This is a genomic window from Streptococcus sp. SS4 (assembly GCF_030440125.1).
GTDB lineage: Bacteria > Bacillota > Bacilli > Lactobacillales > Streptococcaceae > Streptococcus.
The window spans coordinates 1-230,686 of the sequence record NZ_JAQFJM010000002.1; the positions used below are offsets into that span (position 1 = coordinate 1).

A 230,686-nucleotide genomic window follows, 5' to 3' on the forward strand; every position below is an offset into this window, starting at 1 on the left:
CGGTTTTAAAAATTTTATCAACTTTAGGAAGCGTGTTTTCATCACTCTGAATATACAAAAAGAGAAGACCTATCTGGTCCTCTCTAGATGTTAGCTTTTCGTCACCCACTACAGTTGACAAAGAGCCGAAAAAAATCACCCTAAAACAAGAAAAACCACTCCTGCTTCTAGCTGAGCTAGATAGCCACGAGGTGGTTTTACTTGTTTTATTCTTGTTAAGCAAGATTTCCCCTTAGAGAGGAATTAGCCTTATTTCACTTCGCCACCTTCAACCACGAGGTCATCAGCTTTAGCTGCATCACCGTAAGTTGGGTGAAGTGTTTTTTCATAATCTTTGTGGAAGAAATTCTCTTCGCCAAGTTTCTTAATGTCTTTATTGATAAAGTCAAGGAGTTCTTTGTTACCTTTTTGAACGGCTGGGGCAATAGTATCTGGGTTACCAAGCGATGTGATTCCAACTTCGTAACCTTTATTTTCTAGAGCCCAAGCAAGAACTTCTGTATTATCTGTTGAGAAGGCATCGCCACGACCATCAAGGAGGGCTTGGTAAGCGTCGCTATATTGGTCATACTTTTGCAATTTGATATTTGGGTAGTTCTTTTCAAAGTAAGTTTCAGCAGTTGTCCCCTTAGTAACAATCAAAGTCTTACCTTCAAGCTCTTTAACGTCCTTAATGACCTTATCTTTAGGTGATACCACACCGATTGAGACTTTCATATAAGGAAGAGCGAAGTCCACTTGTTTCTTACGTTCATCAGTTACTGTGAAGTTGGCAAGCGTAATATCTACCTTGTTTGAAATCAAGAATTCTGCACGGTTGGCCGCATCTACTGAGACGTATTTAGGTTTAACACCCAAGTCTTTAGCCAAACGGTTACCAAGTTCAATATCGTAACCTTGGTAAGCACCCTTGTTATCTACATAACCGAAAGGTTTCTTGTCCGCAAAAACGGCGATACGGAGTTCACCACTCTTCTTAATTTCTTCAATAGTACGTGCTTTGGCTGTTGATTTACCAGAGCTACTGTTACTTGAGCAAGCAGTCACTGCCACCAAGGCAAAGACGAGGGCTAATAGGGCAAAAATTTTCTTTGTTAATTTCATAAATATCTCCTAAAATATTATATTTTTTATTAAAAACAATGGGTTACAAATAGGCACCAAACTGGCTGAAGTCAAAGACATTGAGAAACTCTTGAGCTCGCTGTGTCTTTGGATGATTGAAGAATTCTTCAGCAGTACCTTCCTCAGCGATGACACCCTTATCCATAAAGATAATACGGTCAGCGATGGCACGCGCAAACTGAAGCTCATGGGTTACAATCAACATGGTACGCCCTTCTTGAGCGAGGTCATTGATCAATTCCAAAACTTCACGAACCATCTCAGGGTCAAGCGACGCCGTCACTTCGTCGAAGAGAATAACTTCAGGATGCATGAGCAGTGAACGGACAATGGCTACACGTTGCTTTTGACCACCCGACAGTTGTCGCGCAAAGCTATGCTTCTTGTCCAAAAGTCCCACACGGTCCAAAAGTTTCTCAGCCTCCGCAATAACCTCTTCCTTGTTACGCCCTTGAGCTTTGACCGGTCCCAAAATCAGATTTTGCAGGATGTCCAAATGCGGGAAGAGGTCATAACTTTGAAAGACCATTCCGATTTTCTGACGAATCAAGTGAAAATCCTTCTTGCTACTAGTGATAGACTTGCCATCCAGGAGAATATCCCCTCCTTGAATAGTCTCCAAGCCATTGATACAACGTAGCAAGGTCGATTTCCCACAACCTGAGGAACCCAGGATAACAACGACTTCACCTTGTTTAACATCCAAGGAGATGCCTTTGAGAATCTGATTGTCCCCAAAGGACTTTTTCAAATCCTTGATTTGTAAAATGCTTTCTGTCATCTTAATTCCTCCAACGATTTTCAAGATAAGTAGACAGCTTAGATACTGGGTAACAAATGGCAAAATAAAGAATCAAAATCGTGCCATAAATCCAGAAAGAAGCTGTTGGAATAGTCAGGCGGTTACTATCAATAATCTGCTGACCAACCTTGGTCACCTCTACTACGCCAATCAAAACCACCAAGGATGTGGTCTTAATCATACGTGTCACCAGGTTAATAGCCTGAGGCAACAAGCGACGCAAGACTTGTGGGATAATCACATAGGTATAGAGTTGGCCATTGGTCAAGCCAAGGGCCCTTCCGCTCTCAAACTGGTGTCTAGGTAGTGACGTGATTGACCCACGCACCAAATCACCCATCTCAGCCGTTCCCCATAGGGTAAAGACGATAATAGCCGATAGCTCGCCTGAGATATTGATGTTAAAATTCCTAGCCAGACCAAAATAAACAATGAAGAGCAAGACTAACTGGGGCATGATACGAATAAATTCCAGATAAATACGTGACAAAAAACGTACAATCTTAGATTTAGAAGTCATGACAATTCCAAAAAGGGTTCCTAATAAAAGGGACAGAAGCACCGAAACGATGGAAATCCCAATAGTTACGCCTAAACCTTGTAAGATACGTAGGAAATTATTCCCCTGAAGAAGAACCTGAAAGCCCGAATCCTGCATAGCGTAACCTCCTTTCAATCCAACTAAAGACTAGAGAAATCGGCAGCAACATCAAGAGATAAGCCACCACCAACATGCCTAGAGCCACATCGGTTTCGTAGTAAAGACCAATCAAATCCTTAGCCACATACATCAAATCCGCCAAGGCTACCGCTGAGAATACTGACGTTTCCTTGATAAGGAAAATAACGTTAGCACTAAATGACGGCAACGCCACAGCTACTGCCTGAGGAAGGACCACATAGCGAAAGACTTGGAACGGCGTCAAACCAATAGACAAGCCCACTTCATGTTGGGTCTGACTAACAGCCTCTAGACCACTTCGGAAGGACTCCGCCATATAGGAACCACCCAAGAAAATCAAACCTACCACAGCACAAGCCTCTGAGGATAGAACCAAACCTATACGAGGCAAGCCAAAGTAGAGAAAGAAGAGCTGAATTAAGAGCGGCGTATTACGAGATAGCTCAATATAAGCCGTCGAAAGCTGACTCAAAACCGGCACTCGATAATGACGAATAACACTCACCACCAAGCCCAAAAGGAAGGAACCAAAAATCCCCAGAACGGCAATATGTAAGGTTAAAAAGAATGCCTTCTGATAAAAGGGCAAATACTGTTGAACAATGGACCAGTCCAAAACTTACCTCCTCATTTAAGATACAAAGGGCGTAGAAAATTCCGTAAGACAAATAGGAAACTGACGACGTGTGCTGGCACACTAGGAAGTTTATCTTTTGCTCTAGGAATTTAGCCTGTGTTCAATTCTACAAGATACAAAAGGCGTGTAAAATTCCGTAAGCACTCACTGACATCTACTTCTAGCCCTTTGACCCTTCTCTCGCATTTGAAAAGCACAGCTTCACAAAACACGAATGAATTGCTCTATTTCATTTGAAACGTTAGATTTATTCTACCACCTGTTAGATTATTTGGATAATATGTATTTTTTATCAGCGTGATAAAGAAAAGATATAAATAAAATCTAGATTTCTGTAAAGAAAAAAACACCTCAGTCTCAGAGATTTCTCCAAGACTAAGATGTCTGTCTCCTAAATCATAGTGCTTAAATCAAATGGCTTTCACGTTTTTCGAACATCTCTTGTCCCAAGGCTACCAATTCCTTGATAAGGTCTGAGTATGAAAGTCCCATATTTTCCCAAAGTAGTGGGTACATTGACCATTGAGTGAAACCTGGCATGGTATTGAGCTCGTTAAGGTAGATAGCTCCATCCTCTGTCAGGAAGAAATCACAGCGAGCAAGACCACAACCACCAAGAGCACGGAAGGCCTTGGCCGCATAGGCACGCATTTGCGTCATGACTTCTGCAGGCACGTGAGCTGGAATATCCATGGTAATCTTATTGTCAATGTATTTAGCTTGGTAATCATAGAAAGCCACGTCTTTGACCACTTCACCTGGATCTGTCGTTTTGACAGTTGTATTTCCAAGGATACCAACCTCGATTTCTCGGGCAACCACACCTTGCTCAATCAAGATACGGCTATCATATTTGAGAGCCAGATCAATCGCTGCACGAAGCTCCGCTTCGTTTTCAGCTTTCGAAATCCCAACAGATGACCCCATGTTAGCAGGTTTTACGAAAACTGGGAAGGTCAATTTTTCAAGCGTCTCTGCTACTGCTGCTTCCAAATCTTCACCCTCGATGTAGACTGTGTAGGCAACCTGAGGGACACCTGCAACTTCAAGAATATGCTTGGTCATAATCTTGTCCATAGCCACACTTGATGACAAGACATTAGTACCCACGTATGGCAACTTGAGGGTTTCGAGGAAACCTTGGATAGATCCATCCTCACCCATAGGTCCATGGAGCACAGGGAATACCACAGCGCCTTCCTCATAAATATCGCTTGGTTTGATAGCCTGACTAGCCACAACTGTGTCATTAGTCATGAGCTTCTCGTCATCACCTGGTGTTTCTGTAAATTCTTGTGTTTTGATAAAATCACCAGACTGAGTGATAAAGTAGGTTTTAACCTCAAATGCGCTGTAATCCACCGCACGCATAACACTCTCAGCTGAGAGCACAGACACTTCACGTTCTGCTGAACGTCCACCGTAGAGAAGGATAAGGGTTTGTTTAGACATAGGTATACCGTTTTCTTTTCTTGATTTTCTAGTCTCAGTTTTGAGAACATAATTACTTTAATCATATCACAAAAGGAAGGGATTTTCAAAAAGATTATAGGCAGAAAAAAACAGCCTAAGAGCTGTTTCAATCCTGTCTTAAATTTCGTCACCAAGCTCGAACTTAGTACCTTTAAGGGCACGTTTGAGAGACCACTTCCATGGTTTACCTTCAATAGTGACTTGTTTGTTTTCGAGATCAACTTGAACCTTGTCTACGCCTTTAACAGCGGAGAGTTTTTCAGTAACGGTGTTGACACAGCCTTGGCATTTCATTCCTGTAATCTTATATGTTTTTGTCATTTTTCTTTCTTCCTTTTCTTTAATTGTTTTTTGATACACACCTTAAGTGATGGAGGACATTAGCAATCGACACTTAGACTTTGCGACGTTTGAGGCGCAGAGCATTAAGGACGACCGAAACAGAGCTAAAGCTCATGGCAAGTCCTGCTATCATTGGGTCAAGAAGGGGACCTCCAAAGAGGTGGAGGACACCCATAGCTACTGGGATAGACAAGATATTGTAGATAAAGGCCCAAAAGAGGTTCTCTTTTATCGTTGTGATAGTCGACTGACTAATTTTCAGAGCCTTAACGACATCCATGAGGTTGGGTTTCATAAGGACCATATCGGCACTTTCCATAGCAATATCTGTCCCTGAACCCATGGCAATACCGATATCGGCAGTCGCAAGGGCTGGGGCATCATTGATACCATCACCAACCATGATGACTGATTTTCCTTCTGCCTGAAGGTCGCTAATCACCCTAGATTTCTCTTGTGGAAGGACTTGACTGATAACCCGCTTGATACCAACCTTTTGGGCAATGGCTTGAGCTGTTTGGTCATTATCCCCAGTCAACATGATGACTTCCTTGCCCATTTGATGAAGGGCTGCCACCATATCAGCACTATCTGCTTTAACCTGATCAGCTACACCAAAGAGTCCGATTAACTTACCATCTTCAGCCAAGAAAATAGGTGTCTGACCATCCGCTGTCAAGCTTTGGAAATCAGCCTGTGCTGAAGTCAAGTCGACTTTTTCCTCAGCCATAAGAGTTTGATTCCCAGCTAGATAAGTTTTGCCTGCATAGCTTGCAGTAAGTCCTCGTCCAGTCAAACTTGAGAAATTGTCCATCTCCAACAAGTCCAAGTTAGCATTTTCTGCTGCCACAAGGATGGCTTGACCCAAGGGGTGTTCAGACTTGGCTTCCAAGGATGCCAAAAGCTGCAAAGCTGCTCCGCTATCTCCATAAGTATAGCTAGAAACGAGCTGAGGTTTACCCTGAGTAATGGTTCCTGTCTTGTCAAAAACGAGGACATCAGCCTTATGAGCTAACTCGAGCACATCTCCACGCTTATAGAGAATACCATGCTCAGCACCAAGCCCTGTACCAACCATGATGGCTGTCGGTGTCGCAAGACCCAAAGCACATGGGCAAGCAATGACTAAGACGCTAACTACTACTATCATAGCGAAGGTAAAGGTTTGTCCCATGACAAAGTACCAAAAGAGACCTGAAATAAGTGCGATAGCCATGACAACAGGAACAAAGACCGCTGACACTTGATCGGCAATCTTGGCAATCGGTGCCTTGGTTTGTTGGGCATCCTCAACCAATTTAATGATTTGGGAAAGCAAGGTGTCCTTACCAATCTTTTCAGCCTCATAAATCAAGCTACCTTGACCATTAATAGAACCTGCAAACACTGGCTTACCAGCGGATTTTTCAATAGGGAGTGACTCACCTGTAAGCATGCTCTCATCAATCGCGGAGCTACCAGAAATCACCTGACCATCCACGGCTATCTTTTCCCCAGGTTTGACCACAATATGGTCACCAAGAACAACCTTATCCACAGGAAGCTTGACTTCCTTACCATCCCGAAGGACGGTTGCCTCCTTGGCTGACAAGTGCATAAGTTTCTTGATAGCCTCTGAAGTTCGACCTTTAGAGAGGATTTCAAAGTACTTACCTAGAGTAATCAAGGTCAAAATAACAGCTACCGACTCAAAATAAAGTTGGTGGACGTGATGGGCATGCCCCAAAGAAATGTGATAAGTACCATAGAGACTATAAAGGAAGGCCGCCGATGTTGCCAAGGCTACCAAGGCATCCATGTTAGGATGACCCTTGGCCAAAGTGCGAAAACCATTACTATAGAAGGAACGACCCAACCACATGACTGGAACTGTCAAAACTAGCAGCACCAAGGCATAAGTCAAGGCTGCATGGTGAGGAGACAAGAAGTTTGGCACAGGTAGACCAACCATTGGGCCCATAGCAAGATAAAAGAGAGGAATGGTGAAGACAGATGACCAAATGAGGCGCTCACGTACCTTGTGAATCTTGTCTTCTTCACGCTCTTCTTGGCTTTTGGCTGTGTCTGGATTGTAGACTTCAGCCTCATAACCAGCGTCAGCCACAGCTTTTTCAATAGCTTCTGGACTAACCTTATCCCCAGCGTAATCCACAGACATTTTTTCAGTGGTTAGGTTAACCACAGCCTTGTCCACACCATCCAACTTATTAACAGCATTTTCTACATTGGCTACACAGGATGCACAGGTCATCCCATTAACCACAAAGGTTTCTTTTGCCATTTCCTATATCACCTCCATATGATGCCCACAAGCACATTGGCCAGGCACACAGTCACAAACCACCTGATCCACAGGTTCTTTTGCTGCAAGCAAGGCCTGTAACTTATCCACATCGGTTTGGGTCATCGGCGTCTTTGCCATGAGTTGACCCAACAAATCGCTATGTTTGGTCAAACAAATCTTGTCAAAAACAGCTTCTAAAGCCTGAAAATTCGCCTCATCTTCCCCCAAGCTAGCTTGATAGATAAACCCTCGTCCTTGACGCTGACTGGTTAGATAACCCTTGTCCGCCAAACGTCCAATCAAGGTCTTTACTGTCGAAGCCGACCAGTCTAGCTTCTTAGATAGAATCGCTATAATCTCTGAAGAAGTCGCCTGCCCCTTAGCCCAGAGCACTCGCATGACTTCCCATTCCGCAGATGAAATTGTCAGCATAATTTTTCCTTTCTGAATGTCGTTATTTGTTTACGTTTGTAGATTTATTTTAACGCTGCCATGAGGATATGTCAAGGGTTTTATTTACATTTGTAGATTTATCGCGAAAAAATAAGCACCTCCTAAGAGGTGCTACACTTTACTAAGATAAGATTGAGTTGACGAGGCTACGTCCAAAATCCCTGCCTTCAACATACAAAAATTTAAACATGCCTGGGTAAATAACAGCCAAACAAATAATCATAAAGATTATTGCTAGAGCTTTTTTATTTGATACAAAGAATGAAAAAATATGATCAATCATGTTCTGTGATGCCTTCTCTCCCTTTCTTTTTAGTTATAAAATCATTCTATAGTTTCCAAAAAGAAAAAAATAGTGACATAGATGTCACTAAAAAGGCTTATTCATTCAATACGAGATTTAACCCTCAGCTTAATCCCTTGTAGAGGTACAAGGCACCAACCAGAAGGAAAATCAGTGCATAGTGATTCTCTCCACGATAGAAAAATAGTAAGGCTCCTATTAAGAAACTGACACCTAGTATTACCCTCAATGATACTTTCATTTGTCTACCTTCTTTTTATAAGTGAGATGAAAATAAAAACCAGAGATAAATTTAATTCGCCACTATTCACCCATAGTATAATACTGGAAAATAAGAAAATCAAATCATCCCCAAGAATGATTTTGATAAAAAAACACTCCCCATTTCTGGAGAGCATCGTCTTCTATTTTTCAAAATGTGAACCGAATGTAACAAATTCAGCGACGTCTTCTTCCTTACCGTCGTGGAGGTCACGGACGATTTTTGATCCTACGATAACACCGTCTGATACAGCGTTAAAGCGTTTGATGTCGTCCTCTGTTGACACACCAAAACCTGTGAGAACTGGAATGTCTGCATGGGCAGTCAAGTTAGCCAAGTGTTTGTCAAGGTCATCACGGTAATTACCAGTCTTACCTGTAACACCATTGATGGCAACGGCGTAGATAAAGCCTTCTGCACCATCAATCAACTGTTTCTGACGGTCAATACCTGTAGTCAAGCTCACCAGAGGCACGAGAGCAATATCACTGTCTTTCAAATAAGGAGTGATAAAGTTAGCGTGTTCATCTGGCAAATCAGGAATAATGAGCCCCTTGACAGATGTCTCAGCTAGATCCTTAACAAAGGCCTCAATACCATATTGATAAACTGGGTTGATGTAGGTCATGATAACCAAAGGCACCTGTGTTTTTTGTTCTTGAAGCTTCTTGATAATAGCTGTCAAAGTCACATCTTTAGCCAAACTACGTTGTCCTGCTAGTTCAATAACGGGGCCGTCAGCCACTGGGTCAGACCATGGAATACCCACCTCAATAGCTGAGACACCACTATTTTCCAAGAGAGCAATAGTCTCAAAGAGTCCGTCTAGGCCTTTAGCGTGGTCACCCGCCATGATATAAGGTACGAAAATACCGCGTTTACTGTCTTTGATAGCTTGTAGGTGTTTTGTTAGTGTTTTTGTCATGGTTTATTTCCCTTCTGCTTCAGCTTCGAAACGTTCTTTAACCTGCATAACGTCCTTGTCCCCACGACCTGAGAGGCAGACGATGAGACTTTGGTCTGGCGACATCTTAGCTGCCACTTTTTGCGCAAGGGCAATGGCATGGCTAGACTCAAGAGCTGGGATAATACCTTCTAAACGTGACAGAAGTTTGAAACCTTCGAGAGCTTCTTCATCTGTAATAGAGTCGTAAGTCGCACGGCCAATTTCGTTGAAATAACAGTGCTCAGGACCAACCCCTGGATAGTCCAGACCAGCTGAGATAGAGAAGGCTTCCATGATTTGACCATGAGCATCTTGGAGGACATCCATAAGCGCTCCATGAAGAATACCTGGACGACCTTTGGCAAAGGTTGCGGCATGTTTTTCAGTATCAAGCCCCAAACCAGAAGCCTCAGCACCATACATAGCTACTGATTTATCATTAACAAATGGGTAGAACATACCGATAGCATTTGAACCACCACCGATACAAGCCATGACGGCATCAGGTAATTTACCACCAGAAATCTCTGCGTATTGACGTTTGGCTTCACGACCGATGACAGATTGGAAGTCACGGACAATTTCTGGGAATGGTGCAGGACCAAGGGCAGATCCCATGATGTAGTGAGTATCCTCGATACCTGCAACCCAAGCACGAAGGGCAGCATTTACAGCGTCCTTAAGCACGCGCGAACCATCTGTAACGCTAAATACCTTGGCACCAAGCAACTCCATACGGAAAACGTTAAGCGCCTGACGTTTAACATCTTCCTCACCCATATAGATCGTACAGTCCATGTCGAATAGGGCTGCGGCTGTCGCTGTTGCAACACCGTGTTGACCTGCACCAGTTTCGGCAATGATTTTCTTCTTGCCCATACGTTTGGCAAGCAAGACTTGACCAAGGGCATTGTTAATCTTGTGGGCACCTGTGTGGTTAAGGTCCTCACGTTTAAGATAAATTTGCGCTCCACCAATATGATCAGTCAAACGTTTGGCGTGGTAAAGAGGCGTCTCACGTCCCACATAGTTTTTGAGGAGATCATCCAATTCCGCTTGGAAACTTGGATCTTCCTTGGCCTCACGATAGGCCTTGTCCAATTCAATAACGGCTGTCATCAGCGTTTCAGGAACGAACTGACCACCGAATTTTCCGTAAAATCCTTTTGCATCAGGTTGTTGATATGTCATGCTTTCACTCTTTCTATAAATGCTTTAATCTTGTCTAAATCTTTGTGACCATCTGTCTCGACACCTGAGGACACATCTAAGGCATAGGGCTGGAAAGTTTCCTTGGCCTCTGCCACATTATCCACAGTCAAGCCACCAGCGATGAAATAGTCCTGTTCAATCTGTTTGTTCGCCAAAAGTTGCCAGTCAAAGGTCTGACCACTACCAGCAATAGGAGCATCAAAAAGAAGATAATCCGCCTGGCTCTTGACTTGAGAATCACTATCTGCAATCTGAATAGCTCGAATAACTGGTACTGATATCTTTGGAATCAGAGCTTCATCAAAAGTTCCATGAATCTGAACGATATCTAAGGGGACCTGATTAATCGCTTCTTCCAGTTCCTCAAGACCTGGTGAAACAAAGACACCGACGATTTTTGTCTGGCCTGTCACCCCTTTAGCCAGCTCGTGAGCTTGTTCAAGACTCACTTGACGCTTACTTTTGGCGAACACAAAGCCAATGTAGTCAGCACCTGCTTCAACTGCAGTGGCTACTGCTTCTGGTGTCGACAATCCACAAATTTTAACCTTTGTCAATTTGCAACTCCTTGACCTTTTCAGCTACATTGTCAGCCGTCATAAGAGCAGTTCCTACCAGAATCCCATTAAAATATGGGGCAACTAGGGCAGCATCCTGACCTGTAAAAATAGCCGATTCAGAAATATAAACAGGTTTATCCTTGAAATGCGTTGATAACTCAAGACTGGTATTGATATCTGTCTCAAAGGTAACCAAATTACGGTTGTTAACGCCAATAATCTCAGCACCAATACGATGAGCCACTTCCAATTCTGGTAGATTATGCGTTTCAACCAAGACTTCCAAGCCAAGGCTAGTCGCAAAATCATAGAGCTCCTTGAGACGAGCTTCTGGCAAAGCCGCTACAATCAAGAGAATGACTGTCGCTCCCGCATTACGGCTACGCACAATCTGTTTCTCATCAATAATGAAGTCCTTAGCCAAGGTTGGAATAGCCACCTGTGACGAAATTTCTTTCAAATAGGAAATATCACCCTTGAAGAAAACCTCGTCCGTCAAAACAGAAATCATGGCTGCTCCATTTTCCTCATAGGTTTTGGCCTGAGCCACAATATCCACATCTAGGTTAATATCACCCATACTTGGACTAGCTTTTTTCACTTCAGAAATAATTTGCAGCTTGTTTTGATTTGACTTGAGAAACTCATAAAGACGATAGGTCTGACGCAAGGGCTGCAAGTCTTCCATGACCAACTGAGCCACTTCTTTTTCTTTTTGTTCTAAGATTGTTGGGAGAAAGGCTTTACTCATACTTGTACCTCTTGGAGTTGGTGAAGTTTCTCTAGGGCTGATCCGTCCGCAATCAATTGGCGAGCAAGCTCAACTCCTTCTTTAATGGTCGCAACTTTACCATTGGCAAAGAATCCAAGACCAGCATTAAGCACTGTTGTTTCAAGATAAGGACTAGCTTCATTTTTCAAGACACTAAGGAGAATCTCTGCATTTTCCTTGGCATCGCCACCTGTGATATCAGACAAGTCAACCTTCTCCATACCCAAATCTTCATAAGTGAAAGTGTGCTGGCTGATGTGACCATCTTCCAAAAGGGTGTAGGTGTTAGTGCCATAGAGAGCAGCTTCGTCCATATTGTCAGGACCTGTGATAATAACCGCACGTTTACGTCCCAACTGTTGGATAGCATTAGCAACAATCTCTTGCAATTCCACACGATAGAGCCCCATAAGTTGTGTCTCAAGGTCAAGCGGATTAGCCAGTGGTCCGACCAAGTTCATAATCGTTGGAATCCCAAGAGCTTGGCGAGCTGGACCGATAAAACGCATAGCTGGGTGCATGGTTTGGGCAAAGATAAAAGCCAAACCAACCTCATCAAGTGCTTTAGATAGGGTTTCTGGTGACGCCGAAACGTTGATTCCAAGGGCTTCAAGGACATCTGCCGAACCAGATTTAGAGGAAATCGAACGGTTACCAGCCTTGGCCATACGAATACCACCTGCTGCTAAGACAAAGCAAACCGTTGTTGAAATGTTAAAGCTATAAGACTGGTCCCCACCAGTTCCACAGTTACACATAGCATCTGTGAAGGTCTCAGGCAAGACCGTCGCATGTGATTTGAGGGCACGCACGATACCTGTGATTTCATCTGCTGTTTCTCCCTTAGTTTTGAGCCCCATAAGGAAGGCAGCGATTTGGCTTTCTGAGACTTCATTTTTGAGAATGCGGTCAAAGACTGCTTGGACTTGGTCTTGAGACAAGTCTTGTCGGTTTGAGATTTGTAGGAATATTTCTTTCATATCTGTTTTCCTTTTAAAAACGGTTCAAAGTTTTCTGATGCACGAGGAGATGTTTTGAGCGTAGACCAATCTAGTCAAAAGACTGTCTAACTAGTCTGCAACAATTTTCACGAAATTTTCAACCATCTTGAGCCCATCTGGACTTCCGATGCTCTCAGGGTGATATTGCAAACCATAAATTGGTAGCTCCTTATGTTGAATGGCCATGATTTCTTGATCATCAGTTGTGATAGCTGTCACATCAAAGCCCTCTGGCATTTGGTCAACAACGATGGAATGGTAACGCATGATTGGGACATCATTGTCAATATCCTTGAAAATTAGCGATGGCGTTTCAAAAGTAATATTGCTTTGTTTGCCATGCATGACATTCTTAGCCAAGCCAAGTTTACCACCAAAAGTTTCCGCAATAGCCTGGTGCCCCAAGCAAATTCCCATCATCGGTTTTTTACCAGCGAAATCCTTAATCAAGGCTTCCATTTTACCCGCATCAGCTGGCCAACCTGGACCCGGTGAAAAGACTAGCCCGTCAGCTTTTTCTGCCTCTTCATAGAGTGTCTCATCATCGTTACGTAAGACCTTTACCTCTGTAAATGTCCCTAGGTATTGTGCCAAATTATAGGTAAAAGAATCATAGTTATCAACTAATAAAATCATTGGGCATCTCCTATTCTTGTCATAGCTTTCGCCTTGTTAATCGTTTCGTAAAATTCATTTTCAGGAACACTGTCATAGACAACACCTGCACCTGCCTGAACATAGGCTTTTTGATTTTTGAGAATCATAGTACGGATAGCAATGGCAAAGTCCATATCTCCTGTCGCAGACAGATAACCAATAGCTCCCGCATAAATACCACGTTTTTCCTGTTCAAGCTCATAGATACGACGCATAGCACGAATCTTAGGCGCTCCTGACACGGTTCCAGCTGGTAGGGTTGATTTAAGAGCATCAAGGGCTGTCAACTCAGGCAAGAGTTGCCCTTTAACCACACTGGTAAGGTGCATCACATAGCGGAAATACTCAACCTCCATATACTTAGTCACCTTGACCGTACCATTTTTGGCAATCTTACCAATATCATTACGTCCCAAGTCAACCAACATACGGTGTTCCGCAGTTTCTTTAACATCATGTGAGAGTTCATCCGCCAAGGCAGCATCTTCAGCCTCATTGGCACCACGAGGACGAGTCCCAGCAATCGGATTGGTGACCACCTCTCCATTTTTCACTGAAACCAAGCTCTCTGGGCTGGCACCAATCACCTGATAATCTCCAAAATCATAGAAATAAAGGTAGTTTGATGGGTTGGTCACGCGCAAGTTACGGTAGTAATCCAAAGGATCTCCCTCAAAGTCCGCTGAAAAGCGTTGACTAAGCACACATTGGAACATATCTCCCTCACGAATGAGTTTCTTAGCCTTAGCCACCATGTCCATGAAGACCTCTTTTTCGATATGATTTGAAAATTGCAAGGCTTGCAAGGCCTGAGGTGTAAACTCATTTGGCGCCTGAGTCTGTAGGCTAGTTACCACCTTCCCCAGAGCTTGACGCACCGCATCGTTATCACGACCTGAGTAGATATTATCCTCAACCACATAAACCTTTTCCTTCTTGTGGTCAAAAATCAAATAAGATTCGTAGATGAAGAAATGCATATCAGGTGTTCCAATCGTATCTTCAGGAATCTCACCGATATTTTCATAGAGACCAATCATGTCATAACCTGCAAACCCGATAGCACCACCTGCGAAAGGTAGGTCAGACTTTATGCCCTTGACTGTTACTTGGTCCAAGTATTCGAAAGGATCCTGATCAATCGCCTTACCATTTTCATAAAGCACACCATCCTTGAAGGTTACTTCAAAGACTGGATTGTAGGCAACAATGGAAAAACGCGCATTTTCTTTCTCACGAGGAATGGATTCAAGGATAACCTTGTGTTCCCCCTGAACACGCATATAAGCCAAGATTGGTGTTAAGGTATCGGCTGGTAAAATTTTTCTCATAGTATTTCCTTTCAAACTGGTTTATCGAGAGTAATAAGACTGATACAAGACTCCTTTATAGGATGTATCGGCACCGTTATTGTTCTTTATTCACTTTCTCTTCCAAAGCAATAAATGCTTGAATCATGCTTCGCCAAACACATTCAGCCACATCTGGCGATAAGCCAAGCTCTAGTGCCTCCTTGCGACGGTTAGATATGACTTGAGCCACACGATCACTAGCCTGGACAGCAACCTTGTCTCCCTTGGGCTTAAGCCGTCCTGCCTTTTCCACAAGTATTTGACGTTGGGCCAGGAGTCGAATTAACTGACTATCAATATTATCAATATCACTTCGAATATCGTTTAATGCATCCATAATACCCAACCTTTCATTGAATAATGAAATAATACTTCTTTAAGGTAAATAGACCTTTAAAGATAAAAGTAAACAAAAAACCTCACAGAGAAAAACTCTGTGAGGGCATTAAATCTAGTTTAACACGGTACCACCTCAGTTAATGGTCTCAAAAAAACGACCATCATCTCTATCTCCTCTAACAAGGAGTTGCACGGTAAGGGGTGCCAACCGAGAAGAATATGTGTTACCTTCTCATTATCATCCAATCAGCCCAATGTTCGCTCATCTCGATTACCTACTCACAATCACCGCAGGCTCCCTGAAAATCTAAGACCAGTTACTTTCTGATTTACTAACTATTGTACTCCTTTTTAAAAAGATGTCAAGAATTTTCTGTTAATTTTGACAATTTCTATTATTTACAATAGAAATAAAATATCTATTTCAACTTTTTTCTATTAGAAAGAATACGTTTCCTTTCCTCATCAATAATACTAATCGCTTCATCAATTTCATTCTGAGAAAATTCTGGTGACAGGATATTATCATCAATAGCTTTATACATTATATTAGCCTTAGCTTCCAGTTTCTTATAAATCTGCTGGTCAATATAACCTGGATCACCACTATCCTCTGGTTCACATATGGTCTGTAGATAATAATATCTTGTATATTGGTTATCTTCTAATCCTAATCTATGAATTCTATCTCGAGATTGAAGCATAAAAGTTAGATTAAAATTGTATTCAAAATACAAAGCATCATGAACTTCTTTATGCAAAGATACCGATTCACCTAGAGTTTGAGGATTAGAAATCATAACCATAGTATTACCAAATCGAAAATCATCAATCAGATTCTGTCTATCAGAAACATCCGTACCACCATACACTAAATTAGCTTTCACTCCAACTTGGTCTAACCTATTTTGTATTTTTTTCATGGTATCAACAAATATTGCCCAGACTATGACTTTTTTCCCCTCAGATATAAGCTCTTGAGTTTTTTCAATACCTTTCTCAAATTTAGGGGAAATCATACTAGAAAAGTCAAACTCATCATATCCTTTGGCTTCTTTGATTACCGAGTCAGAAGTATTCTGTAGTCGATTATTAAATATTTCTTCCGATACTTCAAAGGTGTCATCTTGATCATTATCGCCTGCAAACCACATATCTTTATATTCAATCTTTTTGTTAAGTAATTCAGGATTTGTGGACGCTTGTATCAATCGAATCAATCTGGCTAAACTCGACGATTCGTTATAGTATATGGACTGTGCTAATTGTTTCTGTTCTTCGCTAGGTTCTACATCCAAAAATTTATCTGGATCTGGTTTAGGTACTCCTAAGTCATCTTTGTTTAAGCGCCAGAAGAATGGAACTAAAGCTTTATTAATTTCTTCAATTTTCCTAACACTAGGTTTTTTTAATTCATCTAAACTCCATCTAAAAAATGAATTGTACTCATTTGCATAAAGTAAATGAAGAAAGTTATAGATATCCTGATAAGAATTAGGTATAGGTGTTCCAGTTAAAACAAACTTAAACCTTGAATCTTTAACTAGTTCTAAAGCAGCTTGAGCACGGACTCCGAAAGGATTTTTTATTCTATGAACCTCATCAAAAACAATCATTGTCTTAATTGACAGCAATCCTCGCAACTTGTCTTTGTATTTTGTCAACGATTCATAATTCACTAATACAAGATTTGATGTTTTCCAGTTCAAAGATAAATCGAAAGAAAAATCTTTAGAATTTTGACAATCAATTACTTCTAACTGTTTCTTATTTCCAAAAACTTGTTTAAATTCTTCTTTCCAACTGTTGAAAGCATTAATAGGACAAATAACCAATAAATTATCTACGTGCTCACTTTCAACTTTCTTGGAATTCAAAAATGCAAAAACAGCCAAAATCATAGCAGTTTTACCAGAACCTGGCACAGAGAAGTTCGCAGCTCTAGCCATCCTGTATTCGTAGAAGGCTGCCTCAAGTTGCAATTTTTTAAACGGACGTACAACCTCTGAACTAACAACAGAAACAAACTCTTCAAACTTTTCTTGCTCCCCATGAATTGTATATTGTTCAGGTGATTTTAAATAAATTCCTAACTTACTATATTGTTCAATAGAGTACTGTTTTAACTTTAGGTAGTCTTGTACTTCCTCTGATACTTCAACTATAATATTTTTTCTATTACATCTCTTCCTTGTTTCTTCAATAATGTAGTTTATATCCATATAAGAAAATTCTGACTTGATAGTTGAGTTATCATCTTCAAAATATTTATTGGACAAATCTGATTCAGGCTTTAGTTTTCTATCTGAGTTAGTAATTTGTATAGAAGAGTTATCTTGACGTACAATTATATTTCCACTTTTTAAATAAAAATAGATATTATTATCTGACTGATTTTCTTTAACTTTATTTATTGTGGAATATTGCTGGTATTTTTTTATTTCATCATAAACAATTTTTGTAGCATCGATTGTCAGAATATCTTTCTCTTCATTTTTCCATAATCGGTCAAATCTATTTTTGTTAGCTAATATTCGCGTTTGAACATTCTTACTTGAATCCCAAGAAACGTCTACGGAAATACTCTCATAATTATATTCTAAACCATTTCTAGTTTCATTAACAGATCCATTAAAAAAGACAGTTTCATCATCTGAATCAATAAGACCAAATTTATCATGAAAAATCCCTCGTCCTCTTGGAATAACTGCAAACTTTACCTCTGCATGGTTACTTGCAATCATGAATGCCAGATTACCTAACGATTCTTTTGTTTGATTATTTAGAATAGTTTTCCTTAACTGAGCAGGCAAATCTACTAAACTATTTTTAAGAACATATCCTTCTTGAATTTTTTTAAAATCTTCTTCAGAGATATCAGTAGAAATGATAAATTGAGCAAATCCATTATTTCCAAATAATTTATCCAACCCCTTCGAATATAATCCCAGTCCCTCACTAGAAAAATAGGCTGAAACTCTTCTATAAATAGTAGCTTCAGATAATACCGGTTCATAGAATTCTTTAACTAAATTTTCACTTTGATATGTAGGTTGTATTAGGTTTTTAAGTTTTAGAGAAAATACCATTCCTTTTCCCCTTTTCTCTATTTGGATAATTTAAATGCTAAATCTCTAATTTCTTGAAGAATTTCTTTTGCCTCAAAAAATTCTTCTTCATGCAGTTCTTTTAAATCTTCAGAAGATAAATCTTCTAATGTATCTCTGATTTCCTGCAATTTTACCAAGGATTGTCTGCGATTTGCTGTTATTTGGCCTTTGTTTGATAATCTGTTAGTTGTTTGTAATAATTTACTTGAAACTTCTGCTATCTCAAGATTATTATTTAGATTATTTTTTAAATCACTTGCCTTATCTATTGGATTAGACTCAAAAAAGTCAATAATATTATCTACATGCTCATCAGTAGCACTTATGAAATGTTCTTTCATTTCAGGATTATCTAAAATATTATATTTGACATCTCGGATTTTTCTAGTGATATCTCTATCACCAACTTCAGACTTTGCAATCTGGACTGCTAAAATAGTTAGTACATTTTGAGTTATCGTCTCTTTATCTTTTTTTAATTTATTAATTGTTCTTTCAATATCTTCCAGAGGTCCATCTAACTTCAATTCTCTAGCAAGATAAAATTTATCAATAGGATTTTCGTTGGGAGCGACTATAGATAAGAACTTGATAATCAATTTAGCAAGTCGTAAGTCTTTGTTAATTCCCTTAGTGTTACCAGCACCACTTGCTTTTTTATATTCCTCAGGAGTCATTAGTTTTTGAACTTCAATTGTATTGTATACATCAAAAATACGATCAATTGGATCATAACTAACTCTTTCTTCACGACCAAGCTGCAAATCTAATTCTAACTCTTTTATTTTCTTTTCATCAATTTTTTTACTGATATCAAATGAAAGTATAACAGCTTCGAAGTATTGTTGGATTTTTGTTTCTTTTTGTATTCTACGGAGAGCTGTAAATCTACGATTTCCATCAATAACTCTTCCATCTGAAAGAATTACACCAGGTTCTTGTTGTCCTTTCTCAGAAATAGAAAATTGAGTGTTCTTTAGAGCCTGCTTCTTAGATTCATAAATAAATCTTTCAAATATTTCATTATATTTTGAATCTCCAATTTCTGGTGTTAATTTACCATGATTTGATATGTACTGATGGTAAACTGTATTAATACGACCATTTTGATCATTATAGTATAAATATTCTAACGGGAATTTGTATACTGGATAGTCTTTTGGTTCTCCCCCAATAGTCAAACGTTTTTTTAAAGTTGTCTTTTCAATATCTCCATTTTTTATTAATTCATTCAAATCTTGATTCATATTCATTCTCCATCAGTCTATTTCCCATAAATTATTACGGGTACTAAGTAAAGTGACATTATCTGACTTAAAGGTATTTTATCCTTAAGCTGTGAAAGATTCGTATGACAAACATCTATTTCTGAATCTCCCCCATAATTAATAAGATACTTTTCGATTAGCTGTCTAATATAATTAATAACATAATATGGATGTGAAACATCATCCTTATGAAATCCATACCTTTTGTTTTCTTGATTTAATTGATCTATGGAGTATCGCTTAATAACTCTGTCATTTTCTAATTCAATGATTAAGTTTGGTACTAAATTTTTAAGAAGGGATTTAGCTTCCATTTGATTAAATCGTGAAACAATAATTTTTTTAAATCCTTTCCCTGTACCCGCATGTGCAACAACACCCCAATTTCCACTTTCTCCATTAACTTTATTAGTTAAATCAACGGTCATGTTTCCTGATTTAATAGGAAATTGTCTAAACAATGCTTTTTCACTTCGCGTAGGAGGATTATCAAATTCCTTTAATTTTTTACTATCTAAATATTTAAATTGGTTAATATCTTTATCAATAATCTTAGCTGGTAATTTTGGAAATTTTATTAGTTCCAGAATTTTTATAGCTAGAGCAAAAGATAGTTGAACACATACTGCATTTCCTATCTGTCTCCACTTTGTAGACTCATCACCAAAAAATTGGTAATCTAAAGGATAGCCCATAATGCAAGCAGCCTCTCTAACAGTCGGCAAACGGTACTCGCCATCTCCTACTCGACTGTTACTAGATTTATACAGTATAGCTTCTCTAGTGCTAGCTGATTGTGTTGCCATGATAGTACGACTTGGCTTGTCCATGTTTTCTGGAAACGACATCTTTCCCATATAAGGATGTCTCTGTTTTAAATCTCTAGCTTTTTGCCACTGCACTTGATAGACACCTGTATCATAAAAATGATCTTTAAAATCTTTAATACTCACCTTTTCGATGGGATAGTTGGGATCCACAATAAAATCGCAAGATGAATGATCTAAAGGGGAGGGAAAGTTCTTAAATAATTTATTTAGAGTTACTTTTTCTTGTTCTAATTTATCAGGGAAAGGGAAAGTTCCTGTTTTTGTTATTTCTCCACTGACAAAACGTCTCCTTGATTGAGCAGCACCATAATCGTCTGCGTGTAAAATACCTCCATTATACTTGGATCTTATTGCAATAGATTTGGGATTTAAGTTTTGAGACAGAGCCCATTCTGCTAAATCTAAATCTTCAAATGTGTATTCTTCCTGGACATAGTTTTGTGAATTTGGGACATTCTCCATTAACCATGCTTTTAACTTGGAATTCTTTTGAAATTTCTTTACGGCAATTACTTTATAAAAAGTTTTAATTAAATTAATACCTGAATCTTTATTAGCATTTCCTCCTTGATTAGAAAGAGAAAACAACTGACATGGTGGACTGCCAATGATGATATCTGTATTGGGCAACTTATTTATTTCTTCTATATTCTCAAAATCAAGTACACTTTTTACATTATCATTTAGTCCGTGATTAAAATTATGTGTGGTAATTGCAGGTTGCCAGTTATCAATTCCCATTAGTACATCATAACCCGCTCTTCGAAAACCTTCTGAAAAACCACCTGCCCCACAAAAAAAATCTATTACAGTTAGCCTTCTAATATCTTTCTCATTTTTCAAAATTACACCATACTTACTTTCTACTTGAAGTCTTTATACCATCTATTAAAAAAGCCCCCAAAGGGACTTCTTGGTTTGATAAACAACGGCAGGGTGACAGTCCTGCATCTCTTTCAGACCCGAAGGTGCGGCGGCTGCCTCTTCCGCCCTCGTTGTTACTTCTTAACTATATTATATCACATTTTCTTAGCTCTACCAGCATTTAGATAGTTTTTCAGCTTAGAATCTTTAATCACAAACATGGTACGGACACTAAGTTTATCACATAACCTGACCGCTACCAAAACATTACCATCAATACGTTTGATGTATTCCAAGGACTGGCCATTAGGATGGTGCCCAATATAGTCCGGATGAGCAATAATCTCTGGAATCCGTTCATAGGTAGCATCAAAATCACTGAATTCCTGGCGATGTTTTCCCATATGCTTCTTACGTTGTGCAGACAGCGTGATTTCTTCACCAGGCTTGTAGTCCAAATCAAAAGCTTTAATGACTTTTGGCGTCAAGTGACCTACTATTTTCATGCTTCTATTGTACCACACCTCATACACATCAAGGCTTTTCCTACTGTTCAGCTATCAAAAAACTCAAGCCTGTTACCAAGCTCGAGTTTTGATTTATGCTTTTTGAAAAGCACCTTGTTTGTAGCTAATCCAGAAGAAAAGCGGTGTACAGATAGCCATTGCTACTAGATAGATTGGCAAGGTATAGCTATTAAGTGTCGAAATCTCAATCACATCTCGAAGATAGTAGGAGCTGATTAAGAAGCCAAAGACTGAGTAGATAATCAAGGCCACACGCCCCTTATTCAACGGGATACAAGCACGAATAACAGCAAGGACACCCGTTGATCCCATCATATAGTAAGACAGCGTCAGCATATCCGTATTGCTCATGCCAAGATAGACCTGAGACAAATGGAAAATAAGAACACTGATAACCAGCATCAAGGCATTAGGAATAGACAACTGGAGCGAACGTCTGAGGAAATGTTTCTCAACAGGACGAATATTACGTTCGAAGGTTAGAATAAATGGTGGAAAACCTTCGATAAATTGACCTGCCAAAGTCATCTGAACTTGAATAAAAGGGAAGACCAAGAGGTACTCTGCCTTACCAAAAACAATACTGGCAATACAGATAAGCCCCAAAAGGAAGGAATAAACAGTTTTAATGAGGAAAATCGGTGCAATGTGGGCAATATTATTAACCACACGGCGTCCCTCAAATAGAATTTCAGGAATGTCCTTAAACTCAGAATCCATAAGCACCAAGTTGGCAATCTGACGTGTTGCAGGATCTCCCTCTGCCATAACAATCGAACAATCCGCTTCACGAAGTGCCAAGATATCATTGACACCATCTCCAGTCATAGCTGTCGTATGCCCATTGGCATTAAGGGTTTGGATTAACAACTTTTTCTGGTGCGGAGATACACGACCAAAAATCGCAGTATCCTCAGCCAAAGCCTCCAACTCCTCATCGCTGACCTTAGAACAGTCAATATAGCTTTGATAGTCGGCAAAACCAGCTTGATGAGCAATATGAGAAACCGTCACTGGATTGTCACCAGAAATAATCTTAAGCGTCACATCTTCTGAACGCAGGTATTCCAGAGTTTCTGCAGCATCCTCACGAATAGGATCGGCAATTTCAAGTAAAGTCAAAGCCTCGACGTCATTCGGCAAAATCATAGTCTCTGTATCAACACCTGACTGACTCCAAGCCAAAATCAAAACACGAGACCCTCGTGCCTGAGCCTGATCGACTGCTTTGGGATTTTCCTTAAGAAGCATCTCAGGTGCTCCCAAAAAGAGAGTTCCAAACCCATTAACGCTCACAGCACCCCATTTACGATCGCTTGAAAATGGAATAACATCACCTACCTGATAATGATGTTCCAGACCCTCATAAGCATTTCGAATAGCCTGAGCTGTTGCATTTTTATCCTTGCTATGTTGCATATAAGCCGCAAGCAAACGCTCCAACTCCTCTTTCGTAAAACGCTCTGACAGTAGTTCCAGACCTTTAACTGTCATCTTTCCTTGTGTAATCGTCCCTGTCTTATCTAAACAAAGCACGTCTACACGGGCCAAGGTTTCAACAGAGTACATCTCTTGCACCAGGATATGTTTCATCCCAAGTTTAATGACAGCCGTCAAAAGAGATGTAATAGTCAAAAGGGCAATTCCCTTAGGCAACATTCCCAGAAGGGCTGTCGAACTGGTAACTACCGACTCTTGAAGGGAGAGCTGTTTAATCAAGTAAGCCTCAAAAAAGAGCGCAAGCCCAAACGGTATGACAATCTTTCCCGTAAACTTAGCAATCTTGTCCATATTATAAAGAATACGGGACACGATTGGCTTATGAGTCTTAGCCTCTAGCATGAGCTTGTTGGCGTAATTGTCCTCGGCTACATGAATGACTCTGGCATAGACCTGACCACTCACAAGATAAGAACCAGAGAGCAACTCCTTCCCATCTTTCTTTAGAATGTGATCACTCTCACCAGTCAGCATGGCCTCGTTAAGCTCGGCTATCCCATCAACAACCACGGCATCACTAGGAACCTGTTCACCCGCAGACAAGAGCATGACATCATCCAAGACAATGTCCTTAGGATCAATAGAAACAAGCTGTCCATCACGCACCACACGAATCTGATCCTTATTCATGAGATTGAGCTTATCAATCATGCGACGGGCACGCAACTCCGTCATCATCCCCGTAAAGGCATTAAGCACAATAATCCCAAAGAAAAAAAGATTAGACCAAGCCTGAACAGCAATCAAGGCCACAAAGATTGCAAAATTGAGCACATTAAAGGAGTTGAAGACATTACGCCTAAAAATCTCCCAATTGCTGGAGCCAGTTTTTGCTTTAAAATGATTTGTTTTACCGGCATCTATCCGCCGCTTGACCTCCACCTGCGTCAAGCCTTGTAACTGTTTTTTCATAACTTTCATAGTAGCATAAAAATGAGGTGTTTTCAAAGGTTAGCCGTCAGAGTTGAGCACTCCATAACTCATTTATCTTTTTCTTCAAAGTATACAAAAAAACTTCTGAGTACCTAACTCAGAAAGTCTTTTAAATTAGCACCTAAGGTACGGAGACTTCACCTTAGGAACCTTTACTTAAGCTATCACAATGTCATGCTTCTCAATAGTAACTTTTGCTTCGCCAAGACTATTAAATCGAATACCATTTGAAGCTAGGGGTGTTTGAATTTCAGTTGTCATTGTCTTCTCCCCATCATTAACAAAGAGTTCAATGGAGAATTTATCAAGAACAAAATGCAATTCAAGTTCATCAGAGGAGCCAACAAACATTTTACGCTGACAATTTAAATCAGAAGTCAGACCTGAATAGGTTCTATCCACTTCAAGTGTTCCTTGTTTTTTATTATAAAGGAAACGTGTATAAGTAGAATCAGAGACACCAAAGTCTATGACAAATGATTCAAAGTCACCACCTAATAATTTAATATCTAAATCGATTTGACGACCTTCGATCCCTTTAATTGTAACTGACTCACCTTTAATAACACCATTATAATTCACCTTATTAGCAAAATAATTTCGAAGCTCTGAAATCGGACGTTAATATAATTTACCATTTTTAGATGAACATGCAAAACTTGTTCCAAGAATTTTTTAGTCTTGTTATCATCATAAATACTGATTTTAAGGGATTTAACTACTAGTAAACTTAACAACTTTTATATATTTTACACAATATAGGACAGTAAATGGACAGTGACAACATAATTGAAGAGTGAACAAAAAGAGGTATAAAAATACCTCTTTCAGATTGAAGACAAAGTCCTCAGAAGTTATACTTCTGGGGACTTTTCTTGCTTCGAAGGAGTATAATAAAAGAAAAGGTATTTGATGAGGTACTCCTATGTTTCACAAAGATAATCCTGAATATAATCGTCGTCAAATAGGTTTCTATACACCTGATGAACTTGTGCCTAAAGACCATTTTCTAAGAAAAGTTGAAGAAACGATTGATTTTTCTTTTATTTATGATGTTGTTGAGGATAGTTATTCTTCAGATAATGGTCGCCCTAGTCTAGACCCTGTTTTGTTAGTTAAGATTCCTTTGATTCAATGTTTTTATGGCATTCGTTCTATGCGCCAAACCATCAAGGATATCGAGGTGAATACGGCTTATCGTTGGTTTCTTGGCTTATCTCTGGATGATAAGGTACCACATTTTACAACTTACGGTAAGAACTATAGCCGACGCTTTCAAAATAAAGAATTGTTAGCACACATTTTTAGTCATGTGCTTCATCACGTTTTGGAGGCGGGGCTCATTGATCCCTCAGAAATCTTCATCGATGGGACACATATCAAGGCAGCTGCTAATAATCATAAGTACAAAAATGTTGTTGTTGATCAAAAAGCTAAATTCATGAGTGAACAACTGGATGTTGAGATTAATTTAGACAAGAAGAAGCATGCAAAAAAGTTCTTAAAGCCCGCCAAAAAAGGCGAGGCTAAATCTAAGAAACAATCAACGACTGATCCAGATAGTGGTTGGTTTCACAAGGGAGAACACAAGGAAGTCTTCGCTTATAATGCTCAGGTAGCTTGTGATAAACATGGTTGGGCCTTGGCTTATACAGTTGAAGCAGGTAACATCCATGATAGTCAGGCCTTTCCTGCTCTTTTCGCCAAGTTAGAACCCTTCTCCCCTGAATTCATTATTGCGGATTCAGGCTACAAAACACCTAGTATTGCCAAGTTTCTTTTAGAAAAAGGTATTACGCCAGTATTTCCTTACACTAGGCCAAGAGGTAAGAGAGGCTTTCTACGTCCTAGAGACTTTGTCTATGACGAGCATTTTGATTGCTATCTTTGTCCAGAGAACCAGGTATTAACTTACCGTACAACGACACGTGAAGGTTATAGAGAATATAAAAGTAATCCCAAAATTTGTAAGAACCTGTCCCTTGTTAGCGATTTGTACTGAAAATCGCCAGCACCAAAAAGTTGTTGTGCGTCATATTTGGAAAGATGCCTTAGACATCTGTGAAGATATCCGTCATCAAAGTGGGATGAAGGAACGGTACCAACACCGGAAAGAAACGATAGAACGTTTATTCGGAACAGCTAAAGAATATCATAACTTGCGTTATACCAGAGAAAAAGGAAAGTCCAAAATGGAAGATAAGGTTGGGCTTACTTTGGCATGTCTAAATATCAAAAAATTGGTAAAAATGATGGTAGGGAAGACCTGTTATTTTATCCAAATACCTCAATATTATTGGATTATGGGAGAATTAAGTGTGAATATAAAAAAAGACAAACATCAAAAACGATGTTTGTCTTCATTCTGAATCAGAATTTTAATAGGAATTCTGATTTTTTTTATGCAAATCCATTTAAAAGCCAAAGGGTGTTTAATTATTATTTATTAAAATATAGATAAATATCATTTGATTAGTATTTGTTAAGTAGGAGTGTTTAATTCAAACGACTTCATTATAATGGTTGTCACATACATTAAAATAATAAAAAAATTAAAAAAGTTTGAAAAATAAAAATAACATGTTATAATTATAGCGTCTATATGAATAGGGAATATTGGTAGTAGTAACTTGAAGCCAACTTGATTGTAATCTTTCAACTCTTTTGGGGAGAGTTTTATACGATTACGTGTTGGTGCTTGGTACTATATGATATGGTATTGGGATAGGGTTATCATACCGATATTTTGATTTGTAAGATAGGGATAGAGCGTAAGTAAAGGGGACGCTCTTTAAAATGGGGAGAAGTTTTTATGAAATATATGTAAATTAGCAATACTGCTGGATTCAAAAACACTTTTATTAGCAAAGCGTTTTTTCTCCTGCAGTTTTTTTATTTATTAAATAGTGTATTTTTAAATTCGGGGGAGAAGACTAGAAAATCTCAAAACAATTGATATCCTTGGATGATATGACTTAGTTTTCTTGTCTTACTTCTTGAATTTTATACGTAATGATAGTCTTTTTATTGAGACCTTTTTCTTTATCTACTTTACATCATTTGCAAAACAAGACCAATAGCGAGGGCATTCCCTTTAATGCTTTTGGAGAAAGGATAACTCATTTTCCTTTTTATTGGGGATAATAAAGTGATAATGTAGAGTCTTATTTGTCAATATTATATTGATTTCGTATAGGTCATAGGGGGGATCTTATGGGAAAATTAAATATTATGGTTGTCTTTGGGACAAGACCAGAGGCAATTAAGATGGCGCCGTTAATTCTTGAGTTGAAAAAACATCAAGAAACCATTAATACTATTACAGGACGTTTTGTTACAGACAGTTTGGATGCTGAAGGTATTAAAACTACTTAGAATGGTGAGGCTGTAATGGTATTAGGAAAAGTAAGTGATTTTTTAATCAAGTATCAAAGATTGTTAACGTACTTAAGTATTTTTGCTGCGTTAATGTTATTAATGCGCTTAGTGTATGATGATGTTTTGATTGACCGTGATAATCCCATCGTTTTAGCAATCTATATAGGAATACTAGTTCTTTGGACCCTAGCATCTTACCTTAATCGAGGACAGCATATGCTATCCCACTTTATCTTACAGAGTTCGAAACTTATTAACGTCTATGCTGTAGACTTAGATTATCGTTTTATTGCGGTTAATAAGAATGATATTCGGCTCATGGAAGAAATCTTTTATTTCACTCCCAAAATTGGTGACTTTCCAATGAATTATCTTAATAGTGAAGATGCTGCGCGTTTAAAAGCAAATGTTGATCGTGCGAAAAAGGGTGAAACATTTATATTTATGGATACTATTAAGACAGGCGACAAAACGCTTTACTGGCAAAATATGTATTCTCCCATTTATAACAATCGCCAAAAAGTGATTGGTGTTTCTTGTTTTGTTCTTGATGTTACAGAGCAGAGACTTCATGAACTTGAAATACAGAGGATGGCATACGAAGATGTTTTAACACGGGTTCATAATCGACGATATATTGAGCTTGCTTTTGAGGAATGTCTGACACGTAAAGAAGAACAAATTACGGTTATTATATCTGATTTGGATAAATTCAAGAAAGCAAATGATACCTTTGGACATGCTACGGGAGATAAGATTCTAATTGAATTTGGTGATATTTTAACGAAGATAATGCCTGAAAGTGCTGTAATAGCAAGGTTAGGTGGAGATGAATTTGCGGTTTTACTCCCTGGAGTTTCTGAAAATCAAGCTGAATTTTTAATAAAACTTGTTCAAGCAGAAATGACTCTCAAAGATATGGGGATTACAGCATCTTTAGGTGCTTATACGAACTCTTATCAATCACATAAAAACTTCGTTGATTTTTTTGCAATAGCTGATAAGAAAATGTACGAAATTAAAAGTCAGAAAGGAGAACATCAATGATGTTTCAAGATGTTGTTATTGTCATTCCTGCCTATGAACCTGATGACCGTTTGTTGGAACTTTTGAAAAATATTCGGGATAAGGAAAATCAAATGTTTGACATTATTCTAGTCGATGACGGTAGTGGAGCTAATTTTGCACCGTTATTTGCAATAGCGCAGAGTAACTATGCTTGTCATTTGCAAAGACATGCTGATAATAAAGGAAAAGGTCGTGCTTTAAAAACGGCTATTTCATATATTTTGGACAATTTTCCTAATGCCAAAGGAATTGTGACGATTGATTCTGATGGTCAACACACCTACGAAGACATGATGAAATGTTTGGCTGAATTTTTGCAACATCCTGATCGTTTGGTGCTGGGTGTTAGAACATTTGAAAAATCTGTTCCTTTACGTAGTAAATTTGGAAATTTATTGACAAGAGACGTCTTGGGGGCTATGACAGGTGTGAACGTTTCTGATACGCAAACGGGACTTCGTGTGATTCCTATGTCATGGTTGCCAAAACTCTTAACCGTGGAGGGTGAACGGTATGATTTTGAGATGAATATGTTACTTGAGGCAAAAGAGGACAATATTCTGATTTGTGAAGTTGGCATTGCAACGATTTATTTGGATGAAAATCAGTCGTCGCATTTTGATGTGATTCGTGACTCGATTAGAATTTACAAGGTTTTCTTCAAGTACATTTTTTCATCATTGTTTTCCTTCTTGGTTGATATTGTTGCTTTTACGATTTTAATTTCTTTGTTTAATGGATTGAGTTTTAGTGCGGTGACGTTAGCTTCGATTTTAGCGCGTGTGATATCATCTGTTGTTAATTTCACCTTGAATCATAAGGTGGTCTTTAAACAAGGTCAATCAAATAGTGCGATAAAATACTTCACTTTGGTGGTAGTACAGATTGTTTTGTCAAGTTTATTGGTAACAGTTCTAGGAAATGCCTTGACGACGCTGTCAATTTCATTGGTGAAGATTTTAGTTGACGCTACACTTTTCATTGTCAGTTATTTTGTGCAAAAACATTTGATTTTTAGTGGAGGTGAGAATGAAGACTAGTAAGAGGATACTCTATTTCGTTGCATTTGTAACGACTGCCTTTTATTTAACTTGGCGTTTGGTGGCGACTATTCCGTGGCATGATTCATGGTTTGCGCTGATCTTTGGGATTTTATTGTGGGGAAGTGAGGTAGTTTCAGCCATTACAGGCTACATTCTCATTTGGAATAAGCAAAAGGACTTTGAGCTTGAAAAGCCTGAGATTGCTAAGGAGCGTTACCCAGATGTGGATGTTTTGATTGCAACGCATAATGAGGATCCAGAGTTGCTTTATAAGACGATTAATGCCTGCACTTTTATGGAATATCCTGATAAGTCTAAGGTGCATATCTACGTCTGTGATGATACCAATCGTCTAGAAGTTGCCAAATTGGCTGATGAGCTTGGTGTTGGTTATTTTGGTTTGGCGGATAATAAAGATGCCAAATCAGGAAACTACAATAATGCTTTACGTCAGACGTCATCACCTTTGGTGGCGACATTTGATGCGGATATGATTCCTTATCGTGAATTCCTGTTGGAAACTGTGCCTTATTTTGTTGAACAAGTTGAGGCTTATGAAAATGGTGACGATTATGATAAGTCAAAAGTTGGTTTGATTCAAACGCCACAAAGTTTTTACAATGCTGATATTTTCCAATTTAACTTGTTTTCAGAATCAACCTTACCAAACGAACAAGATTTCTTTTCCAAAGAAATTAATGTTTTCAATAATTCGCACGGTGCAGCGCTTTATACGGGGTCTAATACGCTTATTTTCCGCAAGGCGATTGAAGATGTTGGTGGTTTTCCGACAGATACCATTACGGAGGATTTCGAGCTAGGTGTTCGGATAAATGCGGCTGGTTATGTAAATTATTCGACGAAAAGTCCAATGGCTAGCGGGTTAACGCCAACAGATTTGAAGAGTGTCATCAAACAGCGCGTGCGCTGGGGACGTGGCGTTATTCGCAGTAGCTACAATATGAATATCTTCTTTAATCCCAAATTGACAATGGGGCAAAGAATTGTTTATATTAATGGCTATCTTTATTGGTGGTCTTTCTTTAGACGGTTATTGTATATCTTGGCACCGATTTTATTTACGGTTTTCCATGTGCGTGTGGTGGTGTCAAATATCTGGCTACTGTTCCTATTCTGGTTGCCAAGTTTCGCCTTGACACGCTTGTCAATGCGAGAAGTCTCAAAAAAATACCAAACACAGGTTTGGGGAGAAATTGTGGAAACGATTTTTGCTCCGTATTTGTTTATTCCCATGATGCTGGAGTCCTTTGGCATTAGCAATAAAAAATTTAAGGTGACACGTAAGGGAAATTATACGTCGTGGACGTTGTACCTTTATGCGCTTCCTTATCTTGTTTTATGGGGATTAGCCGTTTATGGTTTGGTGACTTTTAACTATGGAAAATTTGGTTCAGAGCTTTTTTATGGAAGTATCATCAGTTTTTGGTTGATTTATCATATCATCAATTTGACCTTTGCGATTTTCTGTGCGCTTGGTCGTCCGATTTATCGCTCAAGTGAGCGTTTTACTGTTGATGAAGCTATGGTTATTGAGGTTGATGATGATTCTTACCAAGTGAGAGTCTGTGATATTTCAGAAACGGGGATTTCATTCTATACGGATTTACCATTGTATTTGCCGAAAGAAAAAGAACTGACGCTTAATTTGCAATCACGTAATTACCATGCGAGGGTAAAAGGTCATGTTGTTCGTGTTTTTGCGATTGATAATGGTTGGCGCTACGGCGTTCAATTTTCAGAAGTTCCTGAAGCTGATAAGCGCGAATTTTATCAGTACATTTATGACCGCATTAATCACAATCTTCCGAAGAAAAAAGACCCTTGGATGACAACATGGGATGATTTATTTGAGAACTTTAGTCAACGTTTCCAAAATAATGAACGTCCTGTTTCAGCCTATGACCAAGTAGCTTTTCCGAAAGTTCGTGTCAATGAAGAGGTTCAGGTTGCTGGAAAAAAATGCCAGCTTAGAAAGACAGATTATTATTACATGACATTTTCTGGAGAATTGACAAATCCTAAAAAAGAACCGAATGTCGCATTTACCTACAAAGATTTGCCAATTCAGTTGACTTTTGTGTCCTATGATACTGATAGAGACGAATCGCTTTATCGAGTTACCAATTTAGCGGATTTGGATAGCTTACCTGCTTTTAAAGCCTTAGCAAATGAATGGAGAGGGAGAGTATGATTAGTATTGCTAGATTACTGTTGTTCTTTGTGATTACCATGGGGTACAATGCCTTTTTCCGTAATACTGTGAAGATGAATCGCCGTCTGACATGGGTGTTTACATTTTCAGTCATTACATTGGTATTGTACCTTGGTAGTTTGTTAGGCTTTATGTTGCAGACCGTGTATGCCATTTCTGTTTTGGGCTGTCTTTTGAGTCTTTATTATCTTTGGGCGGTATGGAAAAAGAAATATCGCTTTAGGAGACTTGATTATATTTCGCTTGGAATGATGGCTTATTTGCTTTTGTTTGGAATAACGCTCTGGCATTCACCGCTTTTACATTATGATAATTTTACGCATTGGGCAACGATTGTAAAATTTTTCCATATCAATAATGCTTTGCCAACACAGCAGGATACGATTATTAGTTATTATACCTATCCTGTTGGAAGTTCACTTTTCATTTATTTTTTCACGACTATCGTAGGCTTTTCAGAAGGTAGTATGTTGGTCGGGCAATTCTTCTTGATTGCTTCCAGTCTTTATGCCATGTTTGCGGCACTTCGTGATGATCGACGTGTCTTAATGGTTAGCATGATTTTTGCTTCGTTTGCTGTTTTTAATACGTTCAACGTTGCTATTCGATTAAATAATTTGCTAGTTGATTTTCTGCTTCCGGCCTTGGCCTTGGCAGCCATAGCAGGTTGTTTTGTCTATCGTAATCGTTTCTGGTTTTTGTCGCTAAATACGGCGGTAATTCTTGGATTATTAAGTATCGTCAAAGTAAGTGGATTTTTCTTTGTCGCTCTCGTTTTAGTAGTTTATGTGGTTTGTATTGTGCGTTTACTTGTTCGTAAAAGAGCACGTTTAAAAGCACTAGTGCTGCTCATAATGACCTTGCTAGTCAGCTGTCTTCCTTTTGTTATTTGGCAAAAGCATGTGACGGATAATTTCCCAAATGCCTCAAGTGCCAAGCATGCGGTGTCCATGTCAGAACTTGGTCAGGTATTGACTGGAAATCTGTCAGGCGTCCCACAAAAAATTATCACTCTTTTTGTCAAATCGGTGTTTACTTTTGACAGTTTGGCAAGCAATGGAATTTTGATAATCAATCTGATTATGATGATTGCCTTTATTGTGATTGGCATTCGTTTGAAATATAAGAAATTTGTCTTGTTGACTTGGGGATTTGTTGATATTTCGATTGTGACTTACTATATTGGCATTTTACTCATGTATCTGACAGCAATGCCGACTGATGAAGCGTTAGAATTAGCAGGATTTGAGCGCTATGCTTCGAGCATCGTTATCTTTGCTTTTGGTTGTTTGACCATGGCTTTAGCATGGGTAATGGACAAGTGTCTGTATGAAAAAATCATTAGTAAACGTAATGCTAGGTCTTACAAGAGCTTATTTAATAAACACTTGTACCAATACGCGAGCCTTGTTTTGACAGTTTATGCCATTGGAATGTTCTTGTCAGAAAATAATAGCATTGTTTACAATAACAATCAGGAAACAAACGAGGTCGCAAAAGAAATTCGTCAGTTTACTGGAAGTCAGAGTAATTCGTCAACGGATAGAATTTTGGTTGTAACAGCAGATAAGGAGAATGTAGATAATTATTTTGCCCAATATGCTAGTCGTTATTATCTGTGGGATGTCAATGTTGATGCCAGAGAAAATTTTGTGTCGGTTGACCAAAAATTTTTAGATTTAATGGCATCATACAGCGACAGCGCAACAAGTTATTACCTCAGCAATGAAAATATCGATACTAGAGATGGTTCCAATTTAACAGACGATGACTTTATTGCACTCTTAAAAACGTATGACGAAGTCTTGATTTTAGATGACCATTATACGTTTAATGCCTTGACGAAAAAACTATTTGGTCGGACATATTCCCCAGGATTGTATAAAGTATCAGATATTCTTGCTGGAAAAGGGTAAGTTTTCTAGCTTTATCAAGCACAAGTCTTGATATTTCAAATAAAATATGCTATTACAACAAAAAATATGTAGAAGGAGGCGGAGTTTGTGACTTCGCCTCTTGTGGTGCTCAAAAGACTTTCTTGAACATTGGAGAGGAGGTTAAGATAAGTCCGTTTAAATTATCTAATCTACTCATCATACAAATCGAGCTCCTTAAAGGATGCAATCCACGTTCCACACACTCAACACTAGTATAGAAAGATCTCATATCCACAAAAGCAATATCAGATTTTGGTTCCCGTGAACAATCAAAATAGCCCATTATCTATATCTTTTATAGTTGTTTTCCCAATATTCCCTTTCACCTTTTCCTATGCCTTCTGGTAATTGCTTCAAACATTGTCCCATACTTTGATATTTAACAATTTCAGTTATTTCAGCCAAAGAAAGTCGATGAGATGCTCTGCTAAAGTCCGTATCGAAGTAATCAACCTCTTCTATTTCAACTAAAATCTCATAATTTTGATCAAGATAATATTTAATTTCAGATGGTACTAACTTCTCTGATTCTTTAAAAAACAAATGAATATGGCCGATTGAAGACAACAATCGTTCTCTGATATTAGTTGATTTTCCAATATAAAAACAGACTTTTTCATCTTCTAAAATGGCAAAAAACTTATATATGCCCACAATATCTTTTCCCAAAATTTCTGAGGGGATAGTGATATTCCTCATTTTAGCTTTTTCTAATTTTGCTTTATACGTCATTCCCATGGTATTCTCCTAACTTACACCTCTAATGGCATAAAGTCTCCTACAATTTTACCCACAATACGAGGGTTTTCATCATAAGAAATATAGATGTCCTTATAAGCCTTGTTAATAGAAACTAGGCGTAGCCCCTCTTCTTCACGGTAGACTTTCTTGATAAAGGTCTGAGAGTTCCACACTACCGCATAGACTGCCCCATCATAATCAAAACCTGTTTCACGAATAAGAGCTACTGAATCGTTATGATATTTGGGTTCCATTGAATCTCCTGAAACCCATGAGGCAAAATCATGAGCTAGTTCTTCATTGAAATAAACAGTATCGTAGTTGCGATTGTCATAAACGGATGCACCAATACCAGCAGACATTTTTTCGTATACATGGTACTCATAGAGATTTTCTGAAACCGTAACAATTTTTCTAGACTCTTCTTGAACTAACCTACGAGTGTATTCTAAAACCTGATTTTGACCTTTATTTGATAATACATTGTACAAACGAGCTATCTCAATTTCTGTAAAATAGCCTTTTGGTACTCTTAGTATTTGTTCTAGTCGGTTTACTTTCTCTTTGGATGGTTCTTTTACTCCTCGCTCCCATGCTGAATAGGCTTGATAGCTGATTCCTAATTGATCTGCTATATCCTTTTGAGTCATTTTTAGCTCTTTTCTACGAGCTTTTAGTTTTTCTGGTTGATACATAGTTCACCTCACATCAATAGTAACTGTAATTCTGCTTTCTTCTTAGCTTCTTCATCTGAGAATTTTTCTTTATCCCAAACATAAGCAATTGATTTTCCCTTGTTATAAATAAGCCATACCTTTAAATTGGTACTCCTTGCTTTGATAGCTTTCCAATTTTCTTGATTCAATAAATCTGGGTATTCTAGACTTGTTGTAAAACCTATTTTACTAACACTCTACTTAATCTGATTGATAAGAGAAGGTTGAAATTTCTGGAATTCACCAATAATTTGTTCTCTAATATCATGAAATAAACAAAAAATCGAAGCATTCTCCCCTTCGATATAGCCCTCAACTGCTTGTTTGATTTCACTATCTTTATCAGGATAATATTCCCGTAGTAAGTCCAAAAGACGAAAAAATAAAGCCTGTTTTGAAACTTCGAGACTCTTTTGCACTTGATTGAAAGTATCACGATTATAGTAGATTTTTGATAAAAGGACAATATCTGGCATCAAGACCACAGCAGAAAAGATATTCGCCTCTCGCTCTAATAAGTTATCTTGATTATCAATTGATTTTGCAAAATAATTACCTTCATGATTGAGAATAAAATGTCCTAACTCATGACATAAGGTAAAATTTTGTTTTACTTTTGGATTTTCTCGTTCATAAGAAAAACTAATCCTTGATTCATCAGCTACTGTCAAACCTTCTATCTTATGGTTAGAAAAGTGGTGACTAATCACTTGAATTTGGTACTTTTGGATACAATATTGAAAAAAATAATTGAAACTATAATTCAATAATGAGATATTATTATCCTTCATGTACTGGTATAATATATGTTTTGTAGACTTACTTATTCTTGCATATAACTTATCCAAAGAACAATACCTCCTTTAAATATGACTCACAGATAACTAAATCTTTTTGGTTGAGTTTGTTTTATAAAAAAAGTGGACAATTGTCCACATGCAAAACTTGTTCCAAGAATTTTTTAGGCTTGTTATCATCATAAATACTGATTTTAAGGGATTTAACTACTAGTAAACTTAACAACTTCTATATATTTTACAATATATAGGACAGTAAATGGACAGTGACAGCATAATTGAAGAGTGAACAAAAAGAGGTATAAAAATACCTCTTTTTTGTATAACTAACTATTTTTAGAACTTAGTTGAAACAATATTGTCTCCCCTTCCATAAATAAAATAGAAAATCTACTTAAAGGTAAGACTTTTATCACTTACGAAAACTTTAAAATATTTGAACTGTGTATCTGAATCTGGAATCGAAAATTCGAAGCTTTTTTTTGTTCTATTTTTCCATGTATCTTCTGGTTCAAAGGATCTACCAAGATAAGGCCTATTATCTTCATCATAATATAAAATTTCAATATATATGTGTGTAATGTCATGACCTGTAGTATTTTCAAAATTCCCTATGTAGCGCTTCTCTTTTTCCGATACACCTGTGACCTCTTCAACTACGAAGTTTTTGGGGTCAAAAGTATCTACTAATATTCCGTAAACTCTATTAAATTCTTTCACAGATTTACCAGATCTCAATATACTATCTAGAGAGTTTTTATCTTGAACAGGAATTCCGACTATTGAGTTAATATCTAGAAGCAATTCATAACGTTTCCTTTGGTATTTATTCCATTCTCTTACAAAAGTACTGTCCACTAAATCTTGATTTTCTATAGCTTCTCTTTCATTCCTTTGGATGTTAATATATGTGTTAGCTAGTCTCTTTAACTTAGGATTTTTAAATTTCCTATTTTTATACTGTTCAATTTCAATTAATTCATAATCTATATAGGATTTATAGTCTTCAATTTCCTGTTCATCATCATCCTTTTGGGCAGTAACTTTCCAACGTTCATCTAATCCTGTTGCCAATGAAGTTATGAATTCACTATCATAAGTCTTATTCCTGTTATCGATTGATTTAAATATAGATATTAACAAAAGTATTAGTAATACAGGTATTAAGGATACCCTTAGTAGTTTTTTTAGCAAAGTCCATCCTCCATTTCTATCATTCCATTTATTGTATTGATCCCCTGATTACTATCACGATTGGAAATACCTTTTAAGTGACTACGCAAATATAGATACTTTTTTATACCAAATTTCATTTAGGTGTATTTTTTGTTTTTAGTTCATTTTATCTTCTTCAAAGTGACCAACACCGTCTTCAACAACAAATATACAAGTCACATCAATACTTTCCCCTTCTTCACTATAATAATTACCTCGTATTTCATATATTCCATCAAAAAATGAGCCTTTGGGCAAAGATAAGAGTTTCATTTTAAAATAATCGATATGCTCTCTCGAAGATGACTTGCTACCGTTAGGATCAAGAGAAGCAAAAATACAATCCAAATGAAGACTCACTGCTTTATTCTTCATTAAATTTTTAGGTCTAATATTATAAAAGCCAGCCGCTTCAAAGTCTCCATTATCACGATTCCTGACTGCTTGTGAAAGAATAGTAGCGTAGATTTTTTCTCTAGATACTGGCTCAAATTTATAACTATAATCAAACGTCACTTGTCTATCAAATAGTTTATTAATTTTATTGGCAACATCTTTTTTGATTTCATCTTCTTCTCGTTGAAAACCTGGTCTCATTTTATAAACATCTAACAAGAAACTAAACTCGTTGAATTTAACAGTATCAAACAAGTCTTTTTCTTTGTCATTGAGCAATGCTTCGATCTTTGTAGATAACGGAGGATAAAAATCTGAAATATGCTCCCCATTATATTCTCGTATATCTGCTCTCAGATTCTCATCTAAAAAATATCCATCAGAAAATCTCTCAGTATAATTCACTTCAACAACAGTACCGTGAAATGCTTCAATTTCTTTATATGTTCTAATTACTTTTACATTACCTTTAAGACCAAGCGATTTAAATCCTTGTACGACATTATTATTCCACTGATGTCCTTTTCCACAAAAAGTCACTACTACAAAGAAAATTAAACTCACAATGGCAACTATTCCAATAACTGTATATCTTTTCGACTTCATGTCACTGTTGTCTCCCTCTGTATTAATTTATTTTTCAAGGTCCCCCATTCCATAACTCGAACTCTTCTAAAATCATTATACTATATACAGACATTTTTCACTCATCTTCTTCAAATGAAAAATGTCACCAGATTAATAGGAACTGACTATCAAAAGTGAGATTTAAGTAAAACATCCTAGTCCCACATCCTTATAATTTTCAATTTTACTACTTTTTTATTTCGGAAGAATTAGCACCTATCCTCTAACCGTAAAAAAACGCTTTGCAAACTGCAAAGCGTTTTCGTTTATACTTTTAACTAGCGTAACTATATAGACTTCACAAGCATAATCAATCTTACAAAATGCTTCTATGCTTCTTATTCTCTAATTAAACCTACTTTGATAAATTAGATTAAACAACCACTGAAGATTGATTAATGGTTTTGGTTGAGCATCAATCACAGGTTGAACAGTTTCTCTAATTTCTTTTTGGACTTTTCGTTGATTATATTTAATCTTGTGATAACGTTTGTCAAGAGCAGTTTTGATAGAAAAATCATGATTTAAAAGATAGCCATCACCCGATGCCGAACTAAAATATAGAGTATCACCTGAAAGACCTAATATAGACGTTTTCGTTCCTTTATTTCTAGTTATAGCGTACATTCCATCATCATCATAGCTAATACCATCTATTTCCGGTGTATAAGCCCAACCCATATTCTCCATCAGCATAATGACATCTGGTTCTGTCCCCTCCTTATGAGGGATGTGCTGACCATAATAAACAGAGTAAAATTTTAAATTAATAAAGATAAATAGGCTCATTCCTAAGACTGTAACCAACCCTATAAATAGTCCTACAAAAATCCCTAAAATATTGCTTTTTTGCATTGTCATCTTCTCTTTCTTTTTCTCTAATTAAACCTACTTTGATAAATTAAATTAAACAACCACTGAAGATTGATAAAGGGTTTTGTTTGAACCTTCATAATTGGGGAAAAATCTTTCCTAATCTCTCGTTTAATTTTCGATTCATTAACTTGAATTCTTTTTGCTTCTTCTGAAAAATAACTGACGTCCTCAAATCTAAACGTACTGTCAAAACCGATAATCATATTATCCTTATCATATAAAAAGCTTCCTGAGCTTTTTGTTAAAAAAGATTTGCTATTAGTATTTAAAATAGCATTTGTTCCATCATCGACGTATCGAATACCATCAATCTCCGGTGTATAAATCCATCCCATATTCTCTACCAACATAACGAGATCTGGCTCTGTCCCTTCCTTATGAGGAATATGCTGAGCATAATAAACAGAGTTAAATTTTAAATTAATAAAGGTAAATAGGCTCATTCCCAAGACTGTATATAGCCCTATAATTAGTCCTACAAAGAGCACCAAAACATTTCTTTTTTGCATTGTCATCTTCTCTTTCTTTTTCTATTTCCAATCGAATTTTTGACCGGATGAACAATAAACCATTGTACACTATTTTTAACAAGTCTTACAATTTAAGGATTGGTTACTTTGTGATTGCTCTAACATTTTTTATGAATAAGAAAAAATCAAGTCTTAACAAATTCCTCCAATGCTGCTCCCACTTTTTCAATCAAGCTAAACATGGTATAATAGTTAAGATTTTTATACTACTTATTTCTGGGCAGAAGTGGGCAGTAAAATTTAAGAAACAGGGGCTAAACCCTTGGTATGAAAGGAATCTAGAAAATATTATGATGAACATGCAAAACATGATGAAGCAAGCTCAAAAGCTTCAGAAACAAATGGAAAAAAGCCAAGCTGAGTTGGCTGCTACAACCTTCACTGGAAAATCAGCACAAGACTTGGTTGTTGCTGAATTAACTGGTGACAAAAAAGTAGTTAACATCACTTTCGCTGATGCTGTCGTAGATCCTGATGATGTGGAAACACTCCAAGATATGACTGTTCAAGCACTTAACAATGCTCTCGAACAAATCGATGAAGCTACTAAAAAATCAATGGGTGCCTTTGCAGGTAAATTGCCATTCTAAAAAATGAAAAGGAATCTCACGGTTCCTTTTTCTATATACTCATCTAGCAACTCAGTCATAACATACAAAAGACTTGGACAAGAAATCCAAGTCTTTTTGTGTTAGTCATATAAAAATTTTATTCTTCAACCAAAGCAAGACCTGACTGTGCGTCTTCTTCGTTTGCCAATTTATAGCGATTCTTTTGACCTAAGTAGATACTCGCTGAATCCAATGAACTTTCTAAAGTAGGGTAATTCACATCCTCATTCGCTGTTTGGGAAGGTACAGGTCCTGAGATTAATAGTTCATCATCATTCTTGACATAAATCTGGTATTCTCCAACCTCGCTAGTTTGAGCTAAAATCTCATTCAACAAGTCTGGGGCAAGCGTTTGAGCTACTCCATCAACCACTTGATTAGAGTCCTGCTTATGCTCCGACGAATCCACTACCTCGGTGATAACGATGTAGTCAGGAGTTTCCTCATCTGTAGTCTTAGATTCTTCAGTTTCTGGCTGTTTTTGTCCAGGTGTTTCTTGCTTCTTCGTATCCTGAGCTTGCCCATCATGATTCTTCAAGTCCTCATCACTAACGGTTTGAACCTTAGTCATATTGGCATCTAAATCAAGTTTAGGAGTTTCTTTGACGTCAGCCGAGGCCCCACTGGTCCCCATGAATAAAGTCAGAGTCCCCAAAGTAGCAATCAAGCTGATTATTGCTTTGCCGATAAAACCATTATCTTTGTTCTTAATCATAAATCCCTCACTATTTATTTGGTTAGCTCTAACTGGCTAACAAGGCGTTCTATTTACTGCTGTAGGAGGTAAAAGGTTGGTTGAGCTGTTTGACCAACCCTTCACCCAGATAACAATCTTAGCATGCAACCCCCTTGATTTCAAGCGTTTTTTTAATTTTTAAGCATTTTAAATAAATGACAACTTCATGTCTTAAAATTGATGATAATCTATTATCAGATTAGCTCTTTTACGTTATGCAAATGGTAATTTCTTTAAGTAGTACTTAGGGAAATAATAGTTGTTTTTTAGACAGATTCTTCAGAAAGCACTTTTTCTGACTTATCTCCAAAAAAATTTTATCGGATAAGAAAATTTTGTCAAAACACTTTAAATGTAACTATAAAAAAGAATTCTTGAGACAGGAAGTCGAATTCTCAACATCCTAAAATAAGATTAGGAACTACAATTCCTCTATTAGTCAAAAGAATGCCACAATAAAAGGATTTAAGGGTGACTTTATGGAATACCCCATAATAAATAACTAATCTTAAAGATGCACATCTCTCATTTAGATATATATTTTTAAGGTGTTTACAACTTCTTTAAAAATAACTAACACACAAAAAATCATTACAAAAAGCCCTCTATTTTCCCATAAATAACTTTCCCCATATAGAAAATGTATCCTCCAAATTCAAAAAAATGTCCGTATTCTGGATACTTCATTGCTAGAAACTATGAAAAAACTCTTTATCTATCATCAACTTTGACGGAAAACTAGATCCCCTTTGGCACCCCTATGATGAAGTAATTACCGACCTAAACTCTCCGATAATTATGGAAATTGAAAAAAATAGTATATCCACTCCGTAAAAGACTAAAAATAACCTAACTTTATAACTATTTCACCAAATCTTCACCTTACTCAAAGCTCATTTGAAATAGTATTTTCTCATATGTAAGCGCTTCGTCCACATTTCTGTCACATGTAAGAAGAACTTCTCTACTTTTAAACCTTTTTTTCCCTCAAAACCTAGATATTCCAAGGAAAATCCGTTACAATAGAGTACGGAAAGATAGGTAATTATCAGCATCATTATTTTCGTATGAAAGGGAAATTCATGGCTTATATTCAAATGAAGCATAGCTATAAACGCTATAAAACCGGTGATCTGGAAATTATCGCAAACAACGACGTAAGCTTTGATATCGAAAAAGGGGAGCTTGTCGTTATTCTTGGTGCCTCTGGCGCTGGGAAATCAACCGTTCTTAACATCTTGGGTGGTATGGACACCAATGACGAAGGCCGCGTCATTATTGATGGTAAGGATATCTCTGAATACACAGCTAAAGAACTTACAACCTATCGTCGTGAGGACGTTGGCTTTGTGTTCCAATTTTACAACTTAGTTTCAAACCTTACGGCCAGGGAAAACGTCGAACTAGCATCTGAAATCGTTCCAAACGCTAAAGATGCTACTCAAACACTCGTCGAAGTCGGTTTGGGAGACCGTTTAGACAACTTCCCATCACAACTATCTGGTGGGGAGCAACAGCGTGTTGCCATTGCACGCGCCGTTGCCAAAAATCCAAAGATTCTTCTTTGTGATGAACCAACAGGGGCTCTGGATTATCAAACAGGGAAACAAATCCTGACCCTTCTTCAAGAAATGGCTCGCAAACAGGGAACAACTGTTATTATCGTGACCCATAATGCTTCTCTAGCTCCAATTGCCGATCGTGTCATTCGAATGCACGATGCCAAGATTAAGAGTGTGGAACTTAATCCTAATCCACAAAAAATCGAGGACTTGGAATACTAGAAAGGAGCACCGTCATGAAAAAAACAACTTATTGGAAAGATGTTTGGCGAACCTTTGTAGCTTCTAAAGGGCGTATGCTCTCTATTGCCTTACTTATGGCACTGGGATCCTTTGCCTTGATTGGTCTTAAAGTAACTTCTCCTAATATGAAAAAAACTGGGGAACACTTCTTCAAGACGCATCAAACAGCTGACTTGAGCTTAATCAGCACTTACAGTATCAACCAAACCGATCAGGACCTTCTCAATTCGATTAAGAAAAAGAATGTAGACATCGAGTATGGTTATTTCAAAGATGCTGTCATCAAGGGGAAGAATACGGCATTTCGTATTTTCTCTAAACCTAAGAAAATCTCTACTTACGACCTTATTGAGGGGAAACTTCCTACTAAGGACGGGGAAATCGCTCTTTCCTCAACCTATAAAGAAGAATATAGCGTCGGAGATAAGATTAACTTTTCTGAGCCAGTAGATAGCTCAGGGCAAAAACAATTAAAGGAACAAACATATACCATTACTGGTTTTGTTAATTCCTCTGAACTTCTCTCTAGGAACCGCCTTGGTAATGCCAGTGCTGGTACGGGGAAACTGGATGGCTATGCCATTGTTCCAGAGACGGACTTCACCTCTAATGATTACATGATTGCCCGCATCCGCTACAAGGATTTAGAAAACGTTAGTCCTTTTAGTGAGGAATACGCAAATAAGATTTCTGAACGAAAGGCTGAACTCAAGGAACTCTTTAAAGACGAACCTGAGAAACGCCTCGCTGAAATCAAGTCACAGTCTAAAGCTCAAATTACTCAAGCTAAACAAGAACTTGAAACAGCACTCGCACAGACCCAGCAAATGGCTACAAGCAACGCTGCTGAAGCTGCTAGTGTCAAAGAAGCTACTACCAAGATTGAAGCCAAGCAAAAAGAACTCGAAGAAAGTCAAGCAATGGTTGATAATTTACCAGCGCCTAGCTATCAATTCTACTCACGTCGAGAGATTCCGGGTTCCGAGGGATATGTTGCTTATGAAAGTAATATTAACATCATTCACGATGTGAGTAACATCTTCCCTGTCGCTCTCTACTTTATGGCAGCTTTGGTTACCTTTGTAACCATGGGACGCTTTGTTGAAGAAGAGCGTGGTAAGGCTGGGATTTTCAACGCCCTAGGCTACAGTAATTCGCGAATTATCCATAAATTCGTCATTTATGGTTTGATAACGAGTATTACTGGTACAACCGCAGGTGTTATTACCGGTCACACACTACTTCCGATTCTAATTCACAACACTTATAAGAGCGATTTGCAGCTTCCTGCTTTTGAATTGCACTTCTACTTAGGACTTACCCTTGTGGCCTTCCTTTTAGGTCTCTTATCTGCTGTGCTACCTGCCTTTGTGGTTGCCAAGAAGGAGCTCTGGGAAAAACCTTCCCAACTCCTCCTTCCAAAACCACCTCGAGCAGGAGCTAAGATTGTCCTAGAGCGCATCACACCGCTTTGGAAACGTCTCAGCTTTACGGAAAAAGTTACCATGCGTAATATTTTCCGCTATAAGCAACGGATGTTTATGACCCTCTTTGGTGTCGCAGGTTCTATTGCACTTCTCTTCGCAGGTTTAGGAATTCGATCTTCTGTATCTAACCTTAACCAGCAACAGTTTGAAGACATCATTCACTATGATATGATTGTTGCCAAGCAACCAAATGCGTCAAGTGCTCTGGATGAGGAACTCACTAAACTCCTCGATAGCAAAGACGTCAAAGAATACTTGAATGTCCATTTTGAAACCTTGCAAAAAATTGCCGGTACCAATAAGGACACCCAAGAAATCTCAACTCTTGTCTTTAACGACCGTGACGAAAAACTCATTGACAGTTACGTTAGCTTACATGACCGAGACCGCAATAAGACTCTCAAGCTATCTAATGACGGAGCAATTATCTCTGAAAAAATGGCAAAACTTCTAAACCTCAAGGTCGGAGATACCATTAATGTGCAAAACAGTCAGGATGAATCTGTCAAGATTAAGATAGCTGGTATCACTGAAATGTACATGGGGCATTTCCTCTTTATGAATGCTAGCTACTACCAAAAAGCTTTTGGGACACCTTCAGTGAATAATGCCAACCTTGTTACTCTCGCTGAACCAACTAAGCAAAATGTTGAAAATATGGCAGCCAAATTCATCAACTTGCCAAATGTTTACGGTGTTGTTCAAAACAACAACCTTAAACTGCAAATCAGCACTATGGTCAATTCATTGACACAGGTTATTGGTATTTTGATTACGGTTTCCATTCTCCTTGCTGTGGTTGTTCTCTATAACCTAACTAACATCAACGTTTCAGAACGTATCCACGAACTTTCAACCGTTAAGGTTCTTGGTTTCTACAATAATGAAGTATCCCTCTACATCTATCGTGAAACTATTTACCTGTCTATCATCGGTATCTTCGTAGGGTTTGGTCTTGGACAAGCACTCCACCAATATATGGTAAGCATCATTCCGCCAGATCGTATCATGTTTGATCCATCTATCGGTTTGGCTACCTACCTTCTACCAGCTGTTCTTATCGGCTTCATTCTTATTATCCTTGGCTTCGTTGTTAATAACCGCCTAGCCAAGCTTAATATGCTCGAAGCTCTAAGTTCAGTTGAATAAGCTAAAAACGCCTGAGAAGTAATTCTCAAGCGTTTTTTTATATTCGATAAATTTATTTCGTTTTAGTCTTAGCCAACTCCAAACAGTAGGTCTTAACATGACAATGAGGACAAGTCAGTTTTCGAGTCCTTGGTGTATGTCCGGCAAGAGCAAACTCTTTAAAACTTGGATCAAAGGTCCTATGACAATTAGGACAGAGGTATTCGAACTGCTTTCTATAGTGAAACACCACTAAATTTGTGGCTATGATAAATGCGGGGCAGACAACAAACAAACCTCTCGGATCCTTAAAATAATAAATAACTATCAGTAGACCTATCAGATAAAGAAGGGAGATTAGAACGACACTCCCATACATTCTCAACTGCAAATTTCGCCATGATTTTTGATTTTCCATAAGACGTGAAATGTCTGACAAATCTTCTAGTGAAAGTTGACGCCACTTAGCAGTTGCTTTTTGCAAGTGACGGGCACGTTTTAGTTTGACCTCTATTTCCTCTGAAGACTTTTCCAAGCTCTCGATTTGATCTGTCAACAAAAGCTCTAAAACCTGTTCCCTATTCTCCTCTTGCAAGAGTTTCTTGATTTGTTTGATTGAGAAGTCCAAATCTCTTAAGAAACAAATGACTTGCAGGCGTTCCAAGTCTGAGTCGTGATAGATTCTCCGACCACCTTCTGTGACTTCAGATGGCGTCAAAATACCACGTTGATCATAGTACTGGACAGTCCTAACAGACACTTCTGCTGCTTTAGCCAACTCTCCTGTTGAAAACTGCGACATCTCAGTCACCTCCTTTTAAGATTTTCTATCAAAGGAGGTCCTCCACCACCTTTGATACCTAGATTCTACCTTATAACGCAAGGTAATATGCAAGCTATAACCCTAGAGGATTTTCTTTTCTTACAGAAAAAGTTAGCTATCATTCTTTACAGCCTTTACAACTCCTGTAAAGCTTTAGTCGAAAAGTCCACCCAAACCTAAGGCAGCAAAAGGATTGTTACTGACTTCTTCCTGTTGCTCCAAAAGTTTGGTATTCTCATCTAATTCGAGAAACTTCTCGTAAATCTGTGCGGTCATACGAGCATCCTCCAAGCTGTTATGACCGTGTCCCTTGATTCCAAAGAAATCTGCCACACTAGTCAACTTGAGGTTAACAATACCGTTCAAATCAGAAGCACGACGGTCAAAGGCCTCATCGAAAACATCTAAAGCATACTGCTCTTCCAAGTCTAAACCATTTTCAGCTAGAATAGGCAAATCTGATTTAAGAGCATTGTAGCCAATAAGTGGAGTGTCACCAACAAATGATTTAAAATCCGCCAGAACAGACTCTAGCTTTGGTGCCTTGGCAATCTTGTCCGCTGTAATCCCCGTCAAACCATTAATAAAGGACTGCAAAGGAACATCCGAATAGACAAAAGAGTCAAACTGATCCACTTCCTCATGCTGGTCCATCTTAACGGCCGATACTTGGATAATATGGCTAACCCCATCCACCGTGTTAAACTCCAAATCAAAGGCAATATAAGTTTCTAAATTTTCCATTTTATCTCCTATAATAGTTAAAGCTGAGACTGAGTCCCAGCTTCTTTTTTATTTTCCAAATAGACGTCCAAAGAAACCTTTTTTAGAAGCTTCTTCTTGTTTGGTCTGGATTTCTTCCACTTGGGCCTTGGCTTCGTCAACCTCAACCTTAGCCTCGTCAAGTTCTAGTTTAAGCTCTTCCTTGTCCTTCATAGCAGTCAAAGTCAATTGCTGCTGTTGATCGATTTGCTTGTCCTTTTCAGCGATTTGAACGTCTTTGACACGCAATTGGTCATCCATGTTAGACAACTGCTCATCCTTAGCCTTCAACTGAGCATAAAGACGGGCAATCTCAGAGTTTTTCTCGTCTACAAGAATCTCTAACAACTCACGTTGCTTTGTTTCTTCATCGATTGGCTCATCGTCAAAGATGGTTTTCTTGTAGATTTCCTCCAACTTAATCAAGCCACTGCGTTTAACAACAGTAACCCCTTTAGCATTTTTTTCTAGATCTTCTTCTGGAAGTTGTTTGACACGATTATTGACTGCTTGACGACTAACGCCAAGGATTTCAGCAATCTCGCTGACTGTCTTTTCAATACTCATAATAGCCTCATTTTCTCTTGAAATGTCTTACTATGAGAATATCACAATCACTCCTTTCTGTCAATTTGACTAGTTATTCTGGATATCTGAAGGACTCTTTTTAAGTCCCTTTTTCCTTTCACTCTTCAAACAATTTACTTGATAGGAAGCAAAGCTTTTGGTAAACTATGTGTGGGTATAAATGTATATAGAAGGAAAGTCTTTGACTTAAACAATCGGTACTTCCAATTGGGTTTGGTCGGTATCAGATCTGTTGTATCTAGGAATGGTGGGAACAATTCCACAAGGTTTGGGATTTTCATTCTTGCTCCAATTATGGGTGGCATTCGAGCAACCTCGGTTGCAAAACTGCTTAATATTGAAGCATAAATCACATTATCTTCAACGGTTTGACTGTTGGAGTTTTTTTATTGTCAATCCACTCGCTCACTATAGTCTCATATTGCCATCCGAGATTGAAAAAAGCCCTAAATTATGCCATAATAAACAAAAGCAAAATAGAAAGAATGAGTCCTATGAAAAACTTCCGTGATGATATTAAGGTCAATGATTTGGCCCAGCCCTTCTTAGAGCCAATCGTTGAACAAATGACCACTGTATTCGACCCTGAGATTGAGCTAGACATTTACAACCTTGGTTTGATTTATGAAATCACCATCGATGAAAATGGCCACTGCTACTTCCTTATGACCTTTACTGATACTGGGTGTGGCTGTGAAGAGACTATGCCTTATGAAATCGCTGAAAAGCTAAAATCCATTGACGGCATTAACTCTGTCAAGGTGGAGACCACTTATTCACCAGTCTGGAAGATGACACGTATCAGTCGTTATGGACGCATTGCCCTTGGTATCTCACCTCGAGGCGGAAAATAAAAGGAAAACCGATTGGACATTTCCAACCGGTTTTTTTGAGGCTAACAGCAGATAGACGATCACTTTTTCATGATGCTACCATCAACTGACTCAGGATTTAACACCAAAAAATCACACCGAACAAATGTCCGGTGTGATTTCTTTTATATTAGTAAATTAGGCTTTACCTGATTTATCCATGTTCCAGAAGTCGGTAACGGCACCACGAGATGCTGATGAAACGATGTGAGCATACTTACCGAGGACACCACGGCTATAAAGTGGTGGCAACTCAGTCTCAGCTTTACGTTTCGCCAACTCTTCGTCTGAAACGTGCATAGTAATTTCTTTAGTATCTTGGTCAACTGTAACCATATCACCTGTACGGAGGTAGGCAATAGGTCCACCAACCTGAGCTTCAGGAGCAATGTGACCAACAACGAGTCCGTAAGTACCACCTGAGAAACGTCCATCTGTCAAGAGGGCAACCTTGTCCCCTTGACCTTTACCAACGATCATTGATGACAATGACAACATTTCTGGCATACCAGGACCACCCTTAGGACCTACAAAACGTACAACAACTACGTCGCCATCAACGATTTCATCAGAAAGAACTGCTTCGATGGCATCTTCTTCTGAGTCAAATACTTTAGCAGGACCAGTGATGTTACGAACTTTAACCCCTGATACTTTGGCAACCGCACCTTCTGGAGCCAAGTTACCTTTCAAGATAATCAATGGACCATCAGCACGTTTAGGATTTTCAAGCGGCATGATGACTTTTTGACCTGGTGTCAAATCATCGAAGGCCTCCAAGTTTTCTGCAACAGTCTTACCAGTACATGTGATACGATCACCGTGAAGGAAACCATTCTTAAGAAGGTATTTCATAACGGCTGGTACACCACCGACGTTGTAAAGGTCTTGGAAGACATATTGACCTGAAGGTTTCAAGTCAGCCAAGTGAGGCACACGCTCTTGGAAATCGTTGAAATCTTCAAGTGTCAAATCAACATTAGCTGCGTGAGCAATAGCAAGCAAGTGAAGTGTCGCATTTGTTGAACCACCAAGTGCCATTGTGACAGTGATGGCATCTTCAAAGGCTTCACGTGTCAAGATATCTGATGGTTTAAGACCTAGTTCAAGCATCTTAACAACCGCACGACCTGCTTCTTCGATATCTGCTTTTTTCTCAGCTGATTCGGCAGGGTGAGATGATGATCCTGGAAGACTCATCCCCATTACTTCGATTGCTGTCGCCATTGTATTGGCAGTATACATACCACCACAACCACCAGGGCCAGGGCAGGCATTACATTCAAGCTCTTTAACCTCTTCAGCGGTCATATCACCGTGGTTCCATTTACCGATACCTTCGAAAACAGAAACCAAGTCGATATCCTTACCGTTAAGATTACCTGGTGCAATGGTACCACCATAGGCAAAAATCGCTGGAATATCCATGTTAGCAATGGCAATCATAGAACCAGGCATGTTCTTATCACAACCACCGATTGCAACAAAGGCATCGACGTTGTGACCACCCATAGCTGCTTCGATTGAGTCGGCAATGATATCACGAGATGTCAATGAGAAACGCATCCCTGGTGTCCCCATGGCAATACCATCAGCAACGGTAATCGTACCAAATTGAACTGGCCAAGCACCTGCGTCTTTAACACCCTCTTTGGCAATTTGACCAAAACCGTGCAAGTGGATATTACATGGTGTGTTCTCAGCCCAAGTTGAGATAACCCCAACAATAGGCTTTTCAAAACTATCATCCGTCATCCCAGTCGCACGAAGCATGGCACGGTTAGGTGATTTAACCATGCTATCGTAGACAGATGAACGGTGTTTCATGTTATTTTCAGACACGATATTTTCCTCCATAGTTAATAACTATTCTAATTTAAACTTCTACTCCTATTCTAACATAAATTGTCTAAAAAAACTGACCATTTACCAACTATTCTCCCTTTTTAAATTATGCTAAAATAAAGGCATGAAACATTTTGATACTATCGTTATTGGTGGAGGGCCTGCTGGCATGATGGCAACCATTGCCTCAGCCTTCTATGGCCAACAAACCCTCCTAATTGAAAAAAACAAACGTCTCGGGAAGAAGCTGGCTGGTACTGGTGGTGGACGTTGTAATGTTACTAACAACGGGACTTTAGACGACCTTCTAGCAGGCATTCCTGGTAATGGACGTTTCCTCTATAGCGTCTTTTCACAATTTGATAACCACGATATCATTGCTTTTTTCGAGGACAATGGTGTCAAACTCAAGGTTGAGGATCACGGACGTGTCTTCCCTAAGACAGATAAATCACGGACCATCATCCAAGCTCTGGAAAATAAAATTCAAGAACTGGGTGCTAGCATCCTCACCAATACAGAAGTTGTCTCCGTCAAAAGGGTTGATGAGCAATTCCAAGTTAAATCTTCAGACCAGACTTTTACCAGTGATAAACTCATCGTCACAACTGGAGGAAAATCTTATCCATCGACTGGTTCAACTGGTTTTGGACATGATATTGCCCGTCATTTTAAGCTCCAAGTCACTAATCTTGAAGCTGCGGAAAGTCCACTCCTAACCGACTTCCCCCACAAGGCCTTACAAGGAATTTCTCTTGATGATGTCACTCTGTCCTATGGCAAGCACAAGATTACTCATGATCTCCTTTTCACTCATTTTGGCCTATCTGGCCCAGCTGCCCTACGTCTTTCCAGTTTTGTCAAGGGTGGTGAGATAGCTCATCTGGACTTTCTTCCCAACCAAAGCCAAGAAAATCTCAAGACTTACTTTGAGGAAAACCGTGAGAAATCTGTCAAAAACACCCTCAAAGCTCTTGTGCCTGAGCGTGTCGCTGAATTCCTAGCAGAAGACAAGGCTGATAGCAAGGTTAAACAACTGCATCCCAAAGACTTGGAAAACATTATCAGTCAGCTTAAGGGCATGGAAATTCCAATCACAGGTAAAATGTCACTTGCCAAATCCTTTGTGACTAAAGGTGGCGTTGACCTTAAGGAAATTAATCCCAAGACTCTAGAAAGTAAAAAAGTCCCTCACCTACACTTTGCAGGAGAGGTCCTTGACATCAATGCCCATACTGGTGGCTTTAACATTACTAGCGCCCTCTGTACCGGTTGGGTAGCAGGGATTCAGAGCCCTTGGGACTAAGGATTGAGTCCTCCTATCATAAAAAGCTGTTAAAACCATCTTCTTTTTAATTACTATACCTAAAAAGTGTCCCTTCTAAAACGGAAGGGACACTTTGTCTATTTCTCAAAGGAGAGGAGGGGATTCGAACCCCCGAGCCCCGTTAAGGACTACACGCTTTCCAAGCGTGCGCACTCGGCCTCTATGCGACCTCTCCACATCAATCGATTAGCCATCAATAGGCTAATCGTTATTTTTAATCAAGTTTTCAATAATTAATCTTTAAACTGAGCCTCTACTCGGTAGATGACCTGACCTTTTTCTGAGAACTTACGCTCGTACTCAGTCATGACGTTGCCCTCATAATCACTTGCATGAAGGTCCAACCAAACTTTGTTGATAACCATTCCATACTGTGAAAAGCTCGCCAAACTGTATTCGAAAAGTCCACGGTTGTCTGTCTTAAAGTGAATCTCTCCGTTTTTAGGCAAAATTTGCTTATAAGTATCTAGGAAAGTCTTGTAAGTTAGACGACGTTTCTCATGACGGCTCTTAGGCCATGGATCTGAGAAATTCAGATACATCATATCCACTTCGCCATCTTCAAAATAATTGGTCAAAGCTGAACCATCCACGCGCAAGAGCTTGACATTTTCAGCACCAGAAGCCAAGACCTTATCCAAGGCATAGCTCAAAACAGACAACTGAATATCAATACCAATGTAGTTGATGTCAGGGTTTTGTTGGGCCATACCAGTAATGAAGGCCCCTTTACCAGATCCTACCTCGATATGGATAGGATTATCATTACCAAAAAGCTCATGCCACTTACCTTTAGCAGCTTCCGGCTCAAGAATAACGTACTGAGGATGGTTAGCTAGGTGTTCCTCTGCACCTTTACGTTTTCTAACTCGCATGTCTACTTTCTAATATCTGTGCAAGGTCTCTCTGAATTTACGAAGTTCATAAATCTCTCGGTTGGCATGTTCCATATCACGACTATCAAAGAATTTTGAAATCTGTGTCAAATATGAAAATTGCCCATACCAGTAAATCTTGTCCATCACAAGGTCATTATTCTTATAACCATAGTATGACAACCACTGGGGCCAATGTGCCAATGGAATGTAATGGCTGAGGATCTGTGCCACATCATACATACGATCTGTTAGACGTACAGAATCCCAATCAACCAAATAAATCAATCCTGAGGTTGTGATGACAAAGTTACTATGACGAGCATCTCCGTGAACAATTGTTGCAATCTCCGCACGAAACTCAGGAAGATGGCGTTTCAAATCTCTAACAACGTCTTGAAGGAAGCCATTTTCACGCAATTGATAAGCGGCATTTTCTTCCCACTCGTGTAGAAGATCAAAAGGATTTTCAATATGATAATCCAACTGCAAGAGTTGATTAACCAAGTGTTTAGAGCGGTGCAAATTACCAAGAATTTGGATAATCTGTTTACTGTTCATGTCATGTTTGGTCAAAATACGACCATCAAGCCACTCCTGTGCACTCATCATGTCACCATTTCCCAGACGCTTAGCCCACAAGAGCTGTGGTGCAATCTGTTCCTTGGCAAGAGCTGCCAAGATTGGTGTTGTATTCATCTTCACAAAGACGCGATCTCCGTTTGGATAAGTTCCCATATAGGCCTTACCACTATTTCCTTTGAGAGGAGTCAGGCTCAAATCTTTATCTGTTGATGTCACCTAGGCATCTCCTTTTTCTTTAGTCATTTGTTTCTATTTTAACTTATTTAATAGGTGTTAGTCAATCATCTTCTTAAGCTTGGCCGGTAGGTAAGCAAGGCTCAAAACCAGCATAATTCCAACCAAAATCAGGCTAAACTTAAGATCGAAGAGGCAAATAGCCTGGACCAGAGTCAGCACAAGTACAATCTGAGTAATCAAGCGCTTAAGATTGCTCACCTGCATGTCTTTTCCAACTGGCATAAGGTTAGCCATTCTCTGATAAGCAAAGTGCGATTTAAGCGCCGTGAGCTGGAAGAGCAAAAGGTAGTCAAAAACAGCCACAAGAACCATAGCCAGCCATTTTTCAGGAACCAAAAAGATAACTAAAAGCGTTAGGGCAAAAAGGCGTAGGCTAAGGGCAAAGTAATCTCCAGAATGCAAGAAGGCTCTTAGGTAAAGATTATACCAGGTATTTTCCTTGTCTTTCTTTGTACGTTTGAGAACACCATCCAAATAGGCACGACGTTTAACACTCGACGTAATCCCTTTAACATTGGTAAAGAGTGAAAAGAACTTCAAGATCGATTGTTGACGCTTATTTTCTCCTGCAATAGCTTCAGTCCAATTCAGTCCAGACTGCTTATAAAAAGGTTGAGCCTTTTTCTGGAAAATAACATACTTAAGAATAGCCATAGCCACAGCTACAAGGATAACTCCCCAAACTGGAAGTCCCAAGGCTAAAAAGAGAGGAATAACCAAAATAAAAATCAGGGTTTGTACTATTACCCAAAATCTAAAAGCACGCCCTGTTGCCTTCTTAACATGGTCTAGCACCTCTTCTTCCTTAACCAAAAGGTAGTGCTTGTCCGCAGGTTCTAGATAAGTCGCAATATTCCCCCAGAAAGGTAATAGCAGACACAGCACAAGCAAGCCAAGAATGATTGCCCACGGATTTTTTGGAAAATGCTTCAGCAATTGGCTATACTGAACCAAGACAAAGCCTAGCAGAAAGAGAAGAACCAAGATAAAATGATCATTAAAAACGTAGCGACTATACTTAGCACAGCGGGCATTGAATCGCTTGCTACGCTCCTTAAATAGCTTAGCTATCATGACAATTCTCCCTTAGTTAACTGCATGTAGATATCGTTAAGACTAGCACTATCGTCGCCAAAAGTCTGACGGAGCTCCTCGAGAGTCCCCTGTGCTAAGACCTGTCCATGGTGCAAAATCACAAAGCGATCACACATTTTCTCAGCTGAATCCAAAACGTGGGTAGACATGAGAATCGCCTTGCCCTTAGCTTTTTCCTCAGCTAAAAGCTCAATTAGGTCGGAGATTGCCAAGGGATCCAAACCCAAGAAGGGTTCATCAACAATGAAAAGACTGGGGTTAACAATAAAGGCACAGATAATCATGACCTTCTGCTTCATTCCCTTTGAAAACTGAGTCGGGAACCAATCTAACTTTTCATCTAAGCGAAAGAGTTTGAGGTACTTGTCCGCACGTGCCATCCCCTCAGTCACATCAAGACCATAGGCCATCAACACCGTTTCCAAATGTTCACGAAGCGTCAACTCTTCATAAAGGCTTGGCGTTTCAGGAATATAGCCAATCTTCTGACGATAGCTAGCTGGATCTTGTCGAATAGTTAACCCATCAATGGCAATCTGTCCCCCATAAGGTGTTAAGAGACCAATAATCTCGTTAATTGTTGTTGATTTCCCAGCACCATTAAGACCAATGAGACCAACCAATTCACCATCAGCCACCTCAAAAGTCACATCTTTTAGGACGGGAATATTAGCGTAACCACCCGTCACCTTTTCTAATTTAAGCATTATCTTTTCTCTCTTTGGTATGATATAATCTATTATAACAAAAACTCATGGAAAGGTCGTTATTATGGATAATTGTATTTTCTGTAAAATTATATCTGGAGAAATCCCTTCATCAAAAGTCTACGAGGACGACAAGGTTCTAGCCTTCCTCGATATCTCACAAGCTACAAAAGGACATACCCTGGTTATTCCTAAAGAGCACGTTCGTAACATCTTAGAAATGTCTGCTGAAACCGCAGAGACTGTCTTTAGCCGTGTTCCAAAAATTGCCCGTGCCGTCCAAAAAGCAACAAAAGCTATCGGCATGAATATCCTTAATAACAACGAAGAGGTTGCTGGACAAACCGTCTTCCACGCTCATATCCATCTCGTTCCTCGTTACGGTGCAGACGATGGTATCCACATGGGATTTGACGAACACGAACCAGACTTCGCTGCCCTGGCCGACCTTGCTGACAGCATCGCTAAAGAGGTAACAGAATGAAAATCGGACGCTTTCTAGCTCTTGGAACTCTTGCCTACGGTGCCTACTACGCCTATAAACGACGTGAAGACATCAAAGAGGAAATCCTAGACCTCAAACAATCACGAGAAAATATCTCTCACAATCTGGACAATATCAAACGCAACCTTGACATCATCAAGGAACAAAACCTTGTTCTCGCTGACATCAAACAAGACCTTAACTATAAAACACGCGTCTTCAAAAAAGACCTCGAACCCCGACTCAACTTCATCCAAGAACGCTTGAAAAAATATCAAAGTGACGATAAAGAATAAAGGTAAGTAGTTTGTGCTACTTACCTTTTTTATCAATGATGAAAACTTATAAAAAGTTTATGGATAGTGTAATAGTCACTCAATGTTCCTTTTTTTCACAACAGAAAGTACCATTCAATAATAAAAGGCACCACTAATCAGATTAAAGAGAACACTACTAAACCCATTTTCATATAATTACTATTTCTTTTTAAAGCATTATAATAGAACGTGTTGCTGATTTCGTTAAGCCTTGATTTTTAGGATGTGTCCTTAAATAGGAATGGACTTTGGTACCAGTATCTGAACATGTGCAACCATTTGTATTAACAATCTTATTACTTAACAGTTTATCCAATAAATCCATTCTGCATCTCCTCACAATTAGTAATTAAAATTTATACTAAATGAATTCATTGTATCATAGTTACCATTCTGTATATTAGCAGTCCACCCAATATTTTCACCGCTCTTCATTTTATGCTTATAGTAGTTTGCTTTTTTTTGCTTTTTCGTCTGATTCCTCAACTTTCTGTCCTGGATTAACGGCAACAAATTCTGATATAGATACTGACTGCTTTCCTTTCGGATCAATTCTAGATTGTGACGAACTAAATGGCTTTGCTTCAATACTATTGTTAATTACAAAAGTTGATTCAATATTAATTTCTTTATCCGTTAAGTTATCAATAATAATATTTCCACCAGTTCTTATTATTTTAATATTTTTATCACTATATAGTTCTTCCGTTTTTGCCACTGTTTTTTTCGAACCCATAATACTTTGTCCTACTTTTGACGTATTACTGCCATTAGTAGAATTTTCATTCGAAGAATCTCTAATAGCCAAAAAAATTATTAACAATGTAAATATAAATCCAAAAACTGCAAATACATAAACGCTAACATTAAAAATTTACTTTAACATATCTTTTCCTTACCTTTATTTTTGAGTTTCAATTGTCACTTTTGCCTCGTGGTCCAAAGATTTAATCATTGTAGAGTAGTACTTCTCGGCTGACTCCTTTAATAATTTTTTATTGTCCTTTATAAAACCTTGTTGTTCCTTATTTGAAAAACCTTCTGCAACAGCCTCACCAGTATCTATGTCTTTAGTCGAATAACTAAGAATCCCTCCACTAGTATCGTAGAGTGTATAAGGTTTGTCTTTATCTAATTCAACACCAATAACTTCAAATTTGGGTAATGTAACTTGATAATTATGATTACCATTATCTTTAATGGTTACATCATTCTTAATACCGAATTTTGCCGTATAATTTAGAATAATGAGTGCTTTCTTTTCTGAACCAGGTATTACAAAGTTACTACCAAATAACTTTGTATTATTTTCTATTGACTTAACTTTTTGAATAGATGCATTGAGTAAAACTAACTCACTGACCTTTTCCAAAGATTTTACATTTACTATGATTTCTGTCTTTGGTTTTTGATTACCAGATGACTCACTCCCTTTATATACGCTAAGAAAAATGAATCCTACGACAATCACTAATAAAATCGCTAAAATACCATATATTATCTTTTTCATACTTTTTTCCTATTAACTCATTTCTTCAAAAACAACTGGATTAACAATCCTGCAATCACAATACCAGCTGCAATTAGGGGGTTCAACATTGCTATTCCTACAAGAAGTAGAATAGCCAAAATCCATAAAACTACTTTTAACATTATTTCTCCTTATCAAATAACAAAAGATTGTAATATTAAACCCAAGAAATCACTAACTAAAATTTAATTTTACACAAAAATTATATAGCGATATGAATGCGTTGTCAACGCTTTCTTGAAAATAGAATATATTTTTAACTATTTATCATATTATCATAATTTAAACAATTTTATCTCATTTTATATTTAAGAATAAATATAAAAGTCACAGCTATACACAAAACAAGACTTTCCGCTGTGCTAAAAGTAAGAGAAGTCCTATTGCTTCTCTCACTCGGAAGATTTGAGACCCAGACTCAAATCTTAGGAATGGAATTCCGTTAGGAAGTCGCTTCCGTCCCTAGCACCCAAGGAAAGTCTTAAATAAAAAAGAAAAAAACAGAGATGTCTACTAACATCTCTGCTTCATAATAGGATTAGGAGGTTTTATGCTTTTTATTTAGCATCTTTTTCTTTGATAACCAAGACACCATCTTCCATATCAGCTTCTAGGTGTTTAGCATCAAGGTTATCCAAGTGGAAGTCTGTGACTTTGTCACGGATTTGTTGTTCCACCACACGACGGAGTGGACGAACACCCATGACTTCATCGTAGCCTTCTTCAGTCATGTATTCTTTAGCAGCTTCGCTAACTGCCAAGTCAATATCTTTCTTAGAAAGCGTCTTGTTAACTTCAACCAACATAAGGTCTACAATCTTAGAAAGATCTTCTTTGCTCAAGTGTGAGAATTCGATGACAGCATTGAAGCGGTTAAGGAATTCTGGACGGAAGTAAGGTTTCAAACGATCCATAAGTTCTGGTTTATCAGCATCTTCTGTCAAGTTAGCTTCGTAACCAAAGCCTGCGTTTGAAGTTGCAATAATCACAGTATTCTTGAAGTTTACAGTGTTACCTTGACCATCTGTCAAACGACCATCGTCCAAAACTTGGAGGAGAAGGGTGATGACTTGAGGGTCAGCCTTTTCAATTTCGTCGAGAAGAACGATTGAGTATGGGTTACGGCGAACACGTTCTGTCAAAGTATTGCTATTGTCATCATAACCAACATAACCAGCTGTTGTACCAATCAATTTAGAAACGGCTGTGCGGTCGCTGTATTCTGACATGTCCAAACGGATAATAGCATCTTTAGTTCCGAACATATCAAGAGCCAATTGTTTAGCCAACTCAGTTTTACCAACACCAGTAGGTCCTACAAAGAGGAAGCTACCAATTGGACGGTTACCTTCGTCAAATCCTGCACGGTTACGACGGATGGCACGTGCCACTGCTTCAACGGCCTTATCTTGACCGATAACTTTAGTTTGCAAACGGTGGCCCATATCTTTCAAACGTTCGATATCAGTTGCTCCCATTTGCGATACTGGGATACCAGTCATACGTTCTACAGATTCAGCCACATCGTTAACAGTTGCAGTGACTTTAAGGTCTGCTGTATGGTTAGCAATTTTCTTTTCAAGTTCTTCAATACGAACCTTAGCGTTTAGAGCTGCTTCGTAGTCTTCTTTGGCAGCTGCAGCTTCTTGTTTAGCTTTTTCTTCTTCAATTTCATGTTCAACAGCATTCACATCAGTCACTGGGTGTTGAGCAGCCAAGTGAGCAGCTGTTACATCGACAAGGTCGATAGCCTTATCTGGCAAGCTACGTTGTGGAATGTATTGTACAGAGAAATCTACCGCTGCCTTCAAAACATCATCTGGCAAGATAACATTGTGGTGTTTTTCATAAAGATCACGGATACCTTGGAGAATCTTGAAAGTATCTTCAGCAGAAGGAGCATTGACCTTAACTTCGTTGAAACGACGAGCTAGGGCAGCGTTCTTCAAGATAGTGTTACGGTATTCATCTTGAGTTGTTGCACCAATCACTGTCAATTCACCACGTGAAAGAGCTGGTTTCAAGATATCAGCAAGACCTTTAGATCCTTGACCATCACCAGTGCTTCCGGCACCAAGAATTTGGTGGATTTCATCGAAGAAGAGGATAATATTTCCAGCTTCTTTGACTTCGTTTACCAAGTTTTGAATGTTTTCTTCAAAGCTACCACGGTATTGAGTACCAGCTTCAAGTCCAGAAATATCAATTGAGATGATTTCTTTGTTCTTGATAGCAGCTGGGACATCACCATTGACGATGGCTTGAGCCAAACCTTCAACTACGGCTGTTTTACCAACCCCAGCGTCCCCGACAAGGACTGGGTTATTCTTGGTACGACGAGCTAAGATTTCGCAAGCTTCTTGGATTTCTTTGTTACGTCCGATAACTGGATCCAATTTACCTTCGCGAGCTTCTTCAGTCAAGTTACGACCAAGTTTAGCAAGAATACCATCTTGTTTAGGTCCTTTACCTTGTTGTTGAGTTGGGTTCACTGCTTCACCTTCATTGCCAGGCAATTGACCTGTTTGACGATAAATAGCAAATTCTTCAGGTGTCACTTCACGACCGTTAATCATGTAGCGACGGTTTTCTGAACGGTAACCACCCATGTTACCCATCAATTGATTGAAAAGATCGTCCATATTGTTAAAGTTGTTGTTCATATAATTACCTCATACTGTGTTTTCTTGTGAAATTTTTTAAGTGTTATTTTTATGTTAATGTGTTTTTTGACTTTTACTGACCAAAACCCTAAAAATTTTTAGTAGCTTCAACTACTCTTCTAATAATTTCAGGTTTTGCTCTTGGTAGGAGACTGAGAACTTTCACAGTCTTAAATAAATTGTCATTTAGCATAAGAGCCACCTTCTTTCTGTGAATCTCTCAAAATAGCTAACTTCCAAGCTTCTTTCAGAAAGAAACTTATACATTAAGGAATCCTTTTTCCTTATAGCTTTATCATATACCTTTCATCTGCTTGGGTCAAGAATTTAGTTTTGACTTTTACTGACCTTTTTAATGAAAATTTAAGCAGACAAGCTGCAATCTTTTCATATCGATATATGGACTGTTTTGACAGCCTTCATAAGGATTTCATTTCCTTATGTTTATATTGTACAACATTGGTCAGTATTAGTCAATATCTTTTTTGACTTTTTTTGACCTTTATTGTAAATATTTTTGCAGGCAAGCTATGATTACCTTTTTACAAGGATTTAGGCTAGTCCTGCAATCTCATAAGGAAGCTATTCCTTATGAGATTATAATACACCATTAGTCAGTAAAGGTCAATAGTTTTATTTGGTCTTTTTGACCTTTTTGAAAATAATTTACGGAAAGTAAAAAAGCCTACCAAAGGTAGACCTAATAATGATCTTTAAAAGAGAGAAAGGCGACACTCTTACCATCAATCATATAAATCAAACGATTTTCAGCATCAATTCGTCGAGACCAAGCTCCTTGAAAGTCATACTTCAAGGGTTCTGGTTTCCCAATACCTGAAAAAGGATCCCGTTGAATATCTTTAATTAGCTTATTAATTCGCTTAAGTGTCTTCCTATCCTGATTTTGCCAATAACAATAATCCATCCATGCATCTTCAGTGAAAGTGAGTAACATTTTCTACTCCTTTAGTGCATGCTCTTGAGTCTCTCCAGCACGTACCTGAGCCATTCCTCTTAAAACCTTGTCTGAAAGTTCTTTATTTTGAACAATACGCAATGTTTCTTGAATGCTATCCCACTCACTCTTTGAGACCACTACAATATCTTCATCAGGATTTTTATTGACTACAGCTAGAGGTTCAAATTCATCATTAACCTTTTTCATATAATCCTTCAAATGATTTCGAAACGTTGAATAGACGACTGCTTCCATTAGCATACCTCATTTTCCTCTTTTCTTTTATTATATACCAAAAGTATAAACTTGTCAGGAACTTGTACAAGTTTATACTTTCTATTACATTTATTCGAAAAAGAAGCAAAAAAGCCTACCAGAGGTAGACCTTCTATAAAACTATTTTACTCTAATAGGTACACGTCCAAAGTTTTGTTCGCAAAGCTCGGGGTTACCTAATTGATAAACATTATCCGCTTGTTGTGTAAGCATATCCCAAGGTTCCCTTCCAATCCGAGCCACTATATCCACAGTCTTTTTCACAGATTTGAGATGAGACTGCCCTTTTTGAGAAAATCCAAGGACATGAATGGATTCAGGCAGAGGGTTGTCCACAGCTCCGACAAGGATATAGGTCAAAATACGACGTACACGAGCCTTTGTATAGCGTTTAGTTGCTACCTTATCCACTAGTTCCTCCACAGAAGAAATCTCACGGATAGCAGCTTTTAAACGTCTAGCAATCTCTTCATTCACTTGGAAAATACTAGTCAAATCGGGGTTTGTAAGAATCTGATAAACCAGCAATTGGAAATAATTATCCCAAGAGACCTGTGGAGATGTCTGAAAAAGTTTACTATCGGGCATGAACTTATCCACAAAATCACTATCTTGCTTGTGGAGACGTAGGCTGGTCGCTGAGGCGAAAGATACTTCCTTATCTGAGGAATGATAGCCGGCTCCTTGTCTCTGGATAGGATTCAACTTAATACCCTTACCAGCACAAGCTTTGGCATAGGCTAAGCCTAGGATATGATTGGGTGTATTGCCAGTAAAGGCTACACCAGCAAACTTTTCCCACATTTTTTGTGTCTTCTGTGGATAAGATAGGTCACTCGGCAAGTTTTCCACAAAGGCTTCCATGTCCTCTGACTTTTCAGCATAGACATTTGCTATTGCCTGGTAATCTAGGACTTCTTCCGTGCCAAAAGTAAGGCTATCAATCCCCAGTCGGGACAAGATATGGACGGCCCCAGCAGCAAAATAATCGGCAGACTGGACTGACGTCAAGAAAGGCAACTCAACCACGAGGTCTGCCCCATTTTCCAAAGCCATCTGAGTCCTAATCCACTTATCCACAATAGCTGGCTCACCTCGCTGGACAAAATTCCCGGACATGGCAACGATTTTTACGCCTTCAGCCTGATCCAAGAGATACTTGTGGCCGTTATGAAAAGGATTGAACTCAGCAATAATACCTGTAACTGTCATAGGCTCTTATTTTTGGGCCACAAAGAACCAACGGGCACTAGTTTCAGTCGGTTCCTTGTCCTCGAAATCAGCGTAAAGTTTGAAGGATTTGAAGCCAGCCTGCTCCAGCAAGATATCATAAGTCAAGACCTCATAGGTGCGTTCCTCATGGACCTCATCATGACGGCTAAAGCTTCCATCTTCCTCTTGGACAAAGAAAGTTAATTCATGGACAATAGAATGCGGAGCCGCATCCTCATAGGTATCCCAGAGCATAGCAAAGTCTTCTGCATTTTCATGGTAGGAATAGCCAGGGAAAACCTCATCCGTCTGATAGGTTGAGTGCACATCAAAGATAAAGACGCCATCTTCATTCAGTGCATTATAAACCTCTTTGAAGACATCCCCAACCTCTACTTCGTCCTGCATATAGCAGATAGAATCTGAGTAACAAGTCACAAAGTCGTACTTACCAGCTTGCGATAAATTCAACATGTTGCCTTCAATAAAGTCAATTTTCTGTTTGGCGGAAGCCGCACGCTTCTCCGCAATCTTCAACATATCAGCACTCAAATCGAGTCCAGTTACATCAAAACCAGCTTGAGAAAAACGTACAGATTGAATCCCAGTTCCACAAGCCAATTCAAGCAATTTCTTTTTATCCTTAGTCTTTGGCAAATGACGAAGCGAAAAATCCGTCCACAAATCGTAAAGACTATCATCCATAACAGCGTCGTAGACCGCCGCAAAAGTTTCATAAGTAGCCATAATGATGATACCAAGTCCGTCCGTAATCGGAATGAAAATTAGGGGAGTGAGACAGAACGAGTTTTCTTAGAAAAATCGTTCGTTGTCTCACCCCCGCAAGGCTGATTAGGTACTCTTCCGAGCTTAAAAAGCGAATGAAGAGTCCAATCAGCTACTGCGCCAAATAATAAATTTTAATAATGATAATTTGACATAGAACTATCTATTTTCCGACGATTACAGGACGGGTTCAAATCCTTTCTAAGATACAAAGAGCGTTAAAAGCAAAGAAAAAATAGGAAACTTTCTGCCGTATCGCTAGATACAAAGAAAGTTTATCTTTTTCTCACAGCTTTTAGCTCGCGTTCAGTTAACAAACCAACCAAACACAAGGCTCTATCCTTCCTATTAAATCTTTAGTTTAAGCAACAAAACCCAGTTGTCGCCAACTGAGTTCAATTTTTATGCCAAATAAGCTGACACATCCACCATTGGTGCTTCATGCCAGAGTTTTTCAAGGTTATAGTGTGCACGTTCATCTTCTGTAAAGATGTGAACAACAACATCGTTAAGATCCAAAAGAATCCAACCACCCTTGTTGTCACCTTCCATGTGACTAGCGTCAAGGCCAGCTTCTTTCACTTTCTCACGGATGTTGTCGGCAATAGCTTCCAACTGACGACTGTTCATTGCACTCAAAATAACAAAATAATCTGTTAGACTTGTAAGGCCGTACAAATCAAGGGCAACAATGTCTTCAGCTCGCTTTTCATCAGCAGCTTTGACAACCAATTCAAGTAATTCTTCTTTCATTTAATCCTCTTTCATTAAAAAATCGTTTTGTAATCTAAGACATCTGCAAAACGTTCATCCCAAATGTTCTCGTAAAATTCATTAATCGTTTCTGCTGGAATGTCGTCTCCATCAAAGGTTGTAACAGTACCTTCGGGAACGACTAACTTGTAGCCATGTTCGAAAGCAACTTTAACGGATGTATCAACACAATACTCCGTCTGCATACCGCATAAGACTAGTTTCTCAATTCCTTGTTGATCCAAGTATTCCTTTAATCCAGTCTCTTTAAACATGCTATTGTATCGCTTCTGAAAAACCTTTTCATCAGACTGTCTCTTTAATAGTGGCGATAATTTCCAATCTTCCGAGGTTAGAGCCTCTTCCGTTTCAATATGCTGAATATAGATAATTTCAATCTGCTGTTTTCTAGCCTGATCTTGTAAATAAGAGATTTTCTCTAACAGCTTTTGTGTTTCAAAACCTGTTTCCACTAAGATATTTTGTACATCAATAATAATAAAAGCTGTTTTCACTTACTAATCCTCTTTTAAGTAATGCACAAAAGCATTATAGGTTTCCAAGGTTTGTGGGAAAATCGGTAGAGCTTGGTGGGCCAAGTGTTCTACCGTATGGACTGTTTCAAAAGCAACTGCCTTAGCCAAGGATTGCTCTGCTACTTGTCTAGCTTCCTCTACCAAAGGGAAATTACGATTATGCTCAATATAATCAGCCACATAGACAATCTTATCTAGGGTTGACATTTCATGGCTTCCGACGGTATGGATCTCAATACTGCGTAGAATCTCAGAATCAGTCAAACCCAAATCTTCTTGGATTTTGTAAATCCCAACCATGCCATGCCAGACATTGTTCCCCCATTTTTTCAATTCAGGATCGAGCTCATACTTATCGATTAACTCTAAGAATTCCTGATCCGGAAGTTCCTTGGCATAATCATGAAGGAGGCCAGCCAAACCAGCTTTTTCAGTGTCGTAACCATACTTTTCAGCAAGAGCAATAGCAGCTCGCTCAACACCCAAAACATGATTGAAGCGTTTAGGACTCATGACCGCTCGAACTTTTTCAAGGAGTTCTTCACGAGAATAGTCTAGATATTTTTCATAGGTCATTTATAGAGCCCCGCTTTCTTGATGTAGGCAAGTACAGACTGGGGCACCATAAAGTTAGGTGTACGGTCCTTCTTAATGTAGGCTCTGACTGCACTCGAACTAATATCCATAAGGGGCACATCCACCCAAATAACTGGGTAAGAGGTTCCAGCCTTATACTTAGGACGCTGAACACCAACAAATTGGACCATCTCGATTAGTTCATCAATACGATGCCATTTTGGTAGGTATTCGACCATATCCGCTCCAATAATAAAGTAATAATCCGTATCAGGATTAGCCTCTGTCAAAAGCTTCATGGTGTCATAAGTATAACTGATTCCCTTGCGGTCCAACTCGATGGTTTCAATATCCAAACCCTCGATACCGTTAATAGCCAACATAAGCATATTAAGGCGATGTTGTTCATCAATAGTCTCTTTTTTATCGACATGAGGTGGCTCAAACTCAGGCATGAGAAGAACTTCGTCAAGACCTAACTGCTGACGCACCTGGTCCGCAACAACCAAGTGAGCATTGTGAACAGGATTGAAATTTCCACCTAAAATTCCCACCTGCTTACGGCCAGTATCTTTGATTTCTTCTTCTAGTTGAACCTTTGTAAATGGGGTTACGAGATCCAGTGCCATGTACGCCTCCTCTTTTTCAAGCATTATACAACTGACTTAAGGCTAGCTGATGCTTCAAAAGTGTTCCTATACCTTAGTTTATCCTTCACCAAGCAAAGTCAGCAACTATTTTTGGATAGCTTTGACCTTTGGTGACAACTTACGATTTTCTTTTTTAGCTGACTCTTTATAGAGAATCAAGATACGTCCAATCTTAAGAACTGTATCACAGCCAATTTCTTCTTCCAAGATTTCAGCAACCTCATGAATATCTTCCATAGTGTTTTGGAGTAGGGTTACTTTGATCAATTCACGGGCATCAAGGGCGTTGCGAACGCTAGTTTTGATATGGTCGTTAAGACCGTTTTTTCCGATTTGTACAATAGGTTTAAGTGTGTGTGCTTCCGATTTGAGGAAGGCACGTTGTTTTGATGTTAATGACATGTTTATTCCTTTTAACTACTTAATTAAGTTTAAATAATCGCTTTTCGTACGGCAACGCCAACACCTTCTGGTGCCCAAGCAGCAACGATGGTTGGTTGGTCAGCTTTTCCTTGGACACGGATCCATCCTAATCCTGAGAAGACAATGTCTGTCTTATCTTTAACAGTAAATTCATGACGAACAAGTTTTGGAAAATCAGCCAATTCCTTTGGTCCAGGAGGCATGAGAAGACTTCCAACATGCTTATCATAGAAGGCATCTGCGCCTTCAAGTTTGGTACGATGTAGCTTCAAGTTATTATCAAAGAAGGCTGTAAAACCTTGCTTATTCCCATCAATAAAGTCAAAACGTCCAAGACCGCCTAGGAATAAGCTTTGTCCTGCATTTAACTGGTAAGTTTTTGGCTTAATTTCCTTCTTAGGACTAACGTACTTGAGATCCTTCGCTGACAGATAGTGTGCCATCTGGTGTCGGTGAATAATTCCTGGTGTATCAAAAATATAGCTACCGTCATCCAATGGGATTTCAATCTTATCAAGGGTCGTTCCTGGAAAACGAGAGGTTGTAATAACATCTTTATCACCAGTAATTTCTTTGATGATGGCATTGATTAAGGTTGATTTACCAACATTCGTAACACCAACAACATAGACATCACGACCCTTACGGAGTTTTTCAATACGTTGAATCAACTCTTTAATGGCATGGTGATTTTGGGCAGACGTCAACATGACATCCACCGGACGCATGCCTTCTTCGTGGGCACGTTCTGTCAACCATTGGGTTACCTTACCATCTTTAACAGATTTAGGCAGGATATCCTTTTTATTTCCAACCAAGAGCACATCATTACCCGAAACAAAGCGTGATAAGCCTGGTATGATTGATCCATTAAAATCAAAAATATCAACGACATTGACAACGAGGGCATCACTATCACCAACTTCATGAAGCAATTTTAAAAATTCATCATCTGTGATGTGGACATCCACAATCTCATTGTAATGACGAAGACGGAAACAGCGTTGGCAGTATAACTCACCTGTTTCTTCGGCCTTTTTAATAGAGCTAGCAGGTGTGAAACCTGCTTTTTCTTTATCTTCTGTTTGAATTTGGGCTCCACACCCAATACAAAATAATTCTTCCATTAAATTCCTTTGTTGAAGGTCATTGGACCATATGCTTTTTCAATCTTTTTCCACATGCGACGTTCACGCCAACGGTTAAACTTGGTTACCCAAGCATCTGATTTCACCAAAGGCTTGACCAAAATCGATCGAATCCCAGCTCTGTGGCTAGCTCTGATGTCAGTCATTAGCTGGTCTCCCACCATAACGACCTCGTCTCGATTAAAGTGGTAACGCTCAATCGCTTCATTAATGCCTTTAGTGAAAGGCTTCATGGCACGACTCACGAAATCCACATGGAAATTGGCAACCGCACGTTCAACACGTTCATATTTATTGTTAGAGACCACAACTACCGGAATATCAGCCTCTGTCATCTCATCCAACCAAGCACGTAGCTCAGGAGTCCCATCAGGGTTGTTCCAAGCAATCAAGGTATTGTCCAAATCGACCAAGACGGCACGAATACCGTGTTCACGTAGCTGGTCAGGTTTCAAATCATAAACAGCCTCCACCATAAAATGGGGCCTGTAATCGTCTATAGTCATTTTCTCTCCAAAATGTTAGTTTACCTCTTATTCTACCATAATTTTAAGGTTTATGTGTGGGACTTAAGTCCTATTTTTTAAGAACATCCTTTACAGAACAATAAAGAAAAGAGCCACAATCACTCAGGCTCCATTCTTATCTTTGAATTTTTTCTTGTTTTTTAAGGGCAACTAAATTCTTAAGCGATATGATGATAACAGCAAGAACAATTAAAAACATTCCAACCACATCAATGGCAAAGAAGCGGTCCCCCATAATTAATACGGTCAAAATGACCGACGCTATAGGTTCTACCGAAGCCAAAAGACTCCCTTTGACAGCTCCAACCATGGTTGTCCCCTTAAGGAAAACGGTGTAAGCAAAGACTGTCCCAATGAAGACTAAGCCAAAGAGTGCTAGAAGATTTCCACTAGTCAAGGGTAGCTCGTACTTCCAGGCTTGGATAACAATCGGAAAGATTAAACCACCAATCAACAGACCTAAACCAATGACAATCAAACTTCCCCATTTTTCAATAGCCTTAGCAGGCAGTAAGATATAAATTGCATAGGTCACCGCCGAAAAGAGACCCCAGAACAAGCCCAGAGGTGTAATCGCCAGCTCCCTTATCTGACCATGCGTTGCGATGGTAAAGGTTCCCACAATAGCCATGATAATCGCCACTAGCTCTGCTGCTGTTGGGAACCTACGATATTTTGCACATACAAAAGCCAGGATGATAACTGGGGTGACATACTGCAAGACCGTCGCTGTCCCAGCATTAGTGTATTGAATAGCACTAAGATAGGCGTACTGATTTAGTACCAGACCAAAGAGCGCAAATAAGGCGATACTTACTAAGGTTTTTCTATCTTTAATAGCTTGTACTAATTTGTCTCGCTGCCTAAAAAAGACCGAAGCCGTTAGTAAAATACCAGACAAAAGCAAACGTAAACTCGTCAAAAGATTGACATTAACACCATGAGCCATTAGGTATTGACCAGAAACTCCTGAAAATCCCCAGGCAATTCCTGCAGTTATGACCATCAGACTACCTTTTAGCGTCTTTGACATAGTCACCTCCCAAATCTATTTGTTTCTGTTATTGTAACACAAAAAGGTCGAAACAAAACGGTTTCGACCTTTATCTATTCATTCGACCTTTATAAGCTTATTCTGGTTGAACTAAGATCTTAATTTGAGATTTATCTTGTGTTAATTCAACAAATCCTTCTTCAACGATATTCTCCAATTTAATTTTCTTAGTAACCAATTTATCAGCAGGGAAGTAGCCTTGTTCCATCAATTCCAAAACTTTAGGGAAGATGTGACGGTAGGCAATAATTCCTTTGAGAGATTTTTCTTGGATGGCGAATTCATTTGGATTGATGCTGGCTTCACGTTCCCAGATAGATACGACCATACATTCCCCAGCTTTATGAACAGCTGCAAGGGCTTGGCCTAAAACAACCGGAACCCCAGTAACTTCGTAAGAAACATCTGCTCCACCGCCTGTCAAACGATGGATAGCCTCTACGACTGTTTCCCCTTCTTCTGGGCGAACAACAATTGCTCCCAATTCTTCTGCTTTCGCTTGACGTTCAGGAGACAATTCAACCGCATAGATTTTTGATGCTCCTGCTGCACGAAGGGCTTCAACGATCAAAAGACCAATTGGTCCCAAGCCAAAGATAACAGCTGTATCCCCAGCTTTCAAAGCAGATTGACGGACTGCATACACAGCTACAGCAGCAGGTTCTGTAAGAGCGGCTTGTTCATAGCTCAAGCTATCTGGAATCACATGGACAAGATCACCGTCAAGGACACAATATTTGGCAAAACCACCATCTGCAGCAAGGCCGACAAAGTTCAAGTTTGGATCAAGGTTATAATCACCAATCAAGTTGTGCTCTGCAAGAATTGGTTCGATGGTTACACGATCGCCAACTTTGACACGAGTCACATTACTTCCGACTTCTACAATCTCACCAGAGAATTCATGTCCCAAAGTAACCGGTGCTTTTTGACCAGAATACACATGTTCTTCTGTTGGAATGAAGATTGGTCCATCCAAATATTCATGCAAATCTGTACCACAGATTCCTGTGAACTTGACTGCCACTTTTACTTGATGAGGCTGTACTTCAGGTACTTCCACTTCTTCGATACGAACGTCTTTCGCTGCATGCCAGCGAGCTGCTTTCATAGTAGCCATATGATGATCTCCTTGTTTTCACAATTTTTGGTTTTCTTTTCAGGAAACATTATACATCAAATTGTAAACGTTTTCTTTTTACTTGTCAAGGAAAAAGAGACCAAAAAAATAAGGGAAGTATCCTATGAAGTACCTCCCTAATCTAAACAATAGTTACCTTATTTCTTTTTGATTCCAGACACCTCTAGCCACCAACCCACAATCCAGCCAAGGACTAAAAGATAATTTTCAAGTGCTCCAATAGCATTCACTGAGTGATGATGTTGAAGATAACTAAGGAAATGATTGGTCCCAATACCCAGGCCACCTAGAATCAAAGCAAGCAGAACGGCTCTCAGATAAAACCAATCGTATTTGAGATTAACGGCAAGGAGGATGACCAGAACCGCCACATTCCAGATACCAATCTCCCTCTGCCAACCAACTGAAATGCCGTACCCCGAGTGACTTCCCATATAGGTTGGGAAGAATAGCTGAAAAATAATGGCACCAGTCATAGCAAGTATGACTAGGATAAATAGGACTCTTAATAATTTGTTCATAGGGTTGCTCCTACTTAATAGATGTTTTATTGAATACCATTAGTATAACAAAAAAGACCTAAGTATAACCTAGGTCTTTGAAGTTGATTATAATCTGTCGAAAAAAACTTTACTTTAAATTTGTTCGTTAATTATTAGGACAATAGTTTCCAACATAATTCAATATTTTAGATTTCCATGGATCTTCAATTGCTTTTTCAACATCTTTTGTTTTCACTCCCATAGATTTTACAAAAAAATTATTATATACATTTTTAGGTGTAGTAGAATCCAATAAGTGTGGTTCAACTTCTCCATTAATAAATGGTTTAAAAATAAGACAATCCTTTAAGACATCTAATTTCTCCTCTTTCTTTATTCCATATAATTTGTTACAATAGACGACTCCTTGAAATTGGATACTATTGTCAGACTTATTTATCTTAAATATAAAGTCAAAATCTTTAAGATTTTTGTTCGTCTTGATTATATATTTGTTGATATTCTTGGTAACAAAAACATATTCATATAACATCTGCATTACGAAAAACAAAAATATTGATAGTCCAAATGCAATTAAAGAAGGAATAATAAAATCTAATAAATTATTTGGATGATCTAATTTAAACTCAAGATTCTTATTCAAAAGCTTGAATTTAAAAGGATCTTCCTTAGATAATAAAATATAATAGACTCTAATTGCTATTAGGTAGATAAACCATATTATTTTAAAACATGTTTCAAAATAATCATAAACTGGTGTTGTTTCTATTTTAGATCCATAAAGAAATTGGTTTTGAGTTACAACAAATTCTTTTAAATATGGTAAAAGTAATGGAAGAAACCAAACTAGGATAGTTATTGCACTTTCTGATATTTTTCCGGTAGTCGAATCAAGAGAAATATAAAAGACAAATAAATCAAAAACTAAGAAAATCGCTACAAAAAATATCAACCCTAAAATAAATCCATCTAACACAAATTTGGATAATAGATTATCCATTTTTTGGGAAATTGTTTTTCTCTTATAGAGAGAACTAAATCCAAACATAGTTCCTAAAAACAAAACTAACGATAGAATCCCACTGAAACTGCTTTTCCAAAAATAAAAGAGAACTAAAAAAATAGTAGCAAAAACTTCAAAGAAAAACAAAATCTCGATAAATATAAACAAGGTCCTAAATAAAACTATAAAACATTTTTCTGCTTTATTTTTATCAGCTAGAAACTGTGTTTTTTTATGACACTTCTGATAAAAGAATGAAACTATTTGTATCAAAAGACTTATAACAAACCACAGCAATAAAATTAAATTAAAGTTTAATCCAAAATAATAAACTCCAATACTTAAAAATAATAAGATAGTGACCAACCCAATTTCAGGGTCTAAATTTTCTACAAACTTTTTCATATATAAAACCTCCGTTCTTTAGTATACAAAAAAAGCTAGCCTATATTCTATGTTCAACAAAGAATGAGACTAGTTTTTATATTAGAAAAAATTTATCAATCTTCTTTCAACTTCGCCAATTCTTGGGCAAGTAGCTTGAGGGCTACTTGTGGGTTGGCTTGGCCTTTGGTTACTTTCATGAGGAAGCCTGTGAAGGCCTTGTCAGCGTTACGTTTACCTGACTTGAAGTCGGCTACGGCTGCTTCATTGTCTGCAAAGACTTGGTGGATGATTGGAATCAAGACTTCAGGGTCTGAAATCTGTACCAATCCAGCTTTTTCGACGTATTCACGCGCACCGCCACCGTTTTTTGCCAAGTGAACGAAGACTTTCTTGGCAATCTTAGAAGAGATGGTTCCATCTTCGATGATGGCAATCATTTCGACCAAGTTTTCTGGTGTCAACTCGATTTGTTCCAGCGTTTTACCTTCTGCGTTCAAGAATTGCGCGACTTCCCCTTGGAGCCAGTTAGACACTTGCTTGGCATCTCCACCAAGGGCTACCGCTGCTTCAAAGAAGTCAGAAGTGACTTTCGTCGCTGTCAATTGGTTGGCATCGTAGTCAGACAAGCCAAGCTCTGCCACATAGCGAGCTCGACGGTCTTTTGGAAACTCTGGCAACTCCGTGCGCATTTCCTCAATCCACTCATCTGAGATTTCAAACAAGGGAAGGTCTGGTTCTGGGAAGTAACGGTAATCTGCTGCCCCTTCTTTGACACGCATAAGGATCGTGCTCTTGTTGGCCTCATCATAACGGCGTGTTTCTTGACGAATGACACCACCCGAACGCAAGATTTTCGCTTGGCGCTCCACTTCGTATTCAAGACCTTTACGGACGTTGGAGAAGGAGTTCAAGTTTTTCAACTCCGTCTTGGTACCAAATTCCTCTTGGCCGTATGGGCGAAGGGAAATGTTGGCATCCACCCGCATTGATCCTTCTTCCATCTTGACGTCAGAAATACCTGTGTATTGGATGACTTCTTTCAAAGCTGTCAAATAAGCATAGGCTTCTTCTGGAGAACGCATATCTGCTTCAGACACGATTTCAATCAATGGAACCCCTTGACGGTTAAGGTCTACGTAAGAGAATCCATCTGTTCCGTGCGTGTTCTTACCAGCATCTTCTTCCAAGTGGGCCCGTTCAATCCCGATTTTCTTCGTTGAGCCGTCTTCCAATTGCACTTCAATCCAACCGTTGTAACCGATTGGCTCGTCAAATTGTGAAATTTGGTAAGCCTTTGGATTATCAGGGTAAAAATAGTTCTTACGGTCAAAGTGCATGTGCTGATGGATATCCATATTCAAGGCCAAAGCAGCCTTGATCCCAGCGTCCACAACACCCTTGTTCAAGACAGGAAGCACCCCTGGGAAAGACCAGTCAATCACATTAGTGTTGGCATTTTGCTCGTTCCCAAAGTGGGCAGAGGTTGGTGAGAAAATTTTTGAGTTTGTATTCAATTCAACGTGGACTTCAAGTCCGATGACTGTTTCAAAGTTCATTAATTGTCACCTCCGAAAATAAGGGGTTGTTGCTTGTGGTAATCCGTCGTAGCTTCAAAGGCAGCTGCAGCTTGGTAGATTGTTTCTTCAGAATACTTAGGACCAATCAACTGCAAACCAACTGGAAGACCTTGCGCAAAACCTGCAGGAATCGAAATTCCTGGAAGACCTGCCAAGTTGACTGGAATGGTCAAGAGGTCAGCCAAGTACATGGCAACCGGATCATGGTTGAGCGAATCCAAATCAAAGGCTACACTTGGAGCTGTTGGACCAAGGATAAGATCGTAATCCGCAAAGACTTTTTCGAAGTCTCGGATAATGAGGGTACGGACTTGACCAGCTTTCTTGTAGTAGGCATCGTAGTAACCAGATGACAAACTAAAGGTACCCAGCATAATCCGACGTTTGACTTCATCACCAAAGCCTTGGCTACGAGTGTTCACATAGATGTCATCCAAGTTCTTGGCATCTTCCGCACGGAAACCATAACGAATACCATCGAAACGTTGCAAGTTTGATGAAGCTTCAGATGAAGCAATGATGTAGTAAACGGCAACCCCGTATTTAGAATGAGGCAGGTTGACTTCTTCGACAGTTGCTCCCAATTTTTCAAAGTGCTTAGCTGCATTAAGGATAGTTTCTTTGACTTCTGGGTCAATTCCTTCCCCAAGGTATTCCTTAGGAAGGGCAATCTTCATGCCTTTGATGTCTTGACCAATTTTAGAAGTAAAATCGGCTACGCGTACTGGCGCTGAAGTTGAATCCTTGGCATCTTCACTGGCAATAACATTGAGCAATTGGGCATTTTCCTTAACCGTTGGTGAGAAGGTACCAATTTGGTCAAGTGAGCTACCAAAGGCAATAAGACCGAAACGTGACACAGTTCCATAAGTTGGTTTGAGACCAACAATCCCGTTGAAGGCAGCTGGTTGGCGGATAGAACCACCAGTATCAGAACCAAGAGACAAACGAACTTGCCCTGAAGCGACAGAAGCTGCTGAACCACTAGAAGATCCACCAGGCACCTTGCTGTGGTCCCAAGCATTTTTAGTCGCCCCATAGTAAGATGTTTCACCAGATCCACCCATAGCAAATTCATCCATGTTGGTCTTCCCGATGACAATCATATCTTTGGCTTTTGCATTGGCAACAGCTGTCGCATCAAAGATAGGCTCGTAGTTGTAGAGCATTTTTGATGCCGCAGTCGTCAAGATACCATCTGTTGAGATATTGTCTTTGACAGCGAGTGGAATCCCTGACAGGAGGTTATCTTTTTCGATTCCTTTTTCGTCAATAGCCTTAGCTTGGGCAAGTGCTGCTTCTTCAGCCACCGTCACAAAGGCATTGACAGCTTCTTCACGCGCCTTGATATCGTCAAGTGTCGCTTGTGTCAATTCGGTTGCTGAAATTTCCTTAGAGACAAGGAGATCGTGCAACTCTTCAATGGTTTTATTGTTGAATGACATTAGGCATCTCCTCCATCTTCTAGGATAGCTGGTACCTTAATGTAATAGTTATCTTTTTCAGGTACATTTTTAAACAAGCGGTCACGGTCTGTCCCTTTTTCAGCAACATCCGGACGCAATACGGTCTTACGATCAGCCATGGTCGTTATTGGGGCAACACCTGTTGTGTCCACTTCTTCCAACAATTCCACCATGTCGACAATTTTAGACAAGGTTGTCGCAAACTCAGCTGTCTCTTCTGGAGAGAATTTCAATTTTGAAAGATTGGCAACGTGGGTTACCTCTTCTTGCGTAATTTTCATCTTGCTTCCTTTCGTGAAATGATGATTTTTCAATACGTTCTATTTTACCATAATTAGGCCTATTTTGCTTGGAGGATAAAAAAACTGTAGTAACTTTTTTGTCACTACAGTTTACAGAGATAGAGCTTTTTCAAAACACTTATCGTATGGCTATCAAGAGCTTTCTCCAAGCCTCTAGGATTTCTGGTTTCAAATACTGTTTTGCCAGGTCATATGAGACTTGGTGCATAGACTCAAGATCACTTTCTAAGGCAAATACAATTTTGTCTGCCATCTGAGAAACAAGTAGGTTCTCATCCATAGTTTCGCTATAAGGAACCAGAAAGCCGTTTTTACCATCTTTGATGAAAGTTGGATTGCCATAACGGGCGTCAAAACCAACCAAGGCTAGACCTGCTCCCACAGCTTCCATCAGAGTCAAGCCAAAGGTCTCCCACTGAGAGGCGGTGACATAAAGTTCATACTGTGGGTAAACTTCACGCAAATCCGCATGTCCTCTAAGTTGGATGTAATCATTCGCCCCAAGAGTATCAATCAGATCTTGTAGATTCTCTTGCTCGCCACCTTTACCGTAGATGTCAAAGTGAAGATTTGGCTCTTTTTCATGAGCAAGGGCGACTGCTCTTATAGCTAAATCCAAGCGTTTACGTGGGTCCAATCGCGAAGCGGTCATCAAACTAAGAGGCTTCCTCTGCTCCTCTGGAAAACTAAGGTTATCCAAATGTCCCACTGCTAGGTCATGAATACTAGCATCTGTTACACCTTGCTTTTTCAAGGTATTCTCTAAAACAGCCTTTTGTGCCTCCGTAGCTGTAATGAAGAAATCAAAACGTTGGGCGTACTTAAAGATGTAATAATACTCATAGTAGAGGTCGCCATTTTCAAACTCATGCTCTGAATGAAAAACGAAGCCTAACTTTGCAGGTGTATCCAATTCATAAATCGGTCGCATAAACTCCATCAAGGAGGCCCTATCCAGCAACAAGGTATCCGCAGTTGTCAGTGGAAGTCTTGCTAGAAAACGACGCATGACCTCTGTTTTTGTTACTAAAATCTCAGTTCCCAACCTATATAACCAGCTGGTCCCTTGCTTGAGTTCTTCAAAGGCGATGCGACCATCTTTATTGTGATAACTTCTCCTGATGATAATGCCTTTTTCAAAGTATTCTGTGACTAATTTACTTGTTCCATACCACTCACGCTTTAAAAGCATACCATTGACGTGGTAATCCACATACCGCACACAACCTTTTTGGTAGGAATCCATCTTGAAGACTAAAGAAGTGCCATCAGAACAGACATAAACAGAGTCTGTTTCGCTTTGACTCTTCAAATCTAGACGTGTCAACTTAAATTTTTGCTGTAAGGCCCCCACTGTCAAGGATGGGATATGACTGTCTTGATCTGTAAAGCTAAGATAGGCATGGAGGAGTTCCTCGTAGCGATGCCCTAAAGCAAGATAATAGTCTAATTTATAGGGTTGTGGCCAGGTCGTAAAGACAAACTTAGCAGGCTCATTTAATTCACGTAGCATCAAAGCTCTCGACGCCTGGGCCACGTCCACACCATTAGGCTCAAAGCCCACCAATAGGTTAAAGGTGTAAATTGTCATCTTCTTCCCCCTTCAATCTAGTAAAGAAAGCTAAGATTTCTTCTCTCTCGGCGAGTTTCAAAACCTCTTTCTGACTTTCAAGAGCCTTAGGGTAAAACTCTGGTTGCTGTAAGAGTTGTCGGAAATCTTGCTCTAGTTCCTCTAAGGAAGTATAGACCGTTGGTAAGTCCTTATAGTAGTGACGATGAACCGTTGATTCTAAGCCATAAAGTAGCTGCCCATTTTCAATCGCATCCAATGTTGCATCAGATACTTCACTTCCATAATTCAAGTCTAAATAAATGAAACATTTCCTTAGTAGCTCTTGGTATTTCTCCTGACGAATCCCTGGGTAAAGATGGACATTTCCCTTATCTTCGAGACAAGTCAATTTAGGTCCCATACTAGTTTGGGCTCCAATGTGAAAGTCAATATCCGGAAAAGCATCAACCAAGTCAGCTAGTCCCTCAATATTTTCAGAAGCAGTCATCACCATAGCCTGAGGCACAAAAGTCTGGGAACCTTCTTGTTCAGCACCAGCTAAATAAATCATGCCTGAGCAACGTTCCTCTTGTGGATAATAATTAGTAATCAAAACATGATTCACTTGACTTTGAATAAACTCAAGACCATCATGACTGTCGGAGCAATAGACCAGACGATCAGCATTCAAGGTCTGCAAAATCGGGATTAGATTGGAATCCATACAGATGATAGCTTCGTCTGACTTTAGAATTTGATTTAAAACAACCTTAGTTAATTCTTCCCTACCCGAGAAAATCCTATCTCTTCCTTCAGATTCTTGATCAATCAAGTACCCATCTTGAATATAGTGAAGCAAGACCTCTTCTTGATTACGATTAAAGTAAATATCCATAATGCCTTGTCTCTGATCATCCAGAAGTCGCTGTTTGGTACGCCAACCATAGCGATTATAGTCGTCTATCGCAACAACTTTTTCCCCTTGTCCAAACCATTGGACTTGTTTGACCGTACGTTCCTTTAGATTGTCACGAAAAATGACACTAGCACGACGGTCTTGACCATCAAAAATATAGGTCGTAATCCCCAAAGTCCACAATTCCCAATATAGAGGAACTGACAAATCGTTAAAAAAGAGTGGTTCCCCTTGATAATCTTCCTCAGAGGAATAAATAAATGATGAAGCTAAACTAATAGTAGCTTTATCTACATCTGTTTCAAAATTAGTGTAAAACACACGGTACTGGATACCAAAGGAATCTAGTAATCTTCTCAGTTTTTCCGTTGCCTGACTGGGTTCTTGTGCAATAATGAGCATAGTTATCCTTTCTGACTAATCCAAGCTATAAATAGCTTAACCCTCGACCTTTATTGCTCCAAAAATCTCAAGTTAACCTGCGCCGTCTTATAGGTCTCAGTATCTTGAAGATTAGCTTCTTCCATTTTTTCAATCGCCCGTTTTAGACGCGTCTTATAAATATAACGATGCCAGGTCAAATCATAGCCCAACATACCTAGCAAAGCTAGTTTTTCATTCTTAGCTTCCATCTCATCTAAAACACGCTTCTCAGTCCAGACCTGTGACAGCGTATCCTTACGACCCACTCGGTACCAGTAGATACACTTCTCAGTATGAACCACACGATTGGCCTTTAACAAGAGTTTGTACATCAGGAAATTATCTTCAACATTTTTACCGACAGGAAAACGAAGATCCTCGAATAAGGAAATCTTGTAGAGTTTCATCATGGCACATGCCCAAGCCATATCTCGTGTCTCTTGAATGGCATCCTGATCTATGATGTCTCTTCCTTCATAGAGGGTTTCAGAAAAATCGTTCTCCGTCACCTTAATCAAAAACTTACTTGTACTCTCATTGAACAAGTTATAGTTGGCAATAGAAACATCTGATTCATACTTTTTAAGCTGAGTGTATAAGGTCTCCACATAATCCTCTGTTACCCAGTCATCTGGGTCTACAAAAGTGATGTAATCACCTGTGGCTAAGTCAATTCCTGTATTTCGGGCTGCAGATAAGCCCCCATTAACTTGTCGCACATAGCGAATACGCGAATCTCTCTTGAAAAATTCCTTGCAAATCTCCTCTGAATTGTCAGGAGAACCATCATTGACAAGAATGATTTCAAGTTTTGGATAAGTCTGATTCACTATCGTTTCCAAACACTGCTTCAGGTAAGCTTCCACATTATAAATGGGAATCACAATACTCACTACTTCTTTATTTTCCATGGTCTATCTCTCAATCGTATCTATATAGTCTCGAACTGCCTCTACCATTTGGTCTACTTGGTCATTCTTGAACACTTGATTTTTCCCAGTCTGGTCATGATTGGTCCCTTCAAAAGAGAAAATTGGAAGACCCAACTGATGAATCGTTTCTGTGATATGATCAACCTCGTCAAATGGGTTGATATCCAAATAAAAATCTATTTTTTCCAAAACCTTTCGACTGGTCAATGGATCAAAGGACGGATAGAGAATAAGGTTTGGATACTGCTCCAATTTCACCAAATTAAACCCAAAATGAGAATGAGCCAAAACATGAAAAGCTACATCTGGAAGAGCCTGCAGCAAATGTTCCAATTCAAAGATGTCTGCCGTATTAGTATAAATAGCCGTATGGTAAGGAAAATCACCTACCATATCACTAAAGCTAAGCTTTAAGGATGGCTTTCTCAATAAGATGTCTTCCCAAGATAGGGCATAATAAAACCACCAAATGTCTCTGAAACGATTGAAACGCTTAGAGGTCCAAGGTTTATTGTGAGAGGTGTAATGAATAACCGCTGGCACCCCTTTAAAAACATCATACCAATCCAAGTCCCCATATCTGTACTGATCCTTGTCAGAGCCTACTTGGAGATTATAAGTCCATGGAAGTTGGTGCCAGACGTCTTTAAAATAAAGATTCAAAATCCCTTGATCGCCATAAACATTTTGATGATGTTCTTTAGTTAAGTCAAAAAGAGACTCTGTCACCTTGTGTTGTCGCCACCAGTCGGTATCAATAACCATCAAACCAGCGTTAAAACCATCTGTCGTCGTTGGACGATCCACTACCGCTCCAATACCAAATCCGCCCAGATTTACTTCAAAAAGTGGTGACAAATCCTGCGTGAAGATCATGTCACAGTCTAAATAGAGAACACGATTTTCTTGAACAAACTCAGGTATCGCATAACGGAAAAAAGTCGCATAATGAATATGCGCACTTGGAAGCGAAAATTGTTTAAAGCTTTCTGCAGACACACGACAATTGAGAATTTCAGAATCAATAGCCTCTAAACGACGATTCATCAGCGTAAACCATTCTGTTGGTAAATTCTCATTTAGCACATAAATTTTCCACTGCCCTTGATGTGCACACAAAGATTTAAGAGCTACCTCTAACTTTTCCATATAGGATAGCTCAGCTACAAATACAACCGATTTTTTACCCATGTTTTCTTCCTCTCAAACTCTAACAAGAATATCATTTTTTAGAAAACATTACAATTTCTATCCCTTACAAAAAAAGCCAACCCTAAGGCTGACTTTAAATGGAGATCAATTTTCTCTTAGTGCTCGTTATATGAGTAAAACAGGATTCAGACTAGCACATGGCTTAGAACACCCAACACCTCTCAACTCATAGATGTCATTAGTCGAGAACTCACACCCTATTCTACAGAGGCACCGTTACTTGCGATAACTTCTTTGTACCAGTTAAATGATTTCTTCTTAGAGCGTTTAAGACTACCATTACCATCGTTATCTCGGTCCACATAGATGAAGCCATAACGTTTCTTCATTTCACCAGTTCCAGCAGAAACAAGGTCGATACAGCCCCAGGTTGTGTAACCCCAAAGCTCTACACCATCTTCATTGATAGCATCACGCATAGCCTTGATGTGGGCTGCCAAGTAGTCGATACGATAATCGTCTTCAACATAACCATTTTCATCTGGCGTATCCACAGCACCAAGCCCATTTTCAACGATAAACATTGGTTTTTGGTAACGATCCCAAATAGCATTGAGCGTAATACGAAGGCCTAGTGGGTCAATTTGCCAGCCCCACTCTGAAGCTTCCAAATAGGGATTTTTAATAGAGGCAAAGATATTTCCAGCAGTCTTTTCATTAACTTCTGGATCACCTGAAGCCACACGACTTGCATAGTAAGAGAAGGAAATAAAATCAACAGTATGCTCTTTAAGAAGGGCCAAATCTTCTTCAGTCATCTCAAGCTCAATGCCATCACGTTCCCACTGTTTCTTAGCATAATTTGGATACTCTCCACGAGCTTGAACATCAGTAAAGAAATAGCTACTACGGTCTTCTTGCATAGCTGCCCAGTAGTCACGTGGATGGGCTGTATTTGGATAATATTGACCTGCTGCCAACATACAACCGACCTTATTTTCAGGGTCAATCTCATGAGCCAATTTCGTCACCATAGCTGAGGCTACCAACTCATGGTGAGCAGCCTGATATTTAACCTGCTCCTCATTCTCACCCTCTTCAAAGCAGAGTCCTGCTCCCATAAATGGGGCATGGAGAATCATGTTGATTTCATTGAAAGTGAGCCAGTACTTAACCAAACCTTTAAAGCGTGTGAAAAGGGTACGGCAAAGATTTTCATAGAAGCCAAGCATCTTACGATTACGCCATCCTCCATACTCGGTAATCAAGTGCATTGGACAATCAAAGTGTGTAATCGTCACCAAAGGTTCAATGCCATGCTTGTGACATTCCTTGAAGAGGTCCTCGTAAAAGGCAAGCCCAGCTTCATTTGGCTCAGCCTCATCACCCTTAGGAAAAATACGTGACCAAGCAATAGAAAGACGATAGGTCTTAAAGCCCATTTCACCAAAGAGAGCAATATCTTCCTTGTAACGGTGGTACATATCGATACTTTCCTTGGCCGGATAAAAATAACCATCCTCAAAATCAAACATCTTGCGACGTCCAGTGATAATGGAAAGGCGATCCTCACCAATTGGTACCACGTCAACATTGGCTAAACCACGCCCATCAGCATCATAGGCACCTTCACATTGGTTGGCTGCTGTCGCTCCACCCCACAAAAATCCATCAGGAAAAGTTAATTTTTTAGTCATTATTCTACCTCCTATATCTTTCGACTTAATATGGTAATAGTATACAATAGCCTGTAATCGTTTTCTTATAGTAAACTACGGAAAACTGATACTATCCTATGATTTTAGACAAAAAATTGAGAGTAGGACAGATTCCCACTCTCAATCCTCTCTCCATTATGACAATGATAAAAAAGAGTAAGAACTAACTCTTACTCCACAATTGTTGCTCCAAGCACATTTTTAAAATGCCCGATAGCAAAGTCATGAGCTTCAGGCGTCAAGGAGGCTGTTGCACTCTCTACCACCTCGATATCATAGCCCAAATTATAAGCATCAATGGCCGTATGTAACACACAAATATCTGTTAAAACTCCCGTCAAAACAACTGTCGTCACACGACGCTCACGTAAACGAATATCTAAATCCGTTCCGGAAAAGGCTGAATAGTGTCGCTTGTCCATCCAAAAGACACGATGATCGTCCTTGATGGCATCATATACACCAGCTAACTTACCATAAAGTTCTCGCCCAGATGTCCCTGCAATATTGTGAGGTGGAAAGAGTTTAGTCTCAGGATGGAAGGTATCTCCTTCATCATGTCGATCCATGGCAACAAAGATATAATCCCCATTGTCATAGGCTTCTTGAGTTACCTGAGCAATACGATCTTCAATGGCTTGGGCAGGCTTACCAGCCGTCAACTTCCCATCATCTGCCACAAAATCATAAGAGTAATCAATTGATATCAATGCCTTTGTCATGCTACTTTCTCCTTTTAAAAAAGTGGGGCAGGTCCTCCTACCTCACTCTCTTTCAGTATTCTTCTTATTCGTATTCTTTCAATTTGTCGTAGATACCTTCGTTAAGGACTTTAAGATAAGTCCCTTTCATACCGAGTGAACGGCTCTCAATAATACCAGCTGATTCCAACTTACGAAGGGCATTAACGATAACTGAACGCGTAATTCCGATACGGTCAGCAATAACAGATGCTGTCAAGCGACCTTCCAAACCGTCCAACTCGTTCAAGATAGCTGAAACTGCCTTGATTTCTGAGTAAGACAAGGTATTAATAGCCATGTTAATAGCTGTTTGTTTACGAATCGTTTCTTCCAAGTTCTCTGTTTGAAGGTTTAACAACTGCAACCCAACTACCGTAGAGGCTATCTCAACCAAGATAAGATCTTCATCCACAAAATCATGATCGTTACGCCAAATGATGAAAGAACCAAGACGCATACCACCACCATAGATAGGGGCAATTGTAGTCAAACCATCTGGGAAGTCATCTTTTGACTCCACTGGGAAAATGGTCAAGTCACTATCAATACCAATGTTTTCTTGAGTATCATAAACACGGCTGATACCACGTGTGTATTCTTCTGGAAGTTGTTTAGCTTCAAAAAACTCTTCCACACGATCATTGTTGGTTTTGTACTTCATGGCAAAACCAAGGAGAGCACCACCACCATTAACGATAGCAGCGTTACAATCAATGATATCCGCCAATTGAGCAGCCATGTTGTTGTATGGAAGATCTCCTTCCAAGCTGTCTACTGAGCGTTGCAAGATAGATGTAATTTTACGTGTTTTAGCCAGCAAATTTGCCATATTTATTGTCTTCACTTTCTATTGTAGTCATAATAATATCAAGCCTTGTACTAATCTTCTGCGTCAAGACTCACTAGCCCTATCATTATAGCACACTTAACCCAGAAATTGCAAACAATTGTCTGAAAATTATTTATTATTCTACTATTCATTATATTAAGTATATTATGGCATTTTTAGGAAGAATATTCGGATTTTTCTCAAATATATCCCCCCTTTTAGAAAAAATAAAAACCGGACAAGCCTTATTGTCCAGTTTTTTTAAGGAATTAGCGCTTGTAATATGACAAGACTCGTTCGATTTTATTACCGAGATCAGCCAACTCTTCCACTCGAGGAAGATAGACAATACGGAAGTGATCTGGTTCATTCCAGTTAAAGCCTTTACCTGGAACTAGGAGAACCTTCTCCTTCTTCAAGAGACGAAGACAGAATTCTTCATCATCTTCAATATCATACATGTTACGGTCAATCCTAGGGAAGATGTAAAGCCCTGCATCTGGCTTAACAGCTGATAGCCCTGGAATAGCGTTTACGGTATTCGTGATAAACTCACGTTGTTCATAGATACGCCCACCAGGAATCAAGAGCTCATCAACGGATTGGTAGCCACCAAGTGAAGTCTGAATAACGTGTTGAGAGAGCACGTTGGCACAGAGACGCATGTTAGCCAACATATTAAGCCCTTCAATATAGCCTTTGACATTCTTTTTAGGTCCAGAGAGAACCATCCAACCCACACGGAAACCACAGATGCGGTGAGACTTAGAAAGACCATTCATAGACACGCAGAAGACATCTGGTGCAAGACTAGCGATTGCAGTATGTTTCTTACCATCCATAACCAAGCGGTCATAAATCTCATCCGCAAAGATAATCAAATCATTTTGTCGAGCAATATCCACAATCTGTTCAAGAACATCCTTAGGATAGAGCGAACCTGTAGGATTATTGGGATTGATGACTACAATTGCCTTAGTATTTGACGTAATCTTTGATTTGATATCATCAATATCTGGATACCAGTTAGATTTTTCATCACATACATAGTGTACGGCATTACCGCCTGCTAGACTGACACAGGCTGTCCAAAGAGGATAATCTGGCATTGGGACCAAGACCTCATCTCCATCATCAAGCAAGGCCTGCATAGATATGGAAATCATCTCTGAAACACCATTACCAATATAAATATCATCAATATCTACATTTGGGAATCCCTTTAACTGGCAATACTGCATAATCGCCTTACGAGCTGAGAAAATCCCTTTACTATCCGAATACCCTTCACTGTTACGAACATTCATAATTAAATCACGAATGACTTCATCCGGTGCTGTAAAGCCAAATTCCGCAGGATTTCCCGTATTAAGACGAAGAATCTTTTCACCGTTAGCAATCATACGGTTGGCTTCATCCAAAACTGGTCCACGAATATCATAGGCAACGTGTTCCAACTTTGATGATTTATCAAATGTTTTCATAAGTTAATCCTTTCAAAAGATACTAAAAGCAGATACATCTAGCAGAAAATAAGAAAATTCAACACCTGATGGGGATTTCCACTTTTATTGACACCAACTTTATTTAGGCTCAGCCATTTGGTATCATTTCTGAAGACTTGTCTTCCAATTGTTTAATTATCATGTTTCTTACGAAGCTAATAACAGATTGTATTATACCTCTTTTTCATGCAATCTTCAATTTTTAGATAATACTGAAATCTTCACATTACTACGGACATCCTAAAGTAAGCAGTCAAAAAAAGATTTCAGAAAATCCATAACAACGCTTTCATTTTTTAAATTAAAGGAGTATAATAAAGCTAAAGATAGGAGGTAGAGCTTATGTCTCAACAATATGAACGTATTATGGTAGCTGTCGACGGTTCTTACGAATCAGAACTGGCCTTTATTAAAGGTGTGCACGTTGCAAAACGTAATAATGCTCAGTTACTATTGGTACACGTTATCGATACACGCGCCCTTCAAAGCGTTGCGACTTTCGACTCTTATATCTATGAAAAACTAGAAGACGAAGCTAAAGCTGTTTTGGCTGACTTTGAACGCCAAGCCAGAGAAGCTGGTTTAACCAAGATTCGCAAAGTTATTGAGTTCGGTAATCCTAAGAGCCTCTTGGCTGTTGATATCCCTGATAAGGAAAATGTTGACCTTATTATGGTTGGTGCCACTGGTCTCAATACTTTTGAACGCTTGCTTATTGGTTCATCTTCTGAATACATTCTCCGTCACGCAAAAGTTGACTTGCTCATTGTTCGTGACTCTGAAAAAACACTTTAGTCACCTCTCACAAGCACCTCTGGTGCTTTTCTCATACAAAAAAGAACTGAGAGTTAAAATCTCAGTTCTTTTTTGTTCTATTTTTCAGACTTTGCTGATTCAGACATCACTTCTGACTCTGAAGTTGACTGACTTTCTTCGACCAAGTCTTCACTAGCAGATTGACTTGAGGCACCTGCTTGCTCCAAAGCAAGGCTAGTTGAAAGGCTCTCACGCTCTGCTTCCTGACTAAGGCTAGCTTCAACAATCATGAGTTCCTTTTGACGTTCTGTTTCACGAAGGTATTCACGTTCTTCTAGCTCTTCCTGGCGACGTCTTTCCTGCTCAAGTCTTTGAGCTTTTTGACGCTCACGCTTAGCATGACGTTTTTGCGTCTCATCAATCAAGACTTTAGTGTTGTCTTTAATATGCATCCACTTAATAAGACGAACTAAGAGTCTCCATAGGAAAACAATAATCGATTCTGCGAAAAGAAGAATCTCAACCAGAATAACACCTAGCAAGCTCCAAGCCATGAAGAGTGTAATCAATAATTGCGTGAAAATCTTCTTCAAGTCACCCAAATGATTGTTGTGAATATTAAGAGTCTCAAGGAAAAGATCTAAAATTCCTTGCAAGAGGTGTGATTTAACAGATTTGTCTCCCTCTAAGCTCAAGTCCGTTTGAACTTCTGCCAGAGTAACAACGGTCAAGTCCCCATCTTGGTAGACATCAATACGGTCTCCTAATTTTATATCAAAATCAAAAAGCGTGCGATCTATTTTCTTAAGTCGCCCGTCAGGATGACTGAGATAAACAAAGTCATCATCAAATTTTAAAATACGAAACATAATTTACCTGCTCTTTATTGCTCCCTAAATAATAACAAAGTTAAAAAGCCCTTGTCAAGAGCTTCTTTTTCAATCCAAGGTTTTAACACCGATACGATTTTTATACTCTTGATACGTTTCAGTGTGCATGAGAGCTTTGGCATTTTTGACCCGATCTGCTGTTGGTGGTTTGACCCCTTCCAAAGGATATGGAATACCGAGCTCACGCCATTTGAACTCACCCATTGTATGGTAGGGAAGGATTTCAAATTTATCAACATTTTTCAAGGTCTTTACAAACTCGCCGAGCTTAATCAAGTGTTCATCAAAGTCTGTCAAACCAGGTACCAAGACATGGCGAATCCAGACTGGAACTTGTTTATCAGACAGATATTGAGCAAATTCCAAGATATTCTTATTAGGTTGACGGGTCACAAACTTGTGTTGTTCAGGATCAATCTCTTTGATATCCAGTAGAACCAAGTCAGTTACAGCCAAAAGTTTGTCAACAACTTCATGATACTCAGGAGTATTGCGGTAAGCAAACCCACAAGTATCAAGCGTACAGTGAATTCCTAGCTTCTTAGCCTCTGTAAAGAGGGCAGTGACAAAATCAATCTGAAGCATGGCCTCACCACCTGAAACAGTGATACCACCATGCTCACCCCAGAAATGACGGAAACGAAGAGCCTCATCTAAGACATCTTCAACCGTACGTTCAACAGCCTTATTTGACTCCATAGCCCAAGTATCTGGATTATGACAATATTGGCAACGCATCTTACAGCCTTGCATGAAAACAATAAAACGGATACCCGGACCATCTACGGATCCAAAACTTTCGGTTGAATGAACAAGTCCAGTCACCTGACTGTAATCAATTTCTGCCATGGCAGCCTCCTTGTAAACGCTTTTTACATGTTTTTATTATACCTCTTTTATCGGAAACATGCTCCATATCTGCCTGAATTCAAGCAAAGGTTATACTATAATACATCTAAAATTAAATGATATCTATACTATACCAGAAGAAAAACAAAAAAACTGGAAAAATCCAGTCTTTTATCATCTATATTATTAGGCACGTTTCTTAAGCCCCAAAAAGGCTGCAGCAGCAAGGAAAAATGTTCCTGCCAATGTCAAGATTACTGTTGATGCTTCACCAGTCTTAGGAAGTGTAACTTCCTTACCTTTAGCATCTTTACCAGTCAATGTACCGTCAGCATTCACTTTGAATCCTACTGCTTCAGGAGCGACAACACTTGTTGTACCATCAGTGTTAGCGATGACAATTTGGCTGTTTTGTGTAGACACAATTGTTTGACCAGCTGCAGTGACAACTGGAGCTGTTGGTGTTACGGTAACAACAGGTTGTCCATTAATGTTCACTGCTGGAGTTTCAGGGGTTTGAGCTGCTTCACTTGTCCCTTTATCAGTTGGTGAGGCCGGTTCTTCTGGCTTATCGGCTGGTTTCTCAGTTGGTTTATCAGCTGGTGTTGTTGATGAATCAACTGTTGGAGCCGGTGTCGCAGGTGTTTCTGGAGTTGCTGGTGTTGTTGGTTCAGCTGGTACTTCAGGAACTGTAGGTGTTGTTGGCGTTGCCGCACCTGTGTTTGAATCATTGCTACGAGCCAAGTCACCATCACTTGGGGCTGTTGAAGGACCTGTTGCTACACGATCTGTCGTTGGTTGTGTAAGAACAGCATCATTTGTCGCAATACCGTCGTCCGCAAAAGAAGTTACTGGTACAAAAGCTCCTAGGGTAAGGGTGAGTAAAAGCAAGCTACTATATATAGATTTTTTAGAAGCCATTAAGATTCTCCTTTTTTCATTTATCAGTTAATTTATATTCTACCATAAAAAAGTAATAAAAGACTGTTTTAATTAAAATCTTATTTATTTTTATTCTAAATCTATCGATACGCTAAAATATGTTAGAGCATCTCCAAAATTATAGTTCTTTTTCTGACAAAGTCTGGCAGTTTTGATAGCTAAAAAAGGCTTTATGACGTATTTTATAGACGTTTTCTAATCTTATTATTTTGATAAGCGGATATTCCAAGATAGATAAGAAAAAGCACTTTCACTCATAATGAGAGAAAGTGCCTAATTAGTAAATAGTCGCTTTTAAGTTCCAATATTTTCTAATAAAAACATGTAGAAAACTATTCTTCTGCCTCTTCTGGAGCTGCCGTGATGATTACCTTAAGTTTGGTTACGCGACCATCCTTAACCTTATCATTGATAAATTCGAGGTGTTTGTCCTTGTTGATAACTGAATAGTGTTCCTTGACTTCTTGAGTTGGGATGGCCCCCACACCAGTCAAATAATAACCTGCGATAGTATCAACGTCATCACTCTCAAGTTCTGTATCAAAATGTTCATTGAAGTCGTTAAGAGTCATAGCTCCTTCGACAATATAAGTATTCTCACCAATTTCACGAACTTCCACACTAGTTTTATCTGTTTCGTCGTCAATCTCACCAACGATTTCTTCCAAAAGGTCCTCGAAGGTAACAAGACCAGCAACGCCACCGTATTCATCAAGCAAGATAGCCATCTGATTATTGGTGTTACGAAAGGCCGCCAAGAGATCATCTACGAAGATAGTCTCTGGAACAAAGAGAGGTTCGTTCATGATTCGACGAAGTTTGATATTTTCAAAACCAAGTTCAAAACCTGCTTTTAGAAGGTTTTTAGTATGAATGACACCGATAATCTTATCCTTGTCATCCTCGTAAACAGGGATACGAGAGAAACTTTCCTTGAGAATAGCTTGGATATTTTCTTGAGTATTGTCTTCAATATCAATCATGAAGGCATCTGTACGAGGGACCATAACCTCACGTGCCATCAATTCATCAAGAGAGAAAATCCCCTGGAGCATTTCAATTTCTTCAGCCTCAAGTGTATCTTCACTCTTGGCCAACATGTACTCAATCTCATCCCGAGTCATCTGCTCATCCGCATCATCAAAGGTCATAGGCGTCAAATGAGACACAAGATTTGTCGATGCTGAAAGAATCCAAACAAAGGGACTAACAATCTTACCCGTAACAATAATAACTGGTGCTGAGTAGATGGCTAGATTTTCCTTGAGGTTCATAGCAATACGTTTAGGATAAAGTTCCCCAAAAACAATCGAGATATAGGTCAAGACAACCAAAGAAATCATGCTACCTGCTGTCTTAGCCCAGGCTGCATGACCAAACCAAGTCGCTATCACTGCACCTAGTGAAGCGGAGAGACTAGCCCCTTGTAAGAGACTGATAAAGGTAATACCAACTTGAATGGTTGATAAGAAGTTATTTGGATTTTCAAGAACCTTGAGCAGGCGAATAAATTTCTTGTCGCCTTCTTCAGCCTTTTGTTCCACACGTGAACGGTTTAGTGATACTAAAGCCATCTCTGATGCTGAGAAAAAGGCCGTAAGCAAGGTTAATATTAGTAATAAAATAGATTGAAATAATAAGGACTGACCACTGGAGTCTTCCATTTTTTCTTCTCCTCTAAAAAAATTCTGACTTCCATTATATCACAATTTCCCAATATAGGTTCCTATTTTATGCTATAATTAGAGTAATTTATCATCGAAGGAGAGACTTATGTCACTTATACGCTTAGAAAATGTCAGCTTGGCCCGCCAAGGAAAAACACTTTTGTCTGATCTTAACTGGACAGTTGAAAAAGGACAAACCTGGGCTATCCTGGGACTTAACGGTGCTGGAAAATCAACCCTCCTACGTTTGTTGACAGCTGAATTCTTCCCTTCTGAGGGAAAGGCTGAGATACTAGGCTACACCTTTGGGAATGGAGACATCACAGGTCTTCGTCAACATATCGGTATCGTCAGCTCCTTCATCACTGAGCGTTTGCCTAAGCATATGACTGCTGAAAAAATCGTCCTTACTGGTAAATACAAGAGCTCAATCCTCTACAAGGCATATGGAGATAAGGAGTTGCAAAAAGCCAAGGACATGCTGACCTCACTTGGTGCTGGAGATTTGATAGGTCGTAAATACCATGGCCTGTCTCAAGGAGAAAAACAAATTTGTTTGATTGCTCGCAGTCTCATGGAAGATCCTGACATCATTATCCTTGACGAAGCGACTGTTGGCTTGGACCTCTTTGCCCGCGAAAAACTCTTACGTCAGATTGACCGTATCACCTCGCTTCCTCATGCACCACTGGTCCTTTACGTCACCCACCATGCTGAAGAGATTACTGAAAAGATGGACCACATTCTCCTACTCCGTCAGGGAAGAATCGTGGCACAAGGACCAAAAAACGATATTATCACACCGGAAGTTCTAGCTGACTTCTACCAAAATCCTGTTCAAATTATTCCAATTGACGACCATCGTTTTTACATTAACCCTCTTTTATAGAGACAAGTCATAAATTAACTTGATTTAGGGCCAATTCTAAAACAACATCAAAACAACAAGTCCCCCAGACTAGGTCTAGGGGACTTGTTGTTTTATGGCTACTCCTCTTTTATTTTCGATACGCCGTACAAAATTAAGGCTGGAACGATGAGCTGTTCTATAAAAATATATGAACAAGAAGCCAAATTTTTTCTTGGCTTCTTTTTGCGATAACATTCATTGCTTAAGCTCGACCTCGAGCCAGATTAATCATATCATAAGTTAACGTGTTGCTAGTTTCTTTGAGAGAGTAATCCTCCAAAGTATTGACTTCCTTACGAAGCTGCTTGGCATACCGGCTAGAGATAAGTTCAGCCTGCTCGTACTCGTTGATAACCTTACGTTCCAAATAGTAGCCTCGCAACATTTCATCAATATTGTCTGGATGAAGGTGGGTGATAACCCGTTCAACAAAGGCACCTGATTGGATAATCTCAGCTTCTTGAAGGCGACTGCGTTTCAGATAAGACAAGAGATCTGAGTGATAAACACCTTCCAGATTACTCAAGGCTTCTAAAATCTGCTCCGTATTTGTTAAATAAAGTTCAGCCATATGGTCACGGTTTTCTTCCGTCAACCTAGGTCCTCTCCTAGTTTCATCCTGATCAATACGAAACTTGAAAGTAAGAGCCAAGTGCAACAATCTACGAAGGCCACGCACAAAGACAGCTAGGGCGTAAGAAAGGCTAGAGACAAAACCACGGTTGATACGACGTTCCAAGCCCTTGATATAACGTTGGTAGAGATTGTATTCGAGTTCTGAAATCTTACCCTTCTTGTAGGCATATTCCAGGCCTTCACTCTCAATTTCCATAATCATTACTCGGATATTGGCCAACTCTTCTTTGATATCATTTGATTCCTGCTCCAAGATTAAATCTTCCAAGCGTTGATTGTAGTTATCAATCGTAGCATAGACAGCCCCTTGATTGGTAGACTGTTTTAGATCTTTTTCCAACTCACCGACCACATCATTGAGAATGGCAATCTGCATATAATGGTTGGTCGTATGCGCTGGACCAGTGGCTAGCTTAGGTAGGACTAAAATCCCCGTTAAGAAGCTCAGCAAGGTCACACCCGCTACCGTAAAGAGCAAGAGACTATGTTCCAGAGCGGTCATATTGGCAACTGGAAGCAAAAGGATGGTTGCAATGGAAACCGTTCCTTTAACACCTGAAAAGGTTAACAGAGTAGCACCCTTCCAGATTTTTTTTAGTGATCGTTTGGCCCTCCAAGCTCTTTGGGCAAATACCGCACTAATCATAACAAACCGAATGCCAAACATGGTCGCTGTTAAAAGGATGATAGCAAGAAGCATCCAGAGATTATCGTAAGTGCTGCTACGCAGTACTGGGGCTGCTAGGGTTGGAAGTTCTGTTCCCAAGAGGAAGAAGACCATACCATTAAGCATGAAGGTAATGGTTCCCCAAATCGTATGAGAAACACTATCCAACTTGGCATCAAAAACGGTGATTTTTTTAAAGCGACTGGCAAGCGAAATCCCTGCTACAACAACAGCAATAATTCCAGAAGCATGAATTTCCTCGGCTACAAAGTAAGAGGAAATTGGTAGTACCAACTCTAGTAAGAGAGCACCTGTGACATCTGCAGCATCCATATTGTCCAAAATGGTCAAAAAGAGGCGATTAAACAAGGCTGTAATTAAGCCAACTAAAAAACCACCAAGCACAGAAATAACCAAATTCCAACTAGCACCAAGGAGGGAGAAGGCACCTGTTGTCAATGCAGTCACTGCCACCTGGAAGGCAACCAAACCAGAGGCGTCGTTCAGAAGACCTTCACCCTGCAAAATATAGCTAATCCACTTTGGAAAACTGAAACGTTTGGAAATAGCCGAATAGGCCACTAAATCCGTTGGCCCAAGGGCAGCACCAATGGCTAGGCAGGCAGATAAGGGTACCGAAGCAGGCAAGACGGCCTTAGCAAGATAACCGATTCCCAGCGTAGACACAAAGATAACTGGAAAAATCAAAAATAGAATGAGTTTCCAGTTACGTAGAATACTGGTAATATCACTTTCTTCACCCTCACGAAACAGCAAGGGAGCAATAATGAAAGCTAGAAAAAGTTCCGTTTCAAGCTCGAAAGCACGTTCCTTAAAAAGAAAACCGATACCCACTCCAAAAATAATTTGGATCAAAGGTAAGGGAAGACGTGGAAAGACACGATTAATAACGTTCGATAAAATCAAGCTAAAAAGAAGAACAAGCAAAGCTAACGATAGATGCATAGCTCCTCCTACCCTTCCTTATGACAACAGTTTGAGAATAGTTCTTTTTGCTTACTAATTTTTTTATCAATGGCAGTGACATCTTCCTTGGCTAAAAGTTTATGGCAACGTTCGACCTCAAGACTAGCTAACTTTTTCTTGATCTTAGCCGTTTTACGATTATCAACCTTTTTCAAAGTACCCTCGGCACTCTGCCTATCAATATATTTGGCCTGCATATCTGCAAGTTTTTCTTTAATATCTGTAATCATTGTAATTTCTCCAACATCACCAAAAATGGTGGGGTATTAATTTGATTAAGGGGTTGGTAAAGCATAGCTGTGAAAACACGCTGGTCCAAACCGATAACGTACTCTAGCACAGCATCCTTCTCCATATCACCACCATCATGACCGTAGTAAATCATAATAGCCAAGCGCCCACCAACCTCTAAGCGATCAAGGATTTTCTCAATGGCCTCAAGAGTCGTATGGGGCTTAGTGATGACACTTTTGTCTGCAGATGGCAGGTAGCCCAGATTGAAAATAGCTGCTCGAATAGGTTCCGTGACATAATGGTCCAGATTTTCGTGACCATCTAAAATGAGTTCCGCATTTTCAATTCCCAGGTCTGACAAGCGTTGACTGGTCTTTTCAAGCGCCTGCTCCTGCACGTCAAAGGCATAAACCTTCTTGGCAAGACCAGCCAGAAAGGCTGTATCATTGCCGTTTCCCATGGTCGCATCGATAGCTACACTCTCATCATCCAGCACTTCTGCTAGAAAGTCATGAGATAGATGAATGGGTCGTTTAATCATGCTTTTTCCTCCTTCTCGCTAGCTACTTTGCACCCTTGCCATGAGTCACGACGTTCCATCTCTTTGTCAATGGCATTAAGGACTTCCCACTTGTTGAGACTCCACATAGGACCAATCAACATATCTCGCGGCGCATCACCAGTAATCCGATGAATGACGATATCCTTAGGGATGATTTCCAACTGGTCACAGATGATTGACACATACTCTTCCTGACTCAGCAATTTGAGACGCCCCTCGTGGTAATCTCTTTGCATACGCGTATTGGTCATCAGGTGGAGGAGGTGGAGTTTGATTCCCTGAATGTCATTGTCCGTCACACAACGGCGAACATTTTCCACCATCATCTCGTGGGTTTCCCCTGGTAATCCATTAATCAGGTGCGATACAATTTCAGCCTTGGGCGCACGCTCACGCACACGCTTAACCGTCTCCACATAGAGTTCATAGCTGTGTGCTCGGTTAATGAGTTCTGACGTTTCTTCATAAGTCGTCTGCAAACCAAGTTCAACAGTCACATGCATACGTTCTGTGAGTTCTGCCAGATAATCAATCACATCATCTGGCAAACAGTCTGGGCGGGTACCGATATTGATACCAACAACACCAGGCTCATTGATAGCCTGTTCGTAGCGTTCCTTGATAACTTCAAGCGGCGCGTGGGTATTGGTAAAGTTTTGAAAATAAACCAGATATTTCTGAACTTCTGGCCACTTGCGGTGCATAAAGTCAATCTCATGGTAAAACTGCTCACGAATCGGCGCCTCAGGAGCTACAATGGCGTCCCCAGACCCCGATACCGTACAAAAGGTACAGCCACCGTGGGCCACTGTGCCATCACGGTTGGGACAATCAAAGCCCGCATCTATAGGAAGTTTGAAAATCTTTTCGCCAAAAATTTCACGATAGTAATCATTGACTGTTCTATAACGTTTTTTCATAAAGACTATTATAACACTTTGACCTTAAAAAGAGAGTAAGACTAGGACAAAAATCATGGATTTCTGCCTGTCCTACTCTCTCTTCTTACTTAGTCTTTTTCAAATAATCAATGGCTTCTTGAGCTGTTTTAACAGGGACGATTTTCATCTTGGTCCCCAGTTTCTTGGCAGCTTCCTTGGCCTCTTGATAGTTAGTCTTGGCATCCGGATCAGCCTTTTTCATTTCCTTAGTTACTGGATTATTTGGCACGAAGAAAATATCTGCGCCACTATCAGCCGCTGATTTCACCTTGAGGTAGGCCCCACCGATATCACCGACAGCCCCATCCTTTTCAATAGTGCCTGTTCCAGCAATTTTACGGCCAGCCTTGAGGTCTTGACCAGACACCTGATCGTAAATAGCCAAAGTAAACATAAGCCCCGCACTTGGTCCACCAACACCATCAAGTTTAAACTTCACGTTTTCAGGACTCTTGACCTCAGTATGATCCGTCAAACCAATACCGATACCATTTTTACCATTAGCAATCTTAATGATCTTACCAGTGGCAGTCTTTTCTCTGTCCTCTGTCATATAAGTGACCTTGACTTTTGAACCCAACTTAAGTCCTTGGACGTATTTAATCAAGTCAGTAGAATTATCAAAGGTCTTGCCATTGACAGCTGTCACCGTATCCGCAATATTAAGGACACCCTTAAAACTAGAATCATCAGCCACCTGAAGCACATAAACACCCATATACTCCAAGCTAGCCTCCTTACCAGCCAGAGTCAAGCCCTGATAAATCGCCTGGTTTTGTGAAGTCTCCATGTAAAACTGGTTGATACGCATGAAATCTTCGTCAGAGTAATTTCCAGTCGCCTCTTCAGCTGTTTGAAGCTTTGCAAAATCATTAAGCTGAGCATAGAGCATAAGGGCCAAAGTTGCCTTGGTTTGAGCCACCGCCACAAAATTGTAGGATCCTTTTGAATCATCAGCTTTCTTATCTACAGTCAAAACTTCCTTAGTATCAAAAGCCCCACCCGGAAGCTCAACATAATAATTATTTAGCGGGAAAAAGAGGGAAAAGAGGAGGAAAAGTACCGTAAAAATACTTAATAACCACCACTTAATCCGCCAAATTTTCCCTAATAGTGATTTAGATTCGTTCTTGTTTGCCACGCTTGGCCTCCACTTCCTTAACAACTGCTTGCGGAACATAAGAACTAATGTCCCCCTCAAAATAAATCAACTCACGCACACGACTCGAGGACACTGGTGTCACCTCATGACTAGCAATCAAATAAACCGTTTCAAGCTCAGGCGCCAGCCCCTTATTGAAATAATCCATATTAGCCTCATAGTCAAAATCTGTCGCATTACGAAGGCCTCTAACCAGATAAGTCACCCCAAGATCTCTGGCGACATCTACAGCCAGACTATCGTGAGCCGTTATAACCTTGACATTGGGAAGATCTGCTACAACCTCTTCCAAGATACGCTTGCGAGTCTCAATGTCCCAGAAGCCCTGCTTATTTTTATTATAAAATAGTCCAATATAGAGCTCATCAAAGAGCTTGCTGGCTCTGGCAATAATATCCATATGCCCATTGGTAATCGGATCAAAAGACCCCGTAAACATAGCAATCTTTGTCATAGCATTCCTTTCTACAACTTCCCTATCAAAGGCTAACGCACGTAAACGGTCACCTTACTGATACCATAGGTTTTCTGCTTCCAAATCCCAAAGTTTGAAATTTCTTCAGGCAAGTCCACAGTCTTATCCGTCTCGCAAACCAACATAACTTCTTCAGCCAAGAGCCCTTGCTCCTCTAACTGAGTAATATTAGCCACAATCTGCTCTTTGGCATAAGGCGGATCTAAAAGCACCAAGTCAAATTGACCTGTCAATTGTGTCAATGCACGCGTTGCATCCATCTTCAAAAGCTGAAACTGCTTCTCACTCTTGGTCATCTTGATATTTTCCTGGATAATAGCCTGTGCCCGACGATCCTTTTCCACGAGGACAGCAGACGACATACCACGACTGATAGCCTCAATAGCCAGGCTACCGCTCCCAGAAAAAAGATCCAAAACACGCCCTCCATCAAAGAAAGGACCAATCATATTGAAAATGGCACCTTTGACCTTGTCCGTTGTTGGACGAGTCGTTTTGCCTTCTAACGTTTTAAGCGGACGCCCGCCAAAATCACCTGCTACAACACGCAAGTTGGTCACCTCGTTTTTACTGATTTTTAGTAAGACTTTTTTATTATAACAAAAAATTACACATAGATGTTGCCACAAAGAAATCTAGTCATGCTAAATACCTACAAGACCACACAAAAAACTCGAGAAGCTCCCGAGTTTCTATTCATTTTACTTATCACCAAGTGCAGTCACGTAGTTGTAAGCTTCGATACCAGCTGTGGCACCATCACCTACGGCTGTTGTAATTTGGCGAAGGTCTTTCTGGCGGACATCCCCAATGGCAAAGATACCAGGAATACGTGTCGCCATCTTATCATCTGTAATTACCCAACCATCTTGGTCAGTGATGTCGAGACCTGTCAAGTAATCTGAAACTGGATCAAGTCCCACATAAACAAAGACACCACCAAATTCGTGGTTAGTCACCTCACCAGTTTTGACATTCTTGATATCAACACTGCGAACCTTGATATCATCACCCTTGATTTCTTCAACGACTGAATCCCAGATAAACTTGACCTTTTCATTGGCGAAGGCACGGTCTTGAAGAACCTTTTGGGCACGCAATTCATCACGACGGTGAACAATGGTCACGCTATTGGCAAAGCGTGTCAAATAAATTCCTTCTTCAACGGCAGAGTCTCCACCACCAACAACCAAGAGGTCTTGATTACGGAAGAAGGCACCATCACACACCGCACAGTAAGAAACACCACGGCTGTTGTACTCTTCTTCACCAGCAACACCAATATGACGGTGTTTGGCACCAGTCGCAATGATAACTGTCTTGGTTTGGTACTCCTCATCACCAGTTTTGACAACTTTATAGTCACCCTTGTCTTCGATACCAGACACAATACCATAAAGATTTTCAACGCCCAATTTTTCCAAGGGTTCGAACATCTTCATTGACAATTCAGGACCAGAGATACTTTCAAAACCAGGGTAATTTTCAATATCAGACGTGTTATTCATCTGTCCACCAGGAGCACCTTGCTCCAAAGTTGCCACTTTAAGGTTGGCACGAGCTGCATAAAGTGCTGCAGTCATCCCCGCAGGACCAGCTCCAATAACAATTGTATCGTACATGAGTAACTCCTTATATGATTTTCTTGTAGAGATATCTTACACCTAATGTGCCAACAAAGCTAGAATTATGCATTCAGCACGATAAGAATCGCCATAAAAGCAAATGCCAAAACGGGAATCGAAACCATCGACATCATAATAGCATCATAGAGGGCACCTTGACGCTCCTTAACAGTTTTGTCTGCACGACGTAAGGCACGCCATCCAAGCCAAATGGCACCAATCACCAAGCACATAAAGAAAGCAATCACAAGGCCTAAGAGGTAAAATTTAAAAATATTTAATAACATAAAACATCCTAAAGTGAGAAATAGAAAAGGCTGAGATAACATTCTCCAACCTCTGAATTCGACTAGTAATAACTGCGCGATGCAGTATCTGACTTGACACTTAGTCACCTTTGAGGTTTTCAAAAGCTCCTAATCATCCTAGTGGGAGTTTAACTATGGACTAAAATGTAGCCCCATCCCATTACCTTTTCTATTGTAACAAAAATCCCATCTTAAAGATATTGTTTTGAATAAGAAGCGAAAAATTCTTTTGTTCGTTCTTCTTTCGGATGGTTAAAGATTTCATCAGGTGTTCCTTGTTCAAGGATATGCCCTTTTTCAAGGAAGAGTACCTTGTCAGCCACTTGATAAACAAAGTTCATGTCGTGACTGACCAAAATCATGGTTTGACCTGACTTAGCTGCATCAGCGATTGATTTTTCAACCTCACCAACCAACTCAGGGTCAAGGGCAGATGTTGGTTCGTCAAGCAAGAGCACATCTGGCTTCATAGCAAGGGCACGGGCCAAGGCCACACGTTGCTTTTGACCACCTGACAAGTGACGTGGGTAGTGATTTTCGCGATTTGAAAGTCCAACCTTAGCAAGCTCTTCTTTGGCAATCTTAGTAGCTTCTTCGTCAGAAAGTTTCTTAACAATCTTAAGACCTTCCTTAACATTATCCAAGGCTGTACGACGTTCAAAGAGGTTGAACTGTTGGAACACCATGGACAACTTACGACGAAGAGTAAGGATTTGCTCTTTGGTAATTGTTTCGAAATCTACCTTGAAATCATCAATGGTAATGGTACCAGAATCAGGTTGTTCCAAATAGTTCAAGCTACGAAGGATTGTTGACTTACCTGCACCAGAGGCACCAACAAGAGCTACAACTTCACCCTTTTCAATGTCAATATCAATGCCATCGAGAACCTTTTGTCCTGAAAATTCTTTGGTCAAATTTTTGATACTAATCATTAGCGGTCACCTCCAATGCCAGAAATGTTAGTCGCTTCAGGAGCCTTAATGGCCATATGATTTTCAACCGAACGACCAATGTACTCAATCAAGATTGAGATTGCCCAGTATACAAGGGCAACTGAGATATAACGTTCAAAGTAACGGTAGTCGGCACCACCCAAGATTTGAGCCTGTGCATACATTTCGACGATACCTGCACTAAAGGCAAGTGATGTTCCCTTAGTCAAACCGATCAAACTGTTAATCAAACTTGGTGTCGCAATAACCGCTGCATTTGGAATGATGACACGACGGTAAACTTGTGCTGATGTCATCCCAAGAGAACGGGCAGCTTCGATTTCCCCAGCGTCAACGGCCTGAATCGCTGCACGGATGGTCTCACTCATGTAAGCTGCTTCATTAAAGGCAAAGGCTGTAATAGCGAAGATAGCTGGTGGAATCTCATTAATGTTCCAATCTAAGCCGAACTCACCATTCAAGTAACGAAGGAAGAGTGGAATGCCATAGTAAGTCAACATGAGTTGTACAAGGATTGGTGTCCCACGCAAGAAGCTCACAAAAACGGCTTGAATTGGATAAAGGATACGTACTCGATTGATTTTAACAACCGCAAAGACAAGGGCCAAAATCAAACCGAAGAAGGCACCTGCAATAGTCAATCCCAAAGTTAAAGGCAAGCGTTCCACAATCTTAGGAACAGCATCGAAGACAGCCTTCCATGAGAAGAGCTTACCAGCTGGCATCCAAGATGAAATCCATTTGAAGACAACCGTAACCAGTTGCAAAACATAGCCCCAAAGGATTTCCACTAGCCATGATAAGGGAATGGCTAAAGCAACAGCTACTGCCAAACCAACCAAGCCAAGGATAACTTGGAGATACCAAGGTGACCGATTAAATGCTTCTATACTCTTTTTCACAATGTCGCCCTTTCTTTCTAAAAAAGTCGGTTAGCCTAGTGCTAACCGTTCAAATATCTTATCGTAAATTTTATAATATTCATTTTAGCACGACTCAGAAAGTCTGTGAAATAGTCTTTTCTTATCAAAGTGATAAGGAAATCATATCACTGATAATTCAGCTTTATTAACGTCAAAAAGCTGAGACAGCAGTCTCAACTTTTAACAGTCTTATTTCAAATCACTGACGTAATCGCCACCGAAGTATTCCTTGCTGAGTTTGGCAAGGGTTCCATCCTTCTTGAGCTCTTTGATACGTTTGTTGGTAAAGGTTTTGAGTTCCTTACCTTGCTTATCATTTGAGAATAGAAGATATTCAAGACCATCAGTCTTCATACCGATATCGTCTTTAATCTTATTTACAGCCAACTTATAGCCTTGATCTTTGACAATGTACTCAGACGAAATGGCATCGTAAAGGATAAAGTCAATTTTTCCTTCTTGAATGTGTTGAACACGTGTTGAAAGACCAGTTGAGCTAGAAGCGTAGTTGATTGTAATTGGTGTCTTGTCCGCATTGGCATGGTTCCAATTTTCAAGCAATTGAGCATAGTTAGAGCCAGGAAGTACTTCTGTCGTCTTACCAGACAAATCGTCTAGGCTGGTATACTTGGTTCCCTCAGCACTGGTGATGGCATAGTTAGAACGTGAAATCGGATCTGAGAAACCATATTTCTGCGCACGTTCTTCATTGTAGTTGAAGTCATTAGCCGCAATCTGATAACGTCCAGAGTCCACCCCTGTCAAGATGGAATCAAAAGGCGTCGTCACAAACTTGACCTCATACTTGTCTGAATCCTTGAAAATAGCCTTGACCAAATCAATATCATACCCCTTGAAGTCGTCACCTTTTTTGAAAGTGAAAGGCGCCGTATCAGAATCCGTCGCAACAGTAATCGTCTGCTTTTCACCAGATGCCTTACCGTCACTCTTATTTCCACAAGCAGCCAAAGTCAAAACTGACAAGCCAAGAATCCCTAAACCTGCAAGCCATTTTTTCATATCTATATTCCTCGAAACTTTCATTAATAGTTAGTGATAATAGTTTACCATCTTCATCCAAACTCGTCTAATAATAAAATCCTAAGTGGTGATAGATAAAGGTTATAGGGGTAAGGGTAGAAATAACAAGATAGAAAAGAGTTGCCACACCAGTGACAACTCTTTTCGTCCAAAACAGCTTTCCATACATGTTTAACATCAAATCCACTAAAACACTACTTATCCTTATCTGATGACTTACTGCTTGAGTCGCTACTATCTTCAGGTTGATAGTCTGACAAATTCTTATGGATGCGTTCGGCGTAAACGGCTCTGCTTCCTGATTCGTCATGGTCGACCAAGGCTTCGGCAAGCTCTTTATAATCTTCTACAGAAATAGTCCAGTTTCCACCATCATCTTTGGTAAGCTTGAAAGTCTTTTCCAGATTATCAGCACCTGTCAAAGGTGTATAGGATATTTCTTTATCAATGTCCTTAAATTGCGTCAAATCACCGTTAAAGTTTTCACCATAAAGGAATTTCGTTGTGAGATCTTTGGCCTTACCTTTTTCCACATCGTTGTTATCAGCTTGATTCCATTGCTTCAACTTGTCAATGTCGTTGTCATAGAGACTCATAAGGAGAGTACGAACAGCAGCTGCAGCTCCATAGGCACTAACAGAACGCGAAGTAAAGGTAACTGTCGCATCATTTCCCTTAACTTTGACATCCTTCAGCTTATAGTCCTGAATCTTACCAATCATATTACGACGAACCTTAAGGAACTTAGAAAGTACTTGAGTTGGTGTCTTGGCATCATAGCCTTCAATGTATTTAAACGTATACTTTTCTTCCGGTGTATACCCCTTCTCTTCAATAGTGTCTGCAACCTGTTTTTCAAAGACATTCGTTTCAGTCCAGGTTTCGTAATTTTCACCGTAGAGTTTTGAAAAACCGTTACTAGATTTTCCAAGCATGGTATCAATTAAAACTGTCGCATCAGCCTTGGCACGTTCTGTCGGAGTTGGTGTCGCTTTTTTCTTCTCAGCTGGCTTATTGGAAGCACAGGCTACAAGAACCAAGCAGGTTGCTAAAATCAAGCCCAGATAAGTAAAAACTTTTTTCATTAAGATTATTCCCTCATTTCTATTGGTTACTATTTAAGATAGCATAGGTCTGATGATTCTTCAAGGTCACTTTTCAGGGTATGAAGCAAAACTCTTCCTATTATATTGTTTTTAAATCATGACTCCAAATCATCCAAATCTAACTGCCTGCCCTCTTGATCCTCTAAACCTGTCAGGGTGACACCTAAGAGGCGAACACCACTGCTATTTTCCTCCAGTTGATCAAAAATGGTATGAGCAATCCTTTCGATGGTGTCGAAATCCTGGGTCGATTTGTCCAAGGTCATACGCTTGGTTAAGGTTGAGAAATCCGAATAACGGACCTTGATGACAATAATTCGACCGACTTTTTTAGTTTTCTGAGCACTTTCAGCTACTCGCCTAGCATTCTTAGTCAACTCAGCCTTGATGTCATCTTCATTATAAAGAAGCTTGCCGTAGGTTCGCTCACTTCCGATAGATTTACGAACACGATTGGGCCTAACAGGACTATTGGAAATCCCCCTAGCCTTTCGAAAGAGATCAAATCCAAAACGTCCAAAACGATCAATCAGAGTCATCTCAGGAACCTTCAGAAGATCGGCACCGGTGTAGATATCCATGTCATGAAGACGTTCAACTGACTTTTTACCTACCCCATGAAACTTTTCAATAGGGAGCTTTTCCAAAAATTCCTGAGCCTCCTCTGGAAGTACCACCGTCAAACCAGCAGGCTTTTGAAAATCAGAGGCTAGCTTGGCGATAAATTTATTATAGGAAACACCTGCTGAACAAGTCAGGTGAATTTCCTGCCAGATATCATACTGGATAAGCTTGGCTACCTTAACCGCCGATTTGACACCAAGCTTATTTATCGTCACATCAAGATAGGCTTCATCGATAGACATAGGCTCAACCAAGTCAGTATAGCGTTTAAAAATCTCACGAATTTGCATCCCTACCTCTCGGTAATGGCTATAATTTCCTGAGATAAAGACAGCATTAGGACAACGTTCATAGGCTTCCTTAGAAGACATGGCTGAATGGACACCATATTTTCTAGCCTCATAATTACAAGTTGATACCACACCACGTCCCCCTGTTTTTCTAGGATCATGACCGATAATAACCGGCTTGTCCTTAAGACTTGGGTCATCCCTCATCTCGACCTGAGCAAAAAAGGCGTCCATGTCAATATGGATGATTTTCCGACTGGTATCATTTATTAGAGGAAATTCTAACATGGCTCCCTGCCTCCTTTCTCAGACTTATCTCATTGTAAAGCTTTTCACATAAAACTTTGGGCCTACAAAGCATTCTCCCCTTATGATACCAAAATCTATCAAAAAACAGAAATTTATAATACAGATTTGTCGTTTTCAAAACTGTATTATAAAAGAATGTCTCTAAAAATGGAGTTTTAAAGTTGTGTAAGCGTTTACTGTGTGATAGAATACTTCTAGAGAATGTAACAGATGATTTTGTTACTAGAATTATAGGAGATCCAAACTATGGCAACGGTTAAAACCAACACAGATGTTTTTGAAAAAGCGTGGGAAGGCTTTAAAGGAACTGACTGGAAAGAAAAAGCTAGCGTTTCACGTTTCGTTCAAGCAAACTACACACCTTATGATGGTGACGAAAGCTTCCTTGCAGGACCAACTGAACGCTCTCTAAAAATTAAAAAAATCGTAGATGAAACTAAAGCAGGCTATGAAGCTGAAGGACGCTTCCCAATGGATACTCGTCCAACTTCAATTGCTGACATTGACGCAGGGTACATTTCAAAAGAAGATGAACTTATCTATGGTATCCAAAATGATGAGCTCTTCAAATTGAACTTCATGCCTAAAGGTGGTATCCGTATGGCGGAAACTGCTTTGAAAGAACACGGTTATGAACCAGACCCAGCTGTACACGAAATTTTCACAAAATACGTGACTACAGTTAACGATGGTATCTTCCGTGCTTACACTTCAAACATCCGTCGTGCACGTCACGCTCACACAGTTACTGGTCTTCCAGATGCTTACTCACGTGGACGTATCATCGGGGTTTACGCTCGTCTTGCCCTTTACGGTGCTGACTACTTGATGCAAGAAAAAGTTAACGACTGGAATGCTATTAAAGAAATCGACGAAGAAACTATCCGTCTTCGTGAAGAAGTTAACCTTCAATACCAAGCACTTCAAGATGTCGTTCGCCTTGGTGACCTTTACGGTGTAGATGTTCGTCGTCCTGCCTTCGATACTAAAGAAGCTATCCAATGGACAAACATCGCCTTCATGGCAGTATGTCGTGTAATCAATGGTGCCGCTACTTCACTTGGTCGTGTGCCAATCGTATTGGATATCTATGCAGAACGTGACCTTGCTCGTGGTACTTACACTGAATCAGAAATCCAAGAATTCGTCGACGATTTCGTTATGAAATTGCGTACAGTTAAGTTTGCTCGTACAAAAGCTTACGACCAATTGTACTCAGGTGACCCAACATTCATCACAACTTCTATGGCTGGTATGGGTGCTGACGGACGTCACCGTGTTACTAAGATGGACTACCGTTTCTTGAACACTCTTGACAACATCGGTAACTCTCCAGAACCAAACTTGACAGTTCTTTGGACTGACAAATTACCTTACTCATTCCGTCGCTACTGTATGCACATGAGCCACAAGCACTCTTCTATCCAATACGAAGGTGTGACTACTATGGCTAAAGACGGATACGGTGAAATGAGCTGTATCTCATGTTGTGTATCACCACTTGACCCAGAAAACGAAGAGCAACGCCACAACATCCAATACTTCGGTGCTCGTGTTAACGTGCTTAAAGCCCTTCTTACTGGTTTGAACGGTGGTTACGACGATGTTCATAAAGACTACAAAGTATTTGACATCGATCCAGTCCGTGATGAAGTTCTTGACTTTGACACTGTTAAAGCTAACTTCGAAAAATCTCTTGACTGGTTGACTGACACTTACGTAGATGCCCTTAACATCATCCACTACATGACTGATAAGTACAACTACGAAGCTGTTCAAATGGCCTTCTTGCCAACTAAACAACGTGCTAACATGGGATTCGGTATCTGTGGTTTCGCAAATACTGTTGATACATTGGCAGCTATCAAATACGCTACAGTTAAACCAATCCGTGACGAAGATGGCTACATCTACGACTACGAAACAATCGGTGAATACCCACGTTGGGGTGAAGATGACCCACGTTCAAACGAATTGGCAGAATGGTTGATTGAAGCTTACACTACTCGTCTTCGTAGCCACAAACTCTACAAAGATGCAGAAGCTACAGTTTCACTTCTTACAATCACTTCTAACGTTGCTTACTCTAAACAAACTGGTAACTCTCCAGTTCACAAAGGGGTATACCTCAACGAAGATGGTTCAGTGAACTTGTCTAAATTGGAATTCTTCTCACCAGGTGCTAACCCATCTAACAAAGCTAAAGGTGGATGGTTGCAAAACTTGAACTCACTTGCAAGTCTTGACTTCGGTTATGCAGCTGACGGTATCTCACTTACTACTCAAGTATCACCTCGTGCCCTTGGTAAGACTCACGACGAACAAGTTGATAACCTCGTAACTATCCTCGACGGATACTTCGAAAATGGTGGACAACACGTTAACTTGAACGTAATGGACTTGTCAGACGTTTATGAAAAGATCATGAGCGGTGAAGATGTTATCGTACGTATCTCTGGATACTGTGTAAACACTAAATACCTCACTCCAGAACAAAAAACTGAATTGACACAACGTGTCTTCCACGAAGTTCTTTCAATGGACGACGCTTTGGGATAAAAACGAATAAAGAGCTCGCAATAGCGGGTTCTTTTCTTTTTGTAAAATACTTATTTTCATTATAGTTTTCTAAATCTACTATAATTTACATTTGACTTTTTTCTCAGATTAGCTATAAAATAAAAGCGTTTCCGTTTGGTTTCTCCAAACACTTCACTCTCAGAAGCACCTCAGAGAAATGACACTCTATCACTGTCTAACTGCTAGTTTACAAATAACAGGTCAACTAGTATGACAATAAAATAAAAGAGTACAAGGAAGAAAGATGAATAAGAAAAGTTTTAAGCTAATTGGATTAGTAGCTCTCGTAGCAAGTACAGTCCTACTCGTAGCCTGCCAATCCGAGACAAAAACCAAAAACTCAAAGTCCAAGGACGTTCAATGGGGTTATACTGGCTCTACTGGTCCAGACCATTGGGGTGACCTTTCGAAAGATTATGAACTCAGCAAAAATGGTAAAGAACAATCTCCGATCAATATCACCGGAGCTGAGGACGTTGATCTTCCTGAACTAATCCTTAATAATCAAGAATCAGAAGCTCAAGTTAAAAATAACGGGCATACTATTGAAGTCAGCTTTAAAAATCCAAAGAATACCCTAACGATTGGTAACGAAGTTTACAAGTTGCAACAGTTCCATTTTCACGCACCAGCTGAGAATGAAATTGATGGTCAGACTTATCCTCTAGAGGGGCACTTCGTATATAAGACAGATAATGGGAAAATCACAGTTATCTCAGTTCTCTATAATTATGGCGATGAAAATCAAGCCTTAAAACAAATCTGGGACAAAATGCCTCAAGCGGCCAATACTGAAACTGAGCTTTCTCAGGCCATCTCACTTGATGATTTCTATCCTGAAGACAAGGACTACTACAACTTTGAAGGTTCCCTGACAACACCACCATGTACTGAAGGTGTTAACTGGATTGTCTTCAAGAATCAAGAAACTGTCAGCAAGGAACAATTGGAGAAATTCACTCAAACCCTTGGATTTGAAAATAACCGTCCTATCCAAGATACAAACGGTCGAAAGATAAATGAATAAAACAAGATAAAGAGCTTGATGATAACTCCTCTCATCAAGCTTTTTTTCGTTGACGATATACTAGAATCTTTGTTACACTGGTTCTATGATTATCAAACATACAAGAGATACACTTTCAAAGACTTATCTAGATGCTGTGGCTATTCGAAACACCGTTTTCGTTAAAGGGCAAGGAGTTCCTCACTCTATCGAGATTGACGCAAATGAAGCCTACTGTATTCACTTTGTTTTATACGATGATAAAGACAAGGCTGCAGCAACCGTACGCCTACTGCCTAATAAAGATTTGACTCAGCTTACCCTCCAACGTATGGCGGTGCTCGATACCTACCAAGGTCAAGGTCTGGGAAGCATTCTCTTGAAAGAAGCTGAAGATTTTGCACAAGAGCAAGGCTTCCAGACTATTTCTCTCCATGCTCAACTCGGGGCACTTAAGTTCTACCTCAATAATGGCTATCAGGAAGTCGGTAAAATCTTTGAAGAGGCTGGTATCCAACACATTACTGTTGAAAAATCATTACTAAGTAAAAAAGCTTAAGCAGTAGGTCAACTGCTTAAGCTTCTTCTTTTGTCGCAAATATAGGATAACCATGCTCGACAGCTAGAACTGTCACATTTTTTCTAGCTTTTAATCTCTCTGTGATTTTTTTCCAGCTACGATTTCCCATAATGATAACGATCATCGTTACCATATAAACTAAAAAAGCAGGATATCTAGCAAAGTCGGTAAATGTCAATTTTAAGGACTCCAGAATTTTCCTGAGTATAAAGGCGTAACCAATCACAATATGAGTGAGTGCACAAAAGTACCCTAAACATATAAGCAAATACTCTATTTGAAGCTTCTTGGAACGCCTCTTGTAGAGCAACTTATAGTCTTGACCATACTTTTCAAACACAGGAAAATGAATATCAAACCCTCTTCTCATACGAAGGACTTTTAAATCGGGTTGGGCACGATACCCAAGGCAATGAATCAGTTTGTATAGTAGTTCTCTTATCAAAATATAAAAAGAAATAATAAGGTTAGATAACAAGCTAATAAATACCAAAACTACAAAAGAGTCTACATCTCTATCCGTCGTCAAAAAAATGATCACCACTGTAAAACACATACCACAGACAAAGAGACTACTCCCGTTAAGCATGCAAAAGAGAAGACTCAGAAACCAGGAGACAAATCTACTTTGTTTAGGTGGCTTAAGCGACCGTTCCATTATGAACTCCTTCTTCATGATTCCAATCAAAACATGGTAATTTTTGATTAACTTGGTGAGCCCTTCGTATAAGCATCACTTTAGTCTTTATTTCTTTAGAAAAATAGGGTAAAAATACTCCTCTGAGATAACTTTTAAGTTAAAATAACGGACAAAGTGACTTTTCAGATGTATGAGCCATCTTACAGAAAAAATCAAAACACCACATAAGAGCAAGAAGATTATATAGCCAACTTTTCCTAAGGTGAAGCTATAACCGATTAGAATAACTAAGATGATTAAGAGGTAGAGTCTACCAAGAGTCGCTAGGAAATAAAGAAATTGATGTCTAAGAGAGCGCTTATCATATAGTATTTTGTAGGCATCTGTCGTTTTTTCAAAAAATACTATATATGACGTTCTACCTCGGTAATCCTCTTCTCCAAAGGGGCGGGCATGGTAACCACAGAAATGAAAAAGTTTAAATAAGATGCCATTCCACATCCTATAAAATGTCACAACCAAAAGTATGACAGCAATAACTTTTGGAATATCCACCTTTTGCCCGACCTGACCAACACCAAATAGATGCTTCAGCCATACAAATGTCACATAAGACAAGACTATCAAACATATCTTCAAAAAGATAAACAATTGTGTCGCCCCGACACTAATCTCACCTTCTAGAGGATTAAAAGATGTCCCTCTTCTATTTTTATTTGTCAGAATGTACCAACTCCTTCTTCATTATCTCAATTAAAACATCTCTGTCCTTAATCCATTGAGCTCTCTCATCCTTGTAGTAAGTACGATTACTGAGGAAAATCGCCGCACGTTGAGCTGGGATGTTAATCAGAACAAAGGTACCTGTATAACCAGTATGAAGAATCCACTCTCCTTGAAGGTCCCAAGCGACACTACGTTCCTTGTTGGATTGGCTGATATTCTGCGTCATATTTTTAGCAAAATCATCCGTCAAATAGTGGTTAACAAAAATCTCTAAGTCTTTTAAGGTTGAAAAGAGACCTGCCGACCCTGTGTGTTCTTTGAGAACTCGAGCCTTGGGATCATGAACAGTCCCACCCGGAACCCCCTCAACAGTTGGAACAGCAAGGTCAACTGGCCCAAACCGTGTTTCAGACATACCAAACGGTTGGAAAATTTCGGAGTCAAAAAGCTTATCCAGTGTTTGTCCTGAGACTTTCTCAAGCATCAAACCTAGGAGAATAAAATTAATATCTGTATACAAGAAAGGTTTATCAGCCTTAACTTTGATAGCATTAATAGCAGCAATCAAGCCAGCTTGGTCTAAGTCATCACGATTTGGAATAAAAGGATCAATTCCGCTACTGTGAGAAAGAAGCTGACGAAGGGTTAACGTCTTATCCACTACTTCAGGATAGTAAGTCGATAGTTTCTCATCCAAGTCCAATTTTCCAGCCTGCAAGTAGAAAAGACAGAGGGTCCCAACTCCGACTACCTTGGAAACACTAGCCAGATCATAGGTCAGTCCTGGAACTACCGGATGATTTCCATCCTGAGTTCCTAGATAATGCTCCTGCCAATCTTGTCCGTCATAAAGTGCAAGGCTGGCACCTGGAAAGATGTCAGCCTTGATGTAGTCTGTAATTGTTGACAATGTTTGTTGAAAATTAGTCATTACTTTGTAAACCAAACCTCAATATTGCTCATGTCAGTGAGTGCGAGCAAGTTCCCTTTGCTGTCTAGGTAACTTGAGAACTGTTCCTTTTCAAGTTTCTCATGCAAGGCAACCAAGTCGTAGTCTTCAGCTACCTTAAATTCTAGAATTTCCAAATCCCAAGTCTGGTCTGGACTCACTTGGAGGTCAGGACCTTCTGCTTTCTCAAAGTGGATAGACAAAGGCAATTCTTCGCCAAAAAGATTGTCGTAAAAGAAAGCTGCTTGAGCTGTATCAACAACGTTCAAGGTCAAAGACTCAACCGTAAAGTCTGACACTCCTTTGAAATCTTCTTTTTCTTCAACATCTGCGTACTCGACTGTCTTGAGAGTAGACAAGTCATCTTCGGCATGCATCAAAATAAGACCATTCTCAGGTGAGATTGTTTCAAAAGCATACCCTTTTTCCCCTTGGAAAATAGCCTTGGCTTGGTGATCATCACGCGCCAAAAGGTACTCAATCTCAAGTGGATCTGAAACCTTGATAACCACTTTATTAATTTTCTTAGGGCCTTCAACCGCACGGCAACGGTAAGCTGGTGACTCCTCAATCACAAAAAGTGAGTTACGGTCTGTCCAATCTGTGAAGACCGCAAGGGCATTTTCCTCAGTCAAAAGCTTAAATCCTAATGTATTTTGGTAAAAATCAATATTTTCTTGTCTGTTATTCACACGAAAAATTGGTGTGTGAAACTTAAAATTCCCTGATTGCGTCATGACAACCTCCATTCTTTTCTATTTTATCCGAAAAGAGCCTATGTGACAAGGATTTTCCTAAGAAAAAACAGGATTGTAATTTTTTCACATTCTTTCACATAAATTATGAAAATCATTATATTATATTTACCTTAGGACTAGCTATTTCCTCATTTTAGAGTATAATAGAGTCTATGAAAACTCTTGTCAATAATCTGGCATTTAGACATGCCTATCAGGGATTTTTTTTACTGCTGATGATAGCTATCCCAAACATCACCTTAGGTATGACAACCTTATATAACAATCAAACTGGGTTGACCTTCACTAGCCTTGAAAGCTGGGGAATTATCGCTGTCAATCTCATTATTTTTTACATTACCTATCTTTGGGCTAAGAGTGAAGGTTTGGTTACTCACTTTAGACTAGACCGCAAGGATACTAAAGCTATTATCTGGGGCTTTGTTCTTATTTTTCTGATGGGAGTTATTGGGAGCAATCTTATGCTACTGACCCACACCAACTACCATGCAGAACTTCAAAGAACCCTTACGACAACGCCTATCCTACCAGTAGCCATTAGCATGATGACTACAGCCTTCTTGCAAGAACTACTCTTTCGCAAGTGGATTTTCACTTGGTTAGCCCCTTATTCGACAGTTGCTGTTTTAGTGAGTACCGGTCTCTTTTGTCTCTTCCACATGCCTACCAATCTTGCCCATCTCCTCCTTTATATCGGAATGGGTTTGGCCCTCTCTATGGTCTACCAAAAAAGAGAGAACTTATCTACAAGTATCACACTTCATGTTTTGTGGAACCTTTACACCTTAGGTGCTACAATTCTGGTTATGACTACTCCTATGTGACTGAGAATGCTTTCTCAGTTTTTTTGTTACGTTCAAAATTTTAAGCATAAAAAAATCTGAAGCATTGGCTTCAGATTTTTTATTATTGATTAAAGATAGAGGGCTTTGAACAAGTATACTCCCAAAAGTCCTGCAAGGATTGGCGCCACAACTGGAACCCAAGCATACCACCATTTAGAATCACCTTTGTGCTCACCAAGAACTGATGTTGGCAAGATGTGGTGAAGGAGACGTGGCATCAAGTCACGGGCTGGGTTAAGGGCTGGTCCAGTAGGTCCACCGAATGAAAGAACCAAAGCGGCAACCAAGAAACCAACACCGATGTGAGCTGTTTCAAGAGCTCCGTGGAACTGTCCGTCAACCATTTCTTTAGTGTAACCAACAGCAAGAGCTTGTTGGGCAAGCTTGTGACCAAAGTAGTTATTCGTCAAGGCAAGGGCACCAAAGAAGAGGAGGAATGATCCTGCAAACTCATTGACAAAACCATTAATACAAGCACGTTTGTGATTTTCTGGAGTGTCATCATGATCGTCAACTGCTGAGATCGTTGAGAAGGTACCAAGAATATTGTTAGGGTTCTCAGTTTGTGCATAGTAAGGTTGGTGAACCCAAACCACAATAGCTTGACCTGCGAAGGCACCGAGAAGTTGTGCAACAAGGTATCCAGGAACACCTACCCATGAGAACAAGCCAGAAGCAGCAAGTCCAAGTGTGAAAGCAGGGTTGATGTGGTTACCAGAAACATCACCAAACATAAGGGCTGGCATCATAACACCAAAACCATAACCAAGAGCGATAACAATCCAACCAGACTTGTTACCTTTTGTTCCCGTAAGCTCAACGTTGGCAACAGCACCATTACCAAGTGCTACAAGAAAAGCAGTCGCGATAAACTCAGTGAGGTATTTCAAAACCCATTCACTGGTGAACGCTTCTTTTAAAAAATCATTCATTTGTCTCTTTATTTCCTTTCGATTTTACAATAATTTAGACATCTATCATTTTATCAAGTATAATGTCTGATGTAAAGATATTTCTGAAATGTTTACGTATTATTTTTGAGGTTTTTGAATATGAAATTTAACCAGTTTAGTTACATCCCTGTTAGTCCTGAAATTGCTTGTCAGGAACTCCGTTCTTTGGGCTTTGAAGTCTCTCTAGATGCTAGTGCCAAGGCCAATTTTGAAGCCTTTGTTCGCAAGTCCTTCCTTTTCTTTGAAGATACTGATTTGGCTTTGAAAAATTGGATTGCTGATACAGAGACTGACCTCCTAACCTTCTTCCAATCAGACCGTTCTTTGACTGCTGATGTCTTTGGTTTGGTGGCTCTTCAACTGCTAGGATTTGTCCCTAATGTGGACTTTACAGACAGTGCGGCTTTCCTAGAGAAAATGGCCTTTCCAATCAATTTTGATGGTAGTCTTAACAACCTGCATCAATTGTTGGCGACACGCACACAGTCTGGCAATACCTTAATTGATCAGTTAGTAGCTCAGGATTTAATCCCTGTAAGTAATGACTACGTCTTCTTTAATGGTAAGAGCTTAGCAACATTTGACACTAATCAGCTTCACCGTGAAGTGGTTTATGTCGAAACACCTGTAGATACTGATAAAGACGGGCAGTTAGACTTGGTCAAGGTGACTATCTTACGTCCTGATGTGGACTTCCCAGTTCCAGCCATGATGACAGCAAGCCCTTATCAACAAGGGACTAATGAGCCTGCTTCAGATAAGCTCACCCACAAGATGGAGGGAGACTTGCTCGTCAAACCAGCAGGTAAAATCTCTCTTAGACAACCTGAAATCAAGGTACCAAAGGCAGACCTTACGCCTATCAATCCTGTCACAAAGGCTCAGGAGCGTTTTGCTCACACAGATACCTACACACTTAACGATTACATGTTAGCTCGTGGTGTGGCCTCTATCTATGTATCCGGTGTCGGTACCTTCAACTCAGAAGGTTTCATGACCTCTGGAAACTATCAACAGGTTCTGGCCTATAAAGCTGTCATTGACTGGCTCAATGGTCGTGCACGCGCCTTTACTAGCCGTAGCAGACAGCATACAATCACTGCTGATTGGGCTTCTGGTAAGGTGACTACTACTGGACTTTCATACTTAGGTACCATGTCCAACGCCCTTGCTACAACTGGCGTTGACGGTTTGGAGATGGTAATCGCTGAAGCAGGTATTTCTTCTTGGTACGACTACTATCGTGAAAATGGACTCCTCGTTAGTCCTGGAGGCTACCCTGGTGAAGATCTCGACACCTTGACTGAATTTACCTATTCTCGTGCCCTATTAGCTGGAGAATACCTACGCCACCAAAAGGACTATGAGACCTACCTCAAAGAGCTAAGCAAAGCCATTGATCGTACGCACGGAGACTATAACCAGTTCTGGCATGACCGTAACTATGTGCAATTCGCAGATCGTGTCAAAGCCACTGTTGTCTTTACACATGGTAGCCAGGATTGGAATGTCAAACCGATTAACGTCTATCAAATGTTCAATGCTCTTCCAGACTCTCTTGAAAAACACCTCTTCTTCCACAATGGTGCCCACGTTTACATGAATGCCTGGCAGTCTATTGACTTCCGAGAAAGCATGAACGCCTTGATTTGTCAGAAACTCCTTGGTTTGGATAATAGCTACACACTGCCTACAGTCATCTGGCAAAACAACCAGTCTGAACAGACTTGGGAGGTTCTCGATAACTTTGGGCACGACAATGGTAAACACATTCAGCTTGGTGAGACTGAAGCTAGTATCGCTAACCATTATGAAGAGGAAATCTTTGCCAAATACGGTAAAGCTTACCAAAGCTTCAAAGACGACCTCTTTGCAGACAAAGCCAATGCCATTACCTTGGACTTTGAACTGGACCAAGACATCCAGATTAATGGCCGTGTCCACCTAAAACTCAAGGTTAAGTCTAGCACAAACCGTGGTCTCATTTCGGCCCAAGTTCTAGAAATGGGTGACAAGAAGTATCTCGCACCTATTCCCGCACTCAAACGCATGAATTTAGATAACGGCCGTCTCTTCAAGGAAGAAGCCTTACGTGAATTGCCATTCAAGCAGGCAAAATATCGTGTCATTACCAAAGGACACCTTAACCTGCAAAATCGCAAGAACCTCCTTAGCATTGAGAATGTCACTCCAAATGAATGGATGACTATCGGTTTGGATTTGCAACCAACCATCTACAAACTCAACAAGGGCGACAAACTACGACTCGTTCTCTATACCACAGACTTTGAGCACACCATTCGTGACAATAGTGACTATGAAGTAACTGTGGACCTAAGCCAAAGTCAGATGACATTGCCTTATTAGTATTTATCGCAAAAATCCCATAGGATGAGAACTCCCATGGGATTTTTTTATTGTGTGGAAATAAACAAGATTTAGTCTTCAATTTTTACGATTCATTTTAATATTATTTAAACAAATGATGTAGCCAAGACAATGGAATAAGACAAATTCTCAATGAACAACTCAACCTTAAAACCAAGAAATCTTCCCTAATGACATCAATAGCCATAACGAATCGCTAGCAATTTTCGCAACTCTGCCATTCGCTCCTCGATAAAGGGAGACAAGGTTAGCTGGTCTTTTCTGACCACTTCGGATATTTCCAGTGACATCCTGCTTAAGATATAGGGAGTGGCTGAACGAGAGTCTGCAAGTTCCGTTCGGTAAGAGTGCAGGACCTGCTTCAAATCAGCATAATCTGGCTTATCTCCAATAGTTTCAATTACTTCATCGATGATAGCTACTGCTTGTTCTCGTCTCTCTTTGCCTCCTGCAAACCATTTAAGTCCTGTCATTAAGAAAACCTCCTTATTTCTTTTAACTAATTTTTCAATCACATCTTTAGTATAGCACCCTGATAGTCATTTAAAAGCCAGCGTCCCAAAAAATAGCTATAGGTCCTAAATGGTAGCCAAATCCAGATTGGATGCTGACTAGATAGAGGATTTAAAGCTATATTCCCAATGACTACTCCTAAGATTGCTGATAGGAAACGTAACGAACGTAACACAGCAGAACTAAATTTTTGTAATATCACCATGGTCATTCCTTTTCTACTAGAGTCATTTACATAAACTACTAGGGCGTTATCTAAAGAATGATTGGCTATTATTCTGAATCTAGAATAGCTAAAACCTCGTATCTGTCACATTACTTGTGCTAGATTAGAGTAACGACATCACTTCTCATTTCTAAAAATCAGCTGACTAAGATCATCAGAGAACGATAAAGAAACATAGAGTGACAAGGTGTAAAATAAAAATGTTCTTTCTTGATGCCAGAAAAATGTTATCACACATTGAATACATACAGCCAAGATAACTTGTAGGATAAATTTTATGTATTTTCTAGAAATAACAAATTGTTCCAATAGTAATCCTCCTTTCATGACATTTTTTGAAAACCCAGACCTTGCAGGTTTTGTCTATACGGTAGAAGAATTTCTTTCAAGCCATAGAAATCCTACTCTAATTTTCACATTTTTTATTAATCACTTTCTTATTATAGCGCTTTTATGCACTTTATGCAACGTAAATTGAATAATGTCACAAATGGTTACTATATTTTCTATCTTTTAAAATATTTTTTGACTTGCAAGTAAGCTAGAAAATCACAGAGAATTAACAAAAGCATTAATACGGCTAGTACTATACGGTCTGTGGTATCACTGAATGTTAGTAATGTGTAAAACTCTACACAAAGCACTAGCAATGAGATGACAAGAAAGACAATGAAGGACTGCCGTATTGTTAACGGATTCACTGAATCTGGACGTTTCTTAAGCATACGGCAGAGCAGACCATTTACCAAAATGACTACTAAAGCTAGTGCTCCGACTGCTAACCAAATCTCTGGAGAGGTCTTGCTGTTGTAGAGAGAAATACTGGTACTTATAAGGAAAACTGCCAGTACAGCAGTGACGACCCTAGAAAATCGCAATACTCTCGAACTAACATTCTTTAACTTCATGATAAAACACCTAAATTATGAATAACCTCAGTCAGTCTTGTAAACTGAATAAGCTATTACATTTAACTCTATTCCTTTCTGTATTTTTTTATACTGCTGTAAGATCTCAAGTAAGCCCTTAACGATTAAATTCTACTGGAGATGTAATACAATAGCGTCATTAGCACTGATATTTTAAATAAACGAATATACATATCTTTGTCTTTTCTATTACAAAGAAAAGCAATCAAATATAATACAATCTCCGCTATCATTAGCAAGAATAATTTTACTTCGGGAACATCAGAAATAAGCATTTGCAAGCACCTCACGTTCAAAGGGGCAAAAGGTTACTTTTTAAACTGTGCCCATTTTTTAAAAAGCAGACTATAAAGAAGCAAGGTTAGCCCCAACAAGTTAATGGTATGGTGGACTGCATCCAAACTTCTAAATAGATTAGCGAGGCCCATTCCTATGAGAATGGTAGCCAGTAAATACGGTTTTGAGTTTTTGAACATACTTTTCTCCTTAAAGTGTTTTTAGCTTTCTGTGCAAAGCTATGAGTTTTATTATAGATTGGAAGCCGATAAAAAAGTAGTGACATAAATGTCACCACTTGTCTGACCTTATATCCTTGATAATCGTACACATAAGAAAGAGAAATAGACATAGCCCAATAAGATTTAGGCATTGAAGTCCAAAACTCAGTTTTTCTTCCAAGTTATGTAAGGCAACAAGGACGAAGCCCATAGACATCATTAGAGACACTAGGCGTTTTTTAGTCATGAGTATGGATACCTTTTATCTTTTGAAATATTTTTTAACTTGAAAATAAGTAAGAATATCAAATAAAATCAATAAAAGCATTAAAATAAATAATACAATGCGATCCGTAAAGTCCGTTAGTGTTAGTAGTTTGAAAAACTCGACACACAAGACAAACAATGAAACACTAAGGAAAATACCAAATGATTGTTTTAGCGTCAAATAGCTTTTTGTTACTGATTGTTTTTTTGATAACCGGTAAAAAATAATGTTGATCACTCCTACGAATATAGTAAGCAAGCCTAATCCAAACAGAATCCATACCGGAGTCACTTTTTCATAAAGGTAAAAACCTAAATTAATGAGAAGAACAACTATTGCAGCACTTCCTAGTCTTAATAACTGTAATGCTACTGCATTATTATTTTGTAGTTTCATAATTAGTAAATTTTTAATTAATGTGGGAAAGCATAACCAAGACCAGCTCCGACAACTCCACACCCTACAATAGCATAAGGTGCAAGCGTAAAGAGTGGAGCACCTGATGCGGCACAGAAATAAATTCCCTCAGCAGCACCACTAGCGCTACTAGATAAACGGTCCCAATTGACTTTTCCACCTTCAACATTTGCAAGTGCCTCGAGATCGAGTGTTTCAAAAGTGTTAATTGTTTGTGTTGTCATTCTAACAACCTCCTAAAATATTATTTTTTAGCTTTTTCTCTCAAGCTATGGTTTTATTATAGGTTGTAGGCCAACAAAAAAGTAGTGACATAAATGTCACCACTCGATTTTGATTTTTAAGAAATCTTTTCGAATATAGAATCTATACTCTAAACTATCTTACTCTCCTTCCATTGCACCTGCTTGTAGGCTGTACATCTTGTGGTAGGTACCGCCGAGGGCTAGGAGCTCCTCATGGCTACCGTGTTCGATGATACGCCCCTTGTCTAAGACGTAGATGCAGTTGGCATCTTGGATCGTCGATAGGCGGTGGGCAATGGCAATGGTTGTACGTCCTTGACGCATTTTTGCAAGAGAGTTTTGAACAATAGCCTCTGTCTCCGAATCAATATTGGCTGTCGCTTCATCCAAAATCAAGATTTTAGGCTGGCTAGCAACGGTCCTAGCAAAGGCTAGAAGCTGACGTTGGCCAGTTGAAAAACTTGAACCTCGTTCAGAAACTGGAGCATCGTAGCCTTCTGGAAGTTTGTCGATAAAGTGGTCGGCATCCACAAACTCAGCAGCGGCTTTGATCTCTTCATCAGTTAAATCTTGATACATGGCAATATTGGATTTGATTGTACCATGATAGAGAAAGGGTTCCTGAAGGACAAGACCAATGTTCTTACGCAGCTCTGCCTGACTATAATCGCGAATATCTACACCGTCAAGAAGAACTCGTCCTGATTGGAATTCATAAAAACGCATGAATACGTTGATAATAGAGGATTTTCCGGAACCTGTAGAACCAACAAAGGCGATGGTCTCACCTTTATTGACAGAGAAGGATATGTTATCTAAAATCTGGTGTTTACCATCATAGGAGAAAGAGACATTTTCAAAACGAATATTCCCCTCAGTAACCTTGGCATCTGTGTCTCTCTGTTCAGGCTCATAGGTACGCTCGTCAATCAAGGCGAAGACCCGACCTGCTGAGACCATCGAGGTTTGCAAGGTTGAGAAGTTTTGTGTCACTTCAATCAAGGGATCAAAGAGGCGGTTAATGTACTGGATAAAGGCATACATGGTCCCCGCTGTGATACCTAGATAGATGCCACGATAGCCAAAATAGGCCATAAGAACGGCATAGCCCAGGAGCTTCAGTAAGCTCATGGCTGGGCGTAGAAAGAGAGAATCCAGTGACATGGAACGGCTAGCATAAATCAGGTGTTCCTCATTAATAGCATCAAACTCTTTTTTGAGGCGTTTCTCTTGGTTAAAGGCCTGAATGATGCGAATCCCTTCGATACTCTCTGATAGTTTGGCATTTATATCTGAAAGCAAGGCTCTGGTCTTTTCAATGATAACCACTGATTTTTTGCGGTAAAGGTTAACCAAAAGGACAATCAGAGGAAGAAAGAGCACAATAAGCCCGGTCAGACGAATGTCCAAGATCATCATGGTGTAAAGGGTGGTAACAAAGATAAAGATAGCCGAAATAAAGCTAGACAGAATCCCTGAGAACATCTCGCTAATAGTCTCTGTATCATTGGTCAAGCGAGAAACGATAGAGCCTGCTGGAGTTTTGTCAAAGTAAGACATACCTAGTTTCTCCATATTGGCAAAGGCATCTCGGCGTATATCCCTGACAATACTGTAGGACACACGCGCAAAAAAGAGATTTCCCAAATACTGGACTAGCGTCTGCAAGAGATAAAGCCCATAGTAACCAATCAGAATCAAGCTTGCCGCCTGATTAACATCATGCAGATAGTAGTCGATAAAATAAGAGGCCACAAGGGGAATGATACTCTTAATAATCGTTGTGGACAAAAGGAAGGTCAAAGCTAGAAAGGTCAAGAATTTGTAAGGCTTGAGATAAGTCAAGAGACGCTTAAACACAGACCATTGGTTTTGATTAGGCATCAACTTCTCCTCCTTCCATTTCTAACTGTTGAGACTCATAGGTCTTGGCATACCAACCACCCTGAGCTAGTAAGTCCTCATGACGGCCCCGTTCAATGATACGACCATTTTGCATGACTAAGATGAGGTCAGCGTGCACCACCGCACTAAGACGATGGGCGGTAATGATCGTCGTCTTATCCTTGCGGGTATGTTTAAGATTGTCAATAATGGAATGTTCTGTCTTGGCATCAACCGCAGATAAGGAGTCGTCCAAAATCAAAATGTCTGGATCCAAAATCATGGCCCGACTCATGGCCAGACGTTGTTTTTGACCGCCTGATAGGCTAACACCCTTTTCACCAATGATCGTTTCAAAGCCTTCAGGCATATCCTTGATATCATCATAAACTTGAGCCAACTTAGTCGCTTCTTCCACCTTTTCAAAGGCGAGGTCAGGATTACCAAAACGAACATTGTCTAAAATGGAACTGGCAAAGAGAAACTGGTCTTGAGGAACATACCCCATCAAGCTACGCAAGTCTGATAGGCGATAGTCTCTGATGTCATGGCCATTTAAATAGATGGCTCCTTGATTAACATCGTGCTCCCGCAAGAGCAACTTGACAAGGGCCGTCTTTCCTGAGCCAGTCTGTCCAACCAAACCAAGGGTTTGGCCCTTGTCCAAGGTGAAATGAATATCTCGCAAAGTATCCTCATCCTCAAAAGCAAAGCGGTCAATCGCATATTCTAAGCGACCATTTTCGATACTTCGGAGAGGATGTGCAGGATCTTGAACATCTGATTCCTGCTCCAGAAGATTTTCAATACGTTGGTAGGATACATTTCCCCTCTGTGTGATATTAAAGAGGAAACCAATGGCCATCAAAGGCCAAACCAACATATCCAAATAGGTAATGAAGGTTACTAAATTTCCGACCGTTATCTGATTAGCCTGAATCATAAAGGCCCCGACAAGAAGGGTTAAAACATAAGATGAGCCAACAAAGAGCAAGACCAAAGGATCAAAAAGGCTGTCATACTTCATGGTATGCATATTCTTTTTAAAAGTCATCTTATTGGTCTCTTGGAAGGACTGAAGCTCAGCCTCCTGATAGCCAAAAGACTTGGTTACCTTGATCCCTGATACCGACTCCTGAACCTTATTATTAAGTTCTGAAAAGGCTGCCTGGGATTCTCCAAAAGCTTTATGGGTCTTGCGTCCCAAACGACTAGTCGCAAAAGCCATGAAGGGTAGGGGTAAGACAGCCACCAGGGTCATCTGCCAGGAAATGCTGAAGAACATGGTGATTAAGGTTACCAAGGCTGTGATAGACGCATCTACGGCTGACATGACACCCCCACCAGCCAAGCGGGTTAAGGAGTTGATATCATTAGTTGCATGGGCCATGAGATCCCCAGTTCGGTACTTTTGGTAAAAAGAAGGCGACATCTTGGTAAAATGCTCAAAAAGGCGTGACCTCATAATCTGACCCAAGCGATAAGAGGTCGCTAAGATATACATCCGCCAAACATAGCGCAAATAGTACATTCCTAAAGCTGCCAAAAGCAAATACACAAGATTCAAAAGCAAGATCTGATTGGTCAATTTCCCCGATGTAATAGCATCAATGACCCGCCCCATAACCATAGGAGGAATCAGATTGAGTAACGAAACCAGACTCAGTGCCAAAATCCCGACAATATACCGGCGTTTTTCTAACTTGAAAAACCACCAAAGTTTTGCAATGATTGATTCTTTAAAAAACAAGTGATTCCCCCTATCCTTACAAACGAGTGATTATAATTCTAACAAAAGGTTATTTCCAATAGCGATAAATTGTACCATCTTCTAACTGAAAGTAACCAATATAAGTCAATTTCCCAAAATCAGTAGACTCTGGCAATTGATAAGCAAAGGAGTCAAAATTATAGACCTTGTGCCCATCGTCAATAGAGTAGCTATCCTTATCGTGGATAACTGATTCGTCCTTCTTGGGGTTCCAAATGCGTCTGATTTCATCAGATGTCTTATACTCTCTGACAAAATTGTATAATTCAAAGTTAGTTGCCTCACTGAGATAGCGACCATCGGTGTTGTAGTTGGCTAATTGAGGCTCTCTCTTAGACTCAGAATAATTCCAAACCTGTCCTCTTTCTCGCATGATATCGGCATCACGGCCACTTTGATAAGTATCTGCCTTAACCATCGTCATTGTTGCTCCTAACGTTAATACGGTGACTACTGTCATCATTAAGTGTTTCATTGTTTCTCCAAAAGTGTTTATTCATTTTTCCCTCTTTTGAATGTGTTGTATTTGTATGATAGAAAATAAGTGAAACCTGAGACGCGTAGGGTCCCAGGTTTTTTACTCTTTAAAATGCGTTTGAATCAGTTTTACAAGGAAGCGGTAGACACCTAGTGCCACCAAACCTCCCAAAGTATTGGTCCATAAATCATCTAACTCAAAGACACGATTAGCATCAATGAGAAGGTCTAGAATGACTTGTCCAACCTCAATCGTCAAAGACATGATAAACGTGGCTAAAAGGACCCTTTGCCAAGACCTGAATCTGGGGTACAAGGCTAAAAGTCCTAAAATCAGCGGACTCAGCAAGAAAATATTGGTCACATTTTGCCCAAGCACAAAGACAATCTCTTTAAGACTATCCAACTGATAAAAGTTGGTCAAACTATTGAATGGGGTCAAGAGGACCACCACACGACCAAAATGTTGAATCCCAGGAGTTTCAACACCTTCAACTAGCCCGTACTGGGGTGTCCAACATAGGAGCACTAAACAAAGGAGATAAGCACAAACCAAAACTTGGCTTGCTTGTCTTCCTTTTAGTGTCAGTTCTCCATCCTTATCTACCCAAGTCGTCAGCTGAAACATCTTATTTACCTTCTGATTTACCAGAAGCTTCTGCTACGGCCTTTTGACGGTCACGTTTCATAGTGTTTGAACGCAATTGTCCACAAGCAGCATCGATATCTGTACCGTGTTCTTGACGAACGACACAGTTAACCCCGTTTTTCTTGAGCACATCGTAGAAGGCCGCCACACGTTCCTTGGTTGAACGACTATATTGGTCGTGCTCTGATACTGGGTTATATGGAATCAAGTTGATGTATGACAACTTACGGATTTTCTTAGTCAAATCAGCCAACTCTTGAGCGTTTTCAGGGTGATCATTGACCTCATTAAGCATGATGTACTCAAAAGTTACACGACGGTTGGTTGTCTGGATGTAATACTCGATAGCTTCAAAGAGTTTTTCAAGTGGGAACGAGCGGTTGATACGCATGATGCTTGAACGAAGGTCATTGTTAGGCGCGTGAAGTGATACGGCGAGGTTAACTTGAACACCTTCGTTAGCAAATTCCTTGATTTTTGGTGCCAAACCAGATGTTGATACGGTAATGTGACGCGCTCCAATGGCAAGACCATTATCATTGTTAATGGTACGCAAGAAACGAAGCACATTGTCATAGTTATCAAATGGCTCACCGATACCCATAACAACCACGTGGCTTACACGTTCACCGTCGCCACGATCGTCAAAGTATTTTTGTACCAACATGATTTGCGCCACAATCTCACCAGCAGTCAAGTCACGTTGTTTCTTAATCAAACCACTGGCACAGAAAGTACAACCGATGTTACATCCAACCTGGGTTGTCACACAGACAGACAAACCATAGTGTTGACGCATCAAAACCGTCTCAATCAACATACCATCTGGCAATTCAAAAAGATATTTAACGGTACCATCTTTAGATTCTTGAACGATACGTTGTTTCAATGGGTTCACACAGAAATTCTCATTCAATTTAGCAATGAAATCCTTAGAAATGTTAGTCATTTCTTCGAAAGATTGCACACGCTTCTTGTAGAGCCAATCCCAAATTTGAGTAGCACGGAATTTCTTTTCACCGTGTTCCATAGCCCAATCAATCAACTCGTCACGAGTAAGACCATAAATAGAAGGTTTGTAGCCTTCCATATCCTCTAACTTCTGACGTTTACGGCGTTCTGGTTTTGCTTGTGTTGTTACTTCTGACATAGTTTAATTTCCTTTTTTTCTGATTGTGAAATGCTGACCATCTGACTTGGTCTGGCTTTGTTTCTTCGATGGGGTGTTTTGACCTTTAGATTTTGGAGCTTGCTTCTGACTCTTCTTGAAGTTAGGCTTACGCTCACGACCACCGTCCTCGGATCTAGATTTGAACTTAGGGCGACGCTTGATTTTCTCAAAGCTTGGACCCTCTTGATCCCTATCTCTTCGTTTGGACTTGTCTGGCTTTTGCTTAGCAGAAGCTTTTTGTCCTTTATTCTTTTGAGAAGCATTGCGCTCTCTAGATTCCTGAGAAGCATTACGACGATTATTAGAACGACGGCGCTTGCGACGAGGTTCTGTCTCCTCTTCAAAGACGATTAATTGCGGCTCTTCATTTTTCAAAATAAAGTAGGCGCAACCAAAGGCACAGTATTCACGCAAATACTCCGACAATCGGCTAATGCGGTCTGTCTTACGCGTATTAGGGCGCTCGTCCTCGTAAAATCCCTTAAGGCGAAGCTGATCATTGGACCAGTCCCCAACGATATAATCATACTTGAGCATGATTTCAGAAAAACGTTGCCCAAAGCGGGTAGCGTCTAAAGCATCCTTGTGATTTTCAAGAACTGTAAACTGACAGGCATCTGATTTCAGAAGATCAGCCACATACACAAAGTCTGGCCCTGGATATTTATTATAATTAAACATTTCTGGCAAGATTTCTTTACGCATGTGCCATCCTTTCTGCTCTCTCTTATTTTCTATCATGATGCTGTAATAAAGTCTCTATATCTTATCCCAATTGGCACCATTTTTTCCTAAATACTTGGCCACAAGTTCCCTTAACAAATCTGGAAAAAGAAGAGTAACTTCCTTTTCCTTAATTGTAGGAAAGTAAGAAGCAAAGTAGTACTGGTCCACAAGGACCAAACTAAACTTCTCATTGGAATCTACAACCCTTCTATTATACAACAAATTACCGTTTTTGTAAGCAAAATTCCCCGTGATTACTTCACCAAATGTCTTCCCTCTAAATCCCATACCTTTAATAGCTTGATTTTTAAGGAGTTCAGCCTTAGTAAAAACTTCCTGACAGATTTCTTTGAGCTCTTGTCCTGTCACGACTAGACGAGCCATCCGCATCTGATGAGGAAGGGCTTCTTGCAGGTCTGCCATGGTCACTTGAGGACCCAAAGTCTTCATGATGAGTCCAGTATTTAAAAGCGTTAATTGGCTATGAGTCTCCTGACAAACAGCCTGCAAAACCAATTGACAGGTCTCATCAAAATCTAGTTCTCGACCTAGATTAGCTACTTTTTTCTGAGCTAAACGACGATGGCCTTCCTCACGCATAGCCTTGATAAAGGCTTCGTCCTCCTTGTCTAAATCCAAGATGTAGGACTTGGTGGGGATAGCCTCAATCTGACACTCTATCAATTGCCCATTTTTCACAGTAAGGTCAATACAGCCAAGATAATAACCATATCTGTCAGCAGCTGCTAAATAGGTTTCATTGACTAATTTGCCCTCTTCAAAAAGGTGATGCGTGTGGCTTCCGATGACAAGATTTACCTGTGGATAAGTCTCTGCAATCTGCTCATCATAACGTACACCTAGGTGGCTAAGAACGACGACTATATCTGCATCCCTTACCTCGGGACGAGCCAAATCCTCTTCCAACCGAGCCATAGGCTCTAACACTTGCCAACCGTTGGGAGCATAGGTGATGTAATATGGGAAGGTATAGGCCAAGAAAGCAATGTTTGTACCTGCTTTAGTTTTGTGGATAAGATAGGGCTTAGCCCATTCAGGTTGTCTCCCCTCATCCTTGAGATTTCCTATGATCGGCTGAAACTTAGCCTGCTCATAAAGACAGTCTAGCTCCTCCTTGGCCAGACCAATCCCCTCATTATTTCCAATAGTCGCATAGTCTATCCCCAACTCATTCATCAGGGCTACATTAAAACGCCCGGCTGTCGCATCAGATAAGGGATGGGACTTATCCACATTGTCCCCAAGATCTACCTTGATCAACTCTCTATCTGTCTGACTCAAATCATCCACAGCTCGCTTGAGTTGTGGATACTGTTCAAAATGAGAGTGTAAATCATTGATATGAAGAATTCGAATCTTGTCTTTCATGACTCCTATTGTAGCACTTTTGCTATAAAAAAACTTGACAATCATTCTGCCAAGTTTTTACATGCTATTTTTCAAACAGGAACGTATTCCTAGTTAACTTTCTTTTTAACATATTCTTCTGCGAGATGATAGACGTCATCTGCTAGGGATATACTGACATAGATGCACACAATTGAGAAAATTTCTCCTCTAAAGTGTTGCCAAGCAAAGAATATAAGCCCATAAATTAGGAGAGCAAGTACTATTTGGCCAAAAAATTGACTCAGTAATCGCCTAATAACGACAAATAAGTCCATAAGTAATCCCATCTTTAATACCATAACCAATACCCTTTAAGGCTGCACCTTGCCAAGTACCTGTTTGAATACCACCTTTAATGGCTCCTCCAACAGCCCCGACGCCTACGGCAGCTGTAGCTCCCCAAAAACTACATGCTCCACCCTTAACAGTAGAAAGATCTTCGGAATTAAGTGAGTTAAAATTGTTAATGATTTGTGTCGTCATTAAAACAACCTCCTTTAAAATATTTTTTAGCCTTTTCTCAAAAGCTATGATTGTATTATAGATAGAAAGCCAACAAAAAAGTAGTGACATAAATGTCACTACCTGATTTTGAGAGTTGACTCAACTAATAACCTCAAACTTACACATTATTTTACTTTAAACGGAAAGCTTCTTAAAAATGGCTGTGATAAAACTATTTAAAATCTGTCATAGTTTCAGTTCTTAAGACAGCCAATTATTTTGCGAGTGTAGTGAGCATATACTGAGACTTGTCACTGTGATAATGACGACTAAGACTTTGTAGTCATAAGCGTTGGGAAGTTTTGAGACCTTAGGCTCAAAAGAAAAATATATCTTCAAACTAAATAAGGTCTTTTGAGTTTCCAAAAAGTTTGATAATAATCAAAAAAGCTGAAACACTTTGGTTTCAACCTCTTGAATTTTTAAATTAAAATTTGCTCTCACCTAGAAGCCAATACTTAGAAACTTTGCTTCTTAGCTTTACGCTCAGCACGCTCCTTCGCACGATTAGCTGCACGACGCTCACGTTTGCGTTTCTCGTCAACCTTCCACTGAATTTTCTTCTTGTAGCCAGGTTTGATTTTTTTCTTTTTCTTCTTAACCAAACCGATCATTTCCGTATCAAGTTTTTGATAGGCTTTTTCACGGTTGGCACGACGGTCACGGTCATAGGTATCTTGAAACTCGCCGTCCTTATAGACTTTAGGTTCAAAGGTAATCCCCATCTTTTCAAGCTCACGAATATCTGAGTCGTCACTTGGTTGATAGAGGGTAATGGCTGTTCCTGACAAACCATTACGTCCTGTACGTCCTACACGGTGAACAAAGAAAGACAAATCCTGAGGGATGGCATCATTGATAACATGGCTAACCCCTTCAATATCAATCCCACGCGCTGCAAGGTCAGTCGCTACAATGTACTCAAAATCAAGCTTCTTGACTTGATTCATGATACGCTTACGTTCACGTGGTGGAATACCTCCATGAATTTTGGCAACCTTAAGACCATTTGACACTAGGTAGCTGTGCAAATCGTCAGCACGTTCCTTGGTATTAACGAAAATCATTGCCAGGTATGGTTGCATCCCCTTAAGCATCTCAAGAATCTGTTCATTCTTGTTGCGCCCCTTGGTAGATACCAACCAGTTATCAATGGTATCTGCAATAACTGTTGAAGTTTTGATTTGTTCCATGACTGGATTGGTCAAATACTTCTTCAAGAATGGTTGCAATTTTTGAGGAATGGTTGCTGAGAAGACCAAAATTTGCACTTCTTTAGGAAGACTTGCCGCAATCTTATCCACAGTATCCAAGAATCCCATGTCCATGGTCATATCAGCTTCGTCAACAACAAAGGTATGGGCCTTGTGGATAGCCAAGTCACCAGACTTAACTAGGTCATAAATACGACCTGGTGTTCCGATAACAATATGGGGTTGGGCTACCTTGAGCTTCTCAATCTGACGTTGCTTGTCTGTACCACCCACATAGTTAACCACACGAATTTCTGTATCAGAGTGTTTAGCAATCTGTTTTGTCGCTTGGTAAATTTGTGTCGCCAATTCACGTGATGGCGCTGTGATAACAACTTGAACATCACCACTCTTTGGATTGAGCTTCTCAAAAATTGGCAAGAGGAAAGTATGTGTTTTCCCTGAACCCGTCTTTGATTCACCAACCAAATCACGACCTGAACGGACTACAGGAATCAATTTCTGCTGAACAGGTGTTGGCTCCTTAAACTTAATCTCGTCAAGAGCCTCCTGAATAAATGTTTTAAAATTAAAATCTTTAAATGACATGTTTACTTCTTCTTTTCTATCTAGTCTATCCCTATCATTATAACAGAAAAAGAGCATTTCTGCTCTTTTCATTTATTTCATAACGTTTCCAAGAACCATCCAAAGGGTAATGGCACTTGCAAGTGCTCCAACTGTCCAAAGGAAAGCATCAACCTTCCACTCTGACCATTTGTCACCCTTACCTGAAAGACCACCCAACTCGAGGTGATGGTGGAATGGTGTCATACGGAAAATACGACGACCTTCACCATACTTACGCTTAGTGTATTTGAAATAGCTGACCTGTAGCATGACAGAAGCTGTCTCAAAGACATAAACCACACCAATCAAGAGTAGGGTCCACTCTACACGTAGGGCAATAGAGATAACCGCAAGCATAGCTCCAAGTGACAAGGAACCGACATCTCCCATAAAGACCTTGGCTGGCTTGTGGTTAAAGACGAAGAAGCCAAGAAGTGCCCCAATCATAGTGATAATGATAGTCAAGATAGCGAACTCACCCTTGACAAAAGCGATAATTCCATAGGCAATCAAGCTGATAACCACAGAGATAGAAGCTAAACCATCAATACCGTCTGTCAAGTTCACAGCATTTGAGAAACCGACAATCCAGAATAGGACAAAGAGAACATAAAAGACACCGAGATGAATGGTTAATCCACCAATAGCTAGGCTATCTGTCCCACTAGGGAGTACGTGGATAAAGTAGAAAAGCAAACCCGCAATAATCTGCAAGGCCATCTTTTGCCAAGGTTTAAGTCCCTCATTGATTTGACGGAAAATCTTAAGGAAATCATCAAGGAAGCCGATGATTCCATAAATCAAAATTACAAAGAGAATCCCTACTGTAGCACCATAGGCTTGGTGGCCCTCGCTAAAGACGTGGAAGTTAAAAATCAAGCTAACCAAGATGGCAACCACTAGGAAGACTGTCCCTCCCATAGTTGGTGTTCCAGCCTTAGCCAAATGCTGCTTCACATCTTCATGCATTTGTTGGCCACCGATTTTCTTGATTTTGTAGTAAGTAATAAAGTGAGGCATGGCGAGCACCGTCAACACAAAGGCGGCCACACCTGCTATCAGACTCATAGTCATCTTAGTCTCCTAAAGTAATGGTAATCTTCTTGGTTTTAGACAGGGCTTTTCCTGCCGCAACACTTTGTTTGGTAACAGTCCCTGACTTGCCACCCTTATAAGTAACTTTAATGCCTTTCCATTTGGCAAAGGTTTCAACGTTCTTCTTGGTCCAACCATACATGTCTGGAAGTTCTGTGAAATCATTGGTCATGATAAGAATCTGTTCATTAGCCTTGATATTGGCTTTGGCATCTACAGAAACCTTCTCAATCTTATCACCAACACCCAGAACAATCGGATGAATCAAGTTTTGACGAAGGGTGTTAGCTGTCTCGCCCGGACTCTTACCGATAATATCGCCGGTTTGATAGCTCGTTTCATCGGTCTTTCCACCACCTTCAGAAACAGAGGTATCAAGCGTATCACCCATGGACATAGCTTCTTCTAGGACAGGGTTAACCACCGTCGCATAAAAATTATTATCCCAGGTCTTAGGTTCCTGAACTGTTACATACATAACATATTGTGGATCATCAGAAGGAACCATAGCTACAACTGAGTTGAGCGTTTCGTTGGTCCCAACTTTATAGGTTCCTGTTTTTTCATCGGCCACTTGGGCTGTTCCTGACTTAACCGCAACATCATAGTTACCAACCTTAATGATTGGCGAACCTTCAGACTTGTTGTACAGGGTACCAAACTCTGGGTCTGTACCAACAGAAATCATATAATTACGGGTCTCAGAAGCAGCCTGCTTGGAAACTGGCTTACCAATAACTTCTTTCTTAGCCGTACGAACAGTGCCTTGGTTAACATCTGCAACTTGTTTGATAAATTGAGGTTCCAACATAACACCATTGTTAGAGATAGCTGAAAAAGCACGAAGCATCTGAACCTGAGTCACTGAAATCCCTTGTCCAAAGGATGATTGCGCAATATTCACAGAGTTTCTTGAGACAACCCCTGAAGATTCACCTACCATCCCAAAACGGGTTGGAAGTCCAAACTTATAGAGTGATAGGTAGTTTGACCAAACCTTGTCTCCCATCTCTTGTTCCAACATGGTCATCAAAACGTTACTTGAATAAGAGAAGCCTTGAGCAAATGACATGGTTCGGCCTGACGAGATACCTTCATTAATAGACCAGTCATTGATTTCAACATCATCAACCTTGATACCGTTGGCATTGCTATAGGTCGCATTAGGATTGAAACTTCCGTTATTGATAGCCGATGACAAGAGCATGACCTTCATGGTTGACCCTGGTTCATATTGGGCCTCATAAAGTCGGTTAACCCAGTCATAACTTTTCTTGGCTTGTCCTTCGAGGGTATCAGAGTTATAGGTAGGACGTTGTGTCGTCGCAAGAATTTCACCTGTTTTTGCATTGACAACTGTCGCTGAAGCATTGACACCTTGCGTCTGCTCCATAAAGGTATCCATCTGCGTTTCTAAGAAGGTTTGGAGAGGCGCTGACAAGGTTGTATAGATGTTCTTACCATCGATAGCTTCCTTGGTAATGGTTTCCGTACCTAGAAGCGTATTACCGTTTTTATCCTTTTCATAGATGGCCTCTCCATCTGTTCCAGTCAAGAGGCTATTGAGCGAGCGCTCCAAACCAGTTTGACCAATTAAAGAATATGAGCCGTCTTTTTTATTTTCAACAGCTTCGGCACGACCAAGAAACTCTGACGCGAAGGTTCCATTAGGGTACATTCGTGACGTTGTTGCTTCAAAGGCCATCCCCTTAATTCCCGCATCTTTAAAGGCTTTTTCTAGTTCTTCTTTAACAGAGTAGGTAATTCCCTTCCCCTTTAGCCCAAAGGAAACCTGGTAGGCACCCTTAGTACGCAATTGGGCCAAGGAATCACTCTTTTCAATTCCTAGCTTATCCTTTAAAATATCAGCAACCTTGTCAAACTGACTATCTTGGACATAGAGTTTTTCTTGAGTCGCTGATACATAACTGGTCGACACGATAGCGTAAATGGCATAACTGGTTGAATCCTCAGCCAAAACATTTCCATTTCGGTCGTAAATCGTCCCACGCTTGGCAGCCACCGTGGTCTTAGTGTTATAAGATTTAGCAGCCTGGGTAGACAAATCGACACCAAACTTACTGTCTGTCCCGATAATCACCACAAAGTTGATAATAAAGACGAAAAAGATAAAGATGCTGAGAACCATAAGGTTCTGACCAACGTGCTGTCGATTCTGGGCTGGCTTTCGCCTATCCCTAACGACATAGTTTAGAAATAAATGTTTAAGTTTTCTTAATCTGTTCATTGGTTACTTCACACTCTTAATACTATCGTTATTAATAGACAGGCCTGCCTTATTAGCAATCTCTTTAATACGGTCAGAGTTAGTCAACTCATTAACCGCCTGCTTAGCATTGTTAAGCTCTGTTTTTTCATCACTAATCTTGCTATTAAGGTCTGTGATTTGTTGCTTGATAGCCTGATTACGCCCTTGTAAAAATACAACAGCGATACTCATCACAATAGCTGTCAAAACAATTGCCGAATAGAAGGCCTTTTCCATACGCGTCATAAAACGAATATGGTTTCTAATGGCTCTATTAACAATCTGATGTTCCTTATTTTCCATAATTATTTCCTGATTTTTTTAGCCACACGCAATTTAGCAGAATGCGAGCGGTTATTAGCTTCTAATTCTTCCTGACTAGGTAGGATTGGCTTACGATTAACTAAGGCCACCTTAGGCTGGAGGTCTTCAGGAATAAAAGGTAGACCTTTAGGCACATCTACCGTACTGGCTTCCTTGAAAAGCTGTTTAGTCAATCGATCCTCCAAAGAATGGAAGGTAATGACCGAAATACGGCCATCTACAGCAAGTAAATCCAAGGCCTCTTGAATAGACTCATCCGCAGCACCCAGCTCATCGTTCACTTCGATACGAATAGCTTGGAAAATTTGCTTGGCTGGATGGCCCTTCTTCTTCAATTCCTTAGCAGGCTTAGCTGATTTAATGATTTCCGCCAGTTCCGTCGTGGTCTCAATTGGTTTAACCTGACGAGCCTGTTCAATCTTACGTGCAATCTGTTTAGAGAACTTGTCCTCACCATACTTGAAGAAAATACGCACCAAATCGTTGTAAGGATAGGTATTGACCACATCGTAAGCAGTCAGACTCGCCTCCTCATTCATGCGCATATCCAGCTTGGCATCCTGTTTATAGGAGAAACCACGCTCACGCTCATCCAACTGTGGGCTAGAGACACCCAAGTCATAGAGAATGCCATCAATTTCAGACACCCCCAAGGCTTCAAGATTGGACTTGAGATTACGGAAATTATCCTTGATGAAAGTCACCATGCCCTTATCAATATAGTCCTTGAGACGCACTTGAGCATTATCAATAGCCTTTTGGTCCTGATCAAAACAGTACAAATGACCCTTTTCAGACAATTGCGACAAAAGATAAGACGAATGTCCTGCGCCACCCAAGGTCGCATCTACATAGATGCCATCGGGCTTGATATCAAGCATATCAACAGTTTCGTGTAAAAGAACGGTTACATGGTGAAATTCATTAGTCATAACTTTTATTATAGCACAAGAATAGAGAAATTGTCTCGTTCTGTAAGTTGACAGGATAGTAAAAGAGCCAGACCCGAGGCCTAACTCTTTAGTTACTATATCATCTGATAAGATTAATCCACTCTGTAAAAATAGCTTTCCTCAGATGGCACTCCATTCGTCGCTAGAATACGATCCTTACTGTTATCTCCCGCATCACTTGCATCACTAACTCCCTTAGGACAAAGCTGAATTGGAGTATTTCCAACTGGACTAGAATCAACATAAGTTAAGGTATATATACCAGACACATACTGATTCGGTGAGACTTTGTCGATAGGATAAGTATAGCCCCAGAAATCCAACTGCCCATCTGAAGTAATGGTGATGGTCTTTCCATTTGAAGATTTCCATGTTCCTACAGCTGATTTGTAATTGCCATTTTTGAGCTCATCAGGCTTAAGAGCTGATGAACTTGTTGGCGTTTGTGACGCTGTGCTAGAGCTACTAGTAGAGGCGCTACTCAGGTCCTTCCAACCCCAATTAGAGAGATCAACCTCATCTGCGCCCGAATCACTATCATCTTTTACAAGAGACTGACCATCACTACTAAAGCGGTAGCCTGCACCACCGCCTGCTGTGGCACCGGCACTACCATAATAGCTAAAGGTGTTATCCGTAAGGTAAGTCAAGGTCATACGCTCACCCAACATGCCCAGTTGTGGACCTTCTGTCAGACGAATAACCTGACAACTATCCTTAGAGATAGTGTAAATATCTGTAATCACATGTTCTTTAAAGAGTTGACCTGGCTTAAAAGCAAGAATCAACTCATCAACACCATTACCATCCAAATCACGGTAAGTATAGACCGTTGAGGCAGGACTTGTTTGAGAATTAGCATAGGTCACAACGAGAAAATTAAGTGAGGCATCCGTTTGGTTGTTGGCCACAGCCGTTTGGTACTTACTAATGATGCTATCATAGGCAGAGGTATCTACCTTTTTCTCCTGACTAGAGCTTGAGCTAGTACTTGTACTAGAGCTTTCACTACTACTTGATTGTGACTGCTCTACTGATGAAGATGAAGTCGTCGCTGTTAAGCCATTCTGCAGATTTGAACAAGCTGTCAAGAGGACTAAACTAGACAAAGCCGTCACTAACACTAAAACTTTACTTTTCATTTTTAGTCTAACTTTCCTTCTCTTTGACTCTTATTCTGCTGTCCCAGAGCTGACATCTGCACTGTAGGCAGGAGCTGTGTAACTTGGAGCATCACTATGTGACTCTGTATAAGCTGTTGGTGGCACATAGTTATACTGGGGCGCTTGATAAGTCTCTTGTGCTGAAGAAGGCGTTGGCGCCGATGCTACCGCAGGAGTTGAGCTTGCTTCTGTCTGACTAGCTGCTTCTACCGTTGAGCTTGATGATGAAGATTCGCTTGATGACTCACTTGAAGTTGAAGAAGATGACGACGAACTAGAGCTAGATGACTTGGATGAAGACTTGGGTTTGCTTGATGATGACTGCTTAGTCCCCACCTTAACTTGGACCTTAGCATGATTCTGCGCAGGCTGCAAAAAGACAATAGCCAATGCCAAAAGAATAGCCGGTAGGGTAAATGCCAAAATAAGATAACGTTTTTCTTTTAAATGACGAATTAGTTTCATAGAATATTCACATTTCTTAAATATATTTTAGTATTGATTAGTCTCAGATAAGATTATATCAGAAATATTAAAATGTGCAACATTAACATAAAACTTTTTTGACATCAGAAAAACCAACTCTTTGAGTTGGTTGATTGTCGTTATTGCTGTGGGTTATCGACGTTGTTCAATGGCACTTCTACTTCTGTTGGTTGACATAGTAGAAAAATAAGGATAAAAATACCGACAAATGGAATTAAAGGAATAAAAATATACGGCCAATTATAGCCAGCATCACGCAAACGACGAACAGTTATAGCAATACCTGGTAAAACCGCAGCAATACAAAAAACAAATATGATAAGAAATAAAATAACACCAATAGTAAATAAATCGCTTGATCCTGTTTCAGCTGCCATTCTTTCAAACACTGCTAGGAGCAAATACCAAGTAAAGAAAATCAATACATGTGCCGAATATGCAAACCAGTAATCCGAGGGTGTTGAACGGCCCGTAAAATCAACATAGCCCTTCCAAAATTTTTTGTAGGCTTCAATCATAATAAAATCCCCCTTTTTTATGTTACTCTCAGTATAACAAGAGAAGAGGAGGTTGACAAATCAACTAAAAAACAGCCTAGCAAGGCTGTTAAGTCATTATTATTGCTGTGGATTATTGAAGTTGTTGAATGGATACTCAACCTTAGTTGGTTTACACAACAACACAATTAAGATAATACCACCTACAAATGGGATAAATGTAACAAAAATATACGGCCAATTGTAGCCAGCATCACGCAAACGACGAACAGTTACAGCAATACCAGGTAAACACGCAGCAATACCATAGGCAAAAAAGATAAGTAGTAGGATAAGTGAAATAACAGCTAAAAAGCTTGAATCAGTTGCACCTGCAATTCCTCCAAATACTGCTAACAACACATAAAAAGCAACGACAGTTAACATATTTGCCAAATATGCAAACCAGTAATCTGAACGTGTTGAACGTCCCTCAAAATCTACGTAGCCCTTCCAAAACTTCTTATAAGCTTCGATCATAATAAAATCTCCTCATTTTTTGATACTTCTACTATACCAAAAGTCCGGTCTTCTGGCAAATTGACTTAAAAACAGCCTAAGGAGGCTGTTAAGTAACTATCATTGCTGAAGATTATTAAAATTGTTGAAAGGAAGTTCTACTTTTGTGGGTTGACAAAACAAAACCAACAGTACGATATCACCTATAACAGGCGCATAGCGTAAGAAAATCAATGCCCAGTGAAAACCGGCATCACGTAAGCGACGCACCTGAAGGGCAATAGATGGAATATAGTTAGCAAAACAATATAGCATTGCAAACCCATACAGTAATTTGAAAATAACATGATAATGACTATTCGGACTATCAAAAACAATTACAACTATAACTATGCTAAATAAAATGATAGTTACTATAGTATTTGCTAGAACTGCCAACCAATAGTCTGAGCGAGTTGAACGTCCCGTGAAATCGACATAGCCCATCCAATACTTTTTATAAGCTCTAAACATCACAAAAGCTCCTCATTTTTGATACCCCCAGTATAGCAAAAGCTTTATACTCTAGCAAATAGACCAAAAAAGCCCCATGAGGAGCTTGATGGTTTATTTTCTAATTTGACCTTGGCCATTAATATAGAACTTGGTTGAGGTAAGGGCCTCAAGTCCCATTGGACCGCGGGCGTGCATTTTTTGGGTTGAGATTCCGATTTCAGCACCTAGTCCAAAGACGAATCCATCTGTGAAGCGGGTTGAGGCATTAACATAGACAGCTGCAGCGTCAACATCATCTTGGAATTGCTCCGCACGACTGATATCCTGAGTTACGATAGCCTCTGAATGCGATGTCGTGTAGGTATTAATCCAATCAATGGCCTCATCAAGGCTGTCTGCCACTTTAACAGACATAATATAATCAAGAAACTCTGTCGCAAAATCTTCTGGTGAAGCTGGTACAGCTTTTTCCATAAGTTTCAAAGCCTTTTCATCCGCACGGAATTCAACAGCCTGAACTTTTGAAATAGCTTTTTCCAAATTAGGTAAGAAGTCTTCCGCAATATCAGCATGAACGACGAGAGATTCTGCAGCATTACACACGCTTGGTCGTTGAGTCTTGGCATTGATGACAATCTGTGTCGCCATATCTAAGTTAGCATATTTATCCACATAAATATGACAGTTACCAACACCCGTTTCGATGACAGGAACCTTGGCTTTTTCTTTAACTGTTTGGATGAGACGGGCTCCGCCACGAGGGATGAGCAAGTCTACATACTTAGTCGCCACCATGAGTTCTTCTGCTACCTCATGAGAGGTATCTTCAACCAGCTGAACGGCATCTGCTGTGATACCCGCATTTTCCAAAGCCTTACGGGCTACTGTAACCAAGGCCTTGTTGGAATTGATGGCATCACGTCCTCCACGAAGAATGATAGCATTATTGGTTTTAAAAGCAAGGCTAAAGGCATCGATTGAGACATTGGGACGGCTCTCAAAAATCATAGCGATAACACCCATAGGAACACGCTTTTGAACGATTTTGAGACCATCCAGATTCGTATAGCCACGAACTACTTGACCGATTGGGTCCTGAAGATCTGCCACCTGACGGACACCCTCAGCAATCCCTGCGATACGGTCTTCCGTCAAGAGCAAGCGGTCTTGCATAATCTCTGAAATACCATTTTCCTTGGCATTGGCCATATCCTTAGCATTTTCAGTGATAATATAGGCACTCTCAGCTACTAGAGCTTTAGCTACCTGATTTAAAAGGTCGTTTTTAGCTGCTGTTGACAATTTAGCAATCTGACGACCCGCCACTTTGGCCTGCTGGCCCAATGTATCGATATATGTCATATTAGACCTCCTGTTTAAAGAGTGTACCGATTTTGGCTCCTTCTAGGACACGAAGAATGTCACGTGGATTTTCACCATTCATCAAAACCATTTGGCTTTGATTTTCAAAAACCATTTGAGCTGACTTAATCTTACTCATCATACCACCCGTACCAAATTTACTACCGGCACCACCAGCTGAGGCTATAATTTCCTCTGTAATCTCTGGGACATAGCTACGAAGGGTGGCATCCTCATAGACATTTGGGTTCTTATCGAAGAGCCCATCAATATCTGACAACATAATGAGTAGGTCAGCACCAACAATCTTAGCTACGATAGCTGACAAGCGGTCGTTGTCCCCAAACTTAGTCGCATGGTCCATTTCATCTACGCTGACAGCATCATTTTCATTAACAACTGGAACAACTCCAAGGTCGAAGAGGCTCTCGAAGGCATTGATGGCATTGGCCAAACTCTCAGGATACTCGACCACATCACGGGTCAAAAGCAACTGAGATACCTTAGTTTGGTAATGTGAAAAGACCTGAGAATAGAGGCTCATCATGGCTACCTGCCCTACACTTGAGACGGCTTGTTGCTTACCGACTTCAGCCGGTCGCTTGTCTAGGTCTAAGACATTGAGCCCGAAGCCCATGGCACCAGAGGATACGAGGACAACCTCAATCCCTTTATTATGCAGGCTAGAAATGACAAAAGCTAATTGATCGATTTTTTCAAGATTAATTTTTCCTGATGGTAAAACCAGAGAGCTAGTCCCGATTTTGATAACCAGGCGTTTTACTGAGTCAAAATTTCGTTTCATGTTTATGATTATACACTAAATTCAGGTATTTTAACATATATAATGCATAAGTTTACATATTAAGGATTTTCAGTAAAAAAGAATCCCTCCAATCGGAGAGACTCTTTAAACAGTTTGTTCTAGGCAAAAAACATGGCTCTAATACGTTTCCAACGTCTGCGATCAACAAAGAGATAAACGATTAGGGCAATTAAAGCTATAAGCCCAGATACTATAACGTTGACTACTAGGGCAATCCAGAACTTACTTGCAAAGAAGACAATACCTCCTAGCAAGGCAGCGATGAAAATTGTAAGAATAAAGATACCCATATAGAGCCACTGTCCGCCACCCCGATTGAAGAGCTGAGTGACTTCCTGCCAATTCACTTCCAATAATTTAAGGTCACGTTCAAAGAAATAGCCACCTACAAGATAGGTTGTTACGAGAAAACCAAGAGCGAAACTTGCCACCAAAATAGGATGGAGATGTGCAAGGAATATTAAACCAAGTCCTCCTAGTAAGAGGGATACACCGACTTGCAAGCCATAGAAAATCCAAAACTTTTGACGAAGATAGTCACCCGTATTGATTGGCAGGCTACGGATAAAGTCAAAGTTTGTTCCCTCTAAGGAAGTTGCCACCCCAAGAAAACTTGTTGGTTGCGCTGAAAAGAAACCAAAGGCAATTCCGACTAAAAGCATGAGCCCGAAATAATCTGGACCTAAATCTTTCAAAAAGAACGCACCTCCACCCAGCATGATCATATATAATACTGGTACCACATAGGTATTGATAATGAGGGTTGAGTTTCCCAAAGTAGATAAATGATGGCGAACCAAGACCTGTCTTTGACTTCGAGTAACAACTTTTACCTGAGTCTTTCTAGCCTTTTTGTTATAAATGGCTTCGTGGAAATAACGAGGCATTCTGACTTTATAAAACCAAAAGCCCAAGATAAGCACTAAGATAAGAGGAAGATAAAAATTTAGTAGGGCCTCCGGAGATAGAGGAGCAGCTACCACATCATAGTAACCTCTTAGATAAGGCAACAAAGGAAAATCGATATGTCCAGCACCCTTAACATAACCATTAAGAAAACCAACCATCATGATAGGGAACATAATCAATAGGGTTGACAGGGTCATCAAAATAGTCGAATAGAGCTTTTGACGAGAACTGCGAACAATCAGCGTTCCAATACTATTAGACAGAATCACTGAAAAAACCAGATTGATAAAGAGAGAAACGATAAAGGATAGCAGCCCCACGACTATCCCCAGTGGGCCAATAAATTGCCAGTAAGCTAGAATGAGAAGACTAAGGATAGGTACCATGAAGGTCATCCCAACCATAGAACCTGACAAGGTCTTGGCCAAAAAGACTTCTGATGGCTTTAAGGGAAGAGGCAGATAAGCCTTGCTATCCTTACTATCGTAAAAGGTACTATAAAGAGCTGTAAAGGTCTGAAGAAGCCCCATGACTGAAAATGTCAAAAGATATAGGGTTAAGACTCCAGGATTGGCCTTATAATCGACACCTACAAAAAGATAGCTATATACAACCGTAAAAATAATTAAAATCAAGAGTTGTTGTCTAAGCATGGCATTAACGATGGAGAAATTAGCCTTTTTCTTTTTCTCCTGACGTTTCTGTAGGTTAGTTACTGCTTGAGGATTTGCATAGAGGAGATTAATTTTAAAAAGCTCCCAAACATGGTTCCAGTTCATGACTACACCTCCTCGATCTTACGTCCAGCCATTTCCAGATAAATGGTTTCCAAATCCTTGTCAGGGTACTGAGACTTAAGTTCAGCTAGAGACCCTTGGAAGATGAGTTTTCCTTTCTTCAAAATAGCAATACGATCACAGAGCTGCTCAGCTACACTTAGAACGTGGGTTGAAAAGAGCACACTATTACCCTCCTTAGCATGGTTACGCATGGCTTCTTTCAAATCATAAGATGCCTGTGGATCCAGACCAGTCAAAGGCTCATCCAAAACCCAAATCTGCGGATTAACCAGAAGAGCACCGATAACGACAACCTTCTGACGCATACCGTGAGAGAAGGAAGAAATGAGGTTATAGCGACTTTCCGTCAAGTCAAAGGTAGCCATAAGATTAGTCAAACGTTCCTCAACCTGACTAGCTTCCAAATCATAGATACGTGTCAAAAAGTACCAATAGTCATTAGCAGTTAAATTTAAGAATAAGTCTGGTGAATCTGGCACATAAGCGATTTTTTTCTTGATAGCATCACGATGTTGGCTGAGGGCCATATCATCGACGTAAACTTCACCGTAGCTAGCTTCAATAATAGACGTCAAAATGGAAATAGTCGTGGTCTTACCAGCCCCATTGTGACCAATCAGACCAAAAATCTCACCATCTCGAATCTCGAGGTTAAGATCTGAGAGAGCATCCTTATCTTCATAACGTTTCGTTACGTGTTCAAAACGAATCATCTTTTATCCTTTCTTGAGAATCTATTTAACAATAGTCTCATTTTACACTTTATATTAGATTATAAATTAGAGTTGTTACCTTGTTTTTTATGAACAATACTCTAAGAACACTGGCAATAGATTTAGATAAGGCTATTTCCTTACCTTCTCATTCATTGTATCATTTCAAAGATACAATTTCAAGAAAACGTTTGTAAAAACGAGACAATTTTGCATTCGGTCTTTGATAATGCTAAACTTATAGTATTTAGAATAAATAGGAGGAGAATCGCTGGAGGGCTCTTCGGGGACTATCTCAGAGACGATTTCAAGGAAAATCTTAACCTTATCTTTGGTCTAGCCTCTATGGTAATGGGGATTAGCGCTATTATGAATATGGTTAACATGCCTGCGGTTATCTTTGCGGTAGTTATTGGTACCATCATTGGGCTGGCCCTAAAGTTTGGAAACCTCATCAACAAGGGAGCTGGGCTTATGGAAAAAGGCTTGTCCAAGATTACACCAAGCAAGCAAACAGGGTTAGCTCACGATGAATTTTATGCGCAGCTCTTGACAGTTATCGTCCTTTTTTGTGCGAGTGGTACAGGAATTTACGGGAGTCTTGAGTCTGGGATGACAGGCGATGCTTCTATTTTAATTTCTAAATCTATCCTAGATTTCTTTACGGCTATGATTTTCTCTTGTAGTCTAGGCTACATCGTCTCCATGATTGCCATTCCACAATTTATCGTTTTCTTCCTCCTCTTTGTGACTGCTGGTTTCATTCTCCCTCTAACAACAAAAGCCATGATTGGAGACTTTAAGGCTTGCGGGGGCTTCCTCATGATTGCGACCGGTTTTCGTATTATGAAACTGCGTCAATTCCCAACAGCAGATATGATTCCAGCCATGATTCTGGTTATGCCTATTTCCTGGGCCTGGGTCAATTGGGTGGTTCCTTTGATTAGTTGATATTAGGATTAAAATAAACTAAAACCGTCAGTCTCATGTGACGGTTTTTGTCTCTATTTATTGCTATTATGGATTCTAACTATTAAAAACCAGCAATGTTTGTGGCAGTTAATTCTAATTTTTCTAACCTTGTTTAGACTAAGATGAGTTTGTTATAATATCCCTTGTAGGCCTAAGCAACCTACAAGATACTTTTTTTCATAACTATTTCCATCCTCTAATATTTTAACGAACTTACAATACTGATGGAAATCTATCGAAAAGACTGGTGTGTGCACACCGGTCTTTTTTGATGGGATTAAGACACAAAAAACCACTCTTTCACTATGAAAGAATGGTTAAGCTATAGCTTATACTTCTACGACTTCCAAGTCTTTTCCACCTAGGAGAATAAGGTATTTATCAATCTTATCTATTTGATAGGCTTGGCTGAGTGCTTTAGCATAGAGGCTCATTTGCCCTTTGTAACGTTCCTTAAGTTCACTAGGATGAGTGAAGCGGTCCGTCTTATAGTCAAAGAGGACAATACGGTCTTCAAGAAGAAGGTAGCCATCGATGATACCACGGACGACAAAATCTTCTTTACTAGCGGGATCTTCTGCCAACATAGCAAATGGTGCTTCACGACGCAACTTACCACGGTTAGCTAGAATGAGCTTCCCAAGTTCGGTGTCAAAGAAGCCTAGTAGCTTTTCTAACTGCACACGCGCCTTAACTTGATCATCTGCCGATACCCGACTCAACGCCTGTGTCAAATCTTGGAGGGTCACCTTGTCAGAAAGAATCAAGCGTTGCATGAGTTCATGGGTGGCTGACCCAACTGCAGCTCCAGTGACCTTAGTTTTTTGCCCAAAGTCTGGAAGCTCAAAGGTAGTGGTAGTCTCAAGAGGTTGCACTTCCTCTTTCTTGTCCATAATATCCACCCCTTCGGTATCCATAACAGGTTCGTAGAAGGCTTTGAGCTGGCTCGGCGTACGCACAGATGGTAGGTCAATCGCTGGTGCATAAAGCTGGTTGAGTTTTTCAACACTTTCTAAGACAGTTAGAGCACGCTTAATGTCTTCCGTCTGGCGATTGTTAGATAAATCATCAGCATTTACTGCCGCCTTGACTTGAACCTGACCAATAGCCTCTGGCGTCAACTCCTCAGCCTCAACAAAGCGAACAGTAAACTTGAGATCCTTTCTCATAAAGGCGGTATCCAAAGCCATAACCCAATCCTGATAAGTAGCGATTTGGTCACGTAGAGCTACTGGTAGGCGATTATTTTCGACATCCGTACCAAATTGCTGGGTTAATTTTTCCTTACTACCCTTACCAACTAGGTAGAGTTTTTTCTCTGCACGAGTCATTGCAACATAGAGCAGACGCATCTCTTCTGAGATACTTGCCCTGCGCTCTTCCCTACGATTTTCCTGGAAGGTTAGGGTCTCTAGAACAACATTTAACTTGGGCAAATTGGTGTTTACCTGGTCTTTAAGGTCAGCTAGGTACTTAATGCCAAGTCCTTTATCACGGTTGATAATATACTTACCACTTAGTCCATCCCTACTGTGACCAATGAACTTGCGATTCATCTGCAAGACAAAAACATACTTGAATTCTAGCCCCTTGGACTTGTGAATCGTCATAAGGCTAACGGCATTTTTAGGAACCAAGTCTGTCACTTCCTCTAGGTCGTTACCGCTAGAAATGATCTTATCAATCATACCAATAAAACGAGAAAGTCCCTTAAAACCAGTCTTTTCATAGGCATTGGCACGCAAAGCAAGGGCGTAGAGATTGGCCTGGCGTTGCTCAGCTCGTGGAAGACTGCCAACATAATCATAATAGAAACGATCGTCGTAAATCTTCCAAATGAGGTCGTAGAGCGAGTGCCACTTACTGTAATCACGCCAATCTGCCAGAGTCTCAGTGAAAAGAGTCAACTTGGCATCAAGTCCTTGTGTGACAACTTCCGGATGAAGCCCTGTTTTAGTGCAAGCTACAAGAAGCTTGTCATAGAATTGTCCTTCGTCAGCCTGGACAGCAATACGAGCCAAATCATCCTCGTTGAAATTAAACATTGGTGAACGAAGGAGGGCAACGAGGGCATAGTCATTAAGAGGATTATTGATGGCACGAAGGGTATCCAACATAATCATAACTTCTAGCGACTCTAGGTAACTTGACTTGTACTCGTCAGGAACCAAAGGGATTCCATGCTCCTCGAAGCTTGCCATCAAGTCCAGATAGGTGTTGCGGGTTGGTGCTAGGAGGGTAATGTCCTCAAAACGTACACCCTGCTCGTGAAGTTTGATAATTTCTTTGATAACCAAGGAAATCTCGCCGCTACTGATAGGTTGATCAGAACCTTCCTCGTCAGGAGTCACACTTGCTTCATCACTATTGTAAATCAGAACCTCAGTCTCATTTTCAGGATGGGGCTCTTTTTGCTTCTCGCTACCTGCTACCAACATGTGAGTCTTGTCATAAAGGATATCTCCGATTTCCTGATCCATGAGGTGGCTGAAAACACCATTGGTCGCATCAAGAACTTCAGATTGGCTACGGAAGTTCTCTTTAAGGAGAATTAGCTTACCTGCATCTGGATTTTCAAGGAAAAGCTGGAACTTGCCATTAAAAATCTGAGGATCCGCCTGACGGAAACGATAGATGGATTGCTTGATATCTCCCACCATGAATCGGTTGTGACCGTTAGAGAGGAGCTCCAACATGCGTTCTTGAGTATGGCTATTGTCTTGATACTCGTCTACCATTACTTCATGGTAACGGTCACGGTAGCTGGCTGCCACCTCTGGATTTTCCTCCAAAATACGGATGGCAAAGTGGGCAATATCTGAGAATTCAAAGGCATTTTCCTGAACCTTGGCCTGTAAATACTGGTCTGAAAAATCAAGCACAAAGGCCTGAAGCAGCTCTAACAGAGGTAGGATGTCATCATTATGATTGGTCAAAACCTCGAGGACCGTTAGTTGGGTATCAATCTCACGCAACTGGGCCACAAACTCATTTTTGGTCTTGTTGTAAGCTTCCTTGTAGGCCTTGAGTTCCTCGGCTTTAGGACGGGTCATATTTGTCAAGCCAGTCCCTCCTGACAGAGTCAAGAGTTGTTTGAGCAAGTCCTCCATATCGGTTTGGTCATTGGCCAAGGCTCCCTCCAGAAGGCTAATGGCATCTGATACATTATTCAGATACTTGGCCTTGGCAAATTCACGCTGAGCTAGGCCTAAATGGTCTCTTAAGAAGGCTAAGAAATCAGCCAACAAGCCATCTTTGAGACCCTCTAAAAGCTCAACTTTAGCCTTGTCTGGCTTGGCATCGGTCTGCCCTTTTAAGAGATTCTGACGTAGCCATTTTTCAGGACCTGCAGTAGCCTGAGAAAAGTTATAGACATCGTAAACTAGATCACGGAAGGCCTTACTAGTCTTACCATTTCCAGCGAAGTTGCGGACCAATTTTTGGAAAAGCTGGGCATCCTTGGCTTGCATGTAATCATTGAAAAGATCGGTATAAACCTCATTTTTCATAAGCGTCTGCTCAGCAGGGTCTGTCATGATGCGGAAAATAGGTGACACACCCAGGAGATAGCCATACTGATTAACCAATTTCTGGGTGAAGGCATCCATGGTTCCAATATCAGCCGTCCCAATCTTGGCTATCTGGTCTGAAAGAAAGGCACGCTCTTCATCCGTCTCAACTTGTCCCAACTGCTCTGTCAGACGCTTTTCCAGACGCTCTTTCAACTCACCTGCAGCCTTTACCGTAAAGGTTGAGATAAAGAGTTGGTCAATACCAACGCCACGTCCAATCATATCAAGGATACGCTCAACCATGACAAAGGTTTTTCCTGATCCGGCCGAAGCTGACACAAGAATATTGCTACCATTACTGTAGATGGCCTCAATTTGCTCAGGTGTTAGCTTGCGTTCCTTGTCAGAAGCTGCTTCTTGGGCAATGCGTTCCTTAATCTCTGTTGGACTTAAAAAAGCTTTAGTCAACATGGTTGTCCTCCTGGTCTTTTTTGTCTGCTTTTACAGCTTGATCAGTGACTGGAAAGGGGATGATATTTTCAGCAACTTGCATCTGATTCTTGTCCTCGTCTTTTGTCATCAGCTCCAAATAGGCTTCCTTCTTGCCCTTAATTGGTAAACGCAAGAGTTTACGAGCCTGTCCCATGTGGCGGTCGGCCTCAAAATGAGTAATAGCCTTGATTTGATCCCCTTGAACAGACTTGCCATCCTCGGTATAAGGATTGACCGCAAAATTCCCACTTCGAATAATCTCAGCAGCATCTGTAAAGAGCTTAATATTGTAGTCTAACAAGGTTTCTAGGTCCTCCTTGTCATAGGTAACAGTCTTTTGTAAATCATAGTTTCCACCAGCCAGATGCTCTGTTTCTGAAGCTACAAAGAGCCCCTTATAGGTCAATTCCTTATGAGCCTGAGCTGCTAGCTTATCCAGACCAAACTGGGCTAGGTTAAGTTGCGGGTCCTGCATGTGAAGATACATGGCACCAAAAAGCTGGTCAGCATCGACCTTATAGGTCTGTCGAAGGGCCTCCAGATAGGTCACCAATTGCGGACTGAGGCCATTGTAGAATTTCTGAATGTCAAAGACATTTTTACCTGATTTATAGTCAACGACACCCAGAGCCCCATCTGTTAAACGGTCCACTCGGTCAATAATCCCTGTAATCTTGATGCTATTTGCTAAAAGCAAGTCAAACTTGGCTTCCTCACGCTCAACCTTAACGGCCGCATTGTCACGCAAAACACTGGCAGTTGAACGGGCGATATCTTCCAAGATCTGACGAGACAAGCGACTCTCTTGGTCCTCTGTATAGAGAATTTCAAAGGGTTGTTCCTGATTGGTCTGAGCAATAGCCTTTTCCAATTTATCATCGAAGTTTTCTGACGAAGAATCACCCATCACACGCTCAAAGACACGGTGTAAATAAGTCCCGTGGTGCCGGGCATCTGGATGGATGGACTCCAACTCTTCAAGTCCCAAAATATAACGCAAGAAATAAAGATATTGGTTGTTATAGAAGGTCGTCAGAGCCGAAGCTGATAATTTTAGTGGTTCTTCCCCCGGAAAGACCAGTTGCATGACCTGATCATCCACCTTGGTCGTCGTCACATCGTCAATCACATTTGGAATCAAGACTTGGTCCTTATCAAGTCGCTTACGGAGATAACGCACAGCAACTGACCAAAACGTCTGCGTTTCCTTGTCCAAATCAGCATCTAGATGGCTGCTGTTAAGAGCAATGACAGTCGATAGGAGGTCCTTGTAGTTCCCAATCTGGTCACCCTTAGCCTCGAAACGATTACGTCCCTTTTCAACCAAAGGAAGACCAAGGTCAAGAAGTTCCTTCAAATAAACCGACATGTCATCCTGCGTCTCATTGAGAATTTGTGGCTGACTAAGCACCAATTGTTCACTAGCCGCATTGAAAAGCGACATAGCCACAAAATGTCCCCGCTGACTATTACTCTGCGTAACAATATCCAAACTCCTATGCTCATCCGTCGCCTCATTGATACGACTACGCTCCTCATCAGACAGGAGACTCTTATTTTGCCCAACCTTTGGAAAATGCGACTGAGTCATGCCTAAGGCAAAAACATAAGGAGCTGAATGTGGTTGAATCAAATCGTATTTCTTCACATTGACCACATCAACAGTGGCTGGAACCGTACGGTAATCACAGGCCAACATTCCCGAACGCAAAATGGACAAAAAGTCGTCCACTGACAGCGTTTCTTCTCCAAAAATAGTCTCAACCTGCTCCAAGAGTTGGGTGAAAGACTTCCAGACCTGTTCATTCCGCTCTTTTTCAGCTTCACTGGCCTTGACAGTCAAAGCAGCCATCTGATTTGGCACTTGTACAGCCCCTAAAAAGACCGCAAGTTTCTTAAGCAGACTAGAACCCTTTTGTTTGCGACTGTTAAGTAACTTGTCCAAAGGCTCTACCAGTTGTGAGCGCAAGGCATTAAGCTGGTCTAAATCATACTTATCACGACTATTGGCCGTAAAATCAGACAAGAACTTGTGACGCCCCTTGATATCTGCAAAATTGACATAATACTCAAAAAGGTCTAAGTCCTCTTGAGTAAAACCGCCATAGAGACCTGATTTTACGAGATTAAGCAAATCCTCGGCACGATAATTATAGCGCTTGATACGCTCTAGCGAATCCACAAACTGCACCAAAGGATGGCTAGACATGGTTTCTTCCTTACCGAAATAATAGGGAATATCAAATTTTCGGAAAATCTGACCCACCTGAAGCTTATAACTCTCCTCATCACCAAGCAGGACCAAGATATCCTTGTAGCGCTTGCCATCCGCCAGCAACTGACGAATACTCTTGGCAACCTGAGCCACTTCTTCCTTTTGGTTGACCACTTCCCAGACCTGCAAGGCTTGCTTGTCTTGATCAGTAACCTTCTCATCTACCGTACTAAAATCATGACGGCTCTCCAAAAGACGACTAATACGTACAAAAGAAGGATTGCCCTCTTTGTCTGTCGTCACGTAGTCAGGTGTCACCTTATAGGTCTGAGCCAAAGTCCTCAAAAAATCCACTGAGGCCTGATAAACATTGCCATAAACAAAGTTAGCCTTATAAGCTTTTTGACTGGCATAGGTCCCAATGACAATCTGGTGGCACTTATCATTCAAAAGACCAACCAGCGCCTCCTCCTCGGCAGAGAAACGCGTAAAGCCATCAATGACCAAAACCGTGTTACTCAAGGCCTTATCTAGGTGGCCTGAGCTAATCTCCTTGAAGAAGGCACTGAGTTTGGATTGATTGTCGAAATCTCCCGCCAACAAGAGATCCTGAGCCGCACTGAAAATCCTTACCAAATCCTCTTGTTTCTCCGCCTGATCCAAATGCTGCAAATCCAGAACTGTCATATTGGCCTGCTGCAACTCTTTGTAAAGGTCCACCAATTGATTAATAAAGTTACTATCCTTGCGTAAACGACCATAAACCTTGAGCTCATCATCGTCCATATGTGACAAGACCTTATAAAAAATCATGGCCAGACCAGTATCATCCAACTGAGTTTTTGGGTTACTCGTATTGAGAATAAAGTACCTAGCCATCTGAGTAAAACGAGTCACCGTAATCTCAAAGGACGCTGACTGAGGCAGGTATTCCAAGACCTTACGCTCCTTCTCAAATGATAGGGCATTAGGGGCAATATAAAAGACCCTCTTTCCCTTTTGAGCATAGCTAGTCGCCTGCTCCGTCAGAATTTCAGTTAAATCCTGAGACATATCCGTATAAAGTAATTTCATAAGACGTCCCTTTCTTGTCTCTACACCAGTCGTTAGGCTAAGCAATCGCCATTCACCTAGCTCTAAGAACCACTAATCCTTGCTATTATAACACAGAATGAAGCAACAATCAGACTCCTCCCTCACCCCTTCCTCCTCCGATGTCCTAAGCCTCAGACATAAGCATAAGCTCAACAGCAAAGAGCCCTACTTTATGGATCTGTAACGAAAAAAAGAGCTAAATCCTTTGATTTAGCTCTATATATTTATTTAAAAATCAATTCCTGTTTGAAGAGGTAATCACCACTGCTTGTAATCAGATTGGCATCACTATACTTCCTAAGAATATCCTTGGCTGAGTGAAGGTTAAGACCAGAGGTCTTCTTCTGATTTTCTTCTTGCATAATGGCATCAAGGTCAACTTTTTCTTCCTGCGTCCTATTTTCCATGACGAAATGGTAGCTCCCATCCTTATCATGTCGATGAAAACTAAAATTGATTTGACTGACAGGCACCTGCTTACTCTCATCAATCGCATTACTAAAGAAAATGGACACCAGCAAGGTCAAGTCAACCACGTTCATGGTAAAGCCTGAAATCTCCTCAGGAATATCACAAGTCACTGGAATATTACTACGTTTAGCCTCCATCATACGAGCCGAAAGAAGGCTACGTAAGGGCAGGGATTGAATATTTTCTAGCTTAGGATTATCAATGACACGGAAACGTTCAAACTCCTTGGCACTCTCTCTAAGAACATTCTGATACACCTGTTCAGCAAGAGCCTCTTCCTGGTCACGCACTTCCTCTGAAAATTGTTCCACAACCGTCTGATAAGACTGTCTGTATTGTAACAATTCATTGTAGAGAAGATCAATCTTTTGGTTGGCCTTGGTCAAACTATTCAAATGCCGTTTTTCCTCCATGGCCAAACTCTCTTCCAAATACTGCCTAGACAGTTGATTAAGATGAGCAATTAGGAAAATGAAGGCCACTGCAGACAAGAGAACCCCTAACATACGAAGTCTCAATTCCAAATCTAAAGAATAACCAGGTAACCAGTCATCTAAATTCATACTGAGAAAGATTCCCAATAAATAAGTAGCCATGGCTAAGGCAGCTCTTCTAGAAATCTGGAGGTTATGGAAAGAGTCATCACTATAGACCTTCCAACGCTTCAAATCCAAGCCCAAGAAACGGTCAAAAACAAAATAAAGTGGCAAAATCAAACCGTAAGATAAGAGATAGAAAAGTGCATTAGACCCCACCTCAGCTACAGGGAGATTTAAGAGAAGGGGAATAAAGAAGAGTCCCAATAAACGATAAAGCAAATCTGATGTCACCACTGGAAACAAGGTATGAAAAGCATACTGCGTTACCGTCCAAGTCTTTCCTTTAGCCAGAATAGCCAAAACCATCAGAATAAAGACATCAGCAATCATGTTCATACTCTTAATATTATACTGAAGGACCATATCTAGCAGGGCTAAGGTCAAGAAGACCGTCCAGGAGATACGAATATCTGTCATTCGTTTGAAAATGGCACAGTTTATCGTCAGCGTTATAATAATCTGAATGGCTAGAAAGGCATCTGTATCATAGAGATTTAAAAAATTTATTCCCAAAAACGATTCAAACATCGAATCTCCTTTCTATATATTTTTTACAAGTTGTTTAGTATTCAAATTGCTGTCTATAGATGAACTTATCATTCTTAAAGCTAAGTTTAGACTGAGGGTAACGCTCCATAATATCTTCGAGCTGTTCATTGATTGACAGATGATTCTCGTACGCCTTGTGAGGTGCCTCAGCACTGTCTTGCGAAAGGGTTGTCTCTACAGAGAGGACCTGAACCTCACCACTTTGGTAATAAGACAGACGAACTAAGCTATTTTCTTGACCATGAGCTCTCAATAAGGCATTGTCCAAGAAGGTCGTTAGGACAGCTGATAAATCCACTATATCAATATGGGATGGGGATATAGGGTCTGGAATCTCCATGATAAAATCAATTCCAACAGCATGAAACTCCATATACTTACTCTCAATGACGGAACGTAACAATTGAGAAAGCAGGTTGGAAATATCTGGCATAACCTTGCTGAAGGGAACTTCTTCCTCAGATAGGTTTTGACTGTCTCCCTCTTGACTAGTAGCCAGAACAGTCTTAGCCTTCTTAGGTACAACTACCTTAGGCACTCCATCACGGTATAACTCCTGATAAAGATGGAGGATATGCCTACTAGATTCCTGTAAGCTCTGGAAATGACGTTCCTGCTCCTCTTTCAACTCCAGAAAAAGTTCATCCTTTATCCACTGATTGGCATAGGAAACAACGATAAAGAAGGCGCCTGTTGCCAATAGAACGACCAACTTAGCATAATTGTTAACCACTTCCACAGGCCAGATACTAGCAAAGTAAGGCATGAATTCATTTAAAAGCCCATATGAAAGAAATGCAAAGCTAACCCCAATAACAATAGGGGTGAAGTGTATGCGCAAGCGCTCCTTTTCCTCGACCTGCAAATATTCATAACCAATAAAACGGTGAACCAAGAGGTAAATAGGATAGGCAACTACCACACAGATAAACTCCGTTAAAGATTCTGGAATACGGCTAGTCAAGTCGGCTCCCAAAAGTAAAGGAAAGACGATTAATGACAAGCCCCGTATAATGATATTAGTTGTTCCCCAGGCATAAAAGCTATTAAATACCGGCTCTATCCATGGCAAGTCTGGACGTTTGTAATAACTAAAACAAAATAATATGAGAGGATTAAGTAAAAATTTGAATCCCATAGGAAGAAGGGGAGTCAAAACAACTGACAAAAGACCACCTAATAAAAGTAGCCTCCAAGAAATCTTGACCCTACCAGCTGCATGAAACATCAGATAATTGACAAAGAAAATCAAGAGTGTGTCTATAGATACTAGCCAATGAAAATCTTTAAAAACAGCAAATAGCGATTCAATAATAGAAGTCATTCTTTTCCCCCTCTCCCTTTAATCTGATTTAAGAAACTTCCTCAAAAATCCCCTAGGAAGCCCTTTTCACAACACTACTCATTATATAGCTTTTTGTAAGTTTTCACAATAATTAATTTTCTAATAAAGTCTATAATACCTCTAAGAATCCATTTATTTATAGAAGATGGACTTACTATTAAATTAAAGTTACAAATGTAACATAAAAAGTTGAGACAATTTTATCTCAACTTTTAGGTTATAACATTACTTTTTTTAAGACTTTCACCCTTGTCAGGTCTAGTCAGCCTTATAGTAGAATTGTTTAGCGTCAGATTGTGGCGATGCTGACTGAGTGACCAAAATACGGTCTTTAGTATTATCTGAACCATCCACAAATCCCTGAACTGTCGGAAGTGTAACTCCCTTTGGAATAAAGAGAATTGCTGCTCCAGAAATACCCATTCTTAAACTTGATGTGACATAGCCATTCTCAAGTTTAACATTCGAATTTTCAACAACATAATTTTCAGGAGCTGTTAAATTGTCCTTAGAAAATGTCAAACTACTACCATTCCCATTCTTCCAAGTCCCTTCAAGGCTTTGGAAGTTATTATCCTTGATAGCATTAACATCCATACCTGTTTGATCGGTCTTAATTTCTGTTTTTGATTCTGTTTTAGCCTCTGATGAGCTTGATGATGACTCTGATGATTGTGAAGAACTTGACGATTCTGAGCTATCAGACGTGCTAGCACTAGAGTAATGCTTGAGCAGCTCTTGGTAAGCCTCTTGCATGTCATCTGGTGCTACCTTATAGGTCTGAACAGCCTTCTTATCGTAATTGCCCTTCCAGTAGTTAGTTACATAATAAACAGTACCATTAGAGCCTAGAACGATTTGGTAAGAATCCTTATCTTGGTCAACCAAATCCTTATAAAGCTTGTTATAGCCATTATAATTGCCACCAGTTTTATCATCAGCTGAAAAGTCCTTAAAGAGGGCTTTTTGTTCAGCGGCATCGTCTTCATACATAGCATGTTTCTTATCCTTCAAGGTATAAAGACGGAAAGATGATGTTGGGCTATAGTCTGCGGTCTTACCACTATTGTCATTAACCCCTAAAGCAAAGGAATCAACCGTGTTTTTATAGTCCTTGAAATCATAGTTTGAGACTTCCTTACCATTGATGATACCACTCGGAACACCAGTAATATGTTCATAGCCATCCGCATTGATGAGATTAGCAAGGATGGTAATCGTTTGGCTGCTATCTTTTTCCTTAGGTGCCTTAAATGAAAGGAAGGTTGGACTACCATCATTGACCTTGGTAATACTGTCAAAGCTACTTTGAACTAAAACAGCATCCTTGGCATAATCAGACTGATAGAGCCATTTCCCAAAAGCTTCCGTGATAGACTTAATGTCCTCAGTCGAATAGTCTGCAATATAAGTGGTTTCCTTATCACCATTGACATCGGTCTTAGTCTTGATATCTGCATTTGGCTTATTTGGATCGTTAGAAGACGACTCTGAGCTTGCGTCGCTACCAGAGGATGAACTACTTGATTCCAAAATATCCTTAATAATGCTTTTAACTTGGCTACTTGAAGAACTAGACGAAGCCTCGCTAGACTCAACGACTTCAGAACCTCCCTCAACCTGAGTATAGGTGTTTGAGTCAGTCATTTCAACCTTTGCATCTCCTCCAGGCACCATACTTGGTGTGATACGGATAGTACCATCTGAGTTGCCGTTAGTTCCAGCCAACTTAAAGCTCAAAGAACGGTCTTCGCCGGCTTGGGCATTAGCCTGATAAGTATCACCTGTCTCCGTATTTTTGACTTCGTATTTGTCTCCCTTGATTTTTCGGACTTCAAAACGCACCTTGTTCCCGGTATTCTTATCGACAACAGTTGTGGCATAAACTCTTGAAGACGATGTAAAAGCCGTGCTCTGAGTGTATTTTCCAAGTACCATGAAGACCAAAAAGACAATCAAGGCCAAACCGATAAACTTTTTATGTTTAAACTGTTTCATGAGGTCCTCCTAGATAAATAGATAGCCAACAACATAGCCAAAGAGAGCAATACAAATCAAGAGCAAAATTTCCAAAACTAAAAACCAGCTAAACTTGAGATCTCCCAAACCAACCTTAGACAAGACTTGTCTGAATTTAGAATTTTTCTGTCTGCTTAAGCCACTAGAAAGAGCAAAACCAGTCTTAGCAGCTTCAGCAACTTCCTTATCGCTCGGCTTGCGGCCATGCTGAACTTGGAAGTCAATCAGCCATTCATCATATTGTTGCATTTATTTCTCCTTCTTCTGAAGTGTGACGAAAAAGAGTAGGGCATAAACTAGGCAATGAAGTACCAAAGCCCACCATTGGCCCCAGAATTCACCTGTAGACCCTTGAAAGGCCTCCAACTGGCTCTTAGGGACAGGAACATGGTACTTAGCCAAACTAGATGGCAAGTCTGACAAGTCACTAGAAATCCCAAAAAGCTTGTGGCCATAACCTAGATAGACAAATTTTTGTACCCAATCAATGGCTTTTGGCAAAGATAGGATAGTTCCCGACAATGAAAATTGCATGATCCCCACAACAACTGCTAGGATAACAGAGGTAATCTCAGATTTGCCAACCAAGGCTGAGATAAAAAGGGCAATGAAATGCGAAGCCAAGAAAACCAGAAGCACTGTAATCCCAACTTCCCAACGGTAGGAACCAAAAATATGACCAGCGTCTGGAAATTCTTTGTCAAAGAACTTACTAAAAACAGAGTAAGATAGGATAAAGACAATAGTTTCCAAAACAGCAAAGAAGGCGTGAATCCCCATACTAGCCAAGGCAAAGGCCGAACGACTCAAACCTGAGAAAAAGTCACGGTTGAGGACCGAGCGTTCCTTAGAAATATAAATACTGTTTTGAACCACAATCAAGAGACTGGTTGAAAAAAGTAAGAGAAAGAGGGTCATTCGAGTTGTTTCGAAATCTTTCAAAAATCCCTTGTCCTGAATATAGAGGATTAAGCCTTCGAAAGCGACAATGCCCAGAAGAACCTTAACAAAATCCATGTAGTGATGTTTAAATTTATACCAACTTAATCGTAATGCTGCGTTCATAAGTCTCCCTAAATCTTGTAAATACGTGTTGAAGCATTGAGCTCTTGGTAGACATCTGCGATATTCATATCCATATATTTACGAATCATATAAGGATCGCTAGTCTTGTATTCCAAAAGCAACTCTTCATAGGTTCCTGCAAATGTCGGACGTCCCTTAGACAAGAAGATGATCTTGTCAAAAATAGCCAAATTTTCTGTATTGTGAGTAATAACCACAATAGACTTGTTAGCTGATTTAGCCAAGATTTTCAAGGTACGTAAGAGATTACGATCACTAAGGGCATCCAAACCTGAAGACGGCTCATCAAGAATAAAGTAGGGACTAGGGCTAAGAAGCTCAATACCAATAGAGACACGGCGTTTTTGCCCACCAGAAAGCTCTGAGATCTTCTTATTAGCAAATTCCGTCAAGCCTAAATCATCCATGATGCCTGCAATGCGATGCTTTTTAGTCAGCTTACCACTCCCTTTCAGATGGTGATCCGCATAAAAATCAAAGGTCTCAGATACCTTGAGGTACTCACGTAGGAGATTTTGTTGAGGTACATAGGACCAAGAGCGTGAACCCGCAGTCACAGGTTTGCCATTTTCTAAAATACGAAATTGTTGGCAAGTCGGTTTAAGCTGGCCTAGGAGAATCTCTGTTAACGTTGTTTTCCCTGAACCAGAAGCACCCAAGATACCGACAACTTGGCCAGTCTCCATAGTAACATCCAAATCTGTAAAGAGCTGGTTATCATTTCCCTTATATTTGAAACAGATATGTTCAAATGTTAATTGATTGGTTTCCATTAATATCTCCTAAGACATAAGTAACATCAAAGCCACAATTAGAATGGCTCCGATAATAAGAACGATGACATTGATATTGAAGAAGAGAATCAAGCTTAGTAGAATCACAAAGGCAAAGGCCGCAAAGAGGTAATTTTTAAGAGGCGACTCTTTAGTCTGAGTCACCGCAACAGGTTCAAAAGGGATTTCCTTTTTACCTGATACATTGCTAGCATCAGTGGTCGTCCCCTTGTCAACTTCCAAGGTCTTTCTCTGAGCCTGTCTAAGCTTTCGGTCGTATTGTAACTTCTCATGGTCTGAGAAAAAGATTGAGCGAATCGTGTAGAGCTCACTACGCAAACGCTCTCCCTCTTTATCCAAGGTACCATTTGTCCAGAGCTCCTCCAGCTCTTCACGTAAAAAGGAAAGCGCCACGAAACAATCTTGAGCCGACATCTCTGGAGAGATACGGTTACTGACCTCTCTTAAATAAGATACTTCCTGTCCTGTCTCTGTATCAAATGCTTTGTAGTAGTCTATCATGAGATGAATTTAGCAAAAATAGCTTGAAGTTCTGACAAGTCTTCCTTAACCACTTCTTGGGTTTGGTTGACTTGTGCGTTGACTGAAAAGCGTGCCACAACAGTATTGCTTCGAGGATCCGATACTGTCACGGTAACAATTTGTTCTGAATCGAAGGCATAGGTGACTTGTGCCAAAAGCTCGCCTTTCTGACGAGGTTGTGGCACCTGTCCTTCCACTTGTCCCAAAATCTTCACAGCAAATGGATTTTCATAATTTCCTTCTGTGATACGAAGCTTGAACTTACTCTGTCCATCCACGACCGCAAAGAGATCCTTGGTCACTGCCAAAGGCAAGACCGAGTTACGTGGAACCACGACACTATTATAGTAGTCACCCACAAAGCTGTAGTTCTTGTTTGGATTTTTCTTGAAGAGCAGACCTATTCCCTGAGAGGTCACATCCTTGACAACTACTCTGTCTGTCTCAGTTGTCTTACCATCTTGGTGCTCAGAGAAGCTAACCTCGTTATTGACGATAAGGTCGGCCAAAATAGATGCCCCCTGTGCCACGATAGTGTCTGGATTAAGGTCAAACTTAGGTTCCAAACCACTCATCAGGCGAATCATTTGACGAATCATTGGCATACGTGTTGAACCACCCACAAGCAGGATATGGTCAATCTCTTCCCATTTCAAGCCAGACGCTTGAAGGGTAGATTGTACCTTGATTTCAGTATCTTTGAGGAGGTCCAAGGTAATTTCATTGAAAATTGCTTGAGTAATCAAGACACCGTAACCTTGACCATTGACATAATGCTCATAGAGAGCTTGGTCATTCACAGATAGACTAGTCTTAATCTGCTCAGCCTTATATTGAAGTTGAATTTTTTCCTTCTCGGAAAGGTTAGTCATATTGACCCCTTGTTTTTCCAACTCCTGCATGATGTAGCCCACAAGACGCTTATCAAAGTCAATCCCACCAAGGCGTGAATTCCCGTCAGTCGCTAAAATATCATAGGCATGATCAGCCACGCGCATGATGGTAACATCAAAAGTTCCTCCACCAAGGTCAAATACCAAGACATTTCCTTGGGCACTTTTAGTGTGGGCATAGGCAATGGCCGCAGCTGTAGGCTCATTGATAATACGCAAGACGTTAAATCCTGCGATACGACCAGCATTCTTCGTTGCCGCACGTTGATCTGACGTAAAGTAGGCAGGCACGGTGATGACAGCATCCTTGATACCGTCTGCTTGTCCCATCTCCTGACCAACGACATAGGCGCGTTTACGGAATTCGTTCAAAACCAAGGCCGAAAGAATAATAGAATTAACACGTGTGTGGTCTGGTGTATCACTGGCAATCGGACGCCCGATGTCACGTTTGAAGTCAAATTTAAAGTTTTCTGTACTTCCGATTTCTGTCCCACGCTCGATGGCTTCTTTACCAAAAGATACATGATTTTGGCCACTAATATTTGAGAAGTAAACCGCTGAACGTAAGACCTGATCGTCATTCGTCCCCATCGGAATAATCTCTGGCACATCTTCACGAACAACAGCCATAACGGAATTCGTTGTTCCTAAATCAATACCAATCGCTTTTTTTCTCATAACAATTTCCCTTCTAGCCTCATTTTGAGTTTTCTTGACTATAGCTCCAAGCAGGCATCCGCTTAGATTGTCTCCATTCATCGCTGTCACATAAAACTCCAAAAGAGTAAAGTTATTCCAGTCTAGTTTTTTTCACTATACTATATTATCACAAAAAAAGAGACTATAAAATAGGAAAAAAGGGAGTAGGACCGAACAACTTTTTAAAAATTGTTCCTTGTCCCACTCCCTTGAGTATTAGTTGATTTGAAAGACTGGATGAACTTAGAAATCCCAGAGCTATTGCCCTCCTAAATTGTCATGTTTATAGCAACCTCTCTCCTAACTTAATCAATCGAACTCTCACCAACATAGATAATTTCTAAATTACCCAAGGAAACATCGCCTTTAATGTAGAAATCCTTGCTAGTCAGGTTACTAGGATTTTCCTCATGTTGTACAGCTGAAAGCGAATTATCCACATTCACATGCACTCTCCAATCACTGGGCACATAGAGACTAAGACTTCCAAGAGAAACGTCCACGTCAAACTGGGCAGACGGCCCCTCAATACGGCAATTATTAAAATAGACGGAAGCCTGTCCTAAACTAACATCTGCACTCCCATGCGTAAATTGCTGGTCATTAAGATACTTAGTCACTGCTGAAAAAGTGACATCAATATCATTTCCTCCATTATTAGCGTCTGAACCAGTTGCACCCAATCCAAAACGATTCTTTGTTTTACTAGAAGGATTGAAGAGAATGTTCAAGCCAACAACTGCAAGAATGGAAGAAAAAATAAGGACCGAATTAGATACTGGAAGAAAATGGAACTGTCCATTGAGTGAAAAAAGAGCCACAATACCATAGGCAACACCAAGACCAAAATGTCGCTTCAAAAGACTAGAAAGGGATAAGATAGCCAGTAAGACCACCCAGGCCAACATCCAAATACTAATTTCCCATTTTATAAAATAATCTTGTACAATTACCAAAGCTGCTAAAAGGATCAAGAGAATCCCAATTAATTTCTTTCTCATTATCTTACCTCATTTCGTTTAGTCGTTCTTTTAAAACTTGATAGTAGCGTCTTGATACATGGACCTGCTTGTGGGTCTGATAGAAATTCACCGTACTGGTCCCTGAAAAAGACTTCTCCAAAGAATAAATCTGCTTAGCATTAACAATCGTCGATTTGGAAATCCGACAAAAGGCAATCGAAAGCAATTCTTCCAATTCGTAGAGTTTTTGCTTTACCTCATAGGCCTCATCCTTAGTATGACCATAAATTTTCTCCCCGTCTGTTTCAAAAAAGAGAATATCTGCCAAATCCAGAAAATATTCACTGCGATCCTTGTAAAAGGCTAACGGAACTAACTTTTGCTTTAGAATAGACTCTTGGAGCTGGGCTAATTCCTGTGTTAACCGAGGAGCTCGAATCAAGATTTCAGGCTCATCCATGGATGGGTCTAATTCGATTCTAACTTTCATAAGACTCCTTTCCTGTCCTTTTGATGGTTCCATTATAACAAGTGCTTTACACAAAACAAGGCCTTTTAGGTAAGTGGCACGGTTTAGCCCCTAAGAGGTAAAAACAGACAAACAAAAGAACCTGGCTGTTGCCAAGTTCTCATTTTTAGTGTGGAGGACTCCCCTCCCATTTGTAATCTGTTCAATGCTGACTAACTGGGCAAGCAACTACTACTTCACAGTATCTTCACGACTCACTTTTTGTGATTCACCAGCCTTACCATTGATACGGTAGTCGCTGTAGTTAGAACCACTACTGCTAGAGTCGCTATCGTCACCAACATATTCCACATTACATGACCAAGAGATTTTATCCTTGATATCTCCTGATGACTTGAATTTCGAATCATAACCATAATAGAAATCATAAACTGCTGTGAAGGTCACCTTGAAGGTCTTCTCACCAGTCTGAACGACTTCTGTGACGTCAACGTCTGAGAAAGAAATACTATCAGCAGCACGGTTTTTAGCACCCGTAGTATTTCTATCAATATCAGCCGTTACATCCTTGTACATGGTATCATCAGTACCATTAAGGAAAATGTCGGATACACCATCTGGTGTTGTGTTGTGATTAGAAGCGTAGCTACCAAATTTACCGTAGGCAGCAGTCAAGAGACGATCTGCCGTATCACGATCAAGAACACCATCAGCATCTAGAGTAACCGTTTGACCTTCGGAGATTTTCTTAATAGACAATGTCTCTGTCTTGATAGAGCTGCCATCTTCGAAATTCTTCTTAACATAAACGGCTGATGATCCAGCTACTGCTACCTTGTTAACATCTAGTTTCCCTGAGTTAAGGGTTCCAATCTTAGTACCACCAACATAGAGGTCTCCATCCTTAAGATTAGACTTAACAGTAAAGCTGAGATACTCTACTGAAAGATTGACTTCTGTTTTAGAGGTCACATTTTCCTCAGATGAGACAGTGATATCTTGATCATTGACCTTACCAGAAGCCACAAAATTGTAGGTTCCTGGATAGAGATGATTCAATTTAGCCGTGTAGTTATTGCCATCTGTAGTCGCGTAAGAAACCCCGTTAATAGTCACATTCAAATCAGCTGTATTAACGGTCAAATCAACCGTTCCAGGATCTACCACTATTCTCCACTTTGGAAAAATAAGGAACTGACGTCCAACCTTTTGCATACGTTCGCCAGACATTAGTTGGCTCTTGCTATAGGCTTGTGTACTTTTAGTGTCTGTGTACTTGACTTCAGATGTTTTAATTTCCTTTTTAGTATCAGACCATACTTGGTATTCCAAGCTATCTTTAAAGCTCTTCTTAGCTGCTGCTTCATAACGCTCTGCTACTTGACCACGTGAGTAGTAATAAGAACCAAAGCCGTAACCAGCAAGTGCTAAGACTGCTGCAACAACACCAGCAATAATCAGGATTTTCTTTCCTTTAGCCATGGCTGGCTTGGCTGGTTTCGCAGCCTTACCATCTGAGATAAATTGATGGATGGTTGACACATCATAACCTGAAGACTTACCAAGTAGGAATTCCTCAGGAAGAGGTTGACGTCCAACATAGGTTTTAAAAGCCTTCATCCAGATAGCTTGTGCTTCTTTAGAGGCAGCCTCTGAATTTTCTTCAGCTTGACCTTGTTCTGCTTGAGATACTGGTGCAAGCTCCTCAGTTTCTAAAGGAGTCTTTTCCTCTTCGTCACCAAGCGGTACATCTTCAAACACTTCCTCGGCAACGTCATACTCATCAACTTCTTCTGTTGGTTCAGAAGGAGTGGCTTCTTGGTCCAAGCCCATTGCCGCAATGCCTTTAATAGCCTTTAAGTCAAAGTCTGCTTTCTGGCCTTCTTCAATCTCCAAAGCATGGGGCGGACGACCAACTGCCTTTTCAAATAAATCAATCCACTTTTCTTTTGTTGCCATAAAGACTCCTATAAACTTACTTTTTCAAAAAATGCTAGAGGTTTACTTAGATTAGAATAGAAGACCTACTGTAAATGATGACATGATAGCAAATACGATTGCAAACAAGATTGACAAAATCACACCATTCAAAAGTGCTGCCAAAATCATTTGATAGAATTTATCAGCCTTCCACGCTGTTGTTACAGGAACAATTGTAAAGAGGTTAGCAAGTGCAAATAAGAAGTAAACAACATAGAACAAGAATCCTGGGAAGGCAACAAGTCCAATAGCTCCCAACAAGATTGTTACGAGCAAGATTGGCAAGGCCAATGACGTCAAGCGACCAAAACGGTCAAAGCTATTCAAGAAAGTAGTCTCAGGATCACGGAAAATTGCCTTACGTGTTACAAATCCTGCCAAGATAAAGGCAAAGATAAAGAGGAAGGCAGCTAGGATACTAGCAAAGAAAGCTCCAAAACCAATGCTTGATGTCTGGCTTGAAACTGAAGATGAGTAACTATCTGTTCCATAAGAACCAAAAAGGCTACTCAATGCGTTGGTTGTTGATACAATTGAACTAACCACTTTACGTGCCACAGCGCTCAAGATTGCAAAGAAGGCAAGTCCAGTAAAGAGTGACAAGAAGATATAGTTAAGCCAACCATTGTGTTTACCATAATCTGTCATGTCAGCTGGACGACGCCATGCATTAAGCAACCATGTCCAGTAGTTTTTGAAAGTTGTCGCAAATGCTGATGGTTGGGCTGGAACAACTACAGCTTGACCATTGATAAATTGAACGTTTTGACCTTGTTGAAGAGGTTGACCGTTAGCAAAAGCTGCTTGTTGACCAGCTTGAGCATTGGCAAAACCAGCTTGTGGTTGTGCTGCCTGATTTGGCACTCCTTGTACTGGAGCAGCTTGAGCACCTGCAAAGGTTGGTTGAGGTTGTGCTGCCTGAGCATTTGTAAAAGGAGCTTGTGCTTGTGCGTCTTGTGCACTCGCAAAAGTCGGCTGTGGTTGTGCTTCTTGGGCACCAGCGAAAGTTGGCTGTGGTTGCGCCTCTTGGGCTGGTGTTTCTTGAACATTAGCGAAAGCTGGTTGCGCTGGCGCTTCTTGTGTTGGGGCAGTTTCTACTGCTGGTGCGTCATCTTGGAACTCACCAGCTGCAAGTGCTGCTGCAATTTCTTCTTCAGTCGCTGAACGACCATTGATGGCTTCAAAAAAGTCTAACCAATCTGCTTTAGTCATAATAATCTCCTTAAAAATACATAGAATGTCTTTATTTTATCACAAATAAATACATTAATAAATGTCATTTTTATTAGAAAAAGGCTTGGAGCAAACTGTCCAAACCTTTATATCTTCTTACTTATTTCTTTGTAGAGATTTTTGAATCTGACGATCCAGCTCTCGTTTAATGTGTGGTTCTGGTGCAAATCGCTCTTCCCAGTCACTTGGTTTAAGAATTTTGTGGGTCACGGGATCAAAGTGAGCCTTGCCATCGGGGAAAATTTTCCCCATATTAGCCTCATGAACTGTATCAAAGAAAGGTTTAGGATCCACCCCCATAAGAACAAATGAACCATAGGTCAAGTAAAGCAAGTCAGTCAATGCATCCACCTGACCAACCATAGTTGACTCTGAGTGCTCTTTAGAACTAACTTTGAGCGCTGCCTTGTCAAGAGCAGCATGCAAATCCAGAACAGCCTGACCAAAGACACGCTTGTCCCCACCTGATGAAGCATAGAGGAATTCGACAATTTCTTCCAACTTGAAGTCCGAACGGTGACTAGCTTCCTCAATACCGTAAACACGAGGCATATCGGTAGTTGAGCCATCCATCAAATGGTGGAAATCCTTAACCTTGTTGAAATTGTCATCATCACTGGTAAATGAATTCTCTGTTTCAAAGTGAATCAAACCATAGTGTGACAAGGCTTTGGCAATCCCATTCTGGTTATTAGTATCAGTGACATGGGTAGCCTGGTCTTTCAGTTCGTCTTCACCATTTCCCATGGCAACACCAACGCCAACGCCAGACAGCATTTCTAGGTCATTTTCCGAATCCCCAAAGGCCATAACCTCACTGAGTTCGAAACCAAAAACCTCACCTAGATGAGCAATACCTTTCAACTTAGATTGATTCGCTGAAATAATATCGGCTGAATAAGGACTTGAACGAGTAATCTTCACATGAGGAAACTTTTCTTCAATATCTTGTGTTTCACCCACCGTCGCTACCATAACTACCTGATAAATAGGCTCACGCATGATAGTCTTAAGAGTCTCAATACTTTGTGGCTTGAAACGACGAATCAAAGACTTGAAACTACGTTCCACCATCTTAGCCCAGGACTTAGGGACAATACGGCTAACGATTTGCCCAAACTTACTCGTTCCCATACTGATAATATTGGAACCAACAAGACCTGTGCTAGTCCCTAGAGAAATCTCTCTACGGTGCTTGGTGGCATAGCGAATCAAGTTGTAGACTGTTGATTTAGGGAGCTGATTTTGATACAGGACCTTGTCATGAGTCAAAATATATTGACCATTATAAGTGACTGCAAAATCCAGACCCAGATTGTCCATGAAAGGCTGAACAAATCCTGGACCACGACCTGTTGCCAAACCAACCAAGATACCATCTTCCTTCATTTGACTGATAGCTTTTTTGGTTGAACTTGACACACGTTTTCGGTCATTTAGAAAAGTCCCATCAATATCAAAAAAGACTGCTTTAATGGCCACAGAGCTCCCCTCCTTCTAACATTTTATGCTAAAATAAATTATAACATAAATATGATAGTGAGTAGTATAAATGATAAAAAAAATCCTAGTCCTTCACACTGGAGGGACCATTTCCATGTCAGCGGATAATGATGGCAGGGTCAGCCAAAACGCTGATAATCCCATGAACCATGTGGGACTTGATTTAGATAATTTAGAACTAACCGTTCTCGATTTTCTTAATATCCCAAGCCCACATATCACACCCTACCACATGCTGGATATTTACAAAAAAATCAAGGAAACAGCTGGTCAATATGATGGTGTGGTCATCACTCATGGGACAGATACCCTGGAAGAAACAGCCTACTTCCTAGATACCATGGCCGTCCCTGAGATTCCAATCGTTCTAACTGGTGCCATGCGTTCGTCAAACGAGCTAGGAAGCGACGGGGTCTACAACTATCTATCAGCCCTACGTGTTGCCAGTGATGACAAGGCCGCTGACAAAGGAATCCTGGTCGTGATGAATGATGAAATCCATGCAGCCAAGTATGTGACTAAGACCCATACCACAAACGTGGCAACCTTCCACACACCAACCCATGGTCCACTAGGCATCATCATGAAGCATGATATCCTCTGGTTCAAAACTGCTGAGCCTCGTGTTCGCTTTGATTTGGAACAAATTACAGGAACAGTACCAATCATAAAAGCCTATGCAGGGATGGGTATTGGAGATGGTATCATCAGTCTCCTGGATCCTGAGAAGATTGACGGTGTCGTCATCGAAGCCCTGGGTGCTGGAAACCTCCCACCACTAGCTGCAGGAGAAATCACAAAGCTTATGGACAAAGGAGTCCCTGTTGTGCTCGTCTCCCGCTGTTTCAACGGTATCGCCGAACCTGTCTACGCCTATGAAGGGGGTGGGGTCAAACTCCAAGAAGCTGGCGTTATGTTTGTTAAAGAACTCAATGCACCAAAAGCTCGCCTCAAACTCCTCATTGCACTTAGTGCAGGACTAAAAGGCCAAGAATTGAAAGATTATATCGAGGGATAAGACATGAAACTTAGCATTGAAGCAACCGATAAATTGGAAAATAAAGATTTCCACTATGAACTAACCATCTCAAAAACACATATCGCCATGGTCTGTGGTACCGTGCTAGCCAGTCTAGCGCTAGTCGCATGGTTGAAGAAAAAATAAAAAGCTTGAAGCATGGTCACCAGAAAGGTGACTGAACTGCTTCAGGCTTTTAGTTTTCTTCGTCAGGTCTATATTCAAGAATATCTCCTGGTTGGCAATCTAACTCCTTACAAATGGCATCCAGAGTCGTAAAACGGATTGCCTTGGCCTTGCCTGTCTTAAGAACCGAGAGATTGGCTGGGGTAATACCAATCCGTTCTGCAAGCTCACCCGAGCGCATCTTCTTCTTGGCAAGTTCAACGTCCAAATTGACAATAATCATAAGCCCCTCCTAAATCATTTTCCTCAGCAATGGCATTAGCCTTAGTCAAAATCATAGCGACAGCATAGAGGACAAAGCTAACTAGCAAATAACTGATGTTAAAGAAACTATAACTCTGGTTGCCTGTTCCAAACGTAAAAATACCATTATTGATAAAGGTCCCAAGAACGAGCAAATGCGCTGACCAACGAACCAACCTAGCATTTTTAGCGATGAAAATATCAGAACGATAAAGATTAATCAAAAAGGCACGTAGGCACAACAAGAAACCTATGTTGACTACCATACGAAGGAAATCAATGGTTGCTACAAAAAGCGTCAGACTAGGACCCTTGCTTTTCACGGTAACTCCCGAACCGAGAAGCATACGCAAACCTTGTTGTAAGAGTCCTTCATGACCAGTCAGAATAAAGGCGTCATTAAGAATGGTAATAACAAGACTTAAAAAGCCCGCAAAAAGGAGGACATTAACGAACAGGAGAACACTACGCAGACGTTTCTGTTCTTGCGTCTCCTGACGATTTTTAGCACTTTTAGCCGATTTCCAACCATAATAACTAGAGCCAGCCAAGGCTAGGACGATTAAAAAATAGAATAAGATAGTTGTCATGTGTTACCTCGATTGTAAATACATTTTGATTTTTTGGGAGTATAGACTAGAAAAAGCCAAGGTGCCTCTAGGAGCCCTTGACCTTATACTAAATCAGTAGCTAACTATTAACAGTATCAATTATATCGAATATCAATATAAAATACTAGTTTATAGGTAAGATTTTATTACTTTTCAAATAAGATTCATTCAATTATTTGACAGCTGTTTGTCCCTTACGAAGACGGACAGCATCACAAGCTAGAGAGACCAAGAGAAGCCAAACTGATGTGCTGAAGTCAACTACAAGGTGATTAGTCGTTCCCAACTGCAAGAAGATATTCAATGCTGATGGCACAAAGGTTAAGAGAGCAGCCTTTTTCAAGAAGAGAGAGAAATCTTCTGTCCAAAGTGCCTTCCAAGTAAAGTCTTTAAGCTCTTTACGAAGAAGACAAATCAAGGCAAGATAGAAGGCAAATTGTAACTCTGATACTAGCCAGTAACCCCATCCAGAAAGGTAATGAACCTCAGCACCTGGGAAAAGATTAGTCACATCCACAAAAGGAAGGATAAGTAAAGCAAGCATTGCAAAACCGTAGATTGCCATAAGAAGAATAAGAAGAGCATTGATGATTGGTTTAAGTGTTTTCATGATAAGTTTTTCCTTTGTTAAATAGTTTTAGTAAATAATTTCTCTTTTTCGCGAATAAGATTATCTTTATCGAAAACTTATTATCGTTTATCGATAATTATATATTACACTCTTTATTTCTCCTTGTCAACACATTTTTATCGTTTTTCGATATTTTTTATCTAAATTTCAAAAAATAAAAACCAGTCAAGAAAATCTCAACTGGTTAGCTTACTTATGTTAATCGCCTAGACTGGTCAAGCTTCCGTCTAGACTTTTTATGAGTTTAAGAAGAGGGATTCTACGTTATGAAAAAAAGGAAAAAGGGATTTTGGAAAATGAGGGATGAAAGTTGTAGAATATGGGTAAATTTAGCCTCTTCCTAGCATCAATACTAGTTTTGATAAACCTTAAAGTCTTGAGGATGCTTCTGGAAATTTCGGTTGTAGGTTACTTTAATTTTTACTGTCATTGTTTTGTCCTCCTTTTTAGGAATGGTTTGGCCTAGCCAAAACGTTTTATTATCAAAACCTATCTCGTTTTGATGGTTTTATTATAGGTTGCCTAACTTAAAGAAAGCTTGTAATAAGCTTGAAGGGAACTTAAAACTCTCAGTGAGTTTACTGAGAGTTTTTCTGTCTAAAGCATGGATAAAATAATTCCCAAGACTAGAGCCACCCAAACAACATAGCGAATTGTCGCATGATAGCGGTAACTTTCAAAAACCTTGGGTAGCTTTGTAAAGAGATAGGCAATGTAAGCAACTATGGAAAGAAAATACCCTTTAAAATTCAAAGTGGAGCCTAGAAGACTAAATTCTCCAAAAACTGGCACAAGCATCAGTACAGCCGTAAGCATACACCAGACCGGCAAAAGCGTCCTTTCCTTTTGATGCTGTATATGGATAATCAGCTGAGCTATAAAACCCGCAACGTACATAATCAATAATACCGAACAAGCTAGAGAGATAAGAAGTGAATAAAGATATAGGGTATGAAAGTCCGTCTTTCCTTCTATCAGCTTTGCCAATTCGGTAAGAAACCAAATCAAGATGAAGGCGAAAAAATAAAATATAAGACCTAACATCATAAGAAATAAGGGATGCAAGATCGCAAAAAAATCGAGTTTTAACCGTTTCTTTTTCATGGGTTTCCTCCTCAATCAAACTCGCCTTGGCTTCTCAAATGAGCTCCAAGCACCTGCCAATCAGGATTCTCGCGCCAGTTAGGGTCAGACACAATTTGGCTGGCCACGCGCCTTGCTTCTTCTAAGATATTGTAGTCTTCCACAATATCAGCCACTTGAAATTCAGGAATTCCTGACTGACGTGTCCCAAAGATCTCTCCTGAACCACGCATCTTAAGGTCCTCTTCTGCTAGAACAAAACCATCAGTAGTCTCACACATGGCCTGCATGCGTTTTTTCCCGGTATCATTTTTAGGATTAGCCACCAAAACACAGTAGGACTGCTTATGGCCACGACCTACACGTCCTCGAAGTTGGTGAAGCTGGCTAAGTCCAAAGCGGTCGGCATCCATAATGATCATAACTGTAGCATTTGGCACGTTAACCCCTACTTCGATAACTGTGGTTGATACTAAAATCTGAGACTTTCTGTCCTTGAAGTCCTGCATAATTTGGTCTTTTTCATCATTTTTCATGCGACCGTGCATCAGAGCCACTGTAGCTGAATCCCCAAAGAAATCTGTGAGTTCCTGATGAAGGGCCACCGCATTTTTCAAATCGAGAGCCTCAGACTCTTCAATCAAAGGTGAAATAAAATAGACCTGAGCATCTTTTTCCAACTCGCCCTTAATCCAAGTCAGTACGGTATCTAGTTGCTCATGTTTAACCCAACGGGTAATAATGGGCTTACGCCCAGCCGGCATCTGGTCAATGATTGACACATCCATCTCTCCAAAGGCAGTAATCGCCAAGGTCCTAGGGATAGGTGTCGCTGTCATCATGAGGACATCAGGATTATCACCTTTCTCACGGAAAATACGACGTTGATTAACCCCAAAACGGTGTTGCTCATCAGTAATTACTAGGCCAAGCCTGTGATAAGTCACAGCATCCTGAATCAGTGAGTGAGTCCCCACGATCATCTGAGCCTCCCCAGATTCGATTTTGGAAAGAGCTACTTTTTTGTCCGCTGCCTTCATCCCAGAAGTTAGGAGCACTACCTCTAGCTCAGGAAAAAGCCCCTGCAAACTCTGATAATGCTGCTCTGCTAAGATTTCCGTCGGTACCATGAGAGCAGACTGCAATCTTGCCGTATAGGCCCCATACATAGCCAGGCTAGCGATAACTGTTTTCCCTGAGCCCACATCTCCTTGCAAAAGACGGTTCATATGAGCTCCAGATTTCATATCAGCTAGGATTTCCGATAAACTGCGCTGTTGGGCTTCTGTCAAGGGGAATGGTAATTCTGCAATTTTGGCTTTGATTTTGGCCTCATCGTAAGCAATTGCTATACCATTGGTTTCGGACTTATTCTCAGCCTTCAGCACCTGTAAGTTCATCTGGAAATAAAAGAGCTCCTCAAACTTGGTCCTACGTAGAGCCTGCTTATATTCAGCCAAATCTTTCGGAAAATGCATGGCACGCACAGCCTCTTGGCGTCCCATAAGACGATACTTGTCCATAAGCACCTGTGGGAGACTCTCCTCCAATAAATTCAAGGCCCCACTATCAAAAGCTGCCTTTATTGCCTTTATCAGCTGGGCCTGACTAACGCCTTGGGCCACATGGTAAACTGGCTGCATATCGTCCTCAACTTGAGCCAACACTTTCATACCAGTCACTGCAGACTTCTTCTGGTCCCATTTGCCAAAAATAGCCACTTCTGCCCCCATCTCAATCTTGTCCACAAGATAAGGCTGGTTGAAGAAACTAATGGCAATCACTGCTTCTCCTTGCTTGATTTTAAAACTCAGACGATTACGTTTAAAGCCATAATATTGCACATTGGCAGGTGTCACCACCGTTCCCGTAATAACAGCCTTTTCGCCATCCATCAGTTCAAAGATAGACTTACTCTTAAAATCTTCATATCGGAAAGGAAAATAAAGCAAGAGGTCCCCAACCGTGTGCAAATCTAATTTGGTAAATTTTTCAGCGGACTTAGGACCAAAACCTTTCAAATCCGCAATTGGTGAATCTAGTCGAATCATATCCTCTATCATTTCTATCGTGTTCTTCTCCTCGTGAAAGAGGAAGCCTTATCAGCTATTATAACACATGAAAATGGACTTCACTAAAATCAAAAAATCCAGTATCAAACTGGATTTCTCGTTATTTATATTAGTCATAGCTACGAGGTACACGATCACTAAGCAAACAAAGGACCTCGTAGTTGATAGTGCCACGTTTTTCAGCCACCTCTGTCGCAGTGATGCTTGCTCCCCCATTTTCACCCATAAGAGTGACAGGAGTTCCTAGGGGATAAACCTTAGGAAGGCGAACGGTGATCTGGTCCATAGACACACGCCCAACAATAGGACAAAGCTGGCCATCCACAATAACGTGGAAACCTTGTAAATCTCTGGTCCAACCATCCGCATAGCCAATCGGAATGGTTCCAATAACCTCATCAGCTGTCGTCGTATACGTTCCACCATAACCCACATCTTGACCTGCTGGCAGAGTCTTAACATGAACAAGCGCTGTCTCCAAACTTAAAGCAGGACGAATGTTATAGGGAAGGTCTAAAACACTGCCACTAGGATTGAGACCATAGATAACAACACCTAGACGTACCGCATTAAAGACTGTTTCTGCATGCCAGATACTCGTCGCAGAGTTGCTAGCATGTACCAAGCGAGGGCGGTCCACTAAGTTATTAACCAAATCCGTAAAGAAGGTCAATTGACGCTTGAATTTACTATCATCTGCCTCATCAGCTGTTGCAAAATGGGTAAAAACACCTTCGACATCCGCACCAAGTGCCTTCAGACCAGCAATCAAACTATCTGCATCCCCTTGGCTACGCACCCCAATGCGTCCCATACCTGAATCAATCTTAATATGGCAGGTCAAACCAGTCAAATCAAGTCCTTGATTCTTAGCCATTTCCAACCACTCAAGCGAAGCTACCGTCAGAGTGATGTTTTCTTGAATAGCCAAAGGAACCTCGTCTGGTAAGACGACTCCTAAAATAAGTATAGGTTGCTCTAAGCCAGCCTGACGGAGTTCAAGTGCCTCGTCTAGGTTGGAAACACAAAAACCATCTACCTGTTTAGACAAATGCTTGGCCACCGCAACAGCGCCATGACCATAAGCGTTGGCCTTAACAACTGCAAAAGTCTGCACCTTTTTAGGGATGTGACTAACCACTTGTTCAATATTTTCTGAAATTGCTGATAGATCAACCTTTGCCAAGGTTGGTCGATGTAAACTTGAGATCATAAGCTATCCTCTTCCAACATCTATCTCTTAGTTTTTTTCTAAAATAACACTTGCCTGAACAAAATCACCGCTATGGGAAATCGAGATGAAGACATTGCCTTCAAAAGGCGACTGGGTCACCACTGGCGCTCCCTTGTCATTGGTCAAAATTTCAATATCCTTAAAGCCGACTGCTCCAATACCTGTACCCCAGGCCTTTGAAAATGCTTCCTTACCAGCCCAGCGACCTGCTAAATAGGACATCTGACGATTGCCAGAAAGGGATTCAAAACGCTCCCACTCTTTTGGTGTCAATACCTTTTTTGCAAAACGTGGATTGCGGTCATAAGCCTTTTTAACAGCTGAAATTTCCTGCAAGTCTATACCATGTCCAAAAATCATAATTCTTACGAAAGTCGATTGTGGATTTCACGAATCAATTCTTCTGTCTTATCCCAACCAAGACATGGATCTGTGATTGATTTACCATAAACTTCAGGTGTGTCCTGACGACCATCCTCGAGGTAAGACTCAATCATAAAGCCACGCACGGTATCCGCAATACGCTCATCCCACTCACGGTTAAGAAGGACTTCACGCACAATGCGAACTTGTTCCATGAAGTTTTTACCAGAGTTATCATGGTTTGTATCAACAAGAATAAATGGGTTTTCCAAATTAAATGCACTGTACTTGTCCAAAGCCTTAACCAAGTCCTCGTAATGGTAGTTGACAATGTTCTGTCCATTTTCATTGTTGGCACCACGCAAGATAGCGTGAGCGAGTGGGTTACCATCTGTTTTAACTTCAGCGCCATTGTAAAGGAAATGCTGTTGGTTCTGCGCAGCATAGATACCATTAAACATGACATTCAAATTCCCTGACGTTGGGTTCTTCAAGCCAATTGGCACATCAATACCTGAAGCTACAAAGCGGTGTTCTTGGTCCTCAACCGAACGTGCTCCAACAGCGTGGTAGCTGAGTAGGTCATCAAAGAAGGAAAGATTTGACGGATAAAGCATCTCGTCAGCGATTGGAAGGCCTGTTTCAGTAATAATACGTGACTGAAGGTGGCGAACCGCCTTAACTCCAGCAAGAAGGTCTACATCACCCTCTGCGTCTGGTTGGTGGATAAGCCCCTTATAACCATCTCCATTAGTACGTGGTTTAGCTGTATAAACACGCATAACAATAAAGATTTTATCTTTCACTTCTTCCTGAAGTTTGGCCAAACGGTGAGCATAGTCAAGAACAGCTTCTTCATTATCAGACGAACATGGACCAATAACCAAGAGAATACGTTTGTCCTCACCCTTGATAATTTTTGCCAAGGCCTCATCATTGGCCTGTTTAGTTACTAGAGCGTCTCCCGTAAGAGCGTGTAATTTCCTTACTTCCGCTACATCAATCAGCGGACTATTTTGATGAATTCCCATCTATTTCCCTCTCTTTGTGAAAAGAGAGCGAACCGCTTGGTCATCCAAACGGTTCACTCCCCATATATGGTTTCTGTTACCTTATTATTTTGACAAAGTATCGTGGATTTCACGAATCAATTCTTCTGTCTTATCCCAACCAAGACATGGGTCAGTGATTGATTTACCATAGACATCTGGCGCATCTTGACGGCCATCTTCAAGGTAAGATTCAATCATGAAACCACGTGCAACTTTGTTGATTTTTTCATTCCAGTCACGGTTAATCAAGGTTTGACGAACGATACGGATTTGTTCCAAGTAACGTTTACCTGAGTTATCATGGTTTGTATCAATAACGATGAATGGATTTTCAAGGCCCATTTGTTCATAGTGTTCGATGGTTTCAAGAACATCATCATAGTAGAAGTTAGGCACGTTTTTACCATATTCATTCGTTGAACCACGAAGAATAACGTGTGCCAATGGGTTACCTGATGTTTCAACTTCTTCACCGTTAAAGAGGAAGTTTTGTTTGTTTTGTGCAGCGTAGATACCATTAAACATAACGTTAAGGTTCCCTGATGTTGGGTTCTTCATACCAGTTGGAACATCAATACCTGATGCAACAAAACGGTGTTGTTGGTCTTCTACAGAACGTGCACCGATGGCAATATATGACACAAGGTCATCTACCAAAGGAAGGTTTTCTGGGTAAAGCATTTCATCAGCAGTTGTGATACCAGTTTCAGTGATAACACGGTAGTGAAGATTACGAACAGCCTTGATACCATTGATTAGGTTTGGTTTACCTTCAGCATCAGGTTGGTGGACAAGTCCTTTATAACCATCACCATTTGTACGAGGTTTAGCTGTATAAACACGCATAACCATAAAGACTTTATCTTTCACTTCTTCTTGAAGTTTAGCCAAACGGTGAGCATAATCAAGAACTGCATCCTCATTATCAGATGAACATGGACCAATAACCAAAAGCGTACGGTCATCTTCACCCTTGATGATTGCTTCAAGCTCTTTATCACGAGCTTGTTTCTTGGCAAGGGCTTCACCTGTCAATGTAGTTGATTCTTTAACTGCATCAAAATCAATTTTTTCACTTACTGCTTTAAAAACCATAATAATTACCTATTTTTTTCCTAAAATTGTTTACGACCGTGACAATTTTTAAATTTCTTACCAGAGCCACATGGACAGAAGTCATTACGACCAACCTTACTAAAGTCAATTTCTTGACCATTAGCATCTGCTTGGTGGGCCTGGATATTGCCTGTTGCTGTTGTCGAAACACGTTCATTCACATTTTCACGAGATTGCTCATGAATTTGTGCTTTCATCATTGTACGTGTCACATCATATTCAATTGCCCCAATCATATCTTGGAACATCTTGAACCCTTCAGATTGATACTCAACGATTGGGTTGTTTTGTGCATAACCACGCAAACCAACGGCATTACGTAATTGATCTAGAGCATCGATGTGGTCCGTCCACTTGTTATCAACAACCATCAAAATCAAGACTTTTTGGAATTCACGGATAGCTTCCTCTGAACGCAATTTCTTGATTTGACGAGCATAAACATCATCTGCTAACTCATTCAAGTAAACTTTAATAGCGTCATAATTAACACTACGTTTCGTTACCTCTCCCACTTCTTGTAAATCTTCAAGTGAGATGGCATTCTCAGGAACCAAGGCCTGACGAGCAAAGTTCAAGATACCTTTAAGAGCTTCCTCTTGATCATTGCGGCTGTGACCATCTACCGTACGGTTAATCGTACGCTTAATCATAGCCTTAATCTCAGGTTCAAGGTCACGTTCCGCTGTGATAACATCATAACGCTCAGCGTAGATGATTTCACGTTGTTCACGCATAACGTCATCGTACTGAAGGACTTGTTTACGAGTATCGTAGTTATTTCCTTCGACACGTTTTTGAGCCGCTTCCACTTGGCGTGTCAACATACGTGATTTGATAACAATATCCTCATCATCAGCATTCAAACGTTCCAAGACTTGCTTGATACGATCAGAACCGAAGCGACGCATCAATTCGTCTTCAAGTGAAAGATAGAATTGAGATTCTCCTGGGTCCCCTTGACGTCCCGCACGACCACGCAACTGGTTATCGATACGACGGCTTTCGTGACGCTCTGTACCAATGACACAGAGTCCACCAAGGTCAAGAACCCCTTCACCAAGTTTGATGTCGGTACCACGACCGGCCATGTTGGTCGCAATCGTAACGGCACCACGTTGACCCGCATTCATGATAATATGCGCTTCTTTTTCGTGGTTCTTGGCATTAAGCACTTCATGAGGAATACCTGCTTCAACCAACATCTTAGAAATCAAGTCAGATGTTTCAACGGCAACCGTACCAACAAGGACTGGTTGCCCCTTTTCATAACGACGTTTAACATCTTGTACCACAGCGCGGAATTTAGCATCCAAGGTAGGGTAAAGAAGGTCATCATGGTCAATACGTTGAATTGGACGGTTGGTTGGAATCGGAATGATTCGCATGTTATAAATTTCACGGAATTCATCTTCCTCAGTTTTACCAGTACCAGTCATCCCTGACAATTTCTTGTACATACGGAACATATTTTGGTAAGTGATTGAGGCGGATGTCTTCGTTTCTTCTTGAACTGGAACACCTTCTTTTGCCTCAATGGCTTGGTGGAGCCCATCTGAGAAACGACGTCCTTCCATGGTACGACCTGTAAATTGGTCAACGATAAGAATTTCTTGCTCAGGACTGACCACATAGTCAATATCATGCAACATGATGTAGTTGGCACGAAGGGCGTTGTCAATATAGTGAGTCAAGGCAACATTGTCAATATCGTATAAGTTGTCCAAGTTGAAGAATTCTTCAGCCTTGTCAATACCTGAGTCATTCAAACCAATCGTTTTCGTTGGAATATCAATGGCATAATCATCCTCTGTCAAGGTCTTAACAAAGGCATCCGCACGGTGATATAACTGATTAGTTTCTGAACTTACAGGACCTGATACAATCAATGGTGTACGAGCTTCGTCGATAAGAACTGAGTCAACCTCATCGACCAAGGCATAGTTCAATGGACGTTGTACCATGTTTTCCTTACGAACAACCATGTTATCACGAAGATAGTCGAAACCTACCTCTGAGTTGGTTGAGTAAGTGATATCACAGTTATAAGCTTCACGTTTTTCAGCTGGTGATTTGGCTGAAAGGTTAATCCCTACTGACAAACCAAGCCAACTATAAAGCTCACCCATTTCAGTTGCATCACGCTCTGAAAGGTATTCGTTAACGGTGATAACGTGCACACCTTCACCTGAAATAGCATTTAGGTAAACAGGCATTGTCGCAGTCAGGGTTTTCCCTTCCCCTGTACGCATCTCTGGGACGTCACCATGGTGAAGAACAATACCACCCATGATTTGCACACGATATGGGAAAAGTCCAAGAACACGTTTTGCCCCTTCACGAACAACTGCAAATGCCTCTGGCAAGAGTTGGTCTAGACTTTCTCCGTTTTGATATCGTTTTTTAAATTCTTCTGTTTTTGCCTGAAGTTCTTCATCTGAAAGAGCTGCCATTGCATCAGCATAGCTCTCGACTTTCTTGGCAGTTTTTTCTAGTTTCTTAATTTCGCCTTTATCATTTTCAATGATTTTGCGTAATATATTTGCCATCTTTTTTCCTTTCGACAGTCTTTATCTCCATATTTTACCACAAAAGCCCCCTTTAAACAAGAAATCACTCAAGGATTGACAAAGAAAAAAGCCCTAGTTTAAGGGCTTTCACAATGGATTTGCAAATAAACGAAAACTTTTTTATTAGATTCACTGAAAATATCGACAATAATGCTTTAAAACTACTTCTTAGAGTTCTCTTGGCTCTCTAGGATATCCTCAAAATCATGCAAGAGATTTTCAAAAGCCTGCTCAAAGAAGGCATGGTCGGTGCCGCTATAGGCCTTCATTATCATAGGGCTAGCTTCAAAATCAACGTAGAATTGATAGTCCAAGACACCATTTTTCCAGTAAAATTTGATGCTAGGGGAGGCCGTTTTTTCACCGCACATACCCGGAATGGCCCGTTGTAAGCCATAAATGTGATCTCCATAATCTTTCAGACGATAGTAAGCTCCCTCAAAATAATAGGATTTGCCGATTTCAATACGCTCAAATAGTGCAGCTAAAACTTTTTCATTACTCATACTTAAGCCTCGTTAGGGTGACTGACAATCATCTCCAATTGTCCATCAATTTCCCAATCTGTCACATCATTTGGAAGAATGAAGTGATCACCTTTTTTTAGACAATAAATGCGTGAATCGATAGTCATAGTCCCATTGCCAGAAAGTACCGAACAAAGCAAATAAGGAGCTGATTGCTTGAAGTCAACCAAGCCGCTGAGTTTCCATTTATATACGGTGAAGAAGGAGTTTGATGTCAAACAAGTCGACTCTAATTGCAAGGTCTTAACAGTTGCTGGGACGCTATTTTCTGGGTCCCCTAAATTCAAGACATCAAGAGACTGTTGAATATGAAGCTCACGTTTATTGCCCTGATCATCCCTACGATCAAAATCATAGACACGGTAAGTGGTGTCGCTAGATTGTTGAGTCTCTAAAATCAGGATACCTGGACCAATAGCATGCATGGTACCACTTGGCACAAAGAAAAAGTCACCTTTTTTAACAGGAGTTTTCGACAAAAGTCCGTCCCAATCACCTGCTTCAATTAAGGACGCCAATTCTTCCTTTGTCTTAGCCTTGTGACCATAAATAATCTCTGCACCCTCTTCAGCATCAATAATATACCAACATTCTGTCTTTCCTAGCTCACCTTCATGCTCTAGTCCATAAGCATCATCAGGGTGTACTTGTACTGAGAGCCAGTCATTAGCGTCCAAAATCTTTGTCAACAAAGGAAAAACACTAGTCTTGGGATTTCCAAAAAGTTCTGGTTTATCCTTGTAAAGTTCTGCCAGATGAAAACCAGCATACTTTCCGTTTTTGACATAGGATACACCATTAGGATGGGCAGAAATTGCCCAGTATTCACCAGTGTGTTCACTGGGAATATCGTAACCAAACTCTGTCTTAAGTCGATTACCTCCCCAGATTTTTTCATGCATTGGCGAATCTAAAAATAAAGGTTCCATTACATCCTCCTGTATAGAGCAAAACGCCTTAAGATCATGTCTTAAAGCGATTTTACATATTTTGCTTATTTGCGTGAGTGTTTGTCAGCTACATCTTTGGCAAGTGCAAAGTTACCAAGTGTTGCAGAGCCATTACCTGAAACAGCAGGTGTCACAATATACTCAGTCACGTCTGGCACTGGAAGGTAACCATTCAAAAGAGCTGTGAATTTTTCACGGACACGACGAAGCATGTGTTCTTGTCCCATAACACCACCCCCAAAGACGATAACTTCTGGACGGTAGAGCACAGTTGCCTGGACAGCAGCTTGAGCAATGTAGTAAGCTTGAACATCCCAAACCTCAGAATTTTGCTCAATCAATTCGCCACGAATACCTGTACGGGCTTCAAGTGATGGACCAGCAGCCAAACCTTCCAAACATCCGCGGTGGAATGGACAAGTTCCGTTAAATTCATTGGAAACATCATTTGGGTGAAGAGGTACATATACGTGACCAGCTTCAGTGTGACCCATACCACCAATGAACTCACCATTTTGAATAGCACCGGCTCCAATACCAGTTCCGATAGTGTAGTAAACAAGACTCTTAACACCTTTACGAACAAGTGTCTCACCATAAGCAGATGAGTTAACATCAGTCGTAAAGTAGAAAGGAATATTAAACTCTTTAGCAATCAAACCAAGAAGGTCGACATTTGACCAATGTGGTTTTGGTGTTGAAGTCACAAAACCATATGTTTCAGAGTTTGGATCAACATCAATTGGTCCAAATGAACCAATTGCAATTCCAGCCAATTGATCTTCATAACGTTTGAAAAATTCAATAGTACGGTCAATTGTTTCGTAAGGTGTAGTTGTTGGGAATTGAGTTTTTTCAACAACTTGGAATTTCTCATCGCCAACAGCACAAACAAATTTTGTACCACCAGCTTCCAAGCTTCCGTAAAGTTTAGCCATAGGTAAAGCTATCTCCTTTTATGATCAATAATAACTATTTATACTATTATAAATAAAAGCTAGGCAAAAGACAATCTAAATGAGACCTTGTTTAAGGAGGTACAGACTACTCTGCTTCATACTTTTCTTTATGAGCCATTTAACTAAAAAAGCCGAATTGGCTTCGACTTTTCTAGCTTATTATTTAACTGCGATGAAGTCTGCACCTTCAGCAACTGAACCAGTCGCTACTGATGAAACATCTTCGAAGTCTGCAGTGTTTGTAACGATAACCATAGTTGTATCGTCAAGACCTGCTTCAGTGATTACTGAGCTATCGAAGGTAGCCAAGACATCACCTTTTTTAATACGTTGATTTGCTTGAACTTTAGCATCAAATCCTTTACCGTCAAGTGAGACAGTGTCGATACCGATGTGGATAAGCACTTCAGCACCTTTATCAGATTTAAGACCGTAAGCGTGACCTGTTGGGAAGGCGATTTGCACTTCACCATCAAATGGTGCGACTACTTGGTTTCCTGAAGGTTTAATAGCGGCACCTTTACCCATAGCTCCTGATGAGAAGACTGGGTCATTAACATTTTCCAAAGCTACAACTTCACCTTTAAGTGGTGCAGCGATTGTTTCGGCTTGCAATGCAACTGGAGCTGATTCTGCAGATGCAATATCTTCAGCAACAACTTCTTTTTGAGCTTCAACTTCTTCCTCTTTGTAACCGAAGATCCAAGTAAGAGCAAAACCAAGAGCAAGTGTTACAAGTACCATGATCACATACTTAAGCACTTGACCGTTAAGGTAAAGAAGAGTACCAGGAACGATTGTTACACCAAATCCTGTACCAGCGAGGTTAAGGATTGAGGCCAACCAACCACCAGCAGCACCAGCGATAAGACCCATGATAAATGGTTTACCGAAACGAAGGTTAACCCCGAAGATAGCTGGTTCAGTGATACCAAGTACCGCTGAAAGAGTTGCAGGGAAAGCAAGTGCTTTCAATTTAGCATCTTTAGTTTTAACACCCACTGCAAGTGTCGCACCAGCTTGGGCAGTCATAGCAGCTGTGATGATAGCGTTAAGTGGGTCTTTACCAGTATTAGCAATGAGGTTAGCTTCAAGCAAGTTAAAGACGTGGTGAACCCCTGTAACGACGATAACTTGGTGAACTCCACCAAGAACAAGACCAGCAAGACCAAATGGCAAGTTAAGAATCCATTCTGTAGCAGCAAGAACATAGCTTTCAACAGTATGGAAGACAGGACCAATGATAAAGAGGGCCAAAGCTGACATTACTGCGAAGACGATAAGTGGACGCAAGAGAAGGTCAAGAACGTCTGGAACCCATTTACGAACCCATTGCTCGAACTTAGCACCAAGCAAACCTACGAAGAAGGCTGGAAGCACTGAGTTTTGGTAACCTACTACTGGAATAAAATCAAAGAAGTAAATTGGTTTAGCAGCACCTGATGCAACATCCCAAGCGTTAGGAAGGGCGTTGTTAACCATCATCAAACCAAGAACCAAACCAAGAAGTGGTGAACCACCAAATACGTTAAAGGCTGACCAACAAATCAAGGCTGGGAAGAAGGCGAAGGCTGTATCTGTCAATACAACTGTGTAAGTATAGAAATCAGTAGCAGCAAAAGCTTTTGATGTTGTACCGAACAAACCAAGAACTGTATCGTTATTGATTGCTCCACGGATACCCATGAAAAGACCAGTCGCTACGATTGCTGGAAGCAATGGAACGAAAACGTCACCGAATGAACGGATAGCACGTTGGAACCAGTTACCTTGTTTAGCAGCTTCTGCTTTTTGTTCGTCTTTAGATGCTGTTGGAAGACCTTGAGCAACGACTTCGTCGTAAATCTTGTTAACAGTACCTGTACCAAAAATCATTTGGTATTGACCTGAGTTAAAGAAAGCACCTTGAACTTTTTCAATGTTCTCAGCCTTTTCTTTATTGATTTTGTTTTCATCTTTGACCATCACACGTAGACGAGTCGCACAGTGAGCAACACTGTTGACGTTTTCACGTCCACCGAGGGCATCGATGACTTCTTTTGCAATTTGTTTGTTATCCATTTGCAAAATTCTCCTTAATAAAATTTGGTATGAAAGCGTTTAGCTTTTCTTTACGATAACTATTTTAGCATCTTTCTGCCATATGTCAACCGTTTAGCATATTTTTTTATTTTTTGTTATAAATCGTTGATTTTTATAGGTAAAACGTTTACTATATTATTAACAAATAGATTAGGAGATTACTAAATATGAATCTACCAACAGAAGTTCGTTACCGTCCATACGCAGATTGGACAGACGAAGAAAAAACAAAGATTAGAGAAAATGTCGCTAAATCACCTTGGCGTGCAAGTTACCATATCGAACCAGAAACAGGGCTTCTTAATGATCCAAACGGTTTTTCTTACTTTAATGGTAAGTTCCAACTTTTCTACCAAAGTTGGCCATTTGGAGCTGCTCATGGTTTGAAACAATGGGTGCATACTGAAACTGAAGATTTGGTTCACTTTACAGAAACTGGTGTCAAACTCTTGCCAGACCATGAAAATGATAGCCACGGTGCCTACTCAGGTTCTGCTTATCAAATCGGTGATAAACTCTTTATCTTCTATACTGGGAACGTTCGTGATGAAAACTGGATTCGTGACCCACGTCAAATCGGCGCTTGGATGGATAAAGACGGCAAAATCGAAAAATTCGACAAGGTTCTTATCAAACAACCTGCTGACGCTACTGGGCACTTCCGTGACCCTCAAATCTTCGATTACAAGGGACAATTCTATGCTATCGTAGGTGCTCAAAACCACGATAAACAAGGTTTTATCAAACTTTACAAAGCTGTTGATAATGATGTCGAAAACTGGGTTGAAGTTGGAGACCTAGACTTTGGTGGTACTGGCTCAGAATACATGATTGAGTGTCCTAACCTTGTCTTTGTAGATACCAAACCTGTTCTTCTTTATAGCCCACAAGGTCTTGATAAAGCTGAACTTGACTATGGCAATATTTACCCTAATACTTATAAGATTTTCCAAGATTTCGACCCTGAGAAACCTGCCCTTGTTGATGGCACACCAATTATTAACTTGGACTACGGGTTCGAAGCTTATGCTACTCAAGGATTTAACACTCCTGATGGTCGTGCCCTTATTGTTAGCTGGATTGGTCTCCCAGACGTGGACTATCCAACTGACAAATACGACTATCAAGGTGCTATGAGCTTGGTTAAAGAATTATCTATCAAAGATGGTAAACTCTACCAATACCCAGTAGAAGCTATTACAAGCTTACGTGCTAGTCAAGAAGATTTCTCTGAAAAAACGGCAACAACTAACACTTACGAGCTTGAACTTAACTTTGAAGCTAACACTCAAACAGAACTTGTCCTCTTCGCAGACCAAGAAGGAAATGGCTTGTCACTTACTGTTGATACTGAGAACGGAAAAGTTATCCTTGACCGTTCTAAAGCTGGTGAACAATATGCTACTGACTTTGGAACAAGTCGTGAATGTACACTTGATGCCGGTCAAGCTGCAACAGCAAACATCTTTGTAGATAACTCAATCGTTGAAATTTACTTCAACAAAGGTGAGAAAGTCTTCACTAGTCGTGTTTTCCCAAGTGCAGAACAAACTGGTATCAAAGTAACATCAGGAAACGTTTCTGGGCACTACTTCGACTTGAAATACTAAGGTGATTTATGGTCGCAAAGCTTACTGACGTTGCCGAACTGGCTGGTGTGAGCCCAACCACAGTTTCTCGCGTCATAAACAAAAAGGGCTACCTCTCACAGAAGACCATTGACAAAGTTCACTCTGCTATGCAAGAACTCAACTATAAACCAAATAATTTAGCTCGAGGTCTTCAAGGAAAGTCGGCCAAACTCGTTGGCTTGATTTTCCCAAATATTTCCAATATATTTTATGCCGAACTTATTGAACGTCTTGAGGATGAACTCTTTAAGCAAGGCTATAAAACCATTATTTGTAATAGTGAGCATGATCCTAACAAGGAGAGAGACTATTTGGAGATGCTTGCCGCCAACCAATGTGACGGCATCATCTCGTCTAGTCACAATCTTGGTATTGAGGATTATGAGAAGGTTGAAGCTCCCATCGTTGCCTTCGACCGTAATCTCGCTCCAAAGATTCCTATTGTTTCGTCTGACAACTTTGAAGGTGGCAAGTTAGCCGCAAGAGCTATGGTCAAGGCTGGCTGTCAACGCATTGTCATGATTACAGGCTATGATAATTCGGATTCTCCAACAGGACTTCGTCAACTAGGTTTTAATTATGAATTGGACAAGAAAGGTATTATTTGTCCTGTTCCAAACGATTTGTCTCTCATGCGACGAGAATTAGAAATCAAATCTATTATCTCTCGTGAAAAACCAGATGGCATCTTTGTTTCGGACGATTTAACAGCTATCTTGGTTATGAAGATAGCTAGACAATTGGGACTTTCTATCCCAGATGACCTAAAAATCATCGGTTATGACGGTACCGCCTTTATCCGTCACTTCTACCCAGAGTTAGCAACTATCCAACAACCTTTGGATGAAATTGCTAAGCTTTGTGTCGAAATTCTTCTCAAGAAAATTAAAGGCAAAACAGTTAATCGTGATTATGTACTTCCAGTGAGTCTGATTGCTGGTGGCAGTATATAAATGAAAGTCGCAAGAAATCTCCGCTTGCGACTTTTTTCTTGTTACATTTGTAGAAAAAAAGAAGTTGAAACAACGCTCAACTTCTTTTGCTTATGCCTCATCTGTCACAAACTGACTAAGTACACCATTAATGAACTTAGCAGATGTTTCATCAGAATATTTTTTAGCGATTTCAATGATTTCGTTAATAGCTACACGTCCTGGTGTTTCTTCAAATGACGTGATTTCATAAAGTCCCAAACGAAGGAGAGTACGATCTGTCACAATCAAACGTGAGAGGCTCCAACCCTCTTTCAACTTTTCTTCAATTTGACTATCAAGTTGGGCCAACTCTTCACGGACACCTGTTACTAGGCTAAGGAGAAAGGCTGGTACATCAACTTCAGTTTCTTCGTCAATTGGCTTGTCATAAGTGTAAGCGAAATGTGCTTGTTCCAGAGCTTCTCCACCAAATTCAAGGGCAAAAAGCGTTTGAAAAGCACGCTCACGAAGGTCACGACGTGAATCTTTAAAGATATTAGTCATTCAAAAAATCCTCGTTAAACAATTCAGCCAAGTCTGGTTTTTGTGACTTTTCAGTAACAATAGATTCAACGTGAACATTGACTTCTGAAATTGCCACTTCTGCCATATCATAGACAGCTGCTTTAACAGCCTTTTGAATTTCGATTGAAACCGCTGGTACGTTAACCCCATACTGAAGTGAGACGTAGATATCAGCATTTACAGTACCATCTTCTTCTGTTCGGAGGTAAACACCACGTCCCAAGCTTGTTTTGCTGAGACTATCCGTAACATTTTTATTTTGAAGGGCGTAAACACCTTCCACTTTAGTTGCAGCGATACCTGTAATCACTTCGAGCACGCGAGGGGCAATTACAATTTCACCGATATTTTCTGTAGTCATCGCATGTTTCCTTTCCGTTAGTTTGGAAAATAAAGCCTTCAAACCAGCGGTTTGAAAGACTTAGTTGGGCTTAGGCACGTGATACGTAAGTACCTTCAGCTGTGTTGATAACCAATTTTTGACCAGCTTCGATAAAGTCTGGAACGTTAACCACAAGACCAGTTTCAAGTGTTGCAGGTTTACCTGAACCTGTAACTGTTGCACCTTTGATTGATGGTTGTGTTTCAGTAACAGTCAATTCAACAGTTGTTGGAACTTGAACACCAATAACTTCTGTTCCGTAGAATTGGATTTTTACGTCTGAGTTTTCAAGGATAAATTTCAATTCTTCTTGAACGTTGGCTACTGGGATTTCATATTGGTCATATGTTTCAGTGTTCATGAAGTATGCAGTATCATCCATTTGGTACAAGTATTGTGCTGGTACTGTTTCGATGATTGCTTGTTCAAATTTTTCTTCTGGACGATAGCTAGTATCAAAAGTTGAACCTGAACGAACATCACGCAATTTCATACGCATGATTGTGTTACCTTTACCAGGTTTGTGGTGGCTAGCTTCAAGAACTTTGATCAATTTGCCATCGTTAGTTACGAAAGTCATACCCGCACGGAGTTTACTTGCTTCAATCATTATTAAATACCTCTTTGTAAAAAATTATTATCAGTTTATTTTACCATAAATGATAGCATGGCTCAAATGTTTTATAGATTCAAGCCCAATCCTCAGGCTTTTTTCAAAGAACAAACTATTCATCCATTCCTAAGTGAACCTCTGGAACATCATGTTGCAAATAAGAAACGCCTTTTTGTTCCATCAATTCAATCGCAAAGGGATGGGGCCTATAATTGGCCTTGTATGTAATCTTAACAATACCAGCTTGCAAGAGAGCTTTGGTGCAGTTGATACAAGGAAAATGAGTCACATAAATCTCTGTATTTTTGGTAGAAATCCCCTCTTTGGCACATTGGATAAGGGCATTCATCTCTGCGTGTACCGTACGAATACAATGACCATCTTCCATATAGTGGCCTACTTCATTACAGTTATCAGTCTCAGAAACTCCGCCGTTATAACCTGTAGCGATAATACGCTTGTCCTTGACTAAAACAGCCCCAACAAAGGCACGATCACACGTAGAACGCTTAGAAATCAGCTCTGCATTAGCCATAAAATAATCTTGCCAAGATAAACGGTTTGGCATAAAGTATTCCTCCAAATCTTAGAGAACAATCAATTCCTTAGGCGCAAGGGTAATCAATTCACAACCATTTTCTGTGATAATGATGTCATCTTCGATACGAACACCGTATTTATCAGCCAAATAAACACCTGGCTCGTCCGTCAAGACCATACCAGCTTCGATAGTCTCATCAGAGTTACCAAAGTAAGGAATCTCGTGAATGTCAAGACCGATACCATGTCCAATACCATGTGTAAAGTAGTCACCGTACCCCGCTTCGACAATAACATCACGCGCAACCTTATCATAGTCACGACGTGTCATACCAGCCTTAGCTGCGTCAATCAAGGCCTGGTTAGAGCGTAGAACGATATCATAAATTTCACGCTCCTCATCAGTGGTGTCACCAATATGGATAGTACGAGTCATATCGCTAACGTAGTGGTTGTAATAGCAACCAAAGTCCATCGTTAAGGTTTCACCAGATTGGATAACCTTTTCTGAAGCAACCCCATGAGGCATAGCAGAACGGTAACCTGAAGCAATGATAGACTCAAAGGAAACCCCTGAAGCTCCGTACTCACGCATACGGAAATCTAGGAAGTTTGCTACTTGTAGTTCTGTTGTTTGACCTGGTTTAATAAAATCAAGTACATCTGTAAAGGCACGGTCTGAGATAGAACAAGCCTTACGGATAGTTGCCAATTCTTTTTCGTCCTTGATCATACGCAACTCTTCCATGAAGTTGCTTTGTGGTGATAAAGTGTAGCCTTCAAAAATCGCTTGAAGACCTTGATAGTAAGCAAATGATACCTGATTATCAAATCCGATTGTTTCCAGTTTATCAGCCTCGATAATTTTAACAATATCCTTAAGTGGGTCCTTACTTTCGATAATATCAAAGCCATGCACGGATTGTTTGGCAATGAGGGTATAACGTGAATCGGTTAAGAAGAGGCGACGATTCTTAGTGATGAAGACAGTCGCATTTGTCCCCCAGAAATCTGTCAAATAATAAATATTGTTTTGTCCTGTCACCAACAAGGCATCAAGGCCTGATTGGGAAAGTTTGGCATCAAATCGTTCAAGTCTACGTTGCATTATGAATTACTCCTTTGGTATTTTAGGTTAATTATACCAAATTTTCAGATTTTAAAGGATTAAATTGACATTTTAGATTGTTTTTTTGAGGTCATAAAGAAAAAGCCAGATCAAACTCTGACTTTATTAGCATTACACAAAGGCTCGCTTTTCGTAGATAGTTGGCATAAAAAGGAGCAAAACCAAAGTCCAAACAAACAAAACAAAGGCTTCGCGAAGATTAAAGAACCCTTGACCACTAGTAAAGACTGCTCGCATAAAACTAAATGGCACATAAGTCATCAGCTTAGTCATGGTATCCCCTAAACTAGCCAAATAGAGCGTGAAGAAAGTCATTCCTGTTACTCCAAAATAAGCCGTTACAAAGGCCGTTAAGGTATTCTTCACAAACAAGACAAGCAAAGAGGAAATCATATTTGATAAATTCTTTTATTTCTCCAACTTAGAAAATAGTCTGTTAGATAAATTTCCCTAAAAGACTTATAAGCAGATCTGTTAGATTCCTAAAAACTTGCTTAATTTGAGACATTAGGCTAGTAACAGCCCCTTCAGTATGATTAATTACATCCTTATCACTATCCTTGATAGTATCTTCAGAAGGGGACTCAGGTAAGGGATTTTCCACCTTCTCTACTACTTCTGTTCCCTCTGGTGTCTCTGTTTTCTCAGTTTCTTCCTTGAAAACAGCCTGATAAATAGCTCGGGCATCTGGAGCACTGCCAAGATAGCCAGAAACCAATTGACCATTTTTGAGACGAATGACACTTGGAGTCCCTGGAATTCCTAGCTTATCAAATAGTATTTTACGAGACTCACGGTCCAACTGATCTGAATCTGTATTGTAATAAAGAAGCTGACCATCAATCAGGGTATTGAAATCCTTCAAAACCGGAGAATTTTGACGACAATAGTAGCAGGTTGGCCGGCCAACATAAAGGATATGGTCCCCGCCATCTTCAGTCAACATATTTGTGACATCACTATAAGAGACTGGCTTCAGGTTTTCAAGATTCTTTTCATAAGTTTCAACCGAGACCTCTTCGGACCTTACTTCTGTCTCAACCACTCCTGTCTGTGATGATTGAGGAAGCGAATTTTCCTTTGTCTCACTAATAGATTCAACTTTCTCAGCTACCTGTTGAGAAGCTGTTTCAGAAGAAACTTCCACATTCTCTACTTCACCATTCTCAACAGAATTATTGGATAATTCGACTGTAGATTCCTTAACATCTAACTCATCCGCTGCTCCACTAAGCACCGCTAACTGGCAAGTACCTAAAACAAAACTCGCCATCAAAATAAATTGTATTTTCTTCATGTATTCTCCTTATTTGTTTACTGTGTTACATCTTACTTTTTACCAATTAACAAAAGCAATGGTACCATGACACTAATTACCATGTTCCTCTCCTTTTTCTATTTATATTAATATTTTAGCCACTAAGTCCAAGCTATGACTTCATTATAAGAGCTTAACGAAATAAAAAATAGTGACATAGATGTCACCATCCCATAGGATTAAAGATAAAAAGAAAAGGCTAAGCAAGCAAGCTCAACCTGAGGCTATAGTAATCATCAGAGAAAATCATTCCTCCTTATCCTTACTCGCTACTCTAAGCGCAAACAAAGAAAAAGCTAGTGAAAAAGTTGACCAGACGAGACAATGGTCAATAAAAGCAACACCTTCGGTGAAACTTAGTGTAGCATTTATGATCACAATAAATAGCCAGACAATCACGATAACAATGCTTAAACTTCTAATAAGATTATTCTTCTGTTTATCCATACTCCTCTTTCCCATATCTGGTGCTCATGGTAACTTCTAATCGCCATAAGGAGGTCTTCTTTTCAACCACCATTTGTTCCAACCCAATCGTTCAGGTAAGGTTTGAGGTTTAGATACAAAACCACCCCCTGTAACATTTTCTAAGGTTTCAGCATTGAGCTCTTCACCATATGCCTTAGTTCGCATTCTTATTTCTCCTTTCTTTTCAAAAATAAATACAGCAATAACCACTTGGACTATACAAAGATTTAGTCGTCTTGGAGACCTAGTGGATTTGGGTATAAGGTCATTATAAGTTCTCCCTTTTCAAAAAAATAGTGACATAAATGTCACTACCACTGAACACAAAAAGACAGGCCTTTATAAGACCTGTTCCAAAACTTGTTTATTTCTACGGTGTTTCAGAATAAGATAAAAAATTACTTCAAAAAGGAGAAAACTAAAATAAATTCCTAAAACATAAAGCAAAGTTTCCCATTTATCTGTTGCTGATTGAAAATGGCCGTGATGATCCACTGTACGAATACTAATTAAAAGACAAATATCTAGAAATAAGGCTAGAAGAATACCATTAAATCCTATAAAAAAACGCTTTTTAACCATAGTCTGGCTCCTGTATCTTTTTTCTTAACCATAGAATAGCAAACTCAACTTAAACCAGCCTAAAGCAAAAAAAGACTCAGAGAGCCCTTTTTCCTTTATGTCAATTTTTCTTTCAAATATTGTCCTGTGTAGCTTTCCGGAACGGCTGCTACCTCTTCTGGAGTCCCTGTAGCAACGATAGTACCTCCACCGACACCGCCTTCAGGACCCAAATCGATGATATGGTCTGCGGTCTTGATAACATCCAGATTGTGCTCAATCACGAGAACAGTGTTGCCATCATCCGCAAAACGCTGAAGCACCTTCAAAAGACGAGCAATGTCATCTGTATGGAGACCCGTCGTCGGTTCATCCAGAATGTAGAAGGACTTCCCAGTAGAGCGTTTGTGCAACTCACTAGCTAGTTTCATACGTTGAGCCTCACCACCTGATAGGGTTGTTGCTGGTTGTCCCAAGGTCACATACCCAAGTCCTACATCTTTGATAGTCTGCACCTTACGAGCAATCTTAGGAATAGCCGCAAAGAAGTCAACTGCGTCATCAACTGTCATATCCAAAATTTCAGCAATATTTTTCCCCTTATAGCGAACTTCTAAGGTCTCAGAATTATAGCGTGTGCCATGACAAACCTCACAAGGGACATAAACATCAGGCAAGAAATGCATCTCAATCTTGATAATACCATCACCAGAGCAGGCTTCACAACGGCCACCCTTGACATTGAAAGAGAAACGTCCCTTCTTGTAACCTCGAATCTTGGCCTCATTAGTTTGGGCAAACAGATCACGAATATCGTCAAAGACACCGGTGTAAGTCGCTGGATTAGAACGAGGTGTACGCCCAATTGGACTTTGGTCAATATCAATCAAACGCTCGATATGCTCGATTCCTGTCACTGATTTGTGTTTACCAGGTTTCTCACTATTTCGATTAAGCTCTTGGGCAATTTTTTTCTTGAGAATTCCGTTAACCAAAGTCGATTTTCCCGAACCAGAAACACCAGTGACTGCAATCAACTTTCCAAGTGGAAACTTGACAGATACATTCTTCAGGTTATTTTCACTAGCACCTTTAACCTCGATAAAACGACCATTACCTACACGACGTTCCAGAGGAACAGGAATTGATTTTGCACCTGACAGATATTGCCCGGTGATTGATTTCTTGTTCTTAGCAACTTCCTCTGGGGTCCCAGAGGCCATGATTTGACCACCAAAAGCACCCGCACCAGGTCCCACATCGATAAGCCAGTCAGCCTCACGCATGGTATCTTCATCATGCTCCACCACAATCAGGGTATTGCCCAAGTCACGCATCTTTTTAAGACTTGATATCAAGCGATCATTGTCACGCTGATGAAGCCCAATAGAAGGCTCATCCAAAACATATAGGACTCCAGAAAGGTTAGAGCCAATCTGTGTCGCCAAACGGATACGCTGACTCTCACCCCCTGAAAGGGTTCCGGCCATACGAGAGAGGGTCAAATAATTAAGACCTACATTATTTAGGAAAGTCAAGCGATCCTTGATTTCCTTGATAATTGGACGAGCGATCACTCCTTCATTTTCACCCAATTCAAGGTTATCAATTTCCTGAAGATGATCTGAAATAGACAAATCAGAGATTTGACCAATATTTAGGCCATTCTCACCACCAACACGAACCGAGAGAGCTGCTTCGTTAAGACGATAGCCATGACAAGTTGGACATGACAACTCATTCATATAACCTCGCATGACATTGCGAGTGAAATCACTATTGGTCTCGTGGTAGCGACGATTAATATTAGTCACAACCCCTTCAAAAGGAATGTCAATATCACGCACCCCACCAAAATCATTAACATAATGGAAGTGGAATTCGCGGTCCCCAGATCCATAGAGGATCAAATCCTGTTCTTCTTTTTTCAGATTTTCAAATGGTGTATCCATATCCACGCCGAACTGCTCCATGGCCTGCTCAAGCATAGCTGGATAATAGTTGGATGATATAGGATTCCAAGGCGCCAGAGCACCTTCACGCAAGGTTTTACTAGCATCAGGGATTACCAAATCCATATCAACTTCCAGTTTATTACCCAAACCATCACAGGTCGGACAAGAGCCAAACGGTGCATTGAATGAAAAGAGACGCGGCTCCAACTCTGGCACTGTGAAGCCACAAACTGGACAAGAATAATGCTCTGAGTAAAGCAACTCATTATCATCCATAGTATCCACAATCAAGTAGCCATCTGCTAAACGAAGGGCCGCCTCCACCGAATCAAAGAGACGACTACGGATACCCTCCTTATTTACCAAGCGGTCCACAACCACTTCGATATTATGCATCTTAGACTTGGACAACTCTGGCACTTCTGTGACATCGTAAATCTCACCATCTACACGAACACGAACATAACCGTCTTTCTGTACACGCTCAAAAACAGCCTTGTGTTGCCCTTTCCTACGACGAACAATTGGTGCCAAAATTTGCATACGTGTACGCTCTGGAAGAGCTAGAACCTCGTCCACAATCTGTTCCACAGAGGACGACTGAATGGCCCCATGACCATTAGGACAATAGGGGACACCCACACGCGCATAAAGGAGACGAAGATAGTCATTAATCTCCGTCGCTGTTCCGACTGTCGAACGAGGGTTTTTGCTTGTTGTTTTCTGGTCAATGGAGATGGCAGGACTCAAACCATCAATCGAGTCCACATCAGGTTTCTCCATATTACCCAAAAACTGACGGGCATAAGCCGAGAGACTTTCAACATAACGACGTTGCCCCTCTGCATAGATGGTATCAAAGGCCAAGGAAGACTTCCCAGAACCTGACAAACCCGTAACCACTACCAGTTTATCACGTGGAATCTCCACATCAATATTTTTTAAATTGTGAGCTCTTGCTCCATGAATCACTAACTTATCTTGCATATTTTAAGAGGCCCTAACCCAGAAGCTACGGCCACTCCTTTCTACAGACGGATGGAAAATCCATCCCGACTTTCTCTCATATTATAACAAAATTTCAATTTATCCAGCCCAAAAATGTTTCAAATGTAGTATAATATTGGAGTGTCTAAAAAAGGCAAGGAACATCGTCCCAAGCCTCATTTGACATCACTAAAAAAAGCTAAGAGCAGTGTTTATTTTACTTAAAAGCGATTGTAAAAATCCTTTTGTAATCAAGGCGCTAGCGCTTACCTAATGACAAAAGGAGGGGTTCCCATTGAAACAAATGTTCTTATCCACCGGAAAAGAATTCAAAGAAATTGAAACATTCGAGCCTGGTGCTTGGATTCATTTGGTGAACCCTTCCCAAGAAGAAGCCATGAAGGTCGCAGAACGTTTTAACATTGATATTCAAGACCTCCGTGCCCCTCTGGACGTGGAAGAAACATCACGTATCGATGTCGAAGATGACTACACCCTGATTCTGGTCGACGTCCCAACCCAAGAAGAGCGTAATAACAAAAGCTACTACGTCACTATTCCATTGGGTATCATCGTTACCGATGAGGTGGTTGTTACAACCTGTCTCGAGGACATCAGCCTCATGGACAACTTCCTCAACCACCGTGTACGTAACTTCTACACCTTTATGAAGACCCGTTTTGTCTTTCAGATTCTCTATCGCAATGCTCAACTCTTCCTAACCGCCCTACGTTCTATCGACCGTCAGAGCGATAAATTGGAAGCTCAGTTGGAAAATGCGACTAAAAACGAGCACTTGATTGACATGATGGAATTGGAAAAATCCATTGTCTATCTAAAAGCCTCACTTAAGATGAATGAGCGAATTGTCAAAAAGCTAACAGGTAACGCCTCTAGCTTGAAGAAATATATCGAGGACGAGGATCTCTTGGAAGATACGCTGGTCGAAACCCAACAGGCCATTGAGATGGCAGGCATCTATGAAAATGTCTTGAATGCCATGGCTGAAACCTCTGCCTCTATCATCGGCAATAACCAAAACACAATCATGAAAACACTCGCTCTCATGACTATGGCTCTGGATATCCCAACCGTTATCTTCTCCGCCTACGGTATGAACTTTAAAAACAATTCTATGCCACTAAACGATTTAGATAACGCCTTTTGGGTCATCTTCTTCATGGCAGCCTTCGGGTCATCCTGCGTTGTTATCTACTTTATCAGGAAAAAATGGTTCTAACATAGAGCCTCTTCTTTTCCCTAAACTACAAAACTAAAAAAAATAATACTATTTATCGAAAGGTCATCTCATGGACATCCAAAAACTCACCAAGAAAAACCAAGAATTTATCCACATCGCAACTAACCAACTCATCAAAGATGGTAAATCAGACCAAGAAATCAAAGACATTCTTGGCAATGTCATTCCTGAACTTATCGAAAATCAGAAAAAAGGAATTACAGGACGTGGACTCCTTGGTGCTCCAACTGTTTGGGCTGCTAGTTTCTCTCCTGAAAAACACCAAAAACCTGAAACTGGTAAGCCTAACAAAGAAGTGCCAGAAACAGATAAAACACCTTGGAAGATGTGGCTTGATACCTCACTCTTCCTTCTAGCCATCGTTGCTATCATGAACGCAATCTTTGGTTTCTCAGGTACACAAACTAGCTACGGTCTCACAACCCTTCTTTCAGTGTCATTCATTGGAGGCCTTGCTATGTATACCCCTTACCACTACATCTACCGTCACAATAACAAACCAAAAGAAGAACGTCCAAAATGGTGGTTCAGCATGACCGTCATCACACTCTCTTTTATTGCATGGTTTGCTCTCTTTAGTCTTACAGCTCTTCTTCCAAGCTACCTCAACCCTGGTCTTTCACCAATTGTAATCCTTATCATTGGCGTTATTGCTGGTGTTGCCAAATACTTCTTCAAACGTCATTACAACGTCCAAAGTACTTACGCACCTGCATCTTAATCAATCTCAACCTCAAGCACCCTTGTGGGTGCTTTTTTACGTCAGAAATCTTGACACAGTTGGCTATTCTATACTAAAATGTTAAAGTTAATAGACAAAAGAAAGAATTCCAATAGATGCGTATCAAATTCCCTCTACTAATCATTGCTTGCTGCCTATTACTTATGGCATGCAGCCACAAGAATACTCAGAAAAACTATCAAGCTTACTATAGTTTCAACAACGTGACGACTCCCACTCAGGAAAAACAGCTAGCCAAAGCCTTAAAAAGCAAAGGCATACCGACCAAAGACTGGGACAATCTAGCCCCTTATATTACTCGTTACAATCAGGAAAATACAAACCTTCAGCCAGTTGTCAAAAAATGGACCAAAAGTAAAATCGGCAAAGATCAAAACCAATTCGTCACCTTCCTTAATGAAAAAACTTTTGAAGAGAATAAATCACACTTTACTGACGACTTAAACTGTCGACGAACATCTTTCCTCCTTCTTCACGACCTTATTACAAGCTCAGAGGACCTCACCAAATTGGAACTCCCCCTTCAAAACGAATTTATAGATCTTAAGTCACACCACAAAGAGTTAACCGCCAAGGATCAAGCTCTCTACAGTCTCCTCTTTGGGGATAATATCAGCTATCAGTCTACAGACGATCTCCTTAAAGCTTGGAAAAAAGCTGGACTCAAGTTTCCAGAGAAGGTTAAACTCCTATCGGTCTTTCAAAATAGCCCTGGTGATGTCAGCAATTTCCACACGGCTATAGCTTACGAAAAAGACGGCAGTATCTATGTCTTTGAAAAACAGGACCCTACACTTCCTTACAGGTGGAGTCGCTTCAACAATTGGGCAGACATCAAAACACACTGGTTATCCAACCGCTTCAAGGCCTTCAAAGATAATGTTGATGTCCTCGTTAACGACCAAAAATTTGATGATTTCTTAGAAAACACACTCTATATACCACAAAACAACCAACTAGCTCCTCAAGACGAATGAGAAGGCCAGTTGGTTTTTCTTTCCCCCTAAAGCATAAAATTAAACTCTCCACTGTCAGCCCCAGAAATTACAAAGGCTTAGAAAATCAAGGCAGAAAAAAAACACCCTCAGTCGAGGGTATTATTTTTAGTCTTCATTTACGTAAGGCATAAGTGCCATAACGCGAGCGCGTTTAATCGCTGTTGTTACTTTACGTTGGTTTTTAGCTGAAGTTCCTGTTACACGACGTGGAAGAATTTTACCACGTTCTGAAACGAAACGGCTAAGAAGCTCAGTATCTTTGTAATCAACATATTCGATTTTGTTAGCTGCGATGTAATCAACTTTTTTACGGCGTTTGAATCCGCCACGACGTTGTTGAGCCATGTTTATTTCTCCTTTATATATTTAATTCGTTTTGTCCATTCTTAGAATGGGAGATCGTCATCTGAAATGTCCATTGGATTTGAATTACCAAATGGACTCTCGTCACGACCGAAGTTTGGTGTAGATTGCGCAGGTTGTGATCCACCACCGAATGAATTTGAATTATCAAATCCTCCAGCGTTGTAAGAACCACCACTGTGACCTTCACGTGCCGCACGGCTTTCCAACATTTGGAAATTATCAGCGACAACTTCAGTTACGTAAACACGTTGACCTTGTTGATTTTCATAGTTACGAGTCTGAATACGACCTGTAATTCCAATCAATGCGCCTTTCTTAGCCCAGTTAGCCAAATTTTCAGCTTGCTGGCGCCAGATAACACAGTTAATAAAGTCTGTTTCACGTTCACCATTAGCACCCTTGAAGTTACGGTTAACCGCAAGGCTGAATGTTGCAACAGCAACGTTACTTGGTGTATAACGAAGTTCCGCATCACGGGTCATGCGACCAACGAGTACGACATTATTAATCATAATTTACCTTCTTACGCGTCAAGTTTAACGATCATGTGACGAAGAATGTCACCGTTGATTTTTGAAAGACGGTCGAACTCGTTAAGAGCTGCATCGTCGTTTGCTTCAACGTTAACAACGTGGTAAAGTCCTTCACGGAAATCTTGGATTTCGTATGCAAGACGACGTTTTTCCCAATCTTTTGATTCAACAACAGTTGCACCGTTGTCAGTCAAGATAGAATCGAAACGTGCTACCAAAGCGTTTTTAGCTTCTTCTTCAATGTTTGGACGAATGATATAAAGAATTTCGTATTTAGCCATTGATATTTTCCTCCTCTTTTGGTCTAATGACTCATGGTCTTTCGCCACGAGTAAGTGAGGTGCACTCACAAGATATAATTCTACCAAAGTTTGAAGGATAATGCAAGGGAAAAGTGAATAGATAGGAATTTGAATCGCTAAGAAAAAAAATTAAGCCTTATGAGTCGTCTTTTCTCCGGCCAAACTTCATGCTAAAATAAGAGAATGCTTTATCATAAAAAGAAATTAGGAGAAAAACTAGGGCTTCCAACCTTTAACCACTACTATAATATTCCTATTACTTCCCTAGAATATGATTTAAAAAACTTAGGTCCGAGTGACGTCTACATTATCACTTTCAAACAGGACAATAACCTCTTTGTTGTTGACATAACACATCAGCTTGGTCATACCAGTCATTTTGATACCGTCTCCCTCTTTGAACTAGACAAGCTCTTATCTGGTATCGCTGCTGTTCCTTTAGCCGCTGTCCAAAACATACAAATCTTGTCCTTCCCAGACAAGTTACACTCTCTGAACCCTAGTCAACGTCTAAAAAATCTCGTTACTCTTTACTACAAGGATGCAGAAATCATGCGTTACCTCAAGACGACTAAAAATACTGGTGATCAGGTGACAAGATATCAATTAGAGGCTGAACGACTAGAAAGACAAGGTAAGAGTTTTGACTTCTTCAAGTACGTCAGCCGTGGCAAAATACGAGAAGAAGACGGTCTATCGGAAGTGTCTAGCAAGGACTACGACTTCATTCCTGATTTTCACCCCTTCTTAACCTCACCAAGAAGCCAGCAGGTTTTAAGCGTACCAGTAACCTACTTTGATGACAAAACGAAACAGACCGCCAAAATAGACATCATGGGGTGGTATATCAAGGACCAGCAACTTAAGATTCGTTGGAAACCCAAGTACATGCGCAAACGTCGATGGCGCTCATCACGTATATCAGTTGATATCGTGACCGACAACTACTTCTTCCAAGGACAAATCTATAGAGACAGTAGCGCCCCCATATTTCTGAACAACCTAAGCTTTGATAGCAAGATTCCTAAGAGCTTCCTGCCGCATCTTAAAAATCAATACCAAATCTTTATGGCTCTAGTCGAAGAACAAAAAAGACTGGCTCTCCTACGAAAGGTCCAGTTAAACAATAAGGACTAAGAGTCTTTCACTAAAATTTCACATATCAAAAAGCTCATTCTTACACGCTAGAATGAGCTTTTAAGATTCTTCAATTGTCATTAGAACATCCTTTTGGAATTTTGTAAAAAATATTTTCATAAGGAGGAGTCATTGTGTGTCACCATTTTTATACCTAGCAATCATAGATTACCTCCATCAACTTACAAATAACTTTTTTGTATTGTAAATTTTCTATTACATTGGTATCACTCCCTAAGCTATTTTATGCAATAACTTGAAGTGTCTCCATTTTTATAACGTCCTAAATTCATCATCATAGTAATCACCTCTGATTCGTATGATTTGAGACCTATCTCCCCATTGACCACTCAATGAGACTTACTTGTCGCCGTTCTTATAACGACTTACATCAAACATCAACATAAGCGTCACCTCGGTACTTTTTTACAAGATTTAAGCATTTAACTTTTGTCGATAGTTTACTCATTTGGCATCGGTATCACTCCTTAAGCTATTTTACGCAACAGCTTAAGTGTCTCCATTTTTATACCTACTAACATTTCTCATGAGCTTTACCTCACTTTTTGACGTTAATCTTGAGTTTAGCTTTCAATTTCTGGTGGTATCACTCCCTTGTAGCTATTTTATGCAACATTTTTAATCGCCGTTTTTATACCTACTGATATTTTTCATGAACTCACCTCGTTCATCTTAAGAATATAGGATTTACGTTTCGTGTGGCATGGGTATCACTCCTTAGGCTATTTTACGCAACAACCTAAGTGTCTCCATTTTTATACCTACTAACATTTCTCATGAGCTTTACCTCACTTCTTCTTAAGTTAACAGATTTGAGTTTAGCTTTCGACTTCTGGTGGTATCACTCCCTTGTAGCTATTTTATGCGACTGAATTAATCTCCGTTCTTGTAACGTCCTACTGTCATGTGGTCACGCTCCTCAGAGATGAATGGTAAAGTTATTTGTTTTGCCTACTGTTTTGTTTAGAGATTTTAGTCTCCGTTTTTGTACCTTGAAATATTGACTCTCACCATGGCTTTTACCTCCTTGATGAATCCTTATCTTCTTTACACTCTTAGTATAATGTAAACGCTTACTTTTGTCAATCTTTTTAACAGAAAAACGCATAATTTTTTGAAAAAAGATTTCTTTGCTACAATAGAGATATGTTAGATTTAAAAGAATACGGCATTGTCATGTGGGATGCTGAGAAAATCGCCTCTTTTCGTCGTACCCTCCTGAACTGGTACGATCGAGAGAAACGAGACCTACCGTGGCGTAGAACTAAAAATCCCTATTATATCTGGGTTAGTGAAATCATGCTACAACAAACACAGGTTCAGACTGTCATTCCCTATTACGAGCGCTTTTTAGACTGGTTCCCAACAGTTAAAGATTTGGCTGAAGCTCCAGAAGAGAAGCTTCTCAAAGCTTGGGAGGGGCTAGGTTACTATTCACGTGTCCGAAACATGCAAAAGGCTGCGCAGCAAATCATGGATGACTTTGATGGTCAGTTTCCAGATACTTATGAAAACATCGCCAAACTCAAGGGCATCGGACCCTATACTGCTGGTGCTATTTCTAGCATTGCTTTTGGACTCCCAGAACCCGCTGTTGATGGTAATGTTATGCGAGTCATGGCTCGTCTCTTTGAGGTCAACTACGATATAGGAGACGCCAAAAATCGTAAGATTTTCCAAGCGATTATGGACATTTTGATTGACCCTGACCGTCCAGGGGACTTTAATCAGGCGCTTATGGACCTTGGGACTGATATCGAATCGGCTAAAAATCCAAGACCAGACGAAAGTCCAATTCGCTTTTTCTGTGCAGCCTATATCAACGGAACTTATGACAAGTACCCTATCAAATTGCCTAAGAAGAAGCCTAAACCTATGCAAATTCAGGCTTTTATTATCAGAAATGCAAAGGGTGAATTTCTGCTCGAAAAAAATATCGAAGGGCGTCTGCTAGGTGGTTTCTGGTCCTTCCCTATCATGGAAACAGACTTTATTAGCCAACAACTCAGCCTTTTTGAAAAGGATGATTGTATTCTCGAGACAGTCTCTCAAAAGGCTATTTTTGAGGAAAATTATGCCCTCAAACCAGAGTGGACAAACAATAGCTTTACACCCGTAAAGCATACCTTCAGCCACCAAAAATGGACCATCGAAATGGTAGAAGGCAACGTTAAGAACGATAAACCTACTTCCGATAAGGAGCTACGCTGGGTGGCTAGTCAAGACTTTGACCAGTTCCCAATGGCCACACCACAGAAGAAGATGATTAAAACTTATGAAGACAGTAAAAAAGGATAGCATTGAGTGCTACCCTTTTTCTTATACATCAAGTTTATCGTGCTTACGGCCTCGCAAAGCAAGGTATACTTTTGAAAGAACTACTCCCAAAAAGATATAAAACAATTCCAAATAAGTCACATTTTTTGACATCAAAAATTCAATCATAATACGACACTCCTTTTTATTAAGAACTCCTGTCGCTGTTCTCAGTTATGCTTCTATTATAGGTAAAATGACCAATAAAAAATAGTGACATAAATGTCACTATGGGGAATAAAGAACCGAAACATTTAAGTTTCAGCTTGAGAATTATTAATCTACTTTGTAGAAGAAGTAACTGTCGTCAGTGGTGCCATAAATTGACTGACCACTCCAGATGCGGTCCTTACTTTTATCTGACTGATCATCAGCTTTCTCATTTGGTGATGATGTTACAGAACCGGTCAAGGCTACTCCTTTGGGTAAGAATGCAATCATTCCACCACCAGGACCAACTTCTTTTGGCACAAGTCCTGCTTTAAAAAAGCCATCAGTAATTTTACCATATTCAATTGCTACCTTTGCCGTATACAATTCTATAAATTGGAATTAATTTACTTCATTGTCTCTTTCTTTTTTCTACATTTGTACACAATAAAATGGACTATACAAAATATAACGAACATAGACGTGAAATTTATCCAGACGTCCATATACGCGGACTGAGCTAAATTTTCTCTAAAGCTCGTAGACCATACATAAAAAAATGCAAGTAAAACTGTCGGTATGTACGAAACTGCATATCTTAGAACCATAGGCTTTATAATCAGCTCTGTAACAAGAGCATATGCCACTACACCTATTAAAACTATGATTGCTCTGTCTATTTCGTGCCAGTTTCCGCTCGGATCCTCATATATTCCGTTATATAAATACAAAATGCTGTTTAGCACCGTTACAAATGTATATAAAACCGTATATGCGAAAATCAAATTCTTATATTTATCCTTTTTCATTGCACTACTACTCCAGAAATTCAAATTTGTTTATCTAATTATAAAATAAAGGTTAACGATTAATCAATTTAATTATATAACTAAAATTAGAAATGTTTATTCCAAATTTATTTGAGAGCTGTTCTAAGTTATTCCTTCCTTTCTAAGTTCATAGATTAGAACTTGTGACTTGCTCTTCGGATGAAAGCCTCTGCTACCGGCCAAGGCTTAAAAAACCACCGATTCAGCACCACCTTTGCTAGCTAACCCGACTAGCAAGTCTCATTAGTATATTAGCTACTGGTCGGGAACCCCTATCTAATATAACACTTTAGGGGAACTTTTTTGATACATCGTTAAAAACTTTTCGGAACCACTAGCATAGCTGGTGGTTTTCAATAGGCAAAAAAGCCGAACCTCAGTCCAGCTTTCATCTGTCTATTTCTACTTGTTCATAAAGTAGGTGATAATCACCAATACTGCTACAATACCTAGGATAACAGCCAGAAATCCTAGCATGTAACGCAAGAGAAAATAGGTAAATGGAAAATTTTCTTTCATGTTTTACTTTGCCTCATACCATGTACGGCCGTCATTCTCATCTGCAATGAGTGGGACAGCGAGTTCGACTGCAGCTTCCATGGTTTCTTTAACCAAGGCTTTCATCGCTACAAGTTCATCGTTTGGCACCTCAAGGACGAGTTCATCGTGCACTTGGAGGAGCATCTTAGTTTTATAGCCACCTTCTACCAAAGCCTTGTCTAAGTTAATCATAGCAATCTTGAGGATATCAGCAGCACTTCCTTGGATAGGCGAGTTGATGGCTGTACGCTCTGCGAAGTTGCGAACATTAAAGTTACGAGAATTGATATCTGGCAACTCACGACGGCGGTAAAAGAGAGTTTCTACGTAGCCCTTATCCTTGGCCTCACGAACCACATTATCCATATAGGCCTTGATACCAGGATAACGCTCAAAGTAGGTGTCGATATACTCCTTGGCCTTTTTACGGCTAATGCCAAGGTTGTTAGAAAGGCCGAAGTCAGAAATGCCATAAACGATACCGAAGTTAACAGCCTTGGCGTTACGACGGTCGTTAGGTGTGACATCCTCTGGCTTTTCAATACCAAAGACACGCATGGCTGTAGAGGTATGGATATCTGCCCCCTCTTTAAAGGCTGCAATCAAATGCTCATCTCCCGAAATGTGGGCCAACACGCGCAACTCAATCTGTGAGTAATCCGAGCTTAAAAGCACTGCGTCCTCAGTCGATGGGACAAAAGCCTTACGGATGAGACGCCCTTGCTCCAAGCGAACAGGGATATTTTGCAAGTTAGGATCCACTGATGACAAACGACCTGTCTGAGTTAGATCTTGAACGTAACGGGTATGGATCTTGCCATCCTCAAGAATATAGTCCTGAAGCCCCAAGACATAGGTAGACTGAAGCTTGGTGATTTGGCGGTACTCCAAAATCTTGGCTACAATTGGTGCAATTGGTGCCAAACGTTCAAGGACATCAACAGCTGTCGAGTAACCGGTCTTGGTTTTCTTAGTGTATTCCAAAGGTAGTCCCATCTTTTCGAAGAGGATGACACCCAACTGTTTAGGCGAGTTAATATTGAACTCCTCACCAGCCATTTCGTATATTTCTTGGGTTAATTTATCAATAACCACTTGGTTTTCCACTGCCATCTCGTTAAGGGTTTGTCCCTTAACCTTAATACCAGCGATTTCCATCTTAGCTAGCACATTTGCCAGTGGTAACTCCATATCAAAGAGAAGCTCTGATTGGCCGTGTTCAGCCAATTTTTCAAGCATGACAGGTTTAGCTACCTGAAGGACCTTGACTTTTTTAGCCAGGTGGCTGAGCAAGACCTCTTTTTCAGGAACGGCACGTTTAGCCCCCTTACCATAGACCACTTCATCTGTTTCAAGCGGCAAGTCTGTATAGAGACGGGCAATGGTTGACAATTCATTGTCCTCAACGGTTGAGAGGAGATACTTGGCCAGACGGGCATCAAAATTAGCCGTAGGCAAGTCAATACCTAGATGACTCAAAAGGACCTTACTACGCTTGAAGTCGTAGATATTAACAGCTTTAGAAAGAGCTGCCTGGAAGGCGTCTGATTTGAGTAGACCAGTATCTGTAGACGCATAAATCTGCTTGTCGTTACCCCATGCAAAACCGATGATAGGCTCAGTGTGATAATTGTCACCAAGGATTTCAAAATAAAAGAAATCATCAGGGCTGAAGTGATCTTCTGTCACTTGGCTTGGCTCAGTATAGGCCACATCAAAATCTTGTGGCACAGCCTCTCCACCAAGGGCATTTTTGAACTGAACAAAGCCCATCTCGTCATAAAAGGCTGCCAATTTTTCAAGGTCAGGTCCCGTAAAGGCCGTGTCATCGAGACCAATTTCAATAGGTGACTGGGTATCAATAGTCGCCAGGGTCTTAGAAAGAAAGGCTTGATCCTTGTCGTTGATGAGATTTTCCTTCATCTTAGACTTCTTCATTTCATCGATGTGGTCATAGATACCTTCAAGGGAACCGTGTTCCAAGAGGAGCTTAAGACCAGTCTTTTCACCAATCTTAGTCACTCCTGGAATATTATCGGACTTATCACCCATGAGGGCCTTAAGGTCGATGAATTGCTCTGGAGTAATCCCCATTTTCTCCATGAGGTAGTCAGGTGTGAAGGCTTCAAACTCAGCCACACCTTTTTTCGAAATCTCAACGACTGTGTTTTCGTCAGTCAGCTGAATCAAGTCCTTGTCCCCAGAAACAACTGTGATTTGGTAGTCCTCACTGGTATTTTCAGCCATCTTAGCTAAGGTACCGATAATGTCATCTGCCTCGTACTGAGCCAAGTCATAATAGGCGATGCCACGTGCAGCCAACATCTCACGGATATAAGGGAACTGCTCACGGAATTCCTCTGGAGTCTTGGCACGACCAGCCTTATAGTCCGCAAACATCTCTGTACGGAAAGTTGTTTTACCCGCATCAAAGGCTACCAAAACATGAGTCGGTTGGATACGCTCAAGCAGGTTGTCCAACATGAGGTGGAAACCGTAGATAGCATTGGTATGAAGGCCGTTATTGTTACGAAAACGGTCAATTTGATTATAAAGTGCGAAAAAGGCACGAAAGGCAACGGATGAACCGTCGATTAATAGTAATTTTTTCTGATTAGTCATAGGTTTATTATAGCATAGATGGGAGCATTGGTTTTAATTGAAAATCTCTTATTTTAGAAAGACTCTTTTGTAAAATAGTCGTTCAAAAATAAAAAACTTCAAGGAAAATTGTTCAGAGACAAACTGTAAAAATAGCCAGTCAACATCTGATGACAAAAGCCCGCTTATAAAACTATCTCAAGCATTTCCCACCTCCACCCCCCCTATAGTCAAATGTGTTATAATAGGAGCTATGAACACAAAGATTTTAGACCAATTAGAATTTAACAAGGTCAAGGACCAGTTCACAGAATACCTGCAGACTGAACAGGCTCAGGCTGAGTTACGTGACTTGGTGCCTATGACCAATCCAGAAAGAATTCAAAATCAATTTACAGAAATTCAAGAAATGGCAGAGATTTTCGTAGAGCACCATGGCTTTGCAATTGGTAGCTTGCGAGATATTTCTGAGCCCTTGCGTCGCTTGGAACTGGATGCTGACCTCAACATCCAGGAGCTCATTGCCATCAAGAAGGTGCTGCAAGCTTCTGCTGACCTCGGTCGCTTTTACGCTGACCTTGAAAATGTAGAGCTCATCGCCCTTAAACGTCTTTTCGAAAAGATTGAAGCCTTTCCAAGTCTACAAGGCAGTCTTCAGAGCATCAATGACGGTGGTTTTATTGAGCATTTTGCTAGCCCAGAGTTGCAAAATATTCGTCGTCAACTTAAATCTTGCGATGATGCCATTCGCCAGACCTTACAAGACATTCTCAAGAAATCTGGCCACATGTTGGCTGAAAGTTTGATTGCTAGTCGTAACGGTCGTTCGGTGCTTCCTGTCAAAAATACCTACCGTAACCGTATCTCAGGGGTTGTGCATGACATCTCAAGCTCTGGAAACACAGTATATATCGAGCCGCGTGCCGTTATCCAGCTCAACGAAGAAATTACACAATTACGTGCAGACGAACGCCACGAGATGGCCCGTATCCTGCATGAACTGTCTAATCAACTGCGCCCACAAGCTGCTGCTATTGCTAACAACGCTTGGATTTTGGGCCACATGGACTTCATTCGAGGAAAATACCTCTATCTCCATGATAAAAAAGCGGTTATTCCAAAGATTAGTGACAACCAAACACTACAACTACTTAACGTTCGTCACCCTCTCTTGGTCAATCCTGTAGCCAACGATTTGCACTTTGATGAGGACCTTACGGCCATTGTCATCACAGGTCCCAATACTGGTGGTAAAACGGTCATGCTTAAAACGCTAGGACTAGCACAACTAATGGCTCAATCTGGTCTTCCAATTTTGGCTGATAAGGGCAGCCGTGTCGCCATTTTCCAGGAGATTTTTGCGGATATCGGAGACGAACAGTCTATCGAACAAAGTTTGTCAACTTTCTCTAGTCACATGACCCACATTGTTGAGATTCTGAATGCTGCCGACAGTAACAGCCTGGTCTTGGTCGATGAGCTTGGGGCTGGTACCGACCCTCAGGAAGGGGCTAGTCTAGCCATGGCAATCTTAGAGCACCTCCGTTTAAGTCAGATTAAGACCATGGCTACCACTCACTATCCTGAGCTTAAGGCCTATGGGATTGAGACGCAACATGTGGAAAATGCCAGCATGGAGTTTGACACAGCGACTTTAAGCCCTACCTATCGTTTTATGCAAGGGGTTCCTGGTCGTTCTAATGCCTTTGAAATTGCTCGACGCCTCGGTTTAAATGAGATTATTGTCAAGGAAGCAGAAAACCTCACGGATACTGATAGTGATGTCAACCGTATCATCGAGCAACTTGAAGCCCAAACTGTGGAAACACAAAAACGTCTGGAACACATCAAGGACGTGGAGCAAGAGAACCTTAAATTCAACCGTGCGGTCAAGAAACTCTATAACGAATTCTCCCATGAATACGACAAGGAACTCGAAAAGGCTCAAAAAGAAATTCAAGAGATGGTTGATACCGCTTTGGCTGAGAGCGATAGTATTCTCAAAAATCTCCACGATAAGAGTCAACTCAAACCTCATGAAGTTATCGACGCCAAAGGAAAACTCAAGAAACTTGCCCCACAAGTGGACCTCTCTAAGAATAAGGTCCTTCGTAAGGCTAAGAAAGAAAAGGCTGCGCGTGCCCCTCGTGTCGGAGATGATATCATCGTTACCGCCTATGGGCAACGTGGTACCCTTACCAGTCAAGCCAAAAATGGTAACTGGGAAGCTCAGGTCGGTCTCATCAAGATGACACTAAAGGCGGATGAATTCACTCTGGTTCGTGCCCAAGCTGAAGCCCAACAACCTAAGAAGAAACAGATTAACGTGGTTAAAAAAGCCAAGAAGACATCTGGCGGTCCTCGTGCCCGTCTAGACCTTCGTGGGAAACGTTACGAAGAAGCTATGCAAGAGCTTGATGCCTTTATTGACCAAGCCCTACTTAATAACATGAGTCAGGTGGACATCATCCACGGTATTGGTACAGGTGTCATCCGTGATGCTGTTACCAAATATCTCCGCCGTCATCGCCATGTTAAAAGTTTTGAATATGCCCCACAAAGTGCTGGTGGTTCCGGATGTACCATTGCAACCTTAGGGTAAAAATAGATAAGAAAGACTGAGACCTTGTGTTCAGTCTTTTTTCATATGTTACCAAAACAAAGAACAAAAAAGCCTCCCTTAATCAAGGAAGACTTCTATTTTCTATATCACACTTGTCCACAAGTGCTGGATAATCTGACTAACTGGAAAATTCCAATTAATCAAAAGGCGCAAAACCCAGCTAGATGACAAGACCGTTTGAAGGTTATTCATGGGAACAGTCGCAAGAATATTCCCCAACATAGTCAAAGGCACAAGACTCACTAAGGAGGCCAAGACACCACCTACCACTTGGTAACGTCTCTGATCAAGTCGCTCAATTCTCACAAAATGGAAGAAAATCCCAAGAAAGCGCAAACCATAATAAGCCACACAGTAAATCGCAAAATAGGCAACACCTGCATAATAGACACGGTCAAGTGAGAAGATGTTCTGATCTTTAAAGAAAGCTATACTAGCATCTTTGGTTGGATTGGTATAAGGTACCCAAAGATTGATAGCCTCTCCTAGCGACTGGTAAAAGTAGGCCGCTACACACATGGCAATAATGACTGAAACCACGTAATAAGCTTGCATAAAGAGGCCTCGACGGTAGCCAATGTAGAAATTCCAAGCCACGATAGCTAAGACAAGGAGTCCAATCATGCGTCATCCTCATCATCATTTGTAGCTGTCGCCTTGACCTTAAGTTGTTCAAGTTGCTTAGCTCTCAACGTTTCCAACTCTTTTTCCATATCTTCAACTTGGATTTCACGTTCCAACTGAGTCGACAAAGAATTGATAGCCATTAGGATAGCAATCGTTTCATTGTCAGCGTTTTTCATCTGCTCTTTGATAATTTTATATTTCTCGTGGGCAACACGCTCAACCTCTTCCATGAATAGGTTATCTTTATCAGTTGTTAGCGTGAGGTTCTTCTCTCCAAAATGAAATTTGTAACGGTTCTTATTTGCCATTTGCTTGTTAGCTGCCAATCAATGGTGGTCACGGATTCGCCACCGCAGCTTCTCCTTATTTTATTGCTTTTATATCGCCATTTTTTAGCAAGATTCAGACACTTACTCTGAGGCGTGTTCGACACTTAAATGCCAACCTATTTCTTCTAATTGTGGAAAAAAGAGCAGGGTTAGGCATTCTCTTTTTAATCATTATATCCTAAATTTTAACTTTCGTAAATTTTAGACTTTGCACTTCTCTAGAAAAATAATTTTCAGGGATTCCGAGTCTGTAAAATATCTACCAATTCTCCTTTTTTGTGCTAAAATAGATTTCATGGGCACAATCGTATTAAAAATGACAGCAGAGCAGATTTCGACACTCCAGAAGGACCTAGCAAGCTATGCGACTGCGACTAAAAATCCTTATGCAAGTTTTTCAGCCAAGGTCGATGGAATAAGTGTCATCGCCTATACTTCAGGAAAGGTAACTTTCCAAGGTGCTAAGCCAGAAATCCTAGCTAGCCGTTTTGGATACCAAGCTGAACCTAAGCATTCACCTGACGGGCAAAACCTACCCCTAATTGGATCAGACGAAGTCGGAAATGGCTCCTATTTTGGTGGTCTAGCTGTTGTAGCTAGTCTAGTTACCCCAGCTGACCATGCCTTTTTGAAATCTCTAGGAGTTGATGATTCTAAAAATCTTAACGATATCAAGATTCGTCAGATTGCACCTATTTTGGAGGAGAAAATTCCTCACAAGGCACTCCTTCTTTCGCCTAGAAAGTACAATGAAGTGGTTGGAGACGGTAAGAGTCATAATGCTGTGTCCGTTAAAGTAGCCCTCCATAATCAGGCTATCTTCCTATTGTTACAATCAGGTGCTAAACCAGATAAGATTGTCATCGATGCCTTCACCAGCGAGAAAAATTATCAAAAATATCTCAAGAACGAACGTAATCGCTTTGACTTTCCTATTACTTTAGAAGAAAAAGCCGAAGGTAAATACCTAGCTGTCGCGGTGAGCTCTATCATCGCTCGCAATCTCTTCCTGGAAAATCTGGATAAACTCAGCCAAGAAGTAGGTTATACTCTTCCTTCAGGTGCTGGTGCTAAGTCCGACCAGATCGCAGCCAAGCTTCTTCAAGCCTACGGAGATCAGGCTCTCCAAGCTACTGCTAAATATCATTTCGCCAATACTAAAAAAGCCTACCAACGCTTAAAATAACCCTGAAAGGCCTTAACTATGAAAAACAAATGGACCCAATACTTTCTCATTTTCCTTCGTGAATGGGGACTCTTTATCCTCTTTATCACATTCTTCCTCTTGACTCGCCTCTTCCTCTGGCTTCCTGTTCAGGTTGACGGCCACTCAATGGATCCAACTCTCGCCAATAACCAGCGTGTTATTGTTTTGAAACACACGTCCATTGAACGCTTTGATATTGTCGTTGCCAAAGAGGTTGAAAATGGTAAGACGAAACAAATCGTAAAACGTGTCATTGGGATGCCAGGTGATACCATTACCTATCAAAACGATAAACTTACTGTCAACGGCAAAGAAGTCAAGGAAGAATACCTCAAAGAATTCCAGGCTGCCTTTGCCAAAGATAAGCTACAAAAAGAGTATGCATACCGCGATTACTTCCAACAACTGGCTAAAGAATCTAAGGCCTTCACTGTCAACGCGGACAAAAACACTACTTTCTCTGTCACTGTTCCTGAAGGCAAATATTTCCTACTTGGAGATAACCGTATCGTTTCAAAAGATAGCCGCGAAGTTGGTTACTTTGACAAGAGTGCTCTTGTAGGGGAAGTCAAATTCCGCTTCTGGCCACTTAATAAAATTGGTACCGTTGAAGACAACTAAAACCACTAAATAAGATAAGGTTGGGGAAACCCAGCCTTATTATGTATCTAGGAAAAACACATGCAAGAATTTTATTTTTCAGGAACTATCGAACGAGTCATTTTCGAAAACGCTAGTAATTTTTTTCGTATCTTACTCTTAGAGATTGACGAAACGGATAGTGATTTTGAAGACTACGAAATCATTGTCACAGGAACTATGGGGGATGTCATGGAGGGTGAAGACTATACCTTCTGGGGCCAACTAACCAATCACCCTAAATATGGGGAACAGCTACAAATGACCCGCTACGAGCGTTCAAAACCTTCGGCCAGAGGTCTTATCAAATATTTTGCCAGCGACAATTTCAAAGGAATCGGTAAGAAAACGGCCGAGCGTATTGTCGAGATTTATGGCGAAGACCCTATAGACAAGATTCTCGAGGATCCTAGCAAGTTAGAGCAGATTCCTAATCTTTCAAAAGTAAACCGAGAAGCCTTCGTTGCAAAGTTAAAAATCAACTATGGAACCGAACAAATCTTGTCCAAACTTTCTAGCTATGGACTCACACCAAAGGCTGCCTCACAAATTTTCAACCAATATAAGGAAGAGTCACTAAATCTTATTGAGGAACACCCTTATCTATTAGTAGAGGAGATTCAAGGAATCGGTTTTAAAATGGCTGACCAACTAGCTGAACGTCTTGGAATTGCTAGTGATGCTCCTGAGCGTTTACGAGCAGCCTTGATTCATTGTCTACTAGAAGCCAGTATGGAAGAAGGCGATACCTACATAGAAGCCAAAGCCTTGCTTGAACGGACCATCATTCTTTTGGAAGGTGCTCGTCCGATTGAACTTGACCCCGCCTTGGTCGCTAACCAATTAACCAATCTTATCCAAGAGGATAAGGTGCAAAATGTAGAGACTAAAATCTTTGATAATACCCTATATTTTGCGGAACAGGGCATCTATACCCACCTAACTCGTATCATGAAGGACCAACCTGATGTCAGCTCTGAAGACAAAATCTTAGACAGCCTTGAAGGGGTGGAAGAGGAGCTTGGTATTACTTATGATCAGGTTCAAAAAGATGCCATTATCAAAGCCCTACAAAGCAAGGTCTTCATCCTGACAGGGGGTCCCGGAACAGGGAAAACCACTGTTATTAACGGCATTATTAAAACCTATGCTGACCTTCATGGCCTAGATCTCAAAAAGTCCGATTTACCTATTATTTTAGCAGCACCAACGGGACGGGCTGCTCGTCGGATGAACGAACTCACCCAACTACCTAGCGCCACTATTCATAGACATTTAGGCCTCAATAGCGAGGACGATTTTAAGACCTTAGAGGACTATCTCGATTGCGATTTGATTATCATCGATGAGTTCTCTATGGTTGATACTTGGTTGGCCAATCAACTCTTTGAAAGTATCTCTGATTCAACCCAAGTTATAATTGTGGGTGACCAAGACCAACTACCTTCCGTAGGCCCTGGCCAAGTCTTGGCTGACCTTTTGCAGATTGATAACTTGCCTAAGGTTTCCCTAACCAAAATTTTCAGACAATCCGAGGATTCCACTATCGTTACCCTAGCTAGCCAGATGCGCCAAGGCCAACTACCCGCTGATTTCACAGAGAAAAAGGCTGACCGCTCTTACTTTGAGGCCAATGCCAACCATATTCCACAGATGGTTCCTAAAATCGTCTCTGCTGCGATAAAGAGTGGGATTGCAGCTCAGGATGTTCAGATTCTAGCCCCCATGTACCGAGGACAGGCTGGTATTAACAATCTCAATACCATTATGCAAGACCTACTTAATCCTCAAGAAAAGGCCAATCAGTTCGCCTTTAATGATATCTTCTTCCGCAAGAATGACAAGATTCTCCATCTGGTAAACGATACCGAACTTAATGTCTTCAATGGCGACATCGGCATCATTACTGATCTCATTCCTGGTAAATATACTGAAAGCAAGCAGGATGAAATTTACATGTCCTTCGATGGCAATGAAGTTATCTACCCTCGTAACGAATGGAGTAAGATTACTCTGGCCTATGCCATGTCAATCCATAAATCCCAAGGAAGTGAGTTCCCAGTCGTTATCCTTCCCATCACACGCCAAAGTGGACGTATGCTACAACGTAACCTCATTTACACCGCAATCACACGCGCCAAGAGTAAACTAGTCATGCTAGGGGAAATTGCAGCCTTCGATTATGCTGTTCACAACGAGGGGGCTAAACGAAATACTTATCTCATCCAACGTTTTGAACAAACTTATACACAAGCTGTTGATAAGTCTGTAGAAAAGACTGTTAAAAACGAGGCAACAGACGCATCCAATCAAACCAAAAAGGAAAACAACGGATCCTCAGAACCCCTTGAAAACAAAGACATTTCGGGAAATATAAATCCATCTCCAACTCTTATTAACACTTATTCACAGCCTGTGGATAAGTCTGTTAACAAACCTGTGCAAACCGAAGAAAACTATCGTTTAACTGAAGATAATTGGTCAACTATAGATCCAATGATTGGTCTCAGTGAAGACGATATTGCTGCCTTTTTTAACAATAACTAAAAAAGACTTGGAAAGCAACTCACTAAGAGCAACTCCAAGTCTTTTCATTTACTAAAACACTAAACGAATCAGGGCCATCGACACTATACCGACGATTACTGCATAGAGCAAATTTTTGCTCTTAAATGCTACAATTACCGTTGGCACTGTAGCCAGTATTTCCATCCACTTAAACTGTGGCAAGTGACCAATCTTCTCAGTCGTAAGACTAGAGAGAATCAGAGCAAAGAGGATAGAAACTGGTAAGTAGTGCAAAAATCGAACAACGATATCTGGTAAGCCCTTGTATTTCACTAATACAAAGGGGAGAACACGGGGCACCCAGCTAACCACAAACCCAAGTAGAATGGCAATGAGAATAAAATTATTGACGGCCATCACACATCACCCCCACACTACATCCAACTAAAGTAGCCAGTAAAACAGCCAAAGATTCCGACAAGATGACACTAAAGCTCAGATAAGCCACAGCAATAGATAGTAAAATCAAGAATAGCTTACGCACGCCTTCACCTAACAAAGCATCTATCTGACTACTTAACAAACCTATAAACATGGCAATCAAGGCAAAATCCAAACCAAAAAGCTCAGGATTAGGAATCATGGAACCAATCAAACACCCAACAACTGATGATACAATCCAAACCAGATAGCTGAAAATATTGTTCCCATGCATCCAGTTCGCAGAAATATCTTTATGATGCACATATTCTCCCAACAAGACACCATAACTTTCATCCGTAATCAGACTACCAATTCCCAGCTGATTCCAGAGGCTTGTTTTTGTAAAAATCGTCGTTGCATGTAAACTCATCAACATGTTACGCAAATTAACTAAGAAAACAGTCAAGGTTAACTCACCAAGGCTAGCTCCTGCAACTACTAATGCACACATAGCAAACTGAGCCGAGCCACCATAGACCAAGGCACACATGAGGCCAACCTCAAGGGCCGATAGACCAGAAGCCGCCGCTACAACACCAAAGGCTAGGCCAATAGCCACATATCCTAGGGCTGTCGGTACTGCAGCTTTTACACCTAAACGAAAGGCAGACATACTCAATTCCTTTCTAAAGGAACCTCTTACCAGACTAGTAAGAGGTTCTTCTTATTCTTCAAATCCTGCAAAGGCAAGACTTGGTTTTGCATTCAAGTCCAACTCAGCAAAATGTTTCTGATCACATTCAATGGCAGCTGCTAGGGCAATCATGCCAGCATTATCACCACAGAGACGTAAAGGCGGAATAACCACATCTACATCCGTAATTTCTTCAGCCAAACGTTCACGTAAGCCCTGATTAGCTGCTACGCCACCAGCAACAACAAGTGTCTTAACAGGATAACGTTCCAAGGCTTTCTTAGTCTTAGCTAGGAGAATATCCAACACAGCAGCTTGGAAGGAAGCACAAAGGTCCTCTTTGACTAGAACTTCTCCCTTCTGTTCTGCATTGTGATGCAAATTGATGAAAGCAGACTTTAGGCCTGAAAATGAAAACTCCAAGTGGTCTTCCTTAATCATAGCGCGTGGAAAATCATAAACATCTTTCCCTTTATGAGCCAATTCATCAATTTCACGCCCAGCTGGGTAGGTCAAACCCATCACACGCCCAACCTTATCATAGGCCTCACCAACTGCATCATCACGTGTCTCACCAACAATCTTGTAATTTCCTGGTTCTGACACATAAACCAACTCTGTGTGTCCCCCAGACACCAAAAGTGCTAGGAGGGGGTATTCCAACTCTTGCACCTCACGCGCTGCCATAAGATGCCCAGCCATATGATTAACTGGAATCAAAGGCAATCCATGTGCCCAAGCGAAGGCCTTAGCCGCTGCCATCCCGACCAAGAGCGCTCCGACCAAACCAGGACCATAGGTTACTGCTACAGCATCTAGTTGTTCAGCAGTAATGCCCGCCTCTGAAAGGGCATCCTTAATGCAAAGAGTCACCACTTCCACATGGTGACGACTAGCCACCTCAGGGACAACACCACCAAAACGTTTATGGCTTTCCACCTGACTGGCAATAATATTACTCAAAAGTTCCTTCTCATTTTTCAAAACGGCAACTGAAGTCTCGTCACACGAGCTCTCCACTGCCAAAATATATCTATCTGCCATTAGACTTCCTCTCGCCTCATGATAACTGCATCTTCTTGAGGATCATGATAATAATTTTTCCGAATTCCTAGACTTTCAAAACCAAATTTTCTATAAAGCGCCTGAGCGACTTGATTTGAAGTCCTCACTTCTAGAAATATAGGCTCACTACGATCTTCCAAATGCTTCATCAACTGACTAGCATAACCACGCCCTTGATAAGCTTTTAAAACGGCGATATTGGTCACCTCGAGCTCACCCACCAAATTTTGAAGGGCTAGAAAACCAACAACTTCTTCCTGATCATACACATAGAAATATTCCGTAGTATCTAAAGCCAAGTCTGCTACGACTTGTTCTATCGTCCAAGGAGACTTGTCATAAACATCCGACAAAATCTGATAAATCAGTTGAGCTTGCTCTTGGCTACTCAATCTAGACGCGCTTGATGTAGTTGTCACGGTTAGTCTCCTCATGCGTCTTGAGCCAATTCTCCTCTGCCTCAACCCGCTTCAAGTAATGTGGAACAAAAGCATCCACATCAACAGAAGGCAAGGATAAGCCTAAAAGACCAATTAACTGAGCTGATGGAAGGTTAGACAAGATCGTTGCCTCTGGAAGACTTTCCTTAATCTGATCCACAAAATGAGCTACTTCACCGACAAATGTCACCTTTTCATAAACTTTGGCTTGCTCAAGAACATCTGTAAAGGCAGCATGACGATCAGGGACGATAGCCTGACCATTTTCATAAAAACCAACGTAAACATTATTACGACGGGCATCCATGATAGGAATCACAACACCGTCAACCGAAAGGTTTGTCAGCGCCTGTAGACTTGAAACCCCCACTAAATCAATGGCAAGCGCATAGGCTAACGTCTTAGCTGTTGCGACAGCCACACGAAGCCCTGTGTAGGATCCAGGCCCCTGTGCAACCACAATACGTTCTAAATCAGACGGCTGCCAGCCTGCCTGAGCAACTAAAAAATCAATGGTGGGCATTAGACTAATACTGTGGTTCTTTTTTACTGTGACAGTTGTCTCTGCCAATAGTTTCTCATCTTCCAACAAGGCTACTGATAAAGCAGTGCTAGAAGTATCAAATGCTAATATTTTCATCTTTTTTCCTTGTTTCCTTTTATGCTTTTCTATTATAACACAAGTCACTGTTTCCCAGAAACGAACATTTTCCAACTTTTTCCGCCATTTTCTTTATCTAGCCCTTATCTTATGGTACAATAATAGTAATTGTTAAACGAATCAAGGCTACTAGCTATTACTCATAAAGTGAATATCATAACGTCAAGTAAATCATAGAAAGATTAACTTGACCGGTTTTTTTATAGAATGGCAGAGCCTTTTGGAAAGAAAGGAAAACCATGATTTATAAAGTCTTTTACCAAGAAACTAAAGAGCGTAATCCACGCCGTGAACAGACAAAATCACTCTACCTAGATATCGATGCAGAAACTGAACTTGAGGGACGTATCCAAGCTCGTCAAATCATCGAAAAAAATACTGCCTATAACATCGAATTCATCGAGCTCCTCTCAGAAAAAGCCCTTGAATACGAAAAAGAAACAGGCGTTTTTGAAGTAACGGAGTTCTAAGACCATGGCATCAAAAATCAATCTAAAACCTGAAGAAGTTGGGGTTTATGCGATTGGTGGTTTGGGGGAAATCGGTAAAAACACCTATGGTATTGAATACCAAGATGAGATTATCATCGTCGATGCGGGTATTAAATTCCCCGAAGACGATCTTCTCGGAATCGACTATGTCATCCCAGACTATTCTTACATCGTTGAAAACGTTGATCGTGTAAAGGCACTTGTAATTACCCACGGTCACGAAGACCATATTGGTGGGATTCCCTTCCTTCTTAAACAGGCAAATATCCCAATTTATGCAGGACCGCTTGCTCTTGCTCTTATCAAAGGAAAATTGGAAGAACACGGACTACTTCGTGACGCACAACTCTACGAAATTAATGCTAATACAGAGCTTACTTTCAAAAATATGAGCGTGACCTTCTTCCGTACTACTCACTCAATTCCAGAACCTCTCGGTATTGTTATCCATACACCTCAAGGTAAAATTGTGTGTACCGGTGACTTTAAGTTTGACTTCACCCCAGTAGGGGAACCAGCAGACCTTCACCGTATGGCTGCACTTGGTGAGGAAGGCGTTCTTTGCCTCCTCTCAGACTCAACCAATGCTGAAGTACCAACTTTCACTAATTCCGAGAAGGTTGTTGGCCAATCCATTATGAAAATTATTGAAGGCATCCACGGACGTATTATTTTCGCCTCATTTGCCTCAAACATTTTCCGTCTTCAACAAGCTGCCGAAGCCGCTGTAAAAACTGGCCGTAAGATTGTTGTCTTCGGACGTTCTATGGAAAAAGCCATTGTCAATGGGGTTGAACTAGGTTACATCAAGGTTCCAAAAGGGACTATCATTGATCCTAGTGAGATGAAAAACTATCATGCCAGTGAGATTCTTATCATGTGTACCGGTTCTCAAGGGGAGCCTATGGCGGCCCTTGCACGTATCGCTAATGGTATGCACCGCCAAGTAACACTACAACCTGGTGACACTGTCATCTTCTCATCTAGTCCTATTCCAGGGAACACCACTAGTGTTAACCGTCTGATTAATACCATTCAAGAAGCTGGTGTTGATGTTATCCATGGTAAAATCAACAATATCCATACCTCTGGACACGGTGGTCAACAAGAGCAAAAACTAATGCTTCGTTTGATAAAACCAAAATTCTTCATGCCTGTTCACGGTGAATACCGCATGCAGAAAGTCCACGCAGGTCTTGCTGTTGATTGTGGCGTTCCAAAAGATAATATCTTCATTATGGAAAATGGTGATGTCTTAGCCCTAACAAAAGACTCTGCGCGTCGTGCAGGTCACTTCAATGCTCAAGATATTTATGTTGATGGTAATGGCATTGGGGATATCGGAGCTGCCGTTCTTCGTGATCGTCGTGATCTTTCTGAAGATGGTGTCGTACTTGCCGTAGCTACTGTTGACTTCAAGTCTAAGATGATTCTAGCTGGTCCAGACATCCTCAGTCGTGGCTTCATCTATATGCGTGAATCTGGCAATCTTATCCGCGAAAGCCAACGCATTCTATTCAATGCTATTCGTATCGCTCTTAAGAATAAAGATGCTAGCATCCAATCTGTTAACGGAGCTATCGTCAATGCTTTACGTCCATTTCTATATGAAAAAACAGAACGTGAACCAATCATTATTCCAATGATTCTCACACCTGATAAATAAAAAAATGGTAGCCATCTAGCTACCATTTTTTAAGTTTAAATCCAGTCTGAGCACAACTCTTCCAGCAAGTAAAAAAGCGCTATAAGCGCTTCTTTTCGTTTTATGCACCTGGATAAATGTAAGATACTGAACCTGGTGTAGTTGAGTTTTGTGGATCAAACCAACCACGATAGTTATTGATTTGTTGCTGGTTGTTATAGTTTGACTCCAAGATTTGAATTTGACCATCTTGACCAACTTGTGTTACATAACCAACGTGACCATAACCACCATCAGTCCAACATACAATTGATCCTGTCACAGGTGTTGAACCTACAGCATAACCTTGGCTAGCAGCGCTTCCGGCCCAATCGCCACCATTACCCCACCAGTTACTTGCCCATGGAGCGACTTCCTTAACACCCCATGTACATTGACCAACTGGATAACGATTCCAAGTTGCATCTGAATCAGTAGCTGTTACCTCTGAAGAAGAAGCTTCTGTTGTTTCTTCAACTGCCGTAGTAGCTCCTGAAACTTCCAAGCTTCCACCAGGAACAATTGTTGACCAAATAGTCATGCCATTTTCAGCTGCCAATTGATAAGGATCTACACCATACTGACTAGCAATCCCGAAGAATGAATCTCCATTTTGAACTGTATAAGTATCAGCATTAACTGTTTGTGCGACTGTAAGACCGAGCAATAATGCACTTGAGGCTGCTGCCAAAGCAGCTTTTTTTGTAGTTTTCATATTTCCCCCTGAATAAGATTAATATAAAATTAGTTTAACACTCTCATATTTTAATGCGATTAAGGGGGAATAAAGAAATATGACAAAAGAAAACAGCTCAGTTAAAACTACGTAATTTGTCCAAGAACTTAATAAATTTAGAAGAAAAAGAAAACCAGGCATAACCTGATTTTCAAATTTAATTCCTTAATAAATGTCCAAGTAGTTATCAATTTCCCATTGTGAAACAAAGGTAGCATAACTTGCCCATTCCATACGTTTCGCATCAAGGAAGTTTGTATAGATATGATTACCCAAAGCTTGACGAACCACTTCATCTGTCTCCAATGCTTTAAGAGCGTTACGAAGTGTTGATGGCAAATCAATAATACCTGCTTCTTTACGTTCTTCAGGAGACATTGAGTAAATGTTTGTTTCAACTGGATCTGGAGCATCAATCTTGTTAATAATACCATCAAGACCAGCTTCCAAAAGAACAGCAAGTGCCAAGTATGGGTTTGCCATTGGGTCTACTGAACGCAATTCCAAACGTGTACCCATACCACGAGACGCAGGAACGCGGATCAATGGTGAACGGTTGCTACCTGCCCATGCAATATATACAGGAGCTTCATATCCAGGAACCAAACGTTTGTAAGAGTTAACTGTTGGGTTAATAATTGCAGTATAGTTGTATGCATGTTTCATCAAACCACCAAGGAAGTAGTAAGCGTCTTGAGACAATTGCATACCACGTGGATCCTCTGGATCAAAGAATGCATTTCCTTCTTCAGTGAAGAGAGACATGTTACAGTGCATACCACTACCAGCAATACCATATTTAGGTTTCGCCATAAATGTCGCATAAAGACCATGTTTACGAGCGATTGTCTTAACAACCAATTTGAAAATTTGGATATTATCACAAGCCTTCAAAACATCTGTATACTTGAAGTCGATTTCATGTTGACCAACCGCCACTTCATGGTGAGATGCCTCAACATCAAATCCCATTTCTGTCAACACATTAACGATTTCACGACGTGTGTTGTCTGCAAGGTCAGTTGGTGCAAGGTCAAAATAACCACCTTTATCGTTAACTTCAAGCGTAGGATTACCTTGCTCATCTAATTTGAAAAGGAAAAATTCTGGTTCTGGTCCAAGGTTAAATGATTTATAACCAACTTCTTCCATATGACGCAAAGCTTTTTTCAAGTTACCACGAGGGTCACCAGCAAATGGTTCACCCGCAGAAGTATAGATATCACAAATAAGACCAGCTACTGCACCATTTTCATCGCCCCAAGGGAAAACTGTCCACGTATCAAGATCTGGGTAAAGATACATATCAGATTCGTTGATACGAACAAATCCCTCGATTGATGAACCATCAAACATAGCTTTATTTGAAAGTACCTTATCCAACTGTTCATCTGTCGCAGGAATTTCAACGTTCTTCATAACACCAAGGATATCAGAGAACATTAAACGCAAGAAAGTAACATTCTTCTCTTTGACTTCGCGACGAATATCAGCTGCTGTGATTGCCATAATAGGGGTCTCCTTTATAAAAACCAAAAATAAAAGTTCAAAGCGTAATTAGATACGCAAGTTACCAAATTGTTGTGACGGGGTCGTAAAACGGCCTTGCTGAAGGAGTTCATCATGCAAGATACGTCGAACGTCCGCATCTGTTAAAGCCACTTGTTTTTGTTGGGCACGAACTTCACGCTCTTCGTACTCATGTTTAATCGCTGCAATATTGTAACCATCATCCAAAAAATCTTTGATTTCCAATAAACGATCCATATCATTTAATGAGTACATCCGACGATTTCCAGCTGTACGTTCAGGTTGAATTAAACCTTGATCTTCATAATAACGAATTTGACGAGCGGTTAAATCCGTCAACTTCATAACTGTTCCAATCGGAAAAACAGCTAGAGAACGCCTTAATTCTTTCTCTCTTGCCATGATCATCCTCCTTTCCTAACAATTATATTCTGAATATTTCTACATGTCAACAGTTTATGTTACTTTTTCTTACACAACAAGCAATTCCCGAACATTACATTGTGTGTTCGCTCTAATTTAAGGATTTTATCGAAAAATCATAAAAAATAGAGTCCAATAGAACCCTATCATTCTTATTTTAAATGTTTAAGTAGCCAATCATAATCATAATTGACAAGGATTGCTATAAAGACTCCACAGAAAGTTTCAAAGACTCTAGCAATAACATAAGTAAAGGTATTATCAGGCGGAATAGACAAGGTAATAATCAAAAGTGCAGCCACCCCTCCAATAACACCAGAAGCATTATTAAAAGACACATTAATGACAATCGTTAACATTGTCAAAATTGGAACCAATAGCAAGGTCACCCAAACTGAATGATGAAACCACATATTCACAAAGTAAAATAATAGCGACAAAAGACCTCCAACCGTATTCGCAAAAATACGTGATTTACCAAACTGAATACTTCTATCAAAGTTTTCTCGAAGACTAAAGACTGCTGTCAAACAACCAATCTGAAGCCCTTCCCAACCTAAAGCAGAAAAAAGACCTAAAACAAGAAAGACAGCAAGCCCCGTCTTAAGTGTACGCATACCAAATTTAAATTTTTTCGATTCAAATTTCAATCCCATTTTACTATTTTAACATGATTATGAACCATTTGGCTACTTATACAGTATATTACTGCAAAGTTCAAACAAATAATCGCCAATTTTTAGGGAGAAACTTACTTTCCAATAATAGTTTTAGCCTCTATCAAACACCCAATAAGATGACACAAAAAAGAGTTGGTTTCCCAACTCTTTTCATTCTAATAGACTTATTTATCAGTAAGTGCAGCCAATCCTGGAAGTTCTTTACCTTCAAGAAGTTCCATAGAAGCACCACCACCAGTAGAGATCCATGAGAACTTGTCTGCACGACCAAGGTTGATAGCTGCGGCAGCTGAATCACCACCACCGATGATTGATTTAACGCCTGGTTGTTTCACGATAGCGTCCATCACACCGATTGTACCAGCTTGGAAGTCAGGGTTTTCAAATACACCCATAGGTCCGTTCCATACAACTGTTTTCGCACCAGTCAAGGCTTTATCGAATTCAGCAATTGATTTAGGACCGATATCCAAACCAAGGAAACCTGGGTCTACTGCTTCACCTTCAGTGTCTTTCACTTCAGTGTAGTCAGCAAATGCATTAGCTTCTTTTGAGTCAACTGGCAAGATCAATTTACCGTTTGATTTTTCAAGAAGAGCTTTAGCAACATCAAGTTTATCTTCTTCTACAAGTGAGTTACCGATTTCGATACCTTGTGCTTTGTAGAACGTGTAAGTCATACCACCACCGATAAGAACTTTATCAGCTTTTGCAAGAAGGTTTTCGATAACACCAATCTTATCAGATACTTTAGAACCACCAAGGATAGCTACGAATGGACGTTCTGGAGTTTCAACTGCTTCTTTGATGTAAGCAATTTCGTTTTCAAGAAGGAAACCAGCAACAGCTTTGTCAACATTTGCTGAGATACCAACGTTAGATGCGTGTGCACGGTGAGCTGTACCGAATGCATCGTTTACGAAGATACCATCTCCAAGTGATGCCCAGTATTTACCAAGTTCAGGATCGTTTTTAGATTCTTTCTTGCCATCAACATCCTCAAAACGAGTGTTTTCAACCAAGAGAACTTGCCCATCTTCAAGAGCATTAACAGCTGCTTCCAATTCTGCACCACGTGTAACGCCTGGGATAAATTTAACGTCTTGACCCAATTTCGCAGCCAAGTCAGCGGCTACAGGAGCAAGTGATTTTCCTTCCTTATCAGCTTCTTCTTTTACACGTCCAAGGTGAGAGAAGAGGATTGCACGTCCGCCTTGTTCAAGAATATACTTGATAGTTGGAAGAGCAGCTGTGATACGGTTATCGTTAGTGATCACGCCATCTTTTACAGGTACGTTGAAGTCAACACGAACGAGAACTTTTTTCCCTTTCAAGTCAACGTCTTTAACAGTCAATTTAGCCATTTGATCAGACTCCTTATTTTTTTAATACGTTTTCATTATATCACAAAATGCATAAAAGAGATAGCAAAATCAGAAGGATTTCTAGCTTATTGCTAGTATAATACATTTATCATATAATCAAAATAGAAAGGTAAAAAAGCTATGAAAAAACAACTAAACAATAGGAAGCAACAAGCTGACTATGATCTAAATGTAATCCTCATTCTTACCCTTGTTCCTCTTCTCCTCTTTCTTACTTTTAAACCAACTCTTTTTTCCTACACTAACCAAACCTCAGTACCACTATGGCTTCGATTAATCTTATTAGCCAGTTGCCAATTTGCCATTGCAGGCTTGGGAACCAGCACTGTTATGCTTTATCGTAAAGAATCTTTCAGATACTTTAGATTAATCACAAAAAATCTAGTTCCTACCCTTTTTCAATCTCTTCTTATAGCCTTATCACTTATCATATTGAAAGTAGTCACTCACCAGATTCATTCCTATCTACCTCTTCAATCAATACAATTAACAAAAGAAGTAATGATACAATCATTTCCTAGTAATATCCTAGCATACCTATTCATCTGTCTTATTTGGGGATTCTGGGAAGGATTTAACTATGTAGTCATCGCTGAAAAGATACGCATACGTTTTCCATCTTCTTACTCTTGGTTAGATAGTGGAGCAATAACTTGTGCGATTTTTTGCCTTCTTATCCATGGAATCATTGGTTTTGATATCTATACCTTATTTGAAGCACTTACCGTTTTTATACTAATTTATGGTATGCTAGCCATTCAAAAACACAATAAAAACTCCTGGGGTTGTGTCATTCTCTTTCTACTTATTTGGAATGCCTTCTAGCTTATTCATAAATCACAATACTACTGAGATTATAACAGCCAATTTATACGGCTGTTTTATTATTTTGAGAAATAAAAAAAGAGCCGAAGCTCTTCTTTTTATACAATTGAATTATTTAGCGATTTTCGCGAAGTATTCAAGAGTACGTACAAGTTGTGAAGTGTATGACATTTCGTTGTCGTACCAAGAAACAACTTTAACCAATTGTTTACCATCAACAGTTTGTACTTTAGTTTGAGTTGCATCAAACAATGAACCGTAAGAAATACCTACGATATCTGAAGATACGATTGGATCTTCAGTGTAACCGAATGATTCGTTTGAAGCTGCTTTCATAGCTGCGTTCACTTCATCAACAGTAACGTCTTTTTCAAGAACTGCTACCAATTCAGTAACTGATCCAGTTGGAACTGGAACACGTTGTGCAGCACCGTCAAGTTTACCGTTCAATTCTGGGATAACCAAACCGATAGCTTTAGCAGCACCAGTTGAGTTAGGAACGATGTTTGCAGCACCAGCACGTGCACGACGAAGGTCACCACCACGGTGTGGTCCGTCAAGGATCATTTGGTCACCAGTGTAAGCGTGGATAGTAGTCATCAAACCTTGTTTAACACCGAAGTTATCTTGCAATGCTTTAGCCATTGGAGCCAAGCAGTTTGTAGTACATGAAGCACCTGAAATAACTGTTTCAGTACCGTCAAGGATGTCGTGGTTAGTGTTAAATACGATTGTTTTAACATCGTTTCCACCAGGAGCAGTGATAACAACTTTCTTAGCTCCACCTTCGTGCAAGTGTTTTTCAGCAGCATCTTTCTTAGCAAAGAAACCAGTTGCTTCAAGAACGATTTCTACACCGTCGTTAGCCCAGTCAATTTGTTCTGGGTCACGTTCAGCAGAAACTTTAACGAATTTACCGTTAACTTCAAATCCACCATCTTTAACTTCAACAGTACCGTCGAAACGACCTTGAGTTGTGTCGTATTTCAACAAGTGTGCAAGCATAACTGGATCTGTAAGGTCGTTGATGCGTGTAACTTCAACACCTTCTACGTTTTGGATACGACGGAAAGCAAGACGACCGATACGACCGAAACCGTTAATACCAACTTTAACTACCATTAGTGATTTCCTCCTTATGAAAATCAAATAAATATAATTTTGAGAGCAAGCTCTCCCTATTGTGAAAAGATTAACTTGAGCGCTTTCAACTCAACCTTTCAACAGTCATATTATATAATTTTTTTCAAAAAATTGCAAATAGAAAAGGCACTTACTTTCATAAGTACCTTAACTTTATAAGTTCTAATTAAGCTTCACCAGAATTTTTCTTGATGATTTCTTCTTGAACTGATTTAGGAACATCTTCATAGTGGTCAAATACCATCATAAATGTACCACGTCCTTGAGTTGCAGAACGAAGTGTTGTTGCATAACCGAACATTTCAGCAAGTGGAACATATGCACGAACAATTTGGCTGTTACCATGTGCTTCCATACCATCAACACGTCCACGACGAGCTGTAACGTGACCCATAACATCACCAAGGTTTTCTTCAGGAACAGTGATTGTTACAAGCATCATTGGTTCAAGGATAGTTGGTTGTGCAGTCTTAGCAGCTTCTTTAAGTGCAAGAGACGCAGCGATCTTGAAGGCAGTTTCAGATGAATCGACATCGTGGTATGAACCATCATAAAGTTTAGCTTTGATGTCAACCATTGGGTATCCAGCAAGGACACCGTTAGCCATAGATTCTTCCAATCCTTTTTCTACTGCAGGGATGAATTCACGTGGAACCACACCACCGACGATAGCATTTTCGAATTCGAAACCTTTACCTTCTTCATTTGGAGTAAATTCAATCCAAACATCACCAAACTGACCTTTACCACCAGATTGACGTTTGAAGAAACCACGTGCTTGTGTAGCTGCACGGAATGTTTCACGGTATGATACTTGTGGAGCACCTACGTTTGCTTCAACTTTGTGTTCACGTTTCAAACGGTCAACAAGGACATCAAGGTGAAGTTCACCCATACCAGAGATAACTGTTTCACCAGTTTCAGGGTTAGTTTCAACACGGAATGTTGGATCTTCTTCAGCAAGTTTTTGAAGACCGATACCCATCTTATCTTGGTCAGCTTTAGTCTTAGGCTCAACCATCAATTGGATAACTGGTTCTGGAACTTCGATTGACTCAAGAATAACTTTAGCTTTTTCATCAGTCAATGAGTCACCAGTTGTAGTATCTTTCAAACCGATAGCAGCAGCGATATCACCGGCGTATACTTGTTCAATTTCTTGACGGCTGTTAGCGTGCATTTGAAGGATACGTCCGATACGTTCACGTTTACCTTTAGATGTGTTCATTACGTATGAACCTGATTGAAGGATACCTGAGTAAACACGGATAAATGTCAAACGACCTACAAATGGGTCAGTCATGATCTTGAAGGCAAGAGCTGCAAATGGCTCATCATCAGATGCTGGACGAGTTTCTTCTTCGTCTGTATCTGGGTTGATACCTTTGATTGCAGGGATATCAAGTGGGCTTGGAAGGTAATCGATAACCGCATCAAGCATCAATTGAACACCTTTGTTCTTGAAGGCAGAACCACAAAGAACTGGGAAGAATTCAACATTGATTGTTGCACGACGGATAGCTGCTTTCAATTCCTCGTTAGTGATTTCTTCACCTTCAAGGTATTTCATCATCAAATCTTCGTCAGTTTCAGCAACTGCTTCGATCAATTTTTCACGGTATTCGTTTGCTTGATCAACGTAATCTGCTGGAATATCTTCTTCAAGAATATCTGTACCAAGGTCATTAGTATAGATTTCAGCTTTCATTTTAATCAAGTCAATGATACCACGGAAATCATCTTCAGCACCAATTGGCAATTGGATTGGGTGTGCGTTTGCTTGAAGACGGTCGTGAAGTGTGCTTACTGAGTAAAGGAAGTCTGCACCGATTTTATCCATTTTGTTGGCAAATACGATACGTGGAACACCATACTCAGTTGCTTGACGCCAAACTGTTTCAGTTTGAGGTTCTACACCTGATTGTGAGTCAAGAACGGTTACGGCACCATCCAATACACGGAGTGAACGTTGTACTTCGATTGTGAAGTCCACGTGTCCTGGTGTATCGATGATGTTAACGCGGTGACCATCCCATTGTGCTGTTGTAGCGGCAGATGTGATTGTGATACCACGTTCTTGTTCTTGCTCCATCCAGTCCATTTGTGATGCACCTTCGTGAGTTTCACCGATTTTGTGGATTTTACCAGTGTAGTAAAGGATACGCTCTGTTGTAGTTGTTTTACCGGCATCGACGTGGGCCATGATACCGATATTACGAGTTTTTGCAAGTGAAAATTCGCGTGCCATTAGGTTTATTCTCCTATAAATATTTTAGTTTACTTATTTATTATAACATTATTGTCAAAAAACGGATAGGCAGGACCTACCCGTTTTTCACTAATATTTAACTGGTTTTCAAATGATAGGAATGATACTATTTGAATTCAGAGTCAGCCTATTACAAATCCATAATCTTAGCTTATGAATATATGACTGTAATTCAGCTTGAATCTTATGATTACCAGCGGAAGTGTGCAAAGGCACGGTTTGCTTCAGCCATTTTGTGAGTATCTTCACGTTTCTTAACTGATGCACCAGTGTTGTTTGCAGCATCCATGATTTCTTTTGCAAGACGATCTTTCATAGTGTGTTCACCACGCGCACGTGATGCGTTAACCAACCAACGAAGACCAAGAGTTGTACGACGTTCTGGACGAACTTCAACTGGGACTTGGTAGTTTGAACCACCGACACGACGTGCACGTACTTCAAGTACAGGCATGATGTTGTCCATAGCTGTTTCAAATACTTCAAGAGCATCGTTTCCAGTTGCTTCTTTGATTTGCTCGAAAGCATCGTATACGATTGTTGCAGCAGTACCACGTTTACCGTCAAGCATTACACGGTTGATAAGACGTGTAACGATTTTTGAATTGTACAATGGATCTGCCAATACTTCGCGTTTAGGCGCTCTATTTTTACGACTCATTTTATCTTATCTCCCTTCTTATCCTTTAGGACGTTTAGCACCGTATTTAGAACGGCTTTGTTTACGATCAGCTACACCTGCAGTATCAAGTGCACCACGGACGATGTGGTAACGTACCCCTGGAAGGTCTTTTACACGTCCACCACGGATAAGAACAACGCTGTGTTCTTGGAGGTTGTGTCCGATACCTGGGATGTAAGCAGTAACTTCGATAAGGTTGCTCAAACGTACACGAGCGAATTTACGAAGGGCTGAGTTAGGTTTCTTAGGTGTCATTGTTCCAACACGTGTTGCAACACCACGTTTTTGTGGTGAAGATACGTTAGTTTGAACTTTTTTGTGGCTGTTGTAACCAACGTTCAAAGCTGGTGATTTAGATTTAACAACTTTTGATTGACGTGGTTTACGAACCAATTGGTTAATTGTAGGCATCTACATTCTCCTGTGTTTTTTTATTTTTGGTTGATATGGCACTTGGTGACAGCCCATATCTGTGTGTACTTTTGCAACTTATGTCAGCACGTCTCTGTACACTTTTGAGAGACCAAAAGTAAAAAGTACCGTCTAGTATAATATCATTTTTCGATGGTTATTGTCAACAGTTTCTTGTTAAAAAGAAAAATTCCTAATCATCAAATTAGGAATAATATCGTAGATTAATTACTTGTCAAAAATATTACCGACTTCAACTTCTACCTTCTGTGCTTTTACATCAATGTCAGAAACAGTAAGTAATGATTTATAGTCATGGATATCACGATCGCCTTTGGCATTTTCTGCGAATACAGCTACACCTACTAACTCACTATCAAATTCTGAAAGCAAGCTAATCATACCCGTAATGGTACCACCACCTTTAAGAAAATCGTCAACAATAAGGACGCGGCTATTGGGTTTCAAACTACGTTTTGAAAGGAACATCTTTTCAATACGATCACTTGAACCACTAACGTAGTTTACCGATACAGTTGAACCTTCTGTAATTTTTAAGTCACGACGAACAATAACAAACGGAATGTTCAAGACATCTGCTACTGCATTTGCTAAAGGAACTCCTTTAGTTGCTACAGTCATAACGGCATCAATTTTTTGTCCCTTAAAGGCACTAGCAATGATACGACCAACATTTTTCAAAATAGACGGTGTACTCAATAAATCAGATAGGTAGAGATAACCACCTGGTAAGATACGATCACTCTCTGAAAGACGTTTACAAAGATCTTCAACCAGACTTCTTGCATCTTCATCAGAAATGGTCGGTGTAAACATAACACCGCCAGATGCACCAGTTACTGTTTCGATTTCTCCTATTTGACTTTCCTCAAAAGCTTTTTTAATGATAGCAACATCTTCTGAGATTGAAGACTTAGCAGCTTCATATCGCTCTGCAAAAGTATTGAGACTTGTCAATTGATAGGGATTATTAATTAGGTAGTTTGAAATCACTACCATGCGTTCACTTCGTTTTAATTTCATATGTTACCTATATTTTCTGTACTTTTTAACTATTATACCATAATACAGCAAAAAACGAACATTTTCATATAAAATGCTCGCTTAATTTCGATTTTAATCAAATTTTGGCTTGTAGAAGGAACGATTATCCATAGCAAAGAGACGATTTGTCATTTCTCCTGGTCCTACTAGGTTAAGGGCTGTCGTCATCATCATCATACTGGCATCAAGATTATCAATCATATGAATAATTTCTGCTTCCATAATACGCGGGCGAACTGGGCTACCATACTCCAGTTGTCCGTGGTGGCTGAGAATGACATGACGCAAAACAACGACATCCTCACGCGTATCGTCAATATTAAGTTCCACAAGGACCTTGGTAATTTCTTCATCAATCAAGGCAATATGACCAATTAAGTTCCCACGAACCGTATACTCAGTATTTTCAGGACCAGTAAGTTCAATAACCTTAGCTAAATCATGAAGCATAATCCCTGCAAAAAGTAGACTCTTATTGAGCTCTGGATAAATATCTCCAATGCTGTCCGCTAGGCGAACCATAGTAGCCGTATGATAGGCTAGTCCACTTTCAAAAGCATGGTGATTTGTTTTAGCAGCCGGAAAAGTGAAAAACTCTTTATTATACTTTCGATAAAGAGCACGAACAACACGCTGCCAAGTTGCTTCCTCAATCTTGAAAATCATTTGCTCTAGGTATTCGCGTACTTCAGAAGGATTTACCGGTGGTTTCTCTTTGAAATCAGCTGGATCATTTGGCTCACCAAATGTAGGCAAGCGTAAGGTTATTTGGTTTACCTGAGGAGTATTATTATAAACCTCTCGACGCCCCTCCATATGCACTACTTTACCTGCGGTAAATTCTTCGACATTATAAGGCTGGGCATCCCACAGGTTTCCTGAAATCTCTCCAGTATCATCCTGAAAAGTAAAGGCAATATAATCCTTTCCTGCTCTTGTCTTACGTACCTCTGCACGCTTAATCAGATAAAAACCTTCAAAATACTCGTCTTTTTTCATTTGATTAATCTTCATGCTTGTCCTCGTTTTCTAATCGTGGTAAATCTAACAAACTTTGTGTCGCACTGTCTTGATAGGTTTCAATTGTATCAAGAGCTCTAACAATTGCCCTACTCCTTGTGTTGAGAAGACTATCGACTGTTTTACTTGCTGTATTCAATTGTCTCTGAGCTTTAGCTAACATATCTCCAAACTTGCTAAATTCTAGTTTGACATTGCCTAAAACCTTACTAATATCATCTGCATTCTTTTGAATATTCAAAGTTCTAAATCCTACGGACAATGAATTCAAGAGTGCTGATAAAGTTGACGGCCCTGCGATAACAATATTCTCCTCGCGACGAAGGGCGTCAAAGAAGGCTGGTTGACGTACTACCTCAGCATAAAGTCCTTCCGTCGGCAAAAATAATATACCAAAATTTGTGGTTTCAGGTGGGTTAAGATACTTCTTGTTAATATCCTTGGCAAATCGCTTAATACTAGTCAATAGAGACTTACGGTGATTCTCAATTTCCTCTTTATTACCAGACTCATAAGCATCTTCCAGACGATAGTAATCTTCCAAAGGAAACTTAGAATCAATGGGAAGGTAGATATATTCGTCTTTATGGTTTCCTGGCATTTTGATTGCATATTCAACTCGTTCACTTGAAC

221 protein-coding genes, 1 tRNA gene and 3 pseudogenes (1 of these 225 cut by a window edge) are annotated in these 230,686 nt (G+C 40.3%); 37 read left to right on the forward strand and 188 right to left on the reverse strand.

The genetic code is table 11. From position 1 onward, the window contains the following. From PCY16_RS02090 to PCY16_RS02205, 24 genes are all read right to left on the reverse strand, one after another. On the reverse strand, window positions 1-223 hold a 223-nt coding region (locus PCY16_RS02090), incomplete at its 3' end, for a hypothetical protein (protein ID WP_301353711.1). Between the two features lie 26 nt (window positions 224-249). Next, a complete protein-coding gene (locus PCY16_RS02095) occupies window positions 250-1,104 on the reverse strand; it encodes a cysteine ABC transporter substrate-binding protein (protein ID WP_002891583.1) in 855 nt (284 codons plus the stop codon). Between the two features lie 43 nt (window positions 1,105-1,147). Next, window positions 1,148-1,906, reverse strand: coding sequence for an amino acid ABC transporter ATP-binding protein (locus PCY16_RS02100; RefSeq protein ID WP_060971738.1), 759 nt, complete (start codon window positions 1,904-1,906; stop codon window positions 1,148-1,150). Between the two features lies 1 nt (window position 1,907). Next, window positions 1,908-2,585, reverse strand: a complete 678-nt coding sequence (locus PCY16_RS02105; RefSeq protein WP_002891585.1) for an amino acid ABC transporter permease — start codon at window positions 2,583-2,585, stop codon at window positions 1,908-1,910. Continuing rightward, window positions 2,545-3,225 carry an amino acid ABC transporter permease gene (locus PCY16_RS02110; RefSeq protein WP_003094028.1) on the reverse strand — a complete coding sequence of 227 codons (681 nt, stop codon included), beginning with the start codon at window positions 3,223-3,225 and terminating at the stop codon, window positions 2,545-2,547. The genes PCY16_RS02105 and PCY16_RS02110 overlap by 41 nt, the downstream gene beginning before the upstream one ends. Before the next feature lie 426 nt (window positions 3,226-3,651). Next, entirely contained in the window at window positions 3,652-4,698 is a 1,047-nt protein-coding gene (locus PCY16_RS02115; RefSeq protein ID WP_070575504.1) for a D-alanine--D-alanine ligase, read from the reverse strand. 138 nt (window positions 4,699-4,836) lie between these two features. Continuing rightward, a complete protein-coding gene (gene copZ / locus PCY16_RS02120) occupies window positions 4,837-5,040 on the reverse strand; it encodes a copper chaperone CopZ (protein ID WP_002884431.1) in 204 nt (67 codons plus the stop codon). 73 nt (window positions 5,041-5,113) lie between these two features. Next, window positions 5,114-7,342 (reverse strand): heavy metal translocating P-type ATPase, encoded by a 2,229-nt coding sequence (locus tag PCY16_RS02125; RefSeq protein ID WP_070575507.1) that lies wholly within the window; start codon window positions 7,340-7,342, stop codon window positions 5,114-5,116. Window positions 7,343-7,345: 3 nt separating this feature from the next. Then, the gene (locus PCY16_RS02130; RefSeq protein WP_070575510.1) at window positions 7,346-7,777 is read right to left on the reverse strand and encodes a CopY/TcrY family copper transport repressor; all 432 of its coding nucleotides are present in this window, start codon (window positions 7,775-7,777) and stop codon (window positions 7,346-7,348) included. 428 nt (window positions 7,778-8,205) lie between these two features. Continuing rightward, complete coding sequence (locus tag PCY16_RS02135) at window positions 8,206-8,343, reverse strand: hypothetical protein (protein ID WP_171963581.1); 138 nt, start codon at window positions 8,341-8,343, stop codon at window positions 8,206-8,208. A gap of 163 nt (window positions 8,344-8,506) precedes the next feature. Beyond that, complete coding sequence (gene trpA, locus PCY16_RS02140) at window positions 8,507-9,289, reverse strand: tryptophan synthase subunit alpha (protein ID WP_073950360.1); 783 nt, start codon at window positions 9,287-9,289, stop codon at window positions 8,507-8,509. 3 nt (window positions 9,290-9,292) lie between these two features. Continuing rightward, complete coding sequence (gene trpB, locus PCY16_RS02145) at window positions 9,293-10,501, reverse strand: tryptophan synthase subunit beta (RefSeq protein WP_002891598.1); 1,209 nt, start codon at window positions 10,499-10,501, stop codon at window positions 9,293-9,295. After that, on the reverse strand, window positions 10,498-11,079 hold the full coding sequence (locus PCY16_RS02150; RefSeq protein ID WP_195414187.1) for a phosphoribosylanthranilate isomerase: 582 nt from the start codon (window positions 11,077-11,079) through the stop codon (window positions 10,498-10,500). The genes trpB and PCY16_RS02150 overlap by 4 nt, the downstream gene beginning before the upstream one ends. After that, on the reverse strand, window positions 11,066-11,833 hold the full coding sequence (trpC, locus tag PCY16_RS02155; RefSeq protein ID WP_003096363.1) for an indole-3-glycerol phosphate synthase TrpC: 768 nt from the start codon (window positions 11,831-11,833) through the stop codon (window positions 11,066-11,068). Before trpC ends, PCY16_RS02150 begins: the two co-directional genes overlap by 14 nt. After that, on the reverse strand, window positions 11,830-12,834 hold the full coding sequence (trpD, locus tag PCY16_RS02160; protein ID WP_195414188.1) for an anthranilate phosphoribosyltransferase: 1,005 nt from the start codon (window positions 12,832-12,834) through the stop codon (window positions 11,830-11,832). Before trpD ends, trpC begins: the two co-directional genes overlap by 4 nt. Before the next feature lie 90 nt (window positions 12,835-12,924). Beyond that, on the reverse strand, window positions 12,925-13,491 hold the full coding sequence (locus PCY16_RS02165; protein ID WP_080611849.1) for an aminodeoxychorismate/anthranilate synthase component II: 567 nt from the start codon (window positions 13,489-13,491) through the stop codon (window positions 12,925-12,927). Then, window positions 13,488-14,843 carry an anthranilate synthase component I gene (gene trpE, locus PCY16_RS02170; protein ID WP_195414189.1) on the reverse strand — a complete coding sequence of 452 codons (1,356 nt, stop codon included), beginning with the start codon at window positions 14,841-14,843 and terminating at the stop codon, window positions 13,488-13,490. Before trpE ends, PCY16_RS02165 begins: the two co-directional genes overlap by 4 nt. 76 nt (window positions 14,844-14,919) lie before the next feature. After that, window positions 14,920-15,201 carry a chorismate mutase gene (locus PCY16_RS02175; RefSeq protein ID WP_195414190.1) on the reverse strand — a complete coding sequence of 94 codons (282 nt, stop codon included), beginning with the start codon at window positions 15,199-15,201 and terminating at the stop codon, window positions 14,920-14,922. A 421-nt stretch (window positions 15,202-15,622) separates the two neighbouring features. After that, window positions 15,623-18,292: an SNF2-related protein gene (locus tag PCY16_RS02180; protein ID WP_070575527.1), complete on the reverse strand. Its 2,670-nt coding sequence runs from the start codon at window positions 18,290-18,292 to the stop codon at window positions 15,623-15,625. Between the two features lie 17 nt (window positions 18,293-18,309). Continuing rightward, entirely contained in the window at window positions 18,310-19,560 is a 1,251-nt protein-coding gene (locus tag PCY16_RS02185) for a chromosome partitioning protein ParB (protein ID WP_070575530.1), read from the reverse strand. 17 nt (window positions 19,561-19,577) lie between these two features. Next, window positions 19,578-21,254, reverse strand: a complete 1,677-nt coding sequence (locus PCY16_RS02190) for a DNA cytosine methyltransferase (protein WP_229056695.1) — start codon at window positions 21,252-21,254, stop codon at window positions 19,578-19,580. A gap of 176 nt (window positions 21,255-21,430) precedes the next feature. After that, the gene (locus tag PCY16_RS02195) at window positions 21,431-21,781 is read right to left on the reverse strand and encodes a PBECR2 nuclease fold domain-containing protein (protein WP_070575537.1); all 351 of its coding nucleotides are present in this window, start codon (window positions 21,779-21,781) and stop codon (window positions 21,431-21,433) included. 93 nt (window positions 21,782-21,874) lie between these two features. Further along, window positions 21,875-24,223 (reverse strand): cation-translocating P-type ATPase, encoded by a 2,349-nt coding sequence (locus tag PCY16_RS02200; protein WP_070575544.1) that lies wholly within the window; start codon window positions 24,221-24,223, stop codon window positions 21,875-21,877. Between the two features lie 168 nt (window positions 24,224-24,391). Next, complete coding sequence (locus PCY16_RS02205) at window positions 24,392-24,817, reverse strand: GH32 C-terminal domain-containing protein (protein WP_070575541.1); 426 nt, start codon at window positions 24,815-24,817, stop codon at window positions 24,392-24,394. Between the two features lie 343 nt (window positions 24,818-25,160). Here PCY16_RS02205 and PCY16_RS02210 point away from each other — a divergent pair. From PCY16_RS02210 to PCY16_RS02235, 6 genes and pseudogenes are all read left to right on the forward strand, one after another. Then, window positions 25,161-26,617: pseudogene (locus PCY16_RS02210) on the forward strand (IS1182 family transposase). Window positions 26,618-27,448: 831 nt separating this feature from the next. Continuing rightward, window positions 27,449-27,610: a UDP-N-acetyl glucosamine 2-epimerase gene (locus PCY16_RS02215; RefSeq protein WP_008535356.1), complete on the forward strand. Its 162-nt coding sequence runs from the start codon at window positions 27,449-27,451 to the stop codon at window positions 27,608-27,610. A 15-nt stretch (window positions 27,611-27,625) separates the two neighbouring features. Further along, window positions 27,626-28,660 carry a GGDEF domain-containing protein gene (locus PCY16_RS02220; protein ID WP_195413972.1) on the forward strand — a complete coding sequence of 345 codons (1,035 nt, stop codon included), beginning with the start codon at window positions 27,626-27,628 and terminating at the stop codon, window positions 28,658-28,660. Beyond that, window positions 28,657-29,721: a bifunctional glycosyltransferase family 2/GtrA family protein gene (locus tag PCY16_RS02225; protein WP_195413973.1), complete on the forward strand. Its 1,065-nt coding sequence runs from the start codon at window positions 28,657-28,659 to the stop codon at window positions 29,719-29,721. The genes PCY16_RS02220 and PCY16_RS02225 overlap by 4 nt, the downstream gene beginning before the upstream one ends. Next, window positions 29,711-31,936 (forward strand): glycosyltransferase family 2 protein, encoded by a 2,226-nt coding sequence (locus tag PCY16_RS02230; protein WP_195413974.1) that lies wholly within the window; start codon window positions 29,711-29,713, stop codon window positions 31,934-31,936. Before PCY16_RS02225 ends, PCY16_RS02230 begins: the two co-directional genes overlap by 11 nt. Then, a complete protein-coding gene (locus tag PCY16_RS02235; RefSeq protein WP_195413975.1) occupies window positions 31,933-33,873 on the forward strand; it encodes a hypothetical protein in 1,941 nt (646 codons plus the stop codon). The genes PCY16_RS02230 and PCY16_RS02235 overlap by 4 nt, the downstream gene beginning before the upstream one ends. Before the next feature lie 112 nt (window positions 33,874-33,985). On the opposite strand, the pseudogene PCY16_RS02240 reads toward PCY16_RS02235, so the two are convergent. The 8 genes and pseudogenes from PCY16_RS02240 to PCY16_RS02275 form a co-directional block, all read right to left on the reverse strand. After that, window positions 33,986-34,177: pseudogene (locus tag PCY16_RS02240) on the reverse strand (DNA polymerase); the annotation flags it as partial. Then, complete coding sequence (locus PCY16_RS02245) at window positions 34,177-34,632, reverse strand: hypothetical protein (RefSeq protein ID WP_195413976.1); 456 nt, start codon at window positions 34,630-34,632, stop codon at window positions 34,177-34,179. The gene PCY16_RS02245 and the pseudogene PCY16_RS02240, both read right to left, overlap by 1 nt. 14 nt (window positions 34,633-34,646) lie before the next feature. Then, complete coding sequence (locus PCY16_RS02250) at window positions 34,647-35,330, reverse strand: XRE family transcriptional regulator (protein WP_195413977.1); 684 nt, start codon at window positions 35,328-35,330, stop codon at window positions 34,647-34,649. Between the two features lie 8 nt (window positions 35,331-35,338). Further along, window positions 35,339-36,199, reverse strand: a pseudogene (locus PCY16_RS02255) (ImmA/IrrE family metallo-endopeptidase). Window positions 36,200-36,538: 339 nt separating this feature from the next. After that, window positions 36,539-37,222: a hypothetical protein gene (locus PCY16_RS02260; protein WP_301353487.1), complete on the reverse strand. Its 684-nt coding sequence runs from the start codon at window positions 37,220-37,222 to the stop codon at window positions 36,539-36,541. 258 nt (window positions 37,223-37,480) lie between these two features. Further along, complete coding sequence (locus PCY16_RS02265; protein ID WP_195413978.1) at window positions 37,481-38,365, reverse strand: hypothetical protein; 885 nt, start codon at window positions 38,363-38,365, stop codon at window positions 37,481-37,483. Window positions 38,366-38,731: 366 nt separating this feature from the next. After that, on the reverse strand, window positions 38,732-39,241 hold the full coding sequence (locus PCY16_RS02270) for a hypothetical protein (RefSeq protein ID WP_195413991.1): 510 nt from the start codon (window positions 39,239-39,241) through the stop codon (window positions 38,732-38,734). A 23-nt stretch (window positions 39,242-39,264) separates the two neighbouring features. Continuing rightward, window positions 39,265-39,771, reverse strand: a complete 507-nt coding sequence (locus PCY16_RS02275; RefSeq protein ID WP_037620496.1) for a hypothetical protein — start codon at window positions 39,769-39,771, stop codon at window positions 39,265-39,267. A gap of 311 nt (window positions 39,772-40,082) precedes the next feature. On the opposite strand from PCY16_RS02275, the gene PCY16_RS02280 reads away from it, so the two are divergent. Then, window positions 40,083-40,382: a YbaB/EbfC family nucleoid-associated protein gene (locus tag PCY16_RS02280; protein ID WP_021143723.1), complete on the forward strand. Its 300-nt coding sequence runs from the start codon at window positions 40,083-40,085 to the stop codon at window positions 40,380-40,382. A 118-nt stretch (window positions 40,383-40,500) separates the two neighbouring features. On the opposite strand, the gene PCY16_RS02285 is transcribed toward PCY16_RS02280, so the two are convergent. After that, complete coding sequence (locus PCY16_RS02285; RefSeq protein ID WP_195413979.1) at window positions 40,501-41,118, reverse strand: hypothetical protein; 618 nt, start codon at window positions 41,116-41,118, stop codon at window positions 40,501-40,503. 1,103 nt (window positions 41,119-42,221) lie between these two features. Between PCY16_RS02285 and PCY16_RS02290 the strand changes: the two genes are divergently transcribed. Next, window positions 42,222-42,923 carry an ABC transporter ATP-binding protein gene (locus tag PCY16_RS02290; protein ID WP_002884692.1) on the forward strand — a complete coding sequence of 234 codons (702 nt, stop codon included), beginning with the start codon at window positions 42,222-42,224 and terminating at the stop codon, window positions 42,921-42,923. A 14-nt stretch (window positions 42,924-42,937) separates the two neighbouring features. Continuing rightward, window positions 42,938-45,580 (forward strand): FtsX-like permease family protein, encoded by a 2,643-nt coding sequence (locus PCY16_RS02295; RefSeq protein ID WP_195413980.1) that lies wholly within the window; start codon window positions 42,938-42,940, stop codon window positions 45,578-45,580. Between the two features lie 52 nt (window positions 45,581-45,632). Here PCY16_RS02295 and PCY16_RS02300 read toward each other — a convergent pair whose 3' ends face one another. The 3 genes from PCY16_RS02300 to PCY16_RS02310 form a co-directional block, all read right to left on the reverse strand. After that, window positions 45,633-46,361, reverse strand: a complete 729-nt coding sequence (locus tag PCY16_RS02300) for a MerR family transcriptional regulator (RefSeq protein ID WP_195413981.1) — start codon at window positions 46,359-46,361, stop codon at window positions 45,633-45,635. 174 nt (window positions 46,362-46,535) lie between these two features. Then, complete coding sequence (locus PCY16_RS02305) at window positions 46,536-47,126, reverse strand: 3'-5' exonuclease (protein WP_195413982.1); 591 nt, start codon at window positions 47,124-47,126, stop codon at window positions 46,536-46,538. Window positions 47,127-47,174: 48 nt separating this feature from the next. After that, on the reverse strand, window positions 47,175-47,711 hold the full coding sequence (locus tag PCY16_RS02310) for a DUF536 domain-containing protein (RefSeq protein ID WP_002884601.1): 537 nt from the start codon (window positions 47,709-47,711) through the stop codon (window positions 47,175-47,177). Window positions 47,712-48,226: 515 nt separating this feature from the next. Here PCY16_RS02310 and PCY16_RS02315 point away from each other — a divergent pair. Then, window positions 48,227-48,586 (forward strand): metal-sulfur cluster assembly factor, encoded by a 360-nt coding sequence (locus PCY16_RS02315; RefSeq protein ID WP_195413992.1) that lies wholly within the window; start codon window positions 48,227-48,229, stop codon window positions 48,584-48,586. 156 nt (window positions 48,587-48,742) lie between these two features. Here the strand turns inward: PCY16_RS02315 and ilvD are convergent, their stop codons facing one another. Then, window positions 48,743-50,446 carry a dihydroxy-acid dehydratase gene (gene ilvD / locus PCY16_RS02320; protein WP_002884316.1) on the reverse strand — a complete coding sequence of 568 codons (1,704 nt, stop codon included), beginning with the start codon at window positions 50,444-50,446 and terminating at the stop codon, window positions 48,743-48,745. 127 nt (window positions 50,447-50,573) lie between these two features. On the opposite strand from ilvD, the gene PCY16_RS02325 reads away from it, so the two are divergent. Further along, window positions 50,574-51,755, forward strand: a complete 1,182-nt coding sequence (locus tag PCY16_RS02325) for an NAD(P)/FAD-dependent oxidoreductase (RefSeq protein ID WP_301353500.1) — start codon at window positions 50,574-50,576, stop codon at window positions 51,753-51,755. 109 nt (window positions 51,756-51,864) lie between these two features. Here PCY16_RS02325 and PCY16_RS02330 read toward each other — a convergent pair. The 5 genes from PCY16_RS02330 to PCY16_RS02350 form a co-directional block, all read right to left on the reverse strand. After that, window positions 51,865-51,951, reverse strand: a tRNA-Ser gene (locus PCY16_RS02330). Between the two features lie 58 nt (window positions 51,952-52,009). After that, window positions 52,010-52,651 carry a tRNA (guanosine(46)-N7)-methyltransferase TrmB gene (gene trmB, locus PCY16_RS02335; protein WP_060972583.1) on the reverse strand — a complete coding sequence of 214 codons (642 nt, stop codon included), beginning with the start codon at window positions 52,649-52,651 and terminating at the stop codon, window positions 52,010-52,012. Window positions 52,652-52,660: 9 nt separating this feature from the next. Beyond that, a complete protein-coding gene (gene ccrZ / locus PCY16_RS02340; RefSeq protein WP_002884270.1) occupies window positions 52,661-53,452 on the reverse strand; it encodes a cell cycle regulator CcrZ in 792 nt (263 codons plus the stop codon). 57 nt (window positions 53,453-53,509) lie between these two features. Then, window positions 53,510-54,547: an ABC transporter permease gene (locus PCY16_RS02345; protein ID WP_195413984.1), complete on the reverse strand. Its 1,038-nt coding sequence runs from the start codon at window positions 54,545-54,547 to the stop codon at window positions 53,510-53,512. Further along, entirely contained in the window at window positions 54,544-55,275 is a 732-nt protein-coding gene (locus PCY16_RS02350; protein WP_195413985.1) for an ABC transporter ATP-binding protein, read from the reverse strand. The genes PCY16_RS02345 and PCY16_RS02350 overlap by 4 nt, the downstream gene beginning before the upstream one ends. A 64-nt stretch (window positions 55,276-55,339) precedes the next feature. Here PCY16_RS02350 and PCY16_RS02355 point away from each other — a divergent pair, with 64 nt between their 5' ends. Beyond that, window positions 55,340-55,759: an HIT family protein gene (locus tag PCY16_RS02355; RefSeq protein ID WP_004183267.1), complete on the forward strand. Its 420-nt coding sequence runs from the start codon at window positions 55,340-55,342 to the stop codon at window positions 55,757-55,759. Further along, the gene (locus PCY16_RS02360) at window positions 55,756-56,055 is read left to right on the forward strand and encodes a hypothetical protein (RefSeq protein WP_195413986.1); all 300 of its coding nucleotides are present in this window, start codon (window positions 55,756-55,758) and stop codon (window positions 56,053-56,055) included. The genes PCY16_RS02355 and PCY16_RS02360 overlap by 4 nt, the downstream gene beginning before the upstream one ends. Window positions 56,056-56,518: 463 nt before the next feature. Here PCY16_RS02360 and PCY16_RS02365 read toward each other — a convergent pair whose 3' ends face one another. The 30 genes from PCY16_RS02365 to PCY16_RS02510 all read right to left on the reverse strand — a co-directional run bounded on the left by PCY16_RS02365 (window position 56,519) and on the right by PCY16_RS02510 (window position 85,297). Beyond that, window positions 56,519-56,884 (reverse strand): hypothetical protein, encoded by a 366-nt coding sequence (locus PCY16_RS02365; protein ID WP_229056663.1) that lies wholly within the window; start codon window positions 56,882-56,884, stop codon window positions 56,519-56,521. A gap of 93 nt (window positions 56,885-56,977) precedes the next feature. After that, on the reverse strand, window positions 56,978-57,586 hold the full coding sequence (locus tag PCY16_RS02370) for a DUF4230 domain-containing protein (protein WP_002884297.1): 609 nt from the start codon (window positions 57,584-57,586) through the stop codon (window positions 56,978-56,980). A gap of 17 nt (window positions 57,587-57,603) precedes the next feature. Next, the gene (locus PCY16_RS02375) at window positions 57,604-57,729 is read right to left on the reverse strand and encodes a hypothetical protein (protein WP_002884447.1); all 126 of its coding nucleotides are present in this window, start codon (window positions 57,727-57,729) and stop codon (window positions 57,604-57,606) included. Window positions 57,730-58,164: 435 nt separating this feature from the next. After that, complete coding sequence (locus tag PCY16_RS02380) at window positions 58,165-60,270, reverse strand: AAA family ATPase (RefSeq protein ID WP_004183275.1); 2,106 nt, start codon at window positions 60,268-60,270, stop codon at window positions 58,165-58,167. A gap of 700 nt (window positions 60,271-60,970) precedes the next feature. Further along, entirely contained in the window at window positions 60,971-61,225 is a 255-nt protein-coding gene (locus tag PCY16_RS02385; RefSeq protein ID WP_021143706.1) for a Txe/YoeB family addiction module toxin, read from the reverse strand. A 3-nt stretch (window positions 61,226-61,228) separates the two neighbouring features. Further along, a complete protein-coding gene (locus tag PCY16_RS02390) occupies window positions 61,229-61,483 on the reverse strand; it encodes a type II toxin-antitoxin system Phd/YefM family antitoxin (RefSeq protein WP_060971904.1) in 255 nt (84 codons plus the stop codon). A 141-nt stretch (window positions 61,484-61,624) separates the two neighbouring features. Beyond that, window positions 61,625-62,716, reverse strand: coding sequence for a nucleotidyltransferase (locus PCY16_RS02395; protein ID WP_195413987.1), 1,092 nt, complete (start codon window positions 62,714-62,716; stop codon window positions 61,625-61,627). Window positions 62,717-62,722: 6 nt separating this feature from the next. Then, entirely contained in the window at window positions 62,723-63,463 is a 741-nt protein-coding gene (locus PCY16_RS02400; RefSeq protein ID WP_004183284.1) for a class I SAM-dependent methyltransferase, read from the reverse strand. Between the two features lie 441 nt (window positions 63,464-63,904). Further along, on the reverse strand, window positions 63,905-64,255 hold the full coding sequence (gene rsfS / locus PCY16_RS02405) for a ribosome silencing factor (RefSeq protein ID WP_002891669.1): 351 nt from the start codon (window positions 64,253-64,255) through the stop codon (window positions 63,905-63,907). Window positions 64,256-64,269: 14 nt separating this feature from the next. Beyond that, window positions 64,270-64,770 carry a cysteine hydrolase family protein gene (locus PCY16_RS02410; protein ID WP_004183286.1) on the reverse strand — a complete coding sequence of 167 codons (501 nt, stop codon included), beginning with the start codon at window positions 64,768-64,770 and terminating at the stop codon, window positions 64,270-64,272. A gap of 3 nt (window positions 64,771-64,773) precedes the next feature. Next, on the reverse strand, window positions 64,774-65,367 hold the full coding sequence (gene yqeK, locus PCY16_RS02415) for a bis(5'-nucleosyl)-tetraphosphatase (symmetrical) YqeK (protein ID WP_195413988.1): 594 nt from the start codon (window positions 65,365-65,367) through the stop codon (window positions 64,774-64,776). Continuing rightward, window positions 65,364-65,996 (reverse strand): nicotinate-nucleotide adenylyltransferase, encoded by a 633-nt coding sequence (locus PCY16_RS02420; protein WP_064520552.1) that lies wholly within the window; start codon window positions 65,994-65,996, stop codon window positions 65,364-65,366. The genes yqeK and PCY16_RS02420 overlap by 4 nt, the downstream gene beginning before the upstream one ends. A gap of 105 nt (window positions 65,997-66,101) precedes the next feature. Beyond that, entirely contained in the window at window positions 66,102-66,419 is a 318-nt protein-coding gene (yhbY, locus tag PCY16_RS02425; protein ID WP_002884193.1) for a ribosome assembly RNA-binding protein YhbY, read from the reverse strand. Window positions 66,420-66,448: 29 nt separating this feature from the next. Continuing rightward, the gene (gene yqeH / locus PCY16_RS02430) at window positions 66,449-67,567 is read right to left on the reverse strand and encodes a ribosome biogenesis GTPase YqeH (RefSeq protein WP_002891673.1); all 1,119 of its coding nucleotides are present in this window, start codon (window positions 67,565-67,567) and stop codon (window positions 66,449-66,451) included. Then, the gene (locus PCY16_RS02435; RefSeq protein WP_002891674.1) at window positions 67,567-68,094 is read right to left on the reverse strand and encodes a YqeG family HAD IIIA-type phosphatase; all 528 of its coding nucleotides are present in this window, start codon (window positions 68,092-68,094) and stop codon (window positions 67,567-67,569) included. The genes yqeH and PCY16_RS02435 overlap by 1 nt, the downstream gene beginning before the upstream one ends. A gap of 136 nt (window positions 68,095-68,230) precedes the next feature. Then, entirely contained in the window at window positions 68,231-69,148 is a 918-nt protein-coding gene (locus PCY16_RS02440; protein WP_037602455.1) for a DMT family transporter, read from the reverse strand. Window positions 69,149-69,245: 97 nt separating this feature from the next. Further along, a complete protein-coding gene (locus PCY16_RS02445) occupies window positions 69,246-70,289 on the reverse strand; it encodes a 2,3-butanediol dehydrogenase (protein WP_037602457.1) in 1,044 nt (347 codons plus the stop codon). 158 nt (window positions 70,290-70,447) lie between these two features. Next, window positions 70,448-70,831, reverse strand: a complete 384-nt coding sequence (locus PCY16_RS02450) for a hypothetical protein (protein ID WP_195413989.1) — start codon at window positions 70,829-70,831, stop codon at window positions 70,448-70,450. A gap of 127 nt (window positions 70,832-70,958) precedes the next feature. Further along, window positions 70,959-72,221 carry a hypothetical protein gene (locus PCY16_RS02455; protein ID WP_195413990.1) on the reverse strand — a complete coding sequence of 421 codons (1,263 nt, stop codon included), beginning with the start codon at window positions 72,219-72,221 and terminating at the stop codon, window positions 70,959-70,961. A gap of 95 nt (window positions 72,222-72,316) precedes the next feature. Next, a complete protein-coding gene (gene gatB / locus PCY16_RS02460) occupies window positions 72,317-73,759 on the reverse strand; it encodes an Asp-tRNA(Asn)/Glu-tRNA(Gln) amidotransferase subunit GatB (protein WP_195413556.1) in 1,443 nt (480 codons plus the stop codon). Then, window positions 73,759-75,225 (reverse strand): Asp-tRNA(Asn)/Glu-tRNA(Gln) amidotransferase subunit GatA, encoded by a 1,467-nt coding sequence (gene gatA / locus PCY16_RS02465; RefSeq protein ID WP_195413555.1) that lies wholly within the window; start codon window positions 75,223-75,225, stop codon window positions 73,759-73,761. Before gatA ends, gatB begins: the two co-directional genes overlap by 1 nt. Further along, entirely contained in the window at window positions 75,225-75,527 is a 303-nt protein-coding gene (gatC, locus tag PCY16_RS02470; protein WP_073949715.1) for an Asp-tRNA(Asn)/Glu-tRNA(Gln) amidotransferase subunit GatC, read from the reverse strand. The genes gatA and gatC overlap by 1 nt, the downstream gene beginning before the upstream one ends. A 139-nt stretch (window positions 75,528-75,666) precedes the next feature. Then, complete coding sequence (locus PCY16_RS02475; protein ID WP_301353524.1) at window positions 75,667-77,139, reverse strand: glycosyltransferase; 1,473 nt, start codon at window positions 77,137-77,139, stop codon at window positions 75,667-75,669. Continuing rightward, window positions 77,120-78,418, reverse strand: a complete 1,299-nt coding sequence (locus tag PCY16_RS02480; RefSeq protein ID WP_195413553.1) for an accessory Sec system glycosyltransferase GtfB — start codon at window positions 78,416-78,418, stop codon at window positions 77,120-77,122. The genes PCY16_RS02475 and PCY16_RS02480 overlap by 20 nt, the downstream gene beginning before the upstream one ends. A gap of 50 nt (window positions 78,419-78,468) precedes the next feature. Further along, a complete protein-coding gene (locus PCY16_RS02485; protein ID WP_195413552.1) occupies window positions 78,469-79,350 on the reverse strand; it encodes a glycosyltransferase family 2 protein in 882 nt (293 codons plus the stop codon). A 3-nt stretch (window positions 79,351-79,353) separates the two neighbouring features. Then, window positions 79,354-80,562, reverse strand: a complete 1,209-nt coding sequence (locus tag PCY16_RS02490; protein ID WP_195413551.1) for a glycosyltransferase — start codon at window positions 80,560-80,562, stop codon at window positions 79,354-79,356. Between the two features lie 218 nt (window positions 80,563-80,780). Next, window positions 80,781-82,220 carry a 6-phospho-beta-glucosidase gene (locus PCY16_RS02495; RefSeq protein WP_060972570.1) on the reverse strand — a complete coding sequence of 480 codons (1,440 nt, stop codon included), beginning with the start codon at window positions 82,218-82,220 and terminating at the stop codon, window positions 80,781-80,783. A gap of 191 nt (window positions 82,221-82,411) precedes the next feature. Then, window positions 82,412-82,963 (reverse strand): cysteine hydrolase family protein, encoded by a 552-nt coding sequence (locus tag PCY16_RS02500; protein WP_073688410.1) that lies wholly within the window; start codon window positions 82,961-82,963, stop codon window positions 82,412-82,414. Between the two features lie 64 nt (window positions 82,964-83,027). Next, on the reverse strand, window positions 83,028-83,813 hold the full coding sequence (codY, locus tag PCY16_RS02505) for a GTP-sensing pleiotropic transcriptional regulator CodY (protein WP_002884784.1): 786 nt from the start codon (window positions 83,811-83,813) through the stop codon (window positions 83,028-83,030). Between the two features lie 269 nt (window positions 83,814-84,082). After that, window positions 84,083-85,297, reverse strand: coding sequence for a pyridoxal phosphate-dependent aminotransferase (locus PCY16_RS02510; RefSeq protein WP_004183315.1), 1,215 nt, complete (start codon window positions 85,295-85,297; stop codon window positions 84,083-84,085). A 363-nt stretch (window positions 85,298-85,660) separates the two neighbouring features. Between PCY16_RS02510 and PCY16_RS02515 the strand changes: the two genes are divergently transcribed. Beyond that, window positions 85,661-86,113, forward strand: a complete 453-nt coding sequence (locus PCY16_RS02515; protein ID WP_002884397.1) for a universal stress protein — start codon at window positions 85,661-85,663, stop codon at window positions 86,111-86,113. Between the two features lie 77 nt (window positions 86,114-86,190). On the opposite strand, the gene PCY16_RS02520 is transcribed toward PCY16_RS02515, so the two are convergent. From PCY16_RS02520 to PCY16_RS02535, 4 genes are all read right to left on the reverse strand, one after another. Continuing rightward, window positions 86,191-86,943 (reverse strand): hypothetical protein, encoded by a 753-nt coding sequence (locus PCY16_RS02520; RefSeq protein ID WP_195413550.1) that lies wholly within the window; start codon window positions 86,941-86,943, stop codon window positions 86,191-86,193. 69 nt (window positions 86,944-87,012) lie between these two features. Next, the gene (gene pflA / locus PCY16_RS02525) at window positions 87,013-87,813 is read right to left on the reverse strand and encodes a pyruvate formate-lyase-activating protein (RefSeq protein ID WP_002891689.1); all 801 of its coding nucleotides are present in this window, start codon (window positions 87,811-87,813) and stop codon (window positions 87,013-87,015) included. 186 nt (window positions 87,814-87,999) lie between these two features. Continuing rightward, window positions 88,000-88,734, reverse strand: a complete 735-nt coding sequence (locus PCY16_RS02530) for an LPXTG cell wall anchor domain-containing protein (protein WP_155213414.1) — start codon at window positions 88,732-88,734, stop codon at window positions 88,000-88,002. A gap of 353 nt (window positions 88,735-89,087) precedes the next feature. Further along, window positions 89,088-90,419 carry a hemolysin family protein gene (locus PCY16_RS02535; RefSeq protein ID WP_013991098.1) on the reverse strand — a complete coding sequence of 444 codons (1,332 nt, stop codon included), beginning with the start codon at window positions 90,417-90,419 and terminating at the stop codon, window positions 89,088-89,090. A 109-nt stretch (window positions 90,420-90,528) separates the two neighbouring features. Between PCY16_RS02535 and PCY16_RS02540 the strand changes: the two genes are divergently transcribed. Beyond that, entirely contained in the window at window positions 90,529-91,311 is a 783-nt protein-coding gene (locus PCY16_RS02540; protein ID WP_195413549.1) for an ABC transporter ATP-binding protein, read from the forward strand. Window positions 91,312-91,534: 223 nt separating this feature from the next. On the opposite strand, the gene PCY16_RS02545 is transcribed toward PCY16_RS02540, so the two are convergent. From PCY16_RS02545 to dinB, 14 genes are all read right to left on the reverse strand, one after another. Further along, the gene (locus PCY16_RS02545) at window positions 91,535-93,601 is read right to left on the reverse strand and encodes a sodium:proton antiporter (protein ID WP_195413548.1); all 2,067 of its coding nucleotides are present in this window, start codon (window positions 93,599-93,601) and stop codon (window positions 91,535-91,537) included. Between the two features lie 8 nt (window positions 93,602-93,609). Continuing rightward, window positions 93,610-93,852: a hypothetical protein gene (locus PCY16_RS02550; RefSeq protein ID WP_061389500.1), complete on the reverse strand. Its 243-nt coding sequence runs from the start codon at window positions 93,850-93,852 to the stop codon at window positions 93,610-93,612. Next, complete coding sequence (locus PCY16_RS02555; RefSeq protein ID WP_013991103.1) at window positions 93,849-94,397, reverse strand: class I SAM-dependent methyltransferase; 549 nt, start codon at window positions 94,395-94,397, stop codon at window positions 93,849-93,851. The genes PCY16_RS02550 and PCY16_RS02555 overlap by 4 nt, the downstream gene beginning before the upstream one ends. Next, the gene (locus tag PCY16_RS02560; RefSeq protein WP_195413547.1) at window positions 94,394-95,338 is read right to left on the reverse strand and encodes a TIGR01212 family radical SAM protein; all 945 of its coding nucleotides are present in this window, start codon (window positions 95,336-95,338) and stop codon (window positions 94,394-94,396) included. The genes PCY16_RS02555 and PCY16_RS02560 overlap by 4 nt, the downstream gene beginning before the upstream one ends. Before the next feature lie 85 nt (window positions 95,339-95,423). Then, on the reverse strand, window positions 95,424-96,500 hold the full coding sequence (locus tag PCY16_RS02565; protein ID WP_195413546.1) for a SepM family pheromone-processing serine protease: 1,077 nt from the start codon (window positions 96,498-96,500) through the stop codon (window positions 95,424-95,426). Continuing rightward, on the reverse strand, window positions 96,478-96,975 hold the full coding sequence (coaD, locus tag PCY16_RS02570) for a pantetheine-phosphate adenylyltransferase (protein ID WP_139723724.1): 498 nt from the start codon (window positions 96,973-96,975) through the stop codon (window positions 96,478-96,480). The genes PCY16_RS02565 and coaD overlap by 23 nt, the downstream gene beginning before the upstream one ends. 32 nt (window positions 96,976-97,007) lie before the next feature. Next, entirely contained in the window at window positions 97,008-97,604 is a 597-nt protein-coding gene (rsmD, locus tag PCY16_RS02575; RefSeq protein ID WP_227039374.1) for a 16S rRNA (guanine(966)-N(2))-methyltransferase RsmD, read from the reverse strand. 93 nt (window positions 97,605-97,697) lie between these two features. Further along, entirely contained in the window at window positions 97,698-98,651 is a 954-nt protein-coding gene (gene trxB, locus PCY16_RS02580) for a thioredoxin-disulfide reductase (protein ID WP_255296714.1), read from the reverse strand. Window positions 98,652-98,683: 32 nt separating this feature from the next. Beyond that, a complete protein-coding gene (locus PCY16_RS02585) occupies window positions 98,684-98,908 on the reverse strand; it encodes a DUF4059 family protein (RefSeq protein WP_022495904.1) in 225 nt (74 codons plus the stop codon). Window positions 98,909-99,120: 212 nt separating this feature from the next. Further along, window positions 99,121-99,864: an amino acid ABC transporter ATP-binding protein gene (locus PCY16_RS02590; RefSeq protein ID WP_195413545.1), complete on the reverse strand. Its 744-nt coding sequence runs from the start codon at window positions 99,862-99,864 to the stop codon at window positions 99,121-99,123. Continuing rightward, window positions 99,864-100,610 (reverse strand): amino acid ABC transporter permease, encoded by a 747-nt coding sequence (locus PCY16_RS02595; protein ID WP_195413558.1) that lies wholly within the window; start codon window positions 100,608-100,610, stop codon window positions 99,864-99,866. The genes PCY16_RS02590 and PCY16_RS02595 overlap by 1 nt, the downstream gene beginning before the upstream one ends. A 387-nt stretch (window positions 100,611-100,997) precedes the next feature. Continuing rightward, window positions 100,998-101,828 (reverse strand): transporter substrate-binding domain-containing protein, encoded by an 831-nt coding sequence (locus PCY16_RS02600; RefSeq protein ID WP_037598431.1) that lies wholly within the window; start codon window positions 101,826-101,828, stop codon window positions 100,998-101,000. Window positions 101,829-102,043: 215 nt separating this feature from the next. Continuing rightward, complete coding sequence (locus PCY16_RS02605; RefSeq protein WP_195413544.1) at window positions 102,044-102,934, reverse strand: peptidase; 891 nt, start codon at window positions 102,932-102,934, stop codon at window positions 102,044-102,046. Window positions 102,935-103,050: 116 nt separating this feature from the next. Continuing rightward, on the reverse strand, window positions 103,051-104,157 hold the full coding sequence (gene dinB, locus PCY16_RS02610) for a DNA polymerase IV (RefSeq protein WP_195413543.1): 1,107 nt from the start codon (window positions 104,155-104,157) through the stop codon (window positions 103,051-103,053). 267 nt (window positions 104,158-104,424) lie between these two features. On the opposite strand from dinB, the gene pflB reads away from it, so the two are divergent. The 3 genes from pflB to PCY16_RS02625 all read left to right on the forward strand — a co-directional run bounded on the left by pflB (window position 104,425) and on the right by PCY16_RS02625 (window position 108,323). Continuing rightward, a complete protein-coding gene (gene pflB / locus PCY16_RS02615; RefSeq protein WP_195413542.1) occupies window positions 104,425-106,737 on the forward strand; it encodes a formate C-acetyltransferase in 2,313 nt (770 codons plus the stop codon). A gap of 265 nt (window positions 106,738-107,002) precedes the next feature. After that, on the forward strand, window positions 107,003-107,785 hold the full coding sequence (locus PCY16_RS02620) for a carbonic anhydrase (protein ID WP_195413541.1): 783 nt from the start codon (window positions 107,003-107,005) through the stop codon (window positions 107,783-107,785). Window positions 107,786-107,870: 85 nt separating this feature from the next. Beyond that, window positions 107,871-108,323 (forward strand): GNAT family N-acetyltransferase, encoded by a 453-nt coding sequence (locus tag PCY16_RS02625; protein WP_195413540.1) that lies wholly within the window; start codon window positions 107,871-107,873, stop codon window positions 108,321-108,323. Between the two features lie 16 nt (window positions 108,324-108,339). Here the strand turns inward: PCY16_RS02625 and PCY16_RS02630 are convergent, their stop codons facing one another. The 4 genes from PCY16_RS02630 to PCY16_RS02645 all read right to left on the reverse strand — a co-directional run bounded on the left by PCY16_RS02630 (window position 108,340) and on the right by PCY16_RS02645 (window position 111,396). Next, window positions 108,340-109,002: a hypothetical protein gene (locus PCY16_RS02630; protein ID WP_048674824.1), complete on the reverse strand. Its 663-nt coding sequence runs from the start codon at window positions 109,000-109,002 to the stop codon at window positions 108,340-108,342. Window positions 109,003-109,089: 87 nt separating this feature from the next. Beyond that, window positions 109,090-109,593, reverse strand: coding sequence for a hypothetical protein (locus PCY16_RS02635; protein ID WP_142255245.1), 504 nt, complete (start codon window positions 109,591-109,593; stop codon window positions 109,090-109,092). Window positions 109,594-109,696: 103 nt separating this feature from the next. Next, window positions 109,697-110,641: a serine hydrolase domain-containing protein gene (locus PCY16_RS02640; RefSeq protein ID WP_048674831.1), complete on the reverse strand. Its 945-nt coding sequence runs from the start codon at window positions 110,639-110,641 to the stop codon at window positions 109,697-109,699. Next, window positions 110,641-111,396, reverse strand: a complete 756-nt coding sequence (locus PCY16_RS02645; RefSeq protein WP_195413538.1) for a CppA family protein — start codon at window positions 111,394-111,396, stop codon at window positions 110,641-110,643. Before PCY16_RS02645 ends, PCY16_RS02640 begins: the two co-directional genes overlap by 1 nt. Before the next feature lie 266 nt (window positions 111,397-111,662). Between PCY16_RS02645 and PCY16_RS02650 the strand changes: the two genes are divergently transcribed. Beyond that, window positions 111,663-112,241: a CPBP family intramembrane glutamic endopeptidase gene (locus PCY16_RS02650; protein ID WP_229056624.1), complete on the forward strand. Its 579-nt coding sequence runs from the start codon at window positions 111,663-111,665 to the stop codon at window positions 112,239-112,241. Window positions 112,242-112,330: 89 nt separating this feature from the next. Here PCY16_RS02650 and gla read toward each other — a convergent pair whose 3' ends face one another. Beyond that, window positions 112,331-113,194: an aquaglyceroporin Gla gene (gene gla, locus PCY16_RS02655; protein ID WP_195413536.1), complete on the reverse strand. Its 864-nt coding sequence runs from the start codon at window positions 113,192-113,194 to the stop codon at window positions 112,331-112,333. Between the two features lie 120 nt (window positions 113,195-113,314). On the opposite strand from gla, the gene PCY16_RS02660 reads away from it, so the two are divergent. After that, the gene (locus PCY16_RS02660; protein ID WP_195413535.1) at window positions 113,315-115,582 is read left to right on the forward strand and encodes a Xaa-Pro dipeptidyl-peptidase; all 2,268 of its coding nucleotides are present in this window, start codon (window positions 113,315-113,317) and stop codon (window positions 115,580-115,582) included. 197 nt (window positions 115,583-115,779) lie between these two features. Here the strand turns inward: PCY16_RS02660 and PCY16_RS02665 are convergent, their stop codons facing one another. The 27 genes from PCY16_RS02665 to PCY16_RS02790 form a co-directional block, all read right to left on the reverse strand. Beyond that, the gene (locus PCY16_RS02665) at window positions 115,780-116,076 is read right to left on the reverse strand and encodes a bacteriocin immunity protein (RefSeq protein ID WP_021152512.1); all 297 of its coding nucleotides are present in this window, start codon (window positions 116,074-116,076) and stop codon (window positions 115,780-115,782) included. Between the two features lie 772 nt (window positions 116,077-116,848). After that, window positions 116,849-117,250, reverse strand: a complete 402-nt coding sequence (locus tag PCY16_RS11220) for a hypothetical protein (RefSeq protein WP_324250387.1) — start codon at window positions 117,248-117,250, stop codon at window positions 116,849-116,851. Between the two features lie 329 nt (window positions 117,251-117,579). Then, the gene (locus tag PCY16_RS02670) at window positions 117,580-117,747 is read right to left on the reverse strand and encodes a hypothetical protein (RefSeq protein ID WP_002884432.1); all 168 of its coding nucleotides are present in this window, start codon (window positions 117,745-117,747) and stop codon (window positions 117,580-117,582) included. A 283-nt stretch (window positions 117,748-118,030) separates the two neighbouring features. Beyond that, on the reverse strand, window positions 118,031-118,432 hold the full coding sequence (locus PCY16_RS02675; protein ID WP_070575405.1) for a hypothetical protein: 402 nt from the start codon (window positions 118,430-118,432) through the stop codon (window positions 118,031-118,033). Window positions 118,433-118,449: 17 nt separating this feature from the next. After that, the gene (locus PCY16_RS02680) at window positions 118,450-118,677 is read right to left on the reverse strand and encodes a Blp family class II bacteriocin (RefSeq protein WP_070575402.1); all 228 of its coding nucleotides are present in this window, start codon (window positions 118,675-118,677) and stop codon (window positions 118,450-118,452) included. A 159-nt stretch (window positions 118,678-118,836) separates the two neighbouring features. Continuing rightward, window positions 118,837-120,582, reverse strand: coding sequence for an ABC transporter ATP-binding protein (locus PCY16_RS02685; RefSeq protein ID WP_195413534.1), 1,746 nt, complete (start codon window positions 120,580-120,582; stop codon window positions 118,837-118,839). Beyond that, on the reverse strand, window positions 120,575-122,332 hold the full coding sequence (locus PCY16_RS02690; protein WP_048790205.1) for an ABC transporter transmembrane domain-containing protein: 1,758 nt from the start codon (window positions 122,330-122,332) through the stop codon (window positions 120,575-120,577). The genes PCY16_RS02685 and PCY16_RS02690 overlap by 8 nt, the downstream gene beginning before the upstream one ends. A 49-nt stretch (window positions 122,333-122,381) precedes the next feature. After that, window positions 122,382-122,828 (reverse strand): hypothetical protein, encoded by a 447-nt coding sequence (locus tag PCY16_RS02695; RefSeq protein WP_229056623.1) that lies wholly within the window; start codon window positions 122,826-122,828, stop codon window positions 122,382-122,384. Between the two features lie 102 nt (window positions 122,829-122,930). Continuing rightward, window positions 122,931-123,458 (reverse strand): VanZ family protein, encoded by a 528-nt coding sequence (locus tag PCY16_RS02700; RefSeq protein WP_048790203.1) that lies wholly within the window; start codon window positions 123,456-123,458, stop codon window positions 122,931-122,933. Window position 123,459: 1 nt separating this feature from the next. Next, window positions 123,460-124,569 (reverse strand): 23S rRNA (adenine(2503)-C(2))-methyltransferase RlmN, encoded by a 1,110-nt coding sequence (gene rlmN, locus PCY16_RS02705; protein ID WP_096832658.1) that lies wholly within the window; start codon window positions 124,567-124,569, stop codon window positions 123,460-123,462. A gap of 63 nt (window positions 124,570-124,632) precedes the next feature. Beyond that, on the reverse strand, window positions 124,633-125,355 hold the full coding sequence (locus tag PCY16_RS02710) for a YutD family protein (protein ID WP_048790202.1): 723 nt from the start codon (window positions 125,353-125,355) through the stop codon (window positions 124,633-124,635). Between the two features lie 54 nt (window positions 125,356-125,409). Next, window positions 125,410-126,765: a bifunctional UDP-sugar hydrolase/5'-nucleotidase gene (locus PCY16_RS02715; RefSeq protein ID WP_048674863.1), complete on the reverse strand. Its 1,356-nt coding sequence runs from the start codon at window positions 126,763-126,765 to the stop codon at window positions 125,410-125,412. Window positions 126,766-127,038: 273 nt separating this feature from the next. After that, the gene (locus PCY16_RS02720) at window positions 127,039-127,269 is read right to left on the reverse strand and encodes a Blp family class II bacteriocin (protein WP_002884558.1); all 231 of its coding nucleotides are present in this window, start codon (window positions 127,267-127,269) and stop codon (window positions 127,039-127,041) included. A 479-nt stretch (window positions 127,270-127,748) separates the two neighbouring features. Beyond that, a complete protein-coding gene (locus PCY16_RS02725) occupies window positions 127,749-129,092 on the reverse strand; it encodes a DEAD/DEAH box helicase (protein WP_195413533.1) in 1,344 nt (447 codons plus the stop codon). 72 nt (window positions 129,093-129,164) lie between these two features. Then, a complete protein-coding gene (gene mraY / locus PCY16_RS02730; RefSeq protein WP_002891748.1) occupies window positions 129,165-130,187 on the reverse strand; it encodes a phospho-N-acetylmuramoyl-pentapeptide-transferase in 1,023 nt (340 codons plus the stop codon). Window position 130,188: 1 nt separating this feature from the next. Then, window positions 130,189-132,456 carry a penicillin-binding protein PBP2X gene (pbp2X, locus tag PCY16_RS02735; RefSeq protein WP_037602531.1) on the reverse strand — a complete coding sequence of 756 codons (2,268 nt, stop codon included), beginning with the start codon at window positions 132,454-132,456 and terminating at the stop codon, window positions 130,189-130,191. A gap of 3 nt (window positions 132,457-132,459) precedes the next feature. Then, window positions 132,460-132,780: a cell division protein FtsL gene (gene ftsL / locus PCY16_RS02740; protein ID WP_002891750.1), complete on the reverse strand. Its 321-nt coding sequence runs from the start codon at window positions 132,778-132,780 to the stop codon at window positions 132,460-132,462. A 2-nt stretch (window positions 132,781-132,782) separates the two neighbouring features. Next, window positions 132,783-133,733: a 16S rRNA (cytosine(1402)-N(4))-methyltransferase RsmH gene (rsmH, locus tag PCY16_RS02745; RefSeq protein WP_002888254.1), complete on the reverse strand. Its 951-nt coding sequence runs from the start codon at window positions 133,731-133,733 to the stop codon at window positions 132,783-132,785. 113 nt (window positions 133,734-133,846) lie between these two features. Next, entirely contained in the window at window positions 133,847-134,896 is a 1,050-nt protein-coding gene (locus tag PCY16_RS02750; RefSeq protein ID WP_195413532.1) for a hypothetical protein, read from the reverse strand. Window positions 134,897-134,926: 30 nt separating this feature from the next. Next, window positions 134,927-135,382: a Wzz/FepE/Etk N-terminal domain-containing protein gene (locus PCY16_RS02755; RefSeq protein ID WP_195413531.1), complete on the reverse strand. Its 456-nt coding sequence runs from the start codon at window positions 135,380-135,382 to the stop codon at window positions 134,927-134,929. Window positions 135,383-135,522: 140 nt separating this feature from the next. Then, window positions 135,523-135,921, reverse strand: a complete 399-nt coding sequence (locus tag PCY16_RS02760) for a DUF805 domain-containing protein (RefSeq protein WP_195413530.1) — start codon at window positions 135,919-135,921, stop codon at window positions 135,523-135,525. Between the two features lie 99 nt (window positions 135,922-136,020). Further along, window positions 136,021-136,419, reverse strand: a complete 399-nt coding sequence (locus tag PCY16_RS02765) for a DUF805 domain-containing protein (RefSeq protein ID WP_195413529.1) — start codon at window positions 136,417-136,419, stop codon at window positions 136,021-136,023. A 99-nt stretch (window positions 136,420-136,518) separates the two neighbouring features. After that, window positions 136,519-136,911 carry a DUF805 domain-containing protein gene (locus tag PCY16_RS02770; RefSeq protein WP_195413528.1) on the reverse strand — a complete coding sequence of 131 codons (393 nt, stop codon included), beginning with the start codon at window positions 136,909-136,911 and terminating at the stop codon, window positions 136,519-136,521. A 93-nt stretch (window positions 136,912-137,004) separates the two neighbouring features. Further along, entirely contained in the window at window positions 137,005-138,255 is a 1,251-nt protein-coding gene (locus PCY16_RS02775; RefSeq protein ID WP_195413527.1) for a glutamate-5-semialdehyde dehydrogenase, read from the reverse strand. Between the two features lies 1 nt (window position 138,256). Continuing rightward, window positions 138,257-139,060, reverse strand: coding sequence for a glutamate 5-kinase (gene proB / locus PCY16_RS02780; protein ID WP_048790193.1), 804 nt, complete (start codon window positions 139,058-139,060; stop codon window positions 138,257-138,259). Between the two features lie 119 nt (window positions 139,061-139,179). After that, window positions 139,180-140,769, reverse strand: a complete 1,590-nt coding sequence (locus PCY16_RS02785; RefSeq protein WP_195413526.1) for an ABC transporter permease — start codon at window positions 140,767-140,769, stop codon at window positions 139,180-139,182. Window positions 140,770-140,771: 2 nt separating this feature from the next. Beyond that, a complete protein-coding gene (locus tag PCY16_RS02790) occupies window positions 140,772-141,503 on the reverse strand; it encodes an ABC transporter ATP-binding protein (protein WP_002891761.1) in 732 nt (243 codons plus the stop codon). Window positions 141,504-141,713: 210 nt separating this feature from the next. Between PCY16_RS02790 and PCY16_RS02795 the strand changes: the two genes are divergently transcribed. Continuing rightward, window positions 141,714-142,454 (forward strand): DUF554 domain-containing protein, encoded by a 741-nt coding sequence (locus PCY16_RS02795; protein WP_229056622.1) that lies wholly within the window; start codon window positions 141,714-141,716, stop codon window positions 142,452-142,454. Between the two features lie 350 nt (window positions 142,455-142,804). On the opposite strand, the gene addA is transcribed toward PCY16_RS02795, so the two are convergent. The 15 genes from addA to PCY16_RS02870 form a co-directional block, all read right to left on the reverse strand. Then, complete coding sequence (gene addA / locus PCY16_RS02800) at window positions 142,805-146,458, reverse strand: helicase-exonuclease AddAB subunit AddA (protein ID WP_195413525.1); 3,654 nt, start codon at window positions 146,456-146,458, stop codon at window positions 142,805-142,807. Further along, complete coding sequence (gene rexB / locus PCY16_RS02805; protein WP_195413524.1) at window positions 146,448-149,768, reverse strand: ATP-dependent nuclease subunit B; 3,321 nt, start codon at window positions 149,766-149,768, stop codon at window positions 146,448-146,450. Before rexB ends, addA begins: the two co-directional genes overlap by 11 nt. 245 nt (window positions 149,769-150,013) lie before the next feature. Beyond that, window positions 150,014-151,387 (reverse strand): GHKL domain-containing protein, encoded by a 1,374-nt coding sequence (locus PCY16_RS02810; protein ID WP_195413523.1) that lies wholly within the window; start codon window positions 151,385-151,387, stop codon window positions 150,014-150,016. A gap of 34 nt (window positions 151,388-151,421) precedes the next feature. Beyond that, window positions 151,422-152,732, reverse strand: coding sequence for a hypothetical protein (locus tag PCY16_RS02815; protein ID WP_195413522.1), 1,311 nt, complete (start codon window positions 152,730-152,732; stop codon window positions 151,422-151,424). A gap of 279 nt (window positions 152,733-153,011) precedes the next feature. Beyond that, on the reverse strand, window positions 153,012-154,751 hold the full coding sequence (locus PCY16_RS02820; protein WP_195413521.1) for a DUF6287 domain-containing protein: 1,740 nt from the start codon (window positions 154,749-154,751) through the stop codon (window positions 153,012-153,014). 9 nt (window positions 154,752-154,760) lie between these two features. Next, complete coding sequence (locus PCY16_RS02825; RefSeq protein WP_002884593.1) at window positions 154,761-155,021, reverse strand: hypothetical protein; 261 nt, start codon at window positions 155,019-155,021, stop codon at window positions 154,761-154,763. Further along, window positions 155,022-155,837, reverse strand: a complete 816-nt coding sequence (locus PCY16_RS02830; RefSeq protein WP_014635018.1) for an ABC transporter permease — start codon at window positions 155,835-155,837, stop codon at window positions 155,022-155,024. It abuts the gene before it with no gap. Window positions 155,838-155,845: 8 nt separating this feature from the next. Then, window positions 155,846-156,631, reverse strand: a complete 786-nt coding sequence (locus tag PCY16_RS02835) for an ATP-binding cassette domain-containing protein (protein ID WP_002891779.1) — start codon at window positions 156,629-156,631, stop codon at window positions 155,846-155,848. Window positions 156,632-156,640: 9 nt separating this feature from the next. Beyond that, window positions 156,641-157,153: a hypothetical protein gene (locus PCY16_RS02840; RefSeq protein WP_195413520.1), complete on the reverse strand. Its 513-nt coding sequence runs from the start codon at window positions 157,151-157,153 to the stop codon at window positions 156,641-156,643. Then, window positions 157,150-158,748 (reverse strand): Hsp70 family protein, encoded by a 1,599-nt coding sequence (locus tag PCY16_RS02845; protein WP_037598455.1) that lies wholly within the window; start codon window positions 158,746-158,748, stop codon window positions 157,150-157,152. The genes PCY16_RS02840 and PCY16_RS02845 overlap by 4 nt, the downstream gene beginning before the upstream one ends. A gap of 326 nt (window positions 158,749-159,074) precedes the next feature. After that, on the reverse strand, window positions 159,075-159,770 hold the full coding sequence (locus PCY16_RS02850) for a hypothetical protein (protein WP_195413519.1): 696 nt from the start codon (window positions 159,768-159,770) through the stop codon (window positions 159,075-159,077). Window positions 159,771-159,774: 4 nt separating this feature from the next. Then, window positions 159,775-160,221, reverse strand: coding sequence for a LytTR family DNA-binding domain-containing protein (locus PCY16_RS02855; protein ID WP_195413518.1), 447 nt, complete (start codon window positions 160,219-160,221; stop codon window positions 159,775-159,777). Between the two features lie 210 nt (window positions 160,222-160,431). After that, complete coding sequence (locus tag PCY16_RS02860) at window positions 160,432-162,159, reverse strand: zinc ribbon domain-containing protein (RefSeq protein ID WP_175061507.1); 1,728 nt, start codon at window positions 162,157-162,159, stop codon at window positions 160,432-160,434. 51 nt (window positions 162,160-162,210) lie between these two features. Then, window positions 162,211-163,392 carry a DUF6574 domain-containing protein gene (locus PCY16_RS02865; protein WP_195413517.1) on the reverse strand — a complete coding sequence of 394 codons (1,182 nt, stop codon included), beginning with the start codon at window positions 163,390-163,392 and terminating at the stop codon, window positions 162,211-162,213. 117 nt (window positions 163,393-163,509) lie between these two features. Further along, window positions 163,510-164,895, reverse strand: a complete 1,386-nt coding sequence (locus PCY16_RS02870) for a Cof-type HAD-IIB family hydrolase (RefSeq protein WP_195413516.1) — start codon at window positions 164,893-164,895, stop codon at window positions 163,510-163,512. 73 nt (window positions 164,896-164,968) lie between these two features. On the opposite strand from PCY16_RS02870, the gene PCY16_RS02875 reads away from it, so the two are divergent. Together PCY16_RS02875 and PCY16_RS02880 are read left to right on the forward strand one after the other, a co-directional pair. Continuing rightward, window positions 164,969-165,934, forward strand: coding sequence for an asparaginase (locus tag PCY16_RS02875; protein ID WP_073688481.1), 966 nt, complete (start codon window positions 164,969-164,971; stop codon window positions 165,932-165,934). Window positions 165,935-165,937: 3 nt separating this feature from the next. Next, on the forward strand, window positions 165,938-166,081 hold the full coding sequence (locus tag PCY16_RS02880) for a hypothetical protein (protein ID WP_171966960.1): 144 nt from the start codon (window positions 165,938-165,940) through the stop codon (window positions 166,079-166,081). 49 nt (window positions 166,082-166,130) lie between these two features. Here the strand turns inward: PCY16_RS02880 and PCY16_RS02885 are convergent, their stop codons facing one another. From PCY16_RS02885 to PCY16_RS02950, 14 genes are all read right to left on the reverse strand, one after another. Next, window positions 166,131-166,343 (reverse strand): helix-turn-helix transcriptional regulator, encoded by a 213-nt coding sequence (locus tag PCY16_RS02885; RefSeq protein ID WP_002884695.1) that lies wholly within the window; start codon window positions 166,341-166,343, stop codon window positions 166,131-166,133. Beyond that, window positions 166,318-166,953 (reverse strand): DUF2975 domain-containing protein, encoded by a 636-nt coding sequence (locus PCY16_RS02890; RefSeq protein ID WP_195413515.1) that lies wholly within the window; start codon window positions 166,951-166,953, stop codon window positions 166,318-166,320. Before PCY16_RS02890 ends, PCY16_RS02885 begins: the two co-directional genes overlap by 26 nt. 193 nt (window positions 166,954-167,146) lie before the next feature. Beyond that, complete coding sequence (locus PCY16_RS02895) at window positions 167,147-167,584, reverse strand: hypothetical protein (protein ID WP_073689908.1); 438 nt, start codon at window positions 167,582-167,584, stop codon at window positions 167,147-167,149. 618 nt (window positions 167,585-168,202) lie between these two features. Continuing rightward, window positions 168,203-168,709, reverse strand: a complete 507-nt coding sequence (locus PCY16_RS02900) for a hypothetical protein (RefSeq protein WP_301353618.1) — start codon at window positions 168,707-168,709, stop codon at window positions 168,203-168,205. An 11-nt stretch (window positions 168,710-168,720) separates the two neighbouring features. Further along, window positions 168,721-170,751 (reverse strand): ATP-dependent DNA helicase RecG, encoded by a 2,031-nt coding sequence (recG, locus tag PCY16_RS02905; protein WP_267472571.1) that lies wholly within the window; start codon window positions 170,749-170,751, stop codon window positions 168,721-168,723. A gap of 118 nt (window positions 170,752-170,869) precedes the next feature. Then, window positions 170,870-171,973: an alanine racemase gene (gene alr, locus PCY16_RS02910; protein ID WP_070437940.1), complete on the reverse strand. Its 1,104-nt coding sequence runs from the start codon at window positions 171,971-171,973 to the stop codon at window positions 170,870-170,872. Window positions 171,974-172,000: 27 nt separating this feature from the next. Next, window positions 172,001-172,354, reverse strand: a complete 354-nt coding sequence (gene acpS / locus PCY16_RS02915) for a holo-ACP synthase (protein WP_014632616.1) — start codon at window positions 172,352-172,354, stop codon at window positions 172,001-172,003. A gap of 5 nt (window positions 172,355-172,359) precedes the next feature. Continuing rightward, entirely contained in the window at window positions 172,360-173,388 is a 1,029-nt protein-coding gene (locus tag PCY16_RS02920; protein WP_195413512.1) for a 3-deoxy-7-phosphoheptulonate synthase, read from the reverse strand. 84 nt (window positions 173,389-173,472) lie between these two features. Further along, window positions 173,473-174,504 (reverse strand): 3-deoxy-7-phosphoheptulonate synthase, encoded by a 1,032-nt coding sequence (locus tag PCY16_RS02925; protein ID WP_014632614.1) that lies wholly within the window; start codon window positions 174,502-174,504, stop codon window positions 173,473-173,475. 20 nt (window positions 174,505-174,524) lie between these two features. Continuing rightward, window positions 174,525-177,074 (reverse strand): preprotein translocase subunit SecA, encoded by a 2,550-nt coding sequence (gene secA / locus PCY16_RS02930; RefSeq protein ID WP_070575338.1) that lies wholly within the window; start codon window positions 177,072-177,074, stop codon window positions 174,525-174,527. 182 nt (window positions 177,075-177,256) lie between these two features. Then, window positions 177,257-177,601 (reverse strand): hypothetical protein, encoded by a 345-nt coding sequence (locus PCY16_RS02935; protein WP_083312367.1) that lies wholly within the window; start codon window positions 177,599-177,601, stop codon window positions 177,257-177,259. Between the two features lie 2 nt (window positions 177,602-177,603). Beyond that, window positions 177,604-178,551, reverse strand: coding sequence for a mannose-6-phosphate isomerase, class I (gene manA / locus PCY16_RS02940; protein WP_060971692.1), 948 nt, complete (start codon window positions 178,549-178,551; stop codon window positions 177,604-177,606). A gap of 65 nt (window positions 178,552-178,616) precedes the next feature. Further along, window positions 178,617-179,510: a fructokinase ScrK gene (scrK, locus tag PCY16_RS02945; protein ID WP_002891824.1), complete on the reverse strand. Its 894-nt coding sequence runs from the start codon at window positions 179,508-179,510 to the stop codon at window positions 178,617-178,619. A 180-nt stretch (window positions 179,511-179,690) separates the two neighbouring features. After that, entirely contained in the window at window positions 179,691-181,592 is a 1,902-nt protein-coding gene (locus PCY16_RS02950; RefSeq protein WP_002884626.1) for a sucrose-specific PTS transporter subunit IIBC, read from the reverse strand. A 188-nt stretch (window positions 181,593-181,780) separates the two neighbouring features. Here PCY16_RS02950 and PCY16_RS02955 point away from each other — a divergent pair, with 188 nt between their 5' ends. Both PCY16_RS02955 and PCY16_RS02960 read left to right on the forward strand, forming a co-directional pair. Next, window positions 181,781-183,223 carry a sucrose-6-phosphate hydrolase gene (locus tag PCY16_RS02955; protein WP_195413511.1) on the forward strand — a complete coding sequence of 481 codons (1,443 nt, stop codon included), beginning with the start codon at window positions 181,781-181,783 and terminating at the stop codon, window positions 183,221-183,223. 8 nt (window positions 183,224-183,231) lie between these two features. Beyond that, the gene (locus PCY16_RS02960; protein WP_195413510.1) at window positions 183,232-184,197 is read left to right on the forward strand and encodes a LacI family DNA-binding transcriptional regulator; all 966 of its coding nucleotides are present in this window, start codon (window positions 183,232-183,234) and stop codon (window positions 184,195-184,197) included. A gap of 90 nt (window positions 184,198-184,287) precedes the next feature. Here the strand turns inward: PCY16_RS02960 and nusB are convergent, their stop codons facing one another. From nusB to uvrA, 11 genes are all read right to left on the reverse strand, one after another. Beyond that, window positions 184,288-184,722 carry a transcription antitermination factor NusB gene (gene nusB, locus PCY16_RS02965; RefSeq protein ID WP_002884506.1) on the reverse strand — a complete coding sequence of 145 codons (435 nt, stop codon included), beginning with the start codon at window positions 184,720-184,722 and terminating at the stop codon, window positions 184,288-184,290. Beyond that, window positions 184,715-185,104 carry an Asp23/Gls24 family envelope stress response protein gene (locus PCY16_RS02970; protein WP_002884704.1) on the reverse strand — a complete coding sequence of 130 codons (390 nt, stop codon included), beginning with the start codon at window positions 185,102-185,104 and terminating at the stop codon, window positions 184,715-184,717. The genes nusB and PCY16_RS02970 overlap by 8 nt, the downstream gene beginning before the upstream one ends. 70 nt (window positions 185,105-185,174) lie before the next feature. After that, on the reverse strand, window positions 185,175-185,735 hold the full coding sequence (efp, locus tag PCY16_RS02975; protein WP_002891830.1) for an elongation factor P: 561 nt from the start codon (window positions 185,733-185,735) through the stop codon (window positions 185,175-185,177). Between the two features lie 115 nt (window positions 185,736-185,850). Next, window positions 185,851-186,306, reverse strand: coding sequence for a deaminase (locus tag PCY16_RS02980; protein ID WP_110981001.1), 456 nt, complete (start codon window positions 186,304-186,306; stop codon window positions 185,851-185,853). A gap of 18 nt (window positions 186,307-186,324) precedes the next feature. Beyond that, on the reverse strand, window positions 186,325-187,386 hold the full coding sequence (locus PCY16_RS02985; protein ID WP_195413509.1) for a Xaa-Pro peptidase family protein: 1,062 nt from the start codon (window positions 187,384-187,386) through the stop codon (window positions 186,325-186,327). Between the two features lie 132 nt (window positions 187,387-187,518). After that, the gene (locus PCY16_RS02990; RefSeq protein ID WP_004183459.1) at window positions 187,519-187,800 is read right to left on the reverse strand and encodes a hypothetical protein; all 282 of its coding nucleotides are present in this window, start codon (window positions 187,798-187,800) and stop codon (window positions 187,519-187,521) included. Between the two features lie 43 nt (window positions 187,801-187,843). Beyond that, window positions 187,844-188,704: a thioredoxin family protein gene (locus PCY16_RS02995; protein WP_195413508.1), complete on the reverse strand. Its 861-nt coding sequence runs from the start codon at window positions 188,702-188,704 to the stop codon at window positions 187,844-187,846. Between the two features lie 267 nt (window positions 188,705-188,971). After that, window positions 188,972-189,172: a hypothetical protein gene (locus PCY16_RS03000; RefSeq protein WP_195413507.1), complete on the reverse strand. Its 201-nt coding sequence runs from the start codon at window positions 189,170-189,172 to the stop codon at window positions 188,972-188,974. Between the two features lie 36 nt (window positions 189,173-189,208). Further along, window positions 189,209-189,358: a hypothetical protein gene (locus PCY16_RS03005; RefSeq protein WP_171966959.1), complete on the reverse strand. Its 150-nt coding sequence runs from the start codon at window positions 189,356-189,358 to the stop codon at window positions 189,209-189,211. Window positions 189,359-189,532: 174 nt separating this feature from the next. Further along, window positions 189,533-189,775 (reverse strand): DUF3923 family protein, encoded by a 243-nt coding sequence (locus tag PCY16_RS03010; protein ID WP_037602605.1) that lies wholly within the window; start codon window positions 189,773-189,775, stop codon window positions 189,533-189,535. 95 nt (window positions 189,776-189,870) lie between these two features. Then, complete coding sequence (gene uvrA, locus PCY16_RS03015; RefSeq protein WP_070575484.1) at window positions 189,871-192,696, reverse strand: excinuclease ABC subunit UvrA; 2,826 nt, start codon at window positions 192,694-192,696, stop codon at window positions 189,871-189,873. Window positions 192,697-192,991: 295 nt separating this feature from the next. Between uvrA and PCY16_RS03020 the strand changes: the two genes are divergently transcribed. The 3 genes from PCY16_RS03020 (at window position 192,992) to PCY16_RS03030 (ending at window position 195,676) form a co-directional block, all read left to right on the forward strand. Next, window positions 192,992-193,936: a magnesium transporter CorA family protein gene (locus PCY16_RS03020; protein WP_021143614.1), complete on the forward strand. Its 945-nt coding sequence runs from the start codon at window positions 192,992-192,994 to the stop codon at window positions 193,934-193,936. Between the two features lie 70 nt (window positions 193,937-194,006). After that, window positions 194,007-194,678: a DUF1129 domain-containing protein gene (locus PCY16_RS03025; RefSeq protein ID WP_013991182.1), complete on the forward strand. Its 672-nt coding sequence runs from the start codon at window positions 194,007-194,009 to the stop codon at window positions 194,676-194,678. Window positions 194,679-194,794: 116 nt separating this feature from the next. Beyond that, window positions 194,795-195,676, forward strand: a complete 882-nt coding sequence (locus PCY16_RS03030; RefSeq protein WP_195413506.1) for a DUF4300 family protein — start codon at window positions 194,795-194,797, stop codon at window positions 195,674-195,676. Window positions 195,677-195,802: 126 nt separating this feature from the next. On the opposite strand, the gene rpsR is transcribed toward PCY16_RS03030, so the two are convergent. Genes rpsR through rpsF form a run of 3 tightly spaced genes read right to left on the reverse strand, consistent with a single transcriptional unit; the run spans window position 195,803 to window position 196,877 of the window. Beyond that, a complete protein-coding gene (rpsR, locus tag PCY16_RS03035) occupies window positions 195,803-196,042 on the reverse strand; it encodes a 30S ribosomal protein S18 (RefSeq protein WP_000068665.1) in 240 nt (79 codons plus the stop codon). Window positions 196,043-196,083: 41 nt separating this feature from the next. After that, window positions 196,084-196,575 (reverse strand): single-stranded DNA-binding protein, encoded by a 492-nt coding sequence (locus PCY16_RS03040; RefSeq protein ID WP_195413505.1) that lies wholly within the window; start codon window positions 196,573-196,575, stop codon window positions 196,084-196,086. 11 nt (window positions 196,576-196,586) lie between these two features. Next, a complete protein-coding gene (gene rpsF, locus PCY16_RS03045; protein WP_003093185.1) occupies window positions 196,587-196,877 on the reverse strand; it encodes a 30S ribosomal protein S6 in 291 nt (96 codons plus the stop codon). 204 nt (window positions 196,878-197,081) lie between these two features. Here rpsF and PCY16_RS03050 point away from each other — a divergent pair, with 204 nt between their 5' ends. Both PCY16_RS03050 and mutY read left to right on the forward strand, forming a co-directional pair. After that, complete coding sequence (locus PCY16_RS03050) at window positions 197,082-198,035, forward strand: hypothetical protein (RefSeq protein WP_195413504.1); 954 nt, start codon at window positions 197,082-197,084, stop codon at window positions 198,033-198,035. Window positions 198,036-199,202: 1,167 nt separating this feature from the next. Beyond that, entirely contained in the window at window positions 199,203-200,354 is a 1,152-nt protein-coding gene (mutY, locus tag PCY16_RS03055) for an A/G-specific adenine glycosylase (protein ID WP_195413503.1), read from the forward strand. Between the two features lie 21 nt (window positions 200,355-200,375). Here mutY and PCY16_RS03060 read toward each other — a convergent pair whose 3' ends face one another. The 4 genes from PCY16_RS03060 to polA form a co-directional block, all read right to left on the reverse strand. Beyond that, window positions 200,376-200,501 (reverse strand): hypothetical protein, encoded by a 126-nt coding sequence (locus tag PCY16_RS03060; protein WP_021143609.1) that lies wholly within the window; start codon window positions 200,499-200,501, stop codon window positions 200,376-200,378. Window positions 200,502-200,648: 147 nt separating this feature from the next. Continuing rightward, on the reverse strand, window positions 200,649-200,909 hold the full coding sequence (locus tag PCY16_RS03065) for a hypothetical protein (protein WP_195413502.1): 261 nt from the start codon (window positions 200,907-200,909) through the stop codon (window positions 200,649-200,651). Window positions 200,910-200,929: 20 nt separating this feature from the next. Continuing rightward, window positions 200,930-201,331, reverse strand: coding sequence for a DUF6608 family protein (locus PCY16_RS11225; RefSeq protein ID WP_070847552.1), 402 nt, complete (start codon window positions 201,329-201,331; stop codon window positions 200,930-200,932). A 543-nt stretch (window positions 201,332-201,874) separates the two neighbouring features. After that, window positions 201,875-204,514, reverse strand: coding sequence for a DNA polymerase I (polA, locus tag PCY16_RS03070; protein ID WP_195413501.1), 2,640 nt, complete (start codon window positions 204,512-204,514; stop codon window positions 201,875-201,877). Window positions 204,515-204,746: 232 nt separating this feature from the next. Here polA and PCY16_RS03075 point away from each other — a divergent pair, with 232 nt between their 5' ends. Beyond that, window positions 204,747-207,095 carry an endonuclease MutS2 gene (locus PCY16_RS03075; RefSeq protein ID WP_145516546.1) on the forward strand — a complete coding sequence of 783 codons (2,349 nt, stop codon included), beginning with the start codon at window positions 204,747-204,749 and terminating at the stop codon, window positions 207,093-207,095. Between the two features lie 102 nt (window positions 207,096-207,197). Here the strand turns inward: PCY16_RS03075 and PCY16_RS03080 are convergent, their stop codons facing one another. Then, entirely contained in the window at window positions 207,198-207,740 is a 543-nt protein-coding gene (locus PCY16_RS03080; protein WP_145516544.1) for a CvpA family protein, read from the reverse strand. Beyond that, window positions 207,737-208,051 (reverse strand): hypothetical protein, encoded by a 315-nt coding sequence (locus PCY16_RS03085; protein ID WP_004183554.1) that lies wholly within the window; start codon window positions 208,049-208,051, stop codon window positions 207,737-207,739. Before PCY16_RS03085 ends, PCY16_RS03080 begins: the two co-directional genes overlap by 4 nt. Before the next feature lie 316 nt (window positions 208,052-208,367). Here PCY16_RS03085 and rnhC point away from each other — a divergent pair, with 316 nt between their 5' ends. The 3 genes from rnhC to PCY16_RS03100 are packed head-to-tail and all read left to right on the forward strand — an operon-like array spanning window position 208,368 to window position 212,465. Beyond that, on the forward strand, window positions 208,368-209,258 hold the full coding sequence (gene rnhC, locus PCY16_RS03090; RefSeq protein ID WP_201709274.1) for a ribonuclease HIII: 891 nt from the start codon (window positions 208,368-208,370) through the stop codon (window positions 209,256-209,258). An 18-nt stretch (window positions 209,259-209,276) separates the two neighbouring features. After that, window positions 209,277-209,900 carry a signal peptidase I gene (lepB, locus tag PCY16_RS03095; RefSeq protein ID WP_013991198.1) on the forward strand — a complete coding sequence of 208 codons (624 nt, stop codon included), beginning with the start codon at window positions 209,277-209,279 and terminating at the stop codon, window positions 209,898-209,900. Window positions 209,901-209,960: 60 nt separating this feature from the next. Further along, window positions 209,961-212,465 carry an ATP-dependent RecD-like DNA helicase gene (locus PCY16_RS03100; protein ID WP_301353663.1) on the forward strand — a complete coding sequence of 835 codons (2,505 nt, stop codon included), beginning with the start codon at window positions 209,961-209,963 and terminating at the stop codon, window positions 212,463-212,465. A gap of 51 nt (window positions 212,466-212,516) precedes the next feature. On the opposite strand, the gene PCY16_RS03105 is transcribed toward PCY16_RS03100, so the two are convergent. The 5 genes from PCY16_RS03105 to tsaB are packed head-to-tail and all read right to left on the reverse strand — an operon-like array spanning window position 212,517 to window position 215,688. Next, the gene (locus PCY16_RS03105; protein ID WP_060971710.1) at window positions 212,517-212,843 is read right to left on the reverse strand and encodes an AzlD domain-containing protein; all 327 of its coding nucleotides are present in this window, start codon (window positions 212,841-212,843) and stop codon (window positions 212,517-212,519) included. After that, entirely contained in the window at window positions 212,830-213,522 is a 693-nt protein-coding gene (locus tag PCY16_RS03110) for an AzlC family ABC transporter permease (RefSeq protein WP_301353666.1), read from the reverse strand. The genes PCY16_RS03105 and PCY16_RS03110 overlap by 14 nt, the downstream gene beginning before the upstream one ends. A gap of 51 nt (window positions 213,523-213,573) precedes the next feature. Then, window positions 213,574-214,587 (reverse strand): tRNA (adenosine(37)-N6)-threonylcarbamoyltransferase complex transferase subunit TsaD, encoded by a 1,014-nt coding sequence (tsaD, locus tag PCY16_RS03115; protein ID WP_037599075.1) that lies wholly within the window; start codon window positions 214,585-214,587, stop codon window positions 213,574-213,576. Further along, window positions 214,587-215,042: a ribosomal protein S18-alanine N-acetyltransferase gene (rimI, locus tag PCY16_RS03120; RefSeq protein WP_301353669.1), complete on the reverse strand. Its 456-nt coding sequence runs from the start codon at window positions 215,040-215,042 to the stop codon at window positions 214,587-214,589. Before rimI ends, tsaD begins: the two co-directional genes overlap by 1 nt. Continuing rightward, window positions 215,002-215,688 carry a tRNA (adenosine(37)-N6)-threonylcarbamoyltransferase complex dimerization subunit type 1 TsaB gene (gene tsaB, locus PCY16_RS03125; protein ID WP_301353671.1) on the reverse strand — a complete coding sequence of 229 codons (687 nt, stop codon included), beginning with the start codon at window positions 215,686-215,688 and terminating at the stop codon, window positions 215,002-215,004. The genes rimI and tsaB overlap by 41 nt, the downstream gene beginning before the upstream one ends. Before the next feature lie 260 nt (window positions 215,689-215,948). Between tsaB and PCY16_RS03130 the strand changes: the two genes are divergently transcribed. Next, entirely contained in the window at window positions 215,949-216,179 is a 231-nt protein-coding gene (locus PCY16_RS03130) for a DNA-dependent RNA polymerase subunit epsilon (RefSeq protein ID WP_002884752.1), read from the forward strand. Between the two features lie 4 nt (window positions 216,180-216,183). After that, window positions 216,184-217,866 carry a ribonuclease J gene (locus tag PCY16_RS03135; RefSeq protein ID WP_145516530.1) on the forward strand — a complete coding sequence of 561 codons (1,683 nt, stop codon included), beginning with the start codon at window positions 216,184-216,186 and terminating at the stop codon, window positions 217,864-217,866. Window positions 217,867-217,966: 100 nt separating this feature from the next. Here the strand turns inward: PCY16_RS03135 and PCY16_RS03140 are convergent, their stop codons facing one another. The 5 genes from PCY16_RS03140 to pgk all read right to left on the reverse strand — a co-directional run bounded on the left by PCY16_RS03140 (window position 217,967) and on the right by pgk (window position 222,617). Further along, window positions 217,967-218,599, reverse strand: coding sequence for a CHAP domain-containing protein (locus PCY16_RS03140; protein WP_145517573.1), 633 nt, complete (start codon window positions 218,597-218,599; stop codon window positions 217,967-217,969). Window positions 218,600-218,785: 186 nt separating this feature from the next. Continuing rightward, a complete protein-coding gene (gene glnA, locus PCY16_RS03145) occupies window positions 218,786-220,129 on the reverse strand; it encodes a type I glutamate--ammonia ligase (protein ID WP_002884322.1) in 1,344 nt (447 codons plus the stop codon). Window positions 220,130-220,177: 48 nt separating this feature from the next. Beyond that, window positions 220,178-220,552: a MerR family transcriptional regulator gene (locus PCY16_RS03150; RefSeq protein ID WP_008535631.1), complete on the reverse strand. Its 375-nt coding sequence runs from the start codon at window positions 220,550-220,552 to the stop codon at window positions 220,178-220,180. 173 nt (window positions 220,553-220,725) lie between these two features. Then, window positions 220,726-221,229, reverse strand: coding sequence for an aromatic acid exporter family protein (locus tag PCY16_RS03155; RefSeq protein ID WP_073688620.1), 504 nt, complete (start codon window positions 221,227-221,229; stop codon window positions 220,726-220,728). 188 nt (window positions 221,230-221,417) lie between these two features. Continuing rightward, window positions 221,418-222,617, reverse strand: coding sequence for a phosphoglycerate kinase (gene pgk / locus PCY16_RS03160; protein WP_002884739.1), 1,200 nt, complete (start codon window positions 222,615-222,617; stop codon window positions 221,418-221,420). A 141-nt stretch (window positions 222,618-222,758) separates the two neighbouring features. On the opposite strand from pgk, the gene PCY16_RS03165 reads away from it, so the two are divergent. Then, on the forward strand, window positions 222,759-223,463 hold the full coding sequence (locus PCY16_RS03165) for a hypothetical protein (protein WP_195413499.1): 705 nt from the start codon (window positions 222,759-222,761) through the stop codon (window positions 223,461-223,463). Between the two features lie 111 nt (window positions 223,464-223,574). Here the strand turns inward: PCY16_RS03165 and gap are convergent, their stop codons facing one another. From gap to rmuC, 7 genes are all read right to left on the reverse strand, one after another. Next, window positions 223,575-224,585 carry a type I glyceraldehyde-3-phosphate dehydrogenase gene (gene gap / locus PCY16_RS03170; protein ID WP_002884461.1) on the reverse strand — a complete coding sequence of 337 codons (1,011 nt, stop codon included), beginning with the start codon at window positions 224,583-224,585 and terminating at the stop codon, window positions 223,575-223,577. 187 nt (window positions 224,586-224,772) lie between these two features. Beyond that, window positions 224,773-226,854 (reverse strand): elongation factor G, encoded by a 2,082-nt coding sequence (fusA, locus tag PCY16_RS03175; RefSeq protein ID WP_002891917.1) that lies wholly within the window; start codon window positions 226,852-226,854, stop codon window positions 224,773-224,775. Window positions 226,855-227,065: 211 nt separating this feature from the next. Then, window positions 227,066-227,536, reverse strand: a complete 471-nt coding sequence (gene rpsG / locus PCY16_RS03180) for a 30S ribosomal protein S7 (protein ID WP_002884746.1) — start codon at window positions 227,534-227,536, stop codon at window positions 227,066-227,068. Window positions 227,537-227,554: 18 nt separating this feature from the next. Then, window positions 227,555-227,968 carry a 30S ribosomal protein S12 gene (gene rpsL, locus PCY16_RS03185; RefSeq protein WP_002884809.1) on the reverse strand — a complete coding sequence of 138 codons (414 nt, stop codon included), beginning with the start codon at window positions 227,966-227,968 and terminating at the stop codon, window positions 227,555-227,557. Window positions 227,969-228,196: 228 nt separating this feature from the next. Next, window positions 228,197-229,012 (reverse strand): pur operon repressor, encoded by an 816-nt coding sequence (purR, locus tag PCY16_RS03190; RefSeq protein WP_060973393.1) that lies wholly within the window; start codon window positions 229,010-229,012, stop codon window positions 228,197-228,199. A gap of 93 nt (window positions 229,013-229,105) precedes the next feature. Beyond that, window positions 229,106-230,047, reverse strand: coding sequence for a 3'-5' exoribonuclease YhaM family protein (locus PCY16_RS03195; protein ID WP_002891919.1), 942 nt, complete (start codon window positions 230,045-230,047; stop codon window positions 229,106-229,108). Beyond that, window positions 230,037-230,686, reverse strand: partial view of a DNA recombination protein RmuC gene (gene rmuC / locus PCY16_RS03200; protein WP_195413498.1) — the 3' portion only. Its footprint extends 625 nt past the window's final position; the window shows 650 of its 1,275 coding nt (coding positions 626-1,275); the start codon falls outside the window, past its right edge; it ends in the stop codon at window positions 230,037-230,039. Before rmuC ends, PCY16_RS03195 begins: the two co-directional genes overlap by 11 nt.

What these genes read in the sequence shown, in the direction of transcription:
- PCY16_RS02095 (WP_002891583.1), bottom strand. Translation starts at nt 1,104, where the DNA reads ATGAAATTAACAAAGAAAATTTTTGCCCTATTAGCCCTCGTCTTTGCC.
- PCY16_RS02100 (WP_060971738.1), bottom strand. Translation starts at nt 1,906, where the DNA reads ATGACAGAAAGCATTTTACAAATCAAGGATTTGAAAAAGTCCTTTGGG.
- PCY16_RS02105 (WP_002891585.1), bottom strand. Translation starts at nt 2,585, where the DNA reads ATGCAGGATTCGGGCTTTCAGGTTCTTCTTCAGGGGAATAATTTCCTA.
- PCY16_RS02115 (WP_070575504.1), bottom strand. Translation starts at nt 4,698, where the DNA reads ATGTCTAAACAAACCCTTATCCTTCTCTACGGTGGACGTTCAGCAGAA.
- copZ (WP_002884431.1), bottom strand. Translation starts at nt 5,040, where the DNA reads ATGACAAAAACATATAAGATTACAGGAATGAAATGCCAAGGCTGTGTC.
- PCY16_RS02125 (WP_070575507.1), bottom strand. Translation starts at nt 7,342, where the DNA reads ATGGCAAAAGAAACCTTTGTGGTTAATGGGATGACCTGTGCATCCTGT.
- PCY16_RS02130 (WP_070575510.1), bottom strand. Translation starts at nt 7,777, where the DNA reads ATGCTGACAATTTCATCTGCGGAATGGGAAGTCATGCGAGTGCTCTGG.
- PCY16_RS02135 (WP_171963581.1), bottom strand. Translation starts at nt 8,343, where the DNA reads ATGAAAGTATCATTGAGGGTAATACTAGGTGTCAGTTTCTTAATAGGA.
- trpA (WP_073950360.1), bottom strand. Translation starts at nt 9,289, where the DNA reads ATGACAAAAACACTAACAAAACACCTACAAGCTATCAAAGACAGTAAA.
- trpB (WP_002891598.1), bottom strand. Translation starts at nt 10,501, where the DNA reads ATGACATATCAACAACCTGATGCAAAAGGATTTTACGGAAAATTCGGT.
- trpC (WP_003096363.1), bottom strand. Translation starts at nt 11,833, where the DNA reads ATGAGTAAAGCCTTTCTCCCAACAATCTTAGAACAAAAAGAAAAAGAA.
- trpD (WP_195414188.1), bottom strand. Translation starts at nt 12,834, where the DNA reads ATGAAAGAAATATTCCTACAAATCTCAAACCGACAAGACTTGTCTCAA.
- PCY16_RS02165 (WP_080611849.1), bottom strand. Translation starts at nt 13,491, where the DNA reads ATGATTTTATTAGTTGATAACTATGATTCTTTTACCTATAATTTGGCA.
- trpE (WP_195414189.1), bottom strand. Translation starts at nt 14,843, where the DNA reads ATGAGAAAAATTTTACCAGCCGATACCTTAACACCAATCTTGGCTTAT.
- PCY16_RS02175 (WP_195414190.1), bottom strand. Translation starts at nt 15,201, where the DNA reads ATGGATGCATTAAACGATATTCGAAGTGATATTGATAATATTGATAGT.
- PCY16_RS02180 (WP_070575527.1), bottom strand. Translation starts at nt 18,292, where the DNA reads ATGGTATTTTCTCTAAAACTTAAAAACCTAATACAACCTACATATCAA.
- PCY16_RS02185 (WP_070575530.1), bottom strand. Translation starts at nt 19,560, where the DNA reads ATGAATCAAGATTTGAATGAATTAATAAAAAATGGAGATATTGAAAAG.
- PCY16_RS02195 (WP_070575537.1), bottom strand. Translation starts at nt 21,781, where the DNA reads ATGAAAATAGTAGGTCACTTGACGCCAAAAGTCATTAAAGCTTTTGAT.
- PCY16_RS02200 (WP_070575544.1), bottom strand. Translation starts at nt 24,223, where the DNA reads ATGAAAGTTATGAAAAAACAGTTACAAGGCTTGACGCAGGTGGAGGTC.
- PCY16_RS02215 (WP_008535356.1), top strand. Translation starts at nt 27,449, where the DNA reads ATGGGAAAATTAAATATTATGGTTGTCTTTGGGACAAGACCAGAGGCA.
- PCY16_RS02220 (WP_195413972.1), top strand. Translation starts at nt 27,626, where the DNA reads ATGGTATTAGGAAAAGTAAGTGATTTTTTAATCAAGTATCAAAGATTG.
- PCY16_RS02225 (WP_195413973.1), top strand. Translation starts at nt 28,657, where the DNA reads ATGATGTTTCAAGATGTTGTTATTGTCATTCCTGCCTATGAACCTGAT.
- PCY16_RS02230 (WP_195413974.1), top strand. Translation starts at nt 29,711, where the DNA reads ATGAAGACTAGTAAGAGGATACTCTATTTCGTTGCATTTGTAACGACT.
- PCY16_RS02235 (WP_195413975.1), top strand. Translation starts at nt 31,933, where the DNA reads ATGATTAGTATTGCTAGATTACTGTTGTTCTTTGTGATTACCATGGGG.
- PCY16_RS02245 (WP_195413976.1), bottom strand. Translation starts at nt 34,632, where the DNA reads ATGGGAATGACGTATAAAGCAAAATTAGAAAAAGCTAAAATGAGGAAT.
- PCY16_RS02250 (WP_195413977.1), bottom strand. Translation starts at nt 35,330, where the DNA reads ATGTATCAACCAGAAAAACTAAAAGCTCGTAGAAAAGAGCTAAAAATG.
- PCY16_RS02265 (WP_195413978.1), bottom strand. Translation starts at nt 38,365, where the DNA reads ATGAAGTCGAAAAGATATACAGTTATTGGAATAGTTGCCATTGTGAGT.
- PCY16_RS02270 (WP_195413991.1), bottom strand. Translation starts at nt 39,241, where the DNA reads ATGCAAAAAAGCAATATTTTAGGGATTTTTGTAGGACTATTTATAGGG.
- PCY16_RS02275 (WP_037620496.1), bottom strand. Translation starts at nt 39,771, where the DNA reads ATGCAAAAAAGAAATGTTTTGGTGCTCTTTGTAGGACTAATTATAGGG.
- PCY16_RS02280 (WP_021143723.1), top strand. Translation starts at nt 40,083, where the DNA reads ATGATGAACATGCAAAACATGATGAAGCAAGCTCAAAAGCTTCAGAAA.
- PCY16_RS02285 (WP_195413979.1), bottom strand. Translation starts at nt 41,118, where the DNA reads ATGATTAAGAACAAAGATAATGGTTTTATCGGCAAAGCAATAATCAGC.
- PCY16_RS02290 (WP_002884692.1), top strand. Translation starts at nt 42,222, where the DNA reads ATGGCTTATATTCAAATGAAGCATAGCTATAAACGCTATAAAACCGGT.
- PCY16_RS02295 (WP_195413980.1), top strand. Translation starts at nt 42,938, where the DNA reads ATGAAAAAAACAACTTATTGGAAAGATGTTTGGCGAACCTTTGTAGCT.
- PCY16_RS02300 (WP_195413981.1), bottom strand. Translation starts at nt 46,361, where the DNA reads ATGTCGCAGTTTTCAACAGGAGAGTTGGCTAAAGCAGCAGAAGTGTCT.
- PCY16_RS02305 (WP_195413982.1), bottom strand. Translation starts at nt 47,126, where the DNA reads ATGGAAAATTTAGAAACTTATATTGCCTTTGATTTGGAGTTTAACACG.
- PCY16_RS02310 (WP_002884601.1), bottom strand. Translation starts at nt 47,711, where the DNA reads ATGAGTATTGAAAAGACAGTCAGCGAGATTGCTGAAATCCTTGGCGTT.
- PCY16_RS02315 (WP_195413992.1), top strand. Translation starts at nt 48,227, where the DNA reads ATGAAAAACTTCCGTGATGATATTAAGGTCAATGATTTGGCCCAGCCC.
- PCY16_RS02325 (WP_301353500.1), top strand. Translation starts at nt 50,574, where the DNA reads ATGAAACATTTTGATACTATCGTTATTGGTGGAGGGCCTGCTGGCATG.
- trmB (WP_060972583.1), bottom strand. Translation starts at nt 52,651, where the DNA reads ATGCGAGTTAGAAAACGTAAAGGTGCAGAGGAACACCTAGCTAACCAT.
- PCY16_RS02345 (WP_195413984.1), bottom strand. Translation starts at nt 54,547, where the DNA reads ATGATAGCTAAGCTATTTAAGGAGCGTAGCAAGCGATTCAATGCCCGC.
- PCY16_RS02350 (WP_195413985.1), bottom strand. Translation starts at nt 55,275, where the DNA reads ATGCTTAAATTAGAAAAGGTGACGGGTGGTTACGCTAATATTCCCGTC.
- PCY16_RS02355 (WP_004183267.1), top strand. Translation starts at nt 55,340, where the DNA reads ATGGATAATTGTATTTTCTGTAAAATTATATCTGGAGAAATCCCTTCA.
- PCY16_RS02360 (WP_195413986.1), top strand. Translation starts at nt 55,756, where the DNA reads ATGAAAATCGGACGCTTTCTAGCTCTTGGAACTCTTGCCTACGGTGCC.
- PCY16_RS02370 (WP_002884297.1), bottom strand. Translation starts at nt 57,586, where the DNA reads ATGAAAAAGATAATATATGGTATTTTAGCGATTTTATTAGTGATTGTC.
- PCY16_RS02375 (WP_002884447.1), bottom strand. Translation starts at nt 57,729, where the DNA reads ATGTTAAAAGTAGTTTTATGGATTTTGGCTATTCTACTTCTTGTAGGA.
- PCY16_RS02380 (WP_004183275.1), bottom strand. Translation starts at nt 60,270, where the DNA reads ATGAACAACAACTTTAACAATATGGACGATCTTTTCAATCAATTGATG.
- PCY16_RS02385 (WP_021143706.1), bottom strand. Translation starts at nt 61,225, where the DNA reads ATGTTACTCACTTTCACTGAAGATGCATGGATGGATTATTGTTATTGG.
- PCY16_RS02390 (WP_060971904.1), bottom strand. Translation starts at nt 61,483, where the DNA reads ATGGAAGCAGTCGTCTATTCAACGTTTCGAAATCATTTGAAGGATTAT.
- PCY16_RS02395 (WP_195413987.1), bottom strand. Translation starts at nt 62,716, where the DNA reads ATGACAGTTACAGGTATTATTGCTGAGTTCAATCCTTTTCATAACGGC.
- PCY16_RS02400 (WP_004183284.1), bottom strand. Translation starts at nt 63,463, where the DNA reads ATGGCTACTTATGAAACTTTTGCGGCGGTCTACGACGCTGTTATGGAT.
- rsfS (WP_002891669.1), bottom strand. Translation starts at nt 64,255, where the DNA reads ATGAAAGAAGAATTACTTGAATTGGTTGTCAAAGCTGCTGATGAAAAG.
- yqeK (WP_195413988.1), bottom strand. Translation starts at nt 65,367, where the DNA reads ATGACCTATGAAAAATATCTAGACTATTCTCGTGAAGAACTCCTTGAA.
- PCY16_RS02420 (WP_064520552.1), bottom strand. Translation starts at nt 65,996, where the DNA reads ATGGCACTGGATCTCGTAACCCCATTTACAAAGGTTCAACTAGAAGAA.
- yhbY (WP_002884193.1), bottom strand. Translation starts at nt 66,419, where the DNA reads ATGTCATTAACATCAAAACAACGTGCCTTCCTCAAATCGGAAGCACAC.
- yqeH (WP_002891673.1), bottom strand. Translation starts at nt 67,567, where the DNA reads ATGGAAGAATTATTTTGTATTGGGTGTGGAGCCCAAATTCAAACAGAA.
- PCY16_RS02435 (WP_002891674.1), bottom strand. Translation starts at nt 68,094, where the DNA reads ATGACTATAGACGATTACAGGCCCCATTTTATGGTGGAGGCTGTTTAT.
- PCY16_RS02440 (WP_037602455.1), bottom strand. Translation starts at nt 69,148, where the DNA reads ATGTCAAAGACGCTAAAAGGTAGTCTGATGGTCATAACTGCAGGAATT.
- PCY16_RS02445 (WP_037602457.1), bottom strand. Translation starts at nt 70,289, where the DNA reads ATGGCTACTATGAAAGCAGCTCGCTGGCATGCAGCGAAAGACGTTCGT.
- PCY16_RS02450 (WP_195413989.1), bottom strand. Translation starts at nt 70,831, where the DNA reads ATGAACAAATTATTAAGAGTCCTATTTATCCTAGTCATACTTGCTATG.
- PCY16_RS02455 (WP_195413990.1), bottom strand. Translation starts at nt 72,221, where the DNA reads ATGAAAAAGTTTGTAGAAAATTTAGACCCTGAAATTGGGTTGGTCACT.
- gatB (WP_195413556.1), bottom strand. Translation starts at nt 73,759, where the DNA reads ATGAACTTTGAAACAGTCATCGGACTTGAAGTCCACGTTGAATTGAAT.
- gatA (WP_195413555.1), bottom strand. Translation starts at nt 75,225, where the DNA reads ATGTCATTCAACAATAAAACCATTGAAGAGTTGCACGATCTCCTTGTC.
- gatC (WP_073949715.1), bottom strand. Translation starts at nt 75,527, where the DNA reads ATGAAAATTACGCAAGAAGAGGTAACCCACGTTGCCAATCTTTCAAAA.
- PCY16_RS02475 (WP_301353524.1), bottom strand. Translation starts at nt 77,139, where the DNA reads ATGACAATTTACACCTTTAACCTATTGGTGGGCTTTGAGCCTAATGGT.
- PCY16_RS02480 (WP_195413553.1), bottom strand. Translation starts at nt 78,418, where the DNA reads ATGCTCATTATTGCACAAGAACCCAGTCAGGCAACGGAAAAACTGAGA.
- PCY16_RS02485 (WP_195413552.1), bottom strand. Translation starts at nt 79,350, where the DNA reads ATGGAAAATAAAGAAGTAGTGAGTATTGTGATTCCCATTTATAATGTG.
- PCY16_RS02490 (WP_195413551.1), bottom strand. Translation starts at nt 80,562, where the DNA reads ATGGGTAAAAAATCGGTTGTATTTGTAGCTGAGCTATCCTATATGGAA.
- PCY16_RS02495 (WP_060972570.1), bottom strand. Translation starts at nt 82,220, where the DNA reads ATGACTAAAAAATTAACTTTTCCTGATGGATTTTTGTGGGGTGGAGCG.
- PCY16_RS02500 (WP_073688410.1), bottom strand. Translation starts at nt 82,963, where the DNA reads ATGACAAAGGCATTGATATCAATTGATTACTCTTATGATTTTGTGGCA.
- codY (WP_002884784.1), bottom strand. Translation starts at nt 83,813, where the DNA reads ATGGCAAATTTGCTGGCTAAAACACGTAAAATTACATCTATCTTGCAA.
- PCY16_RS02510 (WP_004183315.1), bottom strand. Translation starts at nt 85,297, where the DNA reads ATGAAAACATTTGATAAATCATCAAAGTTGGAACACGTTGCCTATGAT.
- PCY16_RS02515 (WP_002884397.1), top strand. Translation starts at nt 85,661, where the DNA reads ATGTCTCAACAATATGAACGTATTATGGTAGCTGTCGACGGTTCTTAC.
- PCY16_RS02520 (WP_195413550.1), bottom strand. Translation starts at nt 86,943, where the DNA reads ATGTTTCGTATTTTAAAATTTGATGATGACTTTGTTTATCTCAGTCAT.
- pflA (WP_002891689.1), bottom strand. Translation starts at nt 87,813, where the DNA reads ATGGCAGAAATTGATTACAGTCAGGTGACTGGACTTGTTCATTCAACC.
- PCY16_RS02530 (WP_155213414.1), bottom strand. Translation starts at nt 88,734, where the DNA reads ATGGCTTCTAAAAAATCTATATATAGTAGCTTGCTTTTACTCACCCTT.
- PCY16_RS02535 (WP_013991098.1), bottom strand. Translation starts at nt 90,419, where the DNA reads ATGGAAGACTCCAGTGGTCAGTCCTTATTATTTCAATCTATTTTATTA.
- PCY16_RS02540 (WP_195413549.1), top strand. Translation starts at nt 90,529, where the DNA reads ATGTCACTTATACGCTTAGAAAATGTCAGCTTGGCCCGCCAAGGAAAA.
- PCY16_RS02545 (WP_195413548.1), bottom strand. Translation starts at nt 93,601, where the DNA reads ATGCATCTATCGTTAGCTTTGCTTGTTCTTCTTTTTAGCTTGATTTTA.
- PCY16_RS02550 (WP_061389500.1), bottom strand. Translation starts at nt 93,852, where the DNA reads ATGATTACAGATATTAAAGAAAAACTTGCAGATATGCAGGCCAAATAT.
- PCY16_RS02555 (WP_013991103.1), bottom strand. Translation starts at nt 94,397, where the DNA reads ATGATTAAACGACCCATTCATCTATCTCATGACTTTCTAGCAGAAGTG.
- PCY16_RS02560 (WP_195413547.1), bottom strand. Translation starts at nt 95,338, where the DNA reads ATGAAAAAACGTTATAGAACAGTCAATGATTACTATCGTGAAATTTTT.
- coaD (WP_139723724.1), bottom strand. Translation starts at nt 96,975, where the DNA reads ATGACAAAGATTGCTATGTTTACGGGGTCTTTTGATCCGATTACCAAT.
- PCY16_RS02585 (WP_022495904.1), bottom strand. Translation starts at nt 98,908, where the DNA reads ATGTTATTAAATATTTTTAAATTTTACCTCTTAGGCCTTGTGATTGCT.
- PCY16_RS02590 (WP_195413545.1), bottom strand. Translation starts at nt 99,864, where the DNA reads ATGATTAGTATCAAAAATTTGACCAAAGAATTTTCAGGACAAAAGGTT.
- PCY16_RS02595 (WP_195413558.1), bottom strand. Translation starts at nt 100,610, where the DNA reads ATGCCAGCTGGTAAGCTCTTCTCATGGAAGGCTGTCTTCGATGCTGTT.
- PCY16_RS02600 (WP_037598431.1), bottom strand. Translation starts at nt 101,828, where the DNA reads ATGAAAAAATGGCTTGCAGGTTTAGGGATTCTTGGCTTGTCAGTTTTG.
- PCY16_RS02605 (WP_195413544.1), bottom strand. Translation starts at nt 102,934, where the DNA reads ATGAAAAAAGTTTTTACTTATCTGGGCTTGATTTTAGCAACCTGCTTG.
- dinB (WP_195413543.1), bottom strand. Translation starts at nt 104,157, where the DNA reads ATGTTAGAATTTCCTCTAATAAATGATACCAGTCGGAAAATCATCCAT.
- pflB (WP_195413542.1), top strand. Translation starts at nt 104,425, where the DNA reads ATGGCAACGGTTAAAACCAACACAGATGTTTTTGAAAAAGCGTGGGAA.
- PCY16_RS02620 (WP_195413541.1), top strand. Translation starts at nt 107,003, where the DNA reads ATGAATAAGAAAAGTTTTAAGCTAATTGGATTAGTAGCTCTCGTAGCA.
- PCY16_RS02625 (WP_195413540.1), top strand. Translation starts at nt 107,871, where the DNA reads ATGATTATCAAACATACAAGAGATACACTTTCAAAGACTTATCTAGAT.
- PCY16_RS02630 (WP_048674824.1), bottom strand. Translation starts at nt 109,002, where the DNA reads ATGGAACGGTCGCTTAAGCCACCTAAACAAAGTAGATTTGTCTCCTGG.
- PCY16_RS02640 (WP_048674831.1), bottom strand. Translation starts at nt 110,641, where the DNA reads ATGACTAATTTTCAACAAACATTGTCAACAATTACAGACTACATCAAG.
- PCY16_RS02645 (WP_195413538.1), bottom strand. Translation starts at nt 111,396, where the DNA reads ATGACGCAATCAGGGAATTTTAAGTTTCACACACCAATTTTTCGTGTG.
- PCY16_RS02650 (WP_229056624.1), top strand. Translation starts at nt 111,663, where the DNA reads ATGACAACCTTATATAACAATCAAACTGGGTTGACCTTCACTAGCCTT.
- gla (WP_195413536.1), bottom strand. Translation starts at nt 113,194, where the DNA reads ATGAATGATTTTTTAAAAGAAGCGTTCACCAGTGAATGGGTTTTGAAA.
- PCY16_RS02660 (WP_195413535.1), top strand. Translation starts at nt 113,315, where the DNA reads ATGAAATTTAACCAGTTTAGTTACATCCCTGTTAGTCCTGAAATTGCT.
- PCY16_RS02665 (WP_021152512.1), bottom strand. Translation starts at nt 116,076, where the DNA reads ATGACAGGACTTAAATGGTTTGCAGGAGGCAAAGAGAGACGAGAACAA.
- PCY16_RS11220 (WP_324250387.1), bottom strand. Translation starts at nt 117,250, where the DNA reads ATGAAGTTAAAGAATGTTAGTTCGAGAGTATTGCGATTTTCTAGGGTC.
- PCY16_RS02670 (WP_002884432.1), bottom strand. Translation starts at nt 117,747, where the DNA reads ATGTTCAAAAACTCAAAACCGTATTTACTGGCTACCATTCTCATAGGA.
- PCY16_RS02675 (WP_070575405.1), bottom strand. Translation starts at nt 118,432, where the DNA reads ATGAAACTACAAAATAATAATGCAGTAGCATTACAGTTATTAAGACTA.
- PCY16_RS02680 (WP_070575402.1), bottom strand. Translation starts at nt 118,677, where the DNA reads ATGACAACACAAACAATTAACACTTTTGAAACACTCGATCTCGAGGCA.
- PCY16_RS02685 (WP_195413534.1), bottom strand. Translation starts at nt 120,582, where the DNA reads ATGCCTAATCAAAACCAATGGTCTGTGTTTAAGCGTCTCTTGACTTAT.
- PCY16_RS02695 (WP_229056623.1), bottom strand. Translation starts at nt 122,828, where the DNA reads ATGAAACACTTAATGATGACAGTAGTCACCGTATTAACGTTAGGAGCA.
- PCY16_RS02700 (WP_048790203.1), bottom strand. Translation starts at nt 123,458, where the DNA reads ATGTTTCAGCTGACGACTTGGGTAGATAAGGATGGAGAACTGACACTA.
- rlmN (WP_096832658.1), bottom strand. Translation starts at nt 124,569, where the DNA reads ATGGAAGGCTACAAACCTTCTATTTATGGTCTTACTCGTGACGAGTTG.
- PCY16_RS02710 (WP_048790202.1), bottom strand. Translation starts at nt 125,355, where the DNA reads ATGCGTAAAGAAATCTTGCCAGAAATGTTTAATTATAATAAATATCCA.
- PCY16_RS02715 (WP_048674863.1), bottom strand. Translation starts at nt 126,765, where the DNA reads ATGAAAGACAAGATTCGAATTCTTCATATCAATGATTTACACTCTCAT.
- PCY16_RS02720 (WP_002884558.1), bottom strand. Translation starts at nt 127,269, where the DNA reads ATGACGACACAAATCATTAACAATTTTAACTCACTTAATTCCGAAGAT.
- PCY16_RS02725 (WP_195413533.1), bottom strand. Translation starts at nt 129,092, where the DNA reads ATGTCATTTAAAGATTTTAATTTTAAAACATTTATTCAGGAGGCTCTT.
- mraY (WP_002891748.1), bottom strand. Translation starts at nt 130,187, where the DNA reads ATGACTATGAGTCTGATAGCAGGTGTGGCCGCCTTTGTGTTGACGGTG.
- pbp2X (WP_037602531.1), bottom strand. Translation starts at nt 132,456, where the DNA reads ATGAACAGATTAAGAAAACTTAAACATTTATTTCTAAACTATGTCGTT.
- ftsL (WP_002891750.1), bottom strand. Translation starts at nt 132,780, where the DNA reads ATGGAAAATAAGGAACATCAGATTGTTAATAGAGCCATTAGAAACCAT.
- rsmH (WP_002888254.1), bottom strand. Translation starts at nt 133,733, where the DNA reads ATGACTAATGAATTTCACCATGTAACCGTTCTTTTACACGAAACTGTT.
- PCY16_RS02750 (WP_195413532.1), bottom strand. Translation starts at nt 134,896, where the DNA reads ATGAAAAGTAAAGTTTTAGTGTTAGTGACGGCTTTGTCTAGTTTAGTC.
- PCY16_RS02755 (WP_195413531.1), bottom strand. Translation starts at nt 135,382, where the DNA reads ATGAAACTAATTCGTCATTTAAAAGAAAAACGTTATCTTATTTTGGCA.
- PCY16_RS02760 (WP_195413530.1), bottom strand. Translation starts at nt 135,921, where the DNA reads ATGATTGAAGCCTACAAAAAATTTTGGAAGGGCTATGTTGATTTTACG.
- PCY16_RS02765 (WP_195413529.1), bottom strand. Translation starts at nt 136,419, where the DNA reads ATGATCGAAGCTTATAAGAAGTTTTGGAAGGGCTACGTAGATTTTGAG.
- PCY16_RS02770 (WP_195413528.1), bottom strand. Translation starts at nt 136,911, where the DNA reads ATGTTTAGAGCTTATAAAAAGTATTGGATGGGCTATGTCGATTTCACG.
- PCY16_RS02775 (WP_195413527.1), bottom strand. Translation starts at nt 138,255, where the DNA reads ATGACATATATCGATACATTGGGCCAGCAGGCCAAAGTGGCGGGTCGT.
- proB (WP_048790193.1), bottom strand. Translation starts at nt 139,060, where the DNA reads ATGAAACGAAATTTTGACTCAGTAAAACGCCTGGTTATCAAAATCGGG.
- PCY16_RS02785 (WP_195413526.1), bottom strand. Translation starts at nt 140,769, where the DNA reads ATGAACTGGAACCATGTTTGGGAGCTTTTTAAAATTAATCTCCTCTAT.
- PCY16_RS02790 (WP_002891761.1), bottom strand. Translation starts at nt 141,503, where the DNA reads ATGATTCGTTTTGAACACGTAACGAAACGTTATGAAGATAAGGATGCT.
- addA (WP_195413525.1), bottom strand. Translation starts at nt 146,458, where the DNA reads ATGTTGACTAAAGCTTTTTTAAGTCCAACAGAGATTAAGGAACGCATT.
- rexB (WP_195413524.1), bottom strand. Translation starts at nt 149,768, where the DNA reads ATGAAATTACTTTATACGGATATGTCTCAGGATTTAACTGAAATTCTG.
- PCY16_RS02810 (WP_195413523.1), bottom strand. Translation starts at nt 151,387, where the DNA reads ATGTTTGAATCGTTTTTGGGAATAAATTTTTTAAATCTCTATGATACA.
- PCY16_RS02815 (WP_195413522.1), bottom strand. Translation starts at nt 152,732, where the DNA reads ATGACTTCTATTATTGAATCGCTATTTGCTGTTTTTAAAGATTTTCAT.
- PCY16_RS02820 (WP_195413521.1), bottom strand. Translation starts at nt 154,751, where the DNA reads ATGAAACAGTTTAAACATAAAAAGTTTATCGGTTTGGCCTTGATTGTC.
- PCY16_RS02825 (WP_002884593.1), bottom strand. Translation starts at nt 155,021, where the DNA reads ATGCAACAATATGATGAATGGCTGATTGACTTCCAAGTTCAGCATGGC.
- PCY16_RS02830 (WP_014635018.1), bottom strand. Translation starts at nt 155,837, where the DNA reads ATGAACGCAGCATTACGATTAAGTTGGTATAAATTTAAACATCACTAC.
- PCY16_RS02835 (WP_002891779.1), bottom strand. Translation starts at nt 156,631, where the DNA reads ATGGAAACCAATCAATTAACATTTGAACATATCTGTTTCAAATATAAG.
- PCY16_RS02840 (WP_195413520.1), bottom strand. Translation starts at nt 157,153, where the DNA reads ATGATAGACTACTACAAAGCATTTGATACAGAGACAGGACAGGAAGTA.
- PCY16_RS02845 (WP_037598455.1), bottom strand. Translation starts at nt 158,748, where the DNA reads ATGAGAAAAAAAGCGATTGGTATTGATTTAGGAACAACGAATTCCGTT.
- PCY16_RS02850 (WP_195413519.1), bottom strand. Translation starts at nt 159,770, where the DNA reads ATGAGAAAGAAATTAATTGGGATTCTCTTGATCCTTTTAGCAGCTTTG.
- PCY16_RS02855 (WP_195413518.1), bottom strand. Translation starts at nt 160,221, where the DNA reads ATGAAAGTTAGAATCGAATTAGACCCATCCATGGATGAGCCTGAAATC.
- PCY16_RS02860 (WP_175061507.1), bottom strand. Translation starts at nt 162,159, where the DNA reads ATGGCAACAAAAGAAAAGTGGATTGATTTATTTGAAAAGGCAGTTGGT.
- PCY16_RS02865 (WP_195413517.1), bottom strand. Translation starts at nt 163,392, where the DNA reads ATGACTAAAGCAGATTGGTTAGACTTTTTTGAAGCCATCAATGGTCGT.
- PCY16_RS02880 (WP_171966960.1), top strand. Translation starts at nt 165,938, where the DNA reads ATGAAACTTAGCATTGAAGCAACCGATAAATTGGAAAATAAAGATTTC.
- PCY16_RS02885 (WP_002884695.1), bottom strand. Translation starts at nt 166,343, where the DNA reads ATGATTATTGTCAATTTGGACGTTGAACTTGCCAAGAAGAAGATGCGC.
- PCY16_RS02890 (WP_195413515.1), bottom strand. Translation starts at nt 166,953, where the DNA reads ATGACAACTATCTTATTCTATTTTTTAATCGTCCTAGCCTTGGCTGGC.
- PCY16_RS02895 (WP_073689908.1), bottom strand. Translation starts at nt 167,584, where the DNA reads ATGAAAACACTTAAACCAATCATCAATGCTCTTCTTATTCTTCTTATG.
- PCY16_RS02900 (WP_301353618.1), bottom strand. Translation starts at nt 168,709, where the DNA reads ATGAAAAAGAAACGGTTAAAACTCGATTTTTTTGCGATCTTGCATCCC.
- recG (WP_267472571.1), bottom strand. Translation starts at nt 170,751, where the DNA reads ATGATAGAGGATATGATTCGACTAGATTCACCAATTGCGGATTTGAAA.
- alr (WP_070437940.1), bottom strand. Translation starts at nt 171,973, where the DNA reads ATGATCTCAAGTTTACATCGACCAACCTTGGCAAAGGTTGATCTATCA.
- acpS (WP_014632616.1), bottom strand. Translation starts at nt 172,354, where the DNA reads ATGATTTTTGGACATGGTATAGACTTGCAGGAAATTTCAGCTGTTAAA.
- PCY16_RS02920 (WP_195413512.1), bottom strand. Translation starts at nt 173,388, where the DNA reads ATGGGAATTCATCAAAATAGTCCGCTGATTGATGTAGCGGAAGTAAGG.
- PCY16_RS02925 (WP_014632614.1), bottom strand. Translation starts at nt 174,504, where the DNA reads ATGGTTTTTAAAGCAGTAAGTGAAAAAATTGATTTTGATGCAGTTAAA.
- secA (WP_070575338.1), bottom strand. Translation starts at nt 177,074, where the DNA reads ATGGCAAATATATTACGCAAAATCATTGAAAATGATAAAGGCGAAATT.
- PCY16_RS02935 (WP_083312367.1), bottom strand. Translation starts at nt 177,601, where the DNA reads ATGAGTAATGAAAAAGTTTTAGCTGCACTATTTGAGCGTATTGAAATC.
- manA (WP_060971692.1), bottom strand. Translation starts at nt 178,551, where the DNA reads ATGGAACCTTTATTTTTAGATTCGCCAATGCATGAAAAAATCTGGGGA.
- scrK (WP_002891824.1), bottom strand. Translation starts at nt 179,510, where the DNA reads ATGGCTAAACTTTACGGAAGCTTGGAAGCTGGTGGTACAAAATTTGTT.
- PCY16_RS02950 (WP_002884626.1), bottom strand. Translation starts at nt 181,592, where the DNA reads ATGGATAACAAACAAATTGCAAAAGAAGTCATCGATGCCCTCGGTGGA.
- PCY16_RS02955 (WP_195413511.1), top strand. Translation starts at nt 181,781, where the DNA reads ATGAATCTACCAACAGAAGTTCGTTACCGTCCATACGCAGATTGGACA.
- PCY16_RS02960 (WP_195413510.1), top strand. Translation starts at nt 183,232, where the DNA reads ATGGTCGCAAAGCTTACTGACGTTGCCGAACTGGCTGGTGTGAGCCCA.
- nusB (WP_002884506.1), bottom strand. Translation starts at nt 184,722, where the DNA reads ATGACTAATATCTTTAAAGATTCACGTCGTGACCTTCGTGAGCGTGCT.
- PCY16_RS02970 (WP_002884704.1), bottom strand. Translation starts at nt 185,104, where the DNA reads ATGACTACAGAAAATATCGGTGAAATTGTAATTGCCCCTCGCGTGCTC.
- efp (WP_002891830.1), bottom strand. Translation starts at nt 185,735, where the DNA reads ATGATTGAAGCAAGTAAACTCCGTGCGGGTATGACTTTCGTAACTAAC.
- PCY16_RS02980 (WP_110981001.1), bottom strand. Translation starts at nt 186,306, where the DNA reads ATGCCAAACCGTTTATCTTGGCAAGATTATTTTATGGCTAATGCAGAG.
- PCY16_RS02985 (WP_195413509.1), bottom strand. Translation starts at nt 187,386, where the DNA reads ATGCAACGTAGACTTGAACGATTTGATGCCAAACTTTCCCAATCAGGC.
- PCY16_RS02990 (WP_004183459.1), bottom strand. Translation starts at nt 187,800, where the DNA reads ATGATTTCCTCTTTGCTTGTCTTGTTTGTGAAGAATACCTTAACGGCC.
- PCY16_RS02995 (WP_195413508.1), bottom strand. Translation starts at nt 188,704, where the DNA reads ATGAAGAAAATACAATTTATTTTGATGGCGAGTTTTGTTTTAGGTACT.
- PCY16_RS03000 (WP_195413507.1), bottom strand. Translation starts at nt 189,172, where the DNA reads ATGGATAAACAGAAGAATAATCTTATTAGAAGTTTAAGCATTGTTATC.
- PCY16_RS03005 (WP_171966959.1), bottom strand. Translation starts at nt 189,358, where the DNA reads ATGCGAACTAAGGCATATGGTGAAGAGCTCAATGCTGAAACCTTAGAA.
- PCY16_RS03010 (WP_037602605.1), bottom strand. Translation starts at nt 189,775, where the DNA reads ATGGTTAAAAAGCGTTTTTTTATAGGATTTAATGGTATTCTTCTAGCC.
- uvrA (WP_070575484.1), bottom strand. Translation starts at nt 192,696, where the DNA reads ATGCAAGATAAGTTAGTGATTCATGGAGCAAGAGCTCACAATTTAAAA.
- PCY16_RS03025 (WP_013991182.1), top strand. Translation starts at nt 194,007, where the DNA reads ATGGACATCCAAAAACTCACCAAGAAAAACCAAGAATTTATCCACATC.
- PCY16_RS03030 (WP_195413506.1), top strand. Translation starts at nt 194,795, where the DNA reads ATGCGTATCAAATTCCCTCTACTAATCATTGCTTGCTGCCTATTACTT.
- rpsR (WP_000068665.1), bottom strand. Translation starts at nt 196,042, where the DNA reads ATGGCTCAACAACGTCGTGGCGGATTCAAACGCCGTAAAAAAGTTGAT.
- PCY16_RS03040 (WP_195413505.1), bottom strand. Translation starts at nt 196,575, where the DNA reads ATGATTAATAATGTCGTACTCGTTGGTCGCATGACCCGTGATGCGGAA.
- rpsF (WP_003093185.1), bottom strand. Translation starts at nt 196,877, where the DNA reads ATGGCTAAATACGAAATTCTTTATATCATTCGTCCAAACATTGAAGAA.
- PCY16_RS03050 (WP_195413504.1), top strand. Translation starts at nt 197,082, where the DNA reads ATGCTTTATCATAAAAAGAAATTAGGAGAAAAACTAGGGCTTCCAACC.
- mutY (WP_195413503.1), top strand. Translation starts at nt 199,203, where the DNA reads ATGTTAGATTTAAAAGAATACGGCATTGTCATGTGGGATGCTGAGAAA.
- PCY16_RS03060 (WP_021143609.1), bottom strand. Translation starts at nt 200,501, where the DNA reads ATGATTGAATTTTTGATGTCAAAAAATGTGACTTATTTGGAATTGTTT.
- PCY16_RS11225 (WP_070847552.1), bottom strand. Translation starts at nt 201,331, where the DNA reads ATGAAAAAGGATAAATATAAGAATTTGATTTTCGCATATACGGTTTTA.
- polA (WP_195413501.1), bottom strand. Translation starts at nt 204,514, where the DNA reads ATGACTAATCAGAAAAAATTACTATTAATCGACGGTTCATCCGTTGCC.
- PCY16_RS03075 (WP_145516546.1), top strand. Translation starts at nt 204,747, where the DNA reads ATGAACACAAAGATTTTAGACCAATTAGAATTTAACAAGGTCAAGGAC.
- PCY16_RS03080 (WP_145516544.1), bottom strand. Translation starts at nt 207,740, where the DNA reads ATGATTGGACTCCTTGTCTTAGCTATCGTGGCTTGGAATTTCTACATT.
- PCY16_RS03085 (WP_004183554.1), bottom strand. Translation starts at nt 208,051, where the DNA reads ATGGCAAATAAGAACCGTTACAAATTTCATTTTGGAGAGAAGAACCTC.
- rnhC (WP_201709274.1), top strand. Translation starts at nt 208,368, where the DNA reads ATGGGCACAATCGTATTAAAAATGACAGCAGAGCAGATTTCGACACTC.
- lepB (WP_013991198.1), top strand. Translation starts at nt 209,277, where the DNA reads ATGAAAAACAAATGGACCCAATACTTTCTCATTTTCCTTCGTGAATGG.
- PCY16_RS03100 (WP_301353663.1), top strand. Translation starts at nt 209,961, where the DNA reads ATGCAAGAATTTTATTTTTCAGGAACTATCGAACGAGTCATTTTCGAA.
- PCY16_RS03105 (WP_060971710.1), bottom strand. Translation starts at nt 212,843, where the DNA reads ATGGCCGTCAATAATTTTATTCTCATTGCCATTCTACTTGGGTTTGTG.
- PCY16_RS03110 (WP_301353666.1), bottom strand. Translation starts at nt 213,522, where the DNA reads ATGTCTGCCTTTCGTTTAGGTGTAAAAGCTGCAGTACCGACAGCCCTA.
- tsaD (WP_037599075.1), bottom strand. Translation starts at nt 214,587, where the DNA reads ATGGCAGATAGATATATTTTGGCAGTGGAGAGCTCGTGTGACGAGACT.
- rimI (WP_301353669.1), bottom strand. Translation starts at nt 215,042, where the DNA reads ATGAGGAGACTAACCGTGACAACTACATCAAGCGCGTCTAGATTGAGT.
- tsaB (WP_301353671.1), bottom strand. Translation starts at nt 215,688, where the DNA reads ATGAAAATATTAGCATTTGATACTTCTAGCACTGCTTTATCAGTAGCC.
- PCY16_RS03130 (WP_002884752.1), top strand. Translation starts at nt 215,949, where the DNA reads ATGATTTATAAAGTCTTTTACCAAGAAACTAAAGAGCGTAATCCACGC.
- PCY16_RS03135 (WP_145516530.1), top strand. Translation starts at nt 216,184, where the DNA reads ATGGCATCAAAAATCAATCTAAAACCTGAAGAAGTTGGGGTTTATGCG.
- PCY16_RS03140 (WP_145517573.1), bottom strand. Translation starts at nt 218,599, where the DNA reads ATGAAAACTACAAAAAAAGCTGCTTTGGCAGCAGCCTCAAGTGCATTA.
- glnA (WP_002884322.1), bottom strand. Translation starts at nt 220,129, where the DNA reads ATGGCAATCACAGCAGCTGATATTCGTCGCGAAGTCAAAGAGAAGAAT.
- PCY16_RS03150 (WP_008535631.1), bottom strand. Translation starts at nt 220,552, where the DNA reads ATGGCAAGAGAGAAAGAATTAAGGCGTTCTCTAGCTGTTTTTCCGATT.
- PCY16_RS03155 (WP_073688620.1), bottom strand. Translation starts at nt 221,229, where the DNA reads ATGGGATTGAAATTTGAATCGAAAAAATTTAAATTTGGTATGCGTACA.
- pgk (WP_002884739.1), bottom strand. Translation starts at nt 222,617, where the DNA reads ATGGCTAAATTGACTGTTAAAGACGTTGACTTGAAAGGGAAAAAAGTT.
- PCY16_RS03165 (WP_195413499.1), top strand. Translation starts at nt 222,759, where the DNA reads ATGAAAAAACAACTAAACAATAGGAAGCAACAAGCTGACTATGATCTA.
- gap (WP_002884461.1), bottom strand. Translation starts at nt 224,585, where the DNA reads ATGGTAGTTAAAGTTGGTATTAACGGTTTCGGTCGTATCGGTCGTCTT.
- fusA (WP_002891917.1), bottom strand. Translation starts at nt 226,854, where the DNA reads ATGGCACGCGAATTTTCACTTGCAAAAACTCGTAATATCGGTATCATG.
- rpsG (WP_002884746.1), bottom strand. Translation starts at nt 227,536, where the DNA reads ATGAGTCGTAAAAATAGAGCGCCTAAACGCGAAGTATTGGCAGATCCA.
- rpsL (WP_002884809.1), bottom strand. Translation starts at nt 227,968, where the DNA reads ATGCCTACAATTAACCAATTGGTTCGTAAACCACGTCAATCAAAAGTT.
- purR (WP_060973393.1), bottom strand. Translation starts at nt 229,012, where the DNA reads ATGAAATTAAAACGAAGTGAACGCATGGTAGTGATTTCAAACTACCTA.
- PCY16_RS03195 (WP_002891919.1), bottom strand. Translation starts at nt 230,047, where the DNA reads ATGAAGATTAATCAAATGAAAAAAGACGAGTATTTTGAAGGTTTTTAT.